At 29.7% G+C, this 230,686-nt stretch carries 204 protein-coding genes, 18 tRNA genes, 1 pseudogene, 4 riboswitches and 4 other annotated features (2 of these 231 only partly in view); of the genes and pseudogenes, 181 read left to right on the top strand and 42 right to left on the bottom strand.

What is annotated here, in order from left to right; genetic code table 11:
* The 4 genes from noc to AC2JAQ_RS15935 form a co-directional block, all read left to right on the top strand.
* Positions 1-438, top strand: the 3' portion of a protein-coding gene (gene noc, locus AC2JAQ_RS15950) for a nucleoid occlusion protein (RefSeq protein WP_488457243.1). Its footprint begins 345 nt before the window's first position; only the last 438 of its 783 coding nucleotides appear in the window; the start codon falls outside the window, past its left edge; it ends in the stop codon at positions 436-438.
* Between the two features lie 152 nt (positions 439-590).
* Positions 591-1,370 (top strand): ParA family protein, encoded by a 780-nt coding sequence (locus AC2JAQ_RS15945; RefSeq protein WP_423240334.1) that lies wholly within the window; start codon positions 591-593, stop codon positions 1,368-1,370.
* The gene (locus tag AC2JAQ_RS15940) at positions 1,363-2,226 is read left to right on the top strand and encodes a ParB/RepB/Spo0J family partition protein (RefSeq protein ID WP_488457242.1); all 864 of its coding nucleotides are present in this window, start codon (positions 1,363-1,365) and stop codon (positions 2,224-2,226) included. The genes AC2JAQ_RS15945 and AC2JAQ_RS15940 overlap by 8 nt, the downstream gene beginning before the upstream one ends.
* Before the next feature lie 49 nt (positions 2,227-2,275).
* Positions 2,276-2,773 carry a DUF4446 family protein gene (locus tag AC2JAQ_RS15935; RefSeq protein WP_488457241.1) on the top strand — a complete coding sequence of 166 codons (498 nt, stop codon included), beginning with the start codon at positions 2,276-2,278 and terminating at the stop codon, positions 2,771-2,773.
* Between the two features lie 216 nt (positions 2,774-2,989).
* Here AC2JAQ_RS15935 and yyaC read toward each other — a convergent pair whose 3' ends face one another.
* The 4 genes from yyaC to AC2JAQ_RS15915 are packed head-to-tail and all read right to left on the bottom strand — an operon-like array spanning position 2,990 to position 6,525.
* Positions 2,990-3,580, bottom strand: coding sequence for a spore protease YyaC (gene yyaC / locus AC2JAQ_RS15930; protein WP_488457240.1), 591 nt, complete (start codon positions 3,578-3,580; stop codon positions 2,990-2,992).
* Between the two features lie 50 nt (positions 3,581-3,630).
* A complete protein-coding gene (ytvI, locus tag AC2JAQ_RS15925; protein WP_488457239.1) occupies positions 3,631-4,695 on the bottom strand; it encodes a sporulation integral membrane protein YtvI in 1,065 nt (354 codons plus the stop codon).
* Positions 4,696-4,706: 11 nt separating this feature from the next.
* Entirely contained in the window at positions 4,707-5,867 is a 1,161-nt protein-coding gene (locus AC2JAQ_RS15920; protein WP_488457238.1) for a cysteine desulfurase family protein, read from the bottom strand.
* A 10-nt stretch (positions 5,868-5,877) separates the two neighbouring features.
* Entirely contained in the window at positions 5,878-6,525 is a 648-nt protein-coding gene (locus AC2JAQ_RS15915; protein ID WP_488457237.1) for a LysE family translocator, read from the bottom strand.
* A 162-nt stretch (positions 6,526-6,687) separates the two neighbouring features.
* Here AC2JAQ_RS15915 and AC2JAQ_RS15910 point away from each other — a divergent pair, with 162 nt between their 5' ends.
* From AC2JAQ_RS15910 to AC2JAQ_RS15820, 19 genes and pseudogenes are all read left to right on the top strand, one after another.
* Positions 6,688-6,921 carry a putative Se/S carrier protein gene (locus AC2JAQ_RS15910; RefSeq protein ID WP_423240327.1) on the top strand — a complete coding sequence of 78 codons (234 nt, stop codon included), beginning with the start codon at positions 6,688-6,690 and terminating at the stop codon, positions 6,919-6,921.
* Between the two features lie 123 nt (positions 6,922-7,044).
* Entirely contained in the window at positions 7,045-7,920 is an 876-nt protein-coding gene (locus AC2JAQ_RS15905; protein ID WP_488457236.1) for a mechanosensitive ion channel family protein, read from the top strand.
* Positions 7,921-7,940: 20 nt separating this feature from the next.
* Entirely contained in the window at positions 7,941-8,153 is a 213-nt protein-coding gene (locus AC2JAQ_RS15900; protein ID WP_488457235.1) for a DUF951 domain-containing protein, read from the top strand.
* A 143-nt stretch (positions 8,154-8,296) separates the two neighbouring features.
* Complete coding sequence (gene rpsF / locus AC2JAQ_RS15895) at positions 8,297-8,584, top strand: 30S ribosomal protein S6 (RefSeq protein ID WP_003479405.1); 288 nt, start codon at positions 8,297-8,299, stop codon at positions 8,582-8,584.
* A gap of 13 nt (positions 8,585-8,597) precedes the next feature.
* On the top strand, positions 8,598-9,050 hold the full coding sequence (locus tag AC2JAQ_RS15890; RefSeq protein WP_322504918.1) for a single-stranded DNA-binding protein: 453 nt from the start codon (positions 8,598-8,600) through the stop codon (positions 9,048-9,050).
* A gap of 30 nt (positions 9,051-9,080) precedes the next feature.
* A complete protein-coding gene (gene rpsR / locus AC2JAQ_RS15885) occupies positions 9,081-9,326 on the top strand; it encodes a 30S ribosomal protein S18 (RefSeq protein ID WP_423240324.1) in 246 nt (81 codons plus the stop codon).
* A gap of 427 nt (positions 9,327-9,753) precedes the next feature.
* Positions 9,754-10,071: a MazG-like family protein gene (locus AC2JAQ_RS15880; RefSeq protein WP_322504916.1), complete on the top strand. Its 318-nt coding sequence runs from the start codon at positions 9,754-9,756 to the stop codon at positions 10,069-10,071.
* A gap of 17 nt (positions 10,072-10,088) precedes the next feature.
* The gene (locus tag AC2JAQ_RS15875; protein WP_488457234.1) at positions 10,089-11,084 is read left to right on the top strand and encodes a DUF2232 domain-containing protein; all 996 of its coding nucleotides are present in this window, start codon (positions 10,089-10,091) and stop codon (positions 11,082-11,084) included.
* Between the two features lie 32 nt (positions 11,085-11,116).
* Positions 11,117-13,075 carry a DHH family phosphoesterase gene (locus AC2JAQ_RS15870; protein WP_488457233.1) on the top strand — a complete coding sequence of 653 codons (1,959 nt, stop codon included), beginning with the start codon at positions 11,117-11,119 and terminating at the stop codon, positions 13,073-13,075.
* 1 nt (position 13,076) lies between these two features.
* Positions 13,077-13,523 carry a 50S ribosomal protein L9 gene (gene rplI, locus AC2JAQ_RS15865; RefSeq protein ID WP_423240320.1) on the top strand — a complete coding sequence of 149 codons (447 nt, stop codon included), beginning with the start codon at positions 13,077-13,079 and terminating at the stop codon, positions 13,521-13,523.
* 15 nt (positions 13,524-13,538) lie between these two features.
* Positions 13,539-15,436: pseudogene (gene lonC, locus AC2JAQ_RS15860) on the top strand (Lon family ATP-dependent protease).
* A 360-nt stretch (positions 15,437-15,796) separates the two neighbouring features.
* On the top strand, positions 15,797-17,131 hold the full coding sequence (locus AC2JAQ_RS15855; RefSeq protein WP_488457232.1) for a replicative DNA helicase: 1,335 nt from the start codon (positions 15,797-15,799) through the stop codon (positions 17,129-17,131).
* Positions 17,132-17,246: 115 nt separating this feature from the next.
* Positions 17,247-18,047, top strand: coding sequence for a pyrroline-5-carboxylate reductase (gene proC, locus AC2JAQ_RS15850; RefSeq protein WP_488457231.1), 801 nt, complete (start codon positions 17,247-17,249; stop codon positions 18,045-18,047).
* A gap of 421 nt (positions 18,048-18,468) precedes the next feature.
* Positions 18,469-18,957: a PTS sugar transporter subunit IIB gene (locus tag AC2JAQ_RS15845; protein WP_423240316.1), complete on the top strand. Its 489-nt coding sequence runs from the start codon at positions 18,469-18,471 to the stop codon at positions 18,955-18,957.
* Positions 18,958-19,000: 43 nt separating this feature from the next.
* Positions 19,001-19,792 (top strand): PTS mannose/fructose/sorbose/N-acetylgalactosamine transporter subunit IIC, encoded by a 792-nt coding sequence (locus tag AC2JAQ_RS15840; RefSeq protein ID WP_488457230.1) that lies wholly within the window; start codon positions 19,001-19,003, stop codon positions 19,790-19,792.
* A complete protein-coding gene (locus AC2JAQ_RS15835; RefSeq protein WP_488457229.1) occupies positions 19,792-20,598 on the top strand; it encodes a PTS system mannose/fructose/sorbose family transporter subunit IID in 807 nt (268 codons plus the stop codon). Before AC2JAQ_RS15840 ends, AC2JAQ_RS15835 begins: the two co-directional genes overlap by 1 nt.
* A 95-nt stretch (positions 20,599-20,693) precedes the next feature.
* Positions 20,694-21,098 carry a PTS sugar transporter subunit IIA gene (locus AC2JAQ_RS15830; RefSeq protein ID WP_488457228.1) on the top strand — a complete coding sequence of 135 codons (405 nt, stop codon included), beginning with the start codon at positions 20,694-20,696 and terminating at the stop codon, positions 21,096-21,098.
* Positions 21,099-21,114: 16 nt separating this feature from the next.
* Positions 21,115-21,378 carry a preprotein translocase subunit YajC gene (gene yajC, locus AC2JAQ_RS15825; protein WP_488457227.1) on the top strand — a complete coding sequence of 88 codons (264 nt, stop codon included), beginning with the start codon at positions 21,115-21,117 and terminating at the stop codon, positions 21,376-21,378.
* A gap of 137 nt (positions 21,379-21,515) precedes the next feature.
* Positions 21,516-22,241, top strand: coding sequence for a GntR family transcriptional regulator (locus AC2JAQ_RS15820; protein ID WP_488457226.1), 726 nt, complete (start codon positions 21,516-21,518; stop codon positions 22,239-22,241).
* A gap of 63 nt (positions 22,242-22,304) precedes the next feature.
* On the opposite strand, the gene AC2JAQ_RS15815 is transcribed toward AC2JAQ_RS15820, so the two are convergent.
* The 5 genes from AC2JAQ_RS15815 to sdaAB all read right to left on the bottom strand — a co-directional run bounded on the left by AC2JAQ_RS15815 (position 22,305) and on the right by sdaAB (position 27,676).
* Positions 22,305-23,633 carry a class II D-tagatose-bisphosphate aldolase, non-catalytic subunit gene (locus AC2JAQ_RS15815; protein WP_488458809.1) on the bottom strand — a complete coding sequence of 443 codons (1,329 nt, stop codon included), beginning with the start codon at positions 23,631-23,633 and terminating at the stop codon, positions 22,305-22,307.
* Positions 23,634-23,670: 37 nt separating this feature from the next.
* Positions 23,671-24,528: a tagatose bisphosphate family class II aldolase gene (locus tag AC2JAQ_RS15810; protein ID WP_488457225.1), complete on the bottom strand. Its 858-nt coding sequence runs from the start codon at positions 24,526-24,528 to the stop codon at positions 23,671-23,673.
* Between the two features lie 133 nt (positions 24,529-24,661).
* Entirely contained in the window at positions 24,662-25,867 is a 1,206-nt protein-coding gene (locus AC2JAQ_RS15805; RefSeq protein WP_488457224.1) for an SIS domain-containing protein, read from the bottom strand.
* Between the two features lie 246 nt (positions 25,868-26,113).
* The gene (gene sdaAA / locus AC2JAQ_RS15800) at positions 26,114-26,995 is read right to left on the bottom strand and encodes an L-serine ammonia-lyase, iron-sulfur-dependent, subunit alpha (protein WP_488457223.1); all 882 of its coding nucleotides are present in this window, start codon (positions 26,993-26,995) and stop codon (positions 26,114-26,116) included.
* Positions 26,996-27,676 carry an L-serine ammonia-lyase, iron-sulfur-dependent subunit beta gene (sdaAB, locus tag AC2JAQ_RS15795; RefSeq protein WP_488457222.1) on the bottom strand — a complete coding sequence of 227 codons (681 nt, stop codon included), beginning with the start codon at positions 27,674-27,676 and terminating at the stop codon, positions 26,996-26,998.
* A gap of 499 nt (positions 27,677-28,175) precedes the next feature.
* Between sdaAB and AC2JAQ_RS15790 the strand changes: the two genes are divergently transcribed.
* The 6 genes from AC2JAQ_RS15790 to AC2JAQ_RS15765 all read left to right on the top strand — a co-directional run bounded on the left by AC2JAQ_RS15790 (position 28,176) and on the right by AC2JAQ_RS15765 (position 33,019).
* A complete protein-coding gene (locus AC2JAQ_RS15790) occupies positions 28,176-29,462 on the top strand; it encodes an adenylosuccinate synthase (protein WP_488457221.1) in 1,287 nt (428 codons plus the stop codon).
* A 199-nt stretch (positions 29,463-29,661) separates the two neighbouring features.
* On the top strand, positions 29,662-30,141 hold the full coding sequence (locus tag AC2JAQ_RS15785; protein WP_488457220.1) for an NUDIX hydrolase: 480 nt from the start codon (positions 29,662-29,664) through the stop codon (positions 30,139-30,141).
* Between the two features lie 120 nt (positions 30,142-30,261).
* Entirely contained in the window at positions 30,262-30,453 is a 192-nt protein-coding gene (locus AC2JAQ_RS15780; RefSeq protein WP_488457219.1) for a DUF1858 domain-containing protein, read from the top strand.
* Between the two features lie 367 nt (positions 30,454-30,820).
* Positions 30,821-31,366: an NADH peroxidase gene (locus tag AC2JAQ_RS15775; RefSeq protein WP_322505135.1), complete on the top strand. Its 546-nt coding sequence runs from the start codon at positions 30,821-30,823 to the stop codon at positions 31,364-31,366.
* 130 nt (positions 31,367-31,496) lie between these two features.
* Entirely contained in the window at positions 31,497-32,237 is a 741-nt protein-coding gene (locus AC2JAQ_RS15770) for an acyl-[acyl-carrier-protein] thioesterase (protein WP_488457218.1), read from the top strand.
* A gap of 23 nt (positions 32,238-32,260) precedes the next feature.
* Positions 32,261-33,019 (top strand): acyl-ACP thioesterase domain-containing protein, encoded by a 759-nt coding sequence (locus tag AC2JAQ_RS15765; protein ID WP_488457217.1) that lies wholly within the window; start codon positions 32,261-32,263, stop codon positions 33,017-33,019.
* Positions 33,020-33,171: 152 nt separating this feature from the next.
* Here the strand turns inward: AC2JAQ_RS15765 and AC2JAQ_RS15760 are convergent, their stop codons facing one another.
* Positions 33,172-34,416, bottom strand: a complete 1,245-nt coding sequence (locus tag AC2JAQ_RS15760; RefSeq protein ID WP_488457216.1) for a BaiN/RdsA family NAD(P)/FAD-dependent oxidoreductase — start codon at positions 34,414-34,416, stop codon at positions 33,172-33,174.
* Between the two features lie 208 nt (positions 34,417-34,624).
* On the opposite strand from AC2JAQ_RS15760, the gene AC2JAQ_RS15755 reads away from it, so the two are divergent.
* The 11 genes from AC2JAQ_RS15755 (at position 34,625) to AC2JAQ_RS15705 (ending at position 36,221) form a co-directional block, all read left to right on the top strand.
* Positions 34,625-35,206 (top strand): hypothetical protein, encoded by a 582-nt coding sequence (locus AC2JAQ_RS15755; RefSeq protein ID WP_488457215.1) that lies wholly within the window; start codon positions 34,625-34,627, stop codon positions 35,204-35,206.
* A gap of 185 nt (positions 35,207-35,391) precedes the next feature.
* Positions 35,392-35,466 (top strand) — tRNA-Glu (locus tag AC2JAQ_RS15750).
* Positions 35,467-35,470: 4 nt separating this feature from the next.
* Positions 35,471-35,546, top strand: a tRNA-Val gene (locus AC2JAQ_RS15745).
* 13 nt (positions 35,547-35,559) lie between these two features.
* Positions 35,560-35,636: transfer RNA gene (locus tag AC2JAQ_RS15740), tRNA-Asp, on the top strand.
* A gap of 7 nt (positions 35,637-35,643) precedes the next feature.
* A tRNA-Glu gene (locus AC2JAQ_RS15735) sits at positions 35,644-35,718 on the top strand.
* A 6-nt stretch (positions 35,719-35,724) separates the two neighbouring features.
* Positions 35,725-35,800 (top strand) — tRNA-Val (locus tag AC2JAQ_RS15730).
* Between the two features lie 14 nt (positions 35,801-35,814).
* Positions 35,815-35,891: transfer RNA gene (locus AC2JAQ_RS15725), tRNA-Asp, on the top strand.
* A 5-nt stretch (positions 35,892-35,896) separates the two neighbouring features.
* Positions 35,897-35,971: transfer RNA gene (locus tag AC2JAQ_RS15720), tRNA-Glu, on the top strand.
* A 6-nt stretch (positions 35,972-35,977) separates the two neighbouring features.
* Positions 35,978-36,053, top strand: a tRNA-Val gene (locus tag AC2JAQ_RS15715).
* A gap of 12 nt (positions 36,054-36,065) precedes the next feature.
* Positions 36,066-36,142 (top strand) — tRNA-Asp (locus AC2JAQ_RS15710).
* A gap of 3 nt (positions 36,143-36,145) precedes the next feature.
* Positions 36,146-36,221: transfer RNA gene (locus tag AC2JAQ_RS15705), tRNA-Thr, on the top strand.
* A 92-nt stretch (positions 36,222-36,313) separates the two neighbouring features.
* Here the strand turns inward: AC2JAQ_RS15705 and AC2JAQ_RS15700 are convergent.
* Both AC2JAQ_RS15700 and AC2JAQ_RS15695 read right to left on the bottom strand, forming a co-directional pair.
* A complete protein-coding gene (locus tag AC2JAQ_RS15700) occupies positions 36,314-37,309 on the bottom strand; it encodes an ATP-binding protein (protein ID WP_488457214.1) in 996 nt (331 codons plus the stop codon).
* Complete coding sequence (locus tag AC2JAQ_RS15695; protein WP_423239657.1) at positions 37,306-38,304, bottom strand: DnaD domain protein; 999 nt, start codon at positions 38,302-38,304, stop codon at positions 37,306-37,308. The genes AC2JAQ_RS15700 and AC2JAQ_RS15695 overlap by 4 nt, the downstream gene beginning before the upstream one ends.
* A gap of 234 nt (positions 38,305-38,538) precedes the next feature.
* Here AC2JAQ_RS15695 and AC2JAQ_RS15690 point away from each other — a divergent pair, with 234 nt between their 5' ends.
* Positions 38,539-39,591: a M23 family metallopeptidase gene (locus AC2JAQ_RS15690; RefSeq protein ID WP_488457213.1), complete on the top strand. Its 1,053-nt coding sequence runs from the start codon at positions 38,539-38,541 to the stop codon at positions 39,589-39,591.
* Between the two features lie 2 nt (positions 39,592-39,593).
* Here the strand turns inward: AC2JAQ_RS15690 and AC2JAQ_RS15685 are convergent, their stop codons facing one another.
* From AC2JAQ_RS15685 to AC2JAQ_RS15670, 4 genes are all read right to left on the bottom strand, one after another.
* The gene (locus tag AC2JAQ_RS15685; protein ID WP_488457212.1) at positions 39,594-40,790 is read right to left on the bottom strand and encodes a S8 family serine peptidase; all 1,197 of its coding nucleotides are present in this window, start codon (positions 40,788-40,790) and stop codon (positions 39,594-39,596) included.
* 66 nt (positions 40,791-40,856) lie between these two features.
* Entirely contained in the window at positions 40,857-41,288 is a 432-nt protein-coding gene (locus tag AC2JAQ_RS15680) for a DMT family transporter (RefSeq protein ID WP_488457211.1), read from the bottom strand.
* Between the two features lie 55 nt (positions 41,289-41,343).
* Entirely contained in the window at positions 41,344-41,823 is a 480-nt protein-coding gene (locus AC2JAQ_RS15675; protein WP_488457210.1) for a dUTP diphosphatase, read from the bottom strand.
* A 195-nt stretch (positions 41,824-42,018) separates the two neighbouring features.
* Positions 42,019-42,564 (bottom strand): 2'-5' RNA ligase family protein, encoded by a 546-nt coding sequence (locus AC2JAQ_RS15670; protein ID WP_488457209.1) that lies wholly within the window; start codon positions 42,562-42,564, stop codon positions 42,019-42,021.
* A gap of 340 nt (positions 42,565-42,904) precedes the next feature.
* Between AC2JAQ_RS15670 and murA the strand changes: the two genes are divergently transcribed.
* From murA to AC2JAQ_RS15585, 17 genes are all read left to right on the top strand, one after another.
* Positions 42,905-44,158: a UDP-N-acetylglucosamine 1-carboxyvinyltransferase gene (gene murA / locus AC2JAQ_RS15665; RefSeq protein ID WP_488457208.1), complete on the top strand. Its 1,254-nt coding sequence runs from the start codon at positions 42,905-42,907 to the stop codon at positions 44,156-44,158.
* 23 nt (positions 44,159-44,181) lie between these two features.
* Positions 44,182-44,973, top strand: coding sequence for an MBL fold metallo-hydrolase (locus AC2JAQ_RS15660; RefSeq protein WP_488457207.1), 792 nt, complete (start codon positions 44,182-44,184; stop codon positions 44,971-44,973).
* 15 nt (positions 44,974-44,988) lie between these two features.
* Entirely contained in the window at positions 44,989-45,543 is a 555-nt protein-coding gene (locus tag AC2JAQ_RS15655) for a GerMN domain-containing protein (RefSeq protein ID WP_488457206.1), read from the top strand.
* Positions 45,544-45,689: 146 nt separating this feature from the next.
* Complete coding sequence (locus AC2JAQ_RS15650) at positions 45,690-46,190, top strand: SEC-C metal-binding domain-containing protein (RefSeq protein WP_488457205.1); 501 nt, start codon at positions 45,690-45,692, stop codon at positions 46,188-46,190.
* Positions 46,191-46,299: 109 nt separating this feature from the next.
* The gene (locus AC2JAQ_RS15645) at positions 46,300-46,941 is read left to right on the top strand and encodes a lactate utilization protein (protein WP_488457204.1); all 642 of its coding nucleotides are present in this window, start codon (positions 46,300-46,302) and stop codon (positions 46,939-46,941) included.
* Positions 46,942-47,251: 310 nt separating this feature from the next.
* Positions 47,252-47,623, top strand: coding sequence for an HsmA family protein (locus tag AC2JAQ_RS15640; protein ID WP_488457203.1), 372 nt, complete (start codon positions 47,252-47,254; stop codon positions 47,621-47,623).
* A gap of 177 nt (positions 47,624-47,800) precedes the next feature.
* Positions 47,801-48,280 carry a 23S rRNA (pseudouridine(1915)-N(3))-methyltransferase RlmH gene (gene rlmH / locus AC2JAQ_RS15635; protein WP_488457202.1) on the top strand — a complete coding sequence of 160 codons (480 nt, stop codon included), beginning with the start codon at positions 47,801-47,803 and terminating at the stop codon, positions 48,278-48,280.
* Between the two features lie 311 nt (positions 48,281-48,591).
* Positions 48,592-50,031, top strand: a complete 1,440-nt coding sequence (locus AC2JAQ_RS15630; RefSeq protein WP_488457201.1) for an FAD-dependent oxidoreductase — start codon at positions 48,592-48,594, stop codon at positions 50,029-50,031.
* Between the two features lie 157 nt (positions 50,032-50,188).
* Positions 50,189-50,683, top strand: coding sequence for an NAD(+) diphosphatase (locus AC2JAQ_RS15625; RefSeq protein WP_488457200.1), 495 nt, complete (start codon positions 50,189-50,191; stop codon positions 50,681-50,683).
* Positions 50,684-51,008: 325 nt separating this feature from the next.
* Entirely contained in the window at positions 51,009-52,298 is a 1,290-nt protein-coding gene (locus AC2JAQ_RS15620; RefSeq protein ID WP_488457199.1) for a cation:proton antiporter, read from the top strand.
* Positions 52,299-52,710: 412 nt separating this feature from the next.
* Positions 52,711-53,073 (top strand): phage holin family protein, encoded by a 363-nt coding sequence (locus AC2JAQ_RS15615; RefSeq protein WP_488457198.1) that lies wholly within the window; start codon positions 52,711-52,713, stop codon positions 53,071-53,073.
* Positions 53,074-53,299: 226 nt separating this feature from the next.
* Complete coding sequence (locus AC2JAQ_RS15610) at positions 53,300-54,739, top strand: potassium/proton antiporter (RefSeq protein WP_488457197.1); 1,440 nt, start codon at positions 53,300-53,302, stop codon at positions 54,737-54,739.
* A 134-nt stretch (positions 54,740-54,873) separates the two neighbouring features.
* Entirely contained in the window at positions 54,874-55,905 is a 1,032-nt protein-coding gene (locus AC2JAQ_RS15605; protein ID WP_488457196.1) for a TRM11 family SAM-dependent methyltransferase, read from the top strand.
* Between the two features lie 312 nt (positions 55,906-56,217).
* The gene (locus tag AC2JAQ_RS15600) at positions 56,218-56,556 is read left to right on the top strand and encodes a zinc ribbon domain-containing protein YjdM (protein ID WP_488457195.1); all 339 of its coding nucleotides are present in this window, start codon (positions 56,218-56,220) and stop codon (positions 56,554-56,556) included.
* A 339-nt stretch (positions 56,557-56,895) separates the two neighbouring features.
* Positions 56,896-59,061, top strand: a complete 2,166-nt coding sequence (locus AC2JAQ_RS15595; RefSeq protein ID WP_488457194.1) for a YhgE/Pip family protein — start codon at positions 56,896-56,898, stop codon at positions 59,059-59,061.
* A 22-nt stretch (positions 59,062-59,083) separates the two neighbouring features.
* Positions 59,084-61,240, top strand: a complete 2,157-nt coding sequence (locus AC2JAQ_RS15590; RefSeq protein ID WP_488457193.1) for a YhgE/Pip family protein — start codon at positions 59,084-59,086, stop codon at positions 61,238-61,240.
* A 130-nt stretch (positions 61,241-61,370) separates the two neighbouring features.
* Positions 61,371-62,858, top strand: a complete 1,488-nt coding sequence (locus AC2JAQ_RS15585) for an N-6 DNA methylase (RefSeq protein WP_488457192.1) — start codon at positions 61,371-61,373, stop codon at positions 62,856-62,858.
* Between the two features lies 1 nt (position 62,859).
* Here the strand turns inward: AC2JAQ_RS15585 and msrA are convergent, their stop codons facing one another.
* Together msrA and AC2JAQ_RS15575 are read right to left on the bottom strand one after the other, a co-directional pair.
* The gene (gene msrA / locus AC2JAQ_RS15580; protein ID WP_488457191.1) at positions 62,860-63,333 is read right to left on the bottom strand and encodes a peptide-methionine (S)-S-oxide reductase MsrA; all 474 of its coding nucleotides are present in this window, start codon (positions 63,331-63,333) and stop codon (positions 62,860-62,862) included.
* 76 nt (positions 63,334-63,409) lie between these two features.
* Positions 63,410-63,991: a sugar O-acetyltransferase gene (locus AC2JAQ_RS15575; protein ID WP_488457190.1), complete on the bottom strand. Its 582-nt coding sequence runs from the start codon at positions 63,989-63,991 to the stop codon at positions 63,410-63,412.
* A gap of 131 nt (positions 63,992-64,122) precedes the next feature.
* Between AC2JAQ_RS15575 and AC2JAQ_RS15570 the strand changes: the two genes are divergently transcribed.
* The 4 genes from AC2JAQ_RS15570 to AC2JAQ_RS15555 all read left to right on the top strand — a co-directional run bounded on the left by AC2JAQ_RS15570 (position 64,123) and on the right by AC2JAQ_RS15555 (position 68,716).
* Positions 64,123-64,905, top strand: a complete 783-nt coding sequence (locus AC2JAQ_RS15570; protein ID WP_488457189.1) for a staygreen family protein — start codon at positions 64,123-64,125, stop codon at positions 64,903-64,905.
* Between the two features lie 90 nt (positions 64,906-64,995).
* A riboswitch (SAM riboswitch) is annotated at positions 64,996-65,105 on the top strand.
* Positions 65,106-65,241: 136 nt separating this feature from the next.
* Entirely contained in the window at positions 65,242-66,528 is a 1,287-nt protein-coding gene (locus AC2JAQ_RS15565; RefSeq protein WP_488457188.1) for an O-acetylhomoserine aminocarboxypropyltransferase/cysteine synthase family protein, read from the top strand.
* On the top strand, positions 66,529-67,395 hold the full coding sequence (locus AC2JAQ_RS15560; RefSeq protein WP_488457187.1) for a homoserine O-acetyltransferase/O-succinyltransferase family protein: 867 nt from the start codon (positions 66,529-66,531) through the stop codon (positions 67,393-67,395).
* Between the two features lie 31 nt (positions 67,396-67,426).
* Positions 67,427-68,716: a homoserine dehydrogenase gene (locus AC2JAQ_RS15555; protein WP_488457186.1), complete on the top strand. Its 1,290-nt coding sequence runs from the start codon at positions 67,427-67,429 to the stop codon at positions 68,714-68,716.
* 42 nt (positions 68,717-68,758) lie between these two features.
* On the opposite strand, the gene AC2JAQ_RS15550 is transcribed toward AC2JAQ_RS15555, so the two are convergent.
* On the bottom strand, positions 68,759-70,108 hold the full coding sequence (locus tag AC2JAQ_RS15550) for a YjiH family protein (RefSeq protein ID WP_488457185.1): 1,350 nt from the start codon (positions 70,106-70,108) through the stop codon (positions 68,759-68,761).
* Between the two features lie 317 nt (positions 70,109-70,425).
* Here AC2JAQ_RS15550 and hcp point away from each other — a divergent pair, with 317 nt between their 5' ends.
* Positions 70,426-72,075: a hydroxylamine reductase gene (gene hcp / locus AC2JAQ_RS15545; RefSeq protein WP_488457184.1), complete on the top strand. Its 1,650-nt coding sequence runs from the start codon at positions 70,426-70,428 to the stop codon at positions 72,073-72,075.
* 76 nt (positions 72,076-72,151) lie between these two features.
* Here the strand turns inward: hcp and AC2JAQ_RS15540 are convergent, their stop codons facing one another.
* Positions 72,152-72,418, bottom strand: a complete 267-nt coding sequence (locus tag AC2JAQ_RS15540) for a hypothetical protein (protein WP_488457183.1) — start codon at positions 72,416-72,418, stop codon at positions 72,152-72,154.
* Positions 72,419-72,507: 89 nt separating this feature from the next.
* On the bottom strand, positions 72,508-73,800 hold the full coding sequence (locus AC2JAQ_RS15535; protein ID WP_488457182.1) for an NCS2 family permease: 1,293 nt from the start codon (positions 73,798-73,800) through the stop codon (positions 72,508-72,510).
* 182 nt (positions 73,801-73,982) lie between these two features.
* On the opposite strand from AC2JAQ_RS15535, the gene AC2JAQ_RS15530 reads away from it, so the two are divergent.
* The 13 genes from AC2JAQ_RS15530 (at position 73,983) to AC2JAQ_RS15470 (ending at position 89,327) form a co-directional block, all read left to right on the top strand.
* Positions 73,983-74,756: an SDR family NAD(P)-dependent oxidoreductase gene (locus tag AC2JAQ_RS15530; RefSeq protein WP_488457181.1), complete on the top strand. Its 774-nt coding sequence runs from the start codon at positions 73,983-73,985 to the stop codon at positions 74,754-74,756.
* A 66-nt stretch (positions 74,757-74,822) separates the two neighbouring features.
* Positions 74,823-75,701, top strand: coding sequence for an SDR family oxidoreductase (locus AC2JAQ_RS15525; RefSeq protein ID WP_488457180.1), 879 nt, complete (start codon positions 74,823-74,825; stop codon positions 75,699-75,701).
* A gap of 87 nt (positions 75,702-75,788) precedes the next feature.
* Complete coding sequence (gene proB / locus AC2JAQ_RS15520) at positions 75,789-76,598, top strand: glutamate 5-kinase (RefSeq protein WP_423239623.1); 810 nt, start codon at positions 75,789-75,791, stop codon at positions 76,596-76,598.
* A 3-nt stretch (positions 76,599-76,601) separates the two neighbouring features.
* Positions 76,602-77,849, top strand: coding sequence for a glutamate-5-semialdehyde dehydrogenase (locus tag AC2JAQ_RS15515; RefSeq protein ID WP_488457179.1), 1,248 nt, complete (start codon positions 76,602-76,604; stop codon positions 77,847-77,849).
* Between the two features lie 194 nt (positions 77,850-78,043).
* Entirely contained in the window at positions 78,044-80,791 is a 2,748-nt protein-coding gene (locus tag AC2JAQ_RS15510) for a sigma-54-dependent transcriptional regulator (protein ID WP_488457178.1), read from the top strand.
* A gap of 236 nt (positions 80,792-81,027) precedes the next feature.
* The gene (locus tag AC2JAQ_RS15505; RefSeq protein ID WP_423239620.1) at positions 81,028-81,333 is read left to right on the top strand and encodes a PTS sugar transporter subunit IIB; all 306 of its coding nucleotides are present in this window, start codon (positions 81,028-81,030) and stop codon (positions 81,331-81,333) included.
* 71 nt (positions 81,334-81,404) lie between these two features.
* On the top strand, positions 81,405-81,710 hold the full coding sequence (locus AC2JAQ_RS15500; protein WP_488457177.1) for a PTS lactose/cellobiose transporter subunit IIA: 306 nt from the start codon (positions 81,405-81,407) through the stop codon (positions 81,708-81,710).
* 86 nt (positions 81,711-81,796) lie between these two features.
* Complete coding sequence (locus tag AC2JAQ_RS15495) at positions 81,797-82,696, top strand: N-acetylglucosamine kinase (RefSeq protein WP_488457176.1); 900 nt, start codon at positions 81,797-81,799, stop codon at positions 82,694-82,696.
* 13 nt (positions 82,697-82,709) lie between these two features.
* Entirely contained in the window at positions 82,710-83,801 is a 1,092-nt protein-coding gene (locus tag AC2JAQ_RS15490) for a DUF871 domain-containing protein (protein ID WP_488457175.1), read from the top strand.
* Positions 83,802-84,237: 436 nt separating this feature from the next.
* Positions 84,238-85,575 carry a 6-phospho-beta-glucosidase gene (locus AC2JAQ_RS15485; RefSeq protein WP_488457174.1) on the top strand — a complete coding sequence of 446 codons (1,338 nt, stop codon included), beginning with the start codon at positions 84,238-84,240 and terminating at the stop codon, positions 85,573-85,575.
* Between the two features lie 91 nt (positions 85,576-85,666).
* A complete protein-coding gene (locus AC2JAQ_RS15480; RefSeq protein WP_488457173.1) occupies positions 85,667-86,944 on the top strand; it encodes a PTS sugar transporter subunit IIC in 1,278 nt (425 codons plus the stop codon).
* A 204-nt stretch (positions 86,945-87,148) separates the two neighbouring features.
* On the top strand, positions 87,149-87,766 hold the full coding sequence (locus AC2JAQ_RS15475) for a DNA-3-methyladenine glycosylase (protein WP_488457172.1): 618 nt from the start codon (positions 87,149-87,151) through the stop codon (positions 87,764-87,766).
* Between the two features lie 88 nt (positions 87,767-87,854).
* A complete protein-coding gene (locus AC2JAQ_RS15470) occupies positions 87,855-89,327 on the top strand; it encodes a 4Fe-4S dicluster domain-containing protein (protein WP_488457171.1) in 1,473 nt (490 codons plus the stop codon).
* Between the two features lie 228 nt (positions 89,328-89,555).
* Here the strand turns inward: AC2JAQ_RS15470 and AC2JAQ_RS15465 are convergent, their stop codons facing one another.
* Positions 89,556-90,422, bottom strand: coding sequence for a hypothetical protein (locus tag AC2JAQ_RS15465; protein WP_488457170.1), 867 nt, complete (start codon positions 90,420-90,422; stop codon positions 89,556-89,558).
* A 647-nt stretch (positions 90,423-91,069) separates the two neighbouring features.
* Here AC2JAQ_RS15465 and AC2JAQ_RS15460 point away from each other — a divergent pair.
* The 4 genes from AC2JAQ_RS15460 (at position 91,070) to AC2JAQ_RS15445 (ending at position 97,184) form a co-directional block, all read left to right on the top strand.
* Positions 91,070-92,119 (top strand): carbamoyl phosphate synthase small subunit, encoded by a 1,050-nt coding sequence (locus AC2JAQ_RS15460; RefSeq protein ID WP_488457169.1) that lies wholly within the window; start codon positions 91,070-91,072, stop codon positions 92,117-92,119.
* Positions 92,120-92,131: 12 nt separating this feature from the next.
* Positions 92,132-95,335 carry a carbamoyl-phosphate synthase large subunit gene (gene carB / locus AC2JAQ_RS15455; RefSeq protein WP_488457168.1) on the top strand — a complete coding sequence of 1,068 codons (3,204 nt, stop codon included), beginning with the start codon at positions 92,132-92,134 and terminating at the stop codon, positions 95,333-95,335.
* Positions 95,336-96,001: 666 nt separating this feature from the next.
* Positions 96,002-96,649 (top strand): VanZ family protein, encoded by a 648-nt coding sequence (locus AC2JAQ_RS15450; protein ID WP_488457167.1) that lies wholly within the window; start codon positions 96,002-96,004, stop codon positions 96,647-96,649.
* Positions 96,650-96,899: 250 nt separating this feature from the next.
* A complete protein-coding gene (locus tag AC2JAQ_RS15445) occupies positions 96,900-97,184 on the top strand; it encodes a hypothetical protein (protein WP_488457166.1) in 285 nt (94 codons plus the stop codon).
* A gap of 51 nt (positions 97,185-97,235) precedes the next feature.
* Here the strand turns inward: AC2JAQ_RS15445 and AC2JAQ_RS15440 are convergent, their stop codons facing one another.
* The gene (locus AC2JAQ_RS15440) at positions 97,236-99,137 is read right to left on the bottom strand and encodes a type I glutamate--ammonia ligase (protein WP_488457165.1); all 1,902 of its coding nucleotides are present in this window, start codon (positions 99,135-99,137) and stop codon (positions 97,236-97,238) included.
* 309 nt (positions 99,138-99,446) lie between these two features.
* Between AC2JAQ_RS15440 and murI the strand changes: the two genes are divergently transcribed.
* The 9 genes from murI to AC2JAQ_RS15395 all read left to right on the top strand — a co-directional run bounded on the left by murI (position 99,447) and on the right by AC2JAQ_RS15395 (position 109,346).
* Complete coding sequence (gene murI, locus AC2JAQ_RS15435; RefSeq protein ID WP_488457164.1) at positions 99,447-100,229, top strand: glutamate racemase; 783 nt, start codon at positions 99,447-99,449, stop codon at positions 100,227-100,229.
* A 243-nt stretch (positions 100,230-100,472) separates the two neighbouring features.
* On the top strand, positions 100,473-100,742 hold the full coding sequence (locus AC2JAQ_RS15430) for an STAS-like domain-containing protein (protein WP_423239606.1): 270 nt from the start codon (positions 100,473-100,475) through the stop codon (positions 100,740-100,742).
* 240 nt (positions 100,743-100,982) lie between these two features.
* On the top strand, positions 100,983-101,495 hold the full coding sequence (locus AC2JAQ_RS15425; protein ID WP_423239605.1) for a peptidylprolyl isomerase: 513 nt from the start codon (positions 100,983-100,985) through the stop codon (positions 101,493-101,495).
* 28 nt (positions 101,496-101,523) lie between these two features.
* Positions 101,524-101,898 (top strand): DUF3783 domain-containing protein, encoded by a 375-nt coding sequence (locus AC2JAQ_RS15420; protein ID WP_488457163.1) that lies wholly within the window; start codon positions 101,524-101,526, stop codon positions 101,896-101,898.
* A gap of 1 nt (position 101,899) precedes the next feature.
* Positions 101,900-102,571, top strand: coding sequence for a S24 family peptidase (locus AC2JAQ_RS15415; protein WP_488457162.1), 672 nt, complete (start codon positions 101,900-101,902; stop codon positions 102,569-102,571).
* 139 nt (positions 102,572-102,710) lie between these two features.
* The gene (locus AC2JAQ_RS15410; RefSeq protein WP_488457161.1) at positions 102,711-104,441 is read left to right on the top strand and encodes a S8 family peptidase; all 1,731 of its coding nucleotides are present in this window, start codon (positions 102,711-102,713) and stop codon (positions 104,439-104,441) included.
* Positions 104,442-104,454: 13 nt separating this feature from the next.
* Entirely contained in the window at positions 104,455-106,161 is a 1,707-nt protein-coding gene (locus AC2JAQ_RS15405; RefSeq protein WP_488457160.1) for a S8 family peptidase, read from the top strand.
* A 2-nt stretch (positions 106,162-106,163) separates the two neighbouring features.
* On the top strand, positions 106,164-107,924 hold the full coding sequence (locus tag AC2JAQ_RS15400; RefSeq protein ID WP_488457159.1) for a S8 family peptidase: 1,761 nt from the start codon (positions 106,164-106,166) through the stop codon (positions 107,922-107,924).
* Positions 107,925-108,029: 105 nt separating this feature from the next.
* Entirely contained in the window at positions 108,030-109,346 is a 1,317-nt protein-coding gene (locus AC2JAQ_RS15395) for a peptidoglycan-binding domain-containing protein (RefSeq protein WP_488457158.1), read from the top strand.
* A 92-nt stretch (positions 109,347-109,438) separates the two neighbouring features.
* Here AC2JAQ_RS15395 and AC2JAQ_RS15390 read toward each other — a convergent pair whose 3' ends face one another.
* Complete coding sequence (locus tag AC2JAQ_RS15390) at positions 109,439-110,491, bottom strand: YkvI family membrane protein (protein WP_488457157.1); 1,053 nt, start codon at positions 110,489-110,491, stop codon at positions 109,439-109,441.
* 156 nt (positions 110,492-110,647) lie between these two features.
* Between AC2JAQ_RS15390 and AC2JAQ_RS15385 the strand changes: the two genes are divergently transcribed.
* The 10 genes from AC2JAQ_RS15385 to AC2JAQ_RS15340 all read left to right on the top strand — a co-directional run bounded on the left by AC2JAQ_RS15385 (position 110,648) and on the right by AC2JAQ_RS15340 (position 120,536).
* Positions 110,648-111,730: a hypothetical protein gene (locus AC2JAQ_RS15385; RefSeq protein ID WP_488457156.1), complete on the top strand. Its 1,083-nt coding sequence runs from the start codon at positions 110,648-110,650 to the stop codon at positions 111,728-111,730.
* Between the two features lie 95 nt (positions 111,731-111,825).
* Complete coding sequence (gene mnmL / locus AC2JAQ_RS15380; RefSeq protein WP_488457155.1) at positions 111,826-112,761, top strand: tRNA modification radical SAM protein MnmL/YtqA; 936 nt, start codon at positions 111,826-111,828, stop codon at positions 112,759-112,761.
* A gap of 23 nt (positions 112,762-112,784) precedes the next feature.
* Positions 112,785-113,528, top strand: a complete 744-nt coding sequence (locus AC2JAQ_RS15375; protein WP_488457154.1) for a 2-phosphosulfolactate phosphatase family protein — start codon at positions 112,785-112,787, stop codon at positions 113,526-113,528.
* 261 nt (positions 113,529-113,789) lie between these two features.
* Positions 113,790-114,230, top strand: coding sequence for a hypothetical protein (locus tag AC2JAQ_RS15370; protein WP_488457153.1), 441 nt, complete (start codon positions 113,790-113,792; stop codon positions 114,228-114,230).
* 262 nt (positions 114,231-114,492) lie between these two features.
* Positions 114,493-115,200 (top strand): MIP/aquaporin family protein, encoded by a 708-nt coding sequence (locus AC2JAQ_RS15365; protein WP_488457152.1) that lies wholly within the window; start codon positions 114,493-114,495, stop codon positions 115,198-115,200.
* A gap of 41 nt (positions 115,201-115,241) precedes the next feature.
* Positions 115,242-115,802: a glycerol-3-phosphate responsive antiterminator gene (locus AC2JAQ_RS15360; RefSeq protein ID WP_488457151.1), complete on the top strand. Its 561-nt coding sequence runs from the start codon at positions 115,242-115,244 to the stop codon at positions 115,800-115,802.
* A 19-nt stretch (positions 115,803-115,821) separates the two neighbouring features.
* On the top strand, positions 115,822-117,324 hold the full coding sequence (gene glpK, locus AC2JAQ_RS15355; protein ID WP_488457150.1) for a glycerol kinase GlpK: 1,503 nt from the start codon (positions 115,822-115,824) through the stop codon (positions 117,322-117,324).
* A 164-nt stretch (positions 117,325-117,488) separates the two neighbouring features.
* Complete coding sequence (locus AC2JAQ_RS15350) at positions 117,489-118,919, top strand: NAD(P)/FAD-dependent oxidoreductase (RefSeq protein ID WP_488457149.1); 1,431 nt, start codon at positions 117,489-117,491, stop codon at positions 118,917-118,919.
* 13 nt (positions 118,920-118,932) lie between these two features.
* Positions 118,933-120,186 (top strand): NAD(P)/FAD-dependent oxidoreductase, encoded by a 1,254-nt coding sequence (locus AC2JAQ_RS15345; RefSeq protein ID WP_488457148.1) that lies wholly within the window; start codon positions 118,933-118,935, stop codon positions 120,184-120,186.
* A 2-nt stretch (positions 120,187-120,188) separates the two neighbouring features.
* The gene (locus tag AC2JAQ_RS15340; RefSeq protein ID WP_488457147.1) at positions 120,189-120,536 is read left to right on the top strand and encodes a DUF1667 domain-containing protein; all 348 of its coding nucleotides are present in this window, start codon (positions 120,189-120,191) and stop codon (positions 120,534-120,536) included.
* 406 nt (positions 120,537-120,942) lie between these two features.
* Here the strand turns inward: AC2JAQ_RS15340 and AC2JAQ_RS15335 are convergent, their stop codons facing one another.
* The gene (locus tag AC2JAQ_RS15335) at positions 120,943-122,118 is read right to left on the bottom strand and encodes a class I SAM-dependent rRNA methyltransferase (RefSeq protein WP_488457146.1); all 1,176 of its coding nucleotides are present in this window, start codon (positions 122,116-122,118) and stop codon (positions 120,943-120,945) included.
* Between the two features lie 164 nt (positions 122,119-122,282).
* On the opposite strand from AC2JAQ_RS15335, the gene AC2JAQ_RS15330 reads away from it, so the two are divergent.
* The 5 genes from AC2JAQ_RS15330 (at position 122,283) to tnpA (ending at position 127,141) form a co-directional block, all read left to right on the top strand.
* Positions 122,283-122,597 (top strand): hypothetical protein, encoded by a 315-nt coding sequence (locus tag AC2JAQ_RS15330; protein ID WP_488457145.1) that lies wholly within the window; start codon positions 122,283-122,285, stop codon positions 122,595-122,597.
* 66 nt (positions 122,598-122,663) lie between these two features.
* Positions 122,664-122,766, top strand: a riboswitch (TPP riboswitch).
* Between the two features lie 180 nt (positions 122,767-122,946).
* Positions 122,947-123,609, top strand: a complete 663-nt coding sequence (tenA, locus tag AC2JAQ_RS15325) for a thiaminase II (RefSeq protein ID WP_488457144.1) — start codon at positions 122,947-122,949, stop codon at positions 123,607-123,609.
* A 225-nt stretch (positions 123,610-123,834) separates the two neighbouring features.
* Positions 123,835-125,763: an ABC-F family ATP-binding cassette domain-containing protein gene (locus tag AC2JAQ_RS15320; RefSeq protein WP_488457143.1), complete on the top strand. Its 1,929-nt coding sequence runs from the start codon at positions 123,835-123,837 to the stop codon at positions 125,761-125,763.
* A 144-nt stretch (positions 125,764-125,907) separates the two neighbouring features.
* A complete protein-coding gene (locus AC2JAQ_RS15315) occupies positions 125,908-126,516 on the top strand; it encodes a DUF1643 domain-containing protein (protein WP_488457142.1) in 609 nt (202 codons plus the stop codon).
* A gap of 169 nt (positions 126,517-126,685) precedes the next feature.
* Positions 126,686-127,141, top strand: a complete 456-nt coding sequence (gene tnpA, locus AC2JAQ_RS15310) for an IS200/IS605 family transposase (RefSeq protein ID WP_164791591.1) — start codon at positions 126,686-126,688, stop codon at positions 127,139-127,141.
* 203 nt (positions 127,142-127,344) lie between these two features.
* Here tnpA and AC2JAQ_RS15305 read toward each other — a convergent pair whose 3' ends face one another.
* The gene (locus AC2JAQ_RS15305) at positions 127,345-127,560 is read right to left on the bottom strand and encodes a (2Fe-2S)-binding protein (RefSeq protein ID WP_423239581.1); all 216 of its coding nucleotides are present in this window, start codon (positions 127,558-127,560) and stop codon (positions 127,345-127,347) included.
* A 284-nt stretch (positions 127,561-127,844) separates the two neighbouring features.
* Positions 127,845-128,126: a binding site (T-box leader), on the top strand.
* Positions 128,127-128,223: 97 nt separating this feature from the next.
* Between AC2JAQ_RS15305 and ileS the strand changes: the two genes are divergently transcribed.
* Positions 128,224-131,343 (top strand): isoleucine--tRNA ligase, encoded by a 3,120-nt coding sequence (gene ileS / locus AC2JAQ_RS15300; RefSeq protein WP_488457141.1) that lies wholly within the window; start codon positions 128,224-128,226, stop codon positions 131,341-131,343.
* Positions 131,344-131,445: 102 nt separating this feature from the next.
* On the opposite strand, the gene AC2JAQ_RS15295 is transcribed toward ileS, so the two are convergent.
* Positions 131,446-131,775 carry a rhodanese-like domain-containing protein gene (locus AC2JAQ_RS15295; protein ID WP_488457140.1) on the bottom strand — a complete coding sequence of 110 codons (330 nt, stop codon included), beginning with the start codon at positions 131,773-131,775 and terminating at the stop codon, positions 131,446-131,448.
* 327 nt (positions 131,776-132,102) lie between these two features.
* Here AC2JAQ_RS15295 and AC2JAQ_RS15290 point away from each other — a divergent pair, with 327 nt between their 5' ends.
* The 4 genes from AC2JAQ_RS15290 (at position 132,103) to AC2JAQ_RS15275 (ending at position 135,924) form a co-directional block, all read left to right on the top strand.
* Positions 132,103-133,101, top strand: coding sequence for a LacI family DNA-binding transcriptional regulator (locus AC2JAQ_RS15290; protein ID WP_488457139.1), 999 nt, complete (start codon positions 132,103-132,105; stop codon positions 133,099-133,101).
* A gap of 98 nt (positions 133,102-133,199) precedes the next feature.
* Positions 133,200-133,628, top strand: a complete 429-nt coding sequence (locus AC2JAQ_RS15285) for a thioredoxin fold domain-containing protein (RefSeq protein WP_488457138.1) — start codon at positions 133,200-133,202, stop codon at positions 133,626-133,628.
* 4 nt (positions 133,629-133,632) lie between these two features.
* Positions 133,633-134,325, top strand: a complete 693-nt coding sequence (locus AC2JAQ_RS15280) for a cytochrome c biogenesis CcdA family protein (protein WP_488457137.1) — start codon at positions 133,633-133,635, stop codon at positions 134,323-134,325.
* 228 nt (positions 134,326-134,553) lie between these two features.
* The gene (locus AC2JAQ_RS15275; RefSeq protein WP_488457136.1) at positions 134,554-135,924 is read left to right on the top strand and encodes an MATE family efflux transporter; all 1,371 of its coding nucleotides are present in this window, start codon (positions 134,554-134,556) and stop codon (positions 135,922-135,924) included.
* Positions 135,925-135,964: 40 nt separating this feature from the next.
* Here AC2JAQ_RS15275 and AC2JAQ_RS15270 read toward each other — a convergent pair whose 3' ends face one another.
* Positions 135,965-136,150, bottom strand: a complete 186-nt coding sequence (locus AC2JAQ_RS15270; protein WP_488457135.1) for a hypothetical protein — start codon at positions 136,148-136,150, stop codon at positions 135,965-135,967.
* 113 nt (positions 136,151-136,263) lie between these two features.
* On the opposite strand from AC2JAQ_RS15270, the gene AC2JAQ_RS15265 reads away from it, so the two are divergent.
* The 7 genes from AC2JAQ_RS15265 to AC2JAQ_RS15235 all read left to right on the top strand — a co-directional run bounded on the left by AC2JAQ_RS15265 (position 136,264) and on the right by AC2JAQ_RS15235 (position 146,197).
* Positions 136,264-136,842 (top strand): nucleoside recognition domain-containing protein, encoded by a 579-nt coding sequence (locus tag AC2JAQ_RS15265; RefSeq protein ID WP_488457134.1) that lies wholly within the window; start codon positions 136,264-136,266, stop codon positions 136,840-136,842.
* A gap of 11 nt (positions 136,843-136,853) precedes the next feature.
* Positions 136,854-137,372, top strand: coding sequence for a spore maturation protein (locus tag AC2JAQ_RS15260; protein WP_488457133.1), 519 nt, complete (start codon positions 136,854-136,856; stop codon positions 137,370-137,372).
* Between the two features lie 440 nt (positions 137,373-137,812).
* Positions 137,813-140,410 carry a bifunctional acetaldehyde-CoA/alcohol dehydrogenase gene (gene adhE / locus AC2JAQ_RS15255; protein ID WP_488457132.1) on the top strand — a complete coding sequence of 866 codons (2,598 nt, stop codon included), beginning with the start codon at positions 137,813-137,815 and terminating at the stop codon, positions 140,408-140,410.
* A gap of 153 nt (positions 140,411-140,563) precedes the next feature.
* Positions 140,564-141,808 carry an aminopeptidase P family protein gene (locus AC2JAQ_RS15250; protein ID WP_488457131.1) on the top strand — a complete coding sequence of 415 codons (1,245 nt, stop codon included), beginning with the start codon at positions 140,564-140,566 and terminating at the stop codon, positions 141,806-141,808.
* A 108-nt stretch (positions 141,809-141,916) separates the two neighbouring features.
* On the top strand, positions 141,917-142,255 hold the full coding sequence (locus tag AC2JAQ_RS15245; RefSeq protein WP_488457130.1) for a phasin family protein: 339 nt from the start codon (positions 141,917-141,919) through the stop codon (positions 142,253-142,255).
* 177 nt (positions 142,256-142,432) lie between these two features.
* Positions 142,433-144,046, top strand: coding sequence for an ABC1 kinase family protein (locus tag AC2JAQ_RS15240; RefSeq protein ID WP_488457129.1), 1,614 nt, complete (start codon positions 142,433-142,435; stop codon positions 144,044-144,046).
* Between the two features lie 93 nt (positions 144,047-144,139).
* A riboswitch (Lysine riboswitch) is annotated at positions 144,140-144,314 on the top strand.
* A 167-nt stretch (positions 144,315-144,481) separates the two neighbouring features.
* Complete coding sequence (locus tag AC2JAQ_RS15235; RefSeq protein WP_488457128.1) at positions 144,482-146,197, top strand: Na+/H+ antiporter NhaC family protein; 1,716 nt, start codon at positions 144,482-144,484, stop codon at positions 146,195-146,197.
* A gap of 52 nt (positions 146,198-146,249) precedes the next feature.
* Here AC2JAQ_RS15235 and AC2JAQ_RS15230 read toward each other — a convergent pair whose 3' ends face one another.
* Both AC2JAQ_RS15230 and AC2JAQ_RS15225 read right to left on the bottom strand, forming a co-directional pair.
* On the bottom strand, positions 146,250-146,759 hold the full coding sequence (locus AC2JAQ_RS15230; protein ID WP_488457127.1) for an FUSC family protein: 510 nt from the start codon (positions 146,757-146,759) through the stop codon (positions 146,250-146,252).
* 21 nt (positions 146,760-146,780) lie between these two features.
* Positions 146,781-147,362: an FUSC family protein gene (locus AC2JAQ_RS15225; protein WP_488457126.1), complete on the bottom strand. Its 582-nt coding sequence runs from the start codon at positions 147,360-147,362 to the stop codon at positions 146,781-146,783.
* A gap of 157 nt (positions 147,363-147,519) precedes the next feature.
* Positions 147,520-147,775: a binding site (T-box leader), on the top strand.
* A gap of 77 nt (positions 147,776-147,852) precedes the next feature.
* Here AC2JAQ_RS15225 and metG (AC2JAQ_RS15220) point away from each other — a divergent pair.
* Positions 147,853-149,790 carry a methionine--tRNA ligase gene (gene metG / locus AC2JAQ_RS15220; protein ID WP_488457125.1) on the top strand — a complete coding sequence of 646 codons (1,938 nt, stop codon included), beginning with the start codon at positions 147,853-147,855 and terminating at the stop codon, positions 149,788-149,790.
* A 171-nt stretch (positions 149,791-149,961) separates the two neighbouring features.
* A complete protein-coding gene (gene metG / locus AC2JAQ_RS15215; RefSeq protein ID WP_488457124.1) occupies positions 149,962-151,506 on the top strand; it encodes a methionine--tRNA ligase in 1,545 nt (514 codons plus the stop codon).
* Positions 151,507-151,766: 260 nt separating this feature from the next.
* On the opposite strand, the gene AC2JAQ_RS15210 is transcribed toward metG (AC2JAQ_RS15215), so the two are convergent.
* A complete protein-coding gene (locus AC2JAQ_RS15210) occupies positions 151,767-152,447 on the bottom strand; it encodes a Crp/Fnr family transcriptional regulator (protein WP_488457123.1) in 681 nt (226 codons plus the stop codon).
* 101 nt (positions 152,448-152,548) lie between these two features.
* Here AC2JAQ_RS15210 and AC2JAQ_RS15205 point away from each other — a divergent pair, with 101 nt between their 5' ends.
* From AC2JAQ_RS15205 to AC2JAQ_RS15155, 11 genes are all read left to right on the top strand, one after another.
* Entirely contained in the window at positions 152,549-154,048 is a 1,500-nt protein-coding gene (locus tag AC2JAQ_RS15205) for a DUF445 family protein (protein WP_488457122.1), read from the top strand.
* Between the two features lie 18 nt (positions 154,049-154,066).
* A complete protein-coding gene (locus AC2JAQ_RS15200) occupies positions 154,067-154,840 on the top strand; it encodes a TatD family hydrolase (protein ID WP_488457121.1) in 774 nt (257 codons plus the stop codon).
* Between the two features lie 241 nt (positions 154,841-155,081).
* A complete protein-coding gene (locus AC2JAQ_RS15195) occupies positions 155,082-156,104 on the top strand; it encodes a resuscitation-promoting factor (protein ID WP_488457120.1) in 1,023 nt (340 codons plus the stop codon).
* Positions 156,105-156,243: 139 nt separating this feature from the next.
* Entirely contained in the window at positions 156,244-156,792 is a 549-nt protein-coding gene (gene rnmV, locus AC2JAQ_RS15190; protein ID WP_423239558.1) for a ribonuclease M5, read from the top strand.
* Positions 156,793-156,803: 11 nt separating this feature from the next.
* Entirely contained in the window at positions 156,804-157,661 is an 858-nt protein-coding gene (gene rsmA / locus AC2JAQ_RS15185; protein WP_488457119.1) for a 16S rRNA (adenine(1518)-N(6)/adenine(1519)-N(6))-dimethyltransferase RsmA, read from the top strand.
* A 98-nt stretch (positions 157,662-157,759) separates the two neighbouring features.
* A complete protein-coding gene (locus AC2JAQ_RS15180; protein ID WP_488457118.1) occupies positions 157,760-159,418 on the top strand; it encodes a DUF7922 domain-containing protein in 1,659 nt (552 codons plus the stop codon).
* Positions 159,419-159,568: 150 nt separating this feature from the next.
* Positions 159,569-160,138 (top strand): hypothetical protein, encoded by a 570-nt coding sequence (locus tag AC2JAQ_RS15175; protein ID WP_488457117.1) that lies wholly within the window; start codon positions 159,569-159,571, stop codon positions 160,136-160,138.
* 104 nt (positions 160,139-160,242) lie between these two features.
* Positions 160,243-161,013: a prolipoprotein diacylglyceryl transferase gene (locus AC2JAQ_RS15170; RefSeq protein WP_488457116.1), complete on the top strand. Its 771-nt coding sequence runs from the start codon at positions 160,243-160,245 to the stop codon at positions 161,011-161,013.
* Positions 161,003-161,842: a YhfM domain-containing protein gene (locus AC2JAQ_RS15165; protein ID WP_488457115.1), complete on the top strand. Its 840-nt coding sequence runs from the start codon at positions 161,003-161,005 to the stop codon at positions 161,840-161,842. Before AC2JAQ_RS15170 ends, AC2JAQ_RS15165 begins: the two co-directional genes overlap by 11 nt.
* Positions 161,843-161,862: 20 nt before the next feature.
* Entirely contained in the window at positions 161,863-162,717 is an 855-nt protein-coding gene (locus AC2JAQ_RS15160) for an Mrp/NBP35 family ATP-binding protein (RefSeq protein WP_488457114.1), read from the top strand.
* A 138-nt stretch (positions 162,718-162,855) separates the two neighbouring features.
* The gene (locus AC2JAQ_RS15155) at positions 162,856-163,044 is read left to right on the top strand and encodes a ferredoxin (protein ID WP_423239551.1); all 189 of its coding nucleotides are present in this window, start codon (positions 162,856-162,858) and stop codon (positions 163,042-163,044) included.
* Positions 163,045-163,087: 43 nt separating this feature from the next.
* Here the strand turns inward: AC2JAQ_RS15155 and AC2JAQ_RS15150 are convergent, their stop codons facing one another.
* The 3 genes from AC2JAQ_RS15150 to AC2JAQ_RS15140 form a co-directional block, all read right to left on the bottom strand.
* Positions 163,088-163,543: a PadR family transcriptional regulator gene (locus AC2JAQ_RS15150; RefSeq protein ID WP_488457113.1), complete on the bottom strand. Its 456-nt coding sequence runs from the start codon at positions 163,541-163,543 to the stop codon at positions 163,088-163,090.
* Between the two features lie 2 nt (positions 163,544-163,545).
* Positions 163,546-164,391 carry a DegV family protein gene (locus tag AC2JAQ_RS15145; protein ID WP_488457112.1) on the bottom strand — a complete coding sequence of 282 codons (846 nt, stop codon included), beginning with the start codon at positions 164,389-164,391 and terminating at the stop codon, positions 163,546-163,548.
* Between the two features lie 287 nt (positions 164,392-164,678).
* Entirely contained in the window at positions 164,679-165,746 is a 1,068-nt protein-coding gene (locus tag AC2JAQ_RS15140; RefSeq protein WP_488457111.1) for a DUF3048 domain-containing protein, read from the bottom strand.
* Positions 165,747-166,005: 259 nt separating this feature from the next.
* Between AC2JAQ_RS15140 and AC2JAQ_RS15135 the strand changes: the two genes are divergently transcribed.
* The 6 genes from AC2JAQ_RS15135 (at position 166,006) to AC2JAQ_RS15110 (ending at position 175,700) form a co-directional block, all read left to right on the top strand.
* Positions 166,006-168,123, top strand: coding sequence for an anaerobic ribonucleoside triphosphate reductase (locus tag AC2JAQ_RS15135; RefSeq protein ID WP_488457110.1), 2,118 nt, complete (start codon positions 166,006-166,008; stop codon positions 168,121-168,123).
* A 229-nt stretch (positions 168,124-168,352) separates the two neighbouring features.
* Positions 168,353-168,452, top strand: a riboswitch (purine riboswitch).
* Positions 168,453-168,603: 151 nt separating this feature from the next.
* Positions 168,604-169,596, top strand: coding sequence for an adenosine deaminase (gene add, locus AC2JAQ_RS15130; RefSeq protein WP_488457109.1), 993 nt, complete (start codon positions 168,604-168,606; stop codon positions 169,594-169,596).
* A 136-nt stretch (positions 169,597-169,732) separates the two neighbouring features.
* Entirely contained in the window at positions 169,733-170,878 is a 1,146-nt protein-coding gene (gene nifV, locus AC2JAQ_RS15125) for a homocitrate synthase (protein WP_488457108.1), read from the top strand.
* Positions 170,879-170,989: 111 nt separating this feature from the next.
* The gene (locus tag AC2JAQ_RS15120; protein WP_488457107.1) at positions 170,990-172,909 is read left to right on the top strand and encodes an aconitate hydratase; all 1,920 of its coding nucleotides are present in this window, start codon (positions 170,990-170,992) and stop codon (positions 172,907-172,909) included.
* Positions 172,910-172,927: 18 nt separating this feature from the next.
* Positions 172,928-173,923: an isocitrate/isopropylmalate dehydrogenase family protein gene (locus AC2JAQ_RS15115; protein ID WP_488457106.1), complete on the top strand. Its 996-nt coding sequence runs from the start codon at positions 172,928-172,930 to the stop codon at positions 173,921-173,923.
* A gap of 385 nt (positions 173,924-174,308) precedes the next feature.
* A complete protein-coding gene (locus tag AC2JAQ_RS15110) occupies positions 174,309-175,700 on the top strand; it encodes an MATE family efflux transporter (protein WP_488458808.1) in 1,392 nt (463 codons plus the stop codon).
* Positions 175,701-175,756: 56 nt separating this feature from the next.
* On the opposite strand, the gene AC2JAQ_RS15105 is transcribed toward AC2JAQ_RS15110, so the two are convergent.
* On the bottom strand, positions 175,757-176,365 hold the full coding sequence (locus AC2JAQ_RS15105; RefSeq protein ID WP_488457105.1) for an HD domain-containing protein: 609 nt from the start codon (positions 176,363-176,365) through the stop codon (positions 175,757-175,759).
* 108 nt (positions 176,366-176,473) lie between these two features.
* Between AC2JAQ_RS15105 and nrdG the strand changes: the two genes are divergently transcribed.
* The 3 genes from nrdG (at position 176,474) to AC2JAQ_RS15090 (ending at position 179,306) form a co-directional block, all read left to right on the top strand.
* Positions 176,474-176,983, top strand: a complete 510-nt coding sequence (gene nrdG, locus AC2JAQ_RS15100) for an anaerobic ribonucleoside-triphosphate reductase activating protein (protein WP_488457104.1) — start codon at positions 176,474-176,476, stop codon at positions 176,981-176,983.
* Positions 176,984-177,116: 133 nt separating this feature from the next.
* Positions 177,117-177,668, top strand: a complete 552-nt coding sequence (locus AC2JAQ_RS15095) for a YcxB family protein (RefSeq protein ID WP_488457103.1) — start codon at positions 177,117-177,119, stop codon at positions 177,666-177,668.
* A 156-nt stretch (positions 177,669-177,824) separates the two neighbouring features.
* Complete coding sequence (locus AC2JAQ_RS15090; protein ID WP_488457102.1) at positions 177,825-179,306, top strand: leucyl aminopeptidase; 1,482 nt, start codon at positions 177,825-177,827, stop codon at positions 179,304-179,306.
* A 73-nt stretch (positions 179,307-179,379) separates the two neighbouring features.
* Here AC2JAQ_RS15090 and asnS read toward each other — a convergent pair whose 3' ends face one another.
* Entirely contained in the window at positions 179,380-180,777 is a 1,398-nt protein-coding gene (gene asnS, locus AC2JAQ_RS15085) for an asparagine--tRNA ligase (protein ID WP_488457101.1), read from the bottom strand.
* A 67-nt stretch (positions 180,778-180,844) separates the two neighbouring features.
* Positions 180,845-181,086: a binding site (T-box leader), on the bottom strand.
* A gap of 105 nt (positions 181,087-181,191) precedes the next feature.
* Between asnS and AC2JAQ_RS15080 the strand changes: the two genes are divergently transcribed.
* On the top strand, positions 181,192-182,406 hold the full coding sequence (locus tag AC2JAQ_RS15080; protein WP_488457100.1) for a cytochrome b5 domain-containing protein: 1,215 nt from the start codon (positions 181,192-181,194) through the stop codon (positions 182,404-182,406).
* Positions 182,407-182,442: 36 nt separating this feature from the next.
* Here the strand turns inward: AC2JAQ_RS15080 and AC2JAQ_RS15075 are convergent, their stop codons facing one another.
* Positions 182,443-183,141 (bottom strand): metallophosphoesterase family protein, encoded by a 699-nt coding sequence (locus AC2JAQ_RS15075; protein ID WP_488457099.1) that lies wholly within the window; start codon positions 183,139-183,141, stop codon positions 182,443-182,445.
* 197 nt (positions 183,142-183,338) lie between these two features.
* Between AC2JAQ_RS15075 and AC2JAQ_RS15070 the strand changes: the two genes are divergently transcribed.
* Positions 183,339-184,415 carry a M24 family metallopeptidase gene (locus AC2JAQ_RS15070; protein WP_488457098.1) on the top strand — a complete coding sequence of 359 codons (1,077 nt, stop codon included), beginning with the start codon at positions 183,339-183,341 and terminating at the stop codon, positions 184,413-184,415.
* Positions 184,416-184,493: 78 nt separating this feature from the next.
* Here the strand turns inward: AC2JAQ_RS15070 and AC2JAQ_RS15065 are convergent, their stop codons facing one another.
* The 4 genes from AC2JAQ_RS15065 to murC form a co-directional block, all read right to left on the bottom strand.
* Positions 184,494-185,720, bottom strand: a complete 1,227-nt coding sequence (locus AC2JAQ_RS15065) for a NupC/NupG family nucleoside CNT transporter (RefSeq protein ID WP_488457097.1) — start codon at positions 185,718-185,720, stop codon at positions 184,494-184,496.
* A 95-nt stretch (positions 185,721-185,815) separates the two neighbouring features.
* The gene (locus AC2JAQ_RS15060) at positions 185,816-186,634 is read right to left on the bottom strand and encodes a purine-nucleoside phosphorylase (RefSeq protein WP_488457096.1); all 819 of its coding nucleotides are present in this window, start codon (positions 186,632-186,634) and stop codon (positions 185,816-185,818) included.
* Between the two features lie 115 nt (positions 186,635-186,749).
* The gene (locus tag AC2JAQ_RS15055) at positions 186,750-187,769 is read right to left on the bottom strand and encodes a LacI family DNA-binding transcriptional regulator (RefSeq protein WP_488457095.1); all 1,020 of its coding nucleotides are present in this window, start codon (positions 187,767-187,769) and stop codon (positions 186,750-186,752) included.
* Positions 187,770-188,002: 233 nt separating this feature from the next.
* Entirely contained in the window at positions 188,003-189,376 is a 1,374-nt protein-coding gene (murC, locus tag AC2JAQ_RS15050) for a UDP-N-acetylmuramate--L-alanine ligase (RefSeq protein ID WP_488457094.1), read from the bottom strand.
* Between the two features lie 362 nt (positions 189,377-189,738).
* On the opposite strand from murC, the gene purR reads away from it, so the two are divergent.
* From purR to AC2JAQ_RS14850, 40 genes are all read left to right on the top strand, one after another.
* The gene (gene purR, locus AC2JAQ_RS15045) at positions 189,739-190,542 is read left to right on the top strand and encodes a pur operon repressor (RefSeq protein WP_423239530.1); all 804 of its coding nucleotides are present in this window, start codon (positions 189,739-189,741) and stop codon (positions 190,540-190,542) included.
* A gap of 112 nt (positions 190,543-190,654) precedes the next feature.
* On the top strand, positions 190,655-190,927 hold the full coding sequence (gene spoVG / locus AC2JAQ_RS15040) for a septation regulator SpoVG (RefSeq protein ID WP_423239528.1): 273 nt from the start codon (positions 190,655-190,657) through the stop codon (positions 190,925-190,927).
* A gap of 211 nt (positions 190,928-191,138) precedes the next feature.
* Positions 191,139-192,503 carry a bifunctional UDP-N-acetylglucosamine diphosphorylase/glucosamine-1-phosphate N-acetyltransferase GlmU gene (gene glmU, locus AC2JAQ_RS15035; protein ID WP_488457093.1) on the top strand — a complete coding sequence of 455 codons (1,365 nt, stop codon included), beginning with the start codon at positions 191,139-191,141 and terminating at the stop codon, positions 192,501-192,503.
* 56 nt (positions 192,504-192,559) lie between these two features.
* Positions 192,560-193,519, top strand: coding sequence for a ribose-phosphate diphosphokinase (locus AC2JAQ_RS15030; protein ID WP_488457092.1), 960 nt, complete (start codon positions 192,560-192,562; stop codon positions 193,517-193,519).
* 271 nt (positions 193,520-193,790) lie between these two features.
* Positions 193,791-194,477: a response regulator transcription factor gene (locus tag AC2JAQ_RS15025; protein WP_300348576.1), complete on the top strand. Its 687-nt coding sequence runs from the start codon at positions 193,791-193,793 to the stop codon at positions 194,475-194,477.
* Positions 194,477-195,886 (top strand): sensor histidine kinase, encoded by a 1,410-nt coding sequence (locus AC2JAQ_RS15020; RefSeq protein WP_488457091.1) that lies wholly within the window; start codon positions 194,477-194,479, stop codon positions 195,884-195,886. Before AC2JAQ_RS15025 ends, AC2JAQ_RS15020 begins: the two co-directional genes overlap by 1 nt.
* A gap of 21 nt (positions 195,887-195,907) precedes the next feature.
* Positions 195,908-197,065, top strand: a complete 1,158-nt coding sequence (locus tag AC2JAQ_RS15015; RefSeq protein ID WP_488457090.1) for a S1C family serine protease — start codon at positions 195,908-195,910, stop codon at positions 197,063-197,065.
* A 132-nt stretch (positions 197,066-197,197) separates the two neighbouring features.
* Entirely contained in the window at positions 197,198-197,764 is a 567-nt protein-coding gene (gene pth / locus AC2JAQ_RS15010; RefSeq protein ID WP_488457089.1) for an aminoacyl-tRNA hydrolase, read from the top strand.
* A 26-nt stretch (positions 197,765-197,790) separates the two neighbouring features.
* On the top strand, positions 197,791-201,300 hold the full coding sequence (gene mfd / locus AC2JAQ_RS15005; RefSeq protein WP_488457088.1) for a transcription-repair coupling factor: 3,510 nt from the start codon (positions 197,791-197,793) through the stop codon (positions 201,298-201,300).
* A 100-nt stretch (positions 201,301-201,400) separates the two neighbouring features.
* Positions 201,401-202,426 carry a peptidylprolyl isomerase gene (locus AC2JAQ_RS15000; protein ID WP_488457087.1) on the top strand — a complete coding sequence of 342 codons (1,026 nt, stop codon included), beginning with the start codon at positions 201,401-201,403 and terminating at the stop codon, positions 202,424-202,426.
* Positions 202,427-202,624: 198 nt separating this feature from the next.
* A complete protein-coding gene (gene spoVT / locus AC2JAQ_RS14995; protein ID WP_488457086.1) occupies positions 202,625-203,173 on the top strand; it encodes a stage V sporulation protein T in 549 nt (182 codons plus the stop codon).
* A gap of 212 nt (positions 203,174-203,385) precedes the next feature.
* Entirely contained in the window at positions 203,386-204,918 is a 1,533-nt protein-coding gene (locus tag AC2JAQ_RS14990; protein ID WP_488457085.1) for a putative polysaccharide biosynthesis protein, read from the top strand.
* 29 nt (positions 204,919-204,947) lie between these two features.
* Entirely contained in the window at positions 204,948-206,399 is a 1,452-nt protein-coding gene (gene yabN, locus AC2JAQ_RS14985; protein ID WP_488457084.1) for a bifunctional methyltransferase/pyrophosphohydrolase YabN, read from the top strand.
* Positions 206,400-206,615: 216 nt separating this feature from the next.
* Positions 206,616-206,891: an HU family DNA-binding protein gene (locus tag AC2JAQ_RS14980; protein WP_003450698.1), complete on the top strand. Its 276-nt coding sequence runs from the start codon at positions 206,616-206,618 to the stop codon at positions 206,889-206,891.
* Between the two features lie 116 nt (positions 206,892-207,007).
* Positions 207,008-207,268 (top strand): RNA-binding S4 domain-containing protein, encoded by a 261-nt coding sequence (locus AC2JAQ_RS14975; protein WP_003450572.1) that lies wholly within the window; start codon positions 207,008-207,010, stop codon positions 207,266-207,268.
* 131 nt (positions 207,269-207,399) lie between these two features.
* Entirely contained in the window at positions 207,400-207,699 is a 300-nt protein-coding gene (gene yabP / locus AC2JAQ_RS14970) for a sporulation protein YabP (protein ID WP_488457083.1), read from the top strand.
* A 9-nt stretch (positions 207,700-207,708) separates the two neighbouring features.
* Positions 207,709-208,083: a spore cortex biosynthesis protein YabQ gene (gene yabQ / locus AC2JAQ_RS14965; RefSeq protein WP_488457082.1), complete on the top strand. Its 375-nt coding sequence runs from the start codon at positions 207,709-207,711 to the stop codon at positions 208,081-208,083.
* Positions 208,084-208,178: 95 nt separating this feature from the next.
* Positions 208,179-208,490 carry an FtsB family cell division protein gene (locus AC2JAQ_RS14960; RefSeq protein WP_423239515.1) on the top strand — a complete coding sequence of 104 codons (312 nt, stop codon included), beginning with the start codon at positions 208,179-208,181 and terminating at the stop codon, positions 208,488-208,490.
* A 68-nt stretch (positions 208,491-208,558) separates the two neighbouring features.
* Positions 208,559-208,963, top strand: a complete 405-nt coding sequence (locus AC2JAQ_RS14955) for a S1 domain-containing RNA-binding protein (RefSeq protein ID WP_423239514.1) — start codon at positions 208,559-208,561, stop codon at positions 208,961-208,963.
* 337 nt (positions 208,964-209,300) lie between these two features.
* A tRNA-Leu gene (locus tag AC2JAQ_RS14950) sits at positions 209,301-209,389 on the top strand.
* A gap of 6 nt (positions 209,390-209,395) precedes the next feature.
* Positions 209,396-209,471 (top strand) — tRNA-Met (locus tag AC2JAQ_RS14945).
* Between the two features lie 3 nt (positions 209,472-209,474).
* Positions 209,475-209,551, top strand: a tRNA-Met gene (locus AC2JAQ_RS14940).
* A 16-nt stretch (positions 209,552-209,567) separates the two neighbouring features.
* A tRNA-Leu gene (locus AC2JAQ_RS14935) sits at positions 209,568-209,656 on the top strand.
* 7 nt (positions 209,657-209,663) lie between these two features.
* Positions 209,664-209,739 (top strand) — tRNA-Met (locus AC2JAQ_RS14930).
* Between the two features lie 3 nt (positions 209,740-209,742).
* Positions 209,743-209,819, top strand: a tRNA-Met gene (locus AC2JAQ_RS14925).
* Between the two features lie 16 nt (positions 209,820-209,835).
* A tRNA-Leu gene (locus AC2JAQ_RS14920) sits at positions 209,836-209,924 on the top strand.
* 336 nt (positions 209,925-210,260) lie between these two features.
* Positions 210,261-212,651 carry a stage II sporulation protein E gene (gene spoIIE / locus AC2JAQ_RS14915; protein ID WP_488457081.1) on the top strand — a complete coding sequence of 797 codons (2,391 nt, stop codon included), beginning with the start codon at positions 210,261-210,263 and terminating at the stop codon, positions 212,649-212,651.
* 218 nt (positions 212,652-212,869) lie between these two features.
* The gene (tilS, locus tag AC2JAQ_RS14910) at positions 212,870-214,279 is read left to right on the top strand and encodes a tRNA lysidine(34) synthetase TilS (protein ID WP_488457080.1); all 1,410 of its coding nucleotides are present in this window, start codon (positions 212,870-212,872) and stop codon (positions 214,277-214,279) included.
* Between the two features lie 2 nt (positions 214,280-214,281).
* On the top strand, positions 214,282-214,833 hold the full coding sequence (gene hpt, locus AC2JAQ_RS14905) for a hypoxanthine phosphoribosyltransferase (RefSeq protein WP_488457079.1): 552 nt from the start codon (positions 214,282-214,284) through the stop codon (positions 214,831-214,833).
* Between the two features lie 74 nt (positions 214,834-214,907).
* Positions 214,908-216,713 (top strand): ATP-dependent zinc metalloprotease FtsH, encoded by a 1,806-nt coding sequence (gene ftsH, locus AC2JAQ_RS14900; protein WP_488457078.1) that lies wholly within the window; start codon positions 214,908-214,910, stop codon positions 216,711-216,713.
* A gap of 201 nt (positions 216,714-216,914) precedes the next feature.
* On the top strand, positions 216,915-218,585 hold the full coding sequence (locus tag AC2JAQ_RS14895; RefSeq protein ID WP_488457077.1) for a formate--tetrahydrofolate ligase: 1,671 nt from the start codon (positions 216,915-216,917) through the stop codon (positions 218,583-218,585).
* A 200-nt stretch (positions 218,586-218,785) separates the two neighbouring features.
* The gene (locus tag AC2JAQ_RS14890; protein ID WP_423240613.1) at positions 218,786-219,565 is read left to right on the top strand and encodes a type III pantothenate kinase; all 780 of its coding nucleotides are present in this window, start codon (positions 218,786-218,788) and stop codon (positions 219,563-219,565) included.
* A 6-nt stretch (positions 219,566-219,571) separates the two neighbouring features.
* A complete protein-coding gene (gene dusB / locus AC2JAQ_RS14885) occupies positions 219,572-220,552 on the top strand; it encodes a tRNA dihydrouridine synthase DusB (protein ID WP_488457076.1) in 981 nt (326 codons plus the stop codon).
* Positions 220,553-220,830: 278 nt separating this feature from the next.
* Complete coding sequence (gene greA / locus AC2JAQ_RS14880) at positions 220,831-221,307, top strand: transcription elongation factor GreA (protein WP_488457075.1); 477 nt, start codon at positions 220,831-220,833, stop codon at positions 221,305-221,307.
* Positions 221,308-221,332: 25 nt separating this feature from the next.
* Complete coding sequence (gene lysS, locus AC2JAQ_RS14875) at positions 221,333-222,838, top strand: lysine--tRNA ligase (RefSeq protein WP_488457074.1); 1,506 nt, start codon at positions 221,333-221,335, stop codon at positions 222,836-222,838.
* A gap of 155 nt (positions 222,839-222,993) precedes the next feature.
* A tRNA-Asn gene (locus AC2JAQ_RS14870) sits at positions 222,994-223,068 on the top strand.
* Positions 223,069-223,187: 119 nt separating this feature from the next.
* Positions 223,188-223,358, top strand: a binding site (T-box leader).
* A gap of 169 nt (positions 223,359-223,527) precedes the next feature.
* The gene (locus AC2JAQ_RS14865; protein ID WP_488457073.1) at positions 223,528-224,931 is read left to right on the top strand and encodes a glycine--tRNA ligase; all 1,404 of its coding nucleotides are present in this window, start codon (positions 223,528-223,530) and stop codon (positions 224,929-224,931) included.
* A gap of 335 nt (positions 224,932-225,266) precedes the next feature.
* Positions 225,267-226,385 carry a M20/M25/M40 family metallo-hydrolase gene (locus tag AC2JAQ_RS14860; protein ID WP_488457072.1) on the top strand — a complete coding sequence of 373 codons (1,119 nt, stop codon included), beginning with the start codon at positions 225,267-225,269 and terminating at the stop codon, positions 226,383-226,385.
* Between the two features lie 162 nt (positions 226,386-226,547).
* Entirely contained in the window at positions 226,548-227,414 is an 867-nt protein-coding gene (locus AC2JAQ_RS14855; RefSeq protein ID WP_488457071.1) for a S66 family peptidase, read from the top strand.
* Between the two features lie 92 nt (positions 227,415-227,506).
* Positions 227,507-228,748 carry an NAD(P)-dependent oxidoreductase gene (locus tag AC2JAQ_RS14850; protein WP_488457070.1) on the top strand — a complete coding sequence of 414 codons (1,242 nt, stop codon included), beginning with the start codon at positions 227,507-227,509 and terminating at the stop codon, positions 228,746-228,748.
* Between the two features lie 174 nt (positions 228,749-228,922).
* Here the strand turns inward: AC2JAQ_RS14850 and hydE are convergent, their stop codons facing one another.
* On the bottom strand, positions 228,923-229,966 hold the full coding sequence (gene hydE, locus AC2JAQ_RS14845; protein ID WP_488457069.1) for a [FeFe] hydrogenase H-cluster radical SAM maturase HydE: 1,044 nt from the start codon (positions 229,964-229,966) through the stop codon (positions 228,923-228,925).
* Between the two features lie 305 nt (positions 229,967-230,271).
* Between hydE and murD the strand changes: the two genes are divergently transcribed.
* Positions 230,272-230,686, top strand: the 5' end (the start) of a protein-coding gene (gene murD / locus AC2JAQ_RS14840; RefSeq protein ID WP_488457068.1) for a UDP-N-acetylmuramoyl-L-alanine--D-glutamate ligase. 962 nt of this gene lie beyond the right edge of the window; only the first 415 of its 1,377 coding nucleotides appear in the window; the start codon lies at positions 230,272-230,274; the stop codon falls past the right edge of the window.

Raw genomic sequence — 230,686 nt, 5'->3', positions numbered from 1 at the left:
CATAATTTTACTCAAGAGCAATTAGCTAATAGAATGGGTAAAAAACAATCTACTATAGCCAATAAATTAAGATTATTAAAATTAAGTAATAAAGTAAGAGAAATTTGCTTGCAAAATAATTTAACTGAAAGACATGCAAGAGCTTTGTTAACTTTACCGGAAGAAAAAATTCAATTAAAAGTTATAAAAGCTGTTGTAAAAAAAGGATTAAATGTTAAAGGTACAGAAGAACTTATTAATAAGGAACTTTTAAAATTGGCAGGAGAAGAATTAAATTCAAAAGGAAAGAAAAAAATACTAGGTGTTTTTCCAACAAAAATATATGTTAATTCTATAAAACAAGTTTTTGATAAGTTTAAAATTCCAGCAGAATATAAATCAAAAGACTGTGGAGAATATGTTCAAATAACAATTAATATACCAAAGGATAAAAAATAGGAATGTTTCACGTGAAACATTCCTATTTTTTTATTTTTTAATTAGAAATAACCAATAGTATCTTTTATTATGTAATGTAAAAATATATAATAAAATAGATGTGTTAGAAGGGAGGTGGATGTTCAAGAATAAGATATTCTTGGATAAGTTTAATGAAAACTATTTGTGTTTTTAATCAAAAAGGTGGAGTTGGAAAAACAACAACAAATATAAATATATGTTCTTACCTAGCAATGCAAGGATTTAAAGTTTTAGCTATAGATATAGACCCTCAAGGGAATACAACAAGTGGATTAGGTATAGATAAAAGAAAATTGGACAAGTCTATATATGATTTACTAACTGCAGGTGAAGATATAGAATCAATAATGATGAAAAGTGAATTAGTTGAAAATCTTTATGTTGTTCCAGCAACAATGGAATTAGCAGGTGCTGAAGTAGAAATAATAGATAGAAAAGATAGAGAACATATAGTTATAAATCAAATAAATAAAATTAAAGATAAATTTGATTACATATTTATTGATTGTCCTCCATCTTTAGGTGTTCTAACTATTAATGCTCTAGTTGCGTCTCAAAGTGTTTTAATACCAATACAAGCGGAATACTATGCTTTAGAAGGGGTAGGGCAATTAATAAATACAATAAATTTAGTTAAGAAATCTCTAAACAAAGATCTTGATATTGAGGGTGTAGTGATGACTATGTATGATTCAAGAACTAACTTAAGTACAGAGGTTTATAAAGAAGTAAAAGAATACTTCAAAGATAGATTATATGAAACAACTATTCCTAGAAATGTTAGGTTAGCTGAAGCTCCAAGTTTTGGGTTACCAATATGTTTATATGATGAAAAATGTAGGGGAGCTAAGTCTTATGAAAAATTAACTGAGGAATTCCTAAAAAGACAGGGAGTGAATATAGATGGCTAAAAAATTTGGGTTAGGAAAAGGATTAGGAGCCTTAATACCAGAAGATGATAATATTAAGGAAGAAAAAGAAAAGAAAAATGGAATAATAAATATTGAACTTAAAGAAATAAAGGCTAATAAGAAACAGCCTAGAAAATTCTTTGATAATAATAAATTAAAAGAATTAGCTGAATCTATAAAAGAACACGGTATAATCCAGCCTTTAATCTTAAAGAAAGAATCTAAAGGATATTCAATAATTGCAGGTGAAAGAAGATATAGAGCTGCTAAAATAGCAGAGTTAACAGAAGTACCTGCTCTAATAATGGATATTTCAGATGAAAAACTTCTACAAATATCTTTAATAGAAAATATTCAAAGAGAAGATTTAAATCCTATAGAAGAAGGATTAGCATATGAAAGATTATTAAAAGAGTTTGCCTTAACCCAAGAAGAACTTTCTAAAACTATAGGAAAATCAAGAACTACAATAACTAATACAATGAGACTATTAAAGTTAGATGATAGAGTTAAAGAATATGTGATAGAAGGTGTTATTTCAGAAGGACACGGAAGAGCTATCCTACCTTTAGAAAATGATGCACAATATGAAATAGCTCAAAAAATAATTGATAATTCTCTTTCGGTTAGAGAAACAGAAAAGTTAGTTAAAAGAATTTTAAATGATGTAGTTGAAGAAAAAACATCAGAAAGAAGAAAACCACTTAATCCATATTATAAAGATGTTAGAGATAGACTTCAGGATCATTTTGGAACTAAAGTTAATTTAAACGCTAATAAGAATAAAGGTAAGATAGAAATAGAATACTATTCAGAAGAAGACTTACAGAGAATACTAGACATTATAAATATTTAAAAATGTTTCACGTGAAACATTTTAGGAACATGAAGGGATGATAAATTACATGGAGAATGTATTAAATATACTAACACAGTATTCAACTTATATAACAATAGGATTAATAGTATTAGTTTTAATCCAATTTATACTATTGATAGTAGCTTTCAGAAGCTTAAGTAAAGTAGAAAAGAAATTTAGAAAAATCATGAGAGGAGTTAATAATAAGAACTTAGAAGAGCTTATTAACTCTTATTTAGACAAGGTTGAAGAAGTTGAAAAAAACTCAGCAGAAACAGTAGAAACAAATAAAATTCTAAAAACTCAACTTGAAAAATGTACTCAAAAAGTATCTGTTATAAGATATAAAGCTTTCGAAGATGTTGGAAGTGATTTAAGTTTCTCAGTCGCTTTACTAGATGGAGAAAATAATGGAGTTATTTTAACAGGAATATATGGAAGAGATTATAGCACAACATATGCTAAACCGATAGATAAAGGAATATCTAGATATGATTTATCAGAAGAAGAATTACATGTTCTAAATGCTGCAATGAATAAATAAATCATAAAGATATACTCATTAAATAAGAATAGGTTATATTAAAACAGCTTTTAAATTTATTAGTTGGTTTTAATATAGCCTATTTTTTATGGGTTAAACAAAATGTTTCACGTGAAACATTTTGTCTTTAGAAAAATTATATTTTACTAAGTGAGTGTGTAAAATATCCTAAATATATATTAATTTCAGTAGAATAAAAACTTAGAATAATTCTATTTAAAATATATTTTCTAGAGTAGAATCTATTGTATTCTTTTTGAATCCTACTGATTTTAATATGCAATGATGAATTCCACTAGATATAGCATTAGCTAAAAGCATAACAGTGTATAATCGAGTATTTTGTAATACCATAAACTCTAAGGAACCAGATATATTAACTATGCCAAGAATACTTAAATCTCCTACTAATGGTAGATTTTTGTTTAATGCCATTCCTGGCTTAAGGGATCTTTTTTCAATAAGCACATGCCCAACATTATCAACTGACCCTAGGCATGCATCAATAGCTATAATAAACGGATTTTTATGTTTTGATTTTATTAATTTTAAGGTTTCTTTTAAATTTTTAGCATGAACAGTTTCTTCTAATGTTCCATAAATAAAAATATTATTTTTTGATAAGAATTTAATTTTTTCGCCAATTAAAGGACCAAGAGCATCTCCTGTTGAACGATCAGATCCAATACAAATAAAAATAATAGGTCTATTTTCTTTTATTATTGGACTAAGTTCATTACAAAGATAATCTCTTATTTTAAATGGAGCTTTAGGATCTAAAGAATTTATATAAAAACTTGTACACATGATAACAACCTCCTTATTTGAAATTATCACCAAAATAAAATAGTCTATACTTACAATACATTAACTTTTTTAAATATATTAAAAAATATTATAAAGAATATAAAAAATATAATTCCTAAAAATCCGTTAAGTTCTAGTCCTACAAAAATACATATTAGAGTTAATAAAGGATGTATTCCTAATGTAGATGACATAAGTTTAGGTTCTAAAAATTGACGTAATAAGAAAATAGATAAATATAGTATTAGTAAAAAAATAGCTGAAAAAATATTGCCTGAACTATATGAAATAAAAATAAGTGGAAAATAAATTAAGGGCATGCCTAGTATAGGAATTAAATCCAATAAAGCTGCAAGCACACTAAGTAATAGTGCATACTTAATATTTAAAAAGGAAAATCCTAAAAAGGTTAATATAAAGGAAATAAAAATCAAAAATAAGTATGAAAAACAATAGGTTAAAAACATTTTTTTTATTTCATGTAAAATAGTTAATATTCTCTTGCTATAATTAGAGTTTAAGTAATTAGATAATATTTCGCTGAAGTTAGAGGTATTCAATTCCTTAGATAAAAAATATGTTGATAATACAGTAAAAATAAGGAGCATAAAAGTATATGGTAAATAGCTTATCAATAGAAAAATTTTTTGAATCAATTCTGTGCCAAAAGATAAAATAAATACTGTTAATTCTTTAATAGAAGATATTAAAGTATTTTTTATTAAATTTAGAATAGTATTATCAATAAAATTATTTTCAAGCCAATTTTGAATAGAAATAAAGTAACTATGAAACTCTTTTGAGTTAGTAGATATTATTTCTTGAATGTAGCTCGTTAGTGATGATGATTCATATGCTAAAGATGTAATAAATAAGGTTAATAGTACTATTATTATAAAGAAAAAAATAAATGTACTTATAAAAGAAGATATTCCAACATTAAGTTTAAACTTTTTTATTAAAAATTGAGTTGGAGTTTTTAATAGTAATGAAAAAATAAATGCTAGTAGAAAGGGTAATATATATTTTAATGTATTAAAAAATGTAAAAAATATAAGTGTGTATAAAATAAAAAACACACTTATTTTTTCACCTTTGATTATTAAATTTTTCATATGTCAGAAGTCTACCTCCTTGAAATTAATTCTTTTATAACCTCAACAAATCTATAGACTTCTTCTAATGTATTAAAGTACCCTAAGCTTATCCTTATACTTCCAGTTGGATATGAGCCAACTGTTTTATGAGCAAGAGGAGTACAATGAATTCCTGTCCTACATGTTATATTAAACTCACTATCTAATAAGAATCCTATGAATTCAGGATCCATACCTTCTATATTAAAAGATATTGTTGAAGTTTTCTTTTTTGCATCTATAGGACCATAAAGTTTAACTTCAGGAATTTCAGATAATAAATCCATAGCTTTTTGACATAACATTTCTTCTTTTAACTTTATGTTTTCAATGCCTTCTTTTTCTATGAATCTAATACCTGATAAAAGACCTATTATTCCAGGAGTATTTAAAGTTCCGTATTCAAATTTGTCAGGTAATTCTTGAGGATGTTCCACTAAAGAGGAATTACTTCCTGTTCCTCCAGAAAAAATATTTTTACAAATAGAATTTAACTTATCATCTATAATAAAACCGCCAATTCCTTGAGGACCTAAAAGAGATTTATGTCCTGTAAAAGTTAAAGCATTTAAGTTTAGTTTGATCATATCAATTGGAACTGCTCCTGCAGTTTGAGCCGAATCTAGAATAAAGAATATATTATTTTCCTTGCAAATTTCACCTATTTCTTCAATTGGTTGTATTGTTCCTACTAAATTAGAAGCATGAGATAAAATTATAAGTTTTGTATTATCCTTTATTTTTTCTTTAATTTTTTCAACTGATACAAGCCCTTCTTCATTACATTGAACAATGTCTAATTCCACATTAGGAACTTCTTCACTAATTTTTACTAGTGGTCTTAGTACAGAATTATGTTCTATAGATGTAGTAATTATATGCCAGTTAGGTTTAATTATTCCTAAAAGTAACATATTTAATGATGTTGTAATATTATTTGTAAAAATAACATTTTCGCTTTTGGGAAAATTGAAAAATTTGGCTAATTCATATCTGCATTCATAAACAGCTCTACTACTTTGTAATGCTGTAGACGATGAACCTCTATTTGCGCTTCCTCCTTCAAAACTCATATAATCAGTCATTGCCTTTATTACAGAGTCTGGTTTAGGAAAAGTAGTGGCTGCATTGTCAAAATATATTCTATTCATAATAAAAACCTCACATGAAAATTTTAAATATTCCGTATATGGTAAAACCTAATCCAAGTAAAACCATAAAATATTTTACTCCAGTATGAGCTTTACCTGTAAGCTCTTTCTTTACTAAACCTCCACCTTTGGCAGCCATAAAATTTAATAATATAAACCATCCTAAAGTGGTAACGAACATTGCACTTATAGCTACTGAGAAGAAGTGTCTACCTGAAATTTTCCATATACTCATTATTCCTGCACTTACAGCCATCCAAACTGATAAAGTCATAGGATTTACAAAAGTTATTAAGAAACCATTTATAAAACCACTACCAGTTTTATGACTTTCTATAGTTTTAACACATTTCTCATCTAAACTTTTTTGAGAAGCTTTAAAGACTAAATTTACTATTATAAGAACTAATCCTGAAATAATCCAAAAAGCACATTCTACATACCTATTTAAATTTAATAATTGAGCTACTCCGAAGTTTATTAATAGTATATACAAATAATCAGCCGCTATTGCACCTAAAGAAACTTCAAAGCCCTTTTTAAATCCTTTATCTAAAGATTGGGTTGCAGCTTCTATAGCAGCTGGGCCAAGTGGTATTGATACTAAAAGGCCAGTTATAACTCCAGACAAAATAGCCTTTAAATAGAAAAAAGACATACTCAAACTCCTTTTATAGTTGTTTTTATAAATTCACATAATTATATTATAGTTCAAAATAAGAAACCTTTCATCATTATTTTGAAAGTGTTAACTTTTATAATATATACTTATAATATATACTAATAGCGTTAAATATTTTAAGGAAGGAAGTTTTTTTGTATGAAAGATTTTATAATGGTTTTTAATAATACACATGAGGCTATGGAAGGTGAAAGAATACTTAAAGAAAATGGGATATCATTTATAATAATGCCTACACCAACATACATAACAAAAAGCTGTGGAATAAGTTCAGCTTTTAATAAAGATCAATTAGAAAAGATAGAGAGTTTAGAGATTAAATTTAAAAATATATATTCCATAACAAGCAAAGGTTTTGAAATATATAAATAAGGGTTCTGTTTTTAGTGAATATTGATTTTTAGTTAGTGCTTTAGATATAGCTGAAAATTATTAATAGCTTAAAATAGATCCAAATAAAAAGTATATATAATTAGGTTATAAAGGAGGATTTTAATGTTATTAAATAGCATATTAGGAATTAATTTTGATTTTGATTATATTAATCTTGGAGCAATCAAAATACCTTTATCAACAATTGATTTTTTATTGAAGAAATTTATAACCATAGTGGTTATATTTATATTAATGGCAGTTACTATTAAGGTAGGAGATAGGATAATAAATAAAGCTGTTAAAAAGCAAATCGATACAAATTTTAAATTTTCTATAGATGCTAGAAAAGCCAATACTATAGGAACTTTATTAAAGAGTATAGTAAGATATTCTGTATATTTTATAGGCATAACAACAATGTTATCAAGTATATTTGGAAATATATCTTGGGCTTTTGCATCTGTTGGGGGTGTTGCAGTAGGTTTAGGAGCACAAAGTTTTGTTAAAGATGTAATAAATGGAATTTTTATACTTTTTGATGATCAATATAATGTTGGAGACTATGTAACTATTGAAGGTGTAAGTGGGGTTGTTGAGACTATAGGACTTAGAACAACAGAACTTAGAGATTTTGATGGTTCTCTTCATATTATTCCTAATGGTATGATTAGAATAGTAACGAATGATTGTAAGGGGAGTATGAGAGTACAAGTAGATGTTGGGATAGCTTATGAGGAAGACATAGATAATGCTATACAAGTAATAAATGAGGTTTGTGATAAATACAATAAAGAAAATACGAACATAACAGAGCCTCTAAAAGTTTATGGGGTTACAGCTTTAAATGATTCTAGTGTAAATATTAGAGTATATGGTAAAACTAAAGCAATGGAACAATGGGGAGCTGAAATAGAATTAAGAAAGCGTATTAAAATGGAATTGGATAGACAAGGTATAGAAATACCATATCCAAAGACTGAGATAATAAAGGATTAATTTATAGGGGGTAATTTATTATGATTAATAAATTTTATCTAGGTGATATAGTTAAGATGAGAAAAGTTCATCCATGTGGCAGTGATGAATGGGAAGTTATAAGAATTGGTGCGGATGTTAAGATAAAGTGTTTAGGGTGTGCAAGAATCGTAATGCTACCTAGATCAAAATTCCAAAAAGGGGTTAAAAAGATTGTAAAATCTAATGCTCCAGAGGAAGAAATTACTGAATAAAAATTTTAAAAAATAATTTTTAAAAAGTTATGTTTACATTAATAAAGAGGGTTGCAATAACCCTCTTTTAATGTTAGAATATTTAATTGTAATCCCTGCTATGCTAGAGCATAGCCATAGTCCAGAGGGAGGAGGTGTAAATGATGAGAAAATATGAAACTATATTCGTAGCTCACCCATCATTAGACGAGGAAGCAGTTAAAGCTTTAATCGAAAAATTCAAGGGTGTTATAGAAAACGGAAATGGTACAGTTGACAACGTTGATTTCTGGGGTAAGAGAAAATTAGCTTACGAAATCGCTAAAGTTAACGAAGGTTACTATACTTTAATCAACTTCACTGCTAACCCAGAATTACCAAAAGAGTTAGACAGAGTATTTGGAATCACTGACGGAATAATCAGACACATCATCGTTAAAGAAGAGCAATAAGAGGTGATCGTAAATGAATAAAGTAGTTTTAATTGGTAGACTTACTAAAGATCCAGAGCTTAGATTTGCTGCAGGAAGCGGTACAGCAGTTGCGAGATTTACACTAGCTGTAAATAGACAATTCAAAAAAGATGAAGCTGATTTTATTAGTTGCATCGCTTTTGGAAAAACTGGTGAAACCATAGCTCAGTATATAACTAAAGGTAGACAATTAGCTATCTCAGGAAATATCAGAACTGGCAGTTATGAAGCTCAAGACGGAACTAGAAGATATACTACTGATGTAGTTGTTGAAGGTTTTGATTTCATCGATTCAGGAAATGGTGGAGCAAGAGGAAACTCAGGCTTTAATCAAGGAAATGATTTCGGTGGTTCTTTCGGTATGCCAGACAATTCATTTAGTGATTCATCATTCAATAGTAATGATGACATGACACCAATTGATGATGGAGATATTCCATTCTAATTCAGATTTTAGGTAAGGAGGGAAATCGTGATGAGTAACAACGTAAAAAGAGGCGGAAAATTCAGAAGAGCAAGAAAAAAAGTTTGCATATTCTGCGTTGATAAAGCTGAATCAATAGATTACAAAGATGTATCTAAATTAAAGAAATACATCACAGAAAGAGGTAAAATATTACCAAGAAGAATTTCTGGAACTTGTGCTAAGCATCAAAGACAATTAACAGATGCTATCAAGAGATCAAGAAATATCGCATTATTACCATTCACAACTGAGTAATGGTTACAAAACCCCTGATATTTTCAGGGGTTTTTTTATTATATATTAAAATTATGTTATTGAGGTTGATTGAAGTAGATTATTAAACTTTTTTTATTATATAAATTAAATTTTTTTCAATTTAATGCGGTGAGTATATTAAAGTGTACAAGTTTCCTTATGTAAGTGTACACTTTAATATAAATTCTGCTAAAGATAAGAGTTAGCTAAAGTAACCTCTGAATTAAGTCTTATTTTGACTTATAGCTATTAATTCTAAAGTTTCAACCTAAAGATGTCACTAAGAATTGTTATGCGCCTAGGTAAATTCGGCTAAGATTCAAAGCAAGTAAAAGCTTTCCTTGAATCAAGTCTCATTTTATTGCATAAGACTATAAAAATAAATAAAATAAAGGTATATAATAAAGGGTATAATTGGGAGGGGATTATGAAGAAAGATAATTTTAATATCATGGGAGATATAAAGGTTATTGAAGAGATAAAGGCTCAAATTATCTGTATATTAGGAGAGTTATTTACTCTTTTAACAAAGGGAAGCAATGTAGCAAAAGATGCTATAGTGAATTGCATAGCATCTTTAATGATTTTACTATACATTTTGGCAGATAAATTAGGTCATTCTGCAATAGAAGTAGATGAGACTATGAAAAAAAGTTTAAAAATTGGTATAGTTGAAGAAGATAATTTAGAGAAGCAAGGAGGTAATTTAACTAAATTATTTAATCACTTAAAAGAAAGAAGATAGTCTATTTGGAGGAACATATGGAACAAAAGTTTAAGAGTAAATCTATAGTGGAAGCTGGGATTATGTCAGCAATAACATTTATATTAATGATGCTTACTAGTTTACCAGGCATAGGTCAAATAATAGCCTTTGCAGTTCCAATTCCTATAGCTTTACTATATTTAAAATATAATCTTAAAACTTTTCTTTGTTCTGTTATTATTGTTGGAATTTTAATTGGAATATTTATGGGACCAGTATATGGAGTTCAAGCAGTAATAACAAATGGAATTATAGGATTAGTTTTAGGAACCTGTGTTAAGAAGAAATTTTCTGGAGTAAAGTCCTTTGTTTATTTAATTTTAGCTAATACAGTTGGTGTAATAGTAGAAATAGGATTAATGTTTTCGATTTTTACAGGAATTACTTTTCATCAATATATTGATGAAATGGTGAAAGTATTTAATGAAGCTGCTAAGATGAGTGAACAGATGGTAGGGACTACAGCAGCTAATGCACAAATGATAGAACTTATGAAATCTGTAGATGCTAATTTTATAATTACTATGCTTCCTATAGCTGTAATAACACTTATAATATTAAGAGCATTTTTAAGTTACGTTGTTGGTAAGGCGATTATTAATAGTTTAGGATTTAAGTTAAATAGCCTACCACCATTTTCAAAGTGGTTCTTTAATCCACTGCTTATTGCAGTTGTTGTTTTAATAAATATGATAATTATATACTTAGTAAGTAAAGGTATAATAAGTAATAAGGGAATTTACCTAGTTACTCTTAATTTATTATTTATGATGCTTCTTGTTCAAGGATTAGCTGTAATTTCAAATTTATTAAAATATAAATTAAAATTTAGTAATGTTTTAATAGTTTTTATTAGTATATTATTAGTTACTTCAATGCCAACATTATTCGCTTTATTAGGAATAGTTGATGTTTTAATTGACATAAGAGGTGTAGATCCAAATAGTTTAGGAAGTTATATGAAGGAGAAACTAAAAAAGAGATTGCAATAACTAATGATTATATTTAGTAAGGAGCTGTTAAAATGAAATCAATATTAGAAGATTATAATAAATTTTTGGCTTACTTTGCATTTATAGTTTTATCATGCTTAGTGCTTTGGAAATTAAATTTGAAAATTGTAGCTTTGGTAATATCTTTTATATACATAATTTATTTAATTTATAAAATCTCTAACTTTTTAAGAGAAGAAAAAGATGAAGAAGAAAAGATAGATAAATTATATAGAGATATAGATGGGAAGGTTAAGGATAATATTTTTAATTTGATTTTTCCTTTAACCATATTAAACTCTACTGGAGAAATAATATGGTATAATCACAAGTTCAGTAAACTTATAAATAATGATGATTTATTAGAGACAAATTTAGTATCTGTTATAAAAGGAATAGCTTTAGATAAGGTGATTAGAACAGGAAAGGAAAATTCTCAAAATATAAAAATAAAGAGTAATATTTATGAAGTATATAGTGAGAGTTTAAAATTAGATGAATCAGGAGATAAATTTTTCTTAGTTTTCTTTAATGATGTTACTTATCTAAAGAAGGCTACTAAAGAAAGTATAATGCTTTTAGAGGTTGATAACTTTAGTGAGGTTTTAAAGACAATAGATGATGACAAAAAACCATTGCTTATAGCAGAGATAGAAAGAACTATAAATAATTATGGAAATTCACTAAATGCTATGATAAAAAAATATGATAGTAGTAAATATATTTTATCTGTGGATGATTCTATTATTGGTAAGGAAATTTCTAAAAAATTTGATATACTAGATACTATAAGAGAAATTAACCTAGGAAATGAAATAGAGGTCACATTGAGTATTGGTGTTGGTAGAGGTGGAGAAACTCCAGCAAAAAACCAAGATGATGCTACAAAAGCTAAAGAATTAGCTTTAGGAAGAGGCGGAGACCAAGCAGTTATTAAATCAGGTAAAAAAATTGAGTTTTTTGGAGGTAATGCCAAAGAACTTGAGAAGAGAACAAGAGTTAAGGCTAGAGTTGTAGCTCATGTATTGAAAGAACTTGTTTATGAAAGTAGTACTGTTTATATAATGGGACATAAAAGTCCTGATATGGATTGTTTTGGCGCTTCATTTGGTTTAGCATCAGTAGTGAAGAAGTTAGGAAAAAATGTTAATATAGTATTAGAAAAAGATACTAATGCTATAGAATTTTTCTTAGATAGAGTTAAAGAAAAAGAAGAATATAGTAAATTATTTATATCTACTGAGGAAGCTAAAAAGAATATAGATGACAATACTTTATTAATAATATTAGATGTTAATAGTGCAAACTATGTATTGGACAGAGAGCTCACAGAACTTATTGAGAGGGTAGTTGTAATAGACCATCATAGGAGAAGTCCAGAAGATATTAAAGGTGCGTTATTAAATTATATTGAGGTATATGCTTCATCTACATCAGAGCTTGTTACTGAGATGGTTCAGTATATGCTAGACAAACCTAAGTTAAATAGAATTGAAGCGGAAGGGCTTTTAGCTGGAATTTATATAGACACTAAGAATTTCTCTTTTAAAACAGGAGTAAGAACCTTTGAGGCAGCTTCGTTCTTAAGAAGATTAGGTGCCGACACAGTAGAAATTAAAAAGATATTTAGTAACAACTTAGAAAATTATATAGCAAAAGCAGAAATAATAAAGTCTGCAAAGGTAGAAAATAAAATTGCAATAGCTATTTGTCCAGATAATATTACAGATACAGTTGTGGCAGCTCAGGCTGCTGATGAACTTTTAAATATTACTGGAATACAAGCTTCATTTGTTTTAATAAAATTAGGAGAAGATGTTGCTATAAGTGCAAGGTCTTTAGGTGATATTAATGTTCAGGTAGTGCTTGAAGAGTTAGGTGGAGGCGGTCATATGACCATGGCTGGTGCTAAACTTAAGAATGCTACAGTTGAAGAGGCTATAGAAAAAATTAAAGAAGCTATTGTAAAAAACTCAAGGGAAGGTGAATAAAATGAAAGTAATATTACTTCAAGACGTTAAAAAACTAGGCAAAAAGGGCGATGTTATAAATGCATCAGATGGATATGCAAGAAACTTTTTATTTCCAAAAAAATTAGCTCAAGAAGCTACAGATAACAATCTTCATATATTAAATAATAAAAAAGAAAATGAAAGAAGACAAAAATTAGCTGAATTAGAAGCTGCTCAGGCTTTAGCTGCTGATTTAAAAGATAAAGTAATAAAAATCGAAGGTAAGGCTGGAGACAATGGAAAATTATTTGGAGCTATAACAAGCAAAGACGTAGCTGGACTTATCAAAAAACAATTTAATGTAGAAGTTGATAAAAAGAAAATAGTTATGGATACAATAAAAGTTGCAGGAACTTATAACATAGAAGTTAAACTATATCCAGAAGTTTCAACAAAAATGAAGGTTATGGTTGTTCCTGTTCAATAAGAGGAGGATTCTATTTTGAAATCAATTAAAGAATTAGAGGTTCTACAAGATGTTATGAATAGCGAACTGGGAGTAGAATCTCAAGTTGAAGCACTAAAAGATATAATAAATAACATATTAGATGAAGGTGCATTTAGAGCAAGAGTTATAAGATTTAAAGTACAAAATTATATAAATTCAAGTGATCCTTATGAAAGACTTTATGGATTAAGCAAAATTGTTTCTGAAGGAAAGGGATTAAGCGAAATTCCAACTGAAGAAAATATAAATGAGGCTTTAGAAGATGTTTGTGCTATGATATCAGATGCTATTGCTAGAAGATATGTTCAAAACAAAATAGAAAAAGAAGTTGAACAATTCTTAATGGAAAAGCAAGAAAAGTATGTTGATGAACTTAGAGTAAACATAATGAAAAAGAAAAAAGGTCCTGAGAATGCTAAGACAGAGAAAAAACTTGAGGAACTTGAAGAATTAGATGAAAGAGTTCCAAACAAGAATATAATGTCTTTATTAAGACCTGATTCATTTGAGGAAGTTGTAGGTCAAGAAAGAGCTGTTAAATCACTTCTTTCAAAACTTGCTTCACCGTATCCTCAACATATAATTCTTTATGGCCCTCCAGGGGTTGGTAAAACAACAGCTGCTAGAATCGCTTTAGAAACAGCGAAAAAATTAAAGTCAACTCCATTTGACGATAGATCAAATTTCATAGAAGTTAATGGAACAACTTTAAGATGGGATCCAAGGGAAATTACAAACCCGCTTTTAGGTTCAGTTCATGATCCTATATACCAAGGTAGTAAAGAGATTTAGCAGAAATAGGGGTACCAGAACCAAAACCAGGCTTAGTTACTGAAGCACATGGTGGTATATTATTCATCGACGAGATTGGAGAATTAGATGAAATACTTCAAAACAAACTTTTAAAAGTTTTAGAAGATAAGAGAGTTGAATTCTCATCATCTTATTATGATCCAGATGATGAAAATACACCTAAATATATAAAATATCTTTTTGATAAGGGAGCTCCAGCAGATTTCGTTCTAATAGGAGCAACAACGAGAGAACCAGGTGAAATTAATCCTGCTCTACGTTCAAGATGTACAGAGGTTTATTTTGAACCACTATCATCAAAAGACATTGAAAAGATAGTTTTAAATGCAGCTAAGAAACTTAACGTTAAACTTGAAGAAGGTTTAGAAAAGAAAATAGCATCTTACACTATAGAAGGTAGAAGAGCTGTTAATATATTAGCAGATGCTTATGGTCATGCTATTTATGGATTAGAAGGAGAAGTTCCAGAAGACTTAGAAATAACTTCAAAAGATTTAAATGAGGTTTTAAGCATTGGAAGATTTACTCCATATGAAATATTAGAAAACTTAGAGAATAAAGAAGTAGGTCATGTTTATGGTCTTGGAGTTTCAGGATTCTTAGGTTCAACAATAGAGATTGAAGCTACTGCTTTTAAAGCTAAGAAAAAGGGCGCTGGAAGAATAAGATTCAATGATACGGCTGGTTCTATGGCTAAGGATTCTGTATTTAACGCTGCATCTGTAATAAGAAAGATTACTGATAAGGATATACATGATTATGATATACATGTTAACGTAATTGGAGGAGGAAAAATTGATGGACCTTCTGCAGGAGCAGCAATAACAATATGTATAATGAGTGCTTTATTAGAAAAACCAATAAGACAAGATTTAGCTATAACTGGAGAAATTTCTTTAAGAGGAAAGATTAAGCCAGTTGGAGGTATATTTGAAAAGATATACGGTGCTAGAAGAAAAGGAATTAAGTTAGTAACTGTTCCTAAAGACAATGAAAATGAAATCCCTAAAGGATTAGAAGATATAGAAGTTAGAGCTATAAGTTCTATTGAAGAGCTTATGGATATAGCATTTAATTAATAAAGAAGCCTAGAGTAATTCTCTAGGCTTTTTAAATGTAATTATTAAAAGCATATAATAAACAAAATAATTTTATAGTTTTTTCAATAAATTTAATTTATTATATATATAGATTATTTTAATTTATTTAAATTAAGATAATACATGATTTATATTGTTTTAAATAGGTTAGAATTAAGAAAAAAAGCATTATATTAAATTGGATTTATAACATACTTTATGATATAGTATAAATTTAGTGATTATATAAATTTATAAAAGAAATTAAACTAAGAATGTTTTTAGGTCAATTAAATTATCTAAAAATTTTTAATAATATTAGAAATTTTATTTTCAAGGAAAGGAGGAAATTTAGGAATAATGGAGACACCAGTAATGAAGAGTTTGCCGCAAAGTATAGAAGCAGAGCAATCTGTTTTAGGTGCAATGATAATAGATAGAACTACCATCGCTCAAGCAGCAGAGGTTTTAAATAAGGATTCATTTTATAGAGATGCTCATAAGGTGATATTTCAAAGCATAATTGAAATGTATCAAAGAGATCAGGCTGTAGATCAGTTAACTTTATTAGAATATTTAAAATCTACAGATAGACTTGAAAAAGCTGGTGGTATAAGTTATGTAACGGAAATAAGTGCATCTGTACTTAGTACAGTTAATATAAAATCATATATAAAAATAGTTGATGAAAAAGCAATGTTAAGAAGGCTTATAAAATCTTCTACTGAGATTATAGAGAACTGCTATAACAATCAAGACGATGTTGAGAAGGTTATAGATTCAGCTGAAAAGAAGATATTTGATTTATCAGAAAAGAGATCATCAAATGATTTTGAACCATTAAGCGCTGTCCTTGAAAGAGGTTTTGAACAAATAGAAGCCATATTTAATAATGAAGGAGAGCTTACAGGTGTTGGTTCTGGATTTAAGGATTTGGACGAGATGACATCTGGATTCCAAAAAGGAGATATGGTGCTTATTGCTGCTAGACCATCTATGGGTAAGACTACATTTGCTCTTAATATAGCAGAACATGCTGCATTAAGAGAGGGAAAAAGTGTGGTTATATTTTCTCTAGAGATGTCAAAGGAACAGCTTGCATATAAATTATTATGTTCAGAAGCAAATGTTGATATGCTAAGTCTTAGAACTGGTAAATTAGGCCCTGAAGATTGGGACAACATAGCTAGAGCATCAGGACCACTAGCATCAGCAAAAATTTACATAGACGATACTGCTGGGGTTTCAGTAATGGAAATGAGATCTAAATGCAGAAGACTTAAAATGGAATATGGAATAGATCTTATACTTATAGACTATCTTCAACTTATGAGTGGTAGTGGGGAAAGTAGACAACAAGAGGTATCAGAAATCTCAAGAAATATAAAGGCTATAGCAAAGGAAATGGAATGTCCAGTTATAGCTTTATCACAGCTTTCTCGTGCGCCAGAACAAAGAGCGGATCACAGACCTATGTTATCTGACCTTAGAGAGTCAGGGTCAATAGAGCAGGATGCTGACCTTGTTATGTTCTTATATAGAGATGAATATTATAACAAGGAGACAGAAGATAAAAACGTGGGTGAATGTATAATAGCCAAACAGAGAAACGGCCCAGTTGGGACTGTTAAACTTGCATGGCTTGGTCAATACAGTAAATTTGCAGATTATGAAGGTATTCATAAAGATGTTTAATGAAATTAGGACATATCAATATTGATTTGATATGTCCTTTTAATTTTATAGTTGGTAGCCTTATATAAAAGGTATATAATAATTACAATATTATATTTTTAGAGGAGAAGATGATATGAGTAAGAAAATTGGATTCATAGGCTGTGGAAATATGGGAAGTGCCATGGTTGGTGGAATATTAAAATCAGGTATTGTTGCTAAAGAAGATATCATAGCCTCATGTTCAAGAGAAGAAAGTGCTAAAAGAATAAGTGAGAGCTTAGGAATAAATACAACTCTTGATAATAAAGAAGTTTGTTATAATAGCGACATAATATTTCTTGCTGTTAAACCATATATGTACGAAAAAATAATAAAAGAAATAAGAGACTATATAGGTTTAAATAAAGTTATTGTTACTATTGCCGCTGGTATTAATTTAGGTGATGTTGAGAAATGGTTCAATAAAGAAACTAAAATAGTTAAAACTATGCCTAATACACCAGCTTTAGTAGGTGAGGCAATGAGTGCTATTTGCCCTAATGAATTAGTAAGTGAAGAAGAGCTAACAGAAGTTACGAATATATTTAATGCCTTTGGAAAATCTGAGGTATTAAGCGAAAAAGATTTTCATGGATTTATAGCTCTTTGTGGATCATCACCAGCATATGTTTATATGTTTATAGAGGCTATGGCAGATGCTGCTGTTAGAGAAGGAATAACTAGAGAGAAAGCTTATAAGTTAGCAGCTCAATCAGTATTAGGTTCAGCTAAAATGATTTTAGAAACAGGAGAGCATCCAGCTAAATTAAAAGACAATGTTTGTTCACCAGGAGGAACAACGATTGAAGCGGTTTTAGAGTTAGAAGAAACCGGATTTAGAAGTTCTGTAATGAGTGCAATGAAAAAATGTGCAGAAAAATCTAAAAAAATGTAATGTTTTTATTGACAAAAAATAAAAACATATATATAATTTAGTTATGATAATCATTATCAATTAGAAATTGATTATTATTCATGAACTGGATAAACACAAACAAACATAACAAACATAACAAACAAACATAATAAAACTCCTACAAAAACTCCTAGAGATTCTAGGAGTTTTTTTATTTTATATTAATTTATATGATGTTACAATGATTTTGATTTTATTACTTTTATTGTAAAAATTATCAATAAAATAACAAAAAATTAAAATAAAATTATATTGAAAACTATTGCATAAGGATATTAAAAGTTTTAAAATGGAAATATAAGGAAGATGGTAATAACAACATGAAATACTTACAAAGATGTATTACTAGTTGTCTATTAGCATATATATATATTAAAGCAAGAGTAAAGGGGGATTGAAAATGCCAATAGTACATTTTAGAGTTGATGGAAGATTAATTCATGGACAAGTTGCTTTAGCTTGGTCTAAAATGACAAATCCAAATCATATCATAGTTGCTAATGATATGGTAGCAAGCGATCCTAATCAACAAGCAATACTAAAATTAGCTGCTCCAAAGCAGGTAAGATTATCAATGCAACCAGTTGATAAGGTTATTGCATACTTAAATAGAGGACTAGCTCCTAATGAGAGAGTTTTTTTATTAGTTAAGGATGTAATAGATGCTAACAGACTTTATGAGGGTGGATTAAAGCACATGGATTTAAATGTGGGTAACATGACTCATAAACCAAATTCAAAGAAATTAAGTGAAAAGTTATTTGTTACAGAGCCTGAATTTGAAGCATTAAAAAGCTTATTAGCTAAGAATGTTAATTGCTACTTCCAAATGATTCCGACAGATTCAAAACAGGACATTAAACCATTAGTAGAAGTTTTCAATAATTAATTTTAAGGGAATTATACAATTTAATAATTAGGGGGATATGTTTATGCAAGAAATAGGAATTATACAGATATTACTACTCTCTGTGTGGGCTTTCCTAAGTATCAATGAGATGTTAGGTCCTTACTTAGGTTTATGGCATAGACCATTAATCGCTGGTGTTGGAGCAGGTCTTATCTTAGGAGATATAAACACTGGTCTATTCGTTGGTGCTACTTTAGAGATGATGTCTCTAGGTGTTCACTCATACGGTGGAGCTGTTGTTCCAGACTATACTACTGGAGCTATTCTAGGTGTTACTTTTGGACATTTAACAGGAAGTTATGAAAGTGGTATCGCATTAGGAGTTCCGATAGCTTTATTAGGATCATACTTAGATGTATTAGCAAGATTATCTACTGGAATTTGTGCTCATAAAGCAGATGCACATGCTGCAAAAGGAAATTTAAAAGGCATGTGGAAATGGCATTTATTTGGATCAGTTCCATGGGGATTATCAAGAGCAATACCTGTTTTCGTAGGAGCATATTTTGGTTCAGAGGTTGCAACTGCATTTATAGAGAAAGTTCCTGTATGGTTAACTAATGGATTCGCTGCTGCAGGTCATGCAATGCCAGCATTAGGGGTTGCAATATTATTAAACTACTTACCAATAACTAAGCAATGGTACTTTGCTATCATGGGATTTATTTTAGTATGTTTCTTAAACTTACCAATGATCGCAGTTGGTTTAGTAGGTCTTATAACTGCTGTTATTTACGTTGAATTATATTACAAAAATGAAGGCACTAAAGTAGATAATGAAGCAGATTTTGATCAGATAGGAGGCGAATTCTAATGGAATCTAAAATAACGAAAAGAGATTTATGGCAGGTCTTTTTAAACCATTTATTATTACAAGTTTCTTGGTCATATGAAAGAATGCAAGCCTTAGGATTTGCTATTTCTATATCACCAATATTAAAGAAAGTTTATAAAGATGACCCAGAGGGCATGAAAAACGCTTTAACTAGACACATGGAGTTCTTCAATACTTGTCCTAACTATGGTGCGACAGTTATCTTGGGTATAGTTGCTGCTTTAGAGGAGCAAAAAGCTGATCCAGAACTTATCAGAGGTATTAAGACTGGTATGATGGGGCCTTTAGCAGGTATCGGAGATAGTATGATGTTCGCAATCTTAGGACCATTACTAATATCTATACCAGCATCTATGGCTTTAACTGAAGATTTTACTGGTGCTTTAATAGCTCTTATCATAACACAAGTTATATTCATAGGTTGGAACTTATTTGTTAAATGGAATCTTATAAGATTAGGTTATCAAAAAGGTGCTGATTTAGCTACAAGCTCAGCAGGTATTATGGAAAAAGTTACTTTTGGAGCTGGAATATTAGGATTAGTAGTTGTTGGTGGTATGGTTGGTTCAATAATCAACATAACAACTCCAATTCAAGCTAATTTTGGAGGATATGAGTTTATTCTTCAAACAACTTTGGATAGCTTATTCCCTAAATTACTTTCTGTTTTAGCTGTTGTAGGAGTATTCCATTTATTAAGAAATAAGAAATGGAGTCCAGTTAAAATAGTTATATGCATGTTCGTAGTATTTACTGCTTTAGGTGCTTTAGGAATAGTTGCATAATAATTAAATAAGTATATTTAGCTTAAATTTAAGAGTTTCCATCTAGTTTAGGTGGAAACTCTATTAATAAATAGAGGTTTTAGGAGGAAAAAAGAATGATAGGGGTATTAGTAGCAACTCATGGAGAAATGGCAAAAGGAATTTTGGATGCAATAGATATGATATGTGGAACACAAGAAAAGTTTCAAATAGTATCTTTGAAAAGAGGACAAGATGCTGAAAGTTTTGGAGAGGAAATAGGAGAAAGAATCACTGAGCTAAATGATGGTGATGGAGTAGTAATTCTTGTAGATTTATTAGGAGCAACTCCAATGAATCAATCAGCTTTAAACTTATATAAGTCAGAGACAGTAGAAGTAATTACAGGTGTTAATTTACCTATGGTTGTTACAGCAACAATGGAAAGAGAATGTGTTAGCAATATAAAAGAGTTAGTTGAAAAGATAAAAAATGATGGAAAAGACAGTGTTTGTAGCGTAAGAGAATTATTAAACGTATAAGAAAGTGGGGAGACCAATGAAAACTTTTATGATTATTTTATTAATATTAGTAGCAATATTTTTAGTTTGGTATATTGTGAGCTTTAGAGGAGTTAATAAAGATAAAGTCAAGATAATAGAGCAACAAAGCAATTTAAAAGTAGGATCAAATGTTGTTTTAAATAGTGGAATACATGGAAAGGTTTCAAAGGTTAACAAAGAAACTATAGAGGTCGTAATAGATAAGGCAAAGAATGTTACTATAACAGTTGAAAGATATTGTATCTCTAAGGTTCTATAAAATTGAAAATAATAGTTTTAAAATAACTCACAGTATCTTATGTGCTGTGAGTTTATGTTTTATAAAGAAAAATATTGAAAAAAAAGAATAAATATGATAACACTATAGTAGTATTATTAGAAATTAGGGGTGGAAGAATGTTTAAGAGAAGCAGAGGCATAGCTCTATACCATCAATTAGAGACTGAGCTAATTGATCTTATAAATAGAGGAGAACTTAAGGAAAATGATAAACTGCCATCTGAAAGAGAATTATGTGATCAATATAATGTTAGTAGAACAACAGCTAGACAAGCTATTGGAGAGTTAGAAAGAAAAGAGTATGTATTCAAGATTCATGGAAAAGGAACCTTTGTATCTCCTAAGGTTTATAAGCAGCAATTATTAAAATTTTATAGTTTCACAGAAGAAATGAGAAAACTCGGTAAAAATCCGTCTTCTGAAATATTATCTTTTGATTTAATAAAAGCTGATGAGAAGATTGCGGAGAAGTTAAGGGTAGATGAAAATTCACAGGTATATAAAATATTAAGGTTGAGAATAGCTGATAATATTCCAATGATGCTAGAGTTTACTTATTTACCTGAGTATAGATTTTTAGATTTAAAAGAAAAAATGCTTCAGGAAAAGCCTATGTATGATATATTCAGAGAGGTTTATAATGTTAGTATAACTAAGGCTAAGGAGAGTTTTAAACCAATATTAATATCAAAGAGTGACTCTAAGATATTAAATGTAGAAGACGGTACAGCTGCAATGAGGATTGAAAGAGTAACATTTGAAAATAATAGAGTTATAGAATATACAGTAAGTATCTCAAGAGGAGATAAATTTGAATATACTGTAGTGTTAGAGGAAGATTAATAAAAGAAAAGAGATAAACTATTAAAAAACCACAGAAATATTTCTGTGGTTTTTATTTTAAGATTATACGTGAACTAAATCTTCTTCAAGTGAGTATTGAGTTGCGAAAGTATAATCATCAATACACTCTTTAACTTTATCCTTTAATAAAGATTCAGCATCATTTTTTAATTGGTTTAATCTTATTTTCTTATATTGAGTAGGCATATATTGACTTATAAGAGCTAGTGGAATTTCAGTTGAATTAAGGTTTGATAACATTTTGTGTAATGAGTAATCAACTTCTGAATTTGGAAGATAATATCTGCATCTATCAGAGAAGCTATATTTTCTTTCAAATTTAATTTTATTTCCACTACCTTTATAATGATTTTTCCAGTTATCTGGCTCTTTAACCATTGCATAATCTAAGATTGTTTTGAAGTTAGAAAGTTCTATATTCTGATCTCTTGAGAATAAATCATCCTCTATACAGCTAAGAGCGAATAATCCTTCTCTTAAAGCAAATGTTAGAGCAGGTCCAACTTTTAATATTGCAAAGCCATCTTCAACTAATTCTTTTAGAGCATATGGAGTTTGATAGTCTGTTGAGTGAGCTTCAAAAATAAGCGTTGGATATTTCTTTAAAGTTTCAGATAATGCAGATGCCTTTTCCCTGTTATATTCCCAAATTGTATCTCCATTAAATTCAACTCCAGGTTGAACAACAACTGCAATTACATCTTCATTAAATACTTTCTCAAGCCCATGATTAGTAAATGCATCTTTAAATGTTTTTATTGTAGTTTCAAGGTTGCTTGGTTTAGTTGCTTGAAGTTCTTCTTCCTCTTCATCTTGTCCACCACCTGGTATAGGAACTTCACTACCTATTACATAAACAGGATGCATGGCATCTTTATCAGATTTAGTTAAAAGATTGAAGGCATCCTCTGCAACTTCACAAAGTATAGCAGCTCTTTCAGCTATAACTTCATCACCAAATTTTCCGGATTTTAAGTCATTCCCAATGTGCATGCTTGTATCTATGTGTATTTTTGTAAATCCTGCTAAAACATATTCTCTTATTAAGAATTTTGAATAGTTCATAGCAGTATCTTCATCAAGTGATTTCCAAACTAGCGGGCCTAGATGATCTCCGCCTAATATTATTTTATCTTTAGGAAAACCAACTTTATCAGCTATTTCAAAAACAAACTCTTTGAAATCTATTGGCTTCATGCCAGTATAACCACCAAATTGGTTAACTTGGTTAGCAGTAGCTTCTATAAGTAAGCATTTATTATTTTCTAAAGCACTTTCCATAGCTGATTCAATAACATAATTATTAGAAGAACAAATAGAGTAGATACCAGCTGGTATTCCATTCTTTTGCTTTCTTATTATATCTTTCATTGGGTGTAACACTTTAAAACCTCCTTAAATTAAAGACTTAGGCTTTACCATTGCTACCGCAAAGAAGAATCTTGTGTTTAACTATTTTTTTCATAGCATCCTTACCAGGAGTCATATATTTTCTTGGATCATTAGCTTTTGGATTGTCGTTAAAATATTTTTTTACTGCATCTGAGAATGGAATTTTTAAGTCTGTAGCAACATTAACTTTACATATTCCAAGCTCTATAGCTTTTTTTACTAATTCATCTGGAACATCAGATGCACCATGTAGAACTAGAGGTACAGATACTTTTTCTCTAATTTTAACTAATCTATCGAAATCAAGTTTTGGAGTTCCTTTATATAATCCATGAGCAGTTCCTATTGCTATAGCAAGTGAATCTATACCTGTTCTTTCAACAAATTCTAAAGCTGCATCAGGATCTGTATAAGCTCCATCACTTTCATCTACTATTAAGTCATCCTCAACTCCAACAAGTTTACCAAGTTCAGCTTCAACGGTAGCATCGTATCTATGAGCAAAGTCCACAACTTTCTTTACTATATTTACATTGTCTTCAAATGAGTGATGAGAAGCATCTATCATGCAAGATTTAAATCCAGTTAATATATGTCTATTTATAAGCTCAGTATCTTCAAAGTGATCAAGATGGATTGCTATTGGAATGTTATATTTTTGTGAGGCTACTTCAGCCATAGCTACTATATAATCTGGACCAGCGTAATCGATAGTTCCAGGAGTACCTGCAATTATAACAGGAGAGTTAAGCTCAGCAGCAGTCTCAACAACTACTTGAAAAGTCTCTAGATTGTGTATGTTAAAAGCAGGAATAGAATATCCTCCTTTTTGCGCTCTTATAAGCATATCCTTAGTAGATTTAATTTTATTCATAAAAAACACCTCTCATAAATTAATTTATTTTAATAGTTAACCACTTTACACCAATTGCTTTTTTAGTACTTATCTCAATTAATTAGTCTTTAAGTAGTTAGGTTAAAAGATTAATAGATAAGTTTTAATAGAATTAAGAGTTAGTAAGAACCTCTTTTGAATTAAGTCCATTTTCATATTCGTGAATTATAACACCTTGAACAACTCTGTTAACAGTTCCATCTGGTCTTGGATTATCAGGAGAGATTCCAAGTCTTAAAGAGTTGAATAAAGAAATCATTTGTCCAAAGATTATATAGTTAAATGCTACAAATGTATCATTTAATTTTGAGCCATTAGCTGATATATAGTTATGAGAAATTTCCTTAAAATTTTCTCTATTTAAATAGCTTAAAACAGCAACCTTTTGAGTTCCTTCATCACTATAAACCTCCTTTATTAGGTCATAATCATAAAGAGATGAATGATCATTTGTAGAGCATAAGAATATAACTAAAGTATTATCGTTTATTATTGATTTAGGGCCATGTCTGAATCCTAAGATTGATTCGCAAACAGTAACTTGTCTACCAGAAGTTAATTCTAAGTTTTTAAGAGCCATTTCATGACAAAGACCTTTTAAAGCACCGGAACCAACATAAACAATTCTTTCAGCACCTAAGTCTGAAATTGCTTTTGCATCTTCCCATTGATTATCAAGAGAAGATTGTCCTTTAATAACTAACTCTTCAACAATTTTTTTGTTTTCTTCTAGGTTAGCTATATCAAATAAAAGTAGAGTAGCTAATGTCATACAAGTGAATGAACTTGTCATAGCAAAACTCTTGTCATTTGATTTTTCTGGCATTAATAAAACTAAGTTTCCTTCTTTTTCTTGAGATTTCTTAGCTAGTTGTCCATCTTTATTACAAGTAACAACTATATGTGCTAGATTTGGAACTTTCTTTTCAAATAAATCATAAGTTCCAACACTCTCTGGACTATTTCCAGAACGTGCATAAGAAACTAAGATAGTAGCTACATTTTCATCTATATATTCATCAGGATTTGCTACAAAGTCAGTAGTAGCTATAGCTTCAACTCTTTTACCTAATTTCTTAGCTAAGTAAAGGTAAATAGTATCTCCAACATAAGCTGAAGTCCCAGCACCAGTTAAGATTATTCTTATATTTTCTTTGTTTAAATTTTTATCTAAGAAGTTAATAATAGCTTCTTTATTATTTTCAACTATACTTAAGGTTTCTTTCCATAATTCAGGTTGTTGATATATTTCATTAGCTGTATAGGTAGCTTTTAAGTCTTTTAATTCTTCTTGTGTAAAACCAAAAACTTTATTCATAATTCTCACCCCATTTATCATGTTGTCATTACCAGTTGATTTAAATAAAAATCATTATAAGTAATGATGTTATTACAAGTTAATCTTACAATATTTTTGTAAGAAATGTCAATAATTTACTTATAGCTTTTGAAATAAAATTTAAAAATATGTTTTATTTTAAATAGAACTGTATTTAAAGTATCTTTTAGAACATTAATTTAAAATAAAATGAGCATATAAAAATATATGCTCATAAATAATAATTTATTTATCTTTACCAAAAACTTTTTCTTTTAATTCAAGACCAGTTTTAGTGATGGCTAAGCCACCTAAAGCTGTTTCTCTTAAGGCGGCAGGAAGTGATTTTCCTACTCTATACATGGCTTCAACTGTATCATCAAAAGGTATTTTACTATGAACTCCTGCCATAACTAGGTCTGCGGTAGTTAAAGCACTAACAGCCCCAGCAAAATTTCTTTTGGCACATGGTACTTCTACTAAGCCTGCTACTGGATCACAAACAAGTCCAAGAATATTTTTAAGGACGATGGCACCAGCATCTAGAGCCATTTCTGGAGTACCACCCATCATTTCTACAGTGGCAGCAGCACCCATAGCGGCTGCAGATCCACATTCAGCTTGGCATCCACCTTCAGCACCGGCTAAAGTAGCATTTTGAGCAATAATCATTCCTACGGCAGAAGAAGCTAATAATCCTTGAATAAGCTCATCTTCATTTAATTCTAATCTTTCACCAACAGTTAGTATTACAGCAGGCAATATTCCACAAGAACCAGCTGTTGGACAAGCTACTATTCTTCCCATAGAAGCATTTACTTCCGAGCAAGATAAAGCTCTAGCCATAGCTCCAACCATAACATTACCAGTTAAAGTGTTACCTTTTTCTAAGTATTTTCTTAATTTGTAAGCATCGCCACCAATTAATCCACTTACAGAATAAACTTTTTGTTCTTGACCTTCATTAGCCGCCTCTTTCATAACATGAAGAACTTTTTCCATACCTTTAATTACATCTTCTCTAGTACAGCTTTTACTTTCCATTTCATATTGAATTGCATATTCAGCTAAGGAGAAATTATTCTCTTTACATATTTCTAATAATTCAGCACCATTTCTTGCAAGCATTTATATTTCCTCCTTTACTGGATTTATAACAACTATATTTTCAACTGCTTCAACTTTTTTAATCTCATCAATTATTTCCTTAGTAATAGGGTTATCCATTTCAAAGACCATTCTTGCAGCCTTTCCTCTTTCCGTTCTAAATACTTTCATGAAGGCGATATTAACATTGTGATTATAAACTATTGCTGTTACCTTAGATACAGCTCCAGGAATATCCTTATGTGAAATTATTAATGTTGGATATTCACCAGTGAACTCAACAACGCTACCATTTACTTCAGTAATTTTAATGCTTCCACCACCAATTGATGAACCAACTATTTCGTGGAAAATACCATCAATATCTTCAATTATAAATTTAACTGTATTAGGATGTACATCACCTAAGTCAGTTTCTTTAAATTCTATTTGAATATTATTTTCTTTTGCAATTTCTAAAGAGTTTCTAAGCCTTGTATCAGAAGGTTCCATTCCAAGAATACCGGCTACTAAAGCTTTATCTGTACCATGACCCTTATAAGTTTTTCCAAAAGAACCATGTAGAAGAAAAGTAACCTTTTTCATTGGTTTACCACAAATTGCTCTAGCTACTTTTCCAAGTCTCGCAGCACCTGCTGTATGAGAACTAGATGGACCAATCATAATTGGACCAAGAATATCGAAAACACCATATGTATTCATTTTTATTCTCCTTTGTTATATGTAATAAAATAAGATATTTTAGTCTCTAATATGTATGTATTTTATTAACTATAGTATAACATTTTTTTTATCTTTAATTGAAAATTTTAACCTAAATTTAATAACAATAATTTTATTAATAGTTTAATCATTTTTTAGAAATATAAAAAAATAATTACTAAAAAATCAGTTTATTGCTAAGAATAAATAATATGAAAAATGAATCATATTAATAAGAAATTTGACGAAGAAATATTATTTAATTAAATAATGTTTAATCAAATTAAATAAAATGAACTTTAGTGCTAAAAATATGTTAAAACATTCGTTTTTATTACCTTGACCTAAGGGTTTTACTCTGTTAATATGGTATAGGACAATGAAATTTATAGCAAAAACACCTATAAATACGAACGTTGTCTACTTGGAAAAGGTTGATTAACCGTTATGGTTTATAAAAAAAGAATGTTAATGTTCTTTTTATAAGGAGGAAATAAAAATGTCAGCATTTGTTGTATTAGGAGCTCAATGGGGAGACGAAGGAAAAGGAAAAATGACAGATTACTTAGCAGAAGAGGCTGAAGTAGTTGTTAGATTCCAAGGAGGAAATAACGCTGGACATACAGTTGAAGTTGAAGATAAACAATATAAGTTACACTTAATACCTTCAGGAATATTACATGACGAGAAATTAAACGTAATAGGAAATGGTGTTGTAGTAGATCCTAAAGCACTATTTACAGAAATAGATTATTTAGAAGGCTTAGGAGTAAAAGTAACTCCAGAGAAATTAATAGTTAGTGATAGAGCACATCTTATAATGCCATACCACATAACTTTAGATAAGTTAAAAGAAAAAGCTAGAGGAAAAAATGATATAGGAACTACTTGCAAAGGAATAGGTCCTTGTTATACAGATAAATATGAAAGATCAGGAATAAGAGTTTGTGACCTTATGCACAAAGATTCTTTTGCTGAAAAATTAAGAATAAACATAGAAATGAAAAATGGATACATCAAATTATTAGGTGGAGAAGAGTTAAACTTCGATGAAATATACAATGAATATATGGCATTTGCTGAAAGATTAAGACCATATGTTAAAGATACTTCAGTTGAAATATACAATGCTATCCAAGCTGATAAAAATGTATTATTTGAAGGAGCTCAAGGAATGCTTCTTGATATAGACTATGGAACTTATCCATATGTTACATCATCAAACACAACTTCATGTGGAGTTGCTAGTGGAGCAGGTATAGGACCAAACATGGTAACTAATGCCGTTGGTATAGCTAAAGCTTATACTACAAGAGTTGGTAAAGGACCATTCCCAACAGAGCTTGAAAATGAAACTGGTGAATGGATAAGAGAAAAAGGTCATGAGTACGGAGTAACTACAGGAAGATCAAGAAGATGTGGTTGGTTAGACCTTGTTATCTTAAAAACTACTACAAGAGTTTGTGGATTAACTTCATTAGTAGTAACTAAAATAGATACATTAGCTGGATTAGATAAAATACAAATGTGTGTTGGATATGAATTAGATGGAAAAGTTATAGATTACTTCCCAGCTAGTTTAGAAGATTTAGCTAGATGTAAACCAATATACGAAGAGTTCGAAGGATGGGGCGAAGAAGTTGCTGATGCAAGAAGCTACGAAGAGTTACCAGAGAACGCTAAAACTTACTTAAGAAGAATAGAAGAGTTCACAGGAACTAAGGTTTCTATAGTTGGTGTTGGACCAAAGAGAAATCAAACTATAAGAGTAAGAGAAGAACTTTAATAATACTAACAAATAACTAATTAGAAATAGCTTAAGATTATTTAATCTTAAGCTATTTTTTATTTTGCTTTAAAAATATTTTTAAAGGTTAATATAAAAAGTTAGTATTACCTTAAAATATAGATTTAATTTTAAGGTATAATATTTCTAAGCTGATTTAAAGTAGAAAAATATATTTTAAGGTTAAGAGGAGAGTTGTATGGGATATATAATAGATTTAAGAAAAGAGCTTCCTAATCCACATAGGCCGCTTATAATGTGTTCAGCAGGTGTTGTAATAATAGATAAGTTAGGAAGAATATTATTACAAAAAAGAACTGATAATAAGAAATGGGGCCTTCCTGGCGGAAGTTTAGAGTTAGGAGAAAGCTTTCAAGAGGCTGCTATTAGAGAAGCATATGAAGAAGTAGGACTTAGAATTAAAAGTCTAAATTTATTTAATGTTTATTCTGGTGAAAATTGTTACAATAAATATCCTAATGGAGATGAAATTTATAATGCTTCTTCTATATTTATTACAAATGATTATGAAGGAGAGATTGTTTTAGATGAAGAGGAAAGTGCAGAGGCTGTATTCTTCTATAAAGACGAAATTCCTAGCTTAGAAAATATAAATTCACCAGATAGAGTAGTAATAAAAGACATAATAGAAAAATTAAATATTGGAGATTATATATAATAAGAATTTTAATTTTAAAAGGATAATTCAGAGTAAAACACTTGTCTTTGAAATTTGGAGAGAGTATAATGAAAAATATAATTTTTAATTTAAGTTTAGTTAAGAGAGGTGTAGTTAATTATGATAACTAAAGATATGACTATCGGAGAAATAATAAGAAAAATGCCAACAGCTGCAGAGGTATTAATGAGCTTCGGTATGGGATGTGTTGGATGTCCATCAGCTCAAGCTGAAACATTAGAAGAGGCTGCTATGGTTCACGGATTAAATTTAGATGATTTAATGGAAGCTATAAATAACATAGAATATTAATTTTAAATTATGTTTAAAATAAGAAGCACTTTTAGAAAGTGCTTCTTATTTTTTTATAAGGCTTTATTTTAGTATATTGTTGATTTTAATTCGCTCTTAAGAGCTATCATAATTTTGCAAAGTATCTTCATTAAGAGAATCTTATAGTTTTATTTAAAAATTAAAATTAATTTAAAACATAATTTTGATAAAAATTTTAAAAAATTAAAAAATAACTATTGCTAATTAATAATAATTATTATATAATAATAACATAAGGTTGGTGAAGATAAAACATCAACAAGAAATGACTTGATAATAAAGACTTTTAAATTATGATTATAAATTGAAGTTAAATAAATGTTTGTTTTGTAGGAGGAATAATATTATGAAAAAATTTGTTTGTACAGTATGTGGATATGTTTATGAGGGAGAAAAAGCTCCAGAAAAATGCCCAGTATGTGGAGTAGGAGCTGACAAGTTCATAGAACAAGGAGAAGATTTAGCTTTCGCTGATGAACACAGAATCGGAGTTGCTAAAGGGGTAGATGAAAGAATAATCGAAGGATTACAAGCTAACTTTATGGGAGAGTGTACAGAAGTAGGAATGTACCTAGCAATGTCAAGACAAGCTGACAGAGAAGGATTCCCAGAGGTTGCAGAAGCTTACAAGAGAATAGCTTTCGAAGAAGCAGAGCACGCTGCTAAATTCGCAGAAATGTTAGGAGAAGTTGTAGAAGCTGATACAAAAGCTAACTTACAAGCAAGAGTAAATGCAGAGCACGGAGCTTGCCAAGGTAAAAAAGACTTAGCTACTTTAGCTAAACAATTAAACTTAGATGCAATCCATGACACAGTTCACGAAATGTGTAAAGATGAAGCTAGACATGGAAAAGCTTTCGCTGGATTATTAAATAGATACTTCCAAAAATAAAAATCCATAATAATTTGTTTGTATGATATATTTATAAAAGAAACACCACTAAATTAGTTGATTTAGTGGTGTTTTGTTGTTTGAAAGCTATTTTTTGATTTGATATACTTCCAAATAAGGAGTGATATAAATGGGGAAGACATATGAAAAAATATATGAAATTACTTATGGGGAAACTGATGGAAGAGGAGATTGTAGAATAACTTCAATGATGAGTTTTTTTTCTGATTGTTGTTTGAGCCAAGAAGAAGAAAACTCAATGAATTATACGAGCAGTGATAGTGATACTACATGGGTATTTTTTGATTATGACATAATCATGAATAGATACCCGAAATATAGGGAAAAAGTTAAAGTTATAACTTATGTTGAAGCTATAAGAAAATTTTATTCTAATAGAATATTTGAGGCTTATGATATGGAAGGTAATTTAGTGTCTAGAGCTAGTGTACTAGCCTTTCTAATAAATAAGAAAACTAGAAGGCCTGCAAGAATAAGTGATGCAGAATATGAAGTTCATGGAGTAAGTAAAGAGTCTTCAAAATTATTAAGAAAAAAACTAGATTTCGAGAAATTTGAAGAAGAAGATTTTTCTTTAGATTTTCATATAAGATATTTAGATATAGATTTAAATAAGCATGTTAGTAATATTAAGTACATAGAATGGGTTTTAGAGACAGTCCCAGCAGATATTGCTTTAAAGTATAAAATGAAAAGAATAAAAATAAAATTTGAAAAAGAAATTACATATGGTCATAATGTAAATATAAAATCAAAAATAATTAGAGGAAAAGATGAAATAAAAGTTCTTCATAAAGTACAAAATGAAGAAGGAGAGAACATTACTTTAGCAGAAACTTATTGGTATTAAAAAATATTTAGGAGAATGAAATTATGAGTGAAAATAAACTTGCAAAAAAATATGACGTATTATATTACGACTCAGATGTTAATAAAAATATAAAGATGGTACCACTTATGAAAATTTTTGGTGATGTATCAGCAATTCATGAGGAAGAGTTAGCCTATGAGGGTATCAAATACTTAAAAGAGCATGGATTAAGTTGGATTATTTATAGTTATTCAATTGACATAAAAAAACCAATACCATATAAAAGTTCTATTAATGTAGAAACTTATTTAGAAGGAATAAAGAAATTCTATGCTAGTAGGGTTTATAAGGTTTATGATGAAAAAAATGAAATTATTGCAGAAGGAAAAATTATATTCTTATTAATAGATTTAGAAAAGCGTAGAGCAGTGAGAATTCCTAAGGAATACTGTGAGTTAATAAACATGGTTAACACTGGAGAGGTGGAATTAAAATCAACTAAGGTTGAAAAGTTGGAAAGGGAAGATTTAGAAGCAAACCTTTCAGTTAGAAGAAGTGACATAGATTTTAATAAGCACGTTAATAATACTAAATATTTAGAATGGACTATGGAAGCTACTCCAGAGTGTATTTTAGATGAATATAGCCTTATATCAGCTAAAATCAAGTATGAAAAAGAAGTTAGACTTGGTGATGATGTAAGTATTATTTGTCAATGGGACGAGATTGAAGAGGGATATAAGTGTCTTTATAAGATAATTAATCATAGATTAGGAGAAGTAGCGGCTCTAATAGAAACTGTTTGGAAAAAAGAGTTTTAATGGATAACAAGAGCAATTTTGATTAAGTTTAGTAAAAAGCCATGTTATAAATTTTTATATAAAGAAGAGGTGTTTAATTAGAAAAGTTAAGGTTTCTAATTAAACACCTTTTTTAATAGTGTTAAATTTTAATAGTTTTCTACAAAAAAATATTAAAGTGTACAAGAAAGAGCAGCAGTGAATCCTGAGCTCCAAGCCCATTGTAAATTGAATCCACCACAATCACCATCAACGTCTAATAATTCCCCGCAGAAATAAAGATTATCTACAATTTTTGATTGAAGGGTTTCGGAATCGACTTCTTTTGTGTTTACTCCACCAGTGGTTACTTGAGCTGCTTGAAATCCGTTAGTTCCAATACACTTAAATTCCCAAGCCTTCATAAGATGTGTTAATGATTTTTTTTCCTGCCAAGTAAGTTCATAACATGGTTTATGTAAATTATCTATACCAGCTTCTTTTAAAAGTATAGGTATCATTTTTTTATTAACAACACCTATAAGTGAGTTTATAACTTCTCTACAAGCAAAAACAGCAAAATGTCCTTCTAAGAAATCTTCTAATTCTTTTAATGATTTTTCAGGCATCATATCAACTATAATCTTAACCTCATTACCTTTAAAGCAGCCTAAAGATGCTTCTCTAGAAATTTGTAATATTGGAGGGCCTGAGATTCCGTAGTCTGTAAAAAGAATCTCTCCAAAATCTTTTCTAATACTTTCTCCATTACATAAAACTTCAGCATAACCATTAAATTTTATTCCTGATAAAGCTTTTAATTTATTATGAGAAAGTTTTAACTGGACAATAGCAGGATTAGGTTCAACAATTGAGTGACCTAAGTTCTTAGCTAGAGTATATCCAGAACCATCAGAACCAGTTTTAGGAGCAGATTTTCCTCCACAAGCCATTATTAACTTTTTGCATTTAATCACAGGAGAATCCTCATTTCCTGTGGATAAAACAAATTTTCCTTTTGACTTATGGATAGATTTTACCTTATATGAATTATAAAGAGGTATCTCACGTTCTTCTAAAGACATTTTTAATATATCTACAACAGAAGATGCCTGCAAAGATTGAGGATAATTTTTACCTTTTTCAAGTTCTATTATTGGTAAACCTAGATTAAGAAAGAAAGCCTTTGTATCCTCAACAGAAAATTTGTTTAATGTTTTAATAAAAAATCCATCATTACTACTATGAAAGTTTGAAAATGGAAAATTTATCAGTGAATTGGTTATATTACATCTACCGTTACCTGTAGTAAGAATTTTTTTCCCTATTCTATCTGTTCCTTCAACTATAGCAACATCTAAACCAAAATCCTTTGCTGTAATTGCAGCTGTTAAACCAGAAGCTCCACCGCCTAGAATAACTACGTCATGGTATATCATAAGTTTAATTTCTCCCTTCTTGTATCTTTATATCTTAATTTTCATACTAACCTAAAAATAGTCTTCTAAAAGTATCATTTATTTAATCATAACATTTCTAAGGTTGTATTGTATCATATTTGCTTATTATTAAATACTTGAAGAATAGGAAAAATCGTAAGTTATATTATTTTTTTTAGGAGTAATACTAAATAATGAGGTGAGTATTATGAAATTTAAAATTACAGATAGCAACATGGAAGAATATAATATAGAATTAAAAATTAGAAGGATGAATTATGATCAAGTGGTTGTGAATTATCCAAATAAGTCAGGAATAAAAACTTTCAAAATGAAAGATGGAGAACTTATTTCAGAAGGAGAAGTCGATGATATTATTAAAAAAAATCTTGATTTATTAAAAATAAAAATAAATAGGGGTACTTCAGCATTATTTTATAAAGGAATAATTGATTCAATTGAGGAATCATTTAAAGAGGTAAAATCTTTAGAAGTTTTAAGTGATTTTTCTAAAGGAGTAAATAAAAGAGGATTTTGGGATAAAGATATATTGATATACTTAAATGGGCGATATCCAATAAAAATTGAAGCTAGTGGAAGAAACTTTAGAGAAGATAGTTATAAGTTCAATATTAAGGTCTTAGAACAGCCAGAATTCCTTGAAATGTGTCATTTTAATATGGAAAAATTAAAAGAACAGAGAGCTTGGAGAAAAAGACAATTAGAAATTTATAAAAAAATAGTTGAAAAAATAGAAAACGAGAGTAATTTTGAGGAAAAATGCGAATAGCAAATATAATTTATTTAAATGGTTAAAAACGACTTAAAATGACTGAAAAAAGTGTTGACATAAGATTATTTTTTGGGTATTATATTCCTTGTCAGGTCGCCAAGTGCGAAAGACAAAAACAAAATAAACAAATTTAGTTTAAAGCTAAAACTGGTCAAAAATGATGTGGTTTTAAGAGTTAATGTGGCCCCTTGGTCAAGCGGTTAAGACACCACCCTTTCACGGTGGTAACAGGGGTTCGATTCCCCTAGGGGTCACCATCACGGTCGCATAGCTCAGCTGGGAGAGCACCTGCCTTACAAGCAGGGGGTCACAGGTTCGATCCCTGTTGCGACCACCATAAAACTTTTAATGGCTCAGTAGCTCAGTTGGTTAGAGTGCCGGCCTGTCACGCCGGAGGTCGAGGGTTCGAGCCCCTTCTGAGTCGCCACATTTTTGGCCCCTTGGTCAAGCGGTTAAGACACCACCCTTTCACGGTGGTAACAGGGGTTCGATTCCCCTAGGGGTCACCATATTACGGTCGCATAGCTCAGCTGGGAGAGCACCTGCCTTACAAGCAGGGGGTCACAGGTTCGATCCCTGTTGCGACCACCATAAAAGTTTTTAATGGCTCAGTAGCTCAGTTGGTTAGAGTGCCGGCCTGTCACGCCGGAGGTCGAGGGTTCGAGCCCCTTCTGAGTCGCCAGTTTTGGCCCCTTGGTCAAGCGGTTAAGACACCACCCTTTCACGGTGGTAACAGGGGTTCGATTCCCCTAGGGGTCACCATATTACGGTCGCATAGCTCAGCTGGGAGAGCACCTGCCTTACAAGCAGGGGGTCACAGGTTCGATCCCTGTTGCGACCACCAAAACTTTTTAATGGCTCAGTAGCTCAGTTGGTTAGAGTGCCGGCCTGTCACGCCGGAGGTCGAGGGTTCGAGCCCCTTCTGAGTCGCCACATGCTGGTGTGGCTCAATTGGCAGAGCAGCTGACTTGTAATCAGCAGGTTATCGGTTCAAGTCCGATCATCAGCTCCAAAGAACTTCAGTTTAACTGAAGTTCTTTTTTATTCTTTTAAAGAATATTTCGACATTTAATTTATTTATGCAAAAAAAGTATCTCTTATCTTTTAAGTAAGATAAGAGATATTTTTTCTTTTCTGAAGATTTTTCTTTATTCTTATATCATCTCCATAAGTTTTAAATAGAACAAAGTTTCCAAGTAGTCTTGAAGTTATTCTCTCTGCATAAGCCTGTTTAAGTTCAGGTAAATTTAAATTTGTTGATATAATCATTTTTTTATTTAACAATATTTTTTTATTTAGAAGAGTAAATAACTCAGTAGTTGAGAAATCAGTTATTTGCTCTGCACCTAAATCATCAATAACAAGTAAATCACAATTTATAAGCAATTCCTCTAACTCGTGATCATTATTAAATCTTATTTCTCTAAGATTTCTAATAAGCTCATCAGAAGTTCTATAAACTACAAGAAATCCATTATCTAATAATTCTTTAGCTATGCAATAAGTCAGAAATGTTTTTCCAGTACCAGGACTTCCATAGAAAAGTATATTTTCATTATGTCTATTGAATTTTGGAATGTATCCATTAATCATTTTATCTATAATGATTTGCATATTTTCTCTTGGAGAGTATTTTTCATTTCCTTTGTTTATAGAAGAAAAAACATTTATATCAAATTTTGAAAAATTATTTAATTTTAAAGCGTCTGCCATATGAGAGTTCTCATAGTATATTTCTACAAGTTTTCTTTTGTAGCAAACACATTTTTCAACACCTATATATCCTGTATCCTTACATTTTTCACATTTATAATGCATATCTAAATAATCTTTTGGATATCCATTCATAGCAAGTAATTGATCTTTTTCATCTCTAAGATTTTCAATTTCTTTTTTTAGTTTTTCAAAATTTCCCTTTTCATGCTTTCTTAAAGCAAGCATTGAAAGTTTTAGAGAAAGCTTACTTATTTCTCTTTCATATTCAAATACTTGAGGTATTTTTTCTTTTATTTCTTTTTGTCTATTAGCTAGATTTGATTTTTCTTCTTGACGAATTTTTTCGTACATATCCATCAATTGACTTTTATAACCTTTAATCATTCAGTATCCCATCCTAACAATTGTTTTTCTAAGGAATCATAGTCATAATCTCTTTGGGTAAAGTTTGCTTCTCTAGCTGGTTTCTTTTGAATTTGAGAGTTGTTTTTATTAAATGGTTTTTTGATATTTGATGGCTTTTTAACATCCTTTTTAGCAACATCATCAAGTGTTTTTATACCATCTTTAAACCATTTAGCTAAAATACCATCTATATATTTAAAATCAGCCCTATTTAGTCTTTCAAAGCATATATCACAAGCCTTAAGTATTAACTCAACAGAGAAGTTGTAAGTTAGAAGCCATTTTTCCATCATAGTTTCTTGTGGCTTCATTATCTCAGTATTTTGTATTCCTAAATACTTAAGAATTTTTCTTATTTTAACCCATTTATCTTCTGTTTTAGTTATGTAAGCTTGAGCTTCCTCTATTGATTTTATTCCAGCATTATGCCAACCAAGAGCCACTGTCTCTATGTATCTAACATCTTTTTTGCCTTTAGATACACAATACTCTATTAATATTAATATAAGCTCAGAGGAAAAATTAAGCTCTGTTTGCCAAGAAAGATAAGTAGTCATTTCCTTTGTTGATAAAGGTCTACATATAAGTTTTTCTATATCTTTCAGCATATCCTTAGTGTTATTTTCATCAAGGGCAGATAATAAATCAACAGAATTCTGACTTGATGAATGATTGCCTTCCGATAAGTCTAAAAACTCTATTTTAAAGTTATTCATTTTATCTATAGGAACTAATTTAATAACACCTTCTTCATGCCAATAATTAAGAGCATTCATTATATCTGATTCTAATAGGTTTAAATTTGTTGCTAAAATTGAAGAATTAACCCCAGGTTCCCCCGTAAAGCTATACTTTATCATTAACAAATAAACCTTAATAAATTCCCCTCGAGCTTTAGGCATATATTCTTCTATGAATACATTACTAACAGGAGTAAATTTAGTGGCTGAGTTTTTTAACATAAAAGTACTCAAGAAATAACCACCTTTCTAGTTTTGTATAAATAGTCTAATAATTAATGATTTAAGATAAATTAAAATTTTAGACTATGTTTAATTATATCAAAGTGTCTTTTCTATAACAATAAAGTAATCTCTTATAAAATATAAAAATATTTTATTTGAATGAATAAATTTTATTTTAATGGGCACATTAATTTACGTGTTTAATTTTAAACTAAAATTTTTATTAAAAGGAGAATTTTGAATATGAGTATTTCGGAAGGCGAGGGGAGAAACTTTATTAGAGTTTTTCTTTCTACCTTAATTATTTTATTTTCTACAGTTAAAATTGAGGTATTTGCAAACTCTTTATATGCAGAAAAGGGAGAGTTTGAATATGTTTTTGAAGGGGTAAGTTGTATGGCAAATATTTATGTTGAGGCCTATGAGTTATCCTTAAATAATAATGTAGTAGGTTATATAGATAATCCAGATACTGTAGAAGATGTTTTAAATGAAATCAAAGAAAAATATGTGAAAAAAGCTTCTGAAAGTGGAGTTTTAGTTAAAGAGGTAAATTTTGATACAAAAGTAGATTTAAAAAAGAATAGTGTTTTATCTCAAGATATAAATTCAGTTGATGAAATTTCATCTAAAATTCTGTTAAGTAATAAAATCCTAGATGAACCTTTAGTAGAAATAACTGTTGAAGCTGAAGTGGAAGAGATTGTTCCGATAGAGCCAGCTGTAGAGGTTATAAAAGTAGATAATAGGTACTTAGGTGATAATACTGTTGAAAATGGGAAAGCAGGAGAGAAAAAGATTAAAAAGAAAATGACCTTTATAAATGGAAAAGAAGAAAGTAGTGAAGTAATATCTGAATCAATTTTAAAAGGTGCAGAGAGTACTAAGGTTTACAAAGGAATAAAGGATCCTATTAACTCTAACATGACTTTTTTATCACATCCAACGAGAGGTGGCGTTATAACATCTGTTTTTGGAGAAAAAAGCAGAGGTGGGCATAGAGGAGTAGATATTGCTGTACCAAGTGGAACGCCTATAGAAGCGGCTTGTAATGGTGTAGTAAGCTTTGTAGGATATGATGATATATATGGAAACATGGTTATAATAAAACATGATGATAACACAGAAACATTATATGCGCATGCTAGTGAGATATTAACTGAATCGGGAAAAGAAGTGAAAAAAGGTGAGACTATTGCAAAAGTCGGTAGTACTGGAAGAAGTACTGGGCCTCACCTACATTTAGAATTGAGGTATAAAGGGAATCCTATTAATCCTATAGATTATATAAATTAATATTATATATTTTCTAATAGGAATGATAAATCAATGACTCCTTCTCCAACAGAATTCGAAGGAAGTTCATATTTATTGTTAGAAGCTATTTTTAATAATGAACATAAATCTTTATAGCTTAGTTCTGGCTTAGACTCTAAAAGTAGTGCACATACTCCAGATATGTAGGCGCAAGCTAAAGAAGTTCCTTGAAAAACGGTGTAGCTACTATCCAATTTATGAGGATATAGCTTTATGCCATTTTTCTCAGAGATATATTGCTTATCTGAGTTTAAGCACATTATATTGACGCAAGCGGCACAAAAATCTGGTTTTTTCAAATTAGAATTTCCAGAGGAAGAAAATTTAAAAGTTGTTGTTGGTGCCTTTGTAGAATCTATACCACCAACTGTTATACACCAAGGAGATAATGCTAAGCCCTGAATAGTGTTATCTCCTTCTATGCTTCCAGAGGGAACAATAGGAATAATATTTTTGCTAACAGCTAGTTTAAAAATATCATTAAAATAGTCTGAAATTCTAATATTATGGCTAGTAAGTTCAAATGGCAAGCATAAAACTCTTATAGGATTTTCTTCTTGATATATAAGAGTCTGAATAGCGAATAATATATCTGAGACATATCCTTTACCAGTAGCATCAAAAGCTTTAATGCAAGAAATTTTAGTGTTTTCTGCAATACCTTTAAAGACAAATTTAGAGGAATAACCACTACCACATATAATTCCACTTAGAGCTGTTCCATGACCGTTGTCATCATAAGGATAAGAATAGTTATTTAATAAATCTAAAAACATGTCTATTTTATTTTTAGGATTCAATAAATCTTGATGAGGATAAACACCACTATCAACTAATCCTATAGATATATTTTTGCCAGTAAAATTAAAAGACTTATTAGATGGAAGTCTATTTGCTGTTCCGATGCTAAGACCACAGAGGGTAGCATGATCATCAAAAGAAATAAATTCTATTTCAGGATATTCAATTAATCTATTAATAGCTTTTGGCGTAAGAATAGCGCAAATCAAATTTAATGATTCAATTTCTCTTACAATAGTACCTTTTAATTGAGGCATTTTCTTTACCATATCTTTCATAAACTTCTTACATTTGATTAGAACTCGATACTTAGTATAATAAGAGCGATTTATATAAATTTTTAGATTGCTATCCAATTTTTGTTTTAATGAAAACATAATAAATACTCCCATATTATTTATTATTTTATAATATATGAATGGGAGTATGATTTTGACAATGTATTAACTTTTCCATTTAAATATGATAATTCCTATTATCATTATTATAATTCCAAGATAGTTGTGTGCAGCAAATTTGATTTTTTCAGTATCGAAAAGAGCAAAGGCATCAATTATCCCTGCTGTTAGGAGTTGAGAAATTAAAATTATAGATATACCAAAGGTTGGTCCTAAACTTCCTACAGCAGCCATAACAGTATAGGTTATAACAACTCCAATAGCTCCGCCTAAGAGATATATTTTATTTACGGAGCGAATCTCAGAGTAGTTTCCACTTCTTAACATAAGCATAATTAATAGAGCTAAGACAAAAGCAGATCCTTGTACTATGGTGTTGGTTTCCCATACTCCTATTTTTTCTGAAACTCTTGTATTAAAAACTCCTTGGATACTCATAGCTGCACCTGAAATAATTGCTAAAATAATACCAAGCATAATAAATCACCTCAAGCTTAGTATTCCAAAATAAAAAAAAATAACTCTCTAAATTTTAGAGAGCTATCTTACAACAATCATTTTTGAAAAAAATTTCTTCTATTTGATTTATTGAAAAACCTAAACTTATTCCTAAGCTTATAAAATCTTCAAATAATGTTTTATAGTGATCAATAGATGGAGATATTATTAAGTCATTTACATCTATAAGTAAAGTTAAAAATTGATCGCTTAAACAATAATCATTTGGTTTAACTATTAGTGTTTTTAAGCAAGTATAATTTTTATTTAAGCCTATAGTAAGGATTTGTTTTAAACAATCGATGTATTTTTCTAAAACTAATTGTCTTGAAACTCTAGATTTATTATTATCATTCCAATAAATAAAACATTTTGTTTCATCTGCTAATTCGCTTATCTTAACTTGAAGTGCTAAGTACATTCTAGTAGTAACTTTATATGTACTTAAATTATTATCGATAACAAGTTCCTTGTTAAACTTATCTTGTTGAATAAAAAAATTATCTAACTCCATGAGTATATCCCCCTATCTTCTTAAGCAAAAAATGCTTACTAGTTAATTTTACAGAATCTTTTCACAATTGAAAAGATTAGAAAACGAATACAAGTCTAAAAAGTTACGAAATGTTTAATTTACAATTATTTTAACCTAAGGTAATTATATATATGCTATAAAAATGTTAATATAAATAAACATAATATAAATTATTTAGTAATTTCTTAGATCGTATGATTTTACAGGGATTTCTCTTTTGTTATTTTGAAATCTCCAAAGCTCTATTTTAGAAATTTTTAATATGTTTTTCTTAGAAGATTCTCTTAAATTAAAAACAGTAGGTTGTGCATTATTCTTTTTATGATGTTCTTTGAAGTTAGTGTTATTTATAGGAATATATAGAGGTGAATCTACACGTTCTCTAATATTAAAACCATGCAACTTTAACATGTCATTAAATAATCTATGCATTTTTTTTATATAACCTTTGTTTTCAATTTGTAAGTTTAGAGCTTTGTTAGTACTTTCATTAAATTCAACACTACCAGTTAACTCTATCCTAAATTTTTTATAAGGTTTAATTAGTTTAAGAACCACTTCGTCTAGCTTATCTAGATTAGGGTTATCAATTGTTTCAAGAGGAATGTGTAAACTTATATGATTTCTTGGTAATTTGTATTTTCTTAATAAGCCTCTTTGAAGTGATTCAAGGGATTTACAAGATTCCTCGTCAAACAATGCTACTAAATAATATTTCATAACAAAACCTCTCTTGAATATTAGTTTGTTCCAAATAAATACAAACTTTGTTATAAATTATAACATATAGAATTTTTAAAAAAAATAATAAGAGAGAAATTTCAGAATAAAAAGTATTTTTAGACAATATAGATTGGTTAAATTTTAAAAGTAATGAACAAAAAAAATCTTTAAATATTGGCTTATTATGATATAATGAAAATTATGAGTAATACTTTAAATTTCACTGTTTAGCCAGTTTAAATGTGGTTAGATGAAATTAAAAAATTAACTAAACAAGAATAAAAAAAGAAGAAAATGGTAATTGTATACATATAAAAAATTAGCAAGGGTGAATTGTATGAATAGATTAATTATAAATGGTGGTAAAGCTTTAAAGGGAGCCATAGATATAAACGGCGCTAAAAATGCGGCTGTAGCTATATTACCGGCGGCTATACTAGCTAGTAAAGGTGAATGTATTATTGATAATGTACCAGACATAGCTGACGTACATTGCTTAGAAAGAATAATTAAAGGATTAGGATGTAGTGTTGAAAAATTAGATAACAATACATTAAAAATAAATGCAGAAGATATAAAAACAGTTAATGCTTGTGGAAATGATGTAAGAAAAATGAGAGCTTCTTATTATTTTATAGGTGCACTTTTAGCACGTTTCAAAGAGGCTAAAGTTGAACTTCCAGGTGGATGTCCAATAGGAGTTAGACCTATTGACCAACATATAAAAGGATTTGAAGCATTAGGAGCTAAGGTTTCAATAGAGCATGGTGCTGTAAATATAATGGCTGAAAAATTAGTAGGAACAAATATATTCTTTGATGTTGTAAGTGTTGGGGCTACAATCAATCTTATGATAGCAGCAACATTAGCAGAAGGTACTACTGTATTAGAAAACTCAGCAAGAGAACCACATGTAGTTGACGTAGCAAACTTCTTAAATGCTATGGGTGCTAATGTTAAAGGTGCTGGAACAGATGTTATAAGAATTAAAGGTGTTAAAGAATTAAAAGGATGCAACTATAGCGTTGTTCCAGACCAAATAGAGGCTGGTACATTTATGATAGCAGCGGCAGCTACTAGAGGAGATGTAACAATCCAAAATGTTATACCAAAGCACTTAGAATCAATTTCAGCTAAGCTTTTAGAAATGGGAGCTAAAGTAGAAGAGGGAGACGATAGTGTTAGAGTTTATGTTGATGGAGAATTAAAAGGCGTAAATATTAAAACTGCTCCATATCCAGGATTCCCAACAGATGTACAACAACCAATGTGTACACTATTAGCCTCAGCTAAGGGTAGAAGTATAATAGTTGAGACTATATGGGAAAATAGACATAAGCATGTAGATGAACTTAAAAAAATGGGAGCTACTATAAAGGTTGAAGGAAGATCAGCGATTATAGATGGTGTAGATAAACTTACAGGAGCTGTTGTTAAGGCTACTGACCTAAGAGCAGGAGCGGCAATGGTTATTGCAGGTTTAATTTCTGATGGAGTTACAGAAATAACAAGCATTGAGCATATAGATAGAGGATATCCTCATATAGAAGAGAAGTTTAGAATGCTTGGTGCTGATATAATCAGAAAATAAGAACAAAAAAATGGGGGAAATATATGATTTTTTGCTCACTATACAGTGGAAGTAGTGGTAATAGCATATTAGTAGGATCAGAAAAGACAAAGATACTAGTAGATGCAGGATTATCAGGCAAGAAAATAATAGAAGGCTTACAAGCAGTAGGGCAAAATCCTAATGAGATTGATGGTATTTTCATAACCCATGAGCATAGTGACCATATAAAGGGTGCAGGTATATTATCAAGAAAATTTGATATACCTATATATGCAAATGAGCTTACATGGAAAGCCATGGAGAAATCCCTAGGAAAAATAAAAGAAGAGAATATAAAAATTATGCCTAAAAGAAGTACAATGAGTTTAAATGATTTAGACATAACATCATTTAATACTCCACATGATTCTGTGGCTTCTACAGGTTATACTATAAAGCACAAAGGCAAAAGTGCAAGTATTGCAACTGATATAGGAACATTTACAGAGGAAATATTAAGAAATATTAGAGAATCTGAAGTGATTTTATTAGAATCAAATCATGATGTTCAAATGGTTAAGTTTGGGCCATATCCTTATGATTTAAAAAGAAGGGTACTTAGTGAAATTGGACATTTATCTAACGAAGATTGTGGAAAAGCTATCGTTGACATTATGAAAACTGATAAATATAGAAAAATAATATTAGGTCATCTAAGCAATACTAATAATGTGCCAGAATTAGCTGAACAAGCTGTTATTAATGTGTTAAATGCACATAAAATTAATATAGGGAAAGATTTAGAGCTTAAGTTAGCAGATAGACATAAGCCAAGTAGTTATATAAGTTTTTAAGTAAGGGGAATTTATATGAAAAAAGGGATGATTTTATTAATTCTATCATCTTTTTTGTTAGTTGGATGTAACAATATAAAAGTAGACAAATTAGCAGCTAACAATAATGAGAGGGTAAAAACAATAGCTAATGATTTAATAGGTGATATTGATTTATCTTTATATTTTGATGGTACTAAGGATGAAGCACATCCTAAAATAGAACAACAAGAAATTCTTGTAGATGGTGATGAAATTCTAGGGCAATATTTAATTCAAGCACTTATTCAAGGTCCATCTCAGAAGGGAAGCTTAGCGCCTATATTACCTAAAGATACAAAGTTATTATCTTTTGATATAAAAGATGATATATCAATTATAAATTTAAGCAAAGAAGCTGTTGTTAGTATGAGCTTAGCCAAAGAACAAGCGGCTTTAGAGGGAATAACAGCGACAATAACTCAAATACCAAGTATTAATAAGATTAATATACTTGTTGATAATCAAATGATTAATTCGTTAGGTGGTAATTTTGATATTAGTAAACCTTTCTCAAAAGAAGATATACCTAATTTAAAGATAAGTAAGTAGGTTATTTTGTAAAAAAGTGTAAACAAATGATTTCGGATGTATTAAAAATATATATTTATATATTTATTAATTAGTAAAATATTGAAAAATATTGTCTAAATTATTATAATTTTGATATAGAGTTGATTAAAAAAGGAGAAGGAAGTATGAGTTTATATAAGCAATGGACAGACATGGTTGTAGAATATGTTAAGGTTAAGGGAGAAGCTGCATTTTGGAAAGAATATAGTGATGTAGAAACTAGAATATATAAAGATTTATTAGCTAATCATACAGAAGTTAAGAAAGCTACAATTGCTGATTTAGCAAAAGAATATGGTACAACAGAAGAATTCGTAATGGGATTTATAGATGGAATAAACGATAGTTTAAAAAATCCATATGATTTAGAGAAAGTTGAGAGCGATACAGAGTTAGCATTTGATATAGACTTCGAAAGCTTATACTACAATATGTTAGATGCAAAAGCAGATTACTTATTCAACTTACCTCAATGGGATTCTATATTCTCAGGAGAAAAGAGAAGAGAAATTCAATTCAGATACAGAGATTCAAAAACTGTAAGAAATGAAGAAGTTAAAATTGGAAGAAATGATCCTTGCCCATGTGGAAGCGGAAAGAAATATAAGAAATGTTGTGGAAAATAATCCCACTTTTTTAGATAGGTAGACTAAAGTCTGCCTATTTTTTTATATATTTTAACAGGTTTTATTGTGATATAATCTAGATATTAACTTATTTAAAGGTGGTTATATTATGGATAAGAATATGTTATGGCTAAGAGAATGTAGAATTAATAAAGTTATAAAAGCTTTAGAAGTCAATAGAATGAACGGATATCTAGTTAATTCAAAAGAAGAACTTATAAACAAGATTGAGGAGTTAACTAAGGCAGGCGATGTAGTAGCTTGTGGAGGTTCTATGTCACTATTTGAAGCTGGAGTTATAGAATACCTTAGAAGTGGAAGATATAAATTTTTAGATAGATACAAAGAGGGATTAAAACCGGAAGATACTAAAAAAATATTTAGAGAAACTTTCTCAGCTGATGTTTTTTTTACAAGTGCAAATGCAATCACTGAGAATGGAGAGATATACAACGTTGACGGTAATGGAAATAGAGTAGCAGCAATGCTTTATGGTCCAGATAAAGTTATAATTGTGGTTGGATATAATAAAATTGTGGGAGATTTAGATGAAGCAATAAAAAGAAATAGAATGATTTCGGCACCTGCTAATGCTAAGAGATTAGATAAGAAAACACCTTGTGCTAAGGTAGGATTTTGTATGGATTGTAAGAGTCCAGAAAAAATATGTAGAGAATACACTTTAATAAGAAGCCAAAGTAATCAAGATAGAATACATGTAATATTCTTAAACGAGGAATTAGGATATTAATTTTAGGCGTTATTTTAGATAAATGTTGATTTTTAGCCATATCTAGCTAAAAATCAACACTAGTTTAATATATAGTTTAATTTCAGAAAAAGTAAGAACATTTTAAAGTGTTCTTACTTTTTTTATTATAAATCTAAATTTAATAAATAATGATAATTTATAGATAATTATTATTAAATGTATTGCTTTGCAATTATTAAATTTAAAAAATAAATAAGGCCTTTTTATTAAGAAATTAATATTTATGAATTGTAAGTATAATATAATAGTATTATAATATGAACATAGTTCAGAAAAGGGGATAAAAGTAATGTCAAAAGAATTAATTATAGCAATCGTATTTATGAATTTAGCACTATTATTTTATAGTATAGGTGTTTGGTCTGAGAAAATACAAAAAACTTTAAAACCATGGCATTTAGCATTTTTCTATTTAGGTTTAATATGTGATACTACAGGAACTGGAGCGATGGAAAAAATAGCTGGTGGAATAAATTTAAGTTTCCACACAATTACTGGAGCAGCAGCTTTAATATTAATGTTAGTACATGCTGTTTGGGCTACTATAGTCCTTATTAAGAAAGATAGAAATATGATGACTAAGTTCCACAAATTTAGTATAGTGGTTTGGGTAATTTGGTTAATACCTTTCTTTACTGGAGCTGCAATGCATATGCTATAGAATTGAATTTTTCAAAAGGGAGTTTTTACTCTCTTTTTTATTTAATTTGAATTTATTTATTATATAGAAATAAGACTAAGGTTATGCAAAATATTAAGTTTGCATGGCCTTTTATTTTTAGAATAGTTCAAAGTTTTATGGTAATATTATTTGTAGTAATGCCTAGGAGGAGAAAATATGAATATAACAGTTATTTCAGTAGGGAAGTTAAAAGAAAAATACTTAAAACAAGCTATTGATGAGTATTCAAAGAGATTAAGTAGATATTGTAAATTAGAAATAATAGAACTTCCAGATGAGAAAACACCAGATAATGCATCTGAAAAAGAAGAACTTCAAATAAAAGAAAAAGAAGGTAAGTTAATACTTTCAAAGATAAAAGATAATATGCATGTTATTGCAATGGACTTAAAAGGAAATGAAATAACTTCTGAGAGGTTCTCAAAATATATAGAGAATTGTGGAGTAATGGGTAATTCAAACATTACTTTTGTAATAGGTGGAAGTCTTGGATTATCACAGGAAGTAATAAAAAGAGCAGATTATAAACTATGCTTTTCTAAAATGACATTTCCACATCAATTATTTAGAGTCATGCTTTTAGAGCAAATCTATAGAGCTTTTAGAATAATGAAGAATGAACCGTATCACAAGTAAGTGATACGGTTTTGTTATAGAAATTATAAGATAGTTTATAAGTAAATTGGACAAGAATTATGAAGATAGTAATGGATTATAAGAATATAACTATTTATAGGCGTAATGAAATAAAAGTAAATCAATTATTTAATAAATAAATTATAGGTTTCTTTTGAAAAATCCAATGAGTCTGATCTACCAATGCTACTATTTCCTCTAGTAATTAACACACATTTATTTATAAATTTTTACATATATTTGTGAAAGTTTGCAAAATATATCTTATGTATATAATTTTAAAAATAGAATACTAAAATTGAGGTGATTTTGTGAAATCGGTATGGAGTGAAAGTTGTAAATTTAGAAAAAGAAATGGTTTAAATAAAGATTTAAAAACTGATACTTTAATTATTGGCGCTGGAATAGCAGGAATATTAACGGCATATATGTTAAAACAAAATGGTAGAGATGTAATTTTAATTGATGCAGCTGAAATAGCAAGTGGAAATACGAAAAACACTACTGCAAAGATAACATCTCAACATGATTTAATCTACAATAAGTTAATATCAGAATTTGGAGAGGAAATGGCTAGTCAATATGCAAGAGCAAATGAACTTGCTATAAAAAAATATAAAGAAATTATTGAAGAAGGAGAGATAGACTGTGACTTTGAAGAGAAGTCAGCATATGTCTATTCTCGAGATGAAATAGATAGTCTTAGAGATGAGGTAGAGGCGGCTAGTAAGCTTGGTATTAATGTAGAGTTTGTAGAAAAGGCTAATCTTCCTTTTGAAATTAATGGAGCTGTTAAATTTAATAATCAGGCACAGTTTAATCCACTTAAATTTTTAAAAGATATTTCAAAGGATTTAGTTATCTATGAAAATACTAGAGCCTTAGAAATTAAAGAAAATTTAGTAGTTACAAATAGGGGAGATATAACCGCAAACAATATAGTAGTAGCAACACATTATCCAATAATGAATGCACCTGGATATTATTTTATGAAAATGCATCAAGAAAGATCCTATGTTATAGCTTTGGAAAATGTAAAAGATATTGATGGTATGTATATAGATGTTGATAAAAGTGGATACTCCTTTAGAACTTACAAAAATTTATTATTATTAGGGGGTATAAAGCAAAGAACAGGAGAAAATGAAGAAGGTGGAAGCTATGATGAACTAAGAAGGGTTGCAAAAGAATTATATCCAAAGTCAAAAGAAAAGTATCATTGGTCAGCTCAGGACTGTATGACTGTGGATGGAATACCTTACATAGGTAAATATTCTGATGAAACACCTAATATATATGTTGCCACAGGATTCAATAAATGGGGAATGACAAGTTCTATGGTGTCAGCTATGATAATATCAGATATGATATTAGAAAAAGAAAATGATTTTTCAGAAATATTTTCTCCAAAAAGATTTGAGTTATCGTCATCAATAAATAATATCGCTAATGATTTAATCACAACAGCTAAGAACTTTATTGCACAAAAAATATATATTCCAAGTAGTGATATAGAACATATTAAGAATGGTGAGGCTGGAATTGTTGAATATAATGGAGAGAAGGTCGGTGTTTATAAAGATAATGAGGGAAAAGAATTTATTGTATCAACAAAATGTGCTCATTTAGGGTGTCAACTAAGTTGGAATAAAGATGAATTAACCTGGGATTGTCCATGTCATGGATCAAGATTTGATTATAAAGGACGATTAATAGGAAGTCCAGCAACTAAAGACATTATAGATGATTAAATGTAATTAGATATTTAAATGAGTTAATACTAGAGTGAAAATAATAAAGGAGAACCTAGTCTATAAGGATAAGGTTCTTTTTTCTATTCACTTTATAACTAAATGGCAATATAGTATTATAATTTATAGACCATATAGATGTAAAAGGAGTAATAATATGAGTTATTGTTTTCAATGTGGAACTAAGTTAATAAATAAGCAATGTAACAATGAAGGAGAAATTCCATATTGCAGTAAATGTGAAATGTTTCATTTTCCTACCTTTAGCTCAGCCATAAGTGCAATTATTTTAAATCCTGATAAAAATAAAGTATTACTTATACAACAGTATGGACGAGTGGATAATATACTTGTAGCAGGATATATAAATAAAGGTGAAGATGCAGAACAGACTTTAGTGAGAGAAATAAAAGAAGAAACAGGTCTTAATGTTAAAGATTATCAATACATGAAGAGTAGGTATTTTGAAAAAACTAACACACTAATGTGTAATTTCATTTGTACAGTAGATAGTGAAGATTTAAGTAGAGTTAATGAGGAAATTGATAAGGCACAATGGTTTACTTTTAAAGATGCATTAGAGAATATTAAAAGTGAAAGTTTAGCAGAAGAATTTTTAATATATGCTTTTAAAAAAATGAATTACATATAATTTTATAAACATCAATCAAATAAATTAAGTTATATTAATTAGAAGCTTATATCTTTATTAATTAAAGATATAAGCTTTTTTATATTAAATAAAAATCCTTAAAAAGATATTTTTTTCAATATTATATAAAATAAAATGTAAAAAAATGGTATATAAAATTCCATAAAAAATAATAAGATTCAAAAGTAACATATTATTAATACATTATTAATGTTTAGTTGATGTTATAAGTAAATAAAAATATAAGAATAGAGGTATTACCACATAAGAATAATAATATAAATATTATTTAAGGGTATTGAAAAATATAGGGGAGGTTATTTAAATGATTAAAGGAATCATATTGCTATCAATATTTACAGTTATAGCATTAATTGTTGGAAAATTAGTTTCAAAGCTTAATTTACCATCTATACTTGGTTGGTTATTAACTGGTATGGTAATAGGTCCACATGCACTAAATTGGATGAATAGTAGCATAATGGATGCAGGTTGGTTTCATATTATAAGTAATGTTGGAGAAGTTTTAGTAGGTATGTTAATTGGTGCTGAGTTAATATTAGAAGAGCTTAAGAAGTCAGGAAAACAAATATTGACTATATGCTTTTTTGAAGGTATGACAGCGTTTGTAGTTGTTACAGTGGCGTTTTTAATATTTGCGGATATTCCAATATCTATAGCTTTAATATTTGGAGCAATTGCGTTAGCAACAGCACCAGCACCATCTTTGTCAATAGTTAAGGAGTATAATGCTAAGGGGCCAGTTTCAAAGACCTTAATACCTCTTGCGGCATTAGATGATGTGTTAGCACTAATTGTATTCTTCTTAGTTATAGGTGTAGTTTCAGGAAGTATGACCGGAGAATCGGTAAATATTATTTCTATATTAATGATGATAATATTGCCATTAGGTATTGGAGCATTTACAGGTATTATAGGAGCTAAAATATTACAAAGTAAAAAATCTAAAGAAGTAGATGACTCAGATGAAGCAAAAAATAAAATTTTACCTGATAAAAGTTCTAAGTTAGAAGTTTTATTGAAGCTCGCATTTCTTATAGGCATTACAGTTATTATTGGAAGATATGTAAATGATAATATACTATCAATAAACTTATTACTGTCTGGTATATCTTTCTTCGCTATTATTGTAAATAAAGTTGAAAAAGAAAGATTAAATGAGATAATGGAGCTTTTTAATCCTATAATAGGCATAGGTTTAGTTGTAATGGTAATAAATTTAGGAGCACCATTAGATTATAATTTAATATTTGGTGCTGGATTGCTTACTGTGATATATATAGTATCTCGTGGAATCGGTAAGATAGTAGGTTCTTATACAGGTGGTAAGTTAGTAAAAGCTGATGATAAAGTATGTAAATATTTGGGTTTATCTCTTTTACCTCACTCAGGAGTATCTCTTATATTTACAGGAATTGCAGTCGAGGCATTATTACCATTTGAGCCAGAATACGCTATGATGATACAAGGAACTATTGCAGCGGCAGCGGTTATAAATGAGATTATAGCAGTGTTTTTAGCTAAACAAGCATTTAAAATGTCTGGAGAAATTGAAGTAAAAGAAAAGGTTAATACAAAAAATTTAAATACCTAGGAAATAAGTATATAATAAGTATATAATAACTAGATATAAAAGTAGAGGTTTAAAGCTACTTTTATATCTTTTTTATTTTATAATCCAATCTTCTTTGCATCTATATTACTTTCATTAATTTTATGTTCTTTAATCATATTATTAAAGATATTTTTTGACCATTGATTTTGTATTTCGTGACCATTAGCTGAAAAACAAAAAAATATTATAGAGAATATTATTTCATATAGTGGTCAACATATAAGTGTAAATAAAATAAGTAATCACATAAACATGTATTACTTATTTTACAATTAATATCTAATTATTCAATCAATACTTGGAAATTAGATATAACTTTATGGATTAAGTTAAAATAATAATTTAAAAAGTGTTTTGTAAAAAACATAATTTTATCAAAGGAGGAAATCTTATGGGAAACGAAAATAATAAAAAAGGTGAAGGTAGCATATTAAAATGGATAGGAAGATTCATTTTAGTTGCAATAGTTTTATTAGTAACATCATTTGTAACTCCAGGTTTTTCAATAAAAGGATTTTGGCCATTTTTAATAGCTGCTGTTATAATATCAGTGCTAGATTATTTAGTAGAACTATTTATGGGTGTTGATGCATCACCTTTTGGTAAAGGAATAAAAGGATTTATAATTGCTGCAATAATAATATACGTAACACAATTCTTAGTTCCAAGCATGAGTGTATCTATCATAGGTGCATTATTAGCTGCCGTAGTTATCGGTATTATAGATGCAATAATTCCTACTAAAGTTATGTAATTTTGAATATTTATATAACAAAATTGAGATTATTAAAAATTATAATTTATTAATTGCTGTTAACCAAGTTAACAGCAGTTTTTTTGTTTTTAAGATTTTATAATTAAGCACATAAAATCTTAAAAATTATACTTTAATATAAAAAATATAATTGGGGGAATCAAATTTAAAAGGCGAGAAAAAATAAAAAAAGTATTTGCAAATAAATTTAAGGGGGTACTTTATTATGGTAGATTTAATGATACTAAGTGGGCTAGTACTACTTATATGTATAATATCTAGTAAGATTTTTTATAAATGGGGCGTGCCTGTACTTTTAGTATTTATTATAATAGGAATGCTATTTGGATCTGATGGTATTGGTGGAATATATTTTGATAACTATAATATTACCTATTCTTTATCATCAATAGCCTTGGTATTTATAATGTTTTATGGTGGATTTTGTACTAAGTGGAAAAAGGCAAAGGCTGTATCTGTACCTGCAATTATGCTGTCTACTATAGGAGTTGTAATAACAGCAGGACTTACAGGTTTATTTTGTCACTTTGTATTGAAAACAAGCATATTTGAAGGATTATTATTAGGCTGTATTGTTGCTTCTACAGATGCAGCTTCAGTTATGTCCATTTTGCGTTCAAGAAACTTAAAGTTAAAAAATAATATTGATACACTAGTAGAGTTTGAAAGTGGAAGTAACGATCCAACTGCATATATGCTAACAAGTGTTATGTTAATTTTTATTACCAGCAATGAATCAATAGGCGTTGGACTTGTTGGTATGATATTTAAACAAATAGTTTTTGGGGTAGTAGTTGGTTTACTTTTATCAAAGCTTGCAGTTTTTATATTAAGAAAAGTGGAATTTGAAATTGAGGGACTATATCCTATATTCACTGTAACAGTAGCTATTTTGGCTTATTCAATTAGCGAATTTTTAGGTGGAAATGGATACTTAAGTGTATTTATTGCTGGTATAGTAATGGGAAACTCTAAAATACCTCACAAGAATAGTTTAAATCAGTTCTTTGATGGACTATCATGGATAATGCAAATAATGTTATTTTTCATGTTAGGACTTTTAGCATTTCCATCACAACTTCCAAGTGTTGCATTTGAAGGAATAGCTATTTCAATATTTTTAATATTAGTAGGAAGGCCGATAGCTGTATTTGCAATATTAAGTTGGTTTAAGGTTCCAATAAAAGAGCAAGTATTCATATCTTGGGTTGGGCTTAGAGGAGCAGCTTCATTAGTTTTTGCTATATATGCAATAACTAGGACTTCGGCAATTGAAAATGATATTTTTCATATTATATTCTTTATTGCATTATTCTCAGTAGCAATTCAGGGAACATTAATACCTTGGTTTGCAAAGAAGTTAGATTTAATATGCCATGAAGAGGATGAAGATGAAAATAAAGAGAAGCTTAGAAATAAGATAAAAGATTATATATTTGAGGTCAAAGTTGGAGAGAACAATAAGATTGTAAATAAAGCTATAATGGATTCAGAAATTCCAGATGAAATTTTGATTGTTATGATAAAAAGAGGAAATAAGGTTGTTATTCCAAAAGGATTTACCATTATTGAACCTAGTGACACATTGGTTTTAACAAGTGAAAATAGTGAGATTATGAACAAATTTTTAGATGAAATAAAATAAGATAAAATTTATTACTATATAGAAAGGGATGATTAATCATCCTTTTTTATATTAATATTTAACCTATGTGATGTTATAATATTAGGGATAAAAAAATAGAAGTACAAGATAAGAAGAAATGAGGATGTTTTTATATGAGCAGATATGCGATACTTGCAAATCCGGGACATAATCGTATCTATTTTGATACAGCACTTAAGATTGCAGTCTCAGAATTAGAAGCAATTTCAGAAGCTTATGATATGGAGATTAATGAGATTGAAGAAGGTGACTTAGGGCTCCCAGCTTCAATATGTTTTAGTACAAATAGAGAGCTTAAGGAAGAAGATTTTAAAGCATTAGGTTTTTCATCAATTTATTATGCTTTATTTGAAATAGTAGAAGGAAATCTATTAAGACCTATTATTGTACCTGATTTTCATACATTCCCAGAGAGTATGGTTCAAATATTAAAATATAATGGGAAGACTAATGAGCAATTTACTAGACTTATGGTAAACCTTGCTTTAAGTGCATGTAAAACTGGAAGTAAAAAGATAACTTTATTTGACCCTATGTGCGGCAAAGGGACAACCTTGTATGAAGGTTTTATAAGAGGGTTTGATGTTAAAGGAATTGAGATAAATGAGCAATGGGCTCAAGAGATTCAAACATATATTGTTAGATTCTTAAAAGAAGGAAAATATAAGCATAAAACACAGAAATCAAAACAATCTGATGCTAGAGGTAAAAAGATTGCTAATGTATTTACTTTAACTGCAGCCTCAGAGAAGGATGCTTTTAACTCAGGAGATGTTCAGTCATTTCAATTGTTTAACTCAGATACTAGAAAAGCAGATCTTCTTATTAAGAAAAAATCATGTGATATTATAATATCTGACTTACCTTATGGAGTGCAGCATGGAAGCAAAAATGATAAAGATTCTCTTATGGAGAGAAGTCCTTTAGGTCTTTTAAAGGAAGCAATTCCAGCATGGCACAATGCTTTAAAGACTAAAGGAAGTCTTGTTTTATCATATAATGAATTTACTATGAAATATGATGATGTAGCAGTAGTTTTAGAGGAGAATGGATTTAAGGTTCTTGATGAAGCACCATATAATAACTATTTACATAGAGTAGATCAATCAATAAATAGAAATTTAATAGTGGCTGTTAAGGCTTAGTAAAAAGAGAATTGTCTAAGACAATTCTTTTTTATTAAAATTAAGATATTCAAGTTAAGAAAGAAGAAATAGTTAGTATTTTATTCAGATGGAAGTGTAATATTAGACTCTTAAATTTAAAAATTAAGGTGTATTTCATCAATTATAAAGGTATAGAGAGATTGGGGTAATTTATCTTATTAAAGCTTAAGATTTGTCATTATTGCTAGACTATGATATTATATAAGCCTATAAGTAAATCCCTATATGTATAAAAGGTTTATGCTTGTTTATACTAAGGAGAATTTAACTAATGAACGGAGGAGATGTAGAATGGATAAATTACCAAATTGCCCTAAATGTAATTCTGAATACACTTATGAAGATGGAACTCTTTTAATTTGCCCAGAGTGTGCTTATGAGTGGACTCCAGGAACTGAAAACGCAGATGAGGATGTATTAGTAGTTAAAGACTCAAACGGAAACATACTTCAAGATGGAGATACTGTAACTATAATAAAGGACCTTAAAGTAAAAGGTGCTTCATCAGCTTTAAAGAAGGGTACAAAAGTTAAAAACATACGTCTAGTTGAAGGTGATCATAACATAGACTGTAAAATAGATGGATTTGGAGCTATGAGCTTAAAATCAGAGTTTGTTAAAAAAATATAATTAATAAAAAAAGGAACATAATAAGATTATGTTCCTTTTTTTTATTTAGGTTATAGTTAGTATTTAAGTATTTTTTTTATAATAAATAATATTTAAGAAAAAGAATCAATTAAATTGTATTTATATATAACATAGTGATTGGTTAAATTAATTAAAATACTATAATTTGAAAACGATATATTAATAAAAATCAATAAAATCACTTTAAAAAGGTTTATTTGTAAACTAATTTTTGATACTATAGTAATTAAGAGTTTAAAAGACTCTCTTTAAATTTGTAATTTAAGATAGAACATAGGGATTGTGTTTAGTTTAACTTTATTAAATGGAGGTGTGTAAATGAAGTGGAGTAATATTTTAAAAGTGTTTAAGAGAGATCTTAAAGCAATAATAAAAAATCCAATAGCACTTTTAATAATAGGTGGGGTATGCTTTATACCATCACTTTATGCATGGATAAATATAGCAGCATGTTGGGATCCTTATGAAAATACAAGTACAGTTCCAATAGCTGTAGTAAATAATGATAAGGGAGCTTCATTCAATGGCAAAGAAATGAATATAGGAGATGAGGTCATTGATGAATTAAAAAATAATCATAATATTGGGTGGAAATTTGTTAATACTAACCAGGCAGATATGGGACTAATAGATGGTACTTATTATGCAATGATAGAAATTCCAGATGATTTCTCAGAGGATTTAACTAGTATTATGTCTGAAAGTCCAAAAAAACCAGAAATAATATATAAAGTTAACACAAAAGCAAATCCTGTTGCTGGAAAAATAACTGAAGTTGCAGAGAGCACTCTTGTAAATGAGATAACATCTAATTTTATAACAACGGTTAACGAGACTGTATTTTCTTCATTAAATGGAGTAGGATATAACATTGATCAAAATAAAGAAAATATAATTAAATTGAAAAATTCTATAATAGCTATAGATAAAAATATGAGTTCTATTAAAAATATGCTTAACAATATAAATAGTAACTCATCAAACTTAAGCACATATTTACAACAAGTGCAGCAAACAATGCCTTCAATAACAAGTGGTTTAAACAATATATCACAAGGGGCAGAGAATACAGGTAATTTAATAAATAGTTCTAAAGAGTCCTTAAATAATACCTTTGATAACATTAGATTAAATTTAACAGAATCAAAAACTTCCTTAGATAAGGTTCAAAATAGTTTAGATGAGCTATCATCAATGGCAAGTGATGCTGGTTCTGCTAAGGCCAGTGCTGCAATAAATAGAGCTATTAGTGAAATTAACAAAGTTGATAATAGTGTTACAGCTGTAATTAACTTCTTAGAGGCTGTTAATAAAACAAATACTAATGATAAGATATCTAATATGATAACTTCATTAAAAGGAGTGCAAACTTCATTAAGTGAAGAAAAAAATAAGCTTAATGACTTACAAAATAAAGTTAATAACGGTCAAGAGGTAGATAAAGGATTAGTTAGTTCAATAAATGATTTAACTAAGCAAATAGAGGGCCAAGTAAGCAATGCAATAAATAGATTTGATAATGATACAAGACCAGCTTTAAACACAATGGCAGATGGACTCGTTAAGGCTACTCAAGGAGCATCAGATTTATTAAATAAAGCTAATGGATTAGTTGATCAAATAAATAATTTATTAAGCACAGCAAACCAAGGAGCTCAACTTGCAAATTCAACATCAGAGAAGCTTAAAGATAGTTTAGATGAATTTTCAGGGGTTATAAGTGAGTTAAGTTCTAAGCTTCAAAATGTTAGCGATGATGAACTAGGAAAAATAGTAAGCATTCTTCAAAGCAATCCAGCGTTTATGGGAGAGTTTATTGCGAACCCATTCAATATAAAAGTTGATGCAATATATAAAGTTGCAAACTATGGATCAGGGATGGCACCTATATATTCAGTTCTAGCACTATGGGTTGGTTCATTAATATTAATATCTCTATTAAAAACAGAATCAGCCAAATTTGAAGGTAGTGAGAATATTAATTTAAGAGAAAAACATTTTGGAAAGATGTTAACCTTCGTAAGTTTAGGAATAATACAAGGATTTATAGTAGCTTTTGGAGATAAATTCCTTTTAGGAGTTCAAACAGTTAATACAGCATTATTAATATTTATATCAATGTTTGCATCAGCTATATTTACTATAATCGTATTTACTCTTATGTCAGTATTCGGAAACTTAGGTAAAGCCTTAGCTATTATACTTATGGTTTTACAATTAGCAGGAAGTGGTGGATCATATCCTATACAAGTTGACCCATTATTCTTTAGAATAATTCAACCAGCATTCCCATTTACCTATGCTATATCAGGATATAGAGAAGCTATAGCTGGACCTTTAGTAAGTACTGTAATCTTAGATTTTATTGTCTTAGCTTTAATGGGCTTAGCATTTATACTTTTAGGATATCTGTTAAAAGGACCTTTAAATGCTAAAGTTAGAAAGTTTGAAGAGAGTTTTGAGAAATCTGGAATAGCAGAATAAGCTGTATTTTAAGAGGTGAAATATGAAGAAAATTTTTAAAATCTTTAGAAGAGATTTAAGAAATACAAGAAAAAATCCAGCGGCTTTAGCAGTAGTCATTGGGTTATGTATAATACCATCTCTTTACGCATGGATTAACATTAAAGCATGTTGGGATCCTTATGTTAATACAGGAAATTTACCAGTTGCCGTTGTCAATAATGACAAGGGCGCTGTGGTAAATGGTAAAGAGGTAAATGTAGGTAATGATATAATAGATGAACTTAAAAAAAATAATGCTATAGGATGGCAGTTTGTAGATAGTTGGCAAGGAAATTATGGATTAAATGAAGGTAAGTACTATGCAATGATTGAGATACCTTCAAACTTTTCAGAGGGATTAACAAGTTTAACTACAGGAAATCCTCAGAAACCAGATATAATATATAAGGTAAATGAGAAGACAAATGCCATAGCAAACAAAATAACAGATGTTGCTAAGGATGAAGTTACGAAAGAAATAAAATCTAACTTCGTCGATACAGTAAACAAAGAAGCTTTCAACCTTTTAAATCAATTAGGTGGAAAACTAGAGAGTAATAAACCAGAAATATTACAGATAAGAGATACTTTAGAAAGTGCCAATAGTAGCTTAAAAGAGATTCAAGACTTTGTTCAAAAAGCTAATGGTGATTCAAAGAATTTAAGTACTTACTTATCTAATGTTAAAAGTGATTTACCAAAGGTAACTGAGCAAATAAATAACTTACAAAATACTGTTGAGGCAAGTAAGAGTTTAATAACATCAACTCAACAAACAGTTAGTTCGGTTTCAAATAGTTTTAGTAGCGACGTTATAACAATGCAATCAATGAATCAAGAGTTACAAAGCTTACTTACAAAGCTTAAGGAATTAAGCACATCTATGGATAATTCAAAAATGATTGAGACTGTAGATAAATTAGTTAAATTAACAGATTCATTAAATAAAGTTATAACTAGTAATATAGAATCATTAGAAAAAATTAATGCAGTGAAACCAAATGATGCAATAAGCAATTTAATAAATAAATTAAATAAAACAAAAGATTTAGTAGCAAGTGAAAGAGAACAATTAGTTGCTTTAAAAACAGCTTTATCAAATAATGAGAGTAAAGAAAACATAGCTAAAGCAATAGATTCAATTTCAACTGTAAGCAATGAAATAAGCTCATCTTTAGTGAATGTTTCAAATAGTTTTTATAGCAATGGTATGCCGGCTTTAAATATTATAGGAGATTCATTAAAGGGTGGATTAAATACTGCAAATTCAGTATTAGAGACAACAAAAATTGTTGTTCCTCAATTAAATGCCTTAGCTACATTTGGAATTGCTAGTAGTGATGTTGCTAGCCAACAAGCTGATCAAATAACGAGTAAACTTAGCGAATTCCAAGATGCAATAAGTCAATTAATAGAAAAAACTTCGGATTTAACAGAGGAAAATTTAAATAATATAATTGATATTATGAGTAAGAATCCTGAGGAAATAGCTTCATTTATATCAGCTCCTATATCTGTTAAACAGGAAGATGTATATGATGCAGGAATATTTGGAGTAGGTCTTACACCTTTCTATACTACTTTAGCGATTTGGGTTGGTTCATTATTACTTACATCGTTATTAACAGCTGAATGTGAAGATTTTGAGGACGGAACAAAGCTTAATATTCTTCAAAAACACTTTGGTAAGATGTTATTATTCCTAGTAATATCATTAATTCAATCAGTAATAATTGTTTTAGGAGATATGTTCATATTAGGAATACATCCAGTAAATGTGCCATTAATGTTTGGTTTCGCTATAATTAGTTCCATAGTGTTTACAGTTATAATATTTACACTGGTATCACTGTTTGGAAATATAGGTAAGGCAATAGCCGTAGTTATAATGGTATTCCAAGTAGCAGGGGCTGGTGGTATTTATCCAATACAAACAAATCCTAAAATATTTGGAGTGCTACAGCCATTATGGCCATTTACTTATGCTATAGATGGATTTAGGGAAGCTATAGCAGGTCCAATATGGGATACAGTGGCAAAAGATATGAAAGCATTGGGTATATTCTTATTAATATTCCTTGTTTTATGTGTTCTTAAAAAGCCATTCCACAAAATAACTGAATTTGTAGATCACAAATTTAGAGAATCAGGATTATAGAGTGAAAAGAGTAAAGAGTTAATCTTTACTCTTTTTTTGTTTTAAAAAAATCTCAGTAAATTATAATTAACAAGGAATATATGGTAAAATAAAACAAGGAAAACATTTATTGTTAACAAGAGGTTTTTTTATGGGGAGAAAAGAAAAATGCTTATATAAGCAAGTTGGTATAGAGTATAAAGATATTATTGATGTTAGAGAAATAGGATATTATACTACACCAGCATTTGTTGCAAGATATATAGGAAAAAGGATTATGGAAGTAAACAATCAAGGAAAAACATTATTTGATCCATGTTGTGGAAAGGAAGAACTAACAGATTATTTTAGTGATTTAGGAATAAAAACAATTGGCATGGATTTAATAAAATATAAGAAATATTATAGATGTGAATTTAAAAAGGAGAACTTTATTAAGTACTATTGTCTTAATAAATATAAAGATGAATGGGATTATGATTATTATATTGCTAATCCACCATATAATTGTCATGAAGTAAACTTCATAAGGGATAATAAAGATAAGTTAAGAGAGTACTTTGATGAGGTCGGAGTACATAACATGTATAGCATGTTTATTGCGGCAATAATAGACAAAGCAAAAGAAGGCGCCGTTATTGGTATTATTACTAATGATTCTTTTTTTACAGCAAAAAATCATAAAGGACTTAGAAAGAAGATAATTAAGGAATGTTCTATACAAGAAATAACTATGTGTCCTAGAGAGCTTTTTTATACACAGGGGGCTGATGTCAGGACAAGCATACTGATTTTAAGAAAGGGAACTAAGTATCAAAAAGATATTATTGTAAACAATAGGTCAAAATCCTTGGAAGAGTTTAAGGAATTATTAATGAAAGATACTGAAAAAGAAGAAAAAGAAAGACACTATAGCTTAGATGAAATTATACTGCATAACCAAAAGGATAATTTAGAGTTTATAATAGAGTGTCCTAATGATATAAGAAAATTATTTAATAATACTAGATTAGGAGAAAAATTTAGGTGTGTAACCGGAATTTCTACAGGAAATGATAGAGAATATTTATCTAAATACAAGGAAAATGAATTTAATATTCCTTTTTACAAAAATCCAGGAAAGGATAAGTTTTATACAGATAGAGAGATATATCTTCATGAAGATTTTTTAGAAATAGAAAAAAGAGTTTCGAATTTTAATGTTAGAAATAAAGAAATGTTATATAAGGGTGGAATAACATGTTCATCTATGGGTGTTTCTTTTAATGCTTGTATATTGCCAAAAGAAGCTACTTTTGGAGTTAATCCTAATATAATATGTGAATCGGAGGATGTTTGGTGGTTATTAGCCTACTTAAATTCATCTCTAGTAACTTATCTTGTCAGAGGGGTATTAATAAGAGGCAACATGATAACTTCAGGCTATGTATCTAGGATACCGCTTTTAAATTTTACTAAAGATAAAAAAAACAAGCTTATATATTTAGCAAAAAAAGCGTACAAGCTTAGACAAAAAAACTCTAATATAGAAGAAGAGTTAGATGCCATAGATGAAATAGTTAATCATGTTGCCCAAATATCAGAAAAGTCTAAGGCACTTATTTTAGAATTTAAAAAATATTTAGTTAAAGTCACTTAGTTTAGTCTAGTTTTATATGACAGTAACCATTAGGATTCTTTTTTAGGTATTTTTGATGATATTCTTCAGCTTTATAGTAGTTTTCTAATGGTTTAACTTCTGTTACTACTTTTTTAGAATAAGACTTTTGGATTTCCTCTTTGCTATCTAAAATAGCTTTTAAGTCTGATGGAGTAACATAGTAAATACCGGTTCTATATTGGCTCCCAACGTCATTTCCTTGTTTATTCAATGATGTTGGATCTATTATTGTCCAAAACTTACCTAATAATTCTTTAAGAGATATTATATTCTCATCATAAGTTACAAGGCAAACCTCAGCAAAATAGGTATTTTTAGTACATATTTCTTCATAAGTTGGGTTTTTAGTACGACCATTGGCATAACCAACTTCTGTGTTTATTACACCATTAATTCTTGATAGAAATTCTTCTACACCCCAAAAACAACCACCAGCTAATATAATTTTTTTCATAATAAATCACCTCTATAAATTATTGATTTAAAGTAGGAGTAATATTGGTTATATAGTGTGTAAAAACCTAGTAATATTATTCAATTGTTTTTATTATTTTAGCTGGATTTCCACCTACTACTACGTTATTAGGGACATCTTTAGTCACAACTGCTCCAGATGCTATAACAACATTATTTCCTATAGTAACGCCTGGGTTTATAGTAGCATGTCCTCCTATCCAAACATTATCACCTATTGTTATAGGCTTACCAAATTCAGATTTTTGCCTTTCGATAGGATCTATTGGATGAGTTGCTGTATAAAGATGAACACCAGGGGCAAGGAAACAGTTTTCTCCTATTGTAATTTTACAAACATCAAGCATAACACAATCAAAATTTGCATAGAAATTGTCGCCTACTGATATGTTATATCCATAATCACATTTAAAGTTAGGTTCTATATATATTTTTTCACCAGTTGAACCAAATAGCTCTTTTAAAATATTACTTCTTTCTTTAAATACTTTATCAGCATCTTCTTCATTATCAGGAAGATCTAAATTATTGAATTTTTGAAATAAAATTCTTGCTCTAAATCTACCTTTAGTTAACTCGTTATCTTGAGGATCATAAGGTAATCCCGCTATCATTTTTTCCTTTTCTGTCATAGTCATATATAATTCCTCCATAGTATATTCTCAAGTTCATTTTAGCAATAACTTATGTATTTTTCACCATTTAGGCATAAATATAGTTAAAAATTCATATAATGAATAGCTAATATTATTTTTTGAGGTGTTAGGAAATGTTTGATCCTAAAATGTTAAATTTAGAATTTAGAAATGGAATTAAAGATGAAAATCCAATAGATGGGAGAAAGTATACATTAGTTCATAGTGATGAAACAGGGGAATTGTTTCTGACAACAGCATTAACATATGCATATGATAAAGTGAACTTAATGAGAAGAGATGAAGTTTTTGGTGACTGGAAGAGAATAGATGATAGATTTATTTTAAAGGTATATGTTTATGTTGATGGAATGGGTGGTAGAGAAGAAGCTGCAAAGAGAAATATGATTTTTAGAAAGGAGTTGCCTTTAGCTTTATCAGCAATAAGATATGGTGATAGAAAGTTCTTAGAAGATCATAATGAATTATTAAATAGCAGCGTAATAGTAAGATTCATATCTGCTTATGAAGAGTTTAATAAAGTTGAAAACTATGGAACCATTAATGATTATAGTGTTAGAATGGAGTCTAATAACAATATGGAAAAGACTTATATGGAAGAAAGTATTTTTAATGATAAGGATCCTTTAGTAAATGAATTTATAGTTACTCTTTTAAATCCATACATCAAGGAAGAGATTATAAAGTTATATAAAAACGATATGTATTATTGTTTGAAAGATGTACAAGTTTTAGAGCTAATTAAGGCTAGAACAGATAATAAATGTGAATTTAATTATAAAATTTATATTGGAGTTAAAGTTGGGGAAGTGCAACCAGTATATAATAATCTTATAATTGAATTTTTAGTAACACCTAATAAAGTTACAACTATAAGCGTTAAAAACCCTAGATAAATAAAATTTAATGTTTAAATTTTATAATAATATTGCAAATATCAATTTAATACACTATAATTGGTTTTAAATTAAAAAATGAGTATATATCTTTTATTAAGAATGGTGGAGGGACTGGCCCTATGAAGCCTAGCAACAGCTGATTATCATAAATCAGAATTGTGCTAAATCCTGCAAGGAGAAATCCTGAGAGATAAGAGATTATAGAGAGATTTGTGTGATTTTTTATTATGCATTTAGAGCTATTTCTTTGTCTTAAGGACTAAGAAATAGCTTTTATTTTTGGGGATAATTATTTAATAAAAGAGAATGAGCTAAGAAGAAGGGGGCTTTAAAATGAGTAAAAATTTTAGTAAGGATACATTATGTATAAGAGGAGGATTTAATCCTAAAGCGGGAGATCCAGTAACACAGCCATTAGTACAAAGTACATCATATAAGTTTGAAAGTTGTGATCAAGTAGCTAATCTTTTTGATTTAAAAGAGGCTGGACATATATACACCAGAATAAGTAATCCAACAGTTAGCAATTTAGAAGAAAAATTTTTGGCACTAGAAGGTGGTGTAGGTGCAGTATCAGTATCGTCTGGACAATCTGCAGTATTATTAGCCGTTTTGAATATTTGTAAGGCTGGAGAACATATAGTAGTTTTATCAACTGTTTATGGAGGAACATTTAATCTTTTAGGAACTACTTTAAAAAATTTAGGTATAGAGGCTACTTTTATATCACCAGATTGTAGTGAAGAGGAGTTGGAAAAAAGTATAAAGGATAATACTAAGCTTATAATTGGGGAAAGCTTAGGAAATCCGTCTTTGAGAGTTTTAGATATGAAAAAATTCTCTAAGGTTGCTAAGTCAAATAGAATTCCATTAATAATTGATAATACAGTTGCAACATCATATTTATTTAACCCTCTAGAGCATGGAGCTAATATAGTTATTCATTCAACTAGTAAGTATTCAGATGGTCATTCATTAGCTCTTGGCGGAATAATTGTTGATGGAGGAAACTTTAATTGGGATAATGGAAAGTTTTCATGTTTGGTTGAACCAGATGAAAGTTATCATGGTCTTAAGTATGTTGAAACTTTTGGGGAAGCGGCTTATATAACTAAGCTTAGAGTCACCTTACTTAGAGATTTAGGATGCACAACAAGTCCATTTAATGCTTACTTAACCAATATAGGTTTAGAAACATTACATCTTAGAATGGAAAGACATAGTTCAAATGCTTTAACATTAGCTAGATTCTTGGAAAAAAATGAAAATGTAACTTGGGTTGACTATCCTCTTTTAGAATCTCATAAAGATTATGATCTAGCTAGAGAATACTTTACGAAGGGTGCTTCTGGTCTTTTATCTTTTGGAATAAAAGGAGGAAGAGAGGCTGCTAAGAAGTTTATAGATAACTTACAGTTAGCTCAGTTAGTAGTTCACTTAGGAGATGTTAGAACTACTCTTTTACATCCAGCTAGTACAACACATAGACAGCTTTCTTCAGAGGATTTAATAAAAGCAGGGGTAACTGAAGATTTAATTAGGGTTTCTGTGGGAATAGAAGGAATAGAAGATATAATAAAAGATTTTGAGCAAGCTTTTAGTAAATTAGGTGATGAATAAATGAGTTTATTTTTTAAATCATTAGAACTTGAGGGGATAAAAATATTAGGTTTTAATGAGGTATTCTCTCAGAAGGAGTGCAAAAAGAAGAGAAAAAGAATAGGGGTTTTAAATTTAATGCCAGTAAAAGGAGAAACAGAGGCTCACATATTAAATATGCTATATAAGTGTGGAGAAGATTTAGATATTGATTTTATAAGGCTAGAATCACATAAATCAAAACATACCTCTGAAGAGTATTTAGAGAAAAACTATACAACCTTTAATGAGGTTAAGAAAGAGTTAGATGGAATGATTATGACTGGGGCTCCTTTAGAGAAGTTAGACTTTAGTGAAGTGTTATATATTAAAGAGTTAATTGAGATTTTGGATTACTTAAGAAAATATGGGAAGAAAACTCTATATATTTGTTGGGGAGCACAGGTAGCCTTAAGTCATTTTTATGGAATTAGAAAAGTTGTTTTAGATAACAAAGTTTTTGGAGTTTTTTCACATGAAATACTTCAAGAAGAAGATATTTTAAATGGAATAGAAAATGGATTTAAGGCACCACATTCAAGATATTCAACTTTAAATAAGGAAGATGTTTTAAAAAATAAAAATATTGAGGTTTTGGCTGAAAATGAGCTAGGGGAATTTAGCTTTTTAAAAGGAAAAAATAATGATTACTATATATTAGGACATTTAGAGTATGGTAAAGATGTGCTAAAAAAGGAGTATTTAAGAGATAAAGCTAAAGGAGAATTTATAGAGGTTCCTACAAATTATTTCCAAGGAAATGATGAAAGTAAGGATATAATATTTTCTTGGGAAAAAACTGCTGAAAGAATATATAAGAATTGGATTCAGAGTATAGCATTTAATTAAGCAATAAGCATATTTTAAGGGGGAATATTTTATGAAGAGTATAAAAATTGCATTACTTGGGCTAGGTAATGTGGGCAGTGGAGTTTGGAAGATATTTAATGCTAATAAAGAGGAGATTGTGAAACGGTCAGGTTACAATATTGAAATTAGCAAAATATTAGTTAGAGATATCAATAAGAAGAGATGTGTTGATGTTCCAAAGGAACTTTTAACTACAGACTATAATGATATTTTGAGTGATGATGATATTAAGATTGTTGTTGAACTTATTGGGGGAATAGAACCAACTAAAGAATATATAATTAACGCCATGAGAAGAAAAAAACATATAGTGACTGCTAACAAAATGTTATTAGCAATCCAAGGAGATGAGCTGTATGAGATTGCGGATAAAGAGGGTGTAGGGTTAAATTATGAAGCAAGCGTTGCGGGAGGAATTCCTATAATAGCTGGGATAAATGAGAGCTTGACTGCCAATAAGATAGAAAGTCTTTATGGAATAATAAATGGAACCACAAATTATATTTTAACTAAGATGCAGTTTGAGGGAAGTAGCTTTGAGGAGGCATTAAAAGAGGCGCAAGAAAAAGGATATGCGGAAGCAGATCCAACATCAGATATAGAAGGGTATGATGCGCAATACAAACTATCAATATTAGCATCACTAGCTTTTGGAACAAAGATAAATACAGAGAATGTATATAGAGAGGGAATAACAGGAATAACAAAGAGTGATATTGAGTGTGCAAACCAATTTGGGTATGTAATAAAATTATTAGGAATTATTAAGGAGGTAGAAGGTGAATTAGAACTTAGAGTTCATCCAACAATGATTCCTAAAAGACATCCTTTAGCTAACGTTCATGATTCATTTAACGCTGTGTTTGTTAAGGGAAACGCTGTGGGAGATTTAATGTTTTATGGAAAGGGAGCAGGAGACTTGCCTACAGGAAGTGCAGTTGTAAGTGATATAATTTCAATACTTAGAAACAATATAAGCTTAGAAGCAGAGGGGTTAGTAACAAAGAATAACCTTTGGGTTAGAGAAACAAGAAGTTTTGATGAAATAAAAAGTAAGTATTATATGATGATATCAGTTGAAGATAAAATAGGAGTTTTAGGAACTGTAACTAATGTATTTGGAAAGAGTAATGTGAATGTTAAGTCTATTGCTCAAATAGAGGTCGAAAATAATTTTATAAAGTTAGTATTGACTACTCATGAAACTAAAGAAGAAAATATAAACCAAGCAATTAGAAGATTGGAACGATTAGAGGAAATTTGTACAGTTCATAATGTTATAAGAATAGAAGATTTTTAAATATAAAAAAGAGATTGCCATAATGACAATCTCTTTTAATTTCTAAAATAATAAGTGTGCTACAAGAGCTATAACTGGCAGTGTAACTATTGTTCTCATTAAGAAAATCATAAATAACTCTTTTAGGTTTAGTGGAATTTTTGATCCTAAAATAACACTTCCAACCTCTGATAAGTATATAAGTTGAGTTACAGAAACAGCAGCTACTACAAATTTAGTCATATCACTAAGAATAGTTTTTGATGCTATAACTGATGGTAAAAACATATCTGCAAATCCTACTATAACAGTTTGAGAAGCAGCAGCAGCTTCAGGAATTCCTAATACTTTAAATAAAGGAATGAAAGGAACTCCAAGCCATTGAAATACAGGAGTATATTCAGCCACCATAAGAGCTAATGTACCCATTGCCATAACTACAGGTAAAACTCCTATCCACATTTCAATTACGTTTTTAATCCCATCAGAGAAGAATTTCTTTATACTACTTTCATTTTGAGCTTTTTCAACAGCTTTAGCTAATCCAAAGGTAAATGGAGTAAATCCTTCTGGTACATTTTCAACATTCTTAGGTTCTATATTATTGTAATAAGCATCTGGTTTCTTGCTAAGAGGCCAAATTCTTGGAAGAATTATGGCAGCAACTACACCGGCAAGAGTAACCGTTAAATAGAATGGAATAAACATATTCTCTAATCCAACTTGTGATAAAACAACAAAGCTAAATGTTATTGAAACAACTGAGAACATTGTACTAACTATACAAGCTTCTCTTTCTGTATAAAAACCTTCTTCATATTGTCTTGAAGTAAGCAATACTCCAATAGTTCCATCACCTAACCAAGAAGTCATACAGTCAATTGATGAACGACCTGGTAATTTGAATAATGGTCTCATTACTTTAGTAAGTAGGGCACCACAGAATTCTAATAAACCGAAATTTAAAAGAAGTGGTAGGAATAATCCTGCAAAGAAGAATACAACTATAAGTGTTGGTAATAGGTCATTTAATATAAATGCACCTGTTGACTCAGATGTTACTATTTCTGGTCCTATTCCAGTAAAAGCTGATATTATAAACAATCCACCTAATAATCTTCCTATTGCCCAAATCCAATTAACATTTAATAATGAGTTTAAAAATTCATTCTCTATTATAAATTTTGGTTTGAATGCTTTAGTTAATATTGTTAATGAAGCAGCTATTGCAACAACTATTGTTGATAATATAGGTAAATAATCTCCAATTATTCCTTTAAGTTTAGTTGTAAGAAATGCTACGGGTATTGTTATATTTCCACCATCGTTTATAGGAACCATAAAAAGAATTACACCTAATAACGACGGAATTATGAACTTTAGTAAATCAGACGATTTATATTTAGTTTTCAAATTTAGTCCCCCTTTTATGAATAAATCAATTAGTACAAGCTTTATTATACATAATATTATGCATAAATTCAATGAAAATATGCATAAAAATAATGAATATTGTATAAATATTCAAAAAACTGGCCGATATATACAAAATTTACCTTGTTAAATAGTTTTATTAAATGTGTAACATAGGTTACCGAGTTTAAAGTGTGACGAGGATATAATTGTAAATGTAAGGTAACGAAAGAGTTGCCAAGTAAAAAAGAATTTACATATAAAGAATCTTAAAAAAGAATTTACATATAAAGATAAAGAAAATGGAGGAATTTAAAATGAGTATGTTTTGTTTTCAATGCCAAGAAACAGCAGGATGCAAAGGCTGTACTGTAAGAGGAGTTTGTGGAAAAACTGAAGATGTAGCAAAAATTCAAGACCTTTTAATTTTTGTTACTAAAGGTTTAGCTACAGTAGCTAATGAAGGAAGAAAAGTAGGAATAGTAGATAAGAAAATAAATAGAATGATAATAGATAACTTATTTATAACTATTACTAATGCTAACTTTGATTTTAAAGCAATAGAAAAAAGAGTTAAAGATACTTTAGCAGCAAGAGAAGAATTAAAAGAAAGAGTACAAGCTAAAGGTGGAAATCCAGTTGGAGCAGACTTCAAAGGATGTGCAACTTGGACAGCTACAACTAGCGAAGAAATGATGGCAAAAGCTTCAGAAGTAGGAGTTTTAGCTACAGAAAACGAAGATATAAGAAGCTTAAGAGAACTTATAATGTATGGATTAAAAGGATTAGCAGCATACATGGAACATGCTATGAACTTAGGACATGATAAAGAAGAGGTTCATGCATTTATGGCAGAAACTTTAGTTAAAATATTAGACGATTCATTAAGTGCAGATGAATTAACTGCTTTAGCTTTAGAAACAGGAAAATTTGGTGTTGATGGAATGGCATTATTAGATGAAGCTAATACTTCAACTTATGGTCACCCAGAAATAACAAAGGTTAATATAGGAGTTAGAAATAATCCAGGAATATTAATATCAGGACATGACTTAAAGGATTTAGAAATGTTATTAGAGCAAACTGAAGGAACTGGAGTAGATGTTTATACTCATGGTGAAATGTTACCAGGACACTACTATCCAAAATTCAAAAAATATGCTCACTTTGCAGGAAACTATGGTAATGCATGGTGGTTACAAAATAAAGAGTTTGCATCATTCAATGGACCAATATTAATGACTACAAACTGTATAACACCAGTTCAAGATTCATACAGAGGAAGAATCTTTACAACAGGTGCTGTAGGTTATGAAGGATGTACTCATATAACAGCTGATGAAAATGGACATAAAGATTTCTCACAAATAATAGAGTTAGCTAAGACTTGCAAAGCTCCAACAGAGATAGAAACAGGAGAAATCGTAGGTGGATTTGCTCATAACCAAGTTCTTGCTTTAGCAGACCAAGTAGTAGATGCTGTTAAATCAGGAGCTATAAGAAGATTCTTCGTAATGGCAGGATGTGACGGAAGAGCTAAATCAAGAGATTACTATAGAGAATTCGCTGAAAAATTACCAAAAGATACTGTTATATTAACAGCTGGATGTGCTAAATATAAATATAACAAATTACCACTTGGAGATATCAACGGAATTCCAAGAGTTTTAGATGCAGGACAATGTAATGACTCATACTCATTAGTTGTAATAGCTTTAAAACTTGCTGAAGTATTTGGAACAGACAGTGTAAATGAATTACCAATAAGCTATAACATAGCATGGTATGAACAAAAAGCTGTAATAGTATTATTATCATTATTACACTTAGGAGTTAAAAACATTCATTTAGGACCAACTCTACCAGCATTCTTATCACCAAATGTAGCTAAAGTTTTAGTTGAAAACTTTGGTATTGGTGGAATCACAAACGTAGAAGATGATATGAAAATGTTCCTAGGAGAATAATAGTCAATAGAAAAAATATAGATTTGATATTTAATATTATTTACATTAATAAAGAAAAAAGACTAACATATGTATGTTAGTCTTTTTTCTTATTGTTTGAGTTTTGGCTTGAATTATTGTTTGAATTATTGTTTGAATTATTGTTTGAATTATTGTTTGCTTTAGCTTTTAAGCTATCAAAATAGGCAAAACTAGAAGCATATACTACTATGTTAGAGCCTAAAGCAATGAGAAAATCACCTAAAACATTAAGCTGGTCAACGTTATATCTAGTAGAATAATCTTTAGCTATTAGAATGCAGAGAAGATTAAGTTGATCTGGAGATAAGTTGAAAAGTTCCATGTAATACGCTCCTAAATGTATATATAACTATTATATATAAAAAATCTCTTATTGATTATCAATAAGAGATTTTAATTTATAATTTAAAGCTATATTTGAGTTGCATGAAGTATAAAATATATTAAAAAGATTGCCGATATAACGTACATAGGGATTGAAATGTCTTTATACTTCTTTGTTGCTAACTTACAAATAGGATAAGCTATAAATCCAAAAGCAATACCATCAACTATACTAAATGTTAAAGGTATTATAGTTAAGGTAATGAATGAAGGAAATGATTCTGTAAAGTCTTCAAAGTTTATTGAAACTATATTTTGAATCATTAATCCTCCGATTATTATTAATACTGGTGCTATTGCTGCATTTGGAATAAGTGATATAACTGGTATAAAGAAGATTGATATTAAGAATAATAATCCTGCAAATATAGCAGTTAAACCTGTTTTACCACCAGCAGCTATTCCAGCACTACCTTCTACAGTTGAAACTGAAGGGCTAGTACCGCAAATACCACAAATTATAGTGGTAAAAGCAACAGCATTAAGAGCCTTTTGTCTTTTACTAGGTTGTTTTAACATACCATCAATTTGTCCATGAAGTAATCCTATATTCTCAAATACTAAAACCAAAGTTAGTGAGAATGTTGCAATCCAGAATGTAACTGAAGATATTTCACTAAAATCAGCTGACATAAAGACTTCTTTGTATTCTTTGAAATTAGGTAGTGAAAATTGGAAGCTTGATAAATCAACGATTCCAAATAATATTGATATTACAGTTCCAGATAAAATTCCTATTAAGAATGAACCTGGTACATTTTTTATAAATAAAATTAGCATTATTATCATAGTTATGAAGAAAACAATAACTTCTTTAGATGAAATATCACCTAATGCAACAAGTGTTGAACTGCTTCCTACTACTAGACCGGCTTTTTGTAATCCTAAGAAAGTAATAAAGATACCAATTCCAACAGTTATTGCTTCTTTCAATGAGTTCGGTATTGAGCTAGTCAGAATTTCTGCTAAAGGTGTAACCGCTACCACAATGAACAATAATCCAGCTACTATAACAGATGCTAGAGCTTGTTGGAAAGTAAGACCCATAGTAGTTACTATAGTATATGTAAATAGTGCATTAATACCCATACCAGGCATTATAATAAGTGGAGCATTACTTAGTAGTGCAACTAGTACACATCCAATTAATGATGCTAAAACTGTAGCTATTATAAGAGGTTCAACAGGGACACCTCCATCACTAAGTATGCTAGCATTTACTACAATTATATAAACTGCAGCAAAAAATGAGGTAAGACCAGCAAGTAATTCTGTTCTTATATTTGTTTCATGTTCTTTAAGTTTAAAAAAGTTTTTCATCCTTTCTCCTTTTCAAAAAATAGCGCCCTCACCCACCCACATCATAGATGCAAGTGTTATTATATCACATGTTAAACGTTTAATAAAGATTTTTTGGATAAAGGTTTACAGAAAAAAGCTTGACAATTAAGTAAAAAACATAATAATTGTTTTATTAAGGATTTTTTAGAGAGGAACTTTTTATGAAAAAAACAGTTTTAATAACAGGAGCCACTAGCGGGATTGGATATGAATTTTCTAAGATATTTATAGAAAATCAATATAATGTAGTTTTAGTAGGAAGAAATTTAGAAAAATTAAGAGAATTAGAAGCGTTCTCGATGAAAAAATCTGTAAGGGGTTACATATATAAGGTTGACCTTAGTATTAATGAAAGTATAGATAGTTTATATAAAAAAATAAAAGATGATGTAGGAAGAGTGGATATACTAATTAATAATGCTGGTATAGGATTCAATGGAAAATTTAATGAAATAGATTGGCAAAAGCAGTTAGATGTAATAAACGTAAATATTATAAGTTTAACAAAATTAACGAAATTGTTTTTAAAAGATATGATAGATCAAGGAAGTGGAAAAATCTTAAATGTTGCATCTACGGGAGCATATCAACCAGGTCCTTTAATAGCTGTTTATTATGCAAGCAAGGCATATGTTTTATCCTTTTCAGAAGCCCTTAGAGAAGAAGTTAAAGATAAAGGGGTTGATGTGATTACATTGTGTCCAGGAGCAACAAAAACTGACTTTTCAAAGAGAGCAGGAAAAGGAGATTTAGATGTGGCAATGAGTGCCGAGGAAGTTGCTGAAATAGGATATAAAGCTTTAATGAAAAATAAGGCTATATGTATTCCAGGTTTCATGAATAAGATATTAGTTTTCTTATCTAAGATTGCTCCAACAACTTTAAATGCAAAAATAGTTAAGAAAATACAAAGTAAGGCTATAAGTAAAAAATAATTGAGAATAATAAGCTTATAAATAATTGAATTAAAATTAAATGTTATATTAAGGAGGAAATTATTTATGAGTAATGAAAATTTATTCCCAAGACAATTCCCAATTCAAAATCAAAGTGTTCATCCAGGAGTAGAGAGTGAGATGAATCCTCTACCTATATATGAGCTACCTGAGTATATAAACGATGGAAAAAGACTTAAGGATAAGGTAGCTATAATTACTGGAGGAGATAGTGGTATAGGAAGGGCAGTAGCTTTAGCTTATGCTAGAGAAGGTGCGAAGGTTTGTATCATTTATTTAACAGATAAAGAAGATGTAGATGCAAATAAAACTAAGGAACTTATTGAAAGGATAGGAGCTGAGGTATTAGTTTTAAAGGGTGATATATCCAAAATTGAATTCTGCAATGAAAGTGTCAAAAAGGTTATTGATAAGTGGGGAAAACTAGATATATTAGTTAATAACGCTGCTGTTCAACATGATTCTAAGACTTTAGATGATATAGGACCAGAGCAGTTTGAAAATACATTTAAAGTAAATGTTTTTGGAACCTTTTATATGACTAAAGCTGCTTTAAAACATATGGAGTGTGGAGCTAGCATAATAAATACAACTTCTATTGTTGCTTATAGAGGAAATGAGACTCTTCTTGATTATTCATGTACAAAGGGAGCACTAACAACATTAACAAGAACTCTATCATCTATGCTTGTTCCACAAGGAATAAGAGTAAATTCAGTTGCTCCAGGTCCTATATGGACACCTCTTATACCTTCAACTATGGGTGGTGGAAAGGTTGCTAACTTTGGAAGTGACTCTCCTATGGGAAGAGCTGGTCAGCCAGTAGAATTAGCGGGAGCTTATGTTTTCTTAGCTTGTAATGAATCATCATACATATCAGGTATAACAATACATATAAATGGTGGAGAAATTATAAATGGGTAGTTTCACGATTTAAAATATTAGAATATAATATACTTATAATTTAAGGAAGAAAATATATTTGTAAATAAAAAAGGGGGAAACCTACAAATGAGAAAAACATTAAAAGATAGTAAGAGGATAGTTGTTAAGGTTGGAACTTCTACACTAACTTATGAGAATGGAAGTACGAACTTAATGAGAATAGAGAAGCTATCTAGAGTGATTTCTGATATATGCAACATGGGAAAAGAAGTTGTTCTTGTTTCATCAGGAGCTATTGGGGTTGGTGTTGGAAAACTTAGACTTGAGAAAAAACCGGAAAGTATAAGAGAAAAACAGGCCGTTGCGGCTGTTGGACAATGTGCTTTAATGCATATATATAATAAGTTCTTTGGGGAGTATAGTCACGTTGTAGCACAAGTTCTTTTAACTAGAGATGTATTAGAAAATGAAAGAATGAAAAATAATGTATGTAATACCTTTGATACTCTATTAGAAAAAGGAATAATACCAATAGTTAATGAAAATGATGCTATTTCAATTGACGAAATAGAGAATATATTAAATTTTGGAGATAATGATAATCTTTCTGCTATAGTTGCTACTTTAGTAAAAGCAGATACATTAATAATATTATCTGATATAGATGGATTCTATGATTCAGATCCAAGAACTAATAAAGATAGCAAAATGCTTAAAGAAATTTATGAAATAACTCCAGAGATAGAAGAGTGTGCAGGTGGAGCTGGAAGTAATAGGGGTACAGGTGGAATGATAACTAAGCTTTCAGCTGCTAAAGTAGCAACAAACGAAGGAATAGATATGATTTTAGCAAATGGAGAAAATCCAGAAATATTAGTAAACATATTAAATGGTGAAGATATAGGAACTATGTTTGTTGCTAAAAAGGGGGAATAAAATATGAATAATGAACTTATTATAAAAGGTAAAAAAGCAAAAGAAGCTTCTTATGAACTTTCTGTAGCATCTACTAATGAGAAGAATAATGGACTATTAAAAATAAGTCAAGCATTAGTAAAAAGATGTAATGAAATATTAGAAGAAAACCAAAAAGATCTTCAAAAGGCTATTGAAAAAGGAACATCTAATGCAATGTTAGATAGATTAAAACTAGATGAGGAAAGAGTTAAATCTATAGCCAATGCTGTTGCAGATGTTGTTAAGTTAGATGATCCAATAGGAGAAGTTACATCAATGTTTAAGAGACCTAATGGTCTTAGAATAGGAGTTCAAAGAGTTCCATTAGGGGTAGTTGGAATAATATATGAAGCAAGACCTAATGTAACTGCTGATGCTGCTGCTTTATGCTTAAAAACAGGAAATGCTGTTATTTTAAGAGGAGGTAGTGAGGCTATAAATTCTAATTTGAAAATAGTTGAAATTATAAGTGATGCTTTAAAGGAAGTTGGACTTCCAGAAGGCTCAGTTCAAATATTAGAAGATACTTCAAGAGAAACTGCTACAGACTTTATGAGATTAAATGATTATTTAGATGTTTTAATTCCAAGAGGAGGAGCAGGGCTTATAAAAGCCGTAGTAAATAATGCCACTGTTCCAGTAATAGAAACTGGTGTTGGAAACTGTCATATATATATAGATGATGAAGCTGATATAGATATGGGAGTGAATATAATAGTAAATGCTAAGACATCAAGACCTGCTGTATGTAATGCTGCTGAAAAATTATTAGTTAATGAGAAAATTGCGGAAGAGTTCTTACCAGTAGCAATAAAAGCTCTAAGAGAAAAGGGTGTTGAAATAAGAGGTTGTGAGAAAACTAAAACAATAGTTAGTGATATAAATGAGGCAACAGAAGAAGATTGGGGAAAAGAATATTTAGATTATATTCTTGGAGTTAAGGTTGTTAAAGATTTAGATGAAGCTATAGAACATATAAATAAATATGGAACAAAGCATTCAGAGTCAATAGTAACTAAAAACTACTTTAATTCAGAGAAGTTCCTTCAAAGAATTGATGCTGCTGCAGTATATGTAAATGCTTCAACAAGATTTACTGATGGTGGAGAATTTGGTTTTGGAGCTGAGATTGGAATAAGTACACAAAAGCTACATGCTAGAGGTCCAATGGGACTTAAGGAATTAACAACAAATAAGTATATAATTTATGGAAATGGACAAATAAGATAAATTATAAAAGGGCTTTTTAAATTAAAGCCCTTTTGTTTTATAAAATCAATAACTTTTTACTAAATAATTAACTTTTAAATATTGTATAATATTTATAAATATTTTTTTATAAATATTAATATATGATAATAATTATTTAATGGTGTAAAAGCTTTTAAATTTTAAAGTTATAATTTTCTAATTGGAGGCTTTAGATGAGAAAAATCGATGATGTTTTAAAAGCGGTTATTTTACTCGAAGAAAAAGAAGATAGGGGAGTAACAGCAAGTGAAGTTGGTGAATATCTAAATTTAGATAGAGCAAATGTAAGTAGATATTTAAACAAATTATATAAAGAAAATAAAATTAAAAAAATAGAGGGAAGACCTGTCCTTTATAAATTAGGAAAAGATGAAGAAGAAATTGAGAAAGATATTAAGATTATCGAGAATGACAAAGAGCCTCAAGAAGAAAAATTAGGTATCGAAGTTGAGAATAGTTTAGATAATTTAGTTGGAGCAAATCAATCCCTACAAATTCCTATTCAACAAGCCAAGGCGGCTATACTTTATCCACCTTCAGGATTACACACTTTAATTTTAGGGGAAACTGGTGTTGGTAAATCTATGTTTGCAGAAGCAATGTACTCTTTTGCAAAGGAATCTCATGTTTTAAATGAAAATTCTCCTTTTATAAGATTTAACTGTGCAGATTATGCAGACAACCCTCAGCTGGTTATAGCACAAATCTTTGGAGTTAAAAAAGGTGCATTTACAGGTGCTGATAGAGATAAGGATGGATTGTTAAAAAAGGCTAACGGCGGTATTTTATTTTTGGATGAAATACATAGACTTTCTCCACAGGGGCAAGAGATGTTATTTACATTCATAGATAAAGGTGTTTTTAGACCGTTAGGTGAAACAGATAAACAGGAAGAAGTTAGGGTTCAGATAATAGCGGCCACTACAGAGGATCCGAAATCATATCTATTACAGACTTTTACTAGAAGAATTCCTATGACAATAGTTTTACCTCCTTTAAGAGAAAGAACTATTAAGGAAAGATATGAGCTTTTAGAAGAATTTATAAAAGCTGAATCACTAAGACTAAAATCAAGTATATATATAAATAAGAATGCATTAATATCCTTTTTATTATATGATTGTTCAAATAATATAGGGCAATTAAAGAGTGATATTCAATTATCATGTGCAAAAGCATTTCTAAATTATAAATTTAATAAGAAGAAATATATAATAATAGAGCAATCAGACCTTCAAGCTACAGTTAAAAAGGGAATAATGAAGCTTAAGGAAAATAGAGAGGAAATAAACAGACTATTTGATGGAGTTGAAGATGTATTACGCTTTTCCTATAAGGAAAACTTAAATAACAAAAATTTAAGTAGTGAAAAGAAGGAAGAGGGGGAGTCATTTTATGAGACTATAGAAAATAAAATAGATAATTTAAAAGATAAAGGTGTTAAAGAAGAAGAAATAACAGATATCTTAAATGTTGATATAGAAGAGTATTTCAGAAAGTATATGAAAAATCTAAAAGGCAATTTTCGAAAAGATGAGATATTAAAAATTGTTGATAGTAGAATTGTTGAAATTGTTGAGAAAATATTGGCATATGCTTCAGAAAAATTAGATAGAGAATATGATGATAAAGTTTATTATGGGTTGGCTCTTCACCTTCAAGGAAGTATAGAACGTATTATCAATGGAAATAAAATTTATCATCCAAAGCTTAATAGCATAAGAGCAGATTATAATAAGGAATTTATTGTTGCTATGGATGTTGTTAAGATGATTGAAGATGAGTTTGGTGTTCAAGTATCTTTAGATGAAATAGGATATATAACAATGTTCTTAGCGGCTGATTCAGATACTGTTAACAAAAAAGATAATCGTAAAGTTGGAGTTTTAGTAATAATGCATGGAACAAGTACTGCTAGTTCTATGGCTGAGGTTGCTAATACTTTAATTGGTGAAAATCATGTTGAAGCTTTAGATATGCCTTTATCTATGAAAGCAGAGGATATGTTTGAAAATGTAAAAAAGAAGACTAAAGAGATTGATAGAGGTAAAGGTGTTTTAATTTTAGCTGATATGGGGTCTTTAGTTAACTTTGGTGAGATTTTAAAAGAAGAATTAAATATTAAGATTAAAACTGTAGATATGGTAAGTACGCTTTCTGTAATAGAAGCAGGAAGAAAAGCCTTAAGTGGAAGAGATCTAGAATCAATATATCAATCATGCATAGATATAAATAAATATGGTGTAAGAAGTGATAAAACGGAAGAAGATAAGAAAGAAATAGCTATAGTTACAACTTGTTTTACAGGTGAAGGGTCAGCTGAAAGATTAAAGAAAATAATAGGTGAAAAACTTCATAATATAGATAACGTAAATATAATTCCTTTAGATATTTTAGATAAGGAAAAATTCTTTAAAAAATTAGAGTCTGTAAGAAGAGACTATATTGTATCGGCTATAGTTGGAACTGTTAATATGTTTGTTGAGGATATACCATTTATATCTGCAGCTGAAATATTTACTGATAAGGGTATAGAAAGATTAGATGATATAGTTGATAGAGAGAGCGATTTTAATAAAGTATGCGAATCTTTAAAAACACAAATTAAAGATATTAATTGCTATAACCTAGTAAATGATATAAGAACTTTTATAAATAATGTAGAAAATAGCTTAGATATGAAAGTTGAACCTGCTGCAGAAATAGGAATATTAATGCATATTTCTTTCTTAGTTGATAAGTTAAGAAAGAATGGTAAAGAAACAATGTTTAATGGATTAAATGAATATAGAGCTAAACATAATAAAGAGTTCATTATGGTAAAAAGAGCATTAAAAATAATAGAAGTTGATTACAGTATAAATATAGGTGACAATGAAATTGCTTATATAATTAAGATGATATTAAATAATAGAGTGTAGACTTTAGTTAGTGTGCTAAATTATAAAAAGTGTGTATAGTGTGTACACACTTTTTTTTATGTGTTAAACTATTCAGAAATGGCATGAATACTGGGTTTTATAAATAATTTTAAAATTAAAAATAACACAGAAAAGTTGGCACGATAATTGCTTTAATATATAGCATAAGATAAAAAAATAAAATTAAAAACTAAATTAATGATAGATTAAGTTGTTTATTAGAGGAGGAATTTATTATGAAAAAAATATTATTAGTATGTTCAGCAGGTATGTCAACAAGTTTATTAGTTACTAAAATGCAAGAGGCTGCAAAAGCTAAAGGCGTAGAATGTGAAATAGAAGCAGTTGCAGAAGCAGAAGCTAAAAATAGAATAGATGAAATCGATGTATTATTATTAGGACCTCAAGTTAGATTCTTATTATCAAAATTCCAAGGATTATTAGCTCCTAAGGGTGTTCCTGTAGAAGTTATAGATACAATAGCTTACGGTACTATGAATGGTGAAAAAGTATTAAATAGAGCTTTAGAAATAGCAAAATAATTTAGATATTATAATATTTAAATTATTTAAAAGTAAAGAGACAGAAATTTAGGACAAAAGGAAGTGTGAAAATGGAAGAAATAATTATGAATTTAATAATCCACAGTGGAGAGGCTAGAAGTTATGCTATGGAAGCTATGCAACTTGCTAAGACTGGAGATATAGATGGAGCTAAAAACTTAATAGAGAAGTCAGCTGTTCAATTAGGTGAAGCTCATAAATCACAAACAGCTCTAATCCAAGGTGAAGCTGGTGGAGATAAAGCAGAAATATCAATGTTATTAATTCATGCACAAGACCACTTAATGACTACTATGACATTAAAGGACTTAGCAAATGAGATAGTTGATTTATATCAAAGAATAGAAGAAAAATAATTCTATTATCTTTATTACTCACATAAATAAGCTCTAATGTTTTAGCATTAGAGCTTATTAAATATATTCATAAGGAGGAAGTTTCAATGGAGTATATTATAGGTGTTGATGGTGGCGGAACCAAAACAGAAGCTGTTGCTTACAATTTAGAGGGAGAAGTTTTAAAAACATCGTTGAAAGGTTTTGCAAATCTTTTAAATGGTAAGGAAGAAGCTTTAAATAATATAGTAGATTCTATAAAAGAGCTTATTGATGAGTTAGGAAAAGAAGAGCTAAAAGGAGTTTATCTTGGAATAGCAGGAATGGAAGTTGGAGATAACACTAAATACATATTAGATGCAGTTAAAGAAACTTTTGATATAGAAGCATCACTTATGAATGATGGAGAATTAGCTTTAAAGGCAATGTTAAAAGGCGAAGATGGAATACTTGTAATTGCAGGTACTGGCTCAATCGTTTTTGGAATAAATGATGGAAAAGTGGCTAGATGCGGTGGATGGGGACATCTATTAGGTGATGAAGGTAGTGGATATAAAATATCTATAGATGCTTTAAAGAATATTCTTTTTGAAGAAGATAATTCTCTTGAGAAGTCGGATTTAAGCCTTGCAATAATGAAGGAATTTAATTGGAATTCTGTTGATGATATAGTTGAATTTGTTTATTCATCATCAAAGGATGAAATAGCTAAGGTAGCTCCTATAGTATCAAAATTTGCTGAGACTGGAGATAGTTTTTCAATAGGAATATTAGAAAAAGAGGCTATTGCTTTAGCAAAAACAACACAAAATGTTTATGAAAAACTAGAGTTTGAAAAATGTTCAATAGGGCTAGTTGGCGGCGTTGTGCGAAAAAGCAAAATTATGAGAGAAACATTTGAAAAATGCTTAAATGAGCATATAAATGTTATTGATTTTATAGATGAGAGTGTTTCAGCGGCAAAAGGCGCTTATTATATAAATTTAAAAGAAAGAAATAAACAATAGAGGAGAGGTCAAAATGAGAAGATTAGGAATATCAGTTTACCCAAGCCATAGCCCAATAAATGAAATTGTTGATTATATACATTTAGCAGGAAAATATGGATTTAAGAGAATATTTACTTGCCTTATATCAGCAAGTGATAGAAGTACCGAAGAAGTTATAGAAGAATTTAAAATAATGTTAAAGGCAGCCAATGAAGAGGGAATGGAAGTAATAGCTGACTTAGATCCAACAGTGTTTAAAAGTTTAAATGCATCAATAAATGATTTAAAAGTATTTAAGGACATGGGATTAAGTGGAATAAGACTAGACATGGGATTTAGTGGACAAGAAGAGGCTTTAATGACATACAATAAATATGGTTTAAAAATAGAGCTTAACATGAGTAATGGAACTAAATATGTAGATAATATAATGTCATACATGCCAAATAAGGATAATTTATATGGTTGCCATAATTTCTATCCTCATATTTACACAGGACTTGAGTATAATCATTTTATAAAATGTTCAGAACAATTTAAAGAGTTTGGATTAAAGACTGCCGCTTTTGTTAATTCACCAAGCGCAGATCATGGTCCATGGCCAGTTTCAGAAGGGTTATGTACTTTAGAAGAGCATAGGAATCTTCCAATAGAAGTACAGGCTAAACATCTTTTTGCAACTGGATTAATTGATGATGTAATAATAGCAAATGCTTTTGCATCAGAGGAAGAATTAAAAGCTTTAAGTGAAATAAATAAAGAAATGATAACTTTAGATGTTGAACTTGTTTCAGATATACCAGAAATAGAAAGAAAAATAGTGTTAGAAGAACCTCATTTTAATAGAGGAGATGTTTCTGCTTACATGATAAGATCAACTCAAAGTAGAGTTAAATATAAAGGACATAGTTTTCCACCATTTAATACTCCAGATATAAGAAGAGGAGATGTTTTAATTGATTCTGATTTATACACTAGATATGCCGGTGAACTTCAAGTAGCACTTAAAGATATGAAGAATGCTGGAAAGACTAATGTAGTAGGTAGAATTAAAGAAGATGAAATATTCTTATTAGATTATATAAAGCCATGGATGACATTTGGTTTTAGATTAAAAAAATAGTTTCCCCAATAATTGTATTATTCCTAATATAGAGAAGTGTATTAAAGTTTTTTTTAATACACTTCTTTTTAATTTAATTACATAGATGAAAAGTTTTGCTGATAATTAGCATGTAAGTTTATTTAAACTTGAATTGAGCTACATGAATTTTAAATAATTAAATTAATTTTATAGTGGTTATTACTTAAAATTGATTAAATTCCAAATACTAGTGTAAAAATACTAGAATTAATGCACAGAATATAAGAAATTATTACAAATGGCTGTGTGTGTAAAGGTTTTTTGCACAGAAAAAAGTTAGTGTGTAATCAATTTCTATTAAAAATTCTAGTGAAAATGGGGATTTGGGTGATTTTTAAATTATTTTAGTTTTGGCACGGTAATTGCTTTAATAATTAGTGTAGTCAAAAGAGAACGATAAGGAGGTTTAGGAGAAATGAAAGATGGTTTAAAAATTGTAACTATTGGCGGTGGATCAAGTTACACTCCTGAATTAGTTGAAGGCTTTATAAAAAGATACAATGAACTACCTATAAGAGAATTATGGTTAGTTGATATAGAAGAAGGTAAGGAAAAGTTAGAGATAGTTGGTAACTTAGCTAAGAGAATGGTTGAAAAAGCTGGAGTACCAATGGAGATACATTTAACTTTAGATAGACGAGAAGCATTAAAGGATGCAGACTTTGTAACTACTCAAATGAGAGTTGGATTACTAGATGCAAGAATAAAAGATGAAAGAATTCCATTAAGTCATGGAGTTATTGGACAAGAAACTAATGGTGCTGGTGGATTATTTAAAGCACTAAGAACTATCCCAGTTATCTTAGATATAGATAAGGATATGGCAGAACTTTGTCCTAATGCTTGGATTATAAACTTTACAAATCCAGCAGGTATGGTAACAGAAGCTTTAATCAGATATGGAAAGAACAAAAAAGTTATTGGATTATGTAATGTTCCAATAGGAATGGAGAAGGCGGCTGCAAAGGTTTTAGGTGTAGAGCATGATAGATTAAGAATGAATTTTGCAGGACTTAATCACATGGTATTTGGAACAGAGGTATTTGTTGATGGAGAAAATATGACAGACAAGCTTATTGATGCATTAGCAAATAGTGAAATTGGACAAATAGTTAAAAATATTTCAGATTTCTCATGGAATCAAGATTTTATAAGAGGTTTAGGTGTTATGCCTTGTCCATATCACAAATACTACTATCAAAGTCCACAAATGCTTGAAGATGAATTAAAAGAGTTTTCTAAGGGTGAAACTAGAGCAGAAGTTGTTAAGAGAGTTGAGGCGGATCTTTTTGAGCTTTATAAAGATCCAGAGTTAAACATAAAACCACCTCAATTAGAGAAAAGAGGAGGAGCTTACTATAGTGATGCAGCTTGTAGATTAATACATTCAATTTACAATGATAAATGTGATATACAACCTGTAGATGTCAGAAATAATGGGGCTATAGAAGGCATTGATGATGATTCAGCAGTTGAGGTTTCATGTTTAATAACTAAAGATGGTCCAAAACCATTAGCAGTTGGGAAATTACCTGTAGCCGTAAATGGATTAGTACAAGAGATTAAGAGCTTTGAAAGATTAGCAGTAGAAGCTGCCGTTGAAGGAAGTTATGAAAAGGCTGTACTTGCTCTAACAATTAATCCATTAGTAAGATCTGATGAATTAGCAAGAACTTTAGTAGATGAGTTATTAGAGGCTCATAAGGATTATTTACCACAATTCAAACATCATTTTGAAAAGAAAAATAAATAAGGAATTTATCTAGGTTATCTAAAAAGAAATCATCTTAATTTATTTATTGCATAGATAACCTAGATGTAATAAATAAAAGGAGGAATTATACATGAAAAAGTTTTTTGAATTTATGGAAAAATACTTTGTTCCTGTTGCCGCTAAAATAGGTGGTCAAAGACACTTAGTTGCAATTCGTGACGGTTTCGTAACTATCACTCCGCTAGTTATAGCAGGATCATTCGCAGTATTAATAAACAACTTAGGTTTTGAATGGTACCAAAACATGATGAACTCTTTCTTACCGGCTAACTGGAAGGATTTCGGAGGATCAATTTGGAATGCATCATTCGGAATAATGTCACTTTTAGTAGTATGTACAATATCATATCATTTAGCTAGATCATATGATAAAGATGGTATGGCTTCAGCTATGGTATCTTTAGGATCATTAATTATACTTTATACATTTAATCCAGATGGCGCTATGCCAATGACTTACTTAGGTGGATCAGGATTATTCGTAGCAATTATCGTTGCAATCGTTGCAACTGAGATATTTACTAGATTACTTGGAAATCCAAAGCTAGTTATTAAGATGCCAAATGGTGTTCCACCAGCAGTAGCTAAATCATTCGCAGCTTTATTCCCATCAATCATAGTATTAGTAATAGCTGCAGCTGTTAAGTATATCTTCGTTGGATTCGGAATAACTAACATTCATGAATCATTATTTATGTTAATACAAGCACCTTTACAAGGAGCACTTTCAAGTTATCCAGGATTAATGATATTAGTATTCTTCCAACAATTATTATGGTTCTTTGGACTACATGGTTCAAACATCTTAGCACCAGTAATAAATGCGGTATTATTACCTTTAACAGAAGCAAACATGCAAGCTGTTCAACAAGGATTAACTCCACAATTCATAGTAAACAGCCAATTCTTAGATTCATATGTAAATATGGGTGGATCAGGAACAACTATAGCACTATTAATAGCAATATTCTTAGTTGGTAGAAAGAGTAAGACTCAAATGATGATAGCAAAACTTGGTGCAGCACCAGGATGCTTTAACATCAACGAACCAGTTATATTCGGTATGCCTTTAGTATTAAATCCAATATACTTCATACCATTCGTACTTGCACCAATGGTTACAGGTACAATAGCTTACTTCTTAACATTTATAGGATTTGTTCCTAAGGTAACAATTATGGCTAACTGGACAATGCCACCAGTATTTGGAGCATTCTTATCAACTAACTCATTAATGGGTGCGTTAACAGCACTTATTTGTATAGCAGTAGCAGTATTAATCTACATTCCATTTGTAATGATTGCTACAAGAGAAGAGTTAAAATTAGAACAAGCACAAAACAACTAATTTAATATAAAAAAAAGCACTTTGATTAATTTCAAAGTGCTTTTTTACTTTTTAGAATAAATAGTAGTACTTATGTTTAATAATCTATTATATTTTTGATAAACTAAATTTAAAATGATTCTTAGAAAAGTTTTGATTTTCAGGATATTTTAAAATAAAAATCAGTTCAATATTAATTCTGATTATTAATTTTGGAGGCGAATTATGAGGTTAAATAAGGACTTTTTTAATAGAGATACACTAATAGTAGCAAAAGAATTATTAGGAAAGATTTTAGTTAGAAAGATTGATGGAGTTATATTAAAAGGGAAAATTGTTGAAACTGAGGCTTATATAGGAGCTATAGATAAGGCTTCTCATGCCTATGGAGGGAAAAGGACTAATAGAACAGAAACTCTCTACGCAGAGCCAGGAACAGTTTATATATTTTCAATTTATGGTATGTATTATTGTTTAAATCTAATAAGTGAAGAAAAAGACGTGGCAGCAGGGGTTCTTATTAGAGGAATTGAGCCTTTAGAAGGAATAGAAAAAATGAGCCAATTGAGATATAAAAAAAATTATGAAGAACTATCAAGTTATGAAAAAAAGAATTTTTCTAATGGACCATCAAAATTATGTATGGCTTTAGGAATAGATAAGAGGGATAACTGCATAAATACTATTAGTAGCGAAGAACTTTATGTTGAAGAAGATTTCTTAAATAAAGAAGCATTTTCTATTGTTGAGTCTAAAAGAATAGGGATAGATTATGCCGAGGAAGCTAAAGATTTTTTATGGAGATTTTATATTAAAGATAATAAATTTATATCTAAGAAATAATAATTAAATTTTAGTTTTTATCTTTTATTTAAATTTTAACAGGAAGGCATCTAAGCTATAATATTTAAATATTTATGGGGGAGTTTTTATGGGGATAAAAGATGCTAATAAGCAATATATAAAATTTGATACTTCTGTTCAGGTTCTTAAATATGAGGTTTTAAAAAGGATAGCAGAAAAAGAGTTTGATGGTGTTTTAGAAAAAGAAAAACTTAATATAGCTAAGGAAATAGTAGATGATTTAAAACCTAATGTAAGATGCTGTATATATAAAGAGAGAGCAATAGTTGAGGAGAGAATGAAGCTTGCTCTTGGTGGACATAAAAATAGAGAAAATATGATTGAGGTTATAGATATAGCTTGTGATGAATGTCCAGTTAATAGATTCATAGTTACTGATGCATGTAGAGGATGTTTAGCTAAAAAATGTAGAGATAATTGTAATTTTGGAGCTATAAGTTTTGATAATAGAAGATGTAAAATAGATTATGAAAAATGTAAGGAATGTGGTAAGTGTAAGGAAGTTTGTCCTTATAATGCTATAGCTGAGGTCAAAAGACCATGTATGAGAGCATGTATTCCTAAGGCTTTATCTTATGATGTTGATAGTAAAAAGGCCGTTATAGATGATTCTAAGTGTATTCAATGTGGTGCTTGTGTTATAGATTGTCCTTTTGGGGCCATAATGGATAAATCTTATTTAGTTGACGTTATACGATTATTGAAAAGTAAAGAAAAAACTTATGCCATTGTTGCACCGGCTATATCATCTCAGTTTAATCACAACAAAATTGGTAAGGTGATTACGGCTATAAAGAAATTAGGATTTGATGATGTTTTTGAGGCTGCCTTAGGAGCGGATTTGGTAGCAGTAAATGAATGTAATGAGTTTAAAGAAAAGGGGCAAGGTGAATTTATGACAACTAGTTGTTGTCCAGCATTTGTTTCTTATATAGAAAAAAATTATCCGGAACTTAAAGAATGTATATCTACAACTGTATCTCCTATGGTTGCTATGGCAAGATTAGTAAAATCACAAAATAAAGATGCGAAAACTGTATTTATAGGACCATGTATTGCAAAGAAGATGGAAGCTACTAGAAAAGACGTGGATGGAGATGTGGATTATGTTTTGACTTTTGAAGAGATACTAGCTTTACTTGATTCTAGAAATATAAAAATAGATGAGTGTGAGGAGGGTGAAACAAAAAATGGCTCTTTCTATGGAAGACTTTTTGCTAGGAGTGGAGGAGTTACTGAATCAGTTAAACATCTTATAGATAGTGAAGGTATAGATATTGATTTTAGACCAATAATAGGGGATGGAATCAAGGATTGTGATATGAAACTTAGACTTGCTAAATTAAAGAGAGCACAAGGAAATTTCCTAGAAGGAATGGCTTGTAAAGGTGGATGTATAAATGGACCAGGATCTTTAAACCATGATATGAAAAATAGCAAAGAAGTAGATAAATATAGTCAATTATCGTCCTTTGAAAAAATAAAAGATACATTAGTTGATATTAAATTTGAAGATTTAAATCTAGAGAAAAATAAATAAAATATTAGAATATAACCGATGTAAATATTAAAAAATAAAAAAGCCCTTACCTAGTTGCTTTTGAATAACTTAAAAGGAATTTAATCTCATGATTAAAGCATTAGAGTGATTAAAATCCTTTTAGTTTTTAAGTTAATAAGTAAGGGCTTTTAAATTTGCAAGATAAAAATTTAATTAGTTGTAATGAGTTAAAAGTATTTCAATTGGCTTTAAAATTAATTTTTTTACTTAGAAGCAAACAAAAGAATCAATTCTTCTTAAATCAACACCAAAGAAAACCCATCTGAATCCAGACCATCTCCAGCCAGAAACTGATTTCCTATCAACTCTAGTTAAATAAGCCCAGTAATTGCGGCCATTATTTTGCCAAATATAAGTGAATCGAAATAGACAGCCTCTTATAGATCCTGGACTAACAGCTTTTGTAGCGCCGCCTCCACCACTAAATGTTGCGTGTTGAACTCCGGTATCTTTTTTGGATGGTATATGAGAAGGTGGTGGTCCCATTGGTGAAGGAGGTCGAGGGTCTTGCCAGTTAGTAGGTGCAGGTAACATATTTGCTACATAGCCTACAGGTGCACTGTGGACAAAATCATGTCCCATATCTTTTATTGCGTAAGGTAAATCCTGAGCTATTGCTGGAATATTGGCAATAGTGTCTGGCATATTCTTAATAGCTGGAGGAATTAGTGAAAATTTTGAATTTGATTCACTTTCCCTAGCTCTATAATCTTCTACATAATTATAATTAGATCCATAATCAGGACTATAATCCTGAATATAATTATAACTAGATTCACAGTCAGGGTTATAATCTTCGATATAATTATAATTAGATCTATAATCAGGACTATAATCTTCGATACAATTATAGTTATATTCACAATCAGGGTTATAATTGTAATCAAATCTATAATCAGGACCATAATCTTCAATATAATTATTATTTATATCTCCTATGTCTCCAAAATCATTATAATATCTTTCAAAAAAATCATGACTTTCTTCTGGAATAATTTCAAATTCACCAACTTCGTCTATTTCTTCATTTTCATTAAAAAACCTAATAAAATCATTTGGATATATTATTTCCATAAGTATCTCCTATAAAATTTTTATTTAGTATTAAAGTATGCTTTTTATTATATAAAGGTGAATTTTACAGGGCTTTTAGAAAAGTTTAATAACCATAAAAAAATGTAGAGAATTGACGAAATAATTGTAGAATTTCAATGAATTCCATTGACAAAACTCTCTATATGTATAATAATTATAATTGCTTCAATAGGACAATGAAGTAGGTATAGGTTTGAAATTAAGTTAAGGTGCTAGGTGTTTTACATCTAGCACCTTAACTTTTTATTTTAAAATAAATTTTCTTCTTTAAAACTTTTTAAATATGCTTGACTATATAAATTTAATAAACTAAAATTGATAATAAGAATTTATCAATAAGATAAAATACACTTTAAATTGGTCCCGTGAGGCCAGAAAGAGGTATAATTATGTTAAATAGAATTTTTTGTTGTACAAAAAAACAGATAGAATTTAAAAATGAAATAGCTTTGTATTTTAATACAATTCCATATAAGAGATATAAAGAGGTATTAGAGTGATTGATTTTTTATGCAATCGCTCTAATACCTCTTTCTTTTAATTAAATAACATTTAGACGATGGCAATGGAATTAAGACCTTTTAAAGTGTGTTTTTAAAATATGATTTTAACTAGGAGGTCTAGAAATGAAAGCAAAGCTTATATTAGAAAATGGCGTAATATTTGAAGGTAAAGCCTTTGGATATTTAAAGGAGTGTGTTGGAGAGGTAGTTTTCAACACAGGAATGACAGGATATCAGGAGGTTTTAACTGACCCTTCTTATTATGGACAAATAGTAACTATGACATATCCGTTAATAGGCAACTACGGAATTAACTTAGAGGATTTAGAATCTAAGGAACCAAAAGTAAGAGGATTCATAGTAAGAGAAAAATGTCAGTATCCAAACAATTTTAGATGTGAATTAGAGCTTGAAACTTACTTAGCTCAAAATAAGATTTTAGGGCTTGATGGTATAGACACAAGAGCTTTAACAAAAATTTTAAGAAATAATGGAACAATGAAGGGAATTATAGTTTTAGATAATTCTAACTTAGAGGATGTTAAAGAGAAGTTGGAAGCTTTCTCAAATAAAGATGCAGTTTCAATAGTTTCAACTAATGAAAAATATGAAATATCAGGGGAAGGAAAGAAAGTAGCTATAATCGACTTTGGAATAAAGCAAAACATTATTAGAAACTTTGTAAAAAGAGGATGTAATGTTACAGTATTCCCTTATGACTTTAAGGCAGAAGAAGTTTTAGAAATAAATCCAGACTTAGTATTTTTATCAAATGGACCTGGAGACCCAGAGGATATGGGAGAAGCAGTAAATGAGATAAAGAAAATAGTTGGAAAGAAACCAATAGTAGGAATTTGTTTAGGACATCAATTATTAGCTTTAACCTTAGGTGGAGAAACTAAGAAGCTTAAGTTTGGTCATAGAGGATGTAACCATCCAGTTAAAGATTTAATAAATAACAGAGTTCATATAACATCACAGAATCATGGATACTATGTTGCTACTTTACCAGAAAATATGGAAATAACTCATGTAAGTATGAATGATGGAACAGTTGAGGGGATGAAACATAAAGAATTACCAATATTCTCAGTTCAATTTCACCCAGAAGCATGTCCAGGACCAAAGGATAGCGAATACATTTTTGATGAGTTTATGAAGTATGCACTATAAGGAGGAAGTAATATGCCATTAAATAAAGATATAAAAAAAGTTTTAGTAATAGGTTCAGGTCCAATAATAATAGGACAAGCAGCGGAGTTTGATTACTCAGGTACTCAAGCTTGTCAAGCTCTTAAAGAAGAAGGGGTTGAAGTTGTACTTGTAAACTCAAATCCAGCTACAATAATGACTGATAAGGAAATAGCAGATAAGGTTTATCTTGAGCCTTTAACAGTAGAATTTGTAGAAAAAGTAATAGCAAAAGAAAGACCAGATTCTCTTTTAGCAGGAATGGGTGGACAGACAGGATTAAATCTAGCTGTTGATCTTTATGAAAAGGGAATTTTAGATAAATATAATGTAAAAGTAATAGGTACTTCAATAGAATCTATTAAAGAAGGGGAAGATAGAGAACTATTCAGAGATATGATGAATAGAATTAATCAACCTGTTATTCAAAGTGAAATTATAACTGATTTAGATGCAGGTATAGCTTTTGCAAGAAAAATAGGATACCCAGTAATAGTTAGACCAGCCTACACTCTAGGAGGTACTGGTGGTGGAATAGCTAATAACGAGGAAGAGTTAATAGAGACATTATCATCAGGGTTACAACTAAGTACTATAGGACAGGTTCTTTTAGAGAAGAGTGTTAAGGGATGGAAAGAGATTGAGTACGAAGTAATGAGAGACTCTTTTGGAAACTGTATAACAGTTTGCAATATGGAGAACATTGACCCAGTTGGAATACACACAGGGGACTCAATAGTTGTTGCTCCAAGCCAAACTTTATCTGATAAAGAGTATCAAATGCTTAGAAGCGCATCAATAGATATAATAAATGCTGTAGGAATTGAGGGTGGATGTAACGTTCAGTTTGCTTTAAATCCACATTCATTTGAATATGCAGTAATAGAGATTAACCCAAGAGTTTCAAGATCTTCAGCATTAGCTTCAAAGGCAACAGGTTATCCAATAGCAAAGGTCGCAGCTAAAATAGCTTTAGGATATGGATTGGATGAAATAAAAAATGCCGTTACAGGAATGACTTATGCTTGTTTCGAGCCTTCACTAGACTATGTAGTTGTTAAAATTCCAAAATGGCCTTTCGATAAATTCCAAGGAGCAGATAGAGCTTTAGGAACTAAGATGATGGCTACTGGAGAAATAATGGCTATAGGAAGTAACTTTGAATCAGCTTTCTTAAAGGGTATAAGATCATTAGAAATAGGAAAATACTCATTAGAGCATAAAAAGTTTCAAAATCTTTCAATGTATGAGTTAAGAGAAAGGGTAGTTTCTCCAGATGATGAGAGAATATTTGCTTTAGCTGAAATGCTAAGAAGAGGATACAGAATCGATATGGTTTCAAAGATAACTGGTGTAGATATATTCTTCTTAGAAAAATTCAGATGGTTAGTTGAAGAAGAGCAAAAGCTTAAGCAAAGTACAATAGATGATTTAAATAGAGATTGGTTATATAAATTAAAGAGAAGAGGATTCTCAGACAAGGCAATAGCAGATATGTTAAGAGTTTCTCCAGATGAAATATATAGATTGAGAGATATATGGCACATAAAACCTACTTACAAAATGGTTGATACTTGTGGTGGAGAGTTTGAAGCATTATCACCATACTATTATTCAACATATGAGCAATATGATGAGGTAGTTGTTTCAGATAATAAGAAGGTTGTGGTTATAGGATCAGGTCCTATAAGAATAGGTCAAGGTATAGAGTTTGACTATGCATCAGTTCACTGTGTAATGGCTTTAAGAAAGCAAGGAATTGAAACAATAGTTATAAACAATAACCCAGAAACAGTAAGTACAGACTTCAGTATTTCAGACAAACTTTACTTTGAGCCATTAACTGAGGAAGATGTTTTAAATATAATAGATAAAGAAAATCCAGATGGAGTTATACTTCAATTTGGTGGACAAACAGCTATAAAACTTGCTAAGTTCTTAAAGGAGAAGAATATTCCTACATTAGGAACTACTTCAGATCAAATAGACTTAGCTGAAGATAGAGAACAGTTTGATGACTTACTAGAAAGATTAGATATAGCTAGACCAAAAGGAAAAGGTGTCTGGAACCTTGAGGAAGGATTAGAGGAAGCTAGAAGATTAGGATTCCCAATCTTAGTTAGACCTTCATTCGTTCTTGGTGGTCAAGGTATGGAAATAACTCATGATGAAGATGAGTTAACATACTACTTAACAAATGCTTTTGAAAAAGACTCTAAAAACCCAATACTTATAGATAAGTATTTAATGGGAAGAGAAATAGAAGTTGACGCTATATCAGATGGAGAAGATGTTCTTGTACCAGGAATAATGGAACATTTAGAAAGAGCGGGAGTTCACTCAGGAGATAGTATAACAATGTATCCAGCTCAAAATATTTCAGAAAAGATAAAAGCAGATGTTTTAGAATACACTAAAAAGTTAGCTTTAAGCATTGGAATAAAAGGTATGATAAATATTCAGTTTATAGAGTTTGAAGGAAAGCTTTATGTAATAGAAGTTAACCCAAGAGCTTCAAGAACAGTTCCTTATATATCAAAGGTAAGTGGAGTTCCAATAGTAGATATAGCTACTAGAATAATGCTTGGAGAAAAATTAAAAGACTTAGGATATGGTACAGGAGTTTACAAAGAGCCTGAATTAGTATCGGTAAAAGTCCCAGTATTCTCAACTCAAAAACTTCCTAATGTTGAGGTCAGCTTAGGACCTGAAATGAGATCAACAGGAGAGGTTCTAGGAGTAGGAAGAAATGTTTGGGAAGCATTATACAAAGGTTTCGTAGCGGCAGGAATGTACACAGGCGCTAAAGGTAAAACAATCTTAGCTACAATTAAAAAACATGATAAGGCTGAGTTCATGGAACTTGCTAAAGATTTAGATAAGTTAGGATATAACTTTGTAGCAACAGAAGGAACAGCTAAAGAATTAAGAGATGCTGGTATAGATGCTAAAGAGATTAGAAGAATAGGAGAAGAATCTCCAAATATCATGGATCTAATAAAGAATAAAGAGATAGACTTAGTTGTAAATACGCCAACTAAAGCCAACGATTCTAAGAGAGATGGATTCCATATAAGAAGAGCAGCCATAGAAAGAAACATTGGAGTTATGACTTCATTAGATACTCTTAAAGCCCTAGTAGATTTACAAAAAGAAGGAGCAGATAAGAGAGATTTAGAAGTATTTAACTTAGTATAAGTAAATACGATTCATATAAAAATTTAATTCTACTTAACTTCAGAATATTTGGAGTTAAGTAGTTTTTTTTATTTATTATCAAAATTATTGTTTTTTAATATGAGTTAGATTTTTTAGAGGTTAAATTATTTTATATATAAGAGGCATATTTTTATTTCGCTTTTAGTGAAACTATGCTTTTTAGTTATTTGTAGTTTAAAATTTGCATTTTAGTTAGGGCTCAGTTAGTTTTTTTAAATATGTGAAGAAAAAATAATTGATTTGTGGATAATTTTTATTTAAGGTAAATATTTTATACTAACTGAGCCCTTAGGCGCTAAATTTTCTATATTTTAAGCAATTTATGAAAATAAATTTAGGAAGAATCTTAATAGAAAATCAAATGTTAATTTAATTGTAGTATTTTTGTGGATAAAATATATTAAAATTTATTTTGAAACAAAAAGCTGTGAGAAAATATAAATTTTTTCTTTTGTGGATAAATATTTTTTTAGTTCATTGTGGATAAAATTAAAAATTTGATTCTGTGGATAATTTTTTGATTTTAGAAATGTGATTAAATTTAAAATTTAAGAATAAGAGGCTTGTTTTAAAAAGCACTTAGATATTATACTATAAAAATATTAATATTCAAGATAAAATTATAAATTATTGGGGGTGATTTTTATGGAAACAGCTAAAAGTATGGTGAAGAATTTTTTCATAAAAAGTATTTTGCTTATAATTTCAGTAGTCTTAGCGACGATATTTTATAAGCTAATAGTAAAAGAATGTATAGGTGTTTTTATAAAAATAGATTTGAGTGGTAAAAAAGGTTTCATAATATATAACTTTTTTAAGCTGACAAGTGTTATGCTTATTTATCAAGTTTTTTTAACTACAACTAGAATGAAAACTTCAAAATTATTTAAATTGTTTTTATTTGGATTATATGCAGGAACTATGTTTATACTTTTATTTGCTAGACCGAAAATGTCTAGGGGGTTCCAATTAGATCCATTTGCTGTTTTACATGGCCTAAGAGGTGATAAGACAGGTCAATTATATTTAATAGGTAATATTCTATTCTTTATGCCAATAGGCTATATATTAAGGAAATATAACTTTGTACTAGCTTTTATATTATCTGCATCTATAGAATTTAATATAGAGCTGGCTCAATATGTATTTAAAAGAGGGTACTTTGATTTAGGGGATATATTTATAAATTTAGTAGGAATATTTATTGCTTATTTTATTTGTAAAATTGCTCATTTTATTAAAGAGAGTATTTATAAAAGAGAAGAAGATGATGAAGTTAAAGATATTTCTTAAATATTAAAAAATAGTACTTATCCTAGAGAAAAAATAGAGAAATATACATAAAAATAAAGAAATTTATAGAAAAAAGGATGTAAAAAGAATGTTTACATCCTTTTTTTTCTTGACAAGCGAACATATGTTTTATAGAATTAAAAAGGAATAAGGGAACATAAGTTCTTATTAAATTTTTAGACAGCTTAGGAATATATATGACATTAACATAATATAATAGCATATAACAAATTTTAGGGGGTTAATTTATATGACTAAGAGCAGCGGTATGTTTGTAAAAATAAATTATAAAATGAATGGAGCAAATAGATTCCAAGGTGAGCATAAAGCTAAAATCTATAAAGATACAGCTGTAAGCAAGTATGTATTATGTGGTGGGTCATATTTTAGAAATAGAGGAACTATAATATTTCATGCCAATAATTTCAAAGAAGCAGAGGATATTATAAACAATAATCCATTTGTTTTTTATGAAGATTATTCATTTGAAATAGTAAGTAAAAATTCAATAAGCTTAGGAAATACATATCATTAATATAAAATAAAGAAACCAATGAAAAATCATTGGTTTCCTTTTAGTTTATAGTTATATATCTAATAAATTTCTTTTATAAGTAGAATAAAGTTCACTTAATTCACTCATATTTTTATCAACTTTGATTTGTAAATCTGAAGCTTTATCAAAATCTGATTCATTTATGGCATTTTTTAATTGAGTAAATAAACTTCTTCTATGGTAAGAGTCTTTCATTGTAATATGTCTTAATTCATTAATAGTCATCCAAGTTGAAACATCAAGGTCTAATGCCTTATCACAGCAGTGAAGTTGTTTAGCTTCTCTTATTTCTTTGATATATGAAGGAATTATTCTAGCTGTAATTTCTGTAGTCCATCTTTTTATAGCAGCCATTTTAAAGCTATTTATAAGTTTATCTGTAAATACTGAATTAACTTTTAATACTTCAAGTTTTTCCGGATATTTGTCAAATGCACTTAAGTTTTCATAAACAGTAGCAGGTGCTATTCCAAAGTATTCATTTCTTTGAGTATCTGTAAAGTCCTCAAATACATCTTCTTCACTTCTGTAAGCTCTAGATTTTTCTAAGTAATCTGCATCTTCACCTGGTTTTTTAGATAATTCTGCTAAAAGATCATCTTCAGTTTTGTTATTTTCTAAAGCATATTTTATACCATCTAACATAGCCATGTAGCTTGATGCTATGCAAAGGTAAGTATTTGTGAATGGGTTTGGTGATCTAAGCTCAAATCTAGTTGCTAGTGGGTTATGTGGATCTCTTATTAATCCAGCTAATATAGTTCTATTTCTAGATGGAATTTCAGGACTTTGACCTAATGATGTAACTATACAAACTGGAGCTTCAAATCCAGGTTTTAATCTCTTTAAAGAATCTGATGTAGCTGATATAAATGGATTCATTATTTCGTAATTCTTTAATATACCCATTATAGATCCATATCCAATTTTACTTAAGAAATGATTCTTAGTTGGATTAAATAAGTTTATAATTCTTCCGTCTTTTAATTTTAAACTTATGCTTAAGTGAGTGTGTTCTCCGCTACCAGCAACACCATCTATTGGTTTAGCAAGGAATGTTACTTCTAATCCGTTTCTTCTGAATGTTTCTTTAACTAAAGTTCTTATAAATAATTCATTATCAGCAGCTTGCATAGCATCTGAGAATTTCCAGTCTATCTCTAATTGCTCCATTATGTGATCAAATTGACCTGAAGAAGTAAGTTTAGCTTTTACCCCACCAACTTCTTTATGCCCCATTTCAGGCTCAAATCCATAGTCATCCATATATAATAGACTTTGTTCTAATGCAGTTCTGACATTTCCCTTAGTTCTTGTCCAATATTGTTCTTGTAGAACTTGAGAAGTTGAAAGTTCTTCGATTAAAGCCTTGTCATTTGGTGTTTTAACCCAAAATTCTAATTCAGTTGCAGATGTTAATAGAAGATCTTCGATATCATCGAAATTTACATTTAAATCATTTAGTGTTTCTGGGTATTTTTTTAGTAGTGAAAATAAATTTGATTTGAAAGTGTCAATTGAGTTCTTTAAGATATGTCTAGAGTCGACTGGTTTATCTTCGTGAATTAAGAAGCATGGTATTCTAAGAGTTCCTACTGGTCTATTAGTTAAAGGGTCTATGAAGTCGTAATTGTAATCTATAAACCATTTACAATCTAAATCGGCGATCATATCTACCTTTGCGTTATTTAAAGTTGCTATTCCTGGAAGGACAACTGATGAACCGTCTGTTTGTACAGCGGTGCCGTGAAGAAAAGAATCTATATCTTTTAAAAATAACTTAGCAGGAATTTTTTCGTCAGTATCGTTACCGGCTAAGTCTACCCCAACTAAAGATACAAATTTTATTTCCGGGTGATCTTCAAAAATTGAAATTAAACTTTCTTTGTTATGATGTTTCTTAGAAATTGTAAATAATAAATCTTTACTCATAATTATTTAGAAGTACTACAATTATAGTAAGAAATTTTAGGATAATTGTAATAGCCCCCTGTTCACATCCTTTCATTCTTGTAATTTGATAACTATTTGTCTGCTTTTATACGTATAATAATATGGGTTTTAGGATAAAATATTCGTTATGTAAATATTCTTAAAAAAATTTTATTACAATAGTATAGTACTGTCAATATATTTTATATTTTAATATAAGTGTAAAAATGAATTTTGATAGATTTATTTAATAGAAAGTTATAAAATTATCTTAAGATTATAACAAGTAATTAAAAGCGAGGGATAGCGATGCAAGAAGATTTAAATAATGCGCCTATAGGTTTTTTTGATTCTGGCTTAGGAGGCTTAAGTGTTTTAAAGAAAGCCTTAGAAATAATGCCAAATGAAAATTATATATATTATGGAGATTCTAAGCATGCACCTTATGGGGAAAAAACTCCACAAGAGATAACAGAACTTTCATTTAATGCTATGGAATTTTTAATACAAAAGGGAGTTAAGGCAATTGTAATAGCATGTAATACTGCGACTTCAGCAGCAGCGCATGATCTTAGAGAGTATTACAAACATATGCCTATAATAGGAATAGAACCTGCTTTAAAACCAGCAATAAAGCTACATGAAACTGGCTCAGTCATAGTAATGGCAACAAAGGCAACTTTAACTCAAGAGAAATTTAAGAAGCTTATGGATAACTATGGAGAGCATAGAGAAGTCATATCTCTTCCATGTCCAGGACTAGTTGAGTTTATAGAGTCAGGAGATTTAAATGGAGAAGATGTAAAAAGCTTCTTAAGAGAAAAATTAAATCCTTATATGGACAGAGAGATTTCAAGTATAGTTTTAGGATGTACTCATTATCCTTTTGTGAAAGATGTCATACAGGAAATCGTTGGAGAAAAAGTAGACATAATAGATGGAAGTGAAGGTACAGTAAGAGAGTTAAAGAGAAGATTAGAAGAAAATAATATTGAATCAGAATCAAAAGAAAAAGGTACATTAGAGATATTTAATTCATTAGAAGATAAGAAAATATTAGAGTTAAGTAAAAAGCTTATAGAAACTAAATAATAATTTAAGAATCTACAGACATATTAAGATACATACTATTTTACCTTTATGAATAATAATTTAGTAAGTATTATCTTTGGTATGTTTGTAGATTTTTTATTGGTCTAAAAAATTTTTTTATAAAAAACTTTGTTAAAATGTTGACAAATTAAAGAGGGGTTGATATTATAATAAATGAAAAGAGAATTTTCAGAAAATTTAAACAAAGATTAATGGGAGTTATTAAAAAGGGAGGATTTTACTATGAAGATAAATGTAAGAGAATTATTAGGAGATAAAATAAACGTTGAAGATGCTATAATCTTAAGAGATTATATTGAAAATAATTTAGATGAAAATGTAGAGTTAGATTTTAATGGTATAGATAGAGTTTCAACAACTTTTTTAACTTGCTTATTTACTGATATGATAAATAAAGTTGGAAGAGAAGATATTATTTCAAAAATAAATGTTAAGAATTTATCAAACTATAGTGATTATTCAAGAGTTGTAGTTGGAACTACTTTTGCATAACAGATAAGAATATGAATTATGTAGAAAATATAAAATTTTATATTAAGTTGAACTCTGAAGGGGCAACATAATAGAATCTGTTTATAAGGATTCTTTATGTTGTCTTATTTTTTTGCCTAAATATTTACCCAATATTCCATTGTTAACAGAAATAATATATAATTTTATACAAAGAAGAATTAACATTTTAGTTTAAGTGAATAATACTAAATAGTTAAATTTGAAAGGAGAATTATTCATATGAATCCAATAGTTACAATAGAAATGGCAAATGGAGAAAAAATAAAATTAGAATTATATCCAGAGATTGCACCAAATACAGTTAGAAACTTCGTTAGTTTAGTTAAAAAAGGTTTTTACGATGGTTTAACATTCCATAGAATAATACCTGGATTTATGATACAAGGAGGATGCCCAGAAGGTACAGGAATGGGTAACCCAGGATATAGAATAAAAGGTGAATTTACAAGAAATCAATTTCCAAATAACTTAAAGCATTCAAGAGGAGTTATATCAATGGCTAGAGCTATGAATTTTGATTCAGCAGGAAGCCAATTCTTCATAATGCATGAGAATTCACCACACTTAGATGGACAATATGCTTCATTTGGTAAAGTTATAGAAGGTATGGATGTTGTTGATAAAATAGCAAATGTAAAAACTGACTACAATGATATGCCAGATGAACCACAAGTTATGGCAAAGGTAACTGTAGAAAATGCAGAGGGTATAGAAGAGCCAGAAATACTTTAATTTATAAATGTATGGGAGGTAGATTAGCATGAATATGCTTAATAATAGCAAGGCTATTCTAACTTATGGTTTAAATGAAAAAGAAACAAAAGACTTTCAAGCAACAGGGCACAAGGTTATTAATATAAGTAGTGAAATGGCTTCTATGAAAGTTAAAGACATTTTAGAAGGCTTAAAGTTTGAAGTTGTTTCAAACAAGAACTTTGATGAAAAAGTTGTTATATTCAGTAATTTCCCTGATGAAGAGTTACAAATGATGGTTTCAATAGCTAAAGTTATTGCAGAAAATCCTATAATGGCCGTAGTTACAGAAACATCTAAGGAATGGCAATTTAACTACCTTGTTGAGCATTTAATTGAAGAAAGAGAATGGCACAGAAAGATGCAAGGAGGAAGAGATTAAAATGAGTAGAGTTGGGGAAAGAATAAAAGAGGCTAGAAGCAAAAGTGGAATGACACAAAAAGCCTTAGCTAAAAAGCTAGGTGTAGCTGAAAAATTTATAAATGAAGTTGAAACAGGAAGAAAGATTATAAATGAGTCACTTATATCAAAAATATCAAAGGTTTTAAACACTGATTTAAATGATATAAATATGGTTGTTACTGATGAAGAGCTTCAAAAAGAACTTAAAGCTGAAAAACAAGTAAGACAAAGTAAACCAGCAGAAGTTAATGAAGTTTGGAATCAAGCTTTCGGATCAGTTTTAAAAAATGTTCCAATTTATGATTACTCATTATCTCAAGTTAAGGGATATAAACAGCTTGCTACTGCTTCTAACAAAATAGACGGTCATACAGCAAATAAAGTTTTTTATCTTAAAATAGAGAATAATGATATGACTGGATATAGAATTCAAGAAAATGACTTAGCTTTATGTTATTCCATAAAAGAAATAGAGAATAATGCTATTTGTTTAGTTGAGTTCAATGGTAAAAGAGTTGTTAGACAGATTAAAAAGCTTGATAATGTTAAAGCCTTATTAGTAAGTAATAATGGTAGCATGAGAACGGAAACAGCTAACATAAAAGAGGTTAAAGCTATAGCTAAACTTTATAGAATAGAATTTGATTTATAATACTTAAATAAAAAAAGGACAGTTCTAATATTAGAACTGTTCTTTTTATTTTTTAAATAGTTTTTACGAAGGTTATCAAAAAAGAGAAAATCTGAATAAAATAGCTATAAGCAATATAATGGGCATGGAGGATTATCGTTTGGTAGAAAAAAAAAATTTTTATAGTGATAAAAATTTTATAAATTTTGTTGTTGCTTATGATGGGGATATTGAAAAAGAAGTTGAAAATTTAAATGATGTTAGCGTTTTTTTAATTGATGATAATTATGCCATTATTTCTGTAAGACTTGACGATTTTAGGAAACAACTTGGAAGTATAAAAAGTATAGTTTATATAGAAATTAATGGAATATATACTTTGAGTGAGAGTCCAGTAGAGGATTCGAAGGCTCCAATATTCCACAACAATCCATATTTAAATCTTAGAGGGAAAGATGTTATTGTAGCCATAGTTGATACTGGAATAGATTATTTAAATAAAGAATTTATGAAGGAAGATGACACAACTAGAATATTAAGGATTTGGGATCAGACGATAACTAGTGGAAAGGTACCTAAAGGATTTATTCATGGTAGTGAGTACTCAGAGGAAGAAATAAATAAGGCAATAATGGCTCAAAATCAGGGATTAAATCCATATGACATTGTTCCTTCAAAAGATGAAAATGGTCACGGAACTAAAATGGCTGGAATAGTAGGTGCAAGGGGAAGAAATAGGGAGATTATTGGAATGGCTCCTGATTGTCAATTTATAATTATAAAATTAGAAGAAGCTGCCCAAGAATATGTAGATTTTTATTTTGCAAAAGGGGATAAGCCCAAATATAGAAACACTGATATTCTCATGTCCCTTAAATATTTATACGAATTATCTTTTAGTTTAAATAAACCTATGGTAATATACTTACCTTTAGGTAGCAATATAGGTGATCACTCGGGTGATAGTGTGTTAGAAAGATATATTGATACAAAGATATCAAAGAGAAATTCATTGATTGCAGTTACATCAACAGGGAATGAAGGAAATTCTGATACACATACATCAGGGGAAATAGAAAGAAGTGGAGATAGTAAAACAATAGAACTTTATTGTGGAAAAGAGCAAAGAGGATTATTTTTAATAATATATGCTAAAAGGCCTAGTCAAATAAAATTGGGAATAACCTCACCGTCAGGTGAAACTTTTGAGGATACTAATCCATATAGAACAAAACATATACTTTTAAGCGATTCACCACCTTGGGTTTTTATTTATGAAGGAACTAGTGTGGAAGTTGCTTATGATTCACCAGATGAATTTACAGGTGATGAAAAACTTATGATAAGGATGACGGATGTTAAAGAAGGAATTTGGAAATTTAAATTAACCGGTACTTATATAGTTGAGGGAATATACAATGCTTGGATATTACAACGAGAATTGCTTTCAGAAGATACAAGGTTCTTAACTCCAACACCATATACTACATTAACTATACCGGGAACAGCTTCAAGTGTTATTAATACTTCATATTATAATCAAAATAATGGTGCAACAGTATCAGAATCCGGAAGAGGGTATCCAAGGAATGATATCATACAGCCTATAATTACAGCTGGAGGAATAAATGCTTTAACTACTAGGTCTGGAGGTGGAACTGTGAGGGTTTCAGGAGCAAGCGTTGCTGGCGCCGTTTTGGCTGGAGGTTGTGCTTTAATTCTTCAGTGGGCTGTTATTGATAGAAATGATCCAGACATGTATGCTGTAAAATTGCAGTCATATATTATTAGGGGAGCAAGAAAAAGAGAGGGAGATATTTATCCAAATAGGCAGTGGGGATATGGAATTTTAGATATACAGGGAATTTTTAATAGTCTAATAAGCAAATAAAGGGAGATTTATTATGGAAACTAAAACTAGTATTGGTATAGATTTTATAAATGTTATACCAGAACAAGTATTATATAACCTTGTTAATGTTTTCTCTCCTGGAACTTTAAGTACAGGAGAAATAGAGTTAGTTGTTTTATATGGAAGTAATTTTTTGAGGTTTAAAAATTCAGTTGAAAAAATAGGAGCTACGGTAGAGGATTTAGGGTATGGATATGGAATATTAACTATAAAAATTAGTGATTTAAATAGGATAAAAGAACTTGAAGGGCTACAATATATAGAATTACCTAAAGTTTTATATACATCAGATTACGATAGCAATAGAGCATCCTGCATACCGTCTGTTTGGAGTAATTATGGTTTAACTGGTAGGGATGTGTTAGTTGGATTTTTAGATACGGGAATAGATTTCACTCATAATGCATTTAAAGATAAGGATGGCAATACTAGAATAGAATATATATATGACCTTGAGAATAAAACTGTATATGATAAAACAAAAATAAATGAGGCTTTAAAAGCAGAAGATCCATATAGTATTATTCCAGTACAGGATTTATCGGGACATGGAACTCATGTTGCTGGAATTGCTTGTGCTGGTGGAAATATAAGTTATGATCGTTATGGAGTTGCATACAATAGCAGTATTGCTATGGTAAAAATAACAGGAGAAAAACGTTTAACAGCAGCTTTAAGTACTCAACTCATGAGAGGATTAAAATTTTTAATAGATAGAAGTAATGAACTTAATAAACCACTAGTTGTAAATATAAGTTTAAGTACAAATGATGGTTCTCATAATGGGAGTAGTTTGTTAGAACAATATATTCAAACATTTACTAAATTACAAAGAGCTGCTATTGTCGTAGCTGCTGGAAATGAAGGAAATGCTGCTCATCATGTTGGTGGAATGATAAGAAAAGAAGAGAATATAGATTTAAATATTTCTAATGGGGAAAGAGGAATTATACTTGATTCATTCATACCTGTTCTTGTTGATATATCAATTGAGGTAATATCGCCAACTGGTATAAGCACAGGTCAGGTACCTGTGACGGAATCGTATAAAGAACGATTTGTTGGAAGAGAAAAAGTAGTTATTTATAGCACTGGACCTAAACCTTTTGATATACAAGGACAAACTACTATAAGCATTTTACCTTTAGGAGATACAATAACTCCTGGTGAATGGAGGATTATTTTAAGAAAATTAAATGATTATGAAGGATATTTTGATATTTGGCTTCCTATATCAGAAGGATTAAATGAAAAAACAAAATTTTTGCAACCAGTTGTTTATAATACATTAGGAATACCAGCAACGGTGGAAGGAGTAATTTCGGTTGGAAGTTATAATTATATAAATAATAATTTGTCGCCTTTTTCTGGTAGAGGGGTTGTTAGACCTCAATGGATAATAAAACCTGATTTAGCAGCTCCAGGAGAAAATATTTCATCTACGGCTCCAGAACAGGGATTTGATACTAAAAGTGGAACATCAATGGCAGCACCACAGGTTGCAGGAATATGTGCTTTACTTTTTGAATGGGGAATAATAAAAAATAATGATCCATTTTTATATGGAGAAAGGATTAAATATTATTTAGTTAGGGGAGCTAGGAGAACAATTGTTGGAAATGCTTATCCAAATCCAGATATAGGATATGGCTTTGTTTGTTTAGATAAAACTATGGAACTATTGATTAATAGGAGGTAGTTATGGAGAGTACATCAAATAAAGGGTTTTTAATAAATGATCCAGAAAGTATTAACTTTCTTATTGAATATACTGGGGATATAAAAAATGAAGTTAAAAATATTAATGGAGTTGAGATTTTTATAATTGATGATACTTATGCAATATTGGCAATGAAAAATGTTGATTATGATCAAGTTATACAACAAATAAAAGGTATAGTTTTTATAGAGTTAGGAGGAATATATACTTTAAGCAACGAAACACCAATTGAGGCATCAAATGCTCAAACTTTTCATAAAAGTTCATATCTACAACTAAGAGGGAAAGATGTAATTGTTGGAATAATTGATACTGGAATAGACTACTTAAACCAAGAATTTATGAGGAATGATGGAAAAACTAGAATATTAAATATATGGGATCAATCAATAGAAACAGGTAATCATCCTAAAGGGATGGTTTATGGAACTGAATATAGTCAAGATGAAATTAATGCAGCTATAGAATTAAAAAGGAATGGTGGAGATCCCTATACTATAGTTCCATCTAAAGATGATATTGGACATGGCACAGAAATGACTTGTATAATTGCTGGAAGTGGAAAGGATGCAAGTTTAACTGGTGTAGTTCCAGAAAGTGATATTGCGGTAGTTAGATTAGACAAAGCGTTTAAAAAGTATACAGATTATTTCTTTGCAAAGGGAGATGCTGTAAAGTATAGAAATATAGATATACTTTTAGCAATAAAATATTTATATAACTTATCATTTCAATATAATAAGCCAATTGTTATATATGTACCTGTAGGAAGTAATTTTGGAGCTCACGATGGAAGTAGTATTTTAGAAAGGTATATAGATGAAATTTCTAATAAAAGAGGAGTTGCTGTTGTAGCTTCTTCTGGAAATCAGGGAAATACTGATACTCATGCTGATGGAATTATAGCAGAAACAGGACTTAGTAAAACCATGGAATTAGAAGTTGGAGAAGATCAGCAGGGGCTTATAATGATTATTTTAGGTTATAAACCAGACAAGTTCAGACTTTCAATAATATCACCTTCTGGAGAGATTGTTCAAAATGCAAATCCATTACCTAGCTATGCGGGGAAAACGAAATTAGCTATTCAAAATGGATATAAGATAAGTTTTATATATGAAGGTACTATTATGGATATATTTTATGATTCTCCAGATGAACTTACTGGAGGAGACAGAATTATTATAAGAGCACAAAATTTAAAGCCAGGAATATGGAGATTTAAATTAACTGGTGAATATATAACTTTTGGTAAGTTTGATGCTTATATATTGCAAAAAGAATTATTAGCTAAAGGAACAAAGTTTATAACTTCTTCTCCATATACTACCTTAACAATTCCAGGAGCCGCAGAAAAAATGATAACTGTGGCCTCTTATGATCAGAATAATAATGCTATAGTTTCAGAATCTGGAAGAGGATTTCCAAGAAATCATTTAGTTCAACCCCTTATTGCAGCAGGTGGAGTAAATGCTTTAACTGTTAATAATAAAGGAGAGAAAGTTTACGTTAGTGGAGGAAGTGTAGCTGCTGCTGTAGTTAGTGGATGCTGTGCTATGCTTTTTCAATGGGGAATTGTTTATAATAATGACCCAACCTTATATGTGGCTAAGCTTCAAACATATTTAATAAGAGGAGTTAATACGAGGAAAGGGGATATATATCCAAATGAAGAATGGGGATATGGAACCATAAATATGATTAAGGTTTTTGATAGTTTAAGGGCAAATACGCTTTTTTAATAGAAAATAAATATTAGAGTAATTTTAATGTGTAGGTATCTATTAACAAAACAAGGTTAAATTTCATAAACTATAATGTATTAATTTATAATTAGGAGAAATTTTATGGCTTTAGGTGGATTAAAGGTTCAATGTTTTAGTGAAACAGAGAGATATATACCTATTGATAAAAGTAAAGTTACAATAACACCAACTTCAGAAGAAGGATTAGCTTTAGGAAACCCTACTGAATTGTATACTGATGCAACAGGAAGTACTGATACTATAGAGCTTGATGCACCTCCTTTAGAATATTCAAGCGAACCTGGGAGAATACCATATAGTTTCGCAGAAGTTACTATTGAAAGAGAAGGTTTTTTACCTACTATGATAAAGGGTGTTCAAATCTTCCCTTCTAGGATTGCTTTACAACAAGCTCGATTGCGAGAAAGTAGAGGTAGTTATAGACAGGAGGTAACTATTAACATACAAGCTAATAGATTGGTTGGGAATTTTCCTCCTAAAATTCCAGAAGCAGATGAAAAAGAGTTACCATTTCCAAAGGGAACTGTAGTTTTGCCAGAACCAGTAGTTCCTGAATATATAGTAGTTCACAATGGAAGACCAGACGATAATTCAGCCGCTAACTATAGAGTTGATTATAGGGAGTATGTAAAAAATGTTGCCTGTTGTGAAATATTTTCAACTTGGTCTGAAAATACTATAAGAGCCAATGTATATGCTATAATATCATTTACTTTAAATAGAATATATACTGAATGGTATAGAGGAAAAGGTAAGAATTTTGATATAACTAGTTCAACAGCTTTTGATCATGCATTTAATTATGGAAGAAACTTTTATGACAACATAAGTAGAATTGTAGATGAAATATTTGCAACATACATTAGAAGGTTTAATGCTAAGCAACCATTATTAACTCAATATTGCGATGGTATAAAGGTTCAATGCCCAGGATGGATGACTCAGTGGGGAAGTAAGTATTTGGGAGATGACGGAAAAGTACCTTATGAAATTTTAACTTCTTTTTATGGTGATGATATAGAGTTAGTAACTGCTAAAAAGGTAACAGGAAGTCCAAAATCTTTTCCAGGCTTCACATTAAGTGTGGGTTCTTCAGGAGAACCTGTTAGAGTTATACAAGAACAGTTAAATGCTGTATCTAAGGCTTATCCTTTAATACCTAAGGTTGCTGTAGATGGAAATTATGGTGAAAAAACTAGAGATTCAGTTAAAACTTTTCAAAAAATATTTAACCTTCCACAAACAGGAACGGTTGATTATGCAACATGGTACAAGTTATCAGATGTATTTGTTGCAGTAACTAAAATAGCAGAGCTTAGATCAAGTGTAGAGAAAAAAATATTCTATCCTCCAACAATAATGGATAGAATAAGCAATGTTCCTAAAATAATTTATTAAAGATTAAAGCTGTACTAAGCATATTTTATTTTTTTAAAACTATGCTTTGTACAGCTTTTAGTTTAATAGATGTATTTTTATAATATTTAAGCTTACTTTTTAAATTTAAAGAAATAAAAGTAAATACATTGAACAATAAAGACTAAGCTTAAAACACCAAACATTGGGTACAATGTAGTTATTAGATTAGAGAAACCTATTAGTGAAATTGGGAGAGCAAGTATTAGTACTAAAAAAATAGAATGTTTATACTTTAATTTAAAGCTTTTACTAATAGTTTTGCTTATTGAATAAACATCTGAAACCTCTGTTGAGAACATTTCAGCTAATATTATCATTAAAAGCATTATTTGAATTGGCTTTCCAAATCTATCTGCAATATAAAGTAATGGAATCTCATACTGAAATATTTGAGGTTGGTTTACCATGAGCATTGAGTTTATAAAAATACATATAATAGTTAATAAAATAGAGCCTAAAGTTATTCCCAAAGTCATTATTTTTTTGTTTTTTATTTCATTACTTAAAGGAACGATTACACCGCAACAGCAAAGAATATTATATCCGCAATATAGAATTCCAGAAGTAAAAAATCCATTAGAGAGTTTGGGCTCAATAGTAGTTAGTGAATTTATAGTAATTGGATCATTAGCAAAGGAAACATAAAGAATCATAAGTGTAGTTGTTACAATAATCAAAGAGGGTACTATAATTGAATTTATTTCTACAAGACCATCAGTTCCTCTAAGAAGTATTACTGAAGCAATGATTGCCATTATTATTGAGCCTATAATTTTAGGAATCCCGAAATATTGATTTAATAAGGCACCACTACCTGCAAGGATTATGGATGCACTAGATATTAAGTAAAGAGTAGTTATTATTCCAGTCAATTTACCTAAAATATTAGGACTAACAGTATTTATAACTTCATTATAAGAATTTAGATTGTTTTTCATGCTTATTCTAGAAATTATGTTACAAAGTACAATATAAAATAAACCTGTCATTAAAATAGTAAAAAAACTTTTATAACCATAAACGGTAAAAAAGTTTGTTATTTCTTTACCAGAAGCAAGTCCAGCTCCTACTATAGTTCCAATGAAAACAAAAGCTACTTGAAAGACTTTTATAATATTTTTCATTAAATCACCTCCCCTAACTAAATATATAAAATGTAGAGAAGGTTTATTCTTAAATAAAAAGGAAAAGTTAGATTTATAATCATTATTCTATTAATACTTTTAAGCTATTTGGAAAACCTAAAATAGGACTTATTCTTAGAGTAGGAGTGATTATGAATGGTAAGAAAAGTTATTGCAACTTTAATTATGGGATTAATGTTTTTTTCAGTAGGATGTAATAAGGTAAATAGTACAATTAAGGAGAGTGAAGATTTAAGAAAAAGTGTAGAGAGTATATATTTTGATAATGAAATAGCAAAATCTATAGCTGAAAAATATATGGAAGCTCTTAAAAGTAAGGATTTAAACACTATAAAAAATTTATCTAATAAAGAAATTGATAAAAATATAATAATAGAACCAAGCGCGGAGCCTGAAATTACAGGAATAAAACAAGTTGGAGCAGCACAACTTGGAAACAAAGCTATGTTTAAGTTTAAAGTTACTAGGGCTAAAAGAGGGGAACCTATGGCAGAATTAGAAGAATATTATTTAGAGGTTGGAAAAACTCAAGAGGAGGAATATAAAGTCTCTAAGTTAAATGCCACTCAACTTTATAATGTTTCTGAGGAAAAGAATGAGTTAAAGATAAGGAAAGATGATGAAGTTGAAATTAGTACACTTATAGATATTAAGAGCATACCATATAAGGCTTATCCTAAGGTCAATGTTATAGACATTACTAAAGTGGATGTACCAAAAGAGGCTTTTTCAGCTGTAGAAATATCATTTTCTGGAGATAAGGTTGCTATATCAACCTATAAAGGAGAGGATTCATATATAGGAGTGATTGATGTTGATGATTCAAAAAAAACAGCTACAAAAGAAGGTGAGAGTGAAGGGGGCAAAGAAGATAAAGATAAGAGCAAACCACTAGGAAAAAATCTTACTACTCTAGATATATTAAATGGATGTAAGGTTTCTAGTTTAAATTTTTCAGATGATGATGGATATGTGGTTGCAAACTATGTAAAAGGTAATTCTACAAGATTTAAGGTTTATCAAAGTAGCGGAAATATTATAGCATTAGAGTTAGATGATATATTTGCTGAAGAGCACTATAATCTAATTTATGAAAAAATAAAAGATAATAATATTATTATGAATGTTACATCTACAGAAGATTCAGCACAAGCTGGAAATGAATTAACTGGAAGATATAAAATATCCTTAAAAGATTTTAAACTTCAAAAACTATAGTATAATAGAAGATAAGTTAATCATAAATATTAGAAATTTTATGATTAACTTTTTTTATTTTAAAGAAATTTGATTTTAATGAAAAGGTGATATAAATGGAAAAAATAAAAACTTGGGGAGATAAAAGATATAATACTTTAAATAGGTTTTTGAGAGAAAAATTTGGAGAAAAAGTATTTAAAATAAGTTTAGATGGTGGATTCACATGTCCTAACAGAGATGGAAAAGTTGCTAAGGGTGGATGTACATTTTGTAGTTCAAAGGGATCTGGAGATTATGCAGGGCAAAGGACTTTAAGCATTGGTACTCAGTTTGATAATGTTAAAGAGATGATGAATAAAAAGTGGAAAGAAGGAAAATATATAGCTTATTTTCAAGCATATACTAATACATATGCTCCTGTAGATGAACTAAAAAGAAAGTATGAAGAAGCCATAAACAAGGAAGGCGTTGTAGCATTAGCTATAGGAACAAGACCTGATTGCATAAACGAAGAAGTTCTAGATTTATTAGAAGAAATGAATAAGAAAGTTTACACTTGGGTTGAGTTAGGGCTTCAAACTATTCATGATGAAACAGCTAGAAGTTTTAATAGAGGCTATGATTTAGAAGTATTTAATAAGGCTATGGAAGGATTAAAAAGTAGAGGTATAGACACTGTTGTTCATTGTATATTTGGTCTTCCTGGAGAAACTAAAGAACAGATGCTAGAAACCGTGGATTATGTTGCGAGATGCGGAGCGCAAGGGATAAAGCTTCATTTACTTCATCTTATGGAAGGAACAAGAATGGTTAAGGATTATGAGGAGGGAAGATTAAAGTTTTTAACTCAAGAAGAATATATAGATTTAATATGCGAAGCTATAAGTAGAATTCCTCAAAATATGGTTATACATAGATTAACAGGAGATGCCCCAAGAAAGTTACTTATAGGTCCTATGTGGAGTTTAAAAAAGTGGGAAGTTTTAAATGCGATTGATAAAGCTCTTGAAGATAATGATATTTATCAGGGAAAGAACTTTGAAGAATAATTAATTAAAGTGGGGGAAAACTTATGAAAATTGATGTTATAATTTCAGCCGATTATATAGATAGTGAATCTCTTATAGGGAAAGTTGCTGTGGTTATAGACATGTTAAGAGCAACATCTGTAATCACTACAGCTCTTTCTAATGGAGCTAAGAGAGTTATTCCAGTAGTAAGCGTAGAGGAGGCCTTTAATAGGGCAGAAGAATTAAAAGCGCTAGGAGAAGAAGTATTACTTGGGGGAGAAAGAAAGGCATTAAAAATAGATGGATTTGATTTCTCTAATTCACCATTAGAGTATAAAAAAGATATTGTAGAAGGAAAAAATGTAATAATGTCTACTACAAATGGAACAAGAGCTTTAAATCTATGCAGTAAGGCAGATAAAGTTATTATAGCTTCTGTTTTAAATGGACAAGCAGTGGCTAAATATCTAGAAAATGAAGAAAAGGAAGTAGTATTTGTTAATTCTGGAACAAACGGTGAATTTTCAAGTGATGACTTTATATGTGCAGGTTATATCATAAGCGAATTATGTAAAAATAAAGCTCATGAGCTTACTGATATAGCTAAAACTGCTAAGTATGTTTATGAAAGTAGCAATGGAATAGAAAACTTTATAAAGGATGCTAAACACTATAATATTCTTAAAAATTTAGGATTAGAAGATGACTTAAAATATTGCTCTACAAAGGATTTAATAGATTTAGTTTTTGAATTTAAAAATGGTGAAATAAAGCCTGTAAAATCAGATATAAAGGTAACAGTATAATACTATTTTATGAATTTTTTTTAGAAAAAACGAATAAATTGCAGAAAGAGAATTTTATAAATAAAAACTACTTTAAATGCAATGTTTTTAAAACAAAAAGAAATATCTTGACAAAATATTCTAAAATATTGACCAATTTTCAAATATTAATATTTTTTATTTAAATTGTTAATAAATAGTTAAAAAGGATTGTTTGTTAATAAGTGTGCAGGAATATATTATGTTGATATAATTAGATATTTTATAAAGGGGATGTTTTGAATGAAAAAAAAATTATTAGTAGTTCTTATTTCTGCCATAATGGGACTACAGTTAGTTGGATGTGGAAGTTCTAATGATTCAGCAAAGTCAAATGCTTCAGAAAATAAGCCTGCAGCAACAGATAGTAATAAAAAAGTTGTTGATAATGATAGTTTAACTAATGATGTTGCCGAGGTTTATCTTGATGTTAAGGAAGAATATCTAGAAGTACTTCAAAACAAAGAGATGAGTGAGTGGAAAGAAGATAAGGCGGAAGCTTTAAAAGATTTAAATAATATTAAAGCTATGACTCCAAAGGATAATAATAATATAAATCAAGCAATAACTGATATAGAACAGTTAATAGATAAATATCAAAATGCTTTAGATGGAAGTGGAGCAGATCCAACAGGTATTCAAAATTTAGAGTCACAAATAAAGCAATTATTATTTGATAAATAGTTTAAAAAAAGGGAGATTTAAGAGAATCTCTCTTTTTTATTTTATGGAAAGATTGTTAAATTTTTAATTTATTGAAAACAATTTCACATGGTGTTAAAATAAATATTGTAAAAAACAACATAAATATATACGTATATATTCAACTTGTGTAAGAGTAGTTAGAGTTAAACACGAGAAAAATTTAGTTTTTTTTTGTTTAGCTCTTTTTTATTTTATGCTTTTTTAAAACTGAATAGATTAAATTACTAGGTGGTGAATAGTCATGGTAAATCAATTCTTGGCTGAGCTTGTTGGAACTGCGCTTTTGATATTATTAGGGGATGGAGTAGTTGCAAATGTAGTTCTTAAGAAAACGAAAGGAAATAATGCTGGACTTATTGTTATTGCTGTGGGATGGGCAATAGCAGTGGCGATTCCTGTATATATTTTTTCTAGAGTGAGTGGAGCTGTATTTAATCCTGCAGTCACTATTGCATTAGGTATAACTGGAGGGTTAACATGGTATCAGGTGGTATTATTTTGTATAGCACAATTTATAGGTGCTTTTATAGGTGCTGTCCTTGTTTATTTAACCTATTATACTCATTTTGAGTCTACTGATGATCAAGACGCAAAACTTGGTACATTCTGTACTATACCAGCTATTAGAAATTATAAGTGGAACTTTTTTGCTGAGTTTATAGGAACCTTCGTTTTAATGTTTGGAATTCTAGGACTTGGTGATGCAAAGATGGTAGATGGAATGATGCCTATAGCTGTTGGTCTATTAATTTTAGTTATAGGAGTATCTTTAGGAGGACCAACTGGATATGCGATTAATCCAGCTAGAGATTTTTCACCTAGACTTGCACATTTTCTGCTTCCTATTAAGAATAAAGGAGGCTCAGATTGGGCTTATGCTTGGATTCCAATTGTAGGGCCAATACTTGGGGCAATAGCAGGATCAATTGTATATACAAGTATATTTTAAGGAGATATTAATTTGAGACAATTTTAAGGAGGCTATTTATAATGATTAATTTTAAAAGAATACTTGAGGACAACCCTATTGTTGCAGCTGTAAAGGATATGGAGCAATTAGATAAGGCTCTAGAAGCTGATGTTGATGTAATTTTTGTTTTATTTGGTAATATTTTAGATATTATAGAAATTTCAAATAAAATATCAGAGAAAAATAAAATTGGGATATTACACATAGATTTAGTTGATGGACTTACAAATAGAGAAATTGTTTTGGAATATTTGAAAGAAAAAACTAAGTTTGATGGAATAATAAGTACAAAGGCTCAGACAGTAAAAAATGCAAAAAAATTAGGATTGATAGCTATTCAAAGGGTTTTCATTTTAGATAGTCTTTCTTTTCATAGCACTAAAAATCATTTAGTTGATGAATGTGATGCTGTGGAAATGTTGCCAGGGTTATTATTTAAAGTTATTAAAGAATTATCAAAAACAATAAATAAACCATTAATAGTTGGTGGTTTAATTTCAGATAAAGAGGATGTTATGGAAGCTTTAAAATCAGGAGCAACCTGTATATCAACAACAAAAGAGGCTATATGGAAGATATAAAATTAAGAGGTGATTGTTTATGGAAAAATATATAGTAGCATTAGATCAAGGAACAACAAGCTCTAGAGCAATAATTTTTGATAAAGATCAAGATATTATTGGAATAAGTCAAAAGGAATTCAATCAGATTTATCCTAAAGAAGGGTGGGTTGAGCATGATCCAATGGAAATATGGGCAACTCAATATAGCGTACTTCAAGAAGTTATGGCTAAGTGCAATATAACTCAAGAGAATATAGCTGCTCTTGGAATTACAAATCAGAGAGAAACTACAATAGTTTGGGATAAAAACACAGGAGTTCCAATATATAATGCAATTGTGTGGCAATGTAGAAGAACAGCAGATATTTGTGATGAATTAAAAGAAAGAGAAGGTCTTGTAGACTATATTAAAGAAAATACAGGGCTTGTACTTGATGCATATTTTTCAGGAACAAAAATAAAATGGATATTGGATAACGTTGAAGGAGCAAGGGAAAAAGCTGAGAAGGGTGATTTACTTTTCGGTACAGTAGATACTTGGCTTGTTTGGAAACTTACAAATGGTAAAGTTCATGTAACTGACTATACCAATGCATCTAGAACTATGATATTTAACATAAAGAATCTTGATTGGGATGAGAGAATGCTTAAGGAATTAGATATACCTAGAAGTATGTTGCCAGAAGTGAGAAATTCATCTGAAATTTATGGATATGCTAACCTTGGAGCAAAGGGTGGAATAAGGGTTCCTATTGCAGGAATAGCTGGGGATCAACAGGCTGCTTTATTTGGTCAAGCTGCTTTTAATAAAGGTGATGTAAAAAATACTTATGGAACAGGATGTTTCTTGTTAATGAATACAGGAGATGAGCTTGTTCAAAGCAAATCAGGACTTTTAACAACAATTGCTATTGGATTAAATGGAAAAGTTCAATATGCTTTAGAAGGTTCAGTCTTCGTTGGTGGAGCAGTTATTCAATGGCTTAGAGATGAATTAAGAATTATTAGTGACTCTAGTGATACAGAATATTTTGCAACAAAGGTAGAGGATAATGGAGGAGTATATGTTGTTCCTGCCTTCGTAGGATTAGGAGCACCTTATTGGGATATGTATGCTCGTGGAACAATTGTTGGATTAACACGCGGAACTAACAGAAATCATATAATAAGAGCAGCTCTTGAATCAATAGCATATCAAACAAGAGATGTGCTTGAAGCTATGATAAATGATGTTGGGTATGATATAAATTGTATAAAAGTAGATGGTGGAGCTAGCAGGAACTCATTCCTAATGCAATTCCAGGCTGATTTGGTTGGTAAGAAGGTTATTAAACCTATAATTACAGAAACAACAGCTTTAGGAGCTGCATACCTTGCAGGATTAGCTGTTGGTTATTGGAAGGATAAAGAGGAGATAGCTAAGTTCTGGTTTGCTAGTGAGGAGTTTGAACCAACTATTTCTGACGAAAAAAGAAACAAATATTATAAAAAATGGAGAAAGGCTATTGAAAGATCAAGAGATTGGGCTCTTGATGACTAAAAAATAGTGGAAATGTTTACAAAGTTGTGATATAATTAAAAATAAGTTAATAAGTAAATTTTTATTTTGTGTAGAAGAGAGAATAGAGCTAAACACAAAAAGGATATCCGTATGTCTTTTTTGAGTTTAGCTCTTTTTATTTTTATAAGAGGGAGCGATATTTAATGATTTATGATGTAGCAATTATAGGATCTGGAGTAATAGGTGGAGCAATATTTAGAGAATTAACAAGATATAATTTAAAGGTTGTAGAATTAGAAAAAGAAAATGACGTCGCTATGGGAGCATCTAAGGCAAATTCAGCAATTGTCCACTCTGGATATGATCCAGAACCAGGAACATTGATGGCAAAATATAATGTTGAGGGAAATAAGATGTTTGATAAGCTTTGTAAAGACTTATCAGTTCCTTTTAAGAGAAATGGATCATTAATTATAGGTTTTGATGAAGATGACCAAAAAGAATTAGAGGTTTTATATAATAGAGGAATTAAGAATGGAGTAGAAGGAGTAAGACTTTTAACATCAGAAGAAGTTTTAAAAATGGAACCAAACCTAAATAAAGATGTAAAGGGAGCTTTGTTCTGTCCAACAGGAGGTATTGTTGGTGCATATGAATTTACAATAGCTCTTTCAGAAAATGCTATCGATAATGGAGGAGAATTAAGACTAAACTCTAAAGTTGTTGGTATTGAAAAAGATGAAAATTTTAAAATAAAACTTGAAAATGGAGATGTAGTAGAAGCTAGATTTATAGTAAATGCGGCAGGAGTTTATGCTGATAAGATTCATAATATGGTTTGTAAAGAAGACTTTAAGATAACTCCTAGAAAAGGTGAATATTATGTTTTAGATAAGAGTCAAGGAAGTTTATTTGAAAAGACAATTTTCCAATGTCCAACCAAGCTTGGAAAAGGAGTTTTAGTTACTCCTACAGTTCATGGAAACTTATTAGTAGGACCAGATGCTATTGATACTGAGAATAAAGATTCAGTTTCAACAGAGTACGATGGATTAGCTAAGGTTAGAGACGTTTCTTTAAAAACAACTAGAGCAATTAACTTTAGAGAAAATATAAGAAACTTTGCAGGACTTCGTGCTATAGCAGATAAGCCTGATTTCATAATTGGTGAAGCTAAAGATGTAAAAGGATTCTTTGATGTAGCAGGAATAAAATCACCAGGTTTAAGTTCAGCACCGGCTATTGCAGTGGATGTAGTTAAAATGCTTGGTGAAAGTGGACTAGCTTTAGAGAAAAAAGATAATTTCAATGAAAGAAGAGAACAAGTACACTTTATAGAACTTTCTCCAGAAGAAAAGGCAAATTTAATTAAAAAAGATAGTAGATATGGAAGAATAATTTGTAGATGTGAAAATATAACTGAGGGAGAGATTGTTGATAGTATAAATAGAACTTTAGGAGCTAGAACTATTGATGGAGTTAAGAGAAGATGTCGTCCAGGTTGTGGAAGATGTCAAGGTGGCTTCTGTGGACCTAGAGTTCAAGAAATAATATCTCGTGAAACTGGAATGAATATAGAAGAAGTGCTTTTAGATAAAAATGGTTCATACATAATAAGTGGAAAAACAAAGTAGGAGGATTTTAGTTATGAAATATGATTTAGTAGTTGTAGGTGGCGGTCCAGCAGGATTAGCAGCAGCATTTGAGGCTTATGAAAATGGAATAGAAAAAATATTAATTATAGAAAGAGATAAAGAACTAGGTGGAATCTTAAATCAATGTATTCATAACGGATTTGGTCTTCATACATTTAAAGAAGAACTTACAGGACCTGAGTATGCTGGAAGATTTATTGATATGGTAAAAGGAACTAACATAGAAGTTATGTTAGATACAATGGTCTTAGAAATTGAAGGAAAAGTAATACATGCTATAAATACTGAAAAAGGATATTTAACAATAGAAGCCGAAGCTATAGTACTTGCTATGGGATGCCGTGAAAGAACAAGAGGAGCTATAAGTATTCCTGGAGATAGACCATCAGGAATATTTACTGCAGGAGCTGCTCAAAGATTTATTAACATGGAAGGATATATGGTAGGTAAAAAAGTAGTTATTTTAGGATCTGGTGATATTGGACTTATAATGGCTAGAAGAATGACTCTTGAAGGAGCTGAAGTTAAAGCTGTTGTTGAACTTATGCCTTATTCAAATGGATTAACTAGAAATATTGTTCAGTGTTTAGAGGATTATGATATCCCACTATATTTATCTCACACAGTTATAGATGTTAAAGGTGACGGAAGATTAGAAAAAGTAATAATAGCTAAGGTTGATGATAATAGACAACCTATAAAAGGAACTGAAATCGAATTTGATGTAGATACATTATTATTATCTGTTGGATTAATTCCTGAAAATGAACTTTCAAAAAATGCAGGAGTTGATTTAGATCTTAGAACTAATGGTCTTATAGTTTCAGAAAGTATGGAAACTAATCAAGATGGAATATTTGCTTGTGGTAATGTAGTTCATGTTCATGACTTAGTCGACTTTGTTACTGAGGAAGCAAAGAATGCAGGAAAAAATGCTGCTAAATATATTAAGGGTAAAAAGAGAAAAAATAACTTTGTTGAAATTAAAAATGGAGAAAATATAAGTTATACAGTTCCTCAAAAATTTGAAATTGAATCTTTAGATGGAAACTTAAATGTATTTATGAGAGTTAGAAATGTATTTAAGAATAAGCAAATAGTTGTTAGAGATGAGGACGATAATATAATTCAAAAATTTAAGAAACCTCATGTAGTTCCAGCAGAAATGGAGAGAATTACAATACTTAAAGATAAACTTAAGGATGCTAAAGGAACAATAACAATTTCATTAGAGGATGGTGAATAATAATGGTAAAAGAATTAATATGTATAGTATGTCCTAGAGGATGTCATTTAACAGTAGATACAGATTTAGAAAAAGTTACAGGAAACACATGTAAAAGAGGTGAAATTTACGGATTAAATGAGGTTAAGAATCCAACAAGAATAGTAACATCAACTGTTAAAATAGATGGTTGCGATAATATTGTTATACCAGTAAAAACAAAGGAGCCTATTCCAAAGGGCATGATATTTGATGTTATGAAAGAGATTAATAAGGCTTCTGTTAAACTTCCAATTAAAGTTGGAGATGTTATTATAGAGGATGTTTTAGGAACTGGTGTTAGTATAGTTTCAGCTAAAACAGTTTCATAGAAAATAGATATTTAATTTAGATTTTATTTTAAAATTTGATATAGAAAAGAAGAAAGGTATCTGAAATTCAGATACCTTTCTCTTTTAATACATCTAATATTATATGTACATTAATTAGGATAGAATAAACACTCCTAACTAGTAAGTAGCTTAAAATAGATGTTTAAATATTAAAGTGGTTATGACCATTTTAGTGAGTGTATGCCATTTTTGTAAAGCACCTCGTGGTAATAATATATTTAATATTTAGTTTATTACTTAGCTTTTAAATATAAATTTCAGAGTGTATGCTATTGTTGTAAAGCACCTCTTTTTTATAAGTAAAAGTTTAAGTTTTTAATCTTTTCTTGCTACACTATTATATTAACCAGTATTATTTTTAATATGCATTAAATTTTAAATTTTTTTAGAATACTTGGAATATAAAGAATTTTAAGTAGTATGATTCATCTGAATTCCAAAGTATTGGGTGATCTGCACTTTGAGTTCTAACTTCTATTTGTCTTAAAGTTCTTCTAGCATCATGAGCAGCTTCGGCAACAGTTTTCTTTAATTGCTCCTCATCCATATAATGAGAACAAGAGCATGTTGCAAAGTAACCGCCTTCTTTAACCATTTTTATTCCTCTAAGGTTTATTTCTTTATATCCTCTAATAGCTTGCTTAACAGTGTTTCTTGATTTTGTGAAAGCTGGTGGGTCTAAAATAACAACATCAAATTGTTTTCCTTCTCTTGACCAATCTCCTAAAACATCAAAAGCATTATGCTTTTCAAATTTAACAACATCTTGAAGATTATTAAGTTCAGCATTTCTTGTAGCACAGTCAACAGCATGCTGAGATACATCTATTCCTAGAACTGATTTAGCACCTGCTATACCAGCATTTAAAGCAAATGAACCTGTATGAGTGAAGCAATCTAAAACATCCATACCCTTACATATTCTATGCATTGCAGCTCTATTTTCTTTTTGATCTAAGAAGAAACCAGTTTTTTGGCCATTTTCTAAATCAACTATGTATTTAACACCATTTTCAACTATTTCTATATCAGTATTAAATGGCTCAGTTAAGAAGCCTTTTCTTTGCTCTAAACCTTCTATTTCTCTAGTTTTTATGTCACTTCTTTCATAAACACCTTTAGCGCCATATTCCTCAACTAGGATTTTAACAATTAGGTCTCTATATTTATCCATTCCAAGAGTTGATATTTGAATTACATAATAATCTTCAAATTTATCTACTGTTAGACCAGGAAGGAAGTCAGCTTCTCCAAAGATAAATCTGCATGAAGATGTATCTATAACTCTCTTTCTATATTCCCAAGCAGTTTTAAATCTTCTCTTGAAGAAATTTTCATCTATCTCTTCATCTATGTCCTTAGTCATTATTCTTATAGTTATTTTACTTCTATCGTTTATGTAACCTTTTCCTAGAAAATAACCTTTGTGATTATAAACTTCAACTATATCTCCGTTTTCGTAGTCTCCGTCATATTCATTTATTTCATCAATGTAAATCCAAGGTCTACCTTGTTCAGCTTTTTTATTTTTCCCTTTGTGTAAATAAAACTTACTCGCCATTTAAATAGCTCCTTCCAAAATAATTCTTATAAGATTATAACACATAATAGGTTTTTCAATAGGTTTAAAATATATTTAGAGAAAAATAAATCAATACTTTTAGAATAAAGATTGAGTTGTGAATATATATTTTTAATAAGAGTAATTTTAAGGATTGAATAAAATTGATAAAAACTATCATTATTCCAACACCTAAAAGACTAAAGAAATACATAAGAGCGTCTGATTTTAAAAAGAAAGCAAAATCTTTTGTAACTCCAGAGAGGACTATAATATATGGGACTATAGGAACTGGTATAACAATAATATCTTTAAGTGATGTGCCAGCTAAACCTTTTGTCATAGGAAGTTTAATATATCATGGCATTGCCTATGAAATTTTAGAAAAATGGTATGATGAATATGGTAATGATGAAGAAGTTAGAAAGATGATGATGAGTAATAAAGATTATTGGAATAATTTTTATATGAGATTTTAGGTTTTATCTTTACTTCAACAAGAAAAAGTAGAATTTATTTAAAAAAATATATATAATTATTGTAGACTTTATAGCTAGGGGTGCCATTTGGCTGAGAGATAACATTTTGTTATTAACCCTTAAACCTGATCTGGGTAATACCAGCGTAGGAAAGCCTGTAGAAAGTTTTATAATAGTATTTTTTATATTTAGAGTATTATAACTTTTTATAAATTAAGCTGTATCCTACAAGGATGCAGCTTTTTGTTTTTTATTTAAAATATTAAAGATTATATGCTTTTATAGAACTTTTAGGTAATCCTTATTTGAGCTATTAAGTTTAATCATAAGATTGAAGGAGATGTCAAATATGAGATTTACGGAAAAATTATTAAAAGAGGCAATGCCTATATGGGACAAGTATTTAGAGCACCCATTTATAAAAGAAATTGGGGAAGGTACTCTTAATAAAAACAAGTTCAAAGAGTATTTAGTCCAAGACTATCTTTACTTAAAGGAGTATGCTAAGGTCTTTTGTGTTGGTGTAGTTAAGGCTAGAACTATGGAAGATATGAGATTTTTCTATAGTTCTACAAAAGGAACAATGGAGGATGAAACAGCAGTACATATAGAATACTTAAAAGATTTTGGAATATCAGAAATAGAGGCTGAAAAAAGAGAATATAAAGGCACCACTATAAGTTATACAAGCTATATGAAAGGAATAGCTCTAACAGGTGAGTTAGATGAAATAGCCATAGTAACATTACCATGTACTTGGAGCTATAGCTACATAGGGAAACATATAGCTAAGAAATATGTTAATAAACTAGAAGGAAACTTTTTTAAACCTTGGATTGATGAATATGCTTCAGATGGATTCACTGAGTTTACTGATAAATGGATAGAATATGTAGATAAAATTTGTTCAAATTTATCCGAAGAAAAGGAAAAGAGACTGATAGATATATTTAAAAGAGCAAGTTTATATGAACTTGATTTTTGGAATATGGCATATGAAGAAGGTGAATAATAATATTAGAAAATTAATAAAAAATAATTAAAATTAATAGAGGGTTGTATCAAATTTAAAATAATAAAAATTATAAATTCTTAGTGGAATTCAGTAATTCTCAGAATAGGTTTATAAGTTTTTATTTTAAGTTATTTTTGATACAATCCTTATTTTATTTTTGGAAGAAGTTTAACTTTATATTATAATGAAAATAAGATTTGTTTTGAAAAGGATGGATAACTGATGAATTTAATAACTCTTGAAAATATAAGTAAGAGCTATTCAGAGAAAATTTTAGCTAATAATATATCTTTAGGAATAAATGAAGGTGAGAAGATTGGACTTATAGGAGTTAACGGAACAGGAAAATCTTCTTTCTTAAAAATAGTTGCAGGAGTTGAAGAACCGGATGAAGGAACAGTAACAAAAGGTAATAGAGTAAGAATAGAATATCTTGCTCAAACACCAGACTATGATGATAATGCTACTGTTTTAGAGCAAGTTTTCAAAGGAAACTCTGATGAAATGAGAATTCTAAGAGAGTATGAAGAGTTACTTGAGAAAATGAATAAGGGCGAAGTTAAAGATAGTGATTCTGAAAGATTAATAAAGCTTCAAGGAAAAATAGATGCTTTAAATCTTTGGGATATGGAAAGTGAAGCAAAGAATGTTTTAACTAAGCTTGGAATAACTAATTTTGAAGAAAAAGTAGGAAATCTTTCTGGAGGACAAAAGAAGAGAATAATGCTAGCAGCTGCCTTAATAACTCCTTGTGAATTATTAATACTAGATGAGCCTACTAACCATTTAGATAATGAAACTATAAGTTGGTTAGAAGATTACTTAAATGCTAGGAAAGGTGCTCTTTTAATGATTACTCATGATAGATACTTCCTAGATAGAGTAACTAATAGAATATTAGAATTAGATAGAGGTAGATTATTTAGCTATGATGGAAACTATTCTGTTTTCCTAGAAAAGAAGATGGAGAGAATAGCTATAGAAAAAGCAAGTGAGGAAAAAAGACAAAACCTTATGAGAAAGGAACTAGCTTGGGTAAGAAGAGGTGCAAAGGCTAGAACTACTAAACAAAAAGCTAGACTTCAAAGATTTGATGAATTAGTAAATCAAGAAGGCTTTATTGAAAATGAGAATATAGAAATCTCTGTTATGGGAACAAGATTAGGAAAGAAGATAATAGAGATAGAGCACCTAAATAAAAGTTTTGGTAATAAAAAGATAGTTGATGATTTTAACTACATAGTGCTAAGAAGTGATAGAATTGGTATTGTAGGACCTAATGGAATTGGAAAATCAACGCTTATGGGAATGATTGAAGGAAAGATAGCACCAGATAGTGGAGAAATAATAAAAGGTGAAACAGTAAAAATAGCTTGTTTCTCACAAGAGGATACACATATGCATCCGGAAATGAGAGCTATAGATTACATAAAAGAGGCAGGAGAGTATTTACAAACTGCTACAGGTGAAAGAATAACAGCATCACAAATGTGTGAAAAATTCTTATTTGATGGGACACTTCAATGGACAATGATAGGTATGTTATCTGGTGGCGAAAGAAGAAGACTTCATCTTTTAAGAGTTTTAATGGAAGCTCCTAATGTTCTTCTTCTAGATGAGCCTACAAATGATTTAGATATTGAGACTCTAAATAGACTAGAGGATTATTTAGATGATTTTGGTGGAGTTGTTATTACTGTATCTCATGATAGATATTTCTTAGATAGAATTTGTAACAAGATATTCTCTTATGAAGGAGACGGAAAAATAGATATTTATACTGGAAACTATGGGGATTATCTTCTAAGCAAAGAGGCAGAAGCTGTTGAAAGCAAAGAAAAAGAAGTAGCTGTGGATAAAAATAAAAAAGAGTCACCTGTGGATAAAAATAAAAACAAAGGTAAGGTGCTAAAATTCTCATTTAAGGAGCAAAGAGAATTTGAAACTATAGATGAAGATATAATGACTCTTGAAGAAAAAATAGAGGACTTAGATACTCTAATGACAAAACATGCATCAGAGTATGGTAGACTTCAAGAACTAATGGAAGAAAAGGCAAAGGTTGAAGAGGCGTTAGCTTTTAAGTATGAGAGATGGGAATATCTTAATGAGTTAGCTGCACAAATAGAGGAAAACAAAAAGAATAAATAGTTCATTATTTAGGTAAATAAATTAAATTTATATAAATTTGTAGAATTTCTAAAGATTCGATTATATACTAAACTAAAGTGAGAATATACTTAATACTAATATATTGAGTTTGAGGAACAAGAGTTGGTAAAAAGGGGAGCGCTTATGCAAAAGTATTGTAAAAATTCAAATAATATAAATGTTTTATTAGATCATGAAAGTGGAAGAGGATTTAAAGTTACTTTTCCTATTAATGAAGAGGGCGAAAGTAATATATTAGTTATTACTAGAGCACCTAAATCACATAACATTGAAGATTTAAAAAAAGAATTAAATAGAGCTATAAAATATTTAATTAACAATGAGGATGAACTTGGAATAATAAAAGAAGTTAACTTTGTATTCCTATTTCCTGTTATTGAGTATAGCAAAGATGTTCTAGAAGAAGTTTATAATACCAAAGGCGAGCTATTCCTATGCGGAAATGATGGATTTATTGAGAATGGAGAGTACTTAAAAAATGACTTAATTATATTTGAAAGTTTAATAAATAGTACGCATATAATATTTGCTTGGGGAGAGCCAACGTCTAAAGATATTAGAAAAGTATATGAAAGTAGATTACATTATCTTTTAAAAGGATTTAAGGTGGTTAAAAATAACTGCTTTGATTTAAAGAAATTTTATTTTGTAGGAACACTTACAAATCAAGGATATCCTAGACATTACAGTAGTTGGTCAAAGAATTTACCATTAAATGAATTTGAAATTTAAATTAAAAAAGTACGAGCAGTAAAGTATTGCTTGTACTTTTATTGTTTAATGAAAACCACTCGCTATGCGAGTGTGTTCAGAAGAGGTTTAGCGATGTAAGAAAAAACCTCCTTTTGTTAAAATGAAAATAGGTTCGCAGCCAATTTTCGTAACAAAAGGAGGTTTTTAAATGGATACAAACAGTTTAGCACATACAAAATGGAATTGTAAATATCATATAGTTTTTGCACCGAAATACAGAAGGAAAGAAATATATGGAGAGAAAAAACAAGAAATAGGTAAGATATTAAGGCAGCTTTGCGAATGGAAAGGAGTTAGGATAGTCGAAGCGCACGCTTGCGTAGACCACATACACATGCTTGTCGAAATACCACCTAAAATGAGTGTTTCAAGTTTTGTTGGGTTTCTAAAAGGTAAAAGTAGTCTTATGATTTTTGAGAAATTTGCAAATTTAAAATATAAATATGGAAATAGACATTTCTGGTGTAGGGGATTTTACGTTGATACTGTCGGGAAAAATAAGAAGGCAATTGAAGACTATATAAGAAATCAAGAACAAGAAGATATGATAGCAGATCAAATAAGTTTAAAAGAATATATGGACCCTTTTAAGGGTAGCAAGTAAAGAAGTATGCGGCTGGCGGACTAATTTAAGCGTCTTAAGACGCAACGCTATGCCCTTATAGGGCTAAGGAAATACCACCAGCTAAGCTGGTGGATTTTTATTTTATTAAAAATAAATATATTTTAAAATAAAAAAGAGTACCAAATGGTACTCTTTTAGGGAGATACAAAATTAAAACAGTAAATAAGTTTTGCTTAAAAGAATTATTGGTTGTCTTCAATTAATTCTTCAATTTTGTCTCTACATCTACAACCTCTACAAGAACCTTTTGTTGCACCAGTTTTTTCAGCTACTGCTTCAACTGTGTGTGCACCATTTTTGATAGCTTCTTTTATCTTTGCTCTTGAGATTGCTCTGCAGATACAAACTTTAGTCATTTTATCAATTACTTGTTGATTTAAATTATTGTTATCAGTCATACTATTTTTCCTCCTAATACATCAAAGTAAAACAGCACGATTAACAAAAGGGAATGGAATGTATTTGATGATTTAATTATAAGTTAGTTGATAAGAAAAGTCAACATTAAATAATAAAAATTATTAATTAATTTTTGTTATTTAACATATAAGTTAATGCTTATGACTATTAGGTTGTACAAAAATAGATTTTTTATTAAAAAATGAATTAAATAAATAATTAAAGCTTTCAAATATATGGATTTGTTTCGTTGACTTTTTAAAAGTGCTATTATATAATTTTTTTAAAGACTGTGAACAGGGCAAGTACTTATATAAAACCTTATACAGAGAGTAGTTGGTTGGTGCGAAACTATAGGAATATTTAAGGAAAATCACCTGGGAGTTGGAGACTGAAAGGAAGAAATTCTTATTAAGTTATCCCGTGTATCTACGTTACAGGATGCGAGCATGATAAGTGCTTTTAATTACCTATCATAAACATTAAAATTTTTAATATTTATAATTGAATTATATAGATAGGTTTGAACTTTAGGTGGTATAGCGAATATAACTTCGTCCTTTTAGGATGGAGTTTTTTTATTTTTCACTAAGTTTTGTCTAGATAAGCAATTATAAGTAAATAATTAAAATATTAAATAAGAGAAGGAAAGGAGTTTCAATATGTACAAAAAAGTTGAATTACCTAAGGGTTTTGTAGGCGTAGAAAAAGAAGTTGCAAACCTTTGGAAAGAAAAAGATGTAATACAAAAAAACTTCGATATGAACCAAGATGGTGAATATTTCACATTCTATGATGGTCCTCCAACAGCTAATGGTAAGCCACACGTAGGACACGTTTTAACAAGAGTTATGAAAGATATAATCCCAAGATACAAAGTTATGAAGGGTTATAAAGTTATAAGAAAGGCTGGTTGGGATACTCATGGACTTCCAGTTGAGCTTGAAATAGAGAAGAAGTTAGGAATATCAGGTAAACCTCAAATAGAGGATTACGGTGTTGAAAAATTCGTAACTGAATGTAAGGATAGTGTTTTCACATATGTTAGCATGTGGGAAAAGATGACTGAGCAAATAGGTTATTGGGTAGATATGGAGCATCCATATGTTACTTATCATAATCCATACATAGAATCAGTATGGTGGGCTTTAAAGCAAATGTGGGATAAAAAACTTTTATACAAAGGTTATAAAACAATGCCTTACTGCCCAAGATGTGGAACAAGTTTATCATCACATGAAGTTTCACAAGGATACAAGGATGTTAAGGACTTAACTGCTGTAGCTAAGTTTAAAGTTAAAGGAGAAGACAATAAATACTTCTTAGCTTGGACAACAACTCCTTGGACTTTACCTTCAAACGTTGCTTTATGTGTAAATAAAGCTTATGACTATGTAGAAGCGAAACAAGCTGAAGGAGATGAAATCTTCATCTTAGCTAAAGATTTAGCACCTAAGGTTTTAGGAGAAGGCTTTGAAATAGTTAGAGAATTTAAAGGTGAAGAACTACTAGGAATGGAATATGAGCAATTATTACCATTCGTAACTCCAACTGAAGGAAAAGCTTTCGTAGTTGTTCATGGTGACTACGTAACTTTATCAGATGGTACTGGTATAGTTCATATAGCTCCTGCTTATGGTGAGGACGATAACCTAATAGGAAAGCAAAATGGATTAGCATTCTTAAACTTAGTTGACTTAAGTGGTAACTTTGTAGAAGAAGTAACTCCATGGGCTGGAAAATTCGTTAAGAAATGTGACCAACAAATAGTTGATTACTTAAAAGAACAAAATAAATTATTTAAAGCTGAAAGACATACTCACTCATATCCACATTGTTGGAGATGTGACACACCACTTCTTTACTATCCAAAAGAAAGCTGGTTTGTTGCAATGACAACTTTAAGAGACAAACTTTTAGCTAACAACGAAAAAATAAATTGGTACCCAGATAATATTAAGAACGGTAGATTTGGTAAGTTCTTAGAGAATGTTATAGACTGGGGTATCTCAAGAGATAGATACTGGGGAACTCCACTTCCAATATGGGAATGTGAATGCGGACATAGAGAGTGTATAGGAAGTATTGAAGAATTAAAAACTAAAGGAATAAATGTTCCAGAAGATATAGAACTTCATAAACCATACATTGATAAAGTTCATTTAAACTGTCCTCATTGTAATAAAGAGATGAAGAGAACAGCTGAAGTTATAGACTGTTGGTTTGATTCAGGATCAATGCCATTTGCTCAACATCACTATCCATTTGAGAACAAAGAATTATTTGAAGCTAACTACCCAGCTCAATTTATATCAGAAGCTGTTGACCAAACAAGAGGATGGTTCTATACATTATTAGCAATATCAACTGCTATATTTGATAGAAATCCATTTGAGAACTGTATAGTTTTAGGTCACGTTCTTGATAAGAAGGGCTTAAAGATGTCAAAATCTAAGGGTAACGTAGTTGATCCATTTGAAGTACTTGATTCACAAGGTGCTGATGCTACAAGATGGCATTTCTACACTGCAAGTGCTCCATGGTTACCAACTAGATTCTCAATAGAAGATGTTGCTGAAACTCAAAGAAAGTTCTTAAGTACATTATGGAATGTTTACTCATTCTACGTTCTATATGCAGAGTTAGATAAATTCAATCCATTAGAGTACAAAGATTTTGTATCAGATAACGTAATGGATAAGTGGATAATGTCAAAACTTAATACTTTAGTTAAAAATGTAGATAATCACTTAGATAACTATAGAATAACTCAAGCTGCTTTAGAAATAGAAGATTTCACAGATGAATTATCAAACTGGTATGTAAGAAGAAACAGAGCTAGATACTGGTCAGAAGAATTAACTGATGACAAGATCGGTGCATACACTACTTTATACAGAGTTTTAGTAACTTTATGTAAAGTTGCTGCTCCATTTGTACCATTCATAACTGAAGAAATCTATCAAAACTTAGTAGTTAACTTAGATGAAAATGCTTTAGAAAGTATTCATTTAGGAGCATGGCCAGAAGTTGATGAAAATGCTATAGATGAGAAGTTAGAAGAAAAAATGGATTTAGCTTATAAAATAGTTAAGCTTGGAAGAAGTGCAAGAAATGCTGCAAACATCAAGAACAGACAGCCACTTTCAAAAATGCTTCTTTCAACTACAGAGCTTCCTGAGTATTATGGAGACATAATCAAAGATGAGTTAAACATTAAGGAAGTAGAATTAGGTGCTGATCTTTCTAAGTATGTTAACTTCGAAATCAAGCCTAACCTACCTGTTTTAGGAAGAGCTTATGGTAAGTTAATACCAGCTATAAGAAAAGAAATAGCTTCAAGAAACCAAATGGAATTAGCTCAAAAAATCCAAAATGGTGGAACAGAAGTTATCAATATAGATGGAAATGAAATAGAGTTAAATGCAGAAAGCTTACTTGTAACAATGCAAGGATTAGAAGGATTCGCATTTGCTGGAGAAGGCTCAGTAGGAGTTGTATTAGATACAACTATAACTGATGAGTTAAGAGAAGAAGGTCATGTAAGAGAAATCATATCAAAAATCCAAAACATGAGAAAAGAAAGTGGATTTGAGGTTGCTGATAAGATAACTCTTTATGTAGCTGATAATGATATGCTTTTAGATGTAATCAAGAAGTTTGAAGATGTTATAAAGAAAGAAACTTTAACTGAAGAAGTTGTTTATAATGGAGAAGCTGATTACTCAGAAGCTAAGATAAATGGTGAAATCTTAAAAATGGCTGTTGCTAAAAGAGCATAGAAAATAAAAAAAGAGAGCAATTATGCTCTCTTTTTTTATTTAGCCATTTTGAAGGATTAGATAGAAACCAATCTTTACCTAAAACATAGACTTTTATTTTAACTATTTAGTCCAAAGTTCCTCAGGACCTTCATTAACTAGTTTTGAAAATCCGCCCATCATATTATAAAGTTCTGAAAATCCATTATCCTCTAAAATTTCACAGGCTTGCATACTTCTAGAACCTCTTCTACAGTAAACAAGTATTGGTGAATCTTCATATCCATCAAGTTCGTCTAAAGAAAATAATAATCTACCTAAAGGAATAAGCTTTGCATTTTTTATGTACCCATCTTCTTTATATTCTTCCTCAGTTCTTACATCTAAAATTAATAATTCCTTATTTTCATTTATTAACTTTATTGACTCTTTTATATCTATATCTTTATACATTAAAGTTTCCTCCTATAATTATACCTTAGTAATTATAAATTTTTAAAAGTATGGTTAATATATCAATAGTAATATATTTGATTATACAACATAATTTAATGATTGTAGAAAATTTATATGATACAATAATTTTTACATTGAATTAATAATTGAATTTTATTACAATTATTAATAAGAAAACGTTTTTGAGTTTAAAAAGTTAAGAGGAATTTAAGTAAATTACACAAATATACACAAATTCCTTGTATAAATGTAAAGTTATCATTATAATATTGAAGTACTAAGATAATAGATAGGTAATAAGTTAGAGTATAGGAGTTGAGTTAGATGGCTGCTTCAATTAAAGACGTTGCTAGAGAAGCCGGAGTATCAATAGCAACAGTTTCAAGAGTATTAAATGACATAGACGTTGTAAACGAAGAAACTAAGAAAAAAGTTTTAGAAGCTATAAAAAAATTAGGATATAGACCTAATATAGTTGCAAGAAGTTTAAAAACACATAGAACAAGAACTGTAGGTATATTAGTACCTGATATATCAAACCAAATATATCCTGAGATAGTTAGAGGGGCTGAGGATGTAGCTAACATATATAAATATAATGTTATGTTATGTAATTCAGACTTAGATTTAGAAAAAGAAAAGGAATACTTAAGAGTTCTTAAGGAAAAAATGGTTGATGGTGTTCTTTACATGAGTTCATCATTAGGAGAAGAAACTTTAAATTTAATAAATGAATTAGATTTAAAAACAGTTTTAGTTGAGAACGATGAACAAAATGGTAAATTCCCAAGTGTAACTATAGACAATGAAAAGGCTACATATGAAGCTACTAAGCATTTAATTGATAAAGACATGAAAAATATAGCTTTCATAGGTGTTGAAGGCGATTTAAACAATGCTTGGGGTAAAAGATTCAAAGGATATAAGGCTGCAATAGAGGAAGCTGGAATAGAATTCAAAGAGGAATTAACTTACTTTAAAAACTTAAAAGTTAAGACTGGATATGATGCTATTGTAGCAATGCTTGAAAATGGTCAAAAAATAGAAGGAGTAATTTGTGCTTCTGATGAAATAGCTATGGGTGCTATAAATGCTTTAAGAGATAAAGGAATAAAAGTTCCTGAAGAAGTTAGTGTTATAGGATTTAATGACATAGATTTAGCACATGTATTTTATCCAAAATTAACTACTGTATCACAACCTATGTATGACATGGGATCAATAGCTATGAGAATGTTAATAAAAATAATAAACAACAAGCCTTTAGATCAAGATCATTTTGTATTAGATCATCATTTAATAGAGAGAGATAGTTGTAAGTAATAAATGCATAAAAAATGCATAATCATTAGGTAACATAAGATTAAGTTATGTTACCTTTTTTTATGTGAAAATTTAATTGGGTATTGGGAGGAATTTATATGAGAAATAAAAGGAGCTTGATAATATTATTTTTAATAGTTTTCTCGTTAGTAGGAATATATTTTGGAAAAAACTATATTGAAAAAAAGAAACAAACAAATGATTTGGGAATCAATGTAATTAGCAACTTGGAAAATGCAAAAAGTGGAGTGCCAACTATAATAATGTTTAAAACAGATACTTGTCCATATTGTGTTGAAATGCAAAAAGAATTAAGTACTGTTTCAAAAGAAAGAGAAGGAAAATTTAATATTTATTATGCTAGATTAGAGGAAGATAAGAATATTGATTTAGCATATAAATATGGAGCTAATGTAGTTCCAACTACAGTGTTTTTGGATAAAGATGGAAAAGAATTCTATACTCATCAAGGGCTTATGAGAGCTGATAGTATAGAAACCATTCTAAATTCTTTGGGGGTTAAATAGAATTATGGAGTTTTTATCATATTTTAATAGTGTGGTTTCAGATAATATTTTTTTAGCCTTAATACTATCACTCTTTGCAGGTATTGTGGCTTCCTTTAGTCCATGTACTCTTTCTTCTATTCCACTTCTAATAGGGTATGTTCAAGGTAGTGGAGTAAAAGATAATAAGAAAGCATTTAAGTATTCTATAATATTTTCAATTGGCTTAGGATTAACTTTCACGGTAATAGGAGTAATTACAGCTGTAATAGGAAAAGTCTTTTTAGGAGCAGGAAAGTTATGGTATATAGTATTAGCCTTTATTATGATAGCAGCTGGCTTACAAGTTCTTGATGTAATAAATTTATTTGGGGATAAAAAAGATTCTTGTAAAATACCTAAAAAAAGAGAGGGAATTTTAGAGGTATTTTTCTTAGGAATATTAAGTGGAGTATTGGCCTCACCTTGTGCAACACCTATAATGGCTGCAATAATAGCTTTTATAGCAGCTAGTGGTAATTTAGGTTTAGGAATACTAATGCTTCTTATGTATTCATTAGGACATAGTGTTTTAATAATACTTGCAGGAACATCATTTGGTTTTGTTGAAAAAATAGCTTATTCAGAAAAGGGACAAAAAACAGGAAAGATATTAAAAAATATTTTAGGTGTAATAATAATATTGGTAGGTTTTTATTTGTTCTATTTAGGCATATAATAAATATGTAAATCAAATATATAGATAAGTAGCGGTTTAAAGTTAAAAGGCTATATAAAAATCTAGTTTATAAATCTATAAATATTTAGAATTTGTAGATTAAAATAGTTAGATTTCATATATAGCTTTTTTTATTTAAAAAATTTTACTGACGAAAAATTTTAAATTAATGTATAATAGATTAGTTAGTATATATTTAAGAAATATGGATTAAAGGAGGAGAGGCTTATGAAAGATCAAAAATTACTAGGGGAAGAATCAGAAATTAAGCTTTTAATTAAGTATTCAGTGCCAGCTATCATAGGTATGCTTGTAAATGCACTTTATAATATTGTTGATAGAATGTTTATTGGACATATACCTGGTGTTGGTTCTATGGCTATTACTGGTGTTGGAGTAACAATGCCAATTATGTCTATATTACTTGGTTTTGGAATGCTTGTAGGGATAGGTGCTACTGCAAACATATCTATAAAATTTGGACAAAATAATAGAAAAGATGCAGAAAAGATTTTAGGTAATTCTGTAGTCTTAATAACTATAATATCTTTAGTTTTAACTGTTATAGGAATTGGTTTTGCAAATAATATTTTACATTTATTTGGAGCTAGTGATGCTACGATGTTATATGCAAAAGAATATATAAATATAATACTTTTAGGAACTATATTTAATTTAATGTCATTCTCTTTAAGTAGTACAATGAGAGCTGATGGTAATCCAAAGATGTCAGCAGCTATAATGGTGCTTGGATGTGTTATAAATGTAATTTTAGATGCAGTATTTATATTTGTATTTAATTTAGGAATAAAAGGAGCTGCATTGGCAACTGTAATATCTCAAATAGTTAGCACATTAATAGCGCTTTATTATTACACATTAGGAGGATCAAATTTAAAATTAAAATTTGAGACGCTTAAATTAGATTGGAGATTAGTAAAAATAATTTTAGCTATTGGAATAGCTCCATTTTCAATGCAAATTGCTGCAAGTGCAGTACAAGTAATAGCTAATAATGCTTTAAAAACATATGGTGGAGATTTAGCAATCGGAGCGATGGCAGCAATATCATCAATATCAATGATATTCTTAATGCCTATATTCGGTATTAATCAGGGATCACAGCCTATTATTGGATATAACTATGGGGCTAAAAAGTATGAGAGAGCTCAGAAAACAGTTAAGTTAGCAATGATTGCAGCCACAGTAATACTTGTTATTGGAGGAATATTCATTCAAGCATTACCATCTGTTGCAATAAGTATGTTTAACGCTGATCCTAAGCTTTTAGAAATAGGGGTTCCAGGTTTAAGAATATATTTATTCATGATGCCTATAATAGGAATATCTATAATTGGATCTAACTACTTCCAATCAATAGGTAAAGCGAAGTTAGCTACATTCTTAAGTTTATTAAGACAAGTTATACTTTTAATTCCTTTAACTTTAATATTACCTAAGGTTGCAGGATTAGGATTAATAGGAGTTTGGTTAGCTGGTCCAGTGTCAGATTTCTTATCAACAATAATAACTGGAATATTCATAGTTAAAGAATTTAAAAAAGAATATATTATAGAAGATGAAGAAAAAGCGATTTAAAAAAAGCTGAGTTTAGAATTTCTAAACTCAGCTTTTCTATTTATATAATACCTTCATCTTTTAATAAATCTTCTAGTTTTTTTACTTTTTCTGTTAGGGTAACGAATTTTTGCTTTATATCATCTTTTGATAAGTTAGTTGAATCTAATTGGATTTCTAACTCTTCAACAGTCTTTAAAACTTCATCTATATCTTGTTGAGCTAATTCTAAATTTTTTTCGTTCATATAAAAATTCTCCTTTGAAGTAAATTCGTTCTTTGTAGTTTTATGGTAACACTACTATTCTAACTATGCAAGGCATATATTATACAGAAATTACTTATGATTCAGGAGGAGAAATGATTAATTATATATGGTTTGCAATTATAGCCTCAGGTTTGATTTTTAGCATAATGACAGGCCAGGGAGAGTTGATTACAAAAGGCTTAACGGAGTCTTCAGATGGGGCAGTGAAGTTTATAATTTCTTTAGTGGGTATTATGTGTTTTTGGTGTGGTGTTATGAAGATAGCAGAGAAAAGTGGATTAACATCTAAATTAGCAAAGTTATTAAATCCTATATTAAGAAAACTATTTAAGGAAAGTTCTCATAGTGATGAAGCTATGGGTGCTATAGTTATGAATTTGACAGCAAATATGTTTGGATTATCAAATGCGGCAACTCCACTTGGTATAAAAGCAATGACAGAATTAAACAAGATAAATAAAGAAGCTGATGGAAAGGCATCAAATGATATGGCATTATTTTTAGTTATAAATGCAGCATGTATTCAGTTAATACCTTCCACAGTCATTTCTATAAGAGCAGCAGCTGGATCAAGTGAGCCTGCAAGTATATTAATTCCAGCAATAATATGTACTTTCACTGCATGCTGCGTAGGCATTATATGCTGTAAAATATTACAACGATATTTTTAGGAGGGATAGTTTTGTTTACGAGTAACATAATTCCAATAGTATTTCTTTTAATCATAGTATATGGAATGTTTAAAGGAAGAAAAGTTTATGAGTGGTTTTTAGAAGGTGCAAAAGAAGGAGTAATGGTTTGTTTTAAAATTTTCCCGGCTTTATTAGCTATGATGATTGCTATAAGAATATTTAAGGATGCTAATTTACTTAATTTATTAAATGATCTTATGGAGCCTGTTGTTTCGTTAATTGGGCTACCTAAAGAGGTTGTTCCTTTGGTGTTAATTAAACCTTTATCAGGAAGTGGAGCGTTAGGAGTATATACAGAATTAATAAATACAGTGGGACCAGATACAAGAGCAGGATTAATTTCTTCTGTAATAATGGGAGGAACTGAAACTATATTCTATACTATAACAGTTTATTTTGGAGCTGTTGGGATAAAGAAAATAAGACATACTTATTGGGCTGCTTTAATGGCTGACATAACAGCTATTATAATGGCGGTATTAATTGTAAGTATGTTTTTTGGATTTTGATTGAATAAAATAATTAAAATATAGCAATATAATATTATGAAATAAGAAGAACAAAAGATAATTTAATTTAAATATGAAAGCACCACAGAAATAATCCAAAAAAATACAGAAATCGTTTAACTAAAATGTAAATATTTAAAGTTGATAAAAAAATCACAAAATAGTTAAAAAAATAACGAATTTTTGTCGATAAAATGTAAGAAATGTAAAAAAAAGTCTGGATTTTAATTTTGAAAGGTGATATTATAATCTCGTAAGGTTGATAAAGAACTTTGCGAAGAAGCATGAAAAGCTTATAAATGAAAAAAATTACAAAATATAATGAAAAAATATCACTAAATGGAATATTATTAAAGTTAAAAACTTAACTAAAACGCTTTTAATTAATTTTTACATATATTATGAAAAAACAGAAACTAATCTATAATGAGGTGGGTATCATGAAAGTAACAAATGTAGATGAATTAATGCTTAGATTAGAGAAAGTAAGAGCAGCTCAAAAAGAGTTCGCTAAATTTTCTCAAGAGCAAGTAGATGAAATCTTTAGACAAGCAGCTGTAGCAGCTAACAATGAAAGAATAAGATTAGCTAAAATGGCAGTTGAAGAATCAGGAATGGGAATCGTTGAAGATAAAGTTATAAAAAACCATTTCGCAGCAGAATACATATATAACAAATATAAAGATGATAAAACTTGTGGAGTTATAGAAAAAGATGAATCATTTGGTATCACTAAAATAGCTGAGCCAATAGGAGTTGTAGCAGCAATCGTTCCTACTACAAACCCAACATCAACAGCAATATTCAAATCTTTAATATCATTAAAGACTAGAAACGCTGTATTCTTCTCACCACATCCAAGAGCTAAAAACTCAACAATAGCAGCAGCTAAAGTTGTTTTAGACGCAGCAGTTAAAGCTGGAGCTCCTAAAGATATAATCGGATGGATAGATGAACCATCAGTTGAAATGTCACAAGTATTAATGTCAGAAGCTGACATCATATTAGCTACTGGTGGTCCAGGAATGGTTAAGGCAGCTTACTCATCAGGAAAACCAGCTATCGGAGTTGGAGCAGGTAACACACCAGCAATCATTGATGAAACAGCTCACTTAAAAATGGCTGTAAACTCAATATTATTATCAAAAACTTTCGATAACGGAGTTATCTGTGCATCAGAGCAAACTGTGTTAGTTGTTGATAAAGTTTATGATGAAGTAAGAAAAGAGTTTGCTGATAGAGGAGCTTACTTCTTAAAAGATAAAGAAATAGATAAAGTAAGAAAAACAATTTTAATAAATGGTAACTTAAATGCTAACATAGTTGGTCAATCAGCATGGAAAATAGCTGACATGGCTGGTGTTAAAGTTCCAAAAGATACTAAAGTTTTAATAGGTGAAGTTGAATCAGTTGAATTAGAAGAGCCATTCTCACACGAGAAATTATCACCAGTATTAGGAATGTACAGAGTTGCTAACTTCGAAGAAGCTTTAGTTAAAGCTGAAAGATTAGTTGAACTTGGTGGATTTGGTCATACTTCAGTTTTATATACTGATACAATGAAATCACAAGATAGAATCGAAAAATTCGGTGCAACTATGAAAACTGGTAGAACAATAATCAACATGCCATCAACTCAAGGAGCTATCGGAGACATATACAACTTTAAGCTAGCACCATCATTAACATTAGGTTGCGGATCATGGGGTGGAAACTCAGTTTCAGAAAACGTTGGTCCTAAGCACTTATTAAACATTAAGAGTGTAGCTGAAAGGAGAGAAAATATGCTTTGGTTCAGAGTTCCAGAAAAAGTTTACTTCAAATATGGTGCTTTAGGAGTTGCTCTTAGAGAATTAAAAGATTTAAACAAGAAAAAAGTATTTATAGTAACAGACAACGTACTAGCTAGCCTAGGATATGTTGATAAAATAACAAATGTTTTAGAAGAAATAGGTGTAGATTTCAGAGTATTCTCAGAAGTTACTCCAGACCCAACTTTAGCATGTGCTAAAAAAGGTGCTGAAGCAATGAGAAGCTACCAACCAGATACAATCATAGCTCTTGGTGGAGGTTCACCAATGGACGCTGCTAAGATCATGTGGGTAATGTATGAGCATCCAGAAGTTGCTTTCGAAGATTTAGCAATGAGATTCATGGATATCAGAAAGAGAGTATACCCATTCCCAACTATGGGTCAAAAAGCTATGATGATCTCAGTTCCAACATCAGCTGGTACTGGTTCAGAAGTAACACCATTCGCAGTTATAACTGACGAAGAATCAGGAGTAAAATATCCATTAGCAGACTACGAATTAACTCCAGATATGGCTATCATAGACGCTGAACTTATGATGAACATGCCAAAAGGATTAACAGCTGCATCAGGTATTGACGCATTAACTCATGCTTTAGAAGCTTACGTTTCAGTTTTAGCATCAGAATACACTAACGGATTAGCTCTAGAAGCTATAAGATTAATATTCAAATACTTACCTCAAGCATACAATGAGGGAACTACAAACATAAAAGCAAGAGAAAAAATGGCTCATGCTTCAACAATGGCTGGTATGGCATTCGCTAACGCATTCTTAGGAGTATGTCACTCAATGGCACACAAATTAGGATCAGAGCACCATATAGCTCATGGAGTTGCTAACGGAATCTTAATAGACCAAGTAATAAGATTCAATGCTGTTGACAACCCAAGAAAACAAGCTGCATTCCCACAATACAAATATCCAAATGCTAAATGGAGATATGCAGTAGTTGCTGACTACTTAGGATTAGGTGGAAAGAACGAAGAAGAAAAAGTTAATAACTTAATCAAAGCTATAGATGAACTTAAGAAGAAAGTTGGAATACCTGCAACAATAGCTGATTGCGGAGTTTCAAAAGAAGCATTCTACGCTACATTAGAAAAAATGAGTGAAGATGCATTCGACGATCAATGTACAGGTGCTAACCCAAGATACCCATTAATCAGTGAAATCAAGCAAATGTACATCAACGCTTTCGAAGGTAAAAAAGATAGAGTTTAATAGCTTTGAAGTAAGATAATAATAAATACTCACTAGTTAATCTAGTGAGTATTTTTTTGATTTAAGTAAAAAATAATAAGATGTATTATTTATTATAAGATTTTAAACCTTATATATGATAAAATTTAATAAATAGGAATTGGAGGGATTAAAATGAAAAACTTAGTTTTTATTAAAAACAGAGAGAATTTATTAAAAAAACTAGATGATAATTCATTATTAGTTTTATTTGCAGGCGAAGCAAAAAGAAAAACAGCAGATGAATATTTTCCATTTACTCCAAACAGAAATTTTTACTACTTAACAGGAGTAGATGAAGAAAAGCATATATTAATGATTAAAAAAGTAGACGGAATAGTTGACGAAGTTCTTTATATATTAAAGCCAAATTTAGAGCAAGAAAGATGGACTGGAAAGACTATAAGAGATTATGAAGCTAAAGAAGTTTCAGGTATAGAAAATATAAAATTCTTAGATGATTTTCAAAGTGATTTAAATATGATTTTTACTAATGGAATTGCAGAAGCTCTTTATTTAGATTTAGAAAGAGTATCATTTGATGAAGAAATGAGTAAAAGTCAAAGATTTGCAAAAGATATTAAGGAAAAATATCCTCAAGTAACTATAAAGGATGCTTATGGATATATAGCTGCTTTAAGACAAATTAAATGTAAAGAGGAAGTAGAAGAAATAAAAAAGGCTGCAGATATAACAGCAAAAGGTGTAGAGCTTTTAATGAAAGAATGTAAGCCTGGAATGAAAGAATATGAACTAGAAGCATATTTCGATTTCTATTTAAAACAACATGGAGTTAAGGATTATGCTTTTAAAACAATAGCAGCGGCTGGTGTTAATGCGGCTACTTTACACTATGTAGATAATAATAGTGAGATAAAAGATGGAGATTTAATTCTTTTTGATTTAGGAGCTCAAGTAAATTATTATAATGGAGATATTTCTAGAACATTCCCTGCTAATGGTAAGTTTACAGATAGACAAAGAGAAGTTTATGAAGAAGTTTTAAAAGTAAATGAAGAGATAATAAATTCTGTTAGATCTGGAATAGGATTTTTTGAATTAAATGAAAAAGCGAATAATCTTTTAGCAGAAGCTTGTATTAGATTAGGTCTTATAGAAGATAAAAAAGATTTTAGAAAGTATTATTTTCATTCTATAGGGCATAGTTTAGGACTTGACACTCATGATGTTGGTAAGAGAAACATAATACTTGAAGAAGGTATGGTTTATACTGTAGAGCCAGGTCTATACATAGAAGAAGAGGGTATAGGCATAAGAATAGAAGATGATGTTTTAGTAACTAAAGATGGTTGTGAAGTTCTAACAAAGGATTGCATTAAATCTGTAGAAGATATAGAAAACTTTATGAGAAATAGATAATTTAGAATTAATATTACTTTAAGAATAATAAGCTTTAAATTTGAAAAAATTAAGAGTAGAATTAAATAAAATTTTTATAGAGAAAACTATGGTTTAGGAGATGATTTCATGATAAATGAATTAAAAAAAGTTATGTTAGCTGGAGTTGGAACTGCTGCTACTGCTTATGAAAAGGCAGATTCTTTTATATCAGATATGGTTTCAAAAGGTAAAATTACTGTTGAAGATGGAAAAGTTTTATCAGAAGAGTTAAAAAGGAATATACAAGAAAAAACTACAGAAGCAACTAATGAAATAACAAGCAAATTAGAAAAAATGAAGCCTTTCACAAAGGAAGATTTTAAGACTATGTTTGATGAAGCTAATAAAGATACTTTAGAAGAAATAAATAAATTAAGAGAAAGAGTAGCCGTATTAGAAGCTAAAGTAAAAGAAAAAGAAAGTTAGGGTATAAAAAATAAATAAAACTCTATAAAGTATTTAGGAAATTATGAGTAAATTGTTATAGCCATAGAGAAAATGGCTTAAATGAAAATATTGAATTCTTTTAATATACTTTATGGAGTTTTTAATCTTGTTAATAAATAGAGTAATTTTAATTCTTTAGACATAGGGGGTGAGTTTATGAGTAAAAGACAGGGTGTACAAAGGTTACGAGAAATTGTGAGAGTTTTTACTTACTATGGTTTTGACTTTTTAGTTTCTAGCAAATTGCCTAAAAGTAAAAAGATTGAGCCTAGACCACAAGCATTTAGAGAGGCACTTGAGGAGTTGGGAGCAACTTTTGTTAAGATTGGACAAATATTAAGTACAAGACCAGATTTACTTCCTAAAGCTTATATTAAGGAGTTAGAAAAGCTTCAAGACAGTAATGAAATAACGGATTTTAATAAGGTTAAAGAAATATTTTACGAGTCCTTTGGGACTGATATAAATACATATTTTTTAGAATTTAGTGAAACTCCATTAGCTTCAGCTTCAATTGCTCAGGTTCATAAAGCCAAGTTAAGAGATGGGAAAGATGTAGTTGTTAAGGTTCAACATTATAAAATTGATGAGAAGATGAAGCTAGATTTAAGCATACTAAGAAGATTAAGCAGATTTACATCCTCTCATGTATCAAATACATTAATTAATCCTTTTGAGGCTTTCAAGGAAATTGAAGATGCTACATTAAATGAGCTTGATTTTGTGAAAGAGGCTAAGAATACAGAAAGATTTCACGATTTAAATAAGGATGTGGCTTGTGTTGGAGTTCCAAGAGTTATAGATAGACTTACTTCCAAGAAAATTTTGACTATGGAATACATAGATGGATGCAAAATAACTGATTTTGATGTTTTAGAAAGTGAAGGATATCAATGTGAAGATATTGCTAATAAGCTTGCAAATTCTTTTTTTAAACAAGTTCTTGAAGACGGATTCTTCCATGGAGATCCTCATCCGGGAAATTTATTTATTAAAGATGGAAAAATATATTTTATAGATTTTGGATTGGTTGGAGAATTAGATTCTAATATAAAAAGATGGCTTAACAAGGCTATGACGGCTATGGCTTTAGAGGATATTGATACTTTGGTTGATTTTGTAAATGCTATAGGAATAAAAAAAGGGCCAGTTAAAAATTCAGTTTTATATGAAGATTTAAATAATATAGTTTTAAAATATATAAATGCATCCTTAAAAAGTATAAAAATATCCGACTTGTTTAAAGAAATATTCGAGATATCAGGAAGAAATAATATTCAGTTTCCTAGAGAAATGACTACTCTTGTGAGGTCAATTGTTATATTAGAAGGTGTTGTTAGTAAGATTGATCCTGATTTAGAAATTATGGAGTGTATTTTTCCTTATATAAAGGAAAGAAATAAAGAAGAAATTTTAAAAAGTTTAAATAAAGATAAAATCATAATGGGAACTTATAAATTTGCATCAAAAAGTTTGGAAGTTCCAACTAAGTTCTCAGAGCTTGTAGATAGTTTAACTAAAGGAAGAGCTAAATTACAAATTGAAATGAAAGGCTTAGATAGGCCTCTTGCAGATTTAAATAGAATGGTGAATAGAATAGCATTTGCTTTAATTGTAGGATGCATGGTAATAGGCTCATCGTTAATAGTTAATGCTAAAACAGGACCAACTTTTCAGGGTGTTCCTATTTTAGGATTAATAGGCTTTGTAGTAGCAGGAATATTAGGTTTGTGGTTATTGATTTCTATAATAAAATCAGGATTTTTTTAATAAATAGTTAATAAACTTCTTAAATACTTGAAAAAAATATATTTATACTGTATAAATGTATACAATATAATAATTAGAAAAGTGAATAGTTTTAAAAGAGGTAGAGGCGCGAGAAATCAAGAGTACTAATATGGAGTTAAGCAACGTAGAAGTATTAGAAAAGGGATTATCGCCGAAGTTTTTAGCTAAAGCTTTGATGCTAAATGCTGGGGTTGTATAAAATATATACAACACTGTCACAGAAAAATTGTGAAGTGCTATCATCTTAGGGAATTGTATTTAGTAATGATTAATTTGTTTGAAAAATAAATTTTGTAATTATTAAGGCCTTAGGTTGATTAAGCCTAAGGTCTTTTTTTATATTTAGAGATAAGTAATTCTTAAAAAGAATGCCTCTTTAAATTAATTCACTAAGTATTTAAGGGGGATTTAAAAATGAGAAATAGAACAAGATTTCAAGTGTTTTTAGCAGTTTTTGTTATGACAATGCTATGTTCAACTTTAGTTTTCGCTACAGAAGACGTTGCAGCTGTAAATTCAGCAAAATTTGGATTATGGACAGTATTACCACCATTAGTTTCAATTGTTCTAGCTTTTATAACTAAGAATGTTATAGTTTCTTTATTTATAGGAACGATGACGGGATGTATAATGCTTCAATTGAATGGATTTAATATACTTACAGCTCTGACACAAGGATTTATAGATTTTACTTATAGAGCTTTAAATTCTTTAGCAGATCCTTGGAATGCAGGAATCATTCTTCAGGTTTTAGTTATTGGAGGGGTAATTCATTTAGTAGCTAAAATGGGTGGTGCAAAGGCTATAGCTGAGGCTTTAGCAAGAAAAGCTAAAACAGTTAAGAGTGCACAACTTACAACTTGGCTTTTAGGACTAGCAGTTTTCTTTGATGATTATGCTAACTCATTAATAGTAGGCCCAATAATGAGACCAGTTACAGATAAATTAGGAGTTTCAAGAGAAAAGTTAGCTTTTATTATAGATGCCACAGCAGCTCCAATTGCAGGTTTAGCTATAATATCAACTTGGATAGGATTAGAGGTAGGATTAATCGGTGATGCTTTAAAGAGTGTAGGAATAGAAGCCGATGGTTTTGGAGTATTTTTAGAAACAATACCATATAGATTTTATAACATATTAATTTTAGCTTTTGTTGTTATATCAGCTATTACTTTAAGAGAGTTTGGACCGATGCTTAAAGCTGAAAGAAGAGCTAGAAGAGGAGAAGTTTTATCAACAACAGAAACTTCATCAGATAGTGAAGATTTAGAACCTATAAAAGGAATCAAGTTAAGCATTTGGAATGCTATAATACCGATTGGTGTTTTAATAGGTTCATCTTTAGTAGGATTTTATTATAGTGGATGGGTCACTATAATGGGTGGAGAAGATTTAGCAATAATAGAACTTATGAATAACGCACCTTTAAGTTTTGCTGGAATACAAGCAGCATTCTCAAATGCTGATGCTTCGGTAGTCTTATTTCAATCAGCATTGTTAGCAACTATAGTTGCACTTGCATTAGGTGTGTGCAGAAAGATATTTACTATTTCAGAAGGTATAGGAATATGGGTTGAAGGAATGAAGGGACTTCTAATAACAGGAGTAATTCTTATATTAGCTTGGTCATTAAGCTCTGTAATTAAGGAGTTAGGAACAGCATCTTATTTAGTTGGAGTTTTATCAGATACGATACCAGCATTCTTATTACCTGCTATAATATTTATTTTAGGTTCAGTAATAGCCTTTGCAACAGGTACAGCCTATGGAACCATGGGAATACTAATGCCATTAGCAATTCCACTAGCTTTTGCTATAAATCCAGAATGGCAGTTTGTAATAGTTAGTACATCAGCTGTATTAACAGGAGCAATTTTTGGAGATCATTGTTCACCTATATCTGATACAACAATCCTTTCTTCAACAGGAGCGGGTTGTGATCATATAGAACACGTTAGAACACAAATATGGTATTCAATCTTTGTTGGAATAATAACTGTAGTATTTGGATATATACCGGCTGGTCTAGGATTAAGCTTCTGGATAGTCTTACCTATAGCTTTAATAGCTTTATTCATATTAACAATGATATTTGGTAAGAAGGTAGAACAAACTACTAGTAATAATTAAATATAAAAAAGAGAAGGCTATAACCTTCTCTTTTTTATATTGCAGCATATTTTTAATTGGTATCCTCTTCTGTTGTCTTTGAATAAGGATATACAAGTCTATTAACTAATATACCAATTATAACTCCAATAAATGTATCTAGAATTCTATTAAAAGCATAATTATATGAGCCAACTCCCTTTAAGCTGGTCATTATAGCAAATACAACGATACAAGCACTATTTACTGCACCTTTACAATTAAATAAGATACATAGATAGATAGCTATAGTGGTACCTATTGCTGTTAAAAGTGCATAAATAATAAAATGTTGTAAGTCTAATAGATTAAATATTGCTGTGAGAGTTAGTCCCACAACAGCACCTATAGAAGTTCCAAGCATTCTGTTTTTTCCCATTTTATAAGAGTTCTCAACAGTATCTTGCATACACATCATAGCTGCTATACAAGCAAAGAAGGCACTAGAACGGCCTAATAGTTCGAATACTATGATGCATAGAAATACTGAGAAAGATGTTTTAAGATTTCTAGCTCCTATAGTTTGCAGGTTAAAGTTAAACAAATATTTCACCCCTAAATCATATTAACTTTTCTTATTGTTTTCTAACTCTTTGACATCATTTTTTATTTCTGTCTCAAGTCTATTAATTTTTTCTTCTATGTTTTCTATATCTTTTTTTACCCTAACTTCATACTTGTATATATACTTATTTATTAATAGAGCTATTATTATACCTATAAAGGTATCTATAATTCTATCGACGGCATAAGCATATGGCGCTTTTCCATGCAGGTTTGTCATTATAGCTATCAATACTATGCATGCTATGGAAACAGATCCTTTTTTATTAAATACATTAAGTAAGTAAATAGTTAGCACTATTCCAACACCAGTTATTAATCCTGGAAATTTTGCTAGATTAAATGTTAATGCTAAAAAAGTAAAGGATAAACCTACTAAACCACCAGTAATTGTACCAATCATTCTACTTTTTCCCATCTTGTATGAGTTTTCAACAGTATCTTTCATACATATTACAGCGGCTATGCAAGCATAAAAAGGATATTGTCTATGTATTAGTTCAAAAAAACCTATACATAAAGTTACAGCTAAAGCTGTTTTTAAATTTCTTGCACCTATTTTAGGTAAGGCTAAACCTTTCATTCAAACAAGACCTCCTGACAAATTTAAATACTATTATAGATAGTATATAATATTTTTATATTATTACAAATAATGATAATTGAAGAATATTAGAGAAATTAAAGATAAAAACGATTGACATTGGTATAAAACTAATCATATAATTTAAATTAAGTAGAAAAATGCAATGAAGAGAAGAGTAATAAAGAGAAATGTATAAAAGAGAGCTGGGATAGGTGAAAGCCAGATGCAGGAAACTTTATGAAGATGGACTTGGAGCAGACTTTTTGAGAATTTTAATTTTAGAAGAGTACGGTGGCAACCGTTATATTGCAAAGTGATAAAATAAGTTTTTACTTAGGAGTTACTTAGTGAGATATTTATGGTGACATAAATATAAAATAGAGTGGTATCGCGTAATTAACGCCTCTATGGGATTTCCCATAGGGGCTTTTTATATTTTTGAAATATTGGAAACAATAATAATTAAGAGTACAAGGAGGAAGAAATAATGTGTAAAAAACCATATTACATCACAACACCTATTTATTACCCATCAACAAATCTACACATAGGTAATACTTATACAACTGTAGCAGCTGATGCTATAGCAAGATTTAAAAGACTTACAGGTCATGAAGTAATGTTCTTAACAGGAACAGATGAGCATGGTCAAAAAATAGAAAGAATAGCTAACGAAAAAGGAATTACTCCAAAAGAGCATGTTGACGAAATCGTTGCTGGAATTAAAGATCTTTGGAAAATGATGAACATAAGCTATGATAAATTCATAAGAACAACTGATGATTATCATGTAAAAGCTGTTCAAGAGATTTTCAAAAAATTATATGATCAAGGAGATATATATAAAGATTCTTATGAAGGTCTTTACTGTACTCCATGTGAATCATTCTGGACAGAAACTCAATTAGTAAATGGAAACTGCCCTGATTGTGGAAGACCAGTTGAAAAAGCTAAGGAAGAGGCTTACTTCTTCAAAATGAGCAAATATGCTGATAGATTAATTCAATATATAGAAGAACATCCAGATTTCATTCAACCAGAATCAAGAAAAAATGAGATGTTAAATAACTTCTTAAGACCAGGATTACAAGATCTTTGTGTTTCAAGAACAAGCTTTACTTGGGGAATACCTGTAAGCTTTGATGAGAAACATGTTATCTACGTTTGGATAGATGCATTATCAAACTACATCACTGCTTTAGGATATGGTCAAGAAAATCAAGAGTTATATAAAAAGTTCTGGCCTGCAGATGTTCATTTAATAGGAAAAGACATTTTAAGATTCCACACAATTTACTGGCCAATAATGTTAATGGCTTTAGGATTAGAGTTACCTAAGCAAGTATTTGGTCATGGATGGTTACTTGTTGATGGAGGAAAAATGTCAAAATCAAAAGGTAACGTTGTTGATCCAGTAGTTTTAGTTAACATGTTTGGAGCTGACGCTGTAAGATACTACTTATTAAGAGAAATACCATTTGGTTCAGACGGATTATTCAACAATGAAATATTCATAAAGAAAGTAAATACAGACTTAGCTAATGATTTAGGTAACCTTTTATCAAGAACAATAGCTATGGTTGAAAAATACTTTGATGGAGTTATTCAAGCACCAACATGTAAAGAGGCTATTGATGATGAGTTAATAAACTTAGCTTTAGCTACTCCTGGAAAAGTTGAAGCTAGCATAGATGCATTAAAAATACCAGAAGCTTTAGAAAGCATATGGACTTTAATAAGCAGAGCTAATAAATATATAGATGAAACAACTCCTTGGATACTTGCTAAGGATGAAGAAAAGAAAGAAAGACTAGGAACAGTTTTATATAACTTATTAGAAACTTTAAGATTTGTTTCAGTAATGATTTCACCATTCTTAACAGAAACAAGTGTAAAAATCAATGCTCAATTAAACACTAAAGTTACAACTTGGGAAAGTTTAAAAGAGTTTAATGGAACAGTTGCAGGAGATAAAGTAGTTAAGGGTGATGTTATATTCCCAAGAATAGATGTTGAGGAAAAATTAGCAGAACTTGAAGCTTTAAAACCAGCTCCAGTTAAACCAGCTAACGAAGAGTTAGTTAAAAATCCAATAAAAGAAGAAATAACTATAGATGACTTTGACAAAATAGATTTAAGAGTAGTTAAAGTATTAGAATGTGAGCCAGTTAAAAAAGCTAAGAAGTTATTAAAACTTAAAGTTGATTTAGGTGGAGAAGAAAGACAGGTTATTTCAGGAATAGCTATGCATTACAAGCCAGAAGACTTAGTTGGAAAATACGTAGTATTAGTTGCTAACTTAAAACCTGTTAAATTAAGAGGTGAATTATCACAAGGTATGATTCTTGCAGCAGCACCTGCTGATGATTCAGAACTTGTATTAGTTAACCCAGGTGAAATGTTAACTGGAAGTCAAGTGAGATAGTAAAATTTTAAATGTTATATAAGGAAAATCTATAAATATGTTATAGATTTTCCTGCTATATAACTTTAAAAATTATGTTATAAAAGGACTCGTATATTCATGAATGTGGAATATAGGAGTTTTTTTATAGCATATGCTAGGGATAGAATAATTTTAAGGGGGAATAGTAAATTGAGAGTGGTTATAGGTAATGCCTGGCCTTATGCTAATGGATCTCTTCATATAGGAAGGGTTTCTTCTTGGCTAGCAGGAGATGTTTTAGCAAGATATCATAGGGCGAAGGACGATGAAGTTGTTTTTGTTTCAGGATCAGACTGTCATGGATCTCCTATTTTAAATAAAGCAAAAGAGCTTAATGAGTCTCCTAAAGATCTTATAAATAAGTATCATAGGGAGTTCATTAGATGTTTTAATAAACTAGGATTTTCTTTTGATATATTTACAAGAACAGATACAAAGTATCATGAAGAGCAAGTAAAAAATATTATAAAAGATCTTTATAAAAAAGGATTTATTTATGAAAAGGAAACAGAAGAGTTTTATTGTTCAAAATGTTGTGATACTTTAGATGAATTTGCTGTTAAAGATGGATTATGCAAGGAATGTAAAACAGAGGTTGAGGTTAGAAAGTCTAATAATCTTTTCTTTAAGTTATCATGTTTTCAAGATCACATTCAGAAAATATTAAGTGAAGAAGAAGGTTGGAGAGAGAATGCTATTAAAATAACTAAAAGATATTTAGATGGTGGTCTTAGAGATAAAATCTTAACAAGAGAAATTGATTGGGGAATAGAGGTGCCTATAAAGGGCTTCGAAGATAAAAGAGTTTATGTTTGGATAGATGCTTTACTAGCATATGTTACTGCTTCTAAGAAATTTATAGAAGAGAAAAGTAAGGAACTAGATGATTACTGGAATGATGAAGAAAGTATAGTTTATTTAGTTCATGGTAAAGAAAATATACCTTTTCATACAACAATGTTTCCTGCCATGTTAGCAGGAATTGGACTAGATAAAGGAAATATTAGAATAGTATCTTCACAATATTTAACCTTAGAAGGAAAGACATTTTCAACTAATAGAAACTGGGCAATATGGATTCCTTATATTATAGAAAGATATAACATAGATTCTATAAGATATTACTTAATAAGTAGAGGCGCAGAAGAAAAAAATTCTGATTTTACTTGGAGAGATTTCATAAATGCAAATAATAATGAACTATTAGGCGAATTAGGCAATTTTATAAATAGAGTCTTAATTTTTATAAGAAAAAATTTCAATGGAGAGATTAATGGTGATGAACTTCCTCTTCAATGGAGGAATTTAATAAGAAGGACTTATGCCTCTGTAGGAAATAAATTTGAAAATGGAGAGTTTAAATCTGGAATAAATGAAGTATTTAATCTTATAAAACAAGGAAATGATTTCTTTGATAAAAACAAACCTTGGATTTTGATTAATAAAGATAGGAAAAGATGTGAAGAGATAATATATATTTGTGTTCAGATTGTAATAGCATTAACTGATTTAATGAATCCTATAATTCCTTTTACATGTGAAAAAATAAGAAACTTTTTAAAGTTAGATAATGTAAAATGGAGCTTTGAAGAAAGAAATAATATAAAGGTTAATAGAGTTGAATTATTATTTGATAGGCTTGATAAGAAGATTGCTATAGAAGAATTAAATAGACTAAAGAGTAAAAAGATTTAAATAAAATAAGCCTTGCTTCTATTAATTAGAAACAAGGCTTATCTTACATCTTAAGGTTTAAGGTTAGGAATTATTATATAGAAATTTTTTTATTGATTAAACTTAATAGCCCTTGACATTTGCGTAAGGGGGACAAACTATTCAAGGGCCATTTAAGGGGTAAAATTAAATTAGTGTTTTAGCTACGTTACAATTATTATATTAATCCTGTTATGTGGCATTTATGTGTCAAAAAGTGTACAAAAATATTAACATTTTATTTAAAATAAATTAGCTTTCAGCCCATCTAAATCTTTTATTATTATGACATTTTTTGAGAACTCAATTAGGCCTGAATCTCTCATTTTCATAAGCTCCCTAGATAATGAAGGTCGCTGAACTCCTAGTTTATCTGCCCAATCTTTTCTTGAAAAGTCTAACTTTATAGTAGTAGATTTTTTCTCTTTGTATTTTTCTAATAAATAATGACAAATCATCTCTCTAATAGATTTCATTGTTACTTGTTTAAGCTTAGAACTAAGATTAATTGCTTTGTTTGAAAGAATTCTAAGAAGTTCTTTTAAAAACGATTCATTTGAGGAGCATAGTTTATAAATGTACTCTTTTTTTATGTGAAAAACTTCAGTATTATCCTTAGAGACAACAGACATTGGATAAAAGTTTCTATCACCAAAAAGAAGGTTCTCTCCAAAAACATTTCCTTTATTTAATGTGGCAACAACTAGTAAGTTCCCATTAGAATCTAATTTTTGAATTTCTATTTTTCCATTTATTATAACGCTTAAAAAGTTGCAATATTCTCCTTCAGAAAATAATAAATCATCTTTTGAATAAGATTTTATTGAAACAAAACCTGAATTTAATAATTCTTGGATATCATTATCACTAAAGTGAGAAAATAAGCTACAATCTTTTATGTTGGGTAGTTTTTTTAAGTTCATTTTATCGCCCACCTTTATAAAATAAGTAGTATTATATTAATATAAATATATAATATTTTACACTATTTAAGTAAATTTTAAATTGATAGGAGTGAAAATAGGTGAAAATTTATATTATAGGAGCCTTAATTGGAGCAATAATAGGTTATATAACAAATTGGCTAGCTATAAAAATGTTATTTAGACCTAGAGAAGCAAAATATATCTTTGGTATGAAACTTCCTTTTACACCAGGGTTAATACCTAAAGAGAAGAGTAGAATAGCTAATAAAGTAGGAGAAACTGTAGGGACTCATTTGTTAAATTCTGATAGCCTGGGTAAGGCATTAAAGGATGAAAAAATAAAATCAAAATTTAATGGGATAGCTAAAGAAAAGATTAATCAAATTATTGAAAGTGATGCTACTTTAGAATCTTCTTTAAAAAGTATTTTAGGAGAAAGTTATTACTCACTAAGGGAAGATATTACAAACAACATCAGTAAAACTATTTTAAAATCAATTCAAGAAGAATCTTTTAAAAATAAGATTAAATTTTATATAGTTAATTCTATTAAAGAGCAATTAGAAAAGAAACCAGAAAAAATAATTGAATTTATAAATAGTGGAAAATTTAGAGAACTTATATCAAATGCTTTAGAGCAGGAAAAAACAAGTAAGACAATTGAAAATATTATTCTTAAGGAAATAAAATCTTTAGAAAATGAGGATAGAACTATTGAAGAGATTATTCCGGAAAAAATTAAACCTTATATAGAAGGATACGTAAAATCTCAGAAGGATACTCTTGTAAATATAATTCAAAATCTTCTTAGAGATGAGGAGGTTTCAAATAAAATAAAGGGTGCTATAAATGAAAATATACCTTCTATAGTGTCAATGTTTTTAAATGGAGATGTAATATACGGAAAATTAGTTTCATTAGTTGATGTTGCCTTAGGTGAAGAGGAAAACAAAGAATACATATGTGATGCTGCTTTAGCTTTTGTACATGAAAGTATGAAGAAAAAAGTAAGTGATGTAGTAAGTGATATTGGAGAAGAAAAGCTTGAAATTATATCAGAGGCTATAGGAGATAAGGTTTTAAGAAAGTTAGTTAAGGAAGAAAATATAAATACTTTAATAGATGAATTAAATTGTAAAATTTCTTCATTTAATAGCTATGAAGAAATTATAAAAGTGTTATTTAATAATTATGAAAATATCTTAATTGATAATATAGATTTAATGATTTTAAATTTTGTTAATAATCCAAAATTATCTAAAGAAATAAATGAAATAATTGAAAAGGTATTTGATAAATTTTTACAAAATTCTTTAAACGATATATGTTATAATAGACAAAAACTAGAAGATAACATTATGGGTATTTTAGATAATTTATATAATGACTTTGTAGACAATAAATCAGCTAAAGTACTGGAAATTGTAGATATTTCTTCAATTGTAGAAGATCAAATTAATGCTTTTGAAGTGGATTATGCAGAAGAGATTATAATAGGGATTGCCAATAAAGAACTTAAAGCGATAACATGGCTTGGAGCTTTATTAGGAGGTATTTTAGGCATACTTTCACCACTTTTATCTACAATTTACATGTAAAATTCAAAGGAGAAAATTATGAAATACAAAATATTTGATACACATGCACATTATGATTCAGACAGTTTTGATGAAGATAGAGAGGCAGTTATAAAAGAACTAAAGGAAAATGGAGTTATTGGGATTTTAAATTGTGGATCTGATCTTTATGGATTAAGAAAATCAGTTGAACTTGCAAAGAATTTTGATATGTTTTATGCAGCTGTTGGAATACATCCAGAAAATGCTGATGAATTTAACGAAGAAGTTATAAAAGAAATAAGAGAATATGTTAAATATGAAAAAGTTAAAGCCATAGGAGAAATTGGATTAGACTATTATTGGGAAGAAAACCCACCGAGGGAAGTGCAAAAAGAAGTTTTTAGAGCACAAATGAAGTTAGCTGATGAATTAAATTTACCAGTTATTATACACGATAGAGATGCTCATGGAGACACTTTAGAAATTATGAAAGAATTTCCTAATGTAATTGGTGTTGTACATTGTTTTTCGGGTTCAGTTGAATTTGCAAAAGAGTGTATTAAATTAGGATATTACATTGGATTTACAGGTGTCTTAACATTTAAAAATGCTAAAAAATTAGTGGATGTTTGTAGGGAAATACCTGCAGATAGAATGTTAGTTGAAACAGATTGTCCTTTCATGACCCCAGTTCCTTTCAGAGGAAAGAGAAATAAATCAGATTATATAGAATATATAATAGATAAAATGAGTGAAATAAGAGGTATTTCAGGAGAAGAAATGAATGAAATCTTATTAAACAATAAAAGAAACTTATTTAAAATTAAATAATAGAGACGTATACTAAAGAGAAAATAAATGTAATAATATGGAAAGTACACTAATATAATATAGTGTACTTTTTTAAACATAAATCAACCATTCTTTACCTAATCCCTGTATAAGCAGAGGTCGATTATTTATTATAATTTACAATTAAAAAGTATAAACTTAAGGAGTCAGTAAATTTGACATACTTGAAAAGGTAATATATAATGTCGAAATGACTCTTGCCTAAAAGGGGGAAGATTGTATGAAAAAGATAATTAAGGCATTGAAGGAGAAGGTTGCCTCGAAAAATGGGAAGATTGTATTAGGTGTATTTAGCATAGTTTTAGTAAGTTTTATAGCAGTAGTAGTTACAACACACAAGAGCATAACCATTGATTTAGATGGTGAAAAAATAGAGGTTGCCACATTTAAAGGGAATGTACAAGCAGTTTTAAATCAAAAGGAAATTTATTTATCTGATAAAGATAAAATAGAGCCGAGTTTAACAAGTGAGATTTCTGATAATGATGTAATAAAAATCAAAAAGGCAGTTCCAGTGGAAGTGATGGTTGATGGAAAAAGTTTAAAGATAGATTCTGCAGAGGATTCAGTAGAAAAAATGCTGGTTGAAGAAGGCATTGATCTAAATGAGTTAGATAAAGTAGAGCCTTCATTAGAAACAGAACTATCAAAGGATTTGAAAATACAGGTTACAAGAGTTGAAGAGAAGACCATAGTTGAAAAGGAACCAATAGAATTTGAAACTGTAGTTAAAGAAGATGACAGCTTAGAAAGTGGAGTTAATAAGACCACTCAAGAGGGTTCTGCTGGAGAAAAAGAAATAACTATGAAATTAGTTATGGAAGATGGGAAAGAAGTATCTAGAGAAGTAGTAGAATCTAAAGTTGTTAAGGAGCCAGTGGATGAAGTGGTGGTAAAAGGAACTATGGAAAAATTAGTTCTTTCAAGAGGAAACGATAATATAGATTATAAAAAAATGATGGTAGTAGAAGCTACTGCTTATGCTGGGGATGGAATAACAGCAACAGGCACAGTACCAAAAAGAGATCCTAATGGATTAAGTACAATAGCTGTTGACCCAAGAATAATACCTTTAGGAACTAAAGTTTATATAGAAGGGTATGGTTATGCAGTAGCAGAAGATACTGGTGGAGCTATAAAAAATAACATAATAGATTTATTTTTAAATTCTTCGGCTGAATGTAAACAGTGGGGAAGAAGAAATGTCAATCTTTATATAATAGCTTATCCTGGTGAATGGTAATACTAAAAGAGGGAGTCTAAAAGAATTATTCTTTTAGACTCCCTCTTTTTATTTTATATTAGAGAGCATTTTATTGACAGTTAAATAAGATATGGGTAAATTAAATATAGTACATATAATAAGAAAGGGAGTTTTAACCTTGATTAAAGAAGTTATAGTAGTTGAAGGTAGAGATGATATAACAGCAGTAAAAAAAGCAGTGGATGCTGAAATGATAGCTGTTGGTGGATTTGGAATAAATGCAAAGGTTATAGAGAGAATAAAAGAAGCTCAAAAAAGAAAAGGAGTTATAGTACTTACTGATCCTGACTTCGCTGGAGAGAAGATAAGATCAATAATTTCAAAAAGAGTTAAAGGTGTTAAACATGCTTACATAGGTAGAGCAGAAGGAACTAGAGCTAAAGATGGAAACATAGGTGTGGAAAACGCTTCACCAGAAGCTATAATAAGAGCTTTAGAAAATGCAAAAATAACTTTAGAAGAAAAAAGAGAAGAATTTACAATACAAGATTTAATATACTTTGGATTATCAGCTGATCCAAAAGCTAAAATCAGAAGAGAATTACTTGGTAAAGAATTAAGAATCGGTTATGGAAATGCAAACCAAGTTCTTTCAAGACTGAATAACTATGGCATAACAAAAGAAGAATTTGTTAAAGCTATAGAAAAGATAGAAAAGATGTTATAGGAGAGTAGTGAATGGATATAAATGATATAAAAGATATAAAGACAAAGGAGCTTGTTCAAAAATACAATTTTAGATTTTCAAAAAGTTTAGGACAAAACTTTTTAATAGATGACTCTGTTCCAAGAGATATCGTTGCAGGAGCGGATGTTTGTGAAGATGATTTAGTAATAGAAATTGGACCTGGAGTTGGAACGCTTACTGCACAGTTACTTAAAAAGGCAAAAAGAGTTGTTGCTATTGAATTAGATAGTTCTCTAATTCCAATATTAACAGCAGAGCTTGGAGATAACCCAAAATTTCAATTAATACATAATGATGCATTAAAGGTTGATTTTAATGAAATTATAGGTGATGAGAAGAGTGTTAAGTTAGTTGCTAACTTACCTTATTATGTAACAACACCTATAATAGTAAATTTATTAAAAGGTGGATATAACTTTAAATCATTAACTATAATGATACAAAAGGAAGTTGCAGAAAGAATGAACGCAGAACCAAATTGTAAGGATTATGGTGCTTTATCAATTTTAGTTCAATATTACTGCAACACTAAAATAGTTAGAAAAGTACCACCTTCATGTTTTATACCAAGACCAAAGGTTGATTCAATAGTAATAAGACTAGAGAGATTAGAAGAACCTAGTGTTAAGGTTAAGAATGAGAAGCTATTCTTTGAAATTGTTAGACATGCGTTCAATATGAGAAGAAAGACTTTATGGAATGCAACTAAAAATGTAAAACTTCAAAAAGAGTTAATGGAAAAGGCATATGAAGAGGCAGGAATAGATCCTAAGAGAAGAGGAGAAACTTTAAGTTTAGCTGAATTCGGAGCTCTTTCAGATGCAATAGATAAATATATGAATAACTAGAAAGTATGAGAGAATAAGAATTTTAAAATTTTTATTCTCTTTTTTTTTGTTCCTTCATATAATGTAGAGAATAAAATTATATTGGAGGGACCAGAGAATTGGCACATAATAAATCATATAGAAGTTTTATAATATTACAAGAAGATGAAAAAGGACATTCTATGGCTTCAGATAAGCCTTTAACCGGATATGCCAAGATAGAAACTAAGAGCGATAGGTGTAAGGTTTCTTTTTATGCTCAGAATTTAAAGAAAGAATACAAGGATTGTTACATGATGCTTATTTGTAGCAAAAAAGATTTTAAAAAGAATATAAATCTTGGTCCAATGAACATAAGTCAACAAGGAAAGGCTGAAATGAGTTTAGAATATGATTCTATCAACATAGGGGGATTAAATATATCTTATGACAAAATAGTTGGTGCAGCCATTGGAAAAGATATTAATGGTAGAACAGTATTCTTTATGTGTGGATTTCTAAACAATCAAATGCCAAAAGATAATTGGAAAAATTACGAAGTTAAAATGGTGGCAGGTAAAGAGTGTGCGCATTATGACAAAAATAAAAAGGAAGAGGAAACTAAAAAAGAATGTCCTAGTATGAAAGAGGAGAAGGAAGTACAAAAACAAAAAGAGATAGAAAAACAAAAAGAGAAAGAAATGCAAAAAGAGAAAGAAATGCAAAAGCAAAAAGAGATGGAAGAACAAAAAGAGATGGAAAAACAAAAGGAGATGGAAAAGCAAAAGGAGAAAGAAAAGCAAAAACAAAAAGAAATAGAAAAAGAGAAAGAAATGAAAAAAGAGAAATTGTTAGGATGGAGAGATAAAGAAAAAGAGTGGGAAGATAAAGAGAAAGAATGGAGAGATAAAGAAAAAGAATGGCAAGATAAAGAGAAAGAATGGGAGTATAAAGAGAAAGAATGGCAAGATAAAGAAAAAGAGTGGGAAGATAGAGAGAAAGAATGGCAAGATAAAGAAAAAGAGTGGGTAGATAAAGAAGAAGAATGGAGAGGTAAAGAGAAAGAATGGGTAGATAAGAAAGAGAGTGATTGTAAGGAATGTGATTGTGATGAATTTATAAGTGAAATAGATTTGGAGCATGAATGCGATTCTTATGAAGGTGAATCTTATGAAAGAGAACAAAAATTCTCTGAGATGGAACAAAGATTTTCAAGCTATGAGAATGAAATAGAAGATATTAAATTTAGAGGAAGTAATAAAGAAGATAATAGAAGTAATAAAGAGGAAGATAATATATGTAAAGTTAAAAAAGAAGAGAATATGTGTAAAGTTAATTTTAATAGTGCTATAGGAAATGTGGTAATGGGAGCTTTAGAAGGATGTGAAAAGGTTCCTGGATTCGCAGAGGATATTAAGAGATGTGAATGGTATAAAGTAGATGTAAATAATTTCGATGATATGTGCAACATGAGAAATTATAATAAATACACTATGATGTATTATCCTATGATAAATTATTATCCTTATATAAGTAGGTCTGGACACTTCTTTGTTGGAGTAAAGTGTGATGAAGATGGTGAAATAAAATATATCCTATATGCTATTCAAGGAAGTAAAGATAGAACAGAGCAACCTTATGGAGGTAGAACTGGATTTGTTACATGGAATAAATATGAGGACAAACATGAGGATAAATATTTGGACAGATATGATTACAAATATGAAGATGAGGGAAATGGATATTGGATAATGTTCTATGATTTTGAAAATTCACGTGTAGTTATTCCTATTAAATAATTCAGATTAAAAGCTGTTTATGTAGAAATAAAAAGCTATATAAACAGTTTTTTATTTATGTAATATTATTCTTTTATTTAGTAATTTTTATATAAGGATTGAATATATTTTAAATATAGACTTTAGTCAAATTGGAAAAGAGGTGATTTTTTGAATAAAAAACAATTGGGAATAACCTTAATACTAATTTTACTTATGCTAATATTAGTTACAGGAGAAAATATGTTTAATGGAAACTTAGAAAAAGTTGCATTAATAAATAATAATATTGAAGGGCTAAATACATATACTGCCCTTGATGGTATTTTAACTTATAAGTTACCTGATAGTTGGGATGTTGAAGAAAAGAAATATCCGGGCAATTATATTATTTATGATAATAATTTTACAAGTGATAGTATGGGACTATGGGGATATGTACAAATCTTGAATTCTAATGAAGGACTAGAAAAGATGATTGAAAAAGAGAAGGAAAAATTAAATGAGGATAATATAAGTGATTATGTAGTAACTGATGAAAAACTTGATAATGAGCTTGTAAAAAAAGTAGCTTTTAAAGAAAAAAATGATAAAGGAATAACTTATGTAAATACAATTTATTATAAAGAATTAAAAGAAAATAAGATTGTAAAGGTCTTATTTAGTGCTACTGAAAGTAAACAGAGAGAAGATTATTCCATCATATATAAAGCTATAATGGATAGTTTAAATGATGATTGATAGAAAATTTGATTTGACTTTGCATAAGTATTATAATTAATTTTAAAAGAGAAGCATATTAAATGCTTCTCTTTTAAAGTTATAAATAAATATTGGAGGAGTTTATGAGGATTGTTTTAGGGGAATTTTTTGGCTTGAAGATTTACAGTTATGGATTTATGATAGGAATAGGCATAATCTGTGCAGTATTACTATTCTTAAAGCAAGGTACTAAAAGAGGTTATAATGAAGATAAACTATTCAATGCGACCATATTAACAGTAATCTTAGGGATTTTAGGAGGTAAGATACTGTACATAATAACTGAATGGCAACTGGTTATTAAAGATCCAAGCATAATATTTAGAGAATTTGGAAATGGTTTTGTAATTTATGGAGCCATATTTGGAGGGGCTTTAGGTATCTCAATATATTGCATAAAAAATAAATGGAGTATATTGGAGATTGGAGATTTAATAGTGCCTGGATTAGCCTTAGCTCAAGGTTTTGGAAGGATAGGATGTTTACTTGCAGGATGTTGTTATGGTGCTGAAACTTTAAGTGCTATAGGAATAGTCTTTCCAGAAGGTTCATTAGCACCAGCTGGAGTTCCATTATATCCAACACAAATTTTTTCATCAATTTTTGATTTTGCATTAGCATTATTTTTACTATGGTATGGAAATAAAAACAAAGAAAAGGGAAAAACTCTTGGTATGTATATGATAATATACAGTATAGGAAGATTTTTTGTAGAATTTTTACGTAATGATCCTAGAGGAAATGTTGGAGCATTATCAACATCTCAATTTATATCAATATTTATATTAATAGGAGGTATATTACTATATAATATAAATAAATTAAAAGGGAGAAAAGAAACAAGTGAAAAATAAAAGATTGATTCTAGTAATACTTTGTTTAATCCTAGGATTAGGCATTATTGGATGTTCGGCTAAAGAGATAACTACCAAGTTTTGGGGAAGTAAAAATAATGACTTTGAATATATAAAAGAAAATAAAGTTGATAAAATAGTTATTCAAAGTACAAGAGACTCTGGATTTAGATTTTTAGTTAAGGAAAAGTCTGTAATAGATAATATATATAGTATGTTATCTAAAGCAGATGTAGTTAATAAGAAGACTGACTTACCTCCAGATTATATTTTTGAAATCCATGTTGGGGATGAAGTTAAAACTTTTTACTATGTAACAGGGGTAAAAAATAATGGAGAAGGTAACTTCTATAATGATGATCATTTTTACAGAATATCTAAGAGATTAGATAACTATTTAATGCAAAATATGCAGGTAATAAGAAAGCCTAGGGAGTTTGATAAAATATACTATGACTCAATACTTAAGGTTTTAGAAAAAGATAAAGATGAATTAAATAAAAACAATGATAAAGTTGGAATTGATATACTTGGAGATAGAGACTGTACAAAGTATATGTTATCATCAGATATTGAAAATTTTGAAAAAAAAGTAAAACAAATAGTACCAAATGCTTCAATAATGAACCATAATAGGGATGATTTTGATATAATAGTTACTGTAAGAAATTATGGATACACTTCTACTATGTTTAGAACTATAGTAACGGTTGAGAATAAAGAGACTCATTCAGAGAAAAAATTCTATGTAGATGGAGTGTATAAAAACTCTTGGGACATCAATGTTTATGATAACTGGCAAGATGTTCAAAAGGAATGGGATAGCTAAAAGAATGGAGGCGTTTTCTTATGGGAAGTTGTGCAAGTTGTGCAAATAAGGATAATTGTAGTTCAGCTAGTAAAGATGGAGGATGTAGTTCATCATTACCAGCAAAGTTAGGAACTAATTATGGAAACATTAAAAATGTTATAGGAGTTATAAGTGGTAAAGGTGGAGTTGGTAAATCAACTGTTACTGGAATATTAGCGACTCAATTAGCTAAAAAAGGATACAAGGTTGGTGTTTTAGATGCCGACATAACTGGTCCATCAATGCCAAGATTTTTTGGTATAAATGAAAAAAGAGCAGATATACTTGCTATGGACAGTGAAGGAAAACAAGTTAAATTTGTTCCTGTAAAAACTGACTTAGGTATAAAAGTAATATCAATGAACTTACTTATGGAAGTTGAAGATGATCCTGTAATTTGGAGAGGTCCAATGGTTACAGGTGTATTAAATCAAATGTTTAAGGATACTGACTGGGAAGAGTTAGATTATTTATTAATAGATATGCCACCAGGAACAAGTGACATAACATTAACAGTAATGCAAACATTCCCTATAAAGGAATTAATAATAGTTTCAACACCTCAAGATATGGTATCAATGATAGTTAAAAAACTAGTTACTATGGCTCACAAAATGAATGTTGAGGTAAGAGGCGTAGTTGAAAATATGGCTTACATAGAATGTGAATGTGGTAAAAAAATGAAGGTATTTAGCAAAAAATCTTCAGAAGAACATGCTGAATATTTAGGACTTCCTTTAATAGGAGAATTACCAATAAACTTAGATTTAACTGAAGCTTTAGAGAACGGAAAAGCAGAAGAGTATGTAGCTGAAAATTCACTATATTCATTAATATTTGAAGGCTTATATTAATAAATATAAGAGATATAGCTTATTAAAGTTATATCTCTCTTTTTTTATTTTTGTTTTATATGATATTAAATAGTAATAGAATATTTGATTTGGAGAATACTATTATTGTTAAAATAAACTTTTAAGGAGGAAATGAAAATGAAAGCAGTAGTAGATAAAGATACATGTATTGGATGTGGGTTATGTCCAACAATAGCTCCAGATGTTTTTGATATGGACGACGATGGAAAAGCACATGCAATCGTTGATGAAGTACCAGAAAATAGTAAAGATGCAGCACAAGAAGCAGAAGAAAGTTGTCCAGTAGCAGCTATCAAAGCTGAATAATATCATTAAAGACAAAAAGATTCTAAAAGAGATAGTTTCTCTTTTAGAATCTTTCTACTTCATTATAAAGATGTGAATATATTATTTTGAAAACTTCTAAAGCTTCTTTTATTTTAGGTTTTAATAGATGTTTTTTTTCTTCGAATTCCTTAAAGCCTTCTGGTGTTAAAGAATATACTTTTTGTATTTTTCTTTTGGGATCATCCCATATACCTACTACGAAACCTTGTTTTTCTAATTTCTTTAGTAGAGGATAGATGCCTCCAGTGCTAGGAATCCAAAGTCCATTAGTCTGTTCACCAATCTTTTGAGCTAAATCATTTCCATTGGTAGGTTTAATACTAAGTATATATAAGGCGTATATAGGAAGAAGTCCTTTGGTAAAGACTTGTCCTACTGCATCCTTTTCTTTTTGTACTTTTTTTAGATTAGCTACCTGTTTTTTATATTCATCATAAAGGCGTTTTTCTTCAGCTTTTATAAATTCATCATTATACATAATTAAATTTCCTTTTGAATTGAAACTCCTACCATTCCTGGTCCAGCGTGAACACCCATAGCGGCACCTATTTCTCTTACTTGAGAACTTAATAGATTAGGATGATCTTTTATTGAGGCAAGAATTTGGTTAGCTTCTTCTTCTGCCATACCATTAAGAACTGCTATATTACATTTGCCTTGATCAAGGTGTTCTAAAATTATGCTAGTAAGTTTCTTTAATGATTGTTTTCTTCCTCTTGCCTTTGCAATAGTACAATAAGCACCATGTTCATCAACTGATATTATTGGTTTTAAATGAAGTAAGTCTCCAACTGTTCCAGCAACCTTACCTATTCTTCCACCACGTCTTAAATATTCTAATGTATTAAGAGTATAGTAACCTGTTGTAGCTTCTCTTATGCTTGGAAGAGTGTTAATTATATCTTCAAAACTTTTACCTTCTTTAACAAGTTTAGCTGCTTTTAAAACTATAGCTCCTAAAGGATATCCTATTATCTTACTATCAAATAAATAATATTCGAAAGAAGTACGTTCCTCAATAACTAATCTAGCGGCATTGAATGTACCTGATAATGCACTAGAAATAAATATACCTATTATGTGAGTGTATCCTTCAGATTCTAATTTATCTAATACTGAGTTTATATAATCTGGACCACATAGTGAAGTGGTTGGAACTTCAACATGTAGACTTTCATAAACTTGATCTGGTGTTATATCAAAAATGTCATTATATTCTCTATCTTTATATATTATTTTTAATGGTAATACATTGATGTCATATTCTTTTATTTCATTTATAGTTAAGTCACAAGAACTGTCTGTTATTATAGCGATTTTTTGCATTTTATATGCCCCCAATCATTTAACTTGATAGTTACTAACCTGAAAATAAGTTGTTTTATAAATAACTTATTTTCAGGTTAGTACACTTTAGATAATTTTAACTAAAATTCAACAGATATTGAAATCAATGAAAATTAAGTTTATTTTTATCTTTAAGTGCATTATATATCAATAGTGATACTATTATCAATATTGATAATGGTACAAAAGGAAAATAATCTGTTAATAATATATTAAAACAGATTATTATTAAAGAAAACGGTTTACTTATGAACTTAATTATAAAATTACTTAAAAGCTAGAGAAGATTTTTTGTCTACTATATGCCAGATAGTATTACCTCTTGAGAGATATACAGGAGTATTATTCTCAGTTTTTAATATGGTTTTACTATCAAAATCATCTTTTTCCCAGTGGATTTTCTCCATCCTACCATTAGATAATAAATAGCCTTCTCCACTACCAACTAAATCTATATCTAAGTGAGTATTATCAGCTTGAAGTGACATATCAGTTATTTGTATCACTATATTTTTAAATTTTAAAGGTTCTCCAGTATTTTTATCAGTAGAAAGTTCTTTATCCATATACTTTTCATAAAATCCATCTACATATTTATAGGATGTATTATAATAATTACTTAGATTAAGATTCAATTCAGATATGTAACTTGAAGAACTTAGTAGAGCATTATCTATGAATTTTAAATTATTATCTTTTGAATAACTATATCCTTTTTGTGAAATAAAATCTCTTATATTTTTAGCAGAAGTATAAAGGTTATGAGGTGCCTTTCTTGTATTATCTCTCCAAAAAGCACTTCCATTAGCTATCTCGTTTATACTGTTTAAGGAGTCATCACTAGATATAGTAGCTAAGGCCTGTGCACTTCCACCACAATGAGCGAAAGGTAAATCGTGTTCTTTAGATATATCTAAGAAGTATTGACGTACACTTCTAACTGGTCCAATAACTTCAGGAGAATTCTCATAAAATACAGCTAGGAATCTAGGAATTCCACCTTCCGCCATAGTCTCATAAACTATATCAGCTTCAGAAAGTCCACTTTGTGGACGAGCTTCTCTGGAATTTTCAACTATACACATAAAAGGTATATTATCAATTGAATTTGATTCTAATATATTACCTGTATACGGGCTTAAAGTTTCTAAAGATATATTTTCATAATTATAATCAACTAAATCTTCTTCATTAAATGTAAGTTTTACTGAATCTATCTTCTTTAATGTATCTATTTTTTCAGGAGTTTTTAAGGGCATTATTAAATTCCCAAGTAATAATCCAATTAATAAAATTATTATTAATTGAAAAGAAATTAAGGCAATTTTCTTCATTTAAACACCTCCAATGGATTATTTTTCATATAATTATTATGTTACATTATATGGAATATTATTCATCATATGGAGAAGTCGTGAATGAGTTTTTGTTAATGTCAACTAAAGAGAAATTGAATATAGGCTAAGAAAAAGAAGAAAAAAGGGAGATAATAAGTAATTTTTTAAGTATAAGGATTTTTAAAAATTAGCATAACTATTAATAGTAGAGTATAATGATTCGAGTACAAGATATAGTGGAGTGGAGGAAGTAAGAATGCTACATGTTGTGAAAAGGGACGGTAGAGAATCAAGATTTAATGCGGATAAAATAGCAAATGCAATAAAGAGAGCGGCCAATGAAGTTGGTGTTACAATAAGAGAAAGTCAAGTTTTAGATACTATACAGAAGGTAATAAACTATATAGAGATGTCAGGTAAAACTGATGTTACTGTTGAAGAAATTCAAGTGTTAGTAGAAAAAGCTTTAAGAGATAATGGATTTAATCAAATAGCAACAGCATATAAAGCATATAGAACTGAAAGAACAAAGGTTAGAGAGATTAAGTCTGATTTAATGAAGGCTATAAGCAAGATCGGAGTAGAGACAGATAGAGATAATGCTAATGTAGGAAATAACTTTTCATCAAAGCTTTTAAGAATAGCATCAGAATCTAACAAGTGGTATAACTTAGCTACAATGCCTAAGGAATTAGCAAAGGCTCATGAAAATGGTGATGTATATTACCATGATTTAGATAGTTATAATTTAACTACAAACTGCTTACACATACCAACTGGTGAGTTATTACAGAGTGGATTTAACACTGGATACGGAACTATTAATGCACCAAGAAGAATAGAAACTGCAGCGGAATTATCATGTATTTTATTACAATCAACTCAAAATGATATGTTTGGAGGTCAATCACATCCAGACTTTGACAATGATATGAGTGAGTTTGTAGAACCTACAAGACAAGAAATCAGAGAAGAGTATATGGGATTAGGCTTAGAAGGAGCTAAGTTAGATGAATTAGTAGAGAAAAAACTAAGAGAGAGAGTACATCAAGCTATGCAAGGGGTTGTTTATAACTTAAACACAATGCATTCAAGAGCTGGATCTCAAGTTCCGTTTAGTTCATTAAACTTAGGAATACCATATAATGAAGATGCGGCTTTAGTTTGTGAGATATTCTTATTAGAATATGAAAAAGGATTAGGCAAAGGCGAACAACCAATATTCCCTAACATAATCTTTAGAGTAAAGGAAGGCGTTAATAGAGAGCCAGAAGATAAATATTTCTATTTATATGAATTAGCATGTAGAGTAGCAGCAAAAAGAATGAATCCAACCTTCATGAATATCGATGCGGATTTTAATAAGGAATATTATGATAAAGGATACATGCCAGCAACTATGGGATGTAGAACTTATCTTATGAAAAATGTTAATGGTGAACCAGGATGTAAGGGAAGAGGTAATATAGCTCCTACAACTATAAACCTTCCTAGACTTGGAATATTAGCAAAGAAAGACATTAATAAATTCTTTGAGTTATTAGATGATAGATTAAGAATAGCTAAAGAATCTTTAATGCATAGATATGGAGTACTTAAAAATTTAAGAGTTAAAGATTTACCTTTCGTAGCAGGTCAAGGATTAATGAAAGGTGCAGAAAACTTAGGACCAGATGATTCAATCGAGCCAATCTTAAAGCAAGGAACTTGGGGAATTGGATTTATTGGAGTTGCAGAAACTTTAGTAGCTTTAACAGGAAAGCATCATGGTGAAGATGAGGCAGCTAGAGAATTAGGATTAAAGATAGTTGAAAGAATAAGAGAATATTGCGATAGATTATCAGAGGAAATTAAACTTAACTGGAGTTGCTATGCTACACCAGCAGAAGGGTTATCAGGTAAATTTATAAAGCAAGACCAGAAAGCTTTTGGAATAATTAAAGGGGTAACAGATAAGGATTATTATACAAATAGTTATCATGTTCCAGTTTACTGCCCAATATCAATAAAAAATAAAATTGATATAGAAGCACCATATCACAAATTATGTAATGGTGGACATATCAGTTATATAGAAGTTGATGATTGTCCAAATGCGGAAACTATAATGAAAATAGTTAACTATGCTTATAAGCAAACTAATATAAGTTATATGGGTATTAACTTTCATATAAGATATTGTAAAAATTGTGGAACATATCTTCACAATAATGAGTGCAAATGTACTAATTGTGGAAGTCAAGATATTCAAGGAGTATCAAGAGTTACTGGATACTTAAGTCTTGATGAAAGATTTGGTCCAGGAAAATACCAAGAGAGAGAAGATAGACGTTCCCACTTAGAAGGTAATAAAAAAGCTTATCATTGCGTTTAATGCTTTTATAATAGGAATATAGATAAAGTTTAAATAGAAAAATCTATAATTTATATTTTAAAGATATATTATTTAATTTAAAGTTTAAAAATCGTTATATGATTATAAATTTTATAAAGTAGTGAAAATCTTAAAATATATGTATAGATTTTTCTTTTTTTATAATTAAATTGGAATTGACTTAATTTTAACGAAATATTGTTGACTATAAATTTTTATGTGGTAAAATAAATAAAAATAAATGTTACTTCGTATAACCTTAATGATATGGATTAGGGGTTTCTACCAAGAACCGAGAATTCTTGATTACGAAGAAAGCAAATAGGCTTTCTTCGTAATCAAGAATTTTTTTTTGAACATTTTTAGATTTTTATCTAAATCAGTTTTAAATATTAAAGAAAATTAAAGTTAAGATTTAATGTTATGAAATTTATGGATTTAACAACAAGATAAATAATTAAGTTTAGGGAGGATATTTAAATGAATTTATTAAATTTACCAAAGATAGAATTACACTGTCACTTAGATGGGTCATTAAGGGTTGAAACAGCAATTGAATTAGCTAAAAAAGAAGGAATTAAATTAGAGAGCTATGATTATGATAAAGTAAAAGAATTATTAGTTATTCCAGAAGAGTGCGAATCATTAAATGACTACTTAAAGAGATTTGATCTTCCTGTAAGTATATTACAAAGACCAGAAAATTTAGAGAGAGTAGCATTTGAGTTAATGGAAGATGCAAACAAAGAAAATGTAAAGTATATAGAAATAAGATTTGCTCCATTATTTCATTTAGAAAAAGGCATGACTCAAGAAGAAGTAATAACTAGTGTAATCAAGGGAATAAGAAAAGCAGAGGAGCTTTACGATATAAGAGGTAATGTAATATTATCATGTTTAAGACATCACTCTGTAGATAGTGTTTATGAAGTTATTGAGGCTGGTAAGAAGTTCATCGGAAAAGGTGTTGTTGCTATAGACCTAGCTGGATGTGAATTAGAAAACTTCGTTAAACCTTATGAAGAAGTAATGAAGACAGCTAGAGAAGCTGGATTTAGAGTAACAATACATGCTGGTGAGACTGGTTATGGAAAAAATGTTAGAGATGCTATTGAACTTTTAGGTGCTGAGAGAATAGGTCATGGACTATTTATATTCAATGATGAAGAAGCATACAATTTAGTTAAAAATAAAGGTGTAACTTTAGAAATGTGCCCTAAGAGTAATATAGATACTAAGGGTGTAACTAAATATGAAGAACATCCTATATATAAATATCACAAGGATAATATAAAAGTTAATTTAAGCACAGATAATAGAACTGTTTCAAACATAACTCTTACTGAAGAATTTGAAAATGTGGATAAAGCTTTCAATATAGATTTTGAAGATTACAAAAAGATTTATTTAGATAGCGTAGATGCTTCTTTTTGCACAGATGAATTAAAAGAACAATTAAAATTAGCTATATAATTTTATGAAATAAAAAAGATGACTTTTAGTCATCTTTTTTTTATTTAAACATATAAATATTTTTATTATGAGAGTGTATAGAAAAAGCATAGTTACTATGATAATATACTTCTTAAAATAAAAGGAGGGGTTAATTTTGCCATCTATAGATAGAAAAACTGGGGAAAAGATTTATATAGTTGATACAACATTAAGGGATGGAGAGCAAACAGCAGGTGTTGTTTTTGCTAATCATGAGAAAATTACAATTGCAAATATGCTTAGTGACTTAGGAGTTGACCAGTTAGAAGTTGGTATTCCAATTATGGGAGGAGATGAAAAAAAGGCTATTAAGGAGATATGCAAAAGGAATTTTAAGCCAAGCATAATGGCTTGGAATAGAGCTAATAAAAGGGATATAGAGGAATCTATTGATTGTGGGGTAGATTCTGTGGCTATTTCTATTTCAGTATCTGATATTCATATAAAGCATAAACTTAAAAGCTCTAGAGAGTGGGTTTTAGAAAAAATGATTAACACTGTAGAGTTTGCTAAAAAGAATGGATTATATGTTTCTGTAAATGGAGAGGATGCTTCAAGGGCAGATGATGACTTCTTATGTCAGTTTATACTAGAAGCTAAGAAGGCTGGAGCAGATAGGTTTAGATATTGTGATACTGTTGGAGTTATGAATCCTTTTAGCATAAGAGAAAAGATTGAAATGATTAAGAAAAAAACTGATATGAACATAGAAATGCATACTCATAATGATTTTGGAATGGCAACAGCAAATGCTATAGCTGGTGTTTTAGGTGGAGCAAATCATATAGGAGTTACCGTTAATGGACTTGGAGAAAGAGCGGGGAATGCAGCTTTAGAAGAGGTTTTAATGGGGTTGAAATATGTTCATGGTTATGATATTGGGGTTAAAACAGATATGTTTAAGGAATTATCAGAGTATGTTTCAAAAGCTTCAGGTAGACAGCTTCCAGCATGGAAGGCTATTGTTGGAGATAATATGTTTAGTCATGAGTCAGGAATTCATGTAGATGGGGCTCTGAAAAATCCAGGAACTTATGAAGCCTTTAATCCAGATGAGGTTGGCTTACAAAGGCAAATAGTAATAGGTAAACATTCTGGAAAAGCAGCTTTAATTAATAAGTTTAAAGAGTATGGAATTATCTTAAAAGAAGGTGAAGCAACTTGCCTTTTAGAAAAGGTAAGAGAACTTTCAGTAATGTTAAAGAGAAGTTTGTTTGATAAAGAGATAGTTCAATTATATAAGGATTATTGTATAAAATAGAAAATTTTTTTATTAATAAAGAAATTGGGCATCAATAAAAAAATAATTTTATATTTTAACAAGAAATATATTTTAAAAGATATGAGCAATAAATAAAGAGGAGGAGAAAATTTGGGGGATAATTTAGTTTATAAGATATTAAAAAATCATCTTGTAGAAGGGGAACTTAAGTGTGGAAACTTTATCGGAATAAAGATAGATCAAACATTAACTCAAGATTCTACAGGAACTATGGCATACCTTCAATTGGAAGCTTTAGATATAGAGAGAGTAAAGACAAAGCGAAGTATAGCTTTTGTTGATCATAATATGCTTCAACAAGGTTTTGAAAATGCAGATGATCACAAGTATATAAAAACTGTTGCTAACAGGTATGGGATTTATTTTTCAAAGCCTGGTAATGGAATATGCCATCAAGTATTTTTAGAGAGATTTTCATGTCCAGGAGAAACCTTAATAGGGTCAGATAGTCATACACCAACAGCTGGGGGAGGTGGAATGCTTGCTATTGGAGCTGGGGGATTAGATGTTGCCTTAGCTATGGCTGGAAAGGCATATAAAATAGTTGTTCCAAAGGTTTGTAGAGTTAATTTAATTGGAAAACTTAATAATATGGTTTCAGCAAAAGATATAATATTGGAGGTTTTAAGAAGAGAAACTGTTAAAGGTGGAGTAGGAAAAGTATATGAGTATTCAGGAGAGGGGATACTTACGCTTACTGTACCACAAAGAGCGACAATAACTAATATGGGAGCTGAGCTTGGAGCAACAACATCAATTTTTCCTAGTGATGAAAATACCTTAGAATTTTTAAGAAAACAAGGAAGAGAAGAAGATTATTGCGAACTAAAGGCAGATGAAGATGCTGTTTATAATGAAGAAATAACAATTAATTTAAGTGAATTAGAGCCTTTAGTTGCAAGTCCTCATAGTCCTGACAATGTGAAAAAAGTTAAAGAAGTTGGAGAAATAAAGATTGACCAGATTGCTATTGGTAGTTGTACAAATTCTTCTTATGAGGATTTAATGAAAGTAGCTAAGATATTAAAAGGCAAGAAAGTTCACAAGGATATAAGCTTAGTTATTGCACCAGGATCAAGACAGGTAATGGAGATGCTTTCTAGAAATGGAGCATTAGGAGATATCATAAGTTCTGGTGCTAGAATATTAGAAAATTCTTGTGGTCCTTGTATAGGAATGGGACAATCACCTGGCACGGATGAAGTTTCTCTTAGAACATTTAATAGAAATTTCTACGGAAGAAGTGGAACTTTATCAGCTAAGGTTTATTTAGTTAGTCCAGAAGTAGCAGCGGTTTCGGCCTTAAAAGGAGTTTTAACGGATCCTAGAAAGTTAAATATAAATTTAGAAGAGGAAGAAGAATATAATTTTTTAATAGATGATAGTATGATAATAAGTCCTTCTATGAATAAGAGTGAGGAGATTATAAAGGGACCTAATATAAAAAGTTTTCCTGTTAATTCAAAGCTTGAAGAGAAAATAAACGGAAAAGTTTTATTGAAAGTTGGGGATAATATAACTACAGATCACATAATGCCTTCAAACTCTAAATTGCTTCCTTTTAGGAGTAACATACCATACTTATCTGAATATTGTTTTAACACAGTAGATGAGGATTTTCCAAAGAGAGCTAAGGAAAATAAGGGAGGATTTATAGTAGCAGGAGAAAATTATGGACAAGGTTCAAGTAGAGAACATGCTGCATTAGCACCTCTATATCTGGGAGTAAAAGGAGTTATTGCTAAATCTTTTGCTAGAATTCATAAGGCTAACTTAATAAATAGTGGAATAATCCCTATGGAATTTAGTAGAAAAGAGGATTACGATTCTATAGAGTTAATGGATGAGTTTATTATTCAGGATATTTTTAATAATTTAGAAAATGGTGTTTTACAAGTTAAAAATATTACTAAAAATACAGAGATACTTGTTCAGATAAATTTATCGAAAGAAGAAAGAGAAGTTATAAAAGCTGGTGGAAAAATAAATTATCATAAAGGAAGTAGATAACTTTAGGAGGGTGAATTAATGGAGAGAGTAACATTGATACCGGGAGATGGAATAGGTCCAGAAATAGTAGAAGTTATGAAAGAGGTTGTTAATGCTAGTGGTGCAGAAATAGAATGGGAAGAAGTACAAGCTGGCGAGGGACAAATTGAAACCTCTGGAGAAGTTCTTCCAAAGGAAGTTATAGAGTCAATAAAAAGAAATAAAGTAGCTATAAAAGGACCAATAACAACACCTATAGGATATGGGTTTAAAAGTGTAAACGTGACTTTAAGACAAGAATTAAATCTTTATGTTAATTTAAGACCAGTAAAAAGTTTTAGAGGAATCAAATCAAGATATTCAGATATTGATTTAGTAATAGTTAGAGAAAATACTGAAGATTTATATGCTGGTATAGAGCATAAACTAGGGGATTATGGTGCAGAAAGTATAAAAATAATAACAAAGGATGCTTGTGAAAAAATAGTTGATTTTGCTTGTAAATACGTTAAAGATAATAAAAGAAAAAAATTAACTGGTATCCACAAAGCTAACATAATGAAGTTAACTGATGGTTTATTTTTAGATGTGTTTAGAAAAGAATGTGAAAAGAATAAAGTAGAGCATGATGATTTAATAGTTGATGCAGCTGCTATGAATTTAGTATTAAATCCTAATAAATTTGATGTTTTAGTTATGCCAAATCTTTATGGGGATATTTTATCGGATTTATGTGCAGGATTAGTTGGAGGGTTAGGTCTTGTTCCAGGAGCTAATATTGGGGATAACTTTGCAATATTTGAGGCTGTGCATGGAAGCGCGCCTCAAATAGCAGGAAAAAATTTAGCTAATCCTACAGCAATAATTCAATCCTCAATAATGATGTTAAGATACTTAGGAAAATATGAATACGCAGAAAAAATAGAGCTAGCTTTAATAAAGGTTTTTGAGGAAGGAAAAATTTTAACTATGGACTTAGGTGGAAGTGCTTCTACTAAAGAATTTGGAAATGAAATTATAAAAAATATGAATTAATGCAAAAAATAATCCACAGCCAAATAAATTTTAATTGACTGTGGATTATTTTTTATTTTAACAACTGTGGATAAATTTCAAAAAAATATTCTGTGGATAATTTTTTTGAACGTATTATTGTTAGTAATTTGGTGTACTTTCACTGAAAATTACAGTGAGATGTATATTATACAATAAAAACTATAAGGAGTTCCAGTAAAAATTTAGGTGACTAAAAGTTTTAACTTTAAATATTTAAAGTAATGTAAATAAGTAAGGGATTATATTGACTATGAACCTTATTTATTAGACAATAAATAAGATTTAAAAGCAGATGGGCGGCTAAAGACTACCCATTTGCTTTTATTTTTTTTATGTAATTTTTAAAAAAGGGGGATTAACTTTGATTAAAGCTTTTAAAAATAGGGAATTTCTATCTACTATGATAATGATGGCTGTTCCTATTACTATCCAAAGTTTTATTACATCATCATTAAATTTGGTTGATAATTTAATGGTAGGTAGATTAGGGGAAGAGTCTATAGCATCTGTTGGTTTAGCTAACCAATATATATTTATTTTTACCCTATGTATCCTTGGCATAAATGCTGGAGCTAGTGTTTTTATGTCTCAGTTTTGGGGAAAGAAAGATTTAAAAAATATAAAAAAGATTTTAGGATTAGATATATCTATTGGACTTATAGTTTCAACGATTTTTGCTTTAGGGGCTGGATTCTTTTCTTACGAGATAATGAGTATTCTTTCTAATGACTTAAGAGTAGTAGAATTAGGGGCTCAATATTTACAGATTGTTGCTATAAGTTGTATTTTTACTAATTTTACTCAAGCGTATTCTTCAGCTTTAAGAAGTACAGAACAACCTAATGTTCCTATGTATGCTAGTATGGTTGGAGTTTTAATAAATGCGTTTTTAAACTGGGTATTTATATTTGGAAATCTAGGGTTTGAACCTATGGGAGTTAGTGGAGCTGCCCTAGCAACGACTATAGCTAGACTGATTGAAATGATATTTATAGTTTCTTTCGTTTACTTTAGCAAGAATAAAGTAGCATCGAAATTAAGTGAGCTTATGTCATTTGATTTTAGCTTTGTAAAAATCTATTTTAAAACATCTTGGTCTGTTATAGCAAATGAAATTATATGGTCACTAGGCATGACAGCTTATTCTATTGCCTATGCCAGGATAGGAACTAATGCTGTTGCCAGTATGCAAATAGCTACTACCTTAAATAACATGTTTATGGTTTTATTAATAGGATTAGCTACAGCTTCATCAATAATGATAGGGAATAAAATAGGGTCTAATGAGGAAAGTACAGCAAGGGAATATGCTAAAAATATAGCTATCATGGCTGTTGGGGTTGGATTTATTTTAGGAGTTTTAATATGGATAACAGCACCATTGGCACTTAAACCTTTCAAGGTGAGCGAAGGAACTTACTTAGATACATTGAAGGTTTTAAGAGTAATAGGATTATTTTTTACAATAAGAGCTTTTAATATGGTTATGATTGTTGGTGTTTTTAGAGGTGGCGGAGATACAACTTATTCTATGCTAGTTCAATGCGGAACTATATGGCTTTATGCTGTTCCTATGGCATTCTTAGGTGCTACTACATTTTCATTACCTATTTATGGAGTCTATTTCTTAATATGTACAGAAGAATTTTTAAAGATAATATTCGAGTTAGTAAGATTAAAGTCTGGAAAATGGATAAAGAATGTTATAAGTGACATTGAAGAAAATGAAGCTCATGATAATTTAATAACTGTATAAATAAAAGGGTTATATCAATAGTTTCAAAGTAAGATTCTATTAATATAACCCTTTTTTTAGATTATGATTTCCTTAAAGGTAACACAGGTTTTACTAGACATGACTTGAAGAAACTTATTACTATCTAATAGATAAGACTCAAAATTATTTTTTTGAGAATTCATATTTCCTAATTTGTCACATAAAGATAATAAAGCTACATCGTGAATGTCAGTTGTATTTATTAAATCTATAATGCTGTATGAAATTCTATTTAGGACAAAAGCTGGTGCAGAATGATGCTTTACTAGTGCTATTATGTTTTCGTTTAGAGTATCATCTTCACTATATTCTCTAAGAATTCTCCTAGTTATTTCGCCTCCAACTCTATCGTGAATTGGGTTTAGAGTTCTTACTTTTCCAATATCATGGAAGAATGCAGACCACATAAAAGCTTTTGGGTCGTTGGATAAATCTTTGTATTTTGAAGCTAGGTCCACTACATTTAATGTATGAGTCCAAGGATTAGATTGATCGATTTGATTTTCTTTATTGAGTTGGTTGAAAATATTAAAAGAAGAATTTTTAAATGATTCTTCATCTTTAATTTGATTTAAGAATATGGATGGTTTATTATCCTCTAATAAATGCTTCTCAATTTCTAAAAATAAGTTTTGATTATTCATTTTGTACCCCCTAATTAAATACTTATTTTAATAATTAACAATAGTAAGCATTTTTAAACAGTTAAATTAAAAAAAAGGAACATATAATAAAGCAGGAGGTAATTTTTTATGAGTAATACTATTAGATTATCAGGAATCGCCTATGAGAGTTTAGTAAATGGACCAGGAATAAGAAGAGTTTTCTTTTCACAAGGATGTAAACATAATTGTAGGGGATGTTTTAATCCAGATACTCATGACTTTAATGGTGGTGAGGAAATGGATATAGATGAATTAATAAAAGATTTATCAGAAAATCCATTTATAGATGGAGTAACATTTAGTGGTGGAGATCCATTAGAACAAGCTAATAAATTTATATACATAGCCAAGGCAGCTAAAGACTTAGGATTAAATGTTTGGAGCTATACTGGATATAGATTTGAACACTTATTAGAAAAGGCTGATGAGTTTAATAAATGGAAAGAATTTTTAGAGAATATAGACGTATTAGTTGATGGGAAATTTGAAATAGATAATAAAGAAGATGGACTTAAATTCAGAGGCTCCTCAAATCAAAGAATAATAGACGTTAAAAAAAGTTTAAAAGAAGGAAGAGTAATTGAATTAGAATTTTAAGCATTAAAATTTTGTAAAAAACTTCAATTGTAATATGTTCATAATAGTTTATACGAAAAAGCTATGTTAAAATTATTTATATAAATATTGGGAAGTTGAGAATTAGATTGCTTAAGGGGAGTAGAAAGCGTATATGTTAGAATTTGTTTTAGGTAGAAATGAATTTGTAAAGTGTCGAAAAGAATTTATAAGCAGAGAATTTTTTATATGGATTTTATTTGAAATCTTAGGAGCTATATTTGTATTTATAATGACCATGGTGTTCATTAAGGCTAGTAAAAATCTTAACAATAGTTTCTATGCAATTACTTTATTAGCATGGCTTATTTTTTCTATAATGTGCAATATTAAAAATAGAAAGATAATAGAGAAAAGTATAAATGAGAAAGTAAACTTTCTAGAGAAAAAAAACATGCTTGGTAAGTGTAGAGTTGAGGTTATGAATTATGGATTAAAAATAGAATACAATGAAGGAATTCAAGAAAGAGTATATCCATGGAAAATCATAAGAGAAATTTTTTCTTTTAGAGGAAATATATATATTTATATATCTTCTATTGACTATATTTCAATTCCGAAGGAAGCTTTCAAAAATAATGAAGATCGTATTTACTTTTTAAATAAAATAAATAATGATAGAAACAATGTTAGAGAACGTATATTATCTATTATTGGATTAGCATAAAGCTTAACTTTATAGTTAAGCTTTTTTTTAGTTGGTAATTTAAGTTACATACTTTTTATAATATTAGCTATATATTAAAGAGAGAAACATAAAAAATAGATTATTAAAAATAAATATGATATATTAATTATAAAAATTTAAAGAGGTGGAAAATAAATGTATAATTTTTTAGTAAAGAAAACGAAGTGTAAAGAAACAAATGCATTATTAATCCCATATTTTGAAGATAAAACAAAAATACCTAATGAAGAAATTAACAATAAGATAGATATACTTAAGAAAAAAGGTCAATTTAAAGGTGCTTATGGAGAAATATTTAGTACGACTAGAATGACTCATGAAGATATACAAGATGTGATTTTATTAGGTCTTGGAAAGTCAGGAGAATTAACTAAAGAAAAATTAAGAAGAGCCTTTGGTAAAGTTGTAAGTGAGATTAAGAGATTAAAGAGTAAAAGTGTATTCATAAGATTTGATTATGTAGACAATATTGGAATGAAGAATACCATAAAAGCAATGGTAGAAGGATTAGCTTTATCATCATATACTTTTAATAAATATAAAAGTGATAAGAAAGAAGATGGAGAGGTTACTGTTCATATTGGAGGGCATAACATAAAGGAAGAAGAGATAGAAGTTTGTGAAAAAGCGGTTAGTGAAGCACTTCTACTTTCAGAAACTACTTGTTTAGCAAGAGATTTAGTAAATGAACCTGCTAATAAGATGTATCCAGAGACTTTAGCGAAAGAAGTTAAAAGTATAGGGTCAAAATATGGATTTGAAGTTGAAATCTTTGATGAAAAACAAATAGAAGAATTAAAAATGGAATCTTTCTTATCAGTAGGAAAAGGTTCAGATAATCTACCAAAACTTATTGTAATGAGATATTTTGGTGATGAGGATAATATGGATAATAGATTAGCATTAGTAGGAAAGGGATTAACTTATGATTCAGGTGGATATTCTTTAAAAACTAATGCAGGAATGGTTACAATGAAGGCTGACATGGGAGGAGCTGCTGCCGTTATAGGAGCTATAAGTGCTATAGCTAAGAGAAATCTAAAAATAAATGTAATAGCTGTGGTTGCCGCTTGTGAAAACTTAATATCAGGTCATGCATATAAGCCTGGAGATATAATAGGATCTATGGCAGGTAAAACAATAGAAATTTTAAATACTGATGCTGAGGGAAGACTTACTTTAATAGATGCTGTAACTTATGCTATAGAAAAGGAAAAGGCCAGTGAGGTTATAGATGTGGCTACACTAACTGGGGCTGCTGTTGTTTCTTTAGGTGAGGATGTGACAGCTGTATTAACTAATAATGATGAGTTTTATGGAGAGTTAAAAGAAGCTGCAAAGGAAACTGGAGAAAAAGTATGGCAAATGCCTAGCTTTGAAGATTACAATAAGCTTATAAAGTCAAACATAGCAGACTTAAAGAATATAGGTGGAAAATATGCAGGAACAATAACAGCTGGTTTATTTATTGGAGAGTTTGTTCAAAATAAACCTTGGTTACATTTAGATATAGCAGGCCCAGCATTCTCTGATAAAAAAGGAGATTATTGTCCAGCAGGTGGTACAGGAGCTGGTGTTAGAACATTATATGAATTAGCAAATAAAAGATGCCAATAGTATAATAAACATTCATTCTATTAATATTAAACTAAATAAAAAAAAGAAGTGGATTTCTCCACTTCTTTTTTTATTAGAATTCTGATGAACCAGTAGTTCTTGGGAATGGAATTACGTCTCTTATATTAGCCATTCCTGTGATGTACATGATTAATCTTTCAAAACCTAGACCAAATCCTGAGTGAACAGTTTCACCGTATTTTCTAAGTTCTAGATACCACCAGTAATCTTCTTCACTTAAGTTTAATTCAGCCATTCTAGCTTTTAAAACATCAAGTCTTTCTTCTCTTTGGCTACCACCTATGATTTCTCCAATTCCAGGAACTAAGCAGTCCATAGCTGCAACTGTTTTTCCATCTTCGTTTAATCTCATATAGAATGCTTTAATGTCTTTTGGATAGTCAGTTACGAATACTGGTTTTTTGAATATTTCTTCTGTTAAATATCTTTCATGCTCAGTTTGAAGATCTATTCCCCACTCAACTGGATATTCAAATTCTTTTCCTGACTCCTTAAGTAATTTAACAGCTTCAGTGTAAGTAACTTTTCCAAACTCTGAGCTTACGATATGGTTTAATCTATCTAATAATCCTTTATCAACGAATTGATTAAAGAAAGCCATTTCTTCTGGACATTCATCCATAACGTATTTTATAACATATTTTAACATGTTTTCAGCAACTTCCATGTCATCTATTAAATCTGCAAATGCCATTTCAGGTTCAATCATCCAGAACTCAGCAGCGTGTTTTACTGTATTTGAGTTTTCAGCTCTAAATGTTGGTCCAAAAGTATAGATGTTTCTGAATGCTAAAGCAAAACACTCAGCGTTTAATTGGCCTGAAACTGTAAGATTAGTTTCTTTTCCAAAGAAATCTTGTGAAAAATCAATTCCACCTTCTTCAGCTATTGGAGGAGCCATCATATCTAAAGTTGTTACTCTGAACATTTCTCCAGCACCTTCAGCATCTGATCCAGTTATTATTGGAGTATGAGTGTAAACAAATCCTTGATCTTGGAAGAACTTATGTATAGCATAAGCTGCAACACTTCTTACTCTGAATGTAGCTGAGAAAGCATTACTTCTTGGTCTTAAATGAGCTATTGTTCTTAAGTACTCAAAAGTATGTCTTTTCTTTTGTAGAGGATAATCTGAATCAGACATTCCTTCTACTATTATTTCTTCTGCTTGAATTTCAAATGGTTGTTTTGAATCAGGAGTTTCAATTAAAGTTCCTATAACTGAGATTGATGAGCTTATAGGTAGTTTAGAAACTTCTTTGTAGTTTGCTATCTTAGCATTATCAAAAACAACTTGAATGTTTTTGAAGAATGAACCGTCATTAACTTCTATGAATCCAAAAGCATTTGATGCTCTTAAAGTTCTGATCCAACCTGATATTTTTACTTTTTTATTACTGTATTCACTAGTGTTTCTGTAAAGACTTTTTACTAAAACTACATCTTTCATTATTGTTTCCTCTCTTTCTTAATTAAGTTTTTATTCCAAATAAAAAAGCCCTTCATCCACATTAAGATAATGGGACGAATGGCATTATTCGCGGTACCACCCAAATTGCTATAAAAATAGCCGGCTTTATGAACACAAAAATGTTCTTCAAGTATAACGGCTTGAAGCCGTCTAAGTCTACTCTCCAAAGTGGATTTCGGTTAGAAACTCAGAGATGTTCTTCAGAATAGGCTTCACTGCAGAACTCACACCATAATCTGCTCGCTATTAGCTACTTCCTAAGCTTACTCTTCTCTTCATAGTAAATAAAATCTTATTTAGTTCGATTAATAATGATTTTACAATAAAACATTAACATTTGCAATATTAACCACATAGAAATATATAGATATAGTATGTAATAGGGGAGTTTTTATGTGCAATTTTTTTGAAGATAAGTTTGAACAAATAAATAAATTAAAGTACTTAATGACTTTAGCGGGAAATAATAAAAATTCTAAGATATATAAGAATAAAATAGAGGATATTTTTCAAGAGTTTGAAAATTTTAATACAAGAAATAAAGAAGAGGATATGTTAATTCTCACTCCAGAAGAGCTTGCTAGTTTTAATGGGGAAAATAGGAAAGTTGCATATATTGCTATAGATGGTGTTATTTATGATGTTACGAACATAGAATTATTTAAAAAGAGCTCACATAAAAAAATAAAACTAGGAAAAGATTTAACAGAAGAATTTAATAAATGTCATGGAGGAAATTTATCATTACTATCTAATATTCCTAAAGTAGGATTATTAGCAGAGCCAGAAGAAGTTGAATTTATGGAGGATTCACAAGAGTATTATCCTCAGAAAAGATTTAAAATAATGAGCTCTGAGGAATTAAAGAAATATAATGGCCGAAATGGAAATCCATCATATATAGCTATTGATGGTATTGTTTATGATGTATCTGTAATGCCTTTTTTAAGAATGAGTCCTCATGATAAATTATCTTTAGGAACTGATATAACTAAAGAATTCAATGAATGTTATAAAGGAAACAAGGATTATTTAAGAGGACTTCCAATAGTAGCAATATTACATGATTTTAAAGAGAACAAAAGAGGAATGCATATTCAAACTATTAATAAGGATTTAACATTAAGAGAATTAGAAAAGTATGATGGAGAAAATAGAAATCCAGCTTATATAGCAATAGATGGAGTAATTTATGATGTAAGTAATACGGACTTATTTAAAGAGAGTCCCTATAATAAATTGAAGTTAGGAAGTGATGTTACTTCAGAGTTTAATGAATGTAATAGTGGGGATAAAAGTGTTTTAGTTAGATTACCTATTGTTGGAACACTTATTTACGATGACAAGACCTATCCTAAAAGGAATAAAGTAAAAGAATTTAATATAAATGATCTTAATAAATACAATGGTAAAAATGGAAATCCACCGTATATATCTATATTTGGTACAGTTTATGATTTAACGGATGTGGAAGGATGGAAAGAAAAGAATATAAAGGTTGGATGCGATTTAACAGGCGAGTATAAAGAGGTTTATGGAAATAATAAAAAACCTCTAAAAAATCTAAGTATTGTTGGTGTTTTAACTTGTAGTTATAAGGATTGTTAAAAATAAAGCTAGATTAAAATTAATCTAGCTTTATTTTTATTCTTTTCCAGACTCATAAGAATAAATTAATTTTTGAGGAAAGTTTTTCATTTCCATGTCTTTCATAGTTCTTCTAAATTCATAAGGAACAGTTTTCATTTCTACTTTTAATTTAAACTCATTAGAGAAGTCTAAGATTACATAAGTTGCATGAGGTTTACCATTTTTAGGTTTACCAACACTACCATCATTTATTATAACTTTGTTTCCAATTTTTTTAGCATAAGGAATATGAGTATGAGCACAAACTAAAACATCTTCTTTAAGCTCGCTCATTATTTCATCTAATTGGTCATAATCTTCTCTTAAATATTCATTTATTTTTCTTGGACTACCATGAACAAATTTGATAGATTTTCCACATACATTCATAGAAATATCATTAGGTAGGTTATCTAAATAATATCTATTTGATGTTCTTAGTTCATCTGCTGTCCAAGGAAGAGAAAATGAATTTATATCTGTATCTCTAATATATGTATAATCATTGTCCACAACAGAAGCATCATAATTACCTTTTAAGCATAGAATATTTCTTCTCTTAATAAGTGCTATTACTTCATTAGGATGAGGTCCATAACCAACTAAATCTCCTAAACATATTATAGAATCAATATTTTGGTTATCTATATCTTCTAAAACTTCTCTTAAGGCATATAAGTTTCCATGTATATCTGATATTACTGCTATTCTCAATTTTAAGACCTCCTATTTATCAATTACTTTTTACTATAAATATTATATAACAATTTAATAGATAAAATAAAAAAATAATAGACAAAATAAAAAAATAAATATTACAAATAGTTAAGTTATATAAATTATTAGATAATTTCAAATTATGATATAATTTATTTAAAGAATTTTAACTATTTAGAGAGGGAGTGATCAAGGTGAAAGAAGGAAGAGTAAAAAGAATTTTAGAAGCTATGGAGGCAAATAATATACCTCAAATGTTAGTTTCTTCACCTGCATCAATATTTTATTTAACAGGTAAGTGGATATCACCAGGAGAAAGAATGATAACACTTTATTTAAACACAAAGGGTGAACAAAAATTCATAGTAAATGAATTATTTCCAATAAATGAAGATTTAGGTGTTGATATACTATGGTATAACGATACTATGAATCCAATTGATATTTTAGATGAAATAATAAACCATGAAGAAGTGTTAGGAATAGATAAAGATTGGAAAGCTCATTTCTTAATTCAATTATTAGATAGAAAATCAGCAAAGAAATTTGTTAATGGATCTCCTATAGTTGATAGAGTTAGAATGAGAAAAGATGATGAAGAAATAGCTTTAATGAAAGAAGCTTCAAGAATAAATGATATAGTGGTAGAAAAAGCAATAAGTAGCCTTAAAGAAGGAATGACTGAAAAGGAAGTAGTAGAAATCTTAGGAAAAGGTTATGCTGAATATGGATGTCAAGGATACTCATTTGAACCAATCGTTGCTTTCGCAGCTAATGCAGCAGATCCACATGCAGAATCAGGAGAGCAAAGATTAGAAAAGGGAATGGGAGTTTTAATAGATACTGGATGTAGAAAAGATTATTACTGCTCAGATATGACTAGATGTGTATTCTTTGGCGAACCAACAGAACATCAAAAAGAAATATTTAACACAGTTTTAGAAGCTAATAAAAAGGCTATAGAAATGATTAAGCCAGGTGTTAGATTCTGTGATATAGATAAAGCGGCTAGAGATGTTATAGAAGGTAAAGGTTATGGAAAATACTTTACTCATAGAACAGGGCACTCAATAGGAATAGAAACTCACGATTTTGGTGATGTTGGATCAACTAACACTGATGAAGTTAAACCAGGCATGATTTTCTCTGTAGAACCAGGAATATATCTTCAAGATGATATGGGAGTAAGAATAGAGGATTTAGTATTAGTGACTGAAGAGGGGTGCGAAAGATTAAATCACTTAAATAAAGAATTAGTTGTTATAGAATAATAATTAATTACATAAAAAAGAACATTCTTCAAATGAAGAATGTTCTTTTTATTATAACAATCTAAAGTTTTCTAATTATTAAGCACTAAATAATATACCAGCGATAGTAGCTGTCATACATGTAGCTAATACACCACCTAGAAGTGCTTTAAGTCCTAACTTAGCTATAACTGGTTTCTTTTCTGGAGCTAATCCACCGATACCACCTAATTGAATTGCAACTGAACTTAAGTTAGCAAATCCGCAAAGAGCATAAGTTAATATCATTACAGTCTTAGGCTCTAAAGTTCCGTTTGCTATGTAAGTTCCTAATTGTGAGTAAGCTAAGAATTCATTAACTGCTAATTTAATTCCTAGTAAGTCTCCAGCTACGAAAATGTCTTTAGTTGGTACTCCCATTATGAATGCTAATGGAGAGAATAATCTACCAAGAATCCAGTTTAAACTTAACCAAGGTGCGCCAAATAATCCACCAATTGCTCCGAATAATGCGTTAATCATAGCTATAAGAGCAACGAATGCAAGAAGCATAGCACCAACGTTTAATGCTAATCCTAAACCTTCTGAAGCACCGTTAGCAGCAGCTTCAATAACATTTTCACTTTCAACTTTAAGTTCTAGAGTTCCGCCACCTTTAGTTTCTGGCTCTTCAGTTTCAGGAACTAGTATTTTAGCAAGTATTAATCCAGCTGGAGCCGCCATGATTGATGCTGCTAATAAACTACCAGCATTAACTCCCATAGCTACATAACCAGCCATAACACCACCGGCAACAGTAGCCATACCACCTACCATAATTGCACATAACTCTGATTTAGTCATGTTCTTTATGTATGGTTTTACTAATAGAGGAGCTTCTGTTTGACCTAAGAAGATATTACCAACTGCGCTGAATGTTTCAGCACCACTTGTTCCTAATAGTTTAGCAACACCTTTAGCAATAACTTTAACTACTACTTGAACTACGCCTAAATGATAAAGTACACTCATTAATGATGAGAAGAAGATAATTGTTGGTAATACTTGTAAAGCAAATATTGAACCAAATTTATCTGTATCAAGTAGTGAACCAAATAAGAATACAGAACCCTCCTTAGTGAAATCTAATAATTTAGTAATTCCACCACTAACCCATTCAAATACTGCTCTTCCAGCAGGAACTTTTAGGATTAGTAGAGCGAAAATAATTTGTAGTAAAAGACCTGTTACAACAAGTCTCCAGTTGATCTTCTTTCTGTTTTCAGAAAAAAGAACAGCTATACCAAGAATACAAATAAGACCTATTACACCAATAAACCTATCCACGTTTGTTCTCCTTTTCTTAAGTTTTTTTATTCATTTTATTTTATACTAGTTTTCTATTTAATAAAAGTTAAAAAATGTATTTTTGATTAACTTTATTAAATTTCTTTGATAATATTAGTCATTAGTTCTATAAAAGTTTTTCTAACTCTAGTTGAAGTTTCCATAACTTCTTCATGATTAAGAGGTTGTTCTAATATACCAGCAGCCATGTTAGTCATGCATGAAACACCTATAACTTTCATTCCACTATGGTTAGCTATTATAACTTCAGGAACTGTTGACATACCAACTGCATCTGCTCCTAATGTTCTAACCATTCTTATTTCAGCAGGAGTTTCGTAAGTTGGACCGCTAAACATAGCATACACACCTTCTCTTACTTCTATTCCTAAGTTTTTAGCTATATCTTTAACCTGATCTCTAAGCTCTTTGTCATAAGCATTTGACATATCAGGGAATCTAGTACCAAATTCATTTAAGTTTTTACCTATTAAAGGATTTGAACCTGATAAATTTAAGTGGTCTGATATTATCATTAAATCTCCAGGAGTATAATCTTTATTAACAGCTCCAGCAGCATTAGTAACTACTAAAGTTTCAACTCCTAATAATCTCATTACTCTTACTGGGCAAGTAACTTCTTGCATTGAGTAACCTTCGTAGTAGTGGAATCTTCCTTGCATTGCAACAACTTCTTTACCTTGGAATTTTCCTATAACTAATCTTCCAGCATGACCTTCAACTGTAGAAACAGGGAAGTTTGGAATTTCGTTGTATGGATAGTATTCAGCATCTTCGATTTGGTCTGCAATAGCACCTAATCCTGATCCTAATATTAATCCTATTGTTGGGTTATATTTACTTTTTCCTTTTATGTACTCAGCAGCTGTTTTAATTTTGTTTGATAAATCCATGATTTTACACCTCACAATGAAAAATTTGTTTTGTTAATGATTTTAATTTTGGAATATTTCTAGTATGTGGTAACGCTTACTTTAAAATGTATAAAATTCTAAATTAACTTTGTAATTATTTTATTAACTTCTCAGAACCTTTTAGAATAAGCTCTGGAGTTATTGTTATACTACTTAATTCTTTTTTTGAATTATTGCTTAAAGAATCTATCAATAAATTCATACTAAGTTCTCCAAGCTCTCTTGTTGGACCATTTATATGGCTAAGATTTATACCTAAGGTATCCAATATAGGTATATTATCAAAAGATATTAAAGAAATATCTTTTGTTAACTGAAGGTTTGCCTCTTTTAAAGCTTTTAAGCAACCTAAAGTCATAAGGTTATTACATACAAAAATTGCTGAAGGTCTATTTTCCATTGATAATATTTCTTTAGTACATTCATATCCACTTTCTTCTTCATAATCTCCATAAAAAATTAAATCACTATTTATATGGATATTGTTCATTATCAATGCTTTTTCATAGCCTAATAGCCTATCTTGAGCTGGTTTAGATGTCATACGGCCTGTTATTATAGCTATATTAGTATGATTAGCTTTAATTAATGCCTCAGTAGCATCAAAAGCACCTTTGATGTTGTCCACAAAAACACCATTGAAATTATGATATTTAAGACTACCATCAACTAAGATTACAGGTATTCCTAAACTAGTTATAGCCTTTAGGTATTCACTATTTAAATCATTTTCAACAGAGGTTGGACAAATGATAATTCCTCTGATTCTTTGTTCTTTTAGTGTTTTAATAGCTTTGATTTCTTTATCGATACTTTCATTAGAATCACAAAGAATCAAGTTAAGGTCATTAGCTTCTGCAACATCACTTATTCCTTTTATTATAGATCCAAAGAATGGATTTGTAATATCAGGAACTATAACTCCGATAGTGTTAGTAACATTTTTTGAAAGACTTCTAGCAATAGCGCTAGGAGTATAGTTATATTTATTTATAACTTTCATAACCTTTTCACGAGTTTCTTCTTTTACGTACCCAGAATTATTTATAACTCTGGAAACAGTAGCTAAAGACACACCCGCTTCTTTTGCAATATTATTAATTGTTACAGACATGTCATTCTCCCCCTTTGTACACTATTATAGATGAACTGCGAAAATAATTAAACAATATTTTCCTTGGTAGAAAAATTAAATTTTAATTAAGTGTGGTATCGCTTTCATCAAATGATGTAAGAAAAAGAAAAACGCTGTATGTAAATGATAACATTATTTTTGGCATAATGCAAATAAAAAAGACTATTTTTTTAATAAAATAGTCTTTTTTTTCAATAAAACTCTTTTTTTATTTACTTTAAAAAAAGTTCGCCAACCTTAACAACATCACCAGCTCCAACTGTTAAAAGTAGGTCTCCTTTTGATAGGTTAGTCTTTACATATTCTAATGCTTCTTCATGAGAGTGTACATTTGTACATTTTACTCCATGAGCTCTTATAGCATCTCCTAGTTGATCTGAATTTATTTCTCCTAGATCTTTTTCTCTAGCTGCATAGATATCCATTAAAACAAGCTCATCACAATCATCAAAACATTTAACGAAATCATCGAAAAGAGTTTTTGTTCTTGTGTAAGTATGTGGTTGAAATACGCAGATTATTCTATTATGATCCATTTTCTTTGCTGTACTTAATGTAGCTTTTATTTCAACTGGATGATGAGCATAGTCATCAATAACAGTTACATCATTCTTAGTACCTTTATACTCGAATCTTTTATGAGCTCCTCCGAATGATGAAAGACCTGAAACTGTTGCTTCTACAGGTACGTTAAATATTTCAGCTAAGCATACAGCTGATAATGAATTTGATACATTATGCATACCAGGTACATTTAAAGAAATAGAAAGAAGTTTTTCTTCACCTTTAAATACATCAAAAGTAGCACAACCTTTTTCGTTGAATTCTATATTTCTAGCTTGTATATCTCCAGCGTTAATTCCGTAAGTTAATACATTACATTTAGCATCCTCAAGAACTTCAACAACTTTTTCGTCATCAGCATTTCCTATAATATATCCATCAGTAGGTATAAGTTTAACGAATTGCTTAAATGTATCCTTTATGTGATTTATATCCTTATAGAAATCAAGATGGTCTGCATCTATATTTAGTATTATTCCAACGTAAGGGAAAAATCTTAAGAAACTTTGCTTATATTCACAAGCTTCAGTTATGAAATATTCACTATTTCCAACTCTAAAATTTCCGTGGATAATATCTAAATCTCCACCAACTAATATTGTAGGATCTAAATCAGCGCTAAGTGCAACATGTGAAATCATAGAAGTAGTTGTTGTCTTTCCATGAGTTCCTGCTACAGCAACATTGAATTTATGACCCTTCATAATTTGTCCTAAAAATTCAGCTCTATCCATTAGAATAAGGTTATCTTCTTTAGCTTTAACTATTTCAGGATTATCGCTAGGTATTGCCGCAGTATATACAACTACATCAACATCTTGTAAGTTATCTTTACTGTGACCTATGTATATTTTGGCACCTTCTTTTTTTAATCTATTAGTAATTTCTGATTCCTTTGAATCAGATCCTGAAACTTTGTAACCAGCATTAAGTAATACGGCAGCTAAACCGCTCATACTAACTCCACCAATTCCTATGAAATGAACTTTTTTATTAATATCTTTTAATAAATCAAAAGCCAAGATATCAACTCCTTTACTTATATACACTAATAATTATATACACTTTTTTAGAAAAGCACACAAAAAAATTCTTTTTAAAAGTATTTTATGAAAATTTATTGCTTTTAGTACCAAAAGAGATTTATTAATCTTATTCTTATATAGTTACTAAGATAACCTAATAATTATTAAGAAAAAAATCTTAAAATTCGCAATGTGTAATATATAACTGGTTAACAGCCTTAATAAAGTTTGTTATAATGATTGTAAATGCAGAATAAAAAGGAAAATATTTATAAAAATATATGTGTTTTATAAAGAATAAAATATGAATTATAAGTGGAAAATATATACTGGAAATTTATATAGGTCAGGTGATTAATATGGAGAAACTAAGTAGAAATAGTAGAGTATCGATTATAACAAAGGTTCTTATAGAAAATCCTAATAAGATAATAGGGTTAAATAAATTCTCAGAACTTTTAAATGCTGCTAAATCAACAATAAGTGAAGATATAGTTATTGTTAGAGAAATATTAGCTAAATTTTCAATGGGAAAAGTTGAAACAATAGCTGGGGCTGCTGGTGGAATAAGATATATTCCAGAAATGGGAGAAGAGGAAAAGAAAAAGTTTTTAGAAGAATTATGTGAAATTGCAAGTGAAAGCAATAGAGTTGTACCTGGAAACTTTCTATATGTTACAGACATAATGTTTGATCCTAGCATAATAAGCAAGGCTTCTGTTATTTTAGCATCATATTTTCAAGAAATGGATATAGATTATGTAATAACGGTTGAAACCAAAGGGGTTCCACTAGCATATGAAGTGGCTAAATGCTTAGGAGTACAGCTTATAACTGCAAGAAGAGATAGTAAGGTCACAGAAGGTTCAACAGTTTCTATAAATTATGTTTCAGGAACTTCAGGAAAGATACAGCAGATGTGCTTATCTAGAAAATCATTAAAACAAGGAAGTAAATGTATATTCATAGATGACTTTATGAGAGGTGGCGGAACTGCTAAAGGATTAGTTGATTTATTAAAAGAGTTTGATTCTGAACTTATGGGAATTGGTGTCCTAATAGATAACAAACTATCAACTAATAAAATAACTAAAGATTATGTATCACTAATTGACATTGTTGAAATAAATGAAGAGGGTGTAAAAATGGTACCTTCTATCTAGTAGTTATAGTTACTATGTGTTAAAGAATAATTTACAAAAAATATTAAAAAAAGAAGGAATTCTATATTTTGTATAGAATATACATAGTAACAACAACTGGAGGTGTACCATAATGAATATTACAGATGTAAGAATTAGAAAAATATCTGCAGAAGGTAAGATGAAAGCTATAGTTTCAGTAACTTTTGAGAATCAATTTGTTGTACATGATATCAAAGTTATAGAAGGACAAAATGGTCTTTTCATAGCTATGCCTAGCAGAAAAACACCAGATGGAGAGTTTAAGGATATAGCTCATCCTATAAATACAGAAACTAGAGAGCAAATCCAAAAAGCTATTCTTGAGGAGTATGAAAAAGTTAAAAATTTAGATGTTCAAGAATAATTTTAATAAAAGGAAGACATCTTCCTTTTATTTTTTTGTCTAAAATATAATGAATTTCATATTAATATCATTAATAACTTATTATTGAAATAAGTAATTTATTAAAATATAATTGAAAATGAGAAATTTGAAGATTTCGTAACAAAAGAAGAGATTAATTTTAAATAGTATAGCTTATATAATAAAATGAGTATCACAAAGAGGTGTTTTTATGAATAAATGTGCTATAATATTAGCGGCAGGTCAAGGAACTAGAATAAAATCTAAGTTACCGAAAGTTCTACATAAAGCTTGTGGAAAAGAAATGGTTAATCATGTTATCGATGCTATGAGAAGAGCTGAGATAGAAGATGTTAATGTAATAATAGGAAAGGGAGCAGAATTAGTTAAAGAAAGAACTTCATCAAAAAATGTAAGTTATTCTTTACAAGCAGAACAGTTAGGAACTGGTCATGCAGTTAAATGTGCTAAGGATTTTTTAGTTGGAAAAACAGGAGTAGTAGCTATTTTTACAGGAGATGCTCCTTTAATAAAACCAGAAACTGTTAAGAATTTAATTGATACACACATCAATGAAAAGAATTCAGCTACTTTATTAACATCAGTAATTGAAAACCCAACTGGCTATGGAAGAATTGTTAGAAATGGTGAATCAGTTGAAAAAATAGTAGAACATAAAGACTGTAATGCAGAAGAAATAAAGATACAAGAAGTAAATGCAGGAATGTATTGCTTTGATATAGAAAGTTTATTAACTTCTTTAGAACAACTTTCAAATAATAATGCTCAAGGAGAATATTACTTAACAGATGTTATAGAAATATTAAAGAAAGAGAATAAAAAAGTTGGAGCTATGATTACAGATTTTGAAGAGACTTTAGGAGTTAATTCAAGAGCTGAGCTTGCTAAAGTTGAGAGTATAATGAGAAATAGAATAAATAGAACTCATTTAGATAATGGAGTTACTATAATTGACCCTCTAAACACATATATAGAACCAGATGTTGTTATTGGTCAAGACACTATAATTTATCCAGGCAATGTTTTAGAAGGAAAAACAGTGATTGGAGAAGATTGTGTTTTATATCCTAACTCAAGAATTAACAATAGTACAATAGGAAATGGTGTTGAAATTCAAAGTTCAGTTATTTTAGATAGTAAAATAGGTGATGAAACAACTGTAGGACCATTTGCTTACGTTAGACCAGAAAGTAATATTGGAGATCATGTTAGAATTGGTGATTTCGTTGAAATTAAAAAATCAACAATTGGAAATAATACAAAGGTATCACATTTAACTTATATTGGAGATGCTGAAGTTGGAGAAAGATGTAACTTTGGATGTGGTACAGTGGTTGTTAACTATGATGGTAAGAAAAAACATAAAACAATCATAGGTGATGATTCATTTATAGGATGTAACACTAACTTAGTTTCACCTGTAGAAGTAAAAGATAATACTTATATAGCTGCAGGTTCAACAATAACTAAAGAGGTTCCAGAAGGAAGTTTAGCTATAGCAAGAGCTAAGCAAAAGAACATAGATGGCTGGGTTGAAAGAAAAAAGCTTAAATAAGCATTAAATATACAAATGCCAAAGGCTAGGTTTAATTTTAAGGAGGTCTTCACTAAATGGAAAATCATTCAAAAAACATTAAAATATTTACAGGTAACTCACATCCGGAGTTAGCTAGGGAGATTGCAGAGAAATTAAATATCCCTCTAGGTAAAGCTGAAGTAAGTACTTTTAGCGATGGAGAAATATCAGTAAATATAAAAGAGACTGTTAGAGGTTGTGATGTGTTTATAGTTCAATCAACGTGTAGTCCTGTAAATAATAACTTAATGGAGTTATTAATAATGATAGATGCATTTAAAAGAGCATCAGCAGGAAGAATAAATGCAGTTATACCTTATTATGGATATGCTAGACAAGATAGAAAAGCTAAGTCAAGAGATCCAATAACAGCTAAGCTAGTAGCTGACCTATTAACAGCAGCAGGTGCAGATAGAGTTCTTACAATGGATTTACATGCAGCTCAAATACAAGGATACTTTAATATACCTGTAGATCATTTACTAGGATCACCAATATTATCACAATATTTTGTTGATAAGGGATTAGCTGATAGAGATGATGTAGTTGTTGTTTCACCAGACCTAGGTTCAGTAACAAGAGCAAGAAAGTTTGCTGATAAACTTAATGCTCCAATAGCTATAATAGATAAGAGAAGACCAAAAGCAAATGTATCTGAAATAATGAATATAATAGGAGATGTTAAAGATAAGGTTTGTATCTTAATAGATGATATGATAGATACTGCTGGAACAATAGCTAATGCAGCCAATGCGCTTAAAGATTTAGGAGCAAAGAATGTATATGCTTGTTGTACTCATGGAGTATTATCAGGTCCTGCATTTGAGAGAATAAATAACAGTGCTATTGAAGAATTAGTTATGTTAAATACTATAGCTCTTCCTGATATGGATGGGTTAACTAAGTTCAAGTCATTATCAGTTGCTCCTATTATGGCAGATGCTATAAGCAGAATTTATGATGATGAGCCATTAAGTGGATTATTCCAAGACTAAAAAAAAGAGCGCATAAGTCGCTCTTTTTTTATAAAATCACTAAAAATTGAAACTTTTTTTTGAACAAAAACGTTTAAATTTGATTAAAATGTAAAAAAAAAATAATTTTGTTAATTATAAATTGATAAAAATCAATAAATGTTTTACACTTTATTTATATACATTAATAATATGTTAAATGGTAGATTTTTCATATTTTTAATATATAAAAACATACAAAATAAGGACAAATGTAGAATAGTTACAGAAAGGATTTTAAGAGGTGAATTTTATGGAAGGTCTATTAGGAAAGATTTTAATTGTAGATGATGATGAAAATATATGTGAAGTCATAAAAATGTATTTAGAAACTACAGGATATAACGTTAGAGTAGCGCATGATGGAAAAGCTGCTAAGGAAGAGTTTGTTAACTTTAGTCCTAACCTAGTTGTACTAGATATGATGTTACCAGGAATTGATGGAATGGAAGTATTAAAATGGATAAGAAAAGATAGTAACGTTCCAGTAATTATGTTAACTGCTAAAGGAGAAACTTTTGATAAGGTATTAGCTTTAGAAATTGGTGCAGACGATTATGTTGTTAAACCTTTTGAACCAAAAGAGTTATTAGCTAGAGTAAAAGCGGTTATGAGAAGATATTCAGGAGAAGAACCTGATAATGTTGTATTAAATTTCCCAGGGTTAACTATAGATGCTAACTCATATAAAGTTATATACAATGGAGAAGAGGTTAAGACTCCACCTAAAGAATTTGAACTTTTACACTATCTTGCAAGTAACAAGAATAAAGTTTTCACAAGAGATCAATTATTATGTGAAGTTTGGGGATACGATTACCCAGGTGACTCAAGAACTGTTGATGTTCACATAAAGAGATTAAGAGAAAAATTAAATGGTGGAGAAGATTGGCAACTTGAAACTGTTTGGGGCGTTGGATACAAATTTGAGGTGAAATAATGAAATATCGTGGCTTAGTTCCAAAGTTAATCTTAACACTAAGCATAACAATATGTATTACTTTCTTTATAGTAGGGATTATACTATCCAGCCTGTTTAGAGAAGAATATTATCAAGAGAGATTAAATAGTTTATCTGCAGAAGCAGAAGTTATAGAACAAGTTGTTAATTCATATATGAATAATCAAATTACCTTAGATGAATTAAATAAGTCTGTATCATTTATAGCTAATTCATTAAAGGTAGATGTTTATGTAATTGATAGTTATGGATACATATATTCAGTTTCTAATGATAAGTATGATTATTTAAAACGTACCAAAATAGATGACAAAGATATGAAGACATTAAGAGAAGGCCAAGTAATAGAACAGAAGAACAAAAAGGAGTATATATATTCTAAACCTATCTTCTATAAAGGATATTTTACAGGAGTAGTTTCTATAGTTACTCCTTTAAGTACTCTTTCTGATTCTCTAGTTAGAATAAATCAAATCGTATGGATGTGTGTAGCCATAGCTATAATATTTTCTGGGTTAGCAATATATTTTATATCAAAAAAGATTATAATTAAACCTCTAAAGGTTATAAATAATGCTGCTAAGAAAATTGCTAATGGAGAAATAGGAAATAGAGTTAATGTTTCTTATGATGATGAAGTGGGTGAACTGGCTGAGTCGTTTAATATAATGGCTACATCTCTTGAGGAGGCAGAACTTAATAGAAGAGAGTTTATTTCTAATGTATCTCATGAATTAAGGTCACCTATGACTTCTATTAAAGGTTTTATAACAGCCATATTAGACGGAGTCATTCCTAAGGATAAGGAAGAATACTATCTTGTAATAGTAAATGATGAGATAAGTAGATTAACTAGACTCATAAATGATTTATTAGATTTATCTGCTATGCAGGCAGGAAAATTAGAGTTTAATATAAGTGAGTTAGAATTAAACAGATTAATAGAGACAACTGTATTAACAATGAATCAAAAAGCTGCAAATAAAAACATAAAAATTGAAGTGCTTTTAGAAAGTGAAAGAGTATATGTTTATGGCGATAATGATAGATTAATACAGGTTATTACTAATTTGGTTGATAATGCCATAAAATATTGTGATGGAAATGGTGAAGTGAAGATATCAACTAAAACAAAGGGTAGTAAGATTGTTGTTAGTATATTTAACACTAGTAAGGGAATCGATGAATATGATTTAACTCATATTTGGGATAGATTCTATAAAGTTGACAAGGCAAGAAGTAATAAGACTAGTACAGGTCTGGGCTTATCTATTGTTAGAAATATAATACTTCAACTAGAAGAAGATATTTGGGCTGAAAATGTTAAAGATAAAAATGGAAACATAAAAGGTGTCAGATTTAATTTTACTTTGACTAAGGTTAAATAAAATATTGCATAGGAGGTCTTTATGGGGAAGTTTTTTAAGCACTCTAAAAAGGGGAAGGATCTCCATGAATCAAGTGAAAAAAACTATGACAATATAGTGATTAAAAAAGATAAGAAAAGATTCTGGATAAAAAATTTTTTAAAGCTAGCAAGTTTTATTATATTAGTTATAGTTATAAGCTTCATAGCTTTTAAGCACTATACTAATGATTTAACTATAGAGAAGCAAAATACAAATCTTTTAGAAGAAATGAAAGATGGAAGATATGATGTAACTAACTTAGTTAATAAATCTGCAAGTAGTATTGTTACTGTTGGAGATAATAAGAATAGTTTATCTATAGGGAAAAATGATGGTAAAAATATATCAGGAATTGTTATTAGAACTGATGGATATATAATTACCAGTTATAGTGCTATAAAGGATTTTCCAGAGATATATGTAAAGATATCAAGTAATGATATAAGTCCTTTCCAAGCAGTAATTGTTGGAGTTGATGAAGATACTGATATAGCAGTATTAAAGATAGAATCTAATATCTTAAAGAGTATATCAACCTCTGAAATTGAAGTTTTAGAAACAGGAGAAAGAGTCGCAACGTTAGGAAATATAATATGTGAAGAGCCTTTAGGTTTTGTAGCTAATGGAATAGTAAGTGCACCAATTAAGAAGGTAACCATAGGTGAAGAAGGTCATTCAGATTCGAAAGTAGTTGATGTTATAGAGACTAGTTCACTAATAAATGAAGATAATAATAGTGGTATACTATGTGACTATAATGGAAAAGTTGTTGGAATAAATAGTTTATATTTTACCAATAAGTTTTCAAAACCAGGAGTATATTATGCCTTAGAAATAAGTGATGCTTTAAGAGTAGCTGATTCTATAATAAGAGAAGGTAGTGTTACTACTGGAGCAACTTTAGGTGTTACAGGTACTACTGTTGCAGACGAAAAACATAATGTTTATGGAATTTATGTAGAAGATGTTGATAAAGATAGTAATGCATTTAATGCAGGAATAAAGCCTACAGATATAATAGTTGAAGTAGATGGTAAGAAGGTTAAAAACATAGAAAGTTTAGCTGATTTACTAAAAAAACATTCTGTAGGAGATATAGTTAAGATTAAAGTTATCAGAGGAGAATCTGTAAAAGATATTCCTGTAACTCTAAAATAATTTGAAAAAAGAAATATAACCCTTCACGTAATTTGGTGAAGGGTTTTTTATTGTTTTATACTAATAGTAAAAGTATAATTAAAGAATGATTTAATTAAAATAATTTAGAAACGTAACTATATGGAGGGCAATATGATTTTAATAGTTGGATTAGGCAACCCAGGAAAACAATATGAGCAAACTAGACATAATATTGGATTTGATGTAATTGATTATATGGCAAACAAGTATAATATTGATGTAAATAGGGAAAAATTTAAAGGTCTTTGTGGAGAAGGTTTCATAGAAAATAAGAAGGTTATTTTATTAAAGCCTTTAACATATATGAACCTAAGCGGAGAAAGTATAAGAGAACTTGCTAACTTCTATAAGTTAGAAAATGATGAAATCATAGTAGTTTATGATGATATAAGTTTGGATATTGGAAAATTAAGAATCAGAGAAAAAGGTAGTGCTGGAGGTCATAATGGGATCAAGAGCATAATACAAAACCTTGGTGGAGATAAATTCCCAAGAGTTAAAGTTGGGGTAGGACAACCTAAAGATAATTTAGTAAATCACGTTTTAGGAAAATTTTCAAAAGAAGATAGAGAACATGTAGAAAAAGTTATTCCAGTAGTAAGTGATGCAATCGCTGAAATTGTTAAAAATGATGCAAAGGAATCAATGAATAAGTTTAATGGAGTTAAAATAGATTAATTTATTTTAGAATGGCGGTGTTTAGATTGAGGTTACAGGGGTTAATGACTCCTTTATTAAATAGTGATGCTTTTAAAGAGATTAAATCTTTCATGGAAAGCGGGAGTTATCCAGTAATGGTAAATGGTTTGGCGGATTCGGGGAAATCTTATTTTATAAATGGGGTGTATGAAGAATCAGATAAGCCTATAGTTGTTGTTACACATAATGATATTGAAGCTAGAAATATATATGAAGATTTATCATTTTATCTACCTAATGTGTATTACTTACCTTCAAGAGAAATTGTATTCTATAATATAGATGCTATTTCTGGAGATTTAAGATGGGCAAGATTAAAAGTTATAAAAGAAATGTTGAGAAGTAATAAGAAGATAATCGTTACTTCTATAGATGCTTTTGCAGCGACTTATACACCTAAGGAACTTTATAAAAGTCATATTTTAAAGGTTAAAATTGGAGATGAAGTTAATTTAAAGGAACTTTCACATAAGCTTATTGAATCAGGATATGAAAGGTTAGAAACAGTTGAGGGTAAGGGCGAATTTTCATTAAGAGGAGGAATATTAGACGTATTTCCTCCTAACTCAACTAATCCTTTTAGAATAGAGCTTTTTGGAGATGAAGTTGATTCTATTAGAACATTTAATGTAGAGTCTCAAAGAAGTATAGAAAAAGTAAAAAAGGCAGAAATATTCCCTGCTAAGGAGATAATATTAAATAAAGAAACTATAGATTATGCTATAGACAAAATGAAAAAAGAGCTTTCAGACTTTGAGAATAAGGTTTCAGATAAGGAAATAAAATACAGGTTAAGAAAGATAATAGAGAGAAATATAGAGTCTTTACAAGAAAATTGGAGCTTTGAAACCATAGATAGTTATCTTCCATTTTTCTTTGATAAACCTGCAACCTTATTTGATTATTTAAAGAATTACACTTTTATAATTGATGATGCTAAAAGATGTAAAGGAAAATTAGAAAGTACTATTTTTGAGTTTAATGAAAACTATGAAGCTTTTTTAGAAAGAGGAAATATTCTTCCTTCGCAAATTAATTTAATCTTAAGTGTAGAAAAAGTACAGGAATTATTTAAGGGTAATAACTTAATGAACTTAGTTCCATTTGGCGAAGGGGGAGGATTTATAGAGTCTTTCAATAAGGTGGAATTAAAGCAAATTACTATGAGTGGTTATCAAGGACAACTTGATATGCTTATAGATGATATAAGAGAAAAAAAGAAAAAAGGATTTAAGACCTTAATACTTTCAGGAACAAGACCAAGAGGAGAAAGACTGGTTGATACTTTAAGAGAATTAGAAATAGAAAGTGTTTATAAAGATGATGTTGATGAAATAAAAGATGGAGAAGTTGTTATAACTTTTGGAAATCAAAATAAAGGATTTGAATATCAAGATATAAAACTTTGTCTAATATCTGATAAAGGTGTTTTTGGAGAAGGTAAAAGAAGCAAAAAGCCAAAGAGGAAAAAGTCAAAAGGTGTATCTAAGATTAAAAGTTTTGCAGAGCTAAAACCTGGAGACTATGTAGTTCATGTAAATAGTGGTATAGGTGTCTACAAAGGAATAAAGCAAATAGAAGTTCAAGGGCATAAAAGAGATTATTTAGATATTGAATATTCAAAAGGGGATAAGCTTTATGTGCCTGTTGAGCAATTAGACTTAGTACAAAAGTATATTGGCTCAGATAGTGCTTCACCTAAGATAAGTAAGCTCGGGGGAAATGAGTGGCAAAAAGCTAAGGCTAAAGTAAGAAAATCTATAAATGATATAGCAGGTGATTTAGTTAAATTATATGCAGAAAGATCAACTGTAAAGGGATATAGATTCTCTAAAGATACTCAATGGCAAAAACAATTTGAAGATGAATTTCCATATGAAGAGACACCAGATCAATTAACAGCGATTGAGGATATAAAGGGAGATATGGAAGCAAACAAAGTAATGGATAGATTGCTTTGTGGAGATGTTGGTTATGGTAAAACAGAGGTTGCAGTAAGAGCTGCTTTTAAGGCTGTAATGGATGGAAAACAGGTAGCATTCTTAGTTCCTACAACAATACTTGCAGAACAACATTATAAAAATATGAAAAAGAGATTTGCAGGTTTCCCTATAACCATAGATATGATAAGTAGATTTAGAACTAAGAAGCAACAAACAGAAACATTAAAAGCTTTAAAAGAGGGAAATGTAGATATACTGATTGGAACTCATAGACTTGTTTCTAAGGATATTCAATTTAAGGATTTAGGTCTTCTTATTGTGGATGAAGAACAGAGATTTGGAGTAGCACAAAAGGAAAAAATAAAGAGTTTTAAAAAGAACGTTGATGTTCTTACTTTAAGTGCAACACCTATTCCAAGAACACTTCATATGTCTCTTACTGGTGTAAGAGATATTTCAGTAATAGAAACTCCACCAGAAAATAGATATCCTATACAAACATATGTTGTAGAACAAAATGATCAACTTATAAGGGATGCTATTTTAAGGGAAATAAATAGAGATGGTCAAGTATACTTTGTTCATAACAGGGTTGAAAGCATTCAAGAAGTAGCTAGTTATATACAGGAACTTGTTCCAGAATGTAAGGCCACAGTTATACATGGACAAATGACAGAGAGGCAATTAGAAACTGAAATGATAGACTTTATGGAGAGAAAGTACGATGTGTTAGTATGTACTTCCATAATAGAAACAGGTATAGATATTCATAGTGTTAATACCATGATTGTAAATGATTCAGATAAAATGGGGCTTTCTCAGCTTTATCAGTTAAGAGGAAGAGTTGGTAGAAGTAATAAGGTCGCTTATGCATATTTTCTATATCAAAGAGATAAAGTCTTAACCGAAGTAGCAGAGAAAAGGCTTAAAGCGTTAAAAGATTTCACTGAGCTTGGTTCAGGATTTAAAATAGCTATGAGAGACCTTGAAATAAGAGGTGCTGGAAACATGATGGGTTCAGCTCAACATGGACATATGGCATCTATAGGATATGATTTATATTGTAGAATGTTAGAAGACACAATAAAAATTATAAAAGGTGAAATAGAAAGAGAGCCTATTGAGACTATTGTAGATTTAAAAGTTGATGCATTCATTCCTTCAAGTTATATAAAAGATGAGATTCAAAAGATTGAAATATACAAGAAGATTGCAGCTATAGAGAATGAAGAGGATTATGAATATGTAAAAGAAGAGTTAGAAGACAGATTCTCTAACATACCAAATATGGTTTATAACCTTATGGATATAGCTTATATAAAAAGTAAAGCTAAGCTTTTAAATATTGAAGAAATAAAAGAGAAAAATGATGACATAATATTTATATTTGAAAGTAGAGAAAGAACGGATAAAAAAATATTTAAGATGCTTTTAGAAAATTATAAAGATGATATATTAATTGAATTTGGGGATAAACCAATATTATTATACAGAGGAAAAGATAAGAAGAAAGAGGATATATTAGCTACTTTTAAAGAAATGTTAGACGGTATACTGGCGTTAAAGAATTAATAATTTATAAATTGAAATATTATTGTAACATTGATATACTAAAATAGAATCTGACTAGAATATTATGTAAATTATAATCGGAGAAAGGCGAGGTATTAAAATGGTAAGTGTAAAAAAATTAGTAGCATCTGCATTAGTTGGAGTTTTAATGTTTACTGCTGTTGGGTGTAACATGGTAGAAAAAACTCAAGCGGCTATTGACAAGACTACTGTAGCTACAGTTAATGGAGAGAAAATAACTTTAGGAGAGGTTGACTCACATCTAAAAGGAATGTTTACTCAGCTACAAAGTCAATATGGAGATAAATATATGCAGGATTCACAGGCTGCGCAACAAATATTACAGCAAAGACAAAGTGTACTAAATGGTTTAGTAACTGATAAAGTTTTAGTTATTGAAGCTGGTAAATTAGGAGTAACACCATCAGAGGATGAAATTAATAAAAAAGTTAATGAACAATTCGATAACATAAAGAAAAGCATGGGAGATAACTTTGATAAAGCTTTAGAAGCAGAAGGGTATACAGAAGATACTTTTAAAGCTTTCTTAAAAGATCAAGTTATAGCTCAGGCAACAATAGATTATGCTACTAAAGATGTAAAGGTAACTGACGAAGACATACAAAAGTATTATGATGAAAATAAACAACAGTTTGTAGTTCAAGCTGGTGCTGATGCAAAACACTTATTATTCCCAACTGAAGAGGAAGCTCAGAAGGCATATGACGAAATACAATCAGGAGCAACAACTTTTGATGATTTATTTAATAAATATGAGAAAAACACAGATCCTAAGAAAGAGCCAATAGCAGAAAACTTAGGAAGAGTAGATTACGATAATTCAAATTTTGATCCTGCATTTATGGAAGGATTAAAACCATTAAAAGATGGTGAAATTTCAAAACCTGTTAAGAGTTCATTTGGATATCATATAATTCAAGTTAGCAATGTTACTGATAAAGAAACACAATTAACATTAGAGCAAGCTAAAGAGCAAATAACAAAAGTTTTAGAAAACCAAAAGAAAAAAGAAGTTTACCAAAAAGATTTAGATCAATGGAAGAAGGATCTTAATGTTAAAACTTATGATGACAAATTAAAAGAAGGCTTAAACTTAAGCAAATAATTTAAAAAAAGACTTATAGATTAAATCTATAAGTCTTTTTTTATTTAAAAGGATTTTCATAAAAGTTTTCTTTAATTGGTTATTAAATTGAAAGATAACATAAATATAATCAATGTGTATAAAATTTCAAATAAATTAAATACTATTATTGTAGACAAAGATTAGTGATTAGTATTTATATAAGGGAGGTACATATAAATGAAAGCCACTGGAATAGTAAGACGTATTGATGATTTAGGTAGAGTTGTAATACCTAAAGAAATAAGAAGAACTTTAAGAATAAGAGAAGGAGATCCTTTAGAGATTTTTACTGATAGAGAAGGTGGAGTAATACTTAAAAAATATTCACCAATAGGAGAATTAACAGACTTTTCAAAAGAATATGCAGAAGCGTTACAACAATCTACAGGTCATATAATTCTCATATCAGATAACGATGCATTTATATCTGTAAGTGGAACATCTAAGAAAGAATTTATGGAAAGAAAAATAAGTGATGAGTTAGAAGATATAATGGATAAGAGAAAATCAGTAGTATTAGGTGTTGATAACAAAAACATCATACCAATGCATGGAGATGATGATGAAAGTAAATATAGCAGTCAAGTTATAGCACCAATATTAGCAGAAGGAGATACAATTGGGTCTGTAGTTATTCTTTCTAAGGAAGGAAAAACTTTAGGAGAAGTTGAACAAAAACTAGCAGAAACAGCAGCTGCCTTTTTGGGTAAACAAATGGAGCAATAAATAAATCAGTTATCATAATTTAATATTTGTATTTCAAATAGTAATAATACCTCTGAATTTACAATAATATAAAATGAGACTTAATTCAGAGAGAGTAATGCTCCCTCTGAATTTTTAAAAAAATATCTAGGAGTTTAGCAGGATTTTTAATTGAATATTAATAAATCTAGCATCTTAAGGTAAAGTAGTTAGTTTAAATTTGGAGGTATTTTATGAAGAAACAATCCCTTATAAAAGGTAGTCTTGTGCTTGCTTGTGCTGGTGTATTCGCCAAGTTTCTTGGCTTGTTTTTTAGATGGCCATTAATAATGCTTATAGGAGATGAAGGATTGGGTTATTACCAAATGACATATCCTTTATATATGCTTTTCGTAGCTATTGCAGCAGGAATTCCTATAGCAGTATCTAAGTTGGTATCAGAAAAAAACGCCTTAGGAAAATACGAGGAAAGTTTTCAAGTAATAAAAGAAGCTTTAAAAGTAATGATTTTGCTAGGAATAGGTACAAGCATATTTTTAGCTATAGGTGGAAAGTTCCTTTTACCATTTTTAAAGTGGGATGATAAGGCTTATTATTCTATATTAGGTATTTGTTTGGCCCCTACTTTAATAGGATTAATAACACCTATTAGAGGTTTTTTTCAAGGTTTTCAGAACATGACACCAACAGCAATATCTCAGATTTTAGAACAGATTGGAAGAGTAATAGTTGGTGTTGGACTAGCTTATATATTGATTGATAAAGGGATTGAGTACTCAGCAGGTGGAGCATCATTTGGGGCTGTAGCCGGAGCTTTTGTAGCTGCACTATATTTAATACCTAAGTATATAAAAACAAAGAAGAGTTTTAATTTAGGAAAAATAAAAGGTAGCCATAAAATATTTATGGAAATAATAAATATAGCACTTCCTATATCCATAGGGGCCGCTGTTGGAAGTATTATGGGAGTTATAGATTCTGTTTTAGTTCCACAAAAACTTTTACAGGCTGGATTTACAGGTCAGGAGGCCACTATTTTATACGCTCAATTAACAGGGAAAGCTACTGTATTTACTAATGTTCCAATGACCTTGGCAACTGCATTAGCAGCGTCCGTAATACCTATAATTTCTGAATTATATATTCTCAAAAATAAAGTTCAGGTTAAAGAGAAGATAGATACCACAATGAAATTATGTATGATAGTTTCTATTCCATGTTTTTTAGGATTATTCTTCATGGCTGAACCTATAATGAACCTTTTATTTCCAGGGAAATCAGAAGGCTTTATGATATTAAAATATTTATCAATAAGTGTCCCATTTTTAGTTGGAACTCAGATAACAACATCAATATTACAAGGTATGGGATATTATTATAGACCTGTATTTCATTTGTTAATAGGATGCGTTTTGAAAGTAATTTTAACAATGACTTTAATACCTATAAAATCTTTAAATATTTATGGCGCTGTAATAGCTACAATAATATCTTATTCTGTGGTATTAATATTAAACTTAATTTATATGTCTAAAAGATTTAAATATTCTCCAGATATAAAAAATGTATTAGTAAAACCTATATTTGCATCAGTCCTAATGATTGGAACTGTTTTATATTTATATTCAGAAGCTTTTAAATATAGTGGAAGTAACAGTATAGCTTGCTTAATAGCTATATTTATGGGTATTATTATATATATGATATCATTGGTAGTGCTTAAAATTTTTAATGTCGATGAAATAAAGGGACGACTAAAAAATTAAGTTTTATAAATTGCGAAGGAGAGTATGGAATGCTTAAGATAATGGGTTTAGGACCAGGTGCCTATGAAGCTTTAACAATAGGTGCTTTGAAAGAACTAAAAAACAATAAGAATATATATTTTAGAACAGAAAAACACCCTACAGTAGATTTCTTAAAAGAAGAGGGAGTTAAGTTTGAATCATATGATCATGCATATGAAAAATATGATAGCTTTGATGATGTTTATAAATATATTGCAGAGGATTTGATAACTAAGGTCAAGGATGATGAGGACTTAATATACGCAGTACCAGGCCATCCTTTAGTAGCTGAAAGATCTGTAATAAACCTAATTGATTTATGTAAGGAAAATAATATTCAATATGAAGTATTACCAGCAGTTAGTTTTATAGATGCCATGATGGAGGCTTTACAGGTGGATCCAATAGAAGGTGTAAAAATAATTGATGCTTTCGATATAAAAAATCAAATATTAGATAAGCGTGTTGGAACTATAATAACTCAGGTTTATAATAACTTTATAGCTTCAGAAGTTAAATTAAAACTTTTAGAGGGGTATGAAGATAATACTGAAATAATCTTTGTAAGAGCAGCTGGAGTTAAAGGATTAGAAAGTATAAGAAAAATACCTTTATATGAGTTAGATTGGCAAGAAGACATAGATTATTTAACTTCAATTTATATACCTAAGGATTTAGATAATAAAAAGGATTTTCAAGATTTATTAGATATTATAGAAACTTTAAGAAATCCAGGAGGATGTCCATGGGATAGGGAGCAAACTCATGAGAGTTTAAAGAGTGCTCTTATTGAAGAATGCTATGAAGTAATAGATGCAATTGAAAATGAAGATGAGGATGCTTTAATAGAAGAACTTGGAGATGTTTTATTACAGGTTGTTTTCCATGCTTCTATAGGGAAAGAAGATGGATATTTTGACATTATGGATGTAATAGGAGCAATTTCAGATAAAATGATAAATAGACATCCACATGTATTTGGAAATGGAGAAGTCGATAATTCAGAACAGGTTGTAGCTAATTGGGATGAAATTAAAAAAGAGGAAAAAGGAATTGAAACTCTAACAGAGGAAATGAAAAACATAGCGAAATCTCTTCCAGCAACAACAAGAGCTTATAAGGTTCAAAAGAAGGCAAAGAAGGTTGGCTTCGACTGGGATGATATAAATTGTGCTATGGATAAAGTAAAAGAAGAATTAAATGAAATAAAAGATGTTTATAATTGTGAAAATAAGTCAATAATAGAAGGTGAAGTAGGTGACTTACTTTTTGCTTGTATAAATGTAGCTAGATTCCTTGAAGTTGATGGAGAATTAGCTTTAGATAAGACTATTAAAAAGTTTATAAATAGATTTTCTTATATTGAAAGTGAAGCAATTAAGAACAATAAAAGCTTAAAAGATATGACTCTAGAAGAAATGGATAAACTATGGGAAGAGGCTAAATCAAGTGAAAAATAAGTGTTTTTAGAAATTTATGGTTTATTAAGATGCAAAAAAACATAAATTTTAAAAAAAATGCAAAAATATCAGTATTTTTAGGGCAAAAATTGAAAGTATTGACTATACAAAGAAAGAAATATATATTATGATAATATAAGTTGATGCTAGTTAATTTTAATAACTGGTAAACAATTATTGCAGTAAATTAACTGGAATTTTAAGGAGGATGTAAAAGTGAATAAAGCAGAATTAATAACAAGCATGGCTGAAAAAAGCAACTTAACTAAAAAAGATGCTGAATTAGCTTTAAAAGCATTCATAGAAAGCGTTAGCGAGACTTTAGAAAACGGAGATAAAGTTCAATTAGTTGGATTCGGAACTTTCGAAACTAGAGTAAGAGCTGAAAGAGAAGGAAGAAACCCAAGAACTAAAGAAGTTATAAAAATACCTGCTTCAATAGCTCCAGTATTCAAGCCAGGTAAAGAATTAAAAGAAAGAGTTAACGCTTAATTTATAATAAATAAGTTGTGTTAATACTTTAAAAAAGCCCGAGTCTTACTCGGGCTTTTTTATCAATATTGAGTAATTTAAATTAAATATAGGATTTTTAATATGGAGGATAGGATATGAGATTAGACAAGTACTTAAAAGTTTCTAGAATAATTAAAAGAAGAACAGTTGCTAAAGAAGCTTGTGAGAGTGGTAGAGTAATAATAAATGGTAAAGTTGCTAAACCTTCAAATGACATAAAAGAAGGAGATATAATAGAGATATTATTTGGTAATAGAACTTTAAAGGCGAGAGTTATAAATATCGCTGAACATGTTAGAAAAGAAAATGCTAAAGAGATGTACGAGATCTTAGAAGGCGAAGAAGATAAAGAATAACATGTCTAAATCAAATATTTATTATAGAGGATGACTAATATGATTTGAAAAAATTATATTAGTCATTTTTTTGTATGCTACAGAATAGACATAAGATAGGAAAAATATTTTTTTACATAGGAGGCTTTCTTATGATTGATAAAAAGGATGAGAATAAAATTACGCAATGTACCAGTAACTTATTCTTAGAAAATAGAAAACTTTTATCACTTACAGGAGTAAATGAAGTTATAAACTTTGATGAAGAAAAGATTAGTTTAAAGACAAGTTTGGGACCATTATTGATTAAAGGATCTGGATTAAAGATGAATAAATTAGATGTGCAAAATGGGGAGGTTATAATAGGTGGATTTATTAGTAGTATTAATTATTTAAATAAAAAGAATAAGGTAAAAAAAAATAGAAATTTAATTTCTAAAATATTTAAATAGGTGGGAAATATGCTTTTAGATATAAATATTCAATTTAGAATTGTTATTTTTGCAATAATATCTGGAATAATAATCGGATTTTTATTTGATATTTATAGAGAGTTTAGAGGAGCTTGCAAAAATAAAATATTAATAACGATAGAAGACATCTTATTTTGGATATGGTGTAGCTTGGTTATATTCATATTTTTATTAAAATATAATTATGCATTTTTAAGTGTATATGTATATGTGTTTATGGGAATAACCTTATTAATTTATTTAAAATGTTTATCTAAATACTTTAGGAGAATACAACATAAAATTTTAGCTATACTATTAAAGAATATACGAATAATATTTAAAAATATAAGATATGTCTTAAAAAATACATTTACAAATTAAAAAGTTAATTTGTAAGGTAAAAATTGCTTGAATTAAGCTATAATAGTGTTTACAATAGACTTATATCATACCATTATAAGTATGGGGGTATAAGAGTGAAGAAAAGAATGAATTTAAAGAATGTGGTAATAATTATATTGGTTGCTATATTCTGTATATCATATGTCAGGCAAGAGCTTGCAATGAATAAAATACAAAAAGACATAGAAGCTAAGCAAACTCAGCTTAATGAGCTTCAAGATAAAAATAAAAAGTTACAAGATGAGGTAAACCAATCTTCAACAGACGAATACATAGAGAGAATGGCTAGAGAAAGATTAGGTATGATTAAAGAAGGCGAGAAAGTTATTACAAACTCAGATTCACCTCAAGATAATCAAAATAATGCTGAAGCAAAAAACAATTAGGATAAATAAGGTTATTATTAAAAATAACATATATTTTATTTATAAATTTAAGGAGGAATCTTTTAAACATGACCTTAATGGCAGGAAACATATTAGAGGGTAGAATAATTAACATCACAAACTTTGGTGCGTTTGTTGAAGTGGAAGGAAAAACAGGTTTAGTTCATATATCTGAAGTAGCAGATACTTATGTTAAAGATATAAGAGAGCATCTTAAAGAGGATGACAAAGTTAAAGTTAAAGTAATATCAGTTGATGATAAAGGTAAAATAAGCTTATCAATAAAGCAAGCTATGCCACCAAAAAAGAAATCTGTTAAACCTGCAGATTTTGAGTGGAAGCCTGAAAAGAAAGCTAAGCCAAAGCAAAACTTTGAAGATATAATGTCAAAATTCTTAAAAGATAGTGAAGAAAGACTTCAAGATGTAAAGAAACATCAAGACGTTAAACAAAGAAAAAGAAAATCAATTTAATAATATTCTTTAAAATTCCTTAGAATTTTTCTAAGGAATTTTAAATTTTATAAAAGGAAATTATATAAAAATGATGATTATTAAAGATGGCTTTTTAAAATATATTAAGGATTTTTAAATAATATTTAGAACCGATTTTTATTGTTTTTATTGTTAATTTTCAAAAAAAGAAAGGAACTTACAGGTGTTTTTTTGATATATTTTTTAGTTGAATGCTAGATTTCATGGGGTTTTGTTAATATTCATAATAATTTTTATAAAAAACTTTAAAAAATATGTTGACAGTATGCTCATGCTTATGTATAATAAATCTTGTCGTTGGGAAACACGATGACATGCCGAAGTGGCGGAACTGGCAGACGCACAGGACTTAAAATCCTGCGGTGCTAACACACCGTACCGGTTCGATTCCGGTCTTCGGCACCACAACATCGCGGGGTGGAGCAGCTGGTAGCTCGTCGGGCTCATAACCCGAAGGTCGTAGGTTCAAGTCCTGCCCCCGCAACCACATGGCGGGATAGCTCAGCTGGCTAGAGCATTCGGTTCATACCCGAAGGGTCGCAAGTTCGAATCTTGTTCCCGCTACCATTTAAACTTAATATATGCCGAAGTGGCGGAACTGGCAGACGCACAGGACTTAAAATCCTGCGATGCTAACACATCGTACCGGTTCGATTCCGGTCTTCGGCACCAATAATATCGCGGGGTGGAGCAGCTGGTAGCTCGTCGGGCTCATAACCCGAAGGTCGTAGGTTCAAGTCCTGCCCCCGCAACCACATGGCGGGATAGCTCAGCTGGCTAGAGCATTCGGTTCATACCCGAAGGGTCGCAAGTTCGAATCTTGTTCCCGCTACCATTTAAATTTAATACATGCCGAAGTGGCGGAACTGGCAGACGCACAGGACTTAAAATCCTGCGGTGCTAACACACCGTACCGGTTCGATTCCGGTCTTCGGCACCAAAACTCATCTTAATTAAGATGAGTTTTTTTATTTTTCATATCTTATTTTCTAAATTAATTATCTTTTTAAATAGATAAAAAGTTACTTTATTCAACAAAAAACATATTTATTAAATTCTAAAAAAAGATAATATATCCCTAAAAATTTTATAGCAATTTATTTATTTCCATAAAACTGGAAATTAAATTATAAATATAGTATGAAAAAAATAAATTCCCTAAAAATTTTTGTTTTATTATGTCTTAAAAAAATAAAAAACAGTGCTATTAATTTACAAATATTTCCTGTTGGCCTTGTTATAATGTTGATAAAGATAGAAGGTTAGGAGGATAAATATGCAATATGGAGTTAAAATTGATAATTACAAAAGAGTAAAGGATTCAGAAAATGTAAAAAATAATATAAAAATAGAAGCTTCTACTATTGGTCTTATTATGTCTATGGTTGCGGGGATATTAATAAGTAGAGTGTATTTAGATATGACATTTGGAGTAGTACAAGTATTAGCTCCATTTGGATTAGCATATTTAATCGCAATAACAAATTATGAAAAAAAATATATACTAGCTTCTAGCTTAGGAGTAGTAGTGGGGTACGCTACTTTGTTTAGTAAGGTTATAAGTTTTCCAGCTTACATAATAATAGCAGCTGCAATTACCATAATTTCTATGAGTAAAATAAATAAAAAGGCTAGGAATATATTAAGTTTTATTAGTATATTTTCTGTATTATTTGCTTATGGAGTTTTAGTAGGAGATTCTGATATTATTTTACATTTAATAAATGCAGCTTCGGTTACTGCTCTAACATTTCCTATATATTATGTTGTAAGTTATACATTAAAATGTATAGAAGAAATAAATACTCAACATTTTTTTTCTATAGATGAAATAGTAAGTATAGAATTATTTTTATGCTTATTAATTGTTGGTATTGGAACTATATCAGTATATGATGTAAGTTTTAGAAATATAGTAGCTATACTTTTTATTATAGCTTTGGCATTTATTTCAGATACAAACATGGGAGCTGGAGCTGGCATCACCATGGGGATAATATTGGGTTTCACTACAGGAAATCTTATGGAAAGTATAGCTATTTATGGAGCTTGTGGTTTAGTAGCTGGAATTTTTAGAGAATCAGGAAAACTTTTTACGGCTTTATCATTTAACATAATTTTTGTAATAGTAACTTTATATTCAGGAATTTTTAATAATATTTTATTTATAGAAGTATTAGTTGGTACAGGAATATTCCTTTTGATTCCTAAAAAATTATATAATAAGGTTTCTCTAGAAATAAATAAAGATAAAAAGGTTGATCACTTTAGTGAAGCGAGATTTAGTAAAATTAAGGATGAGTTGACTGAGAGACTTAGAGATTTTACTGATGTTTTATCTATAATGGGCAAATCCTTAAATAATTTAGTAGGTAATGATAAGTTAGCTATAAAAAATAAGGGAAATGCTTTAGTAGAAAATTTATCTGATAGAACTTGTAGTGAGTGTGATATGAGATATATGTGTTGGAAGAGAGAACTTCACCAAACATATAATGCTTTTTCAGAGCTTATAAGAAACTATGAGAACAATTTAGGAACCTTTCCTCATGAGCTTGAGAGAAAATGTGTCAAAAAATATGCTTTAATGAAAAACTTAGAAGATATAATGAATATTCATATGATTAATGAAACACTGAGAAATAGATTAGGAGAAGGAAGAAAAATATTATCAAATCATATAAATAATATGTCAGTAACAATCGGTGAAATAGTTGATGAGTTTGGGAATGAACTTCATTTATGTACAGATATAGAAAGAAATATAAAGAAATCTCTTTTAAAATATGGAATTAATTTTGGAAGTTTAATATGCTATAACGATAAAAATGGAAGAATTAAGATCAAAATGCAAATGGAAAATTGTATGGGAGCTCAAAACTGTATTAAAACTGTACTTCCTATAATAAGTGAAGTAATAGGAAAAAATATGAGTATTGGAAGTGAAGGATGCAACATAAATAGTAAGAATAACATGTGTGAAGTAGTTATTGAAGAAGCTCCTAAATATCATATTACTTCTCATGTTGCTGTAGCAACTAAGGAAGGGGAAAAGTTTACTGGAGATTCATATTCATATGGCAGAACTAAAGATGGAAATTATATTACTGTAATATCAGATGGTATGGGATCAGGACCTGAAGCAGGATTAGAAAGTAAAGTTTCTGTTGAAATAATAGAAAAATTTATGGAAGTTGGTTTCGATGAAAAGATAGCAATTGATGCAGTGAATGCAATAATGAGTATAAAATTTAGTGAAGATGAAAAGTTTTCTACATTAGACATGAATAAGATAGATTTATATACTGGGGATGCTAAATTTATGAAAGTTGGAGCTATAGAGAGTTTTATAAAGAGAGGCAATAAGATAGAGGTTATAAATTCTAATACACTTCCTTTTGGGGTATTGGAAGAACCAGATATAGATACTGTTGAAAAGCAAGTAGGAAATGGAGATGTTATAGTTAGTATAAGCGATGGAGTTTTAGATGTGAAAAATGATGGAAGTTTTGATACGACATGGTTAATCGAATTCTTAAAAAATACGAAATATAGACAACCTAAAGATTTATCAGTGGCTATTTTAGAAAAGGCAAAAGAATTAAGTGGTGGAAAAGCAAAGGATGATATGACGATTATTGTATCTAAGGTTTTTGGAATAAATTAATGAAGGGAGAGTGAGTAAGAACAGAATAGAATCTATATTTATGTTTTATTTATAGGTTTTATTTAAAAGTAAAAGTTCTTACGCACTTTCTTTTATTTTTAAGTAAAGTATTAAATTTGTTATTTTAAATGAATCATACGAACTTTTTTAAGAACATAATGGATTTTTTATGTGTTATAATATTAGAACAAAATATAATATTTGTGGAGTGAGTTACAATGAAAAAAAAAGTTATAGATTTTATAAAAGAAAACTCCATGATCAAAAGTGGAGATAAGGTTTTAGTGGCTTTATCAGGTGGACCAGATTCGGTATGTTTACTACATATTTTAAGTGAGCTTAGAGATTTATTACATATAGAAGTATATGCAGCACATGTTAACCACTGTTTAAGGGGAGAAAGTGCTTTAAAAGATGAAGCTTATGTTAAGGAGCTTTGTAAAAGATTAAATATAGAATGTTTTGTAAAAAGAGTTGATATAAATAAGATAAGTGAAGAAAGAAGTATTTCCACGGAAATGGCTGGAAGAGAAGAGAGATATAAGTTCTTTGAGGAATTAAAAAATAAATATTCATTAGATAAGATTGCCATAGCGCATAACGCTAATGATCAAGCTGAAACACTTATTATGAGAGCTTTAAGAGGAACTGGAATAGAAGGCTTAGTTGGAATTAGACCAGTTAGAGATGGGATTTTCATAAGACCTATATTAATCTTAAGAAGAAAAGAAATTGAAGAATACTGTGAAATAAACAATTTAAAACCTAGAATAGATGAAACTAATTTAGAAGAAATATATTCAAGAAATAAAATAAGGTTAAAGGCTATACCATTTATAGAAAAAAACTTTAATCCTGATATAGTAACTGCATTGAATAGATTAGCTTATAGCTGTAGCAAGGATGTAGAGTTCATACAGGAAGAAGTTGAAAAGAGATTTCCTAAATTATGTGTAAGAGAAAATAATAGCATAGTTATTAAAGAAGAAGCATTTAATGAAAAGGAAGCCATATTAACAAGAATAATAAAAAAAGCTTTGGTTGAAGTAAGTTCAAAGCATAATAATTTTGAATTAAAGCATATACATGACATAATTGCTTTAAAAGATAAAGGAACAGGCAAACAAATAAATATAACTAATGGCGTAGTTGCTTTAAATGAATATGGGCAAATAAGAATAAAGTTAGTTGATATTTTAAAGATTAAAGAGAATAAAGTTTTAAATTTAGAAAATATTAAAAATGAGTTAGATGAAAAGAAAAAAGTTATAATAGAAGATGATATTTTAGGAAAATATGAATTAATAGTGGAAGATTTTAAAAAAGGTGAAAAATTTTCAAAAGATAGATTTATAAAGTCCTTTGATTATGATAAAATTTCCAATATAGATATTAGATTTAGACAAAATGGTGATAAGATAATTCCTTTGGGAATGAAAAGTAGCAAAAAGCTAAAAGATATATTTATAAATAATAAAATACCTAAAGAAGAAAGAGATTTTATTCCATTAGTGTTATTTAATAATGAGATAGCATGGATTGTAGGATCTAATGTTAGTGAAACATTTAAAGTTACAAATAAAACTAAGAAGGTAATTAAGATTACGTTTAGAGGAAAGGAAATTTAATTATGAAAAAAGACATAAGAGATGATATTAAAGAAGTTTTATATTCAGAGGAACAATTAGCTAAGCGTGTAAAAGAAATGGCTGAGGAAATAAGTAAGGATTACTGTGGAAAAGATTTATTAGTAGTAGGTATATTAAAAGGTTCAGTGGTATTTACTTCAGATCTTATAAAAAATATAAGCATACCATGTGAAATAGATTTTATGGCTGTTTCAAGCTATGGTAACTCTACTCAAACTTCAGGTGTTGTTAGAATATTAAAAGATTTAGATAGTGATATAGAAAATAAACATGTTCTTATAGTTGAAGATATCGTTGATACAGGAACTACTTTAAGCTATCTTCTAGAATACTTAAAAGCTAGAAAGGCAGCAAGTATAGAAATAGTTGCCTTATTAGATAAGGAAGCTAGAAGAACTTCAAATATTTCAAGTAAATATAAAGGATTCGATGTTCCAGATGAATTTATAGTTGGATACGGAATAGATTATGCTGAAAAATATAGAAACTTACCATTCATTGGCGCTTTAAAAGAAGAAATTTACAAGAAGTAATTCAAAATATTGTAAAATAAAATTTCTTATGATAAAATTCTTAAAAATGATAGTCAGAGAGGGGGGCCATAGAGATGAAAAAAATACAAAGCACGATTACTTACATAGCTATCTTTGCTATAGTAATTATGTTCGCATTTGCTTTCTATAGAAGTGGATCTCAAGGAAAAGTAATGTCATATACTGAGTTTCAACAAGCATATGTAGGTAATCAAATCGAAACAATGACAATTAGGGAAGATAAGATGTCCGTTGAGGGAGTTTTTAAAGATGGAAAGAGATTTACAACATATGTTTCAGATGAAATGTTAGATCATCTTTTACAAAATACTCAAGGGATACAAACAACAATAAAATATAATCCACCTAATAATATGAATATTTGGATTAGTGTAATTCCAACACTACTTATAATAGGTGTATTATTCTTTGTCTTCTTTATGTTCACGCAACAAGCACAAGGTAGTGGTGGAAATAGAGGAGTAATGAATTTTGGAAAAAGCAAAGCAAAGATGGCAAATTTAGATGGAAAGAAAGTTACATTTAAAGATGTTGCAGGTGCTGATGAAGAAAAAGGTGAGTTAGAGGAAATTGTTGATTTCCTAAAACAACCTAAGAGATATATTGAAATGGGTGCAAGAATACCTAAGGGAGTTCTTTTAGTAGGACCTCCGGGAACAGGTAAAACACTTCTTGCTAAGGCAATAGCAGGTGAAGCTGGTGTTCCTTTCTTTAGTATATCAGGTTCAGATTTCGTTGAAATGTTTGTTGGGGTTGGAGCTTCAAGAGTAAGAGACTTATTTGAGCAAGCTAAGAAAAATGCTCCATGTATTATATTCATAGACGAAATCGATGCTGTTGGTAGACAAAGAGGTGCTGGACTTGGTGGTGGTCATGATGAAAGAGAACAAACATTAAACCAACTTTTAGTTGAAATGGATGGTTTCGGTGTTAATGAGGGAATAATCATGATAGCTGCTACAAATAGACCAGATATCTTAGATCCAGCATTATTAAGACCAGGAAGATTTGATAGAAGAATTTTAGTTGGTGCACCTGATGTTAAGGGAAGAGAAGAGGTATTAAAAGTTCATACAAGAAATAAGCATCTATCAGAAGATGTAGATTTAAAAGTTTTAGCTAAAATGACACCAGGATTTAGTGGTGCAGATCTTGAAAACCTAACTAATGAAGCTGCGTTATTAGCAGTTAGAGGTGGTAAAAATAGCATTGATATGAAAGATATTGAAGAGGCTATAACAAGAGTAATAGCTGGACCAGAGAAAAAGAGTAGGGTTGTTAGTGAATACGACAGAAGAATCACCGCTGTTCATGAATCAGGTCATGCCGTTGTAAGTAATGTTTTAGAATATGCAGATCCAGTTCATGAAATTAGTATAATTCAAAGAGGAATGGCTGCTGGTTATACAATGAATTTACCAGAAGAAGATAGAACACATACATCTAAGAAGCAACTTAAGGATAAAATGGTTGAACTTTTAGGTGGAAGAGTAGCTGAAAAATTAGTTATTGGAGATATAAGTGCTGGAGCTAAAAATGATATAGATAGAGCAAGTCACATTGCTAGAAGTATGGTTATGGAATATGGAATGAGTGATGTTATTGGCCCTATATCATTTGGTAATAGCGATGGTGGCGAAGTATTCTTAGGTAGAGATATTGGGAAAAGTAGCAATATAAGTGAAGAGACTAGCGCTAAGATTGATGAAGAAATTAAGAAATTAATTGATGAAGCTTATAATAGAGCAGAATCTATTTTAAAAGAGAATATTAATAAATTAAACGCAGTAACTGATGTCTTACTTCAAAAAGAAAAGATTGATGGTGATGAGTTTAGAGAAATATTTAAAAATTCTTAATTAGAAAGAGGCATCTAAGTGCCTCTTTTTTTTATATTAATATTTAATTAACAGTTATTTTATATTATAATTGACTAAAGAATAATGAATTATACGAATATTTTGAATGAAAACAACTAAAATGTTCGATAAAACTCTTTGTTTTCTAAGAAATTATGGGTATAATATTAAATATATTAGTTTGGAATGAGGTGCGGAATTATGAAAAATGATATTGAAATAGCACAAAGTGCTAAAATGGAGCCAATAATAAATATTGCTAAGAAAATAGGTCTTGAGGAAGATGATATTGAGCTTTATGGAAAATATAAGTGTAAAATATCTTTAGAAGCAATAAATAGACTAGAGAATAATGAAGATGGTAAGCTTGTTTTAGTAACAGCTATAAATCCAACACCAGCAGGGGAAGGAAAATCAACTGTTACAGTAGGGTTAGGACAAGCTTTGAATAAGATTGGTAAAAATACTATTATAGCATTAAGAGAACCATCTTTAGGACCAGTCTTTGGAATAAAAGGTGGAGCTGCAGGTGGTGGATATTCACAGGTAGTTCCTATGGAAGATATAAACTTACATTTCACAGGAGATATGCATGCCATAACTTCAGCCAATAATCTTTTATGTGCAGCAATAGACAATCATATTCACCAAGGAAATCCATTAAGAATAGATTCAAGAAGAATTGTATTTAAAAGAGTTATGGATATGAATGACAGAGCCTTAAGAAATATTGTTGTTGGAATGGGTGGTAAAATAAATGGCTTCTTAAGAGAAGATGGTTTTATGATTACTGTTGCATCAGAAATAATGGCTATACTATGTATGGCTAAAGATTTAGAGGATTTAAAAGAAAGAATGGGTAATATCTTAGTTGCATATAACTTAGATGGAGAACCAGTTTATGCTAAGGAATTAGAAGTGCAAGGAGCTATGGCGTTACTTATGAAAGATGCTATAAAACCAAACCTTGTTCAAACTTTAGAAAATACACCAGCTATTATTCATGGTGGACCTTTTGCTAATATAGCCCATGGATGTAACTCTATAATAGCAACTAAGACAGCGCTAAAGATGAGTGATATAACTATAACAGAAGCTGGATTTGGAGCAGACCTAGGAGCAGAAAAGTTCTTAGATATAAAATGTAGATATGGTAACTTAAATCCTGACTGTGTAGTTTTAGTAGCAACTATAAGAGCTTTAAAGCATCATGGGGGAGTTAAGAAAGATGAATTAAACATATCAAATGTAGATGCTTTAAATAAAGGAATGGAAAATTTAGAAAAGCAAATAGAAAATATAAAAGCTTATGGAGTGCCTGTGGTTGTAGCTATAAATAAATTCATAACTGATTCAGATGAAGAAGTTAAAGCTATAGAAGATTTCTGCAAAAACTTAGGTGTAGAAGTTAGCTTAACAGAAGTATGGGAAAAAGGTGGAGAAGGTGGAATTGATTTAGCTAATAAAGTTATAAAGACAATGGAAAATGAACCTTCAAACTTTAAGATGATTTATGATTCAGAAGAATCAATAAAGGATAAAATATTAAAAATAGTTCAAACTATATATGGCGGAAAAGGTGTGAACTATACTCCGCAAGCTCTTAAACAAATAGCTGAAATTGAGAAGTTTAATTTAGATAAACTTCCAATATGTATGGCTAAAACTCAATATTCATTATCAGATAATCCAAGTCTTTTAGGAAGACCAGAAAATTTTGATATAACTGTTAAAGAGGTTAGAGTTTCAAATGGAGCTGGCTTTATAGTTGTTTTAACTGGAGATGTTATGACTATGCCAGGTTTACCAAAGGTTCCAGCTGCTAATCGAATGGACATAAAAGACAATGGAGAAATAGTAGGATTATTCTAAAAGTTTAGATAATTTTAAGGTTTACATGACTATTCAGAAAAAATAGTTATGTAAGCTTTTTTATTTGAAATCTAGTAATTGTAATTGCTTGACAAATGGATAGTAGTTGTTAAAATTAATATTGTTATATAAAGGGTACATGGTATTTTCCGGGCAGCTTTATTGGCTGCCTTTAATTATATTAAGGTGGTGTAAAACACATGATTTTATTAATAGATGTAGGTAATACAAACATAGTTTTAGGGATTCATGACAATGATAAATATATAGCGTCATGGAGAATATCTACAGATTCTAAGAAAACATCAGACGAATATTCAATACAAGTTATGCAACTATTTAATCAAGCAAAACTAAATCCAGAAGAAGTTGAAGGAATAATAATTTCTTCAGTAGTTCCTAATATAATGCATTCTTTAGAAAATATGGTTAGAAAATGTTTCTGTAAAGAACCAATTGTAGTAGGGCCTGGAATAAAAACTGGAATTAATATAAAATATGATAATCCTAAAGAAGTTGGAGCAGATAGAATAGTAAATGCTGTAGCTGCTTTTGAGAAACATAAAAAACCTATGATAATAATTGATTTTGGAACAGCAACAACATTCTGTGCTATTACTGAAAAAGGTGATTATTTAGGTGGAAACATATGTCCAGGAATTCAAATTTCAGCAGATGCTTTATTTGAAAGAGCTGCAAAGCTTCCAAGAATAGAGCTTGAAAAGCCAAAGAGCTTAATCTGTAAAAATACAGTTACAAGCATGCAAGCTGGAATAATTTATGGATACATTGGAAAAGTTGAATATATAGTTAAACGTATGAAAAAGGAAATGATGGACTTAGGAGAAAAAGAACCATTTGTATTGGCTACAGGAGGGCTAGCTAAACTTGTTTATAGCGAAACGGATGTAATTGATGAAGTAGATCGTAAATTAACTTTAGAAGGACTTAAAGTTCTTTACGAAAAAAACAAGGAGTAGAAACTTATGAAAATATCAAACATAGTTTTAGAAAATAATGTTTTCTTAGCACCCATGGCTGGAGTTACAGATATCTCTTTTAGAGGATTATGTAAGGAGATGGGAGCTGGGATTGTTTGCACTGAGATGGTTAGTGCAAAGGCATTGTACTATGGAAGTGAAAATACAAAAGAATTAATGAGAATTGCAGATGAAGAAAAACCAGTATCTTGTCAGATGTTTGGAAATGATCCAGAAATAATGTCTTATGTTACGGAGAAACATTTCAATACAAATGATGATATATGTATAATAGATGTTAATATGGGATGTCCTGCACCTAAGATAGTTAAAAATGGTGAGGGTTCAGCCTTAATGAAAGATCCTAAATTAGCTTATGATATCATAAGTAGCATAAAAAAAGTTGCAACAAAGCCTGTAACAGTTAAGTTTAGAATGGGCTTTGATGAGAATAATATAAATGCTGTTGAGTTTGCTAAAATCATGGAAGAAGCAGGAGCAGATGCTATTGCTGTACATGGGAGAACTAGAGCTCAAATGTATGAAGGAAAGGCTGATTGGGATATAATCAGACAAGTAAAGGAAGTTGTTAATGTTCCTGTTATAGGTAATGGAGATGTTTTTAGTGCAGATGATGCCTTAAAGCTTAAAAACGAAACTAATTGTGATGGAATAATGGTTGCAAGGGGAAGTATGGGAAACCCTTGGATTTTTAAGCAAATAGTCCAAAAATTAAATGGAGAAGAGGTTTATATACCAACTCCTGACGAAAAGATAGATATGTGCATAAGACATTATAACTTAGCACTTAAGTATGATGGAGATTATAAAGCTGTAAGAGAAATGAGAAAACATGCAGCTTGGTATATAAAAGGTTTAAATAATTGTACTGAAATTAAGAATAAATTAAATTTAGAAGCTGATCCAGAAAAAATTATGGATATTCTTAAAGCGTATAAAGAATATTTAATGCAAAATAACTTATAATATTTATCATAAATGGGAATATAACTGGATATAATAAAGCATCAATCAAATATTAGATGTTTAATTTATACAAATAAAGGTGAGAATGAAAGCTAAATAATGTTTTTTTATTTAGTAGATTCTATCTTATGTAATATATGGTTTGACATAATAATCTTTAAGAATTATAATAATTTGAATAATTAGGCTTAATAATCTTAAAGTTTTTATGAATTGTATATTAACAGTTTAAGTTTAAATATGATATTATAATAATATGTTCAAAGGGGAGAAAGAAAATGAGCGAAAAAAAGCATATAATGACATATGAAGGTGTTAAAAAATTAGAAGACGAATTAGAATATCTTAAAACAGTAAAGAGAAAAGAAATAACTGAAAAGATAAAAGTTGCTTTAGGATACGGGGATTTAAGTGAGAACTCTGAGTATGATGAAGCTAAAAACGAGCAAGCTTTCACTGAAGGAAGAATAATTCAGTTAGAAAATATGCTTAAAAATGCTGTTGTTGTTGATGAATCAGAAATATCAACAGATGTAGTTACAGTTGGATCAATAGTTAAAGTTATGGACTTTGATTTTGATGAAGAAGTTGAATATACAATAGTTGGTTCAGCAGAAGCAGATCCAATGAACTTTAAGATATCAAACGAGTCACCAGTTGGTGAAGGTTTAATGGGTAAAAAAGTTGGAGAAGTTGTAGAGATAGAAGTACCAGGAGGAACTAATAAGTTCGAAGTTCTTGGAATAAGAAGATAGATATTATAGATGGAGGGATTTTTAAATGTCAAATGAGGAAATGAATATTCACGAAGCAGAAGCTCAATTAAGTGAACAAGAGATGTTAAGAAGACAAAAGCTTGCTGAATTACAAGAAGCTGGTAAGGACCCGTTTGATGTATATAAGGTAGAGAGAACACACTCTTCTGCTGATATAAAAAATAATTTTGAAGAGTTAGAAGGTAAAGAAGTTAAAATTGCTGGAAGACTTATGTCAAAAAGAGGTCAAGGTAAAGTTGTATTCGCTGATTTAGCAGATTTAGCTGGTAAAATTCAATTATTTATCAAAATTGATAATGTTGGAGAAGAAGCTTTAAAAGAATTTAAAACATTCGATTTAGGTGACTGGGTTGCTGCAACTGGAGAAGTATTTAAAACAAAAATGGGTGAGGTTTCAGTAAAAGTAACTTCATTCCAATTAATAAATAAATCTTTAAAACCATTACCAGAAAAATGGCATGGATTAAAAGATCAAGAATTAAGATACAGACAAAGAGAAGTTGATATAATAACAAACCCAGAAGTTAAAGATACTTTTATTAAGAGATCTCAAATAACAAAAGCAATAAGAGAGTTCTTAGATAATAGAGGATTCTTAGAAGTTGATACACCAATGTTATCACCAATAGCTGGTGGAGCTGCGGCTAGACCATTCATAACTCATCACAATACTTTAGACATAGATATGTACTTAAGAATTGCTCCAGAATTATACTTAAAGAGATTAATAGTTGCTGGATTTGAAAAAGTTTATGAAATGGGTAAAAACTTCAGAAATGAAGGGATTTCAATAAAACATAATCCAGAGTTCACTACTATAGAATTATATGAAGCATATGCTGACTATAATGATATGATGGAAATCATGGAAAACATGATTGCATATGTTTGTGAAAAAGTAAACGGATCAACTAAAGTTACTTATGAAGGAACTGAAATAGACTTCACACCACCATGGAGAAGAATCACTATGGTTGATGCAGTTAAAGAGTTCGCTGGAATAGACTTTAATGAAATTAAGAGTGATGAAGAAGCTCAAGCTATAGCTAAAGAGAAAAACTTAGAATTCCCTAAACCATTAGACAAGGTTACTAAAGGTGAAGTTCTAAACATGTTATTCGAAGAGTATGGCGAAGAGAAATTAATCCAACCTACTTTCTTAGTAGATTATCCAGTAGAAATTTCACCTCTTACTAAGAAGAAGAGAGGAAATGAAATGTTCACTGAAAGATTTGAAGGATTCGTATATGGTAGAGAAGTATGTAATGCATACTCAGAACTTAACGATCCAATAGTTCAAAGAGAAAGATTTGAGCAACAAGCTAAGGAAAGAGAATACGGAGATGACGAAGCATATATGTTAGATGAAGAATTTATGAGTGCTTTAGAAACTGGTATGCCTCCAACAGGTGGATTAGGAATAGGAATAGACAGAATGATAATGTTCTTAACTGATTCTTCATCAATAAGAGACGTTATATTATTCCCAACAATGAAACCACAAAAATAGTTTTTTTAAAATAGAAGTTTACTCAATGTAAACTTCTATTTTTTTATTTAGGTGATAGAGAAATAATTAGAAAAAACTCCTAAATATTTTTATGTTTTATCTAAAAAAAAGTATTGTTTTTTAATTGAAATATGATATAATGAAATTGTAAATGTTCCTCGGTAGCTCAATGGTGGAGCACTCGGCTGTTAACCGATAGGTTGGAGGTTCGAGTCCTCTCCGAGGAGCCATTTTTTTTGCTCAAAATTAATAAGAAGGAATTTATAAATATATAAATTTTTATATATTTATAAATTCTTTTTTTTATTGACATATAATTTAGTTTTGATAAAATTAAGAGTATAACTAAATATGTACTATGATAAAGAAGAGTAGTTTTAAAATCTTTTTTTAGAGAGATAACGGGTGGTGAAAGTTATTAAAGATTTAAAATGAAGGGAGCTTTTGAGTACAATTGTTTTAAGAGAGATGAGCTTTTGCTAAAAAGGGTGGAACCGCGGAATTTTATTTCGTCCCTTTGAATGTAATAGCTTTTTTTATTTTATAACAAAGCCCTTATACTGTTAATCTAAATGAGTATTTCTAGCAGTTAAAGCTGTTAGAAATATTTCTTCGGGAAGTTTAAAGTTCTTTATAAAGTGAAGAATTAATATAAAATAAGTTATTTAATATAAATGGAGGTAATTGAAATGGCAGTAGAAAAAACTATGGATAAAATAGTAGCCTTATGTAAAAACAGAGGATTTATATTCCCAGGTTCAGAAATATACGGTGGACTTGCGAACTCATGGGATTATGGCCCACTAGGAGTTGAATTCAAAAATAACGTTAAAAGAGCTTGGTGGAAAAAGTTCGTTCAAGAAAGCAAATATAATGTTGGATTAGATTCAGCTATATTAATGAATAGAGAAGTTTGGGTTGCATCAGGTCACGTTGGTGGATTCTCAGATCCTTTAATGGACTGTAAAGAATGTAAAGCTAGATTTAGAGCTGATAAATTAGTTGAAGATCATATGACTGCAAACGGAGCAGAAGTAGCTACAGCTGATGGATGGAGCAATGAAGAATTAATGGACTACATAACTAAGAACAACATAGTTTGTCCTAAATGTGGAAAATTAAATTATACAGAGATAAGAAAGTTCAACTTAATGTTTAAAACTTTCCAAGGAATAACTGAAGATAGTAAAAACGAAGTATATTTAAGACCAGAAACTGCTCAAGGTATATTCGTAAACTTTAAATCAGTACAAAGAACTACAAGAAAGAAAGTACCATTTGGTATAGCTCAAATTGGTAAGTCTTTCAGAAACGAAATAACTCCAGGTAACTTCACTTTCAGAACTAGAGAGTTCGAACAAATGGAGCTTGAGTTTTTCTGTAAACCAGGAACTGACTTAGAATGGTTCAACTTCTGGAAAGAAAGTTGTTGGAACTTCCTATTAAACTTAGGAATGAACAAAGATAACATAAGAATGAGAGATCATGGAGAAGAAGAATTAAGCTTCTATTCAAATGCAACTTCTGATATAGAATACTTATTCCCATTCGGATGGGGAGAACTTTGGGGAATAGCTGATAGAACAGACTATGACTTAAATAAGCATGCTGAACATTCAGGTCAAGATATGACTTACTTAGACCCAACAACAAATGAAAAATATGTACCATATGTTATAGAACCATCATTAGGAGCTGATAGAGTTGCTTTAGCATTCTTAGTTGAAGCTTATGATGAAGAAGAATTAGAAGGAGCTAATGGTAAAACTGATGTAAGAACAGTTATGCATTTACATCCAGCTTTAGCACCATTTAAGGCTGCTGTATTACCACTTTCTAAGAAATTATCAGAAAAAGCTGATGAAGTATATGCTGAATTAAGCAAACACTTCAATATTGACTATGATGAGACTGGAAGTATAGGTAAGAGATATAGAAGACAAGATGAAATAGGAACTCCATTCTGTATAACAGTTGACTTCGATACTTTAGAAGACGGATGTGTAACTGTAAGAGACAGAGATAACATGGAACAACAAAGAGTTAAAATAGAAGACGTAAGAGCTATAATAGAAAAGAGCTTAGAATTCTAGTTTAAAAGCAAAGATAAAAACTTATAAATATATTACGAGAATTACTGGATTTCACTAAGAATTTATAGTATTCATTCCAGATAATTTACTAAAGATTGAAAACTAGCTTCGCTTCGGACATTCAATCTTCTTAACGTAAATTATCTTACATGAATACTTAAATTCTAAAGTTTATCCAGATATTCCCTACATATATTTATAAGTTTTTTTTATTTATGCTTTTAAAGTATTAAAGGACATAGTTATGAAATTTGTTTTACAATTATGGACAAGTGTATTTTTGTGGTATAATTATATAAAATTTATTGAAATGCTTTAAGGGAGGCTTGAATATAATGATAAATGAAAAAAGAGTTTTAGATAGTTTTTTAGATTATATACAAATAGATAGTGAAACATATAGCGAAGGTGATTTTGCTAAAAGATTAGAAAAGGATTTAATTGAAGCTGGATTAGAAGTTGAATTTGATAATAGTGGAGAAAAAGTAGGATCAAACTCAGGAAACCTAATAGCTAGATTAAAAGGTAATGTAGAAGGTGAAACAATACTTTTTGCATGTCATATGGATACTGTTAAACCTGGTAAAGGTGTAAAACCGGTTATAAAAGATGGTGTTGTATATAGTGATGGAACAACTATATTAGGTGGAGATGATAAAGGTGGAATAGCTGCCATTGTTGAAGCACTAAGAATTATAAAAGAAAACAATATAGATCATGCTGATATAGAGGTTGTATTTACAATAGCTGAGGAAACAGGGCTTCTAGGAGCTAAAAACTTAGATTATTCAAAAATAAAAGCTAAAAAGGCATTCCTTTTTGATACAAGTGGAGATCCAGGATTTATAACTACAATAGGACCAGCTCATGATACACTAAAGATTACTATAAAGGGAAAACCAGCACATGCCGGAGTTTCACCAGAGGATGGAATAAGTGCAATTCAAATAGCTTCAGATGCTATAGCAAACATGAAACTTTTAAGAGTAGATGAAGATACTACTGCTAATATAGGAAAAATTTCAGGTGGTGTTGCTAATAATGTAGTTTGTCCTGAAGTAGTAATAGATGCAGAGGCAAGAAGTACAGTCACAGAAAAATTAGATGCTCAAACAAACCATATGGTAGAAACTTTTAAGGCATCTGCTGAGAAATTTGGTGGACAAGTTGATATCCAAGTAAATAGAATGTATGGAGCATTTGTTATAGATGATAATGAAGATATAGTTTTACATGCAAAAAGAGCATTTAAAAACTTAGGAATAGAAGGAAAAACTAAAGCTTCAGGTGGTGGAAGTGATACAAACATATTTAACTGTAATGGAATAAAAGCAGTTAACCTTTCAAGTGGAGAAAGAAAACCTCATACTTTAGAAGAACATATGAAGATTGAGGATTTAGGAACATTATCAAAAGTTGTGCTTGAATTAATAAAAGAGAGTATAGCTAAGTAATTAAATATTAAGAGATGAAGAAATATTCTTCATCTCTTTTTTATTAAAAAGGTATCAATAATGATGAGTTAGGTAAGGGGAATAATTAATGATTTAAAAGATATATATGAGTAAAAATAAGTGTTATTATATTATAATAGTACTTATTTTTTGGAGGGTTTTATGAGTAATTTTTTAAATAAAGGAGATAAAATAGGAATAATAAGCTGTTCTAATGGCTTGAGTATAAAAAATAAAGACATAATAGAAGCATTAAAATATAACTTAAATAGTATTGATATAGATGTTGTTGAAGCAAAAACTTTATATGCTAAGGAATATAATCTTTTTAGTGGAACTGGAAAAGAAAAAGCTAGAGCTTTAGAAGAATTATTTTTAAATAATGAGGTAAAAATGATTTTTGATATTTCAGGTGGTGATTTAGCAAATGAAGTTCTAGAATACTTAGATTTTGATTTAATAAAAAATAATCCTAAGCCTTTCTTTGGATATAGTGATTTAACGGTAATTCTTAATGCTATTTATTCTCAATGTGGAATTACTACATATAATTATCAATTAAGAAACTTAGTTGGTAAATTTCAAAAAGAGCAATTAAAAAATTTTAAAGCTTCTTTTTTAGAGAAAAAAGATGATATTTTTAATTTAAATTACCAATGGATAAATGGAAATTCTCTTGAGGGAATTGTTGTAGGTGGTAATATAAGATGTTTATTAAAATTATCAGGAACTAAATATATGCCGGATTTTAAAGATAAGATATTGTTTTTAGAAAGTTTTAGTGGAAATCCAGCAAAAATGGTTACATATATTACTCAATATAAAAATTTAGGTGTCTTTAGTGATATAAAGGGGATAATATTAGGAGAGTTTACCGAAATGGAAAGAGATGATTGGTCACCAAATATAATAAAAATTTTAAATAGAGTTTTAGGTGAAATTAATATTCCAATATTGAAAACTAGTGAGCTTGGACATGGAGCGGATGCAAAGTGTATTCCTATAGGAAAATATTTAAGCTTTAAATAAGTGACTTGATTAAATTATTTTGATAAGATAATATATTATGCAAACAACGAAGAATTTATATAAGTTGTTAAGAAATCAGGGGGTTTATTAAAATGACAGTAAATGAGCAAAACTTAAAAGAAGAAGCTTTAAGGTGCTTAATGTGCAAGAATCCAAGATGTAAAGCTAATTGTCCAATAAGCACACCTATTCCAGAAGTAATAGGTTTATTTAAAGAGGATAAAATTAAAGAGGCTGGGGAAATCTTATTTGAAAACAATCCTTTATCAGTTGTTTGTTCTATAGTATGTCCTCATGAAAATCAATGTAAAGGAAATTGTATAAAGGGAATAAAGGAAACACCTGTAAACTTTAGTGAAATAGAGAAAGAAATATCATCAGAGTTTTTAGAGAGTTTAGAACTTACTCAAGAAACTATTTTAGAAGATAAAATTGCTATAATAGGTGGAGGTCCTGCAGGAATAACAGCAGCATTTATATTAGCTAAAAAAGGATACCAAGTAACTATATTCGAAGAAAATGATAAAATTGGTGGAGTATTAAGATATGGAATCCCTGATTTTAGACTTTCTAGAGATATAATAGATAAATATGAAGAGGCACTTCTTAAATTAAATGTTAAGATAAGACCTAATACTTTAATAGGAACAGTAATTACTTTAGATATGTTAAAGAATGATGGTTATAAAGCAATATTTATAGCAACAGGAGTTTGGAATCCTAAAACTTTAAATGTTAAAGGAGAAACATTAGGAAATGTTCATTATGCTATAGATTACTTAAAAGCACCAAAATCATATAGTCTTGGAGAAAAGGTAGTTATAATTGGAGCTGGTAATGTTGCTATGGATGCAGCTAGAACTGCTAAGAGAAATGGTGCAGATACTTATGTTCTTTATAGAAAAAGCTTTGAAGATATGCCAGCTACTAAGGTTGAAATAGAAGAGGCAAAAGAAGATGGAGTTAAGTTTGAACTTTACAAAGCTCCTGTAGAAATTTATGAAGATGGTATAAAGTACATACAGACACAAAGAGTAATTTCTGAAGATGGCAGAGTATCATTTAGAAGCTTAGAAGGTAGTGAAGATGTATTTAAATGCGATTCAATAATTGTGGCTATTAGTCAGGCTCCAAGAGATAACATAGTTTCAAAGAATAAAGATATATCAACAGATAAATATGGTTTATTAGTAACAGATGAGAATGGTAGTACAACGCTTAAAGGAGTATTTGCATCAGGAGACGTTGTTAGTGGACCAAAAACTGTTGTAGAAGCAGTTGCAAATAGTAAAAAAGTTGCAGAAGCAATAGATGAATTTTGTAGAAATAATTAAAAAATTAAATTTCTTTTATTGATTTTAAGTCTTAGATTTATATATTAAATTAAAAAAACTCTAGAATTTAATTTAGCATTTGCTAAATTGTTCTAGAGTTTTTTAGGTTTTGTAATAAATATAAGTAAAGATAAATAACTTAAAATTTATTTATAAAATTTTTAATCATATTTATTAACGCTCTTTTGGTTTAAAGCCATTAGCTCTAAATCCAGGGCCGTCTGAAACTGTTCTACCTATTCCTCTGATTTTACCAGTAATACATCCTCTGCAGTGAGCTGGAGTATCACCTGTACATATTTTACCTGGATAAAGAGCATAAAGTTTTCTATATTCTCCCTCAGTAACATTAGGCATTACTACATTTGCTCCACTTTGAAGAGCGATTACTCTACCTTGTTTATTTAGTGATTCTATAGCTGTAGTCGCTGGAATATTTATATCTGGTAAAAGTAATCTAACTAAAGCAGTTACCTTTAATGCCATTTCGAATGTTCCACCTTCCGCATCCTTAAGAGGTGTATCTTCATTAGGGATAAATGGTCCTACACCAATCATATCTGCATCAAGTTTTTTGAAGAATAAAAGATCATCAGCTATAGATTCCATTGTTTGACCTGGAAGACCAACAAGACATCCACTTCCAACTTCATAACCAAGTTTTCTTAAATTTTTTAAACAATTTATTCTATTTTCATGACTCATACCTGGATCTAATTCTTCATATAGTTTTCTATCAGTAGTTTCTATTCTTAATAAAAATCTATCTGCACCAGCTTCTTTTAATAGCTTGTACTCTTCGAAAGATCTCTCACCTATACTTAAAGTTAAAGCTATTCCTAGTGATTTAAGTTCTTTCACTATTGGAACTAAACGTTCAATAGTGAAGTAATCATCTTCTCCACCCTGAAGTACTAAAGTCTTATAACCATAACCAACAGCTTTTTTAGCGAAATCCATAATTTCTTCATTTGAAAGTCTATATCTATTAAGGTTTTTATTATCTCTTCTAAGTCCGCAATACATGCAATTTCTTTTACATATGTTAGTGAATTCTAAAAGTCCTCTTAAATGGACTTCATCACCAAGATATTCTTTTCTAACTTCATCAGCAGCTTTAAAAAGTTCTTCATTAATAGAATCGTCTTTTAATAATGCGATAATTTCATCTCTTGAAAGTTCATGAGTTTCTTTTGCTTTTTGTATAATACTATTCATATTAATCCTCCTAATTAATTTGTTTATAAGGATTTTAGTTATTAAGATATTATCTTATAACCTAAATTGATTATTAATTAATAATTATAATCCAACAACTTATTTTAAACAATATAGTTAAAAATAGATTAATAATTATTATAACATGAATATTTTTAGAAAATCACCAGTAGAACAAAATAGAATGTCCCTGAATAAGTTAGAATAATATGGAATGGGGAATTCCATAGTGTTATAATTAGAAAGAAATAGGATAGAATTTATAAAGAGCCATTAATATTGGTGAAAATTTTGGAGGCCACAAAATGAAGAGAGACTTTAATGAGTTTAAAGAATTTATAAAGGGAAAAAATGTAGCTGTTGTAGGAATTGGGGTAAGTAATATACCTCTTATAAAGTTTTTAGTTAAACTAGGGGCTAAAGTAACTGCTTTTGATATGAAATCTGCTGAAGAATTAGGGGAGGTTTCAAAAGAATTTGAAGAGCTTGGAGTAAAATTAGAGCTTGGAAAAGGTTACTTAGATAGACTAACTGGCTTTGAGGTTGTATTTAAAACACCATCTATGAGAATAGACAGTGAAGCTTTAGTAAGATGTAAAAATCAAGGTGCGTATATTACTTCAGAAATGGAGGAATTCGTAAGATATTGCAAAGGTAAAGTTTATGGGGTAACTGGTAGTGATGGTAAAACAACAACTACAACAATTGTGTCTAAGTTAT

Source organism: Clostridium sp. LIBA-8553 (assembly GCF_057782465.1).
Note: the sequence above shows the minus strand (reverse complement) of the source record. Positions and strands in the feature narration are given on the sequence as shown.

Bases quoted from the DNA above. Each gene is read 5' to 3' on its own strand.
- AC2JAQ_RS15905 (WP_488457236.1), top strand. From the start codon at position 7,045: ATGTTATTAAATAGCATATTAGGAATTAATTTTGATTTTGATTATATT.
- AC2JAQ_RS15340 (WP_488457147.1), top strand. From the start codon at position 120,189: ATGGTAAAAGAATTAATATGTATAGTATGTCCTAGAGGATGTCATTTA.
- hpt (WP_488457079.1), top strand. From the start codon at position 214,282: ATGAAAAAAGACATAAGAGATGATATTAAAGAAGTTTTATATTCAGAG.
- AC2JAQ_RS15080 (WP_488457100.1), top strand. From the start codon at position 181,192: ATGTGCAATTTTTTTGAAGATAAGTTTGAACAAATAAATAAATTAAAG.
- AC2JAQ_RS15810 (WP_488457225.1), bottom strand. From the start codon at position 24,528: ATGAATAAAATTAAATCTACTAAGGATATGCTTATAAGAGCGCAAAAA.
- AC2JAQ_RS15140 (WP_488457111.1), bottom strand. From the start codon at position 165,746: ATGAAGAAAATTGCCTTAATTTCTTTTCAATTAATAATAATTTTATTA.
- AC2JAQ_RS15540 (WP_488457183.1), bottom strand. From the start codon at position 72,418: ATGGAACTTTTCAACTTATCTCCAGATCAACTTAATCTTCTCTGCATT.
- proB (WP_423239623.1), top strand. From the start codon at position 75,789: ATGAGAAAAACATTAAAAGATAGTAAGAGGATAGTTGTTAAGGTTGGA.
- hydE (WP_488457069.1), bottom strand. From the start codon at position 229,966: ATGAATAGTATTATACAAAAAGCAAAAGAAACTCATGAACTTTCAAGA.
- AC2JAQ_RS15315 (WP_488457142.1), top strand. From the start codon at position 125,908: ATGCAAAAGTATTGTAAAAATTCAAATAATATAAATGTTTTATTAGAT.
- AC2JAQ_RS15780 (WP_488457219.1), top strand. From the start codon at position 30,262: ATGATAACTAAAGATATGACTATCGGAGAAATAATAAGAAAAATGCCA.
- AC2JAQ_RS15285 (WP_488457138.1), top strand. From the start codon at position 133,200: ATGAGAAATAAAAGGAGCTTGATAATATTATTTTTAATAGTTTTCTCG.
- AC2JAQ_RS15685 (WP_488457212.1), bottom strand. From the start codon at position 40,790: ATGTTTTCATTAAAACAAAAATTGGATAGCAATCTAAAAATTTATATA.
- rpsR (WP_423240324.1), top strand. From the start codon at position 9,081: ATGAGTAACAACGTAAAAAGAGGCGGAAAATTCAGAAGAGCAAGAAAA.
- AC2JAQ_RS15055 (WP_488457095.1), bottom strand. From the start codon at position 187,769: ATGTCTGTAACAATTAATAATATTGCAAAAGAAGCGGGTGTGTCTTTA.
- spoVT (WP_488457086.1), top strand. From the start codon at position 202,625: ATGAAAGCCACTGGAATAGTAAGACGTATTGATGATTTAGGTAGAGTT.
- AC2JAQ_RS15830 (WP_488457228.1), top strand. From the start codon at position 20,694: ATGATAGGGGTATTAGTAGCAACTCATGGAGAAATGGCAAAAGGAATT.
- ftsH (WP_488457078.1), top strand. From the start codon at position 214,908: ATGAAAAAAATACAAAGCACGATTACTTACATAGCTATCTTTGCTATA.
- AC2JAQ_RS15420 (WP_488457163.1), top strand. From the start codon at position 101,524: ATGAATATGCTTAATAATAGCAAGGCTATTCTAACTTATGGTTTAAAT.
- AC2JAQ_RS15345 (WP_488457148.1), top strand. From the start codon at position 118,933: ATGAAATATGATTTAGTAGTTGTAGGTGGCGGTCCAGCAGGATTAGCA.
- AC2JAQ_RS15475 (WP_488457172.1), top strand. From the start codon at position 87,149: ATGAGGTTAAATAAGGACTTTTTTAATAGAGATACACTAATAGTAGCA.
- AC2JAQ_RS15240 (WP_488457129.1), top strand. From the start codon at position 142,433: ATGAGTAAAAGACAGGGTGTACAAAGGTTACGAGAAATTGTGAGAGTT.
- AC2JAQ_RS15595 (WP_488457194.1), top strand. From the start codon at position 56,896: ATGAAGTGGAGTAATATTTTAAAAGTGTTTAAGAGAGATCTTAAAGCA.
- AC2JAQ_RS15815 (WP_488458809.1), bottom strand. From the start codon at position 23,633: ATGAAAGATATAATAAGAAAGCAAAAGAATGGAATACCAGCTGGTATC.
- AC2JAQ_RS15505 (WP_423239620.1), top strand. From the start codon at position 81,028: ATGAAAAAAATATTATTAGTATGTTCAGCAGGTATGTCAACAAGTTTA.
- AC2JAQ_RS15790 (WP_488457221.1), top strand. From the start codon at position 28,176: ATGTCAGCATTTGTTGTATTAGGAGCTCAATGGGGAGACGAAGGAAAA.
- AC2JAQ_RS15880 (WP_322504916.1), top strand. From the start codon at position 9,754: ATGAAGAAAGATAATTTTAATATCATGGGAGATATAAAGGTTATTGAA.
- AC2JAQ_RS15000 (WP_488457087.1), top strand. From the start codon at position 201,401: ATGGTAAGTGTAAAAAAATTAGTAGCATCTGCATTAGTTGGAGTTTTA.
- AC2JAQ_RS15875 (WP_488457234.1), top strand. From the start codon at position 10,089: ATGGAACAAAAGTTTAAGAGTAAATCTATAGTGGAAGCTGGGATTATG.
- AC2JAQ_RS15785 (WP_488457220.1), top strand. From the start codon at position 29,662: ATGGGATATATAATAGATTTAAGAAAAGAGCTTCCTAATCCACATAGG.
- AC2JAQ_RS15390 (WP_488457157.1), bottom strand. From the start codon at position 110,491: ATGAAAAATATTATAAAAGTCTTTCAAGTAGCTTTTGTTTTCATTGGA.
- AC2JAQ_RS15265 (WP_488457134.1), top strand. From the start codon at position 136,264: ATGATTAATTATATATGGTTTGCAATTATAGCCTCAGGTTTGATTTTT.
- spoVG (WP_423239528.1), top strand. From the start codon at position 190,655: ATGAATATTACAGATGTAAGAATTAGAAAAATATCTGCAGAAGGTAAG.
- greA (WP_488457075.1), top strand. From the start codon at position 220,831: ATGAGCGAAAAAAAGCATATAATGACATATGAAGGTGTTAAAAAATTA.
- AC2JAQ_RS15210 (WP_488457123.1), bottom strand. From the start codon at position 152,447: ATGAACTTAAAAAAACTACCCAACATAAAAGATTGTAGCTTATTTTCT.
- AC2JAQ_RS15610 (WP_488457197.1), top strand. From the start codon at position 53,300: ATGGTAGATTTAATGATACTAAGTGGGCTAGTACTACTTATATGTATA.
- AC2JAQ_RS15915 (WP_488457237.1), bottom strand. From the start codon at position 6,525: ATGTCTTTTTTCTATTTAAAGGCTATTTTGTCTGGAGTTATAACTGGC.
- AC2JAQ_RS14890 (WP_423240613.1), top strand. From the start codon at position 218,786: ATGATTTTATTAATAGATGTAGGTAATACAAACATAGTTTTAGGGATT.
- metG (WP_488457125.1), top strand. From the start codon at position 147,853: ATGTGTAAAAAACCATATTACATCACAACACCTATTTATTACCCATCA.
- yajC (WP_488457227.1), top strand. From the start codon at position 21,115: ATGAAAACTTTTATGATTATTTTATTAATATTAGTAGCAATATTTTTA.
- AC2JAQ_RS15415 (WP_488457162.1), top strand. From the start codon at position 101,900: ATGAGTAGAGTTGGGGAAAGAATAAAAGAGGCTAGAAGCAAAAGTGGA.
- carB (WP_488457168.1), top strand. From the start codon at position 92,132: ATGCCATTAAATAAAGATATAAAAAAAGTTTTAGTAATAGGTTCAGGT.
- glpK (WP_488457150.1), top strand. From the start codon at position 115,822: ATGGAAAAATATATAGTAGCATTAGATCAAGGAACAACAAGCTCTAGA.
- AC2JAQ_RS15450 (WP_488457167.1), top strand. From the start codon at position 96,002: ATGGAAACAGCTAAAAGTATGGTGAAGAATTTTTTCATAAAAAGTATT.
- AC2JAQ_RS15650 (WP_488457205.1), top strand. From the start codon at position 45,690: ATGAGTTTATATAAGCAATGGACAGACATGGTTGTAGAATATGTTAAG.
- AC2JAQ_RS15480 (WP_488457173.1), top strand. From the start codon at position 85,667: ATGAAAAAGTTTTTTGAATTTATGGAAAAATACTTTGTTCCTGTTGCC.
- AC2JAQ_RS15485 (WP_488457174.1), top strand. From the start codon at position 84,238: ATGAAAGATGGTTTAAAAATTGTAACTATTGGCGGTGGATCAAGTTAC.
- AC2JAQ_RS15910 (WP_423240327.1), top strand. From the start codon at position 6,688: ATGAAAGATTTTATAATGGTTTTTAATAATACACATGAGGCTATGGAA.
- AC2JAQ_RS15605 (WP_488457196.1), top strand. From the start codon at position 54,874: ATGAGCAGATATGCGATACTTGCAAATCCGGGACATAATCGTATCTAT.
- AC2JAQ_RS15425 (WP_423239605.1), top strand. From the start codon at position 100,983: ATGAATCCAATAGTTACAATAGAAATGGCAAATGGAGAAAAAATAAAA.
- AC2JAQ_RS15445 (WP_488457166.1), top strand. From the start codon at position 96,900: ATGACTAAGAGCAGCGGTATGTTTGTAAAAATAAATTATAAAATGAAT.
- AC2JAQ_RS15350 (WP_488457149.1), top strand. From the start codon at position 117,489: ATGATTTATGATGTAGCAATTATAGGATCTGGAGTAATAGGTGGAGCA.
- AC2JAQ_RS15395 (WP_488457158.1), top strand. From the start codon at position 108,030: ATGGCTTTAGGTGGATTAAAGGTTCAATGTTTTAGTGAAACAGAGAGA.
- AC2JAQ_RS15430 (WP_423239606.1), top strand. From the start codon at position 100,473: ATGAAGATAAATGTAAGAGAATTATTAGGAGATAAAATAAACGTTGAA.
- AC2JAQ_RS15565 (WP_488457188.1), top strand. From the start codon at position 65,242: ATGAGTAAAAATTTTAGTAAGGATACATTATGTATAAGAGGAGGATTT.
- AC2JAQ_RS15660 (WP_488457207.1), top strand. From the start codon at position 44,182: ATGATTTTTTGCTCACTATACAGTGGAAGTAGTGGTAATAGCATATTA.
- AC2JAQ_RS15820 (WP_488457226.1), top strand. From the start codon at position 21,516: ATGTTTAAGAGAAGCAGAGGCATAGCTCTATACCATCAATTAGAGACT.
- murA (WP_488457208.1), top strand. From the start codon at position 42,905: ATGAATAGATTAATTATAAATGGTGGTAAAGCTTTAAAGGGAGCCATA.
- AC2JAQ_RS15490 (WP_488457175.1), top strand. From the start codon at position 82,710: ATGAGAAGATTAGGAATATCAGTTTACCCAAGCCATAGCCCAATAAAT.
- yabN (WP_488457084.1), top strand. From the start codon at position 204,948: ATGCTTAAGATAATGGGTTTAGGACCAGGTGCCTATGAAGCTTTAACA.
- AC2JAQ_RS15805 (WP_488457224.1), bottom strand. From the start codon at position 25,867: ATGAATAAAGTTTTTGGTTTTACACAAGAAGAATTAAAAGACTTAAAA.
- AC2JAQ_RS15760 (WP_488457216.1), bottom strand. From the start codon at position 34,416: ATGATATACCATGACGTAGTTATTCTAGGCGGTGGAGCTTCTGGTTTA.
- AC2JAQ_RS15690 (WP_488457213.1), top strand. From the start codon at position 38,539: ATGAGTATTTCGGAAGGCGAGGGGAGAAACTTTATTAGAGTTTTTCTT.
- AC2JAQ_RS15585 (WP_488457192.1), top strand. From the start codon at position 61,371: ATGGGGAGAAAAGAAAAATGCTTATATAAGCAAGTTGGTATAGAGTAT.
- AC2JAQ_RS15465 (WP_488457170.1), bottom strand. From the start codon at position 90,422: ATGGAAATAATATATCCAAATGATTTTATTAGGTTTTTTAATGAAAAT.
- AC2JAQ_RS15845 (WP_423240316.1), top strand. From the start codon at position 18,469: ATGCCAATAGTACATTTTAGAGTTGATGGAAGATTAATTCATGGACAA.
- AC2JAQ_RS15525 (WP_488457180.1), top strand. From the start codon at position 74,823: ATGAGTAATGAAAATTTATTCCCAAGACAATTCCCAATTCAAAATCAA.
- AC2JAQ_RS15560 (WP_488457187.1), top strand. From the start codon at position 66,529: ATGAGTTTATTTTTTAAATCATTAGAACTTGAGGGGATAAAAATATTA.
- AC2JAQ_RS15020 (WP_488457091.1), top strand. From the start codon at position 194,477: ATGAAATATCGTGGCTTAGTTCCAAAGTTAATCTTAACACTAAGCATA.
- AC2JAQ_RS15670 (WP_488457209.1), bottom strand. From the start codon at position 42,564: ATGAAATATTATTTAGTAGCATTGTTTGACGAGGAATCTTGTAAATCC.
- spoIIE (WP_488457081.1), top strand. From the start codon at position 210,261: ATGCAATATGGAGTTAAAATTGATAATTACAAAAGAGTAAAGGATTCA.
- AC2JAQ_RS15755 (WP_488457215.1), top strand. From the start codon at position 34,625: ATGAAATTTAAAATTACAGATAGCAACATGGAAGAATATAATATAGAA.
- AC2JAQ_RS15270 (WP_488457135.1), bottom strand. From the start codon at position 136,150: ATGAACGAAAAAAATTTAGAATTAGCTCAACAAGATATAGATGAAGTT.
- AC2JAQ_RS14895 (WP_488457077.1), top strand. From the start codon at position 216,915: ATGAAAAATGATATTGAAATAGCACAAAGTGCTAAAATGGAGCCAATA.
- AC2JAQ_RS15440 (WP_488457165.1), bottom strand. From the start codon at position 99,137: ATGAGTAAAGATTTATTATTTACAATTTCTAAGAAACATCATAACAAA.
- AC2JAQ_RS15590 (WP_488457193.1), top strand. From the start codon at position 59,084: ATGAAGAAAATTTTTAAAATCTTTAGAAGAGATTTAAGAAATACAAGA.
- yabQ (WP_488457082.1), top strand. From the start codon at position 207,709: ATGCTTTTAGATATAAATATTCAATTTAGAATTGTTATTTTTGCAATA.
- AC2JAQ_RS14955 (WP_423239514.1), top strand. From the start codon at position 208,559: ATGACCTTAATGGCAGGAAACATATTAGAGGGTAGAATAATTAACATC.
- AC2JAQ_RS15700 (WP_488457214.1), bottom strand. From the start codon at position 37,309: ATGATTAAAGGTTATAAAAGTCAATTGATGGATATGTACGAAAAAATT.
- AC2JAQ_RS15775 (WP_322505135.1), top strand. From the start codon at position 30,821: ATGAAAAAATTTGTTTGTACAGTATGTGGATATGTTTATGAGGGAGAA.
- adhE (WP_488457132.1), top strand. From the start codon at position 137,813: ATGAAAGTAACAAATGTAGATGAATTAATGCTTAGATTAGAGAAAGTA.
- AC2JAQ_RS14860 (WP_488457072.1), top strand. From the start codon at position 225,267: ATGATAAATGAAAAAAGAGTTTTAGATAGTTTTTTAGATTATATACAA.
- AC2JAQ_RS15855 (WP_488457232.1), top strand. From the start codon at position 15,797: ATGGAGACACCAGTAATGAAGAGTTTGCCGCAAAGTATAGAAGCAGAG.
- hcp (WP_488457184.1), top strand. From the start codon at position 70,426: ATGAGTATGTTTTGTTTTCAATGCCAAGAAACAGCAGGATGCAAAGGC.
- AC2JAQ_RS15570 (WP_488457189.1), top strand. From the start codon at position 64,123: ATGTTTGATCCTAAAATGTTAAATTTAGAATTTAGAAATGGAATTAAA.
- nrdG (WP_488457104.1), top strand. From the start codon at position 176,474: ATGAGTAATACTATTAGATTATCAGGAATCGCCTATGAGAGTTTAGTA.
- AC2JAQ_RS14850 (WP_488457070.1), top strand. From the start codon at position 227,507: ATGACAGTAAATGAGCAAAACTTAAAAGAAGAAGCTTTAAGGTGCTTA.
- AC2JAQ_RS15195 (WP_488457120.1), top strand. From the start codon at position 155,082: ATGAAAAAGATAATTAAGGCATTGAAGGAGAAGGTTGCCTCGAAAAAT.
- AC2JAQ_RS15530 (WP_488457181.1), top strand. From the start codon at position 73,983: ATGAAAAAAACAGTTTTAATAACAGGAGCCACTAGCGGGATTGGATAT.
- AC2JAQ_RS15615 (WP_488457198.1), top strand. From the start codon at position 52,711: ATGGGAAACGAAAATAATAAAAAAGGTGAAGGTAGCATATTAAAATGG.
- AC2JAQ_RS15495 (WP_488457176.1), top strand. From the start codon at position 81,797: ATGGAGTATATTATAGGTGTTGATGGTGGCGGAACCAAAACAGAAGCT.
- AC2JAQ_RS15640 (WP_488457203.1), top strand. From the start codon at position 47,252: ATGTCAAAAGAATTAATTATAGCAATCGTATTTATGAATTTAGCACTA.
- asnS (WP_488457101.1), bottom strand. From the start codon at position 180,777: ATGAAAGATGTAGTTTTAGTAAAAAGTCTTTACAGAAACACTAGTGAA.
- AC2JAQ_RS15770 (WP_488457218.1), top strand. From the start codon at position 31,497: ATGGGGAAGACATATGAAAAAATATATGAAATTACTTATGGGGAAACT.
- add (WP_488457109.1), top strand. From the start codon at position 168,604: ATGAATTTATTAAATTTACCAAAGATAGAATTACACTGTCACTTAGAT.
- AC2JAQ_RS15460 (WP_488457169.1), top strand. From the start codon at position 91,070: ATGAAAGCAAAGCTTATATTAGAAAATGGCGTAATATTTGAAGGTAAA.
- AC2JAQ_RS15900 (WP_488457235.1), top strand. From the start codon at position 7,941: ATGATTAATAAATTTTATCTAGGTGATATAGTTAAGATGAGAAAAGTT.
- AC2JAQ_RS15135 (WP_488457110.1), top strand. From the start codon at position 166,006: ATGCTACATGTTGTGAAAAGGGACGGTAGAGAATCAAGATTTAATGCG.
- sdaAB (WP_488457222.1), bottom strand. From the start codon at position 27,676: ATGAATACATATGGTGTTTTCGATATTCTTGGTCCAATTATGATTGGT.
- msrA (WP_488457191.1), bottom strand. From the start codon at position 63,333: ATGAAAAAAATTATATTAGCTGGTGGTTGTTTTTGGGGTGTAGAAGAA.
- AC2JAQ_RS15030 (WP_488457092.1), top strand. From the start codon at position 192,560: ATGGAAAATCATTCAAAAAACATTAAAATATTTACAGGTAACTCACAT.
- AC2JAQ_RS15145 (WP_488457112.1), bottom strand. From the start codon at position 164,391: ATGCAAAAAATCGCTATAATAACAGACAGTTCTTGTGACTTAACTATA.
- glmU (WP_488457093.1), top strand. From the start codon at position 191,139: ATGAATAAATGTGCTATAATATTAGCGGCAGGTCAAGGAACTAGAATA.
- AC2JAQ_RS15920 (WP_488457238.1), bottom strand. From the start codon at position 5,867: ATGAATAGAATATATTTTGACAATGCAGCCACTACTTTTCCTAAACCA.
- AC2JAQ_RS15945 (WP_423240334.1), top strand. From the start codon at position 591: ATGAAAACTATTTGTGTTTTTAATCAAAAAGGTGGAGTTGGAAAAACA.
- AC2JAQ_RS15385 (WP_488457156.1), top strand. From the start codon at position 110,648: ATGGTAAGAAAAGTTATTGCAACTTTAATTATGGGATTAATGTTTTTT.
- AC2JAQ_RS15655 (WP_488457206.1), top strand. From the start codon at position 44,989: ATGAAAAAAGGGATGATTTTATTAATTCTATCATCTTTTTTGTTAGTT.
- purR (WP_423239530.1), top strand. From the start codon at position 189,739: ATGGAGAAACTAAGTAGAAATAGTAGAGTATCGATTATAACAAAGGTT.
- AC2JAQ_RS15150 (WP_488457113.1), bottom strand. From the start codon at position 163,543: ATGTATAATGATGAATTTATAAAAGCTGAAGAAAAACGCCTTTATGAT.
- AC2JAQ_RS15290 (WP_488457139.1), top strand. From the start codon at position 132,103: ATGGCTGCTTCAATTAAAGACGTTGCTAGAGAAGCCGGAGTATCAATA.
- AC2JAQ_RS14865 (WP_488457073.1), top strand. From the start codon at position 223,528: ATGGCAGTAGAAAAAACTATGGATAAAATAGTAGCCTTATGTAAAAAC.
- murI (WP_488457164.1), top strand. From the start codon at position 99,447: ATGCAAGAAGATTTAAATAATGCGCCTATAGGTTTTTTTGATTCTGGC.
- rplI (WP_423240320.1), top strand. From the start codon at position 13,077: ATGAAAGTAATATTACTTCAAGACGTTAAAAAACTAGGCAAAAAGGGC.
- AC2JAQ_RS15155 (WP_423239551.1), top strand. From the start codon at position 162,856: ATGAAAGCAGTAGTAGATAAAGATACATGTATTGGATGTGGGTTATGT.
- AC2JAQ_RS15170 (WP_488457116.1), top strand. From the start codon at position 160,243: ATGAGGATTGTTTTAGGGGAATTTTTTGGCTTGAAGATTTACAGTTAT.
- pth (WP_488457089.1), top strand. From the start codon at position 197,198: ATGATTTTAATAGTTGGATTAGGCAACCCAGGAAAACAATATGAGCAA.
- AC2JAQ_RS15575 (WP_488457190.1), bottom strand. From the start codon at position 63,991: ATGACTATGACAGAAAAGGAAAAAATGATAGCGGGATTACCTTATGAT.
- AC2JAQ_RS15015 (WP_488457090.1), top strand. From the start codon at position 195,908: ATGGGGAAGTTTTTTAAGCACTCTAAAAAGGGGAAGGATCTCCATGAA.
- AC2JAQ_RS14990 (WP_488457085.1), top strand. From the start codon at position 203,386: ATGAAGAAACAATCCCTTATAAAAGGTAGTCTTGTGCTTGCTTGTGCT.
- AC2JAQ_RS15295 (WP_488457140.1), bottom strand. From the start codon at position 131,775: ATGTATAAAGATATAGATATAAAAGAGTCAATAAAGTTAATAAATGAA.
- AC2JAQ_RS15280 (WP_488457137.1), top strand. From the start codon at position 133,633: ATGGAGTTTTTATCATATTTTAATAGTGTGGTTTCAGATAATATTTTT.
- AC2JAQ_RS15200 (WP_488457121.1), top strand. From the start codon at position 154,067: ATGAAATACAAAATATTTGATACACATGCACATTATGATTCAGACAGT.
- AC2JAQ_RS15375 (WP_488457154.1), top strand. From the start codon at position 112,785: ATGAAAATTGATGTTATAATTTCAGCCGATTATATAGATAGTGAATCT.
- rlmH (WP_488457202.1), top strand. From the start codon at position 47,801: ATGAATATAACAGTTATTTCAGTAGGGAAGTTAAAAGAAAAATACTTA.
- rpsF (WP_003479405.1), top strand. From the start codon at position 8,297: ATGAGAAAATATGAAACTATATTCGTAGCTCACCCATCATTAGACGAG.
- AC2JAQ_RS14855 (WP_488457071.1), top strand. From the start codon at position 226,548: ATGAGTAATTTTTTAAATAAAGGAGATAAAATAGGAATAATAAGCTGT.
- tnpA (WP_164791591.1), top strand. From the start codon at position 126,686: ATGGATACAAACAGTTTAGCACATACAAAATGGAATTGTAAATATCAT.
- AC2JAQ_RS15060 (WP_488457096.1), bottom strand. From the start codon at position 186,634: ATGGATTTATCAAACAAAATTAAAACAGCTGCTGAGTACATAAAAGGA.
- tilS (WP_488457080.1), top strand. From the start codon at position 212,870: ATGAAAAAAAAAGTTATAGATTTTATAAAAGAAAACTCCATGATCAAA.
- AC2JAQ_RS15400 (WP_488457159.1), top strand. From the start codon at position 106,164: ATGGAGAGTACATCAAATAAAGGGTTTTTAATAAATGATCCAGAAAGT.
- sdaAA (WP_488457223.1), bottom strand. From the start codon at position 26,995: ATGCTTGCAAGAAATGGTGCTGAATTATTAGAAATATGTAAAGAGAAT.
- AC2JAQ_RS15510 (WP_488457178.1), top strand. From the start codon at position 78,044: ATGAGAAAAATCGATGATGTTTTAAAAGCGGTTATTTTACTCGAAGAA.
- AC2JAQ_RS15470 (WP_488457171.1), top strand. From the start codon at position 87,855: ATGGGGATAAAAGATGCTAATAAGCAATATATAAAATTTGATACTTCT.
- AC2JAQ_RS15335 (WP_488457146.1), bottom strand. From the start codon at position 122,118: ATGGCGAGTAAGTTTTATTTACACAAAGGGAAAAATAAAAAAGCTGAA.
- AC2JAQ_RS15090 (WP_488457102.1), top strand. From the start codon at position 177,825: ATGTATAATTTTTTAGTAAAGAAAACGAAGTGTAAAGAAACAAATGCA.
- dusB (WP_488457076.1), top strand. From the start codon at position 219,572: ATGAAAATATCAAACATAGTTTTAGAAAATAATGTTTTCTTAGCACCC.
- yabP (WP_488457083.1), top strand. From the start codon at position 207,400: ATGATTGATAAAAAGGATGAGAATAAAATTACGCAATGTACCAGTAAC.
- AC2JAQ_RS15620 (WP_488457199.1), top strand. From the start codon at position 51,009: ATGATTAAAGGAATCATATTGCTATCAATATTTACAGTTATAGCATTA.
- AC2JAQ_RS15225 (WP_488457126.1), bottom strand. From the start codon at position 147,362: ATGAAAGGTTTAGCCTTACCTAAAATAGGTGCAAGAAATTTAAAAACA.
- AC2JAQ_RS15890 (WP_322504918.1), top strand. From the start codon at position 8,598: ATGAATAAAGTAGTTTTAATTGGTAGACTTACTAAAGATCCAGAGCTT.
- AC2JAQ_RS15625 (WP_488457200.1), top strand. From the start codon at position 50,189: ATGAGTTATTGTTTTCAATGTGGAACTAAGTTAATAAATAAGCAATGT.
- AC2JAQ_RS15235 (WP_488457128.1), top strand. From the start codon at position 144,482: ATGAGAAATAGAACAAGATTTCAAGTGTTTTTAGCAGTTTTTGTTATG.
- AC2JAQ_RS15305 (WP_423239581.1), bottom strand. From the start codon at position 127,560: ATGACTGATAACAATAATTTAAATCAACAAGTAATTGATAAAATGACT.
- AC2JAQ_RS15840 (WP_488457230.1), top strand. From the start codon at position 19,001: ATGCAAGAAATAGGAATTATACAGATATTACTACTCTCTGTGTGGGCT.
- rsmA (WP_488457119.1), top strand. From the start codon at position 156,804: ATGGATATAAATGATATAAAAGATATAAAGACAAAGGAGCTTGTTCAA.
- AC2JAQ_RS15365 (WP_488457152.1), top strand. From the start codon at position 114,493: ATGGTAAATCAATTCTTGGCTGAGCTTGTTGGAACTGCGCTTTTGATA.
- AC2JAQ_RS15935 (WP_488457241.1), top strand. From the start codon at position 2,276: ATGGAGAATGTATTAAATATACTAACACAGTATTCAACTTATATAACA.
- tenA (WP_488457144.1), top strand. From the start codon at position 122,947: ATGAGATTTACGGAAAAATTATTAAAAGAGGCAATGCCTATATGGGAC.
- yyaC (WP_488457240.1), bottom strand. From the start codon at position 3,580: ATGTGTACAAGTTTTTATATAAATTCTTTAGATCCTAAAGCTCCATTT.
- AC2JAQ_RS15535 (WP_488457182.1), bottom strand. From the start codon at position 73,800: ATGAAAAACTTTTTTAAACTTAAAGAACATGAAACAAATATAAGAACA.
- AC2JAQ_RS15835 (WP_488457229.1), top strand. From the start codon at position 19,792: ATGGAATCTAAAATAACGAAAAGAGATTTATGGCAGGTCTTTTTAAAC.
- AC2JAQ_RS15765 (WP_488457217.1), top strand. From the start codon at position 32,261: ATGAGTGAAAATAAACTTGCAAAAAAATATGACGTATTATATTACGAC.
- AC2JAQ_RS15360 (WP_488457151.1), top strand. From the start codon at position 115,242: ATGATTAATTTTAAAAGAATACTTGAGGACAACCCTATTGTTGCAGCT.
- AC2JAQ_RS15500 (WP_488457177.1), top strand. From the start codon at position 81,405: ATGGAAGAAATAATTATGAATTTAATAATCCACAGTGGAGAGGCTAGA.
- AC2JAQ_RS15370 (WP_488457153.1), top strand. From the start codon at position 113,790: ATGAAAAAAAAATTATTAGTAGTTCTTATTTCTGCCATAATGGGACTA.
- lysS (WP_488457074.1), top strand. From the start codon at position 221,333: ATGTCAAATGAGGAAATGAATATTCACGAAGCAGAAGCTCAATTAAGT.
- AC2JAQ_RS15515 (WP_488457179.1), top strand. From the start codon at position 76,602: ATGAATAATGAACTTATTATAAAAGGTAAAAAAGCAAAAGAAGCTTCT.
- AC2JAQ_RS15115 (WP_488457106.1), top strand. From the start codon at position 172,928: ATGGAGAGAGTAACATTGATACCGGGAGATGGAATAGGTCCAGAAATA.
- AC2JAQ_RS15320 (WP_488457143.1), top strand. From the start codon at position 123,835: ATGAATTTAATAACTCTTGAAAATATAAGTAAGAGCTATTCAGAGAAA.
- AC2JAQ_RS15245 (WP_488457130.1), top strand. From the start codon at position 141,917: ATGATAAATGAATTAAAAAAAGTTATGTTAGCTGGAGTTGGAACTGCT.
- AC2JAQ_RS15940 (WP_488457242.1), top strand. From the start codon at position 1,363: ATGGCTAAAAAATTTGGGTTAGGAAAAGGATTAGGAGCCTTAATACCA.
- AC2JAQ_RS15405 (WP_488457160.1), top strand. From the start codon at position 104,455: ATGGAAACTAAAACTAGTATTGGTATAGATTTTATAAATGTTATACCA.
- AC2JAQ_RS15160 (WP_488457114.1), top strand. From the start codon at position 161,863: ATGGGAAGTTGTGCAAGTTGTGCAAATAAGGATAATTGTAGTTCAGCT.
- AC2JAQ_RS15250 (WP_488457131.1), top strand. From the start codon at position 140,564: ATGAAAAACTTAGTTTTTATTAAAAACAGAGAGAATTTATTAAAAAAA.
- AC2JAQ_RS15680 (WP_488457211.1), bottom strand. From the start codon at position 41,288: ATGCTTGGTATTATTTTAGCAATTATTTCAGGTGCAGCTATGAGTATC.
- AC2JAQ_RS15600 (WP_488457195.1), top strand. From the start codon at position 56,218: ATGGATAAATTACCAAATTGCCCTAAATGTAATTCTGAATACACTTAT.
- AC2JAQ_RS15095 (WP_488457103.1), top strand. From the start codon at position 177,117: ATGTTAGAATTTGTTTTAGGTAGAAATGAATTTGTAAAGTGTCGAAAA.
- AC2JAQ_RS15870 (WP_488457233.1), top strand. From the start codon at position 11,117: ATGAAATCAATATTAGAAGATTATAATAAATTTTTGGCTTACTTTGCA.
- proC (WP_488457231.1), top strand. From the start codon at position 17,247: ATGAGTAAGAAAATTGGATTCATAGGCTGTGGAAATATGGGAAGTGCC.
- AC2JAQ_RS15275 (WP_488457136.1), top strand. From the start codon at position 134,554: ATGAAAGATCAAAAATTACTAGGGGAAGAATCAGAAATTAAGCTTTTA.
- AC2JAQ_RS15645 (WP_488457204.1), top strand. From the start codon at position 46,300: ATGGATAAGAATATGTTATGGCTAAGAGAATGTAGAATTAATAAAGTT.
- AC2JAQ_RS15025 (WP_300348576.1), top strand. From the start codon at position 193,791: ATGGAAGGTCTATTAGGAAAGATTTTAATTGTAGATGATGATGAAAAT.
- mnmL (WP_488457155.1), top strand. From the start codon at position 111,826: ATGGAAAAAATAAAAACTTGGGGAGATAAAAGATATAATACTTTAAAT.
- AC2JAQ_RS15105 (WP_488457105.1), bottom strand. From the start codon at position 176,365: ATGAATAATCAAAACTTATTTTTAGAAATTGAGAAGCATTTATTAGAG.
- ileS (WP_488457141.1), top strand. From the start codon at position 128,224: ATGTACAAAAAAGTTGAATTACCTAAGGGTTTTGTAGGCGTAGAAAAA.
- AC2JAQ_RS14975 (WP_003450572.1), top strand. From the start codon at position 207,008: ATGAGATTAGACAAGTACTTAAAAGTTTCTAGAATAATTAAAAGAAGA.
- ytvI (WP_488457239.1), bottom strand. From the start codon at position 4,695: ATGAAAAATTTAATAATCAAAGGTGAAAAAATAAGTGTGTTTTTTATT.
- AC2JAQ_RS15675 (WP_488457210.1), bottom strand. From the start codon at position 41,823: ATGGAGTTAGATAATTTTTTTATTCAACAAGATAAGTTTAACAAGGAA.
- AC2JAQ_RS15555 (WP_488457186.1), top strand. From the start codon at position 67,427: ATGAAGAGTATAAAAATTGCATTACTTGGGCTAGGTAATGTGGGCAGT.